180 protein-coding genes, 3 tRNA genes, 1 other RNA gene and 2 pseudogenes (1 of these 186 cut by a window edge) are annotated in these 230,686 nt (G+C 43.0%); 88 read left to right on the top strand and 98 right to left on the bottom strand.

Translation table 11 applies throughout. The features are described 5' to 3' along the window. On the top strand, window positions 1–631 hold the 3' portion of the coding sequence (ppk2, locus tag ACP7AE_RS05860; RefSeq protein WP_238049249.1) for a polyphosphate kinase 2. The gene continues 383 nt to the left of window position 1, outside the view; the window shows 631 of its 1,014 coding nt (coding positions 384–1,014); its start codon lies beyond the left edge, outside the window; its stop codon occupies window positions 629–631. Window positions 632–931: 300 nt separating this feature from the next. On the opposite strand, the gene ACP7AE_RS05855 is transcribed toward ppk2, so the two are convergent. The 10 genes from ACP7AE_RS05855 to rsmG form a co-directional block, all read right to left on the bottom strand. Then, complete coding sequence (locus ACP7AE_RS05855) at window positions 932–1,279, bottom strand: PilZ domain-containing protein (RefSeq protein ID WP_426241905.1); 348 nt, start codon at window positions 1,277–1,279, stop codon at window positions 932–934. Window positions 1,280–1,334: 55 nt separating this feature from the next. After that, window positions 1,335–2,471 (bottom strand): DNA polymerase III subunit delta', encoded by a 1,137-nt coding sequence (locus tag ACP7AE_RS05850; protein ID WP_426241903.1) that lies wholly within the window; start codon window positions 2,469–2,471, stop codon window positions 1,335–1,337. Window positions 2,472–2,555: 84 nt separating this feature from the next. Further along, window positions 2,556–3,368: a 3-deoxy-manno-octulosonate cytidylyltransferase gene (gene kdsB / locus ACP7AE_RS05845; protein ID WP_426241901.1), complete on the bottom strand. Its 813-nt coding sequence runs from the start codon at window positions 3,366–3,368 to the stop codon at window positions 2,556–2,558. 37 nt (window positions 3,369–3,405) lie between these two features. Then, window positions 3,406–4,548 (bottom strand): tetraacyldisaccharide 4'-kinase, encoded by a 1,143-nt coding sequence (lpxK, locus tag ACP7AE_RS05840; protein ID WP_426241899.1) that lies wholly within the window; start codon window positions 4,546–4,548, stop codon window positions 3,406–3,408. Window positions 4,549–4,633: 85 nt separating this feature from the next. After that, a complete protein-coding gene (msbA, locus tag ACP7AE_RS05835; RefSeq protein WP_426241897.1) occupies window positions 4,634–6,421 on the bottom strand; it encodes a lipid A export permease/ATP-binding protein MsbA in 1,788 nt (595 codons plus the stop codon). Window positions 6,422–6,515: 94 nt separating this feature from the next. Continuing rightward, window positions 6,516–6,947 carry an ExbD/TolR family protein gene (locus tag ACP7AE_RS05830; protein WP_426241895.1) on the bottom strand — a complete coding sequence of 144 codons (432 nt, stop codon included), beginning with the start codon at window positions 6,945–6,947 and terminating at the stop codon, window positions 6,516–6,518. A gap of 82 nt (window positions 6,948–7,029) precedes the next feature. Beyond that, window positions 7,030–7,764 carry a MotA/TolQ/ExbB proton channel family protein gene (locus ACP7AE_RS05825; RefSeq protein ID WP_426241893.1) on the bottom strand — a complete coding sequence of 245 codons (735 nt, stop codon included), beginning with the start codon at window positions 7,762–7,764 and terminating at the stop codon, window positions 7,030–7,032. 85 nt (window positions 7,765–7,849) lie between these two features. Beyond that, entirely contained in the window at window positions 7,850–9,001 is a 1,152-nt protein-coding gene (locus tag ACP7AE_RS05820) for a ParB/RepB/Spo0J family partition protein (protein ID WP_426241891.1), read from the bottom strand. 153 nt (window positions 9,002–9,154) lie between these two features. Beyond that, window positions 9,155–9,934 carry a ParA family protein gene (locus ACP7AE_RS05815; protein WP_201538977.1) on the bottom strand — a complete coding sequence of 260 codons (780 nt, stop codon included), beginning with the start codon at window positions 9,932–9,934 and terminating at the stop codon, window positions 9,155–9,157. 225 nt (window positions 9,935–10,159) lie between these two features. Beyond that, the gene (rsmG, locus tag ACP7AE_RS05810; RefSeq protein WP_193836959.1) at window positions 10,160–10,876 is read right to left on the bottom strand and encodes a 16S rRNA (guanine(527)-N(7))-methyltransferase RsmG; all 717 of its coding nucleotides are present in this window, start codon (window positions 10,874–10,876) and stop codon (window positions 10,160–10,162) included. A gap of 363 nt (window positions 10,877–11,239) precedes the next feature. Here rsmG and ACP7AE_RS05805 point away from each other — a divergent pair, with 363 nt between their 5' ends. The 3 genes from ACP7AE_RS05805 to ACP7AE_RS05795 all read left to right on the top strand — a co-directional run bounded on the left by ACP7AE_RS05805 (window position 11,240) and on the right by ACP7AE_RS05795 (window position 16,103). Then, the gene (locus ACP7AE_RS05805) at window positions 11,240–14,083 is read left to right on the top strand and encodes an AAA family ATPase (protein ID WP_426241888.1); all 2,844 of its coding nucleotides are present in this window, start codon (window positions 11,240–11,242) and stop codon (window positions 14,081–14,083) included. A 165-nt stretch (window positions 14,084–14,248) separates the two neighbouring features. Further along, window positions 14,249–15,367 carry a helix-turn-helix transcriptional regulator gene (locus ACP7AE_RS05800; RefSeq protein WP_201538976.1) on the top strand — a complete coding sequence of 373 codons (1,119 nt, stop codon included), beginning with the start codon at window positions 14,249–14,251 and terminating at the stop codon, window positions 15,365–15,367. A gap of 88 nt (window positions 15,368–15,455) precedes the next feature. Next, entirely contained in the window at window positions 15,456–16,103 is a 648-nt protein-coding gene (locus ACP7AE_RS05795; protein WP_426241885.1) for a TerD family protein, read from the top strand. A 113-nt stretch (window positions 16,104–16,216) separates the two neighbouring features. On the opposite strand, the gene ACP7AE_RS05790 is transcribed toward ACP7AE_RS05795, so the two are convergent. Then, window positions 16,217–17,200 carry an ion transporter gene (locus ACP7AE_RS05790; RefSeq protein ID WP_426241883.1) on the bottom strand — a complete coding sequence of 328 codons (984 nt, stop codon included), beginning with the start codon at window positions 17,198–17,200 and terminating at the stop codon, window positions 16,217–16,219. A gap of 842 nt (window positions 17,201–18,042) precedes the next feature. On the opposite strand from ACP7AE_RS05790, the gene ACP7AE_RS05785 reads away from it, so the two are divergent. Further along, a complete protein-coding gene (locus ACP7AE_RS05785; RefSeq protein ID WP_055124235.1) occupies window positions 18,043–18,684 on the top strand; it encodes an OmpW/AlkL family protein in 642 nt (213 codons plus the stop codon). 215 nt (window positions 18,685–18,899) lie between these two features. Here ACP7AE_RS05785 and ACP7AE_RS05780 read toward each other — a convergent pair whose 3' ends face one another. Both ACP7AE_RS05780 and aceE read right to left on the bottom strand, forming a co-directional pair. Further along, window positions 18,900–20,636, bottom strand: coding sequence for a 2-oxo acid dehydrogenase subunit E2 (locus ACP7AE_RS05780; protein ID WP_426241881.1), 1,737 nt, complete (start codon window positions 20,634–20,636; stop codon window positions 18,900–18,902). Window positions 20,637–20,661: 25 nt separating this feature from the next. Further along, window positions 20,662–23,475, bottom strand: coding sequence for a pyruvate dehydrogenase (acetyl-transferring), homodimeric type (gene aceE, locus ACP7AE_RS05775; RefSeq protein WP_426241879.1), 2,814 nt, complete (start codon window positions 23,473–23,475; stop codon window positions 20,662–20,664). A 630-nt stretch (window positions 23,476–24,105) separates the two neighbouring features. Here aceE and ACP7AE_RS05770 point away from each other — a divergent pair. From ACP7AE_RS05770 to ACP7AE_RS05750, 5 genes are all read left to right on the top strand, one after another. Continuing rightward, window positions 24,106–25,728 (top strand): hypothetical protein, encoded by a 1,623-nt coding sequence (locus ACP7AE_RS05770; RefSeq protein WP_193009340.1) that lies wholly within the window; start codon window positions 24,106–24,108, stop codon window positions 25,726–25,728. Window positions 25,729–26,001: 273 nt separating this feature from the next. Further along, window positions 26,002–26,466: a hypothetical protein gene (locus ACP7AE_RS05765; RefSeq protein WP_045452125.1), complete on the top strand. Its 465-nt coding sequence runs from the start codon at window positions 26,002–26,004 to the stop codon at window positions 26,464–26,466. Window positions 26,467–26,490: 24 nt separating this feature from the next. Further along, entirely contained in the window at window positions 26,491–28,554 is a 2,064-nt protein-coding gene (locus ACP7AE_RS05760) for a hypothetical protein (protein WP_426241877.1), read from the top strand. A 150-nt stretch (window positions 28,555–28,704) separates the two neighbouring features. Further along, on the top strand, window positions 28,705–34,038 hold the full coding sequence (locus ACP7AE_RS05755; protein WP_426241875.1) for an SdrD B-like domain-containing protein: 5,334 nt from the start codon (window positions 28,705–28,707) through the stop codon (window positions 34,036–34,038). A 166-nt stretch (window positions 34,039–34,204) separates the two neighbouring features. Then, window positions 34,205–34,978: a hypothetical protein gene (locus ACP7AE_RS05750; protein WP_201538967.1), complete on the top strand. Its 774-nt coding sequence runs from the start codon at window positions 34,205–34,207 to the stop codon at window positions 34,976–34,978. A gap of 141 nt (window positions 34,979–35,119) precedes the next feature. On the opposite strand, the gene ACP7AE_RS05745 is transcribed toward ACP7AE_RS05750, so the two are convergent. From ACP7AE_RS05745 to glpK, 4 genes are all read right to left on the bottom strand, one after another. Then, the gene (locus ACP7AE_RS05745; RefSeq protein WP_055124242.1) at window positions 35,120–35,812 is read right to left on the bottom strand and encodes a TetR/AcrR family transcriptional regulator; all 693 of its coding nucleotides are present in this window, start codon (window positions 35,810–35,812) and stop codon (window positions 35,120–35,122) included. Window positions 35,813–36,050: 238 nt separating this feature from the next. After that, window positions 36,051–37,079, bottom strand: a complete 1,029-nt coding sequence (locus tag ACP7AE_RS05740; RefSeq protein WP_426241872.1) for an endonuclease/exonuclease/phosphatase family protein — start codon at window positions 37,077–37,079, stop codon at window positions 36,051–36,053. Window positions 37,080–37,327: 248 nt separating this feature from the next. Next, a complete protein-coding gene (locus ACP7AE_RS05735; RefSeq protein ID WP_045446919.1) occupies window positions 37,328–37,840 on the bottom strand; it encodes a hypothetical protein in 513 nt (170 codons plus the stop codon). A 266-nt stretch (window positions 37,841–38,106) separates the two neighbouring features. Then, window positions 38,107–39,699 (bottom strand): glycerol kinase GlpK, encoded by a 1,593-nt coding sequence (gene glpK, locus ACP7AE_RS05730; RefSeq protein ID WP_426241870.1) that lies wholly within the window; start codon window positions 39,697–39,699, stop codon window positions 38,107–38,109. Between the two features lie 622 nt (window positions 39,700–40,321). Here glpK and ACP7AE_RS05725 point away from each other — a divergent pair. The 5 genes from ACP7AE_RS05725 (at window position 40,322) to ACP7AE_RS05705 (ending at window position 46,896) form a co-directional block, all read left to right on the top strand. After that, window positions 40,322–42,043: a TolC family protein gene (locus tag ACP7AE_RS05725; RefSeq protein WP_426241868.1), complete on the top strand. Its 1,722-nt coding sequence runs from the start codon at window positions 40,322–40,324 to the stop codon at window positions 42,041–42,043. A 210-nt stretch (window positions 42,044–42,253) separates the two neighbouring features. After that, window positions 42,254–43,120, top strand: a complete 867-nt coding sequence (locus ACP7AE_RS05720) for a YihY/virulence factor BrkB family protein (protein WP_201538962.1) — start codon at window positions 42,254–42,256, stop codon at window positions 43,118–43,120. A gap of 48 nt (window positions 43,121–43,168) precedes the next feature. Continuing rightward, complete coding sequence (locus ACP7AE_RS05715; RefSeq protein WP_201538961.1) at window positions 43,169–44,353, top strand: HlyD family secretion protein; 1,185 nt, start codon at window positions 43,169–43,171, stop codon at window positions 44,351–44,353. Window positions 44,354–44,356: 3 nt separating this feature from the next. Then, window positions 44,357–45,694, top strand: coding sequence for an ABC transporter permease (locus ACP7AE_RS05710; RefSeq protein ID WP_201538960.1), 1,338 nt, complete (start codon window positions 44,357–44,359; stop codon window positions 45,692–45,694). Next, window positions 45,694–46,896 (top strand): ABC transporter permease, encoded by a 1,203-nt coding sequence (locus ACP7AE_RS05705; protein WP_201538959.1) that lies wholly within the window; start codon window positions 45,694–45,696, stop codon window positions 46,894–46,896. The genes ACP7AE_RS05710 and ACP7AE_RS05705 overlap by 1 nt, the downstream gene beginning before the upstream one ends. Before the next feature lie 129 nt (window positions 46,897–47,025). On the opposite strand, the gene sthA is transcribed toward ACP7AE_RS05705, so the two are convergent. The 3 genes from sthA to ppsR all read right to left on the bottom strand — a co-directional run bounded on the left by sthA (window position 47,026) and on the right by ppsR (window position 50,205). Beyond that, the gene (gene sthA / locus ACP7AE_RS05700; protein ID WP_045452107.1) at window positions 47,026–48,675 is read right to left on the bottom strand and encodes a Si-specific NAD(P)(+) transhydrogenase; all 1,650 of its coding nucleotides are present in this window, start codon (window positions 48,673–48,675) and stop codon (window positions 47,026–47,028) included. An 81-nt stretch (window positions 48,676–48,756) separates the two neighbouring features. Continuing rightward, on the bottom strand, window positions 48,757–49,161 hold the full coding sequence (locus ACP7AE_RS05695; protein WP_045446913.1) for a DUF4377 domain-containing protein: 405 nt from the start codon (window positions 49,159–49,161) through the stop codon (window positions 48,757–48,759). A gap of 147 nt (window positions 49,162–49,308) precedes the next feature. Beyond that, entirely contained in the window at window positions 49,309–50,205 is an 897-nt protein-coding gene (gene ppsR, locus ACP7AE_RS05690; RefSeq protein WP_426241864.1) for a posphoenolpyruvate synthetase regulatory kinase/phosphorylase PpsR, read from the bottom strand. A 594-nt stretch (window positions 50,206–50,799) separates the two neighbouring features. Between ppsR and ppsA the strand changes: the two genes are divergently transcribed. From ppsA to ACP7AE_RS05660, 6 genes are all read left to right on the top strand, one after another. Continuing rightward, window positions 50,800–53,184, top strand: coding sequence for a phosphoenolpyruvate synthase (gene ppsA, locus ACP7AE_RS05685; protein ID WP_109590182.1), 2,385 nt, complete (start codon window positions 50,800–50,802; stop codon window positions 53,182–53,184). 129 nt (window positions 53,185–53,313) lie between these two features. Next, the gene (locus ACP7AE_RS05680) at window positions 53,314–54,309 is read left to right on the top strand and encodes an RDD family protein (RefSeq protein ID WP_201538958.1); all 996 of its coding nucleotides are present in this window, start codon (window positions 53,314–53,316) and stop codon (window positions 54,307–54,309) included. Between the two features lie 280 nt (window positions 54,310–54,589). Further along, entirely contained in the window at window positions 54,590–54,994 is a 405-nt protein-coding gene (rpsF, locus tag ACP7AE_RS05675) for a 30S ribosomal protein S6 (protein WP_045446907.1), read from the top strand. A gap of 16 nt (window positions 54,995–55,010) precedes the next feature. Then, window positions 55,011–55,241, top strand: coding sequence for a 30S ribosomal protein S18 (gene rpsR / locus ACP7AE_RS05670; RefSeq protein WP_010198808.1), 231 nt, complete (start codon window positions 55,011–55,013; stop codon window positions 55,239–55,241). Window positions 55,242–55,267: 26 nt separating this feature from the next. Beyond that, window positions 55,268–55,777 carry a 50S ribosomal protein L9 gene (gene rplI, locus ACP7AE_RS05665; protein ID WP_045446903.1) on the top strand — a complete coding sequence of 170 codons (510 nt, stop codon included), beginning with the start codon at window positions 55,268–55,270 and terminating at the stop codon, window positions 55,775–55,777. A gap of 270 nt (window positions 55,778–56,047) precedes the next feature. After that, window positions 56,048–56,296 carry a hypothetical protein gene (locus tag ACP7AE_RS05660; RefSeq protein WP_055124252.1) on the top strand — a complete coding sequence of 83 codons (249 nt, stop codon included), beginning with the start codon at window positions 56,048–56,050 and terminating at the stop codon, window positions 56,294–56,296. A gap of 77 nt (window positions 56,297–56,373) precedes the next feature. Here ACP7AE_RS05660 and ACP7AE_RS05655 read toward each other — a convergent pair whose 3' ends face one another. The 3 genes from ACP7AE_RS05655 to cobT are packed head-to-tail and all read right to left on the bottom strand — an operon-like array spanning window position 56,374 to window position 58,869. Then, the gene (locus ACP7AE_RS05655; RefSeq protein ID WP_426241861.1) at window positions 56,374–56,925 is read right to left on the bottom strand and encodes a histidine phosphatase family protein; all 552 of its coding nucleotides are present in this window, start codon (window positions 56,923–56,925) and stop codon (window positions 56,374–56,376) included. A 31-nt stretch (window positions 56,926–56,956) separates the two neighbouring features. Continuing rightward, a complete protein-coding gene (gene cobS, locus ACP7AE_RS05650; RefSeq protein WP_426241859.1) occupies window positions 56,957–57,817 on the bottom strand; it encodes an adenosylcobinamide-GDP ribazoletransferase in 861 nt (286 codons plus the stop codon). Beyond that, a complete protein-coding gene (cobT, locus tag ACP7AE_RS05645) occupies window positions 57,817–58,869 on the bottom strand; it encodes a nicotinate-nucleotide--dimethylbenzimidazole phosphoribosyltransferase (RefSeq protein ID WP_426241857.1) in 1,053 nt (350 codons plus the stop codon). The genes cobS and cobT overlap by 1 nt, the downstream gene beginning before the upstream one ends. Window positions 58,870–59,095: 226 nt before the next feature. Between cobT and ACP7AE_RS05640 the strand changes: the two genes are divergently transcribed. Beyond that, window positions 59,096–60,454, top strand: a complete 1,359-nt coding sequence (locus tag ACP7AE_RS05640) for a GntP family permease (protein ID WP_426241855.1) — start codon at window positions 59,096–59,098, stop codon at window positions 60,452–60,454. Window positions 60,455–60,474: 20 nt separating this feature from the next. Continuing rightward, on the top strand, window positions 60,475–61,611 hold the full coding sequence (locus tag ACP7AE_RS05635; RefSeq protein WP_426241853.1) for a glycerate kinase: 1,137 nt from the start codon (window positions 60,475–60,477) through the stop codon (window positions 61,609–61,611). A gap of 88 nt (window positions 61,612–61,699) precedes the next feature. Here the strand turns inward: ACP7AE_RS05635 and ACP7AE_RS05630 are convergent, their stop codons facing one another. Then, window positions 61,700–62,569, bottom strand: a complete 870-nt coding sequence (locus ACP7AE_RS05630; RefSeq protein WP_201538952.1) for a LysR family transcriptional regulator — start codon at window positions 62,567–62,569, stop codon at window positions 61,700–61,702. A 107-nt stretch (window positions 62,570–62,676) separates the two neighbouring features. On the opposite strand from ACP7AE_RS05630, the gene ACP7AE_RS05625 reads away from it, so the two are divergent. Continuing rightward, window positions 62,677–63,177, top strand: coding sequence for a lactoylglutathione lyase family protein (locus ACP7AE_RS05625; protein ID WP_201501475.1), 501 nt, complete (start codon window positions 62,677–62,679; stop codon window positions 63,175–63,177). A 202-nt stretch (window positions 63,178–63,379) separates the two neighbouring features. Continuing rightward, the gene (locus tag ACP7AE_RS05620) at window positions 63,380–64,192 is read left to right on the top strand and encodes an enoyl-CoA hydratase (RefSeq protein ID WP_201538951.1); all 813 of its coding nucleotides are present in this window, start codon (window positions 63,380–63,382) and stop codon (window positions 64,190–64,192) included. Between the two features lie 152 nt (window positions 64,193–64,344). Here ACP7AE_RS05620 and ACP7AE_RS05615 read toward each other — a convergent pair whose 3' ends face one another. The 6 genes from ACP7AE_RS05615 to ACP7AE_RS05590 form a co-directional block, all read right to left on the bottom strand. Further along, window positions 64,345–64,683: a RidA family protein gene (locus ACP7AE_RS05615; protein WP_201539049.1), complete on the bottom strand. Its 339-nt coding sequence runs from the start codon at window positions 64,681–64,683 to the stop codon at window positions 64,345–64,347. 59 nt (window positions 64,684–64,742) lie between these two features. After that, window positions 64,743–65,990, bottom strand: a complete 1,248-nt coding sequence (locus tag ACP7AE_RS05610) for an NAD(P)/FAD-dependent oxidoreductase (protein WP_201538950.1) — start codon at window positions 65,988–65,990, stop codon at window positions 64,743–64,745. A 316-nt stretch (window positions 65,991–66,306) separates the two neighbouring features. After that, window positions 66,307–68,718 (bottom strand): DEAD/DEAH box helicase, encoded by a 2,412-nt coding sequence (locus ACP7AE_RS05605; RefSeq protein WP_426241849.1) that lies wholly within the window; start codon window positions 68,716–68,718, stop codon window positions 66,307–66,309. After that, complete coding sequence (locus ACP7AE_RS05600) at window positions 68,690–70,012, bottom strand: ATP-binding protein (RefSeq protein ID WP_201538949.1); 1,323 nt, start codon at window positions 70,010–70,012, stop codon at window positions 68,690–68,692. The genes ACP7AE_RS05605 and ACP7AE_RS05600 overlap by 29 nt, the downstream gene beginning before the upstream one ends. Window positions 70,013–70,060: 48 nt before the next feature. After that, entirely contained in the window at window positions 70,061–72,469 is a 2,409-nt protein-coding gene (locus ACP7AE_RS05595; protein WP_426241846.1) for a TerB N-terminal domain-containing protein, read from the bottom strand. A 127-nt stretch (window positions 72,470–72,596) separates the two neighbouring features. Further along, window positions 72,597–74,789 carry an ATP-dependent helicase gene (locus tag ACP7AE_RS05590; RefSeq protein WP_426241844.1) on the bottom strand — a complete coding sequence of 731 codons (2,193 nt, stop codon included), beginning with the start codon at window positions 74,787–74,789 and terminating at the stop codon, window positions 72,597–72,599. 362 nt (window positions 74,790–75,151) lie between these two features. On the opposite strand from ACP7AE_RS05590, the gene ychF reads away from it, so the two are divergent. The 4 genes from ychF to ACP7AE_RS05570 all read left to right on the top strand — a co-directional run bounded on the left by ychF (window position 75,152) and on the right by ACP7AE_RS05570 (window position 79,225). Beyond that, a complete protein-coding gene (ychF, locus tag ACP7AE_RS05585; RefSeq protein ID WP_201501482.1) occupies window positions 75,152–76,243 on the top strand; it encodes a redox-regulated ATPase YchF in 1,092 nt (363 codons plus the stop codon). 128 nt (window positions 76,244–76,371) lie between these two features. Next, window positions 76,372–76,938 carry a hypothetical protein gene (locus ACP7AE_RS05580; protein WP_426241842.1) on the top strand — a complete coding sequence of 189 codons (567 nt, stop codon included), beginning with the start codon at window positions 76,372–76,374 and terminating at the stop codon, window positions 76,936–76,938. Between the two features lie 80 nt (window positions 76,939–77,018). After that, a complete protein-coding gene (locus ACP7AE_RS05575; protein WP_426241840.1) occupies window positions 77,019–78,440 on the top strand; it encodes a deoxyguanosinetriphosphate triphosphohydrolase in 1,422 nt (473 codons plus the stop codon). Between the two features lie 104 nt (window positions 78,441–78,544). Further along, on the top strand, window positions 78,545–79,225 hold the full coding sequence (locus ACP7AE_RS05570) for a TetR family transcriptional regulator (RefSeq protein WP_201538944.1): 681 nt from the start codon (window positions 78,545–78,547) through the stop codon (window positions 79,223–79,225). 57 nt (window positions 79,226–79,282) lie between these two features. Here the strand turns inward: ACP7AE_RS05570 and gspK are convergent, their stop codons facing one another. From gspK to tsaA, 8 genes are all read right to left on the bottom strand, one after another. Further along, entirely contained in the window at window positions 79,283–80,341 is a 1,059-nt protein-coding gene (gspK, locus tag ACP7AE_RS05565) for a type II secretion system minor pseudopilin GspK (protein WP_426241838.1), read from the bottom strand. Between the two features lie 39 nt (window positions 80,342–80,380). After that, entirely contained in the window at window positions 80,381–81,235 is an 855-nt protein-coding gene (gene gspJ / locus ACP7AE_RS05560; protein WP_201538942.1) for a type II secretion system minor pseudopilin GspJ, read from the bottom strand. Then, window positions 81,232–81,726 carry a type II secretion system minor pseudopilin GspI gene (gene gspI / locus ACP7AE_RS05555; protein WP_201501487.1) on the bottom strand — a complete coding sequence of 165 codons (495 nt, stop codon included), beginning with the start codon at window positions 81,724–81,726 and terminating at the stop codon, window positions 81,232–81,234. Before gspI ends, gspJ begins: the two co-directional genes overlap by 4 nt. A gap of 3 nt (window positions 81,727–81,729) precedes the next feature. Continuing rightward, window positions 81,730–82,557 carry a prepilin-type N-terminal cleavage/methylation domain-containing protein gene (locus ACP7AE_RS05550; protein ID WP_426241835.1) on the bottom strand — a complete coding sequence of 276 codons (828 nt, stop codon included), beginning with the start codon at window positions 82,555–82,557 and terminating at the stop codon, window positions 81,730–81,732. Between the two features lie 175 nt (window positions 82,558–82,732). Beyond that, window positions 82,733–83,416, bottom strand: a complete 684-nt coding sequence (locus ACP7AE_RS05545) for a TetR/AcrR family transcriptional regulator (RefSeq protein ID WP_045446854.1) — start codon at window positions 83,414–83,416, stop codon at window positions 82,733–82,735. Between the two features lie 232 nt (window positions 83,417–83,648). After that, complete coding sequence (locus ACP7AE_RS05540; protein ID WP_201538941.1) at window positions 83,649–84,437, bottom strand: TatD family hydrolase; 789 nt, start codon at window positions 84,435–84,437, stop codon at window positions 83,649–83,651. Window positions 84,438–84,585: 148 nt separating this feature from the next. Beyond that, entirely contained in the window at window positions 84,586–86,373 is a 1,788-nt protein-coding gene (locus ACP7AE_RS05535) for a GspE/PulE family protein (RefSeq protein ID WP_201538940.1), read from the bottom strand. An 85-nt stretch (window positions 86,374–86,458) separates the two neighbouring features. Further along, the gene (gene tsaA / locus ACP7AE_RS05530) at window positions 86,459–87,385 is read right to left on the bottom strand and encodes a tRNA (N6-threonylcarbamoyladenosine(37)-N6)-methyltransferase TrmO (RefSeq protein WP_426241833.1); all 927 of its coding nucleotides are present in this window, start codon (window positions 87,383–87,385) and stop codon (window positions 86,459–86,461) included. A gap of 509 nt (window positions 87,386–87,894) precedes the next feature. Here tsaA and ACP7AE_RS05525 point away from each other — a divergent pair. Then, window positions 87,895–88,668 (top strand): ferredoxin--NADP reductase, encoded by a 774-nt coding sequence (locus ACP7AE_RS05525; RefSeq protein ID WP_193012877.1) that lies wholly within the window; start codon window positions 87,895–87,897, stop codon window positions 88,666–88,668. A 143-nt stretch (window positions 88,669–88,811) separates the two neighbouring features. After that, window positions 88,812–88,897, top strand: a tRNA-Leu gene (locus tag ACP7AE_RS05520). A 65-nt stretch (window positions 88,898–88,962) separates the two neighbouring features. On the opposite strand, the gene ACP7AE_RS05515 is transcribed toward ACP7AE_RS05520, so the two are convergent. Next, window positions 88,963–89,208, bottom strand: coding sequence for a hypothetical protein (locus ACP7AE_RS05515; protein WP_201538938.1), 246 nt, complete (start codon window positions 89,206–89,208; stop codon window positions 88,963–88,965). A 508-nt stretch (window positions 89,209–89,716) separates the two neighbouring features. Between ACP7AE_RS05515 and dinB the strand changes: the two genes are divergently transcribed. The 7 genes from dinB (at window position 89,717) to infA (ending at window position 98,281) form a co-directional block, all read left to right on the top strand. Then, the gene (gene dinB, locus ACP7AE_RS05510) at window positions 89,717–90,802 is read left to right on the top strand and encodes a DNA polymerase IV (protein ID WP_426241830.1); all 1,086 of its coding nucleotides are present in this window, start codon (window positions 89,717–89,719) and stop codon (window positions 90,800–90,802) included. A 166-nt stretch (window positions 90,803–90,968) separates the two neighbouring features. Continuing rightward, a complete protein-coding gene (gene queA, locus ACP7AE_RS05505; protein ID WP_426241828.1) occupies window positions 90,969–92,189 on the top strand; it encodes a tRNA preQ1(34) S-adenosylmethionine ribosyltransferase-isomerase QueA in 1,221 nt (406 codons plus the stop codon). 111 nt (window positions 92,190–92,300) lie between these two features. Next, window positions 92,301–94,055, top strand: coding sequence for a type IV pilus assembly protein FimV (locus tag ACP7AE_RS05500; RefSeq protein ID WP_426241826.1), 1,755 nt, complete (start codon window positions 92,301–92,303; stop codon window positions 94,053–94,055). Window positions 94,056–94,106: 51 nt separating this feature from the next. Then, window positions 94,107–95,726 carry a FimV/HubP family polar landmark protein gene (locus ACP7AE_RS05495; RefSeq protein ID WP_426241824.1) on the top strand — a complete coding sequence of 540 codons (1,620 nt, stop codon included), beginning with the start codon at window positions 94,107–94,109 and terminating at the stop codon, window positions 95,724–95,726. 212 nt (window positions 95,727–95,938) lie between these two features. Then, complete coding sequence (locus ACP7AE_RS05490) at window positions 95,939–97,024, top strand: asparaginase (protein WP_426241960.1); 1,086 nt, start codon at window positions 95,939–95,941, stop codon at window positions 97,022–97,024. Window positions 97,025–97,098: 74 nt separating this feature from the next. Beyond that, window positions 97,099–97,938 (top strand): tRNA pseudouridine(38-40) synthase TruA, encoded by an 840-nt coding sequence (truA, locus tag ACP7AE_RS05485; protein WP_426241822.1) that lies wholly within the window; start codon window positions 97,099–97,101, stop codon window positions 97,936–97,938. 121 nt (window positions 97,939–98,059) lie between these two features. Beyond that, window positions 98,060–98,281: a translation initiation factor IF-1 gene (infA, locus tag ACP7AE_RS05480; protein ID WP_045446828.1), complete on the top strand. Its 222-nt coding sequence runs from the start codon at window positions 98,060–98,062 to the stop codon at window positions 98,279–98,281. 304 nt (window positions 98,282–98,585) lie between these two features. Here infA and ACP7AE_RS05475 read toward each other — a convergent pair whose 3' ends face one another. The 6 genes from ACP7AE_RS05475 to leuC all read right to left on the bottom strand — a co-directional run bounded on the left by ACP7AE_RS05475 (window position 98,586) and on the right by leuC (window position 105,130). Next, window positions 98,586–99,782 (bottom strand): L,D-transpeptidase family protein, encoded by a 1,197-nt coding sequence (locus ACP7AE_RS05475; protein WP_426241820.1) that lies wholly within the window; start codon window positions 99,780–99,782, stop codon window positions 98,586–98,588. Window positions 99,783–100,215: 433 nt separating this feature from the next. Beyond that, window positions 100,216–101,319, bottom strand: a complete 1,104-nt coding sequence (gene leuB / locus ACP7AE_RS05470) for a 3-isopropylmalate dehydrogenase (protein ID WP_201538931.1) — start codon at window positions 101,317–101,319, stop codon at window positions 100,216–100,218. A gap of 301 nt (window positions 101,320–101,620) precedes the next feature. After that, on the bottom strand, window positions 101,621–102,382 hold the full coding sequence (locus tag ACP7AE_RS05465; RefSeq protein WP_426241818.1) for a hypothetical protein: 762 nt from the start codon (window positions 102,380–102,382) through the stop codon (window positions 101,621–101,623). Between the two features lie 141 nt (window positions 102,383–102,523). After that, window positions 102,524–103,174, bottom strand: coding sequence for a 3-isopropylmalate dehydratase small subunit (gene leuD, locus ACP7AE_RS05460; protein ID WP_426241816.1), 651 nt, complete (start codon window positions 103,172–103,174; stop codon window positions 102,524–102,526). Between the two features lie 47 nt (window positions 103,175–103,221). After that, on the bottom strand, window positions 103,222–103,686 hold the full coding sequence (locus tag ACP7AE_RS05455) for a hypothetical protein (protein ID WP_426241814.1): 465 nt from the start codon (window positions 103,684–103,686) through the stop codon (window positions 103,222–103,224). 25 nt (window positions 103,687–103,711) lie between these two features. Next, the gene (gene leuC, locus ACP7AE_RS05450; RefSeq protein ID WP_201538927.1) at window positions 103,712–105,130 is read right to left on the bottom strand and encodes a 3-isopropylmalate dehydratase large subunit; all 1,419 of its coding nucleotides are present in this window, start codon (window positions 105,128–105,130) and stop codon (window positions 103,712–103,714) included. Window positions 105,131–105,541: 411 nt separating this feature from the next. On the opposite strand from leuC, the gene ACP7AE_RS05445 reads away from it, so the two are divergent. Then, complete coding sequence (locus tag ACP7AE_RS05445) at window positions 105,542–106,414, top strand: LysR family transcriptional regulator (RefSeq protein WP_045446822.1); 873 nt, start codon at window positions 105,542–105,544, stop codon at window positions 106,412–106,414. Window positions 106,415–106,891: 477 nt separating this feature from the next. Then, a complete protein-coding gene (gene putP, locus ACP7AE_RS05440; protein WP_045446819.1) occupies window positions 106,892–108,391 on the top strand; it encodes a sodium/proline symporter PutP in 1,500 nt (499 codons plus the stop codon). Between the two features lie 766 nt (window positions 108,392–109,157). Here putP and ACP7AE_RS05435 read toward each other — a convergent pair. From ACP7AE_RS05435 to ACP7AE_RS05425, 3 genes are all read right to left on the bottom strand, one after another. Continuing rightward, window positions 109,158–110,654: a hypothetical protein gene (locus tag ACP7AE_RS05435; RefSeq protein WP_426241811.1), complete on the bottom strand. Its 1,497-nt coding sequence runs from the start codon at window positions 110,652–110,654 to the stop codon at window positions 109,158–109,160. Window positions 110,655–111,059: 405 nt separating this feature from the next. Continuing rightward, a complete protein-coding gene (locus tag ACP7AE_RS05430) occupies window positions 111,060–112,454 on the bottom strand; it encodes an outer membrane protein transport protein (protein WP_426241809.1) in 1,395 nt (464 codons plus the stop codon). Window positions 112,455–112,720: 266 nt separating this feature from the next. Beyond that, window positions 112,721–112,945: a SlyX family protein gene (locus ACP7AE_RS05425; protein ID WP_227676237.1), complete on the bottom strand. Its 225-nt coding sequence runs from the start codon at window positions 112,943–112,945 to the stop codon at window positions 112,721–112,723. A gap of 289 nt (window positions 112,946–113,234) precedes the next feature. On the opposite strand from ACP7AE_RS05425, the gene ACP7AE_RS05420 reads away from it, so the two are divergent. The 6 genes from ACP7AE_RS05420 (at window position 113,235) to ACP7AE_RS05395 (ending at window position 119,691) form a co-directional block, all read left to right on the top strand. Next, a complete protein-coding gene (locus ACP7AE_RS05420; protein ID WP_055124346.1) occupies window positions 113,235–115,178 on the top strand; it encodes an ATP-binding cassette domain-containing protein in 1,944 nt (647 codons plus the stop codon). A gap of 471 nt (window positions 115,179–115,649) precedes the next feature. Continuing rightward, window positions 115,650–116,234 carry a ubiquinol-cytochrome c reductase iron-sulfur subunit gene (gene petA, locus ACP7AE_RS05415; RefSeq protein ID WP_045446807.1) on the top strand — a complete coding sequence of 195 codons (585 nt, stop codon included), beginning with the start codon at window positions 115,650–115,652 and terminating at the stop codon, window positions 116,232–116,234. A 22-nt stretch (window positions 116,235–116,256) separates the two neighbouring features. Then, window positions 116,257–117,462: a cytochrome b gene (locus ACP7AE_RS05410; RefSeq protein ID WP_173936707.1), complete on the top strand. Its 1,206-nt coding sequence runs from the start codon at window positions 116,257–116,259 to the stop codon at window positions 117,460–117,462. Continuing rightward, entirely contained in the window at window positions 117,462–118,178 is a 717-nt protein-coding gene (locus ACP7AE_RS05405; protein ID WP_426241806.1) for a cytochrome c1, read from the top strand. Before ACP7AE_RS05410 ends, ACP7AE_RS05405 begins: the two co-directional genes overlap by 1 nt. Window positions 118,179–118,374: 196 nt before the next feature. Next, a complete protein-coding gene (locus tag ACP7AE_RS05400) occupies window positions 118,375–118,989 on the top strand; it encodes a glutathione S-transferase N-terminal domain-containing protein (RefSeq protein WP_193009387.1) in 615 nt (204 codons plus the stop codon). Between the two features lie 264 nt (window positions 118,990–119,253). Then, window positions 119,254–119,691, top strand: a complete 438-nt coding sequence (locus ACP7AE_RS05395; protein WP_045446801.1) for a ClpXP protease specificity-enhancing factor — start codon at window positions 119,254–119,256, stop codon at window positions 119,689–119,691. A gap of 107 nt (window positions 119,692–119,798) precedes the next feature. On the opposite strand, the gene dcd is transcribed toward ACP7AE_RS05395, so the two are convergent. From dcd to ACP7AE_RS05355, 8 genes are all read right to left on the bottom strand, one after another. Continuing rightward, window positions 119,799–120,374, bottom strand: a complete 576-nt coding sequence (gene dcd / locus ACP7AE_RS05390) for a dCTP deaminase (RefSeq protein WP_011513914.1) — start codon at window positions 120,372–120,374, stop codon at window positions 119,799–119,801. Between the two features lie 136 nt (window positions 120,375–120,510). After that, on the bottom strand, window positions 120,511–121,653 hold the full coding sequence (locus tag ACP7AE_RS05385) for a DUF2804 domain-containing protein (RefSeq protein WP_426241803.1): 1,143 nt from the start codon (window positions 121,651–121,653) through the stop codon (window positions 120,511–120,513). Between the two features lie 12 nt (window positions 121,654–121,665). Continuing rightward, window positions 121,666–122,019 (bottom strand): hypothetical protein, encoded by a 354-nt coding sequence (locus ACP7AE_RS05380; protein ID WP_426241801.1) that lies wholly within the window; start codon window positions 122,017–122,019, stop codon window positions 121,666–121,668. A gap of 177 nt (window positions 122,020–122,196) precedes the next feature. Next, window positions 122,197–123,420, bottom strand: a complete 1,224-nt coding sequence (gene apbC / locus ACP7AE_RS05375; RefSeq protein WP_426241799.1) for an iron-sulfur cluster carrier protein ApbC — start codon at window positions 123,418–123,420, stop codon at window positions 122,197–122,199. 171 nt (window positions 123,421–123,591) lie between these two features. After that, the gene (gene mgtE / locus ACP7AE_RS05370) at window positions 123,592–124,944 is read right to left on the bottom strand and encodes a magnesium transporter (protein ID WP_426241797.1); all 1,353 of its coding nucleotides are present in this window, start codon (window positions 124,942–124,944) and stop codon (window positions 123,592–123,594) included. A gap of 171 nt (window positions 124,945–125,115) precedes the next feature. Beyond that, entirely contained in the window at window positions 125,116–125,916 is an 801-nt protein-coding gene (locus tag ACP7AE_RS05365) for a 3-hydroxybutyrate dehydrogenase (RefSeq protein WP_426241795.1), read from the bottom strand. A 61-nt stretch (window positions 125,917–125,977) separates the two neighbouring features. Then, complete coding sequence (locus ACP7AE_RS05360) at window positions 125,978–126,607, bottom strand: CoA transferase subunit B (protein WP_426241793.1); 630 nt, start codon at window positions 126,605–126,607, stop codon at window positions 125,978–125,980. A 177-nt stretch (window positions 126,608–126,784) separates the two neighbouring features. Then, on the bottom strand, window positions 126,785–127,498 hold the full coding sequence (locus ACP7AE_RS05355; protein WP_426241791.1) for a CoA transferase subunit A: 714 nt from the start codon (window positions 127,496–127,498) through the stop codon (window positions 126,785–126,787). Window positions 127,499–127,845: 347 nt separating this feature from the next. On the opposite strand from ACP7AE_RS05355, the gene ACP7AE_RS05350 reads away from it, so the two are divergent. From ACP7AE_RS05350 to ACP7AE_RS05325, 6 genes are all read left to right on the top strand, one after another. Further along, complete coding sequence (locus ACP7AE_RS05350) at window positions 127,846–129,261, top strand: GntP family permease (protein ID WP_426241789.1); 1,416 nt, start codon at window positions 127,846–127,848, stop codon at window positions 129,259–129,261. A gap of 392 nt (window positions 129,262–129,653) precedes the next feature. Then, window positions 129,654–131,750 carry a methionine--tRNA ligase gene (metG, locus tag ACP7AE_RS05345; RefSeq protein WP_426241787.1) on the top strand — a complete coding sequence of 699 codons (2,097 nt, stop codon included), beginning with the start codon at window positions 129,654–129,656 and terminating at the stop codon, window positions 131,748–131,750. Window positions 131,751–132,063: 313 nt separating this feature from the next. Next, on the top strand, window positions 132,064–133,116 hold the full coding sequence (locus tag ACP7AE_RS05340; RefSeq protein WP_060490786.1) for an ABC transporter substrate-binding protein: 1,053 nt from the start codon (window positions 132,064–132,066) through the stop codon (window positions 133,114–133,116). A 146-nt stretch (window positions 133,117–133,262) separates the two neighbouring features. Then, window positions 133,263–134,303: an ABC transporter substrate-binding protein gene (locus ACP7AE_RS05335; RefSeq protein WP_109590281.1), complete on the top strand. Its 1,041-nt coding sequence runs from the start codon at window positions 133,263–133,265 to the stop codon at window positions 134,301–134,303. Between the two features lie 430 nt (window positions 134,304–134,733). Then, on the top strand, window positions 134,734–135,633 hold the full coding sequence (locus ACP7AE_RS05330) for an ABC transporter permease (RefSeq protein WP_183620874.1): 900 nt from the start codon (window positions 134,734–134,736) through the stop codon (window positions 135,631–135,633). A gap of 31 nt (window positions 135,634–135,664) precedes the next feature. Beyond that, a complete protein-coding gene (locus ACP7AE_RS05325) occupies window positions 135,665–136,459 on the top strand; it encodes an ABC transporter ATP-binding protein (RefSeq protein ID WP_045446787.1) in 795 nt (264 codons plus the stop codon). Window positions 136,460–136,579: 120 nt separating this feature from the next. On the opposite strand, the gene ACP7AE_RS05320 is transcribed toward ACP7AE_RS05325, so the two are convergent. The 3 genes from ACP7AE_RS05320 to ACP7AE_RS05310 all read right to left on the bottom strand — a co-directional run bounded on the left by ACP7AE_RS05320 (window position 136,580) and on the right by ACP7AE_RS05310 (window position 140,170). Beyond that, the gene (locus ACP7AE_RS05320; RefSeq protein WP_201538909.1) at window positions 136,580–137,257 is read right to left on the bottom strand and encodes a hypothetical protein; all 678 of its coding nucleotides are present in this window, start codon (window positions 137,255–137,257) and stop codon (window positions 136,580–136,582) included. 93 nt (window positions 137,258–137,350) lie between these two features. Continuing rightward, window positions 137,351–138,028 (bottom strand): response regulator transcription factor, encoded by a 678-nt coding sequence (locus ACP7AE_RS05315; RefSeq protein ID WP_426241784.1) that lies wholly within the window; start codon window positions 138,026–138,028, stop codon window positions 137,351–137,353. A gap of 36 nt (window positions 138,029–138,064) precedes the next feature. Then, the gene (locus ACP7AE_RS05310) at window positions 138,065–140,170 is read right to left on the bottom strand and encodes a PhnD/SsuA/transferrin family substrate-binding protein (protein ID WP_426241782.1); all 2,106 of its coding nucleotides are present in this window, start codon (window positions 140,168–140,170) and stop codon (window positions 138,065–138,067) included. 254 nt (window positions 140,171–140,424) lie between these two features. On the opposite strand from ACP7AE_RS05310, the gene ACP7AE_RS05305 reads away from it, so the two are divergent. The 6 genes from ACP7AE_RS05305 to ACP7AE_RS05280 all read left to right on the top strand — a co-directional run bounded on the left by ACP7AE_RS05305 (window position 140,425) and on the right by ACP7AE_RS05280 (window position 147,212). Continuing rightward, the gene (locus ACP7AE_RS05305) at window positions 140,425–141,801 is read left to right on the top strand and encodes a cytochrome c (RefSeq protein WP_426241780.1); all 1,377 of its coding nucleotides are present in this window, start codon (window positions 140,425–140,427) and stop codon (window positions 141,799–141,801) included. Continuing rightward, window positions 141,801–142,769: a c-type cytochrome gene (locus ACP7AE_RS05300; RefSeq protein ID WP_201538905.1), complete on the top strand. Its 969-nt coding sequence runs from the start codon at window positions 141,801–141,803 to the stop codon at window positions 142,767–142,769. The genes ACP7AE_RS05305 and ACP7AE_RS05300 overlap by 1 nt, the downstream gene beginning before the upstream one ends. Before the next feature lie 203 nt (window positions 142,770–142,972). Then, window positions 142,973–145,345, top strand: a complete 2,373-nt coding sequence (locus ACP7AE_RS05295) for an FdhF/YdeP family oxidoreductase (protein WP_426241778.1) — start codon at window positions 142,973–142,975, stop codon at window positions 145,343–145,345. An 85-nt stretch (window positions 145,346–145,430) separates the two neighbouring features. Next, a complete protein-coding gene (locus ACP7AE_RS05290) occupies window positions 145,431–146,528 on the top strand; it encodes a formate dehydrogenase accessory sulfurtransferase FdhD (protein WP_201538903.1) in 1,098 nt (365 codons plus the stop codon). A 399-nt stretch (window positions 146,529–146,927) separates the two neighbouring features. Continuing rightward, window positions 146,928–147,001, top strand: a tRNA-Cys gene (locus ACP7AE_RS05285). 124 nt (window positions 147,002–147,125) lie between these two features. Continuing rightward, window positions 147,126–147,212 (top strand) — tRNA-Leu (locus tag ACP7AE_RS05280). Between the two features lie 502 nt (window positions 147,213–147,714). Here the strand turns inward: ACP7AE_RS05280 and ACP7AE_RS05275 are convergent. The 15 genes from ACP7AE_RS05275 to ACP7AE_RS05205 all read right to left on the bottom strand — a co-directional run bounded on the left by ACP7AE_RS05275 (window position 147,715) and on the right by ACP7AE_RS05205 (window position 168,630). Beyond that, window positions 147,715–148,695 carry a hypothetical protein gene (locus tag ACP7AE_RS05275; protein WP_201538902.1) on the bottom strand — a complete coding sequence of 327 codons (981 nt, stop codon included), beginning with the start codon at window positions 148,693–148,695 and terminating at the stop codon, window positions 147,715–147,717. A 50-nt stretch (window positions 148,696–148,745) separates the two neighbouring features. Beyond that, window positions 148,746–149,564 (bottom strand): DUF6708 domain-containing protein, encoded by an 819-nt coding sequence (locus ACP7AE_RS05270; RefSeq protein ID WP_320158771.1) that lies wholly within the window; start codon window positions 149,562–149,564, stop codon window positions 148,746–148,748. A gap of 281 nt (window positions 149,565–149,845) precedes the next feature. After that, window positions 149,846–153,286, bottom strand: a complete 3,441-nt coding sequence (locus ACP7AE_RS05265; protein ID WP_426241775.1) for a toxin VasX — start codon at window positions 153,284–153,286, stop codon at window positions 149,846–149,848. Beyond that, window positions 153,283–154,155, bottom strand: coding sequence for a hypothetical protein (locus ACP7AE_RS05260; protein ID WP_426241773.1), 873 nt, complete (start codon window positions 154,153–154,155; stop codon window positions 153,283–153,285). The genes ACP7AE_RS05265 and ACP7AE_RS05260 overlap by 4 nt, the downstream gene beginning before the upstream one ends. Window positions 154,156–154,157: 2 nt before the next feature. Continuing rightward, window positions 154,158–156,884: a contractile injection system protein, VgrG/Pvc8 family gene (locus ACP7AE_RS05255; RefSeq protein WP_426241771.1), complete on the bottom strand. Its 2,727-nt coding sequence runs from the start codon at window positions 156,882–156,884 to the stop codon at window positions 154,158–154,160. Between the two features lie 91 nt (window positions 156,885–156,975). After that, window positions 156,976–158,130, bottom strand: coding sequence for a type VI secretion system protein TssA (gene tssA, locus ACP7AE_RS05250; RefSeq protein ID WP_426241769.1), 1,155 nt, complete (start codon window positions 158,128–158,130; stop codon window positions 156,976–156,978). After that, window positions 158,130–161,108 carry a type VI secretion system ATPase TssH gene (gene tssH / locus ACP7AE_RS05245; protein WP_426241767.1) on the bottom strand — a complete coding sequence of 993 codons (2,979 nt, stop codon included), beginning with the start codon at window positions 161,106–161,108 and terminating at the stop codon, window positions 158,130–158,132. Before tssH ends, tssA begins: the two co-directional genes overlap by 1 nt. 193 nt (window positions 161,109–161,301) lie before the next feature. Continuing rightward, window positions 161,302–162,342, bottom strand: coding sequence for a type VI secretion system baseplate subunit TssG (gene tssG, locus ACP7AE_RS05240; RefSeq protein ID WP_426241765.1), 1,041 nt, complete (start codon window positions 162,340–162,342; stop codon window positions 161,302–161,304). Continuing rightward, entirely contained in the window at window positions 162,306–164,129 is a 1,824-nt protein-coding gene (gene tssF / locus ACP7AE_RS05235) for a type VI secretion system baseplate subunit TssF (protein ID WP_426241763.1), read from the bottom strand. The genes tssG and tssF overlap by 37 nt, the downstream gene beginning before the upstream one ends. A gap of 77 nt (window positions 164,130–164,206) precedes the next feature. Further along, entirely contained in the window at window positions 164,207–164,698 is a 492-nt protein-coding gene (tssE, locus tag ACP7AE_RS05230) for a type VI secretion system baseplate subunit TssE (protein WP_426241760.1), read from the bottom strand. A gap of 100 nt (window positions 164,699–164,798) precedes the next feature. Next, window positions 164,799–165,302 carry an Hcp family type VI secretion system effector gene (locus ACP7AE_RS05225; RefSeq protein ID WP_025651832.1) on the bottom strand — a complete coding sequence of 168 codons (504 nt, stop codon included), beginning with the start codon at window positions 165,300–165,302 and terminating at the stop codon, window positions 164,799–164,801. Between the two features lie 51 nt (window positions 165,303–165,353). After that, entirely contained in the window at window positions 165,354–166,844 is a 1,491-nt protein-coding gene (gene tssC, locus ACP7AE_RS05220) for a type VI secretion system contractile sheath large subunit (RefSeq protein ID WP_426241758.1), read from the bottom strand. Between the two features lie 3 nt (window positions 166,845–166,847). Next, entirely contained in the window at window positions 166,848–167,360 is a 513-nt protein-coding gene (gene tssB / locus ACP7AE_RS05215) for a type VI secretion system contractile sheath small subunit (RefSeq protein WP_055124379.1), read from the bottom strand. Between the two features lie 21 nt (window positions 167,361–167,381). Continuing rightward, on the bottom strand, window positions 167,382–168,164 hold the full coding sequence (locus ACP7AE_RS05210) for a hypothetical protein (protein WP_426241755.1): 783 nt from the start codon (window positions 168,162–168,164) through the stop codon (window positions 167,382–167,384). Window positions 168,165–168,183: 19 nt separating this feature from the next. Beyond that, window positions 168,184–168,630 (bottom strand): hypothetical protein, encoded by a 447-nt coding sequence (locus ACP7AE_RS05205; protein WP_201538890.1) that lies wholly within the window; start codon window positions 168,628–168,630, stop codon window positions 168,184–168,186. Window positions 168,631–168,845: 215 nt separating this feature from the next. On the opposite strand from ACP7AE_RS05205, the gene ACP7AE_RS05200 reads away from it, so the two are divergent. From ACP7AE_RS05200 to ACP7AE_RS05180, 5 genes are all read left to right on the top strand, one after another. After that, on the top strand, window positions 168,846–171,845 hold the full coding sequence (locus ACP7AE_RS05200; protein WP_426241753.1) for a contractile injection system protein, VgrG/Pvc8 family: 3,000 nt from the start codon (window positions 168,846–168,848) through the stop codon (window positions 171,843–171,845). Window positions 171,846–171,896: 51 nt separating this feature from the next. Beyond that, window positions 171,897–172,484 carry a hypothetical protein gene (locus ACP7AE_RS05195; RefSeq protein ID WP_201538888.1) on the top strand — a complete coding sequence of 196 codons (588 nt, stop codon included), beginning with the start codon at window positions 171,897–171,899 and terminating at the stop codon, window positions 172,482–172,484. Between the two features lies 1 nt (window position 172,485). Continuing rightward, a complete protein-coding gene (locus ACP7AE_RS05190) occupies window positions 172,486–174,789 on the top strand; it encodes a M23 family metallopeptidase (RefSeq protein WP_201538887.1) in 2,304 nt (767 codons plus the stop codon). A 2-nt stretch (window positions 174,790–174,791) separates the two neighbouring features. Next, window positions 174,792–175,202: a hypothetical protein gene (locus tag ACP7AE_RS05185; protein WP_201538886.1), complete on the top strand. Its 411-nt coding sequence runs from the start codon at window positions 174,792–174,794 to the stop codon at window positions 175,200–175,202. Between the two features lie 89 nt (window positions 175,203–175,291). Beyond that, window positions 175,292–175,900: a hypothetical protein gene (locus tag ACP7AE_RS05180; protein WP_426241750.1), complete on the top strand. Its 609-nt coding sequence runs from the start codon at window positions 175,292–175,294 to the stop codon at window positions 175,898–175,900. Between the two features lie 7 nt (window positions 175,901–175,907). Here the strand turns inward: ACP7AE_RS05180 and ACP7AE_RS05175 are convergent, their stop codons facing one another. The 15 genes from ACP7AE_RS05175 to ACP7AE_RS05105 form a co-directional block, all read right to left on the bottom strand. Then, a complete protein-coding gene (locus tag ACP7AE_RS05175; RefSeq protein ID WP_201538884.1) occupies window positions 175,908–176,270 on the bottom strand; it encodes an integrase core domain-containing protein in 363 nt (120 codons plus the stop codon). 98 nt (window positions 176,271–176,368) lie between these two features. Next, window positions 176,369–176,650 carry an IS3 family transposase gene (locus tag ACP7AE_RS05170; protein ID WP_201538883.1) on the bottom strand — a complete coding sequence of 94 codons (282 nt, stop codon included), beginning with the start codon at window positions 176,648–176,650 and terminating at the stop codon, window positions 176,369–176,371. Continuing rightward, the gene (locus ACP7AE_RS05165; protein WP_227676235.1) at window positions 176,647–177,303 is read right to left on the bottom strand and encodes a tyrosine-type recombinase/integrase; all 657 of its coding nucleotides are present in this window, start codon (window positions 177,301–177,303) and stop codon (window positions 176,647–176,649) included. Before ACP7AE_RS05165 ends, ACP7AE_RS05170 begins: the two co-directional genes overlap by 4 nt. Before the next feature lie 637 nt (window positions 177,304–177,940). Then, complete coding sequence (locus ACP7AE_RS05160; protein WP_426241747.1) at window positions 177,941–178,336, bottom strand: hypothetical protein; 396 nt, start codon at window positions 178,334–178,336, stop codon at window positions 177,941–177,943. A 77-nt stretch (window positions 178,337–178,413) separates the two neighbouring features. Then, complete coding sequence (locus tag ACP7AE_RS05155; protein ID WP_201501557.1) at window positions 178,414–178,815, bottom strand: hypothetical protein; 402 nt, start codon at window positions 178,813–178,815, stop codon at window positions 178,414–178,416. 1,164 nt (window positions 178,816–179,979) lie between these two features. Then, window positions 179,980–182,718 carry a DUF927 domain-containing protein gene (locus ACP7AE_RS05150; protein ID WP_426241745.1) on the bottom strand — a complete coding sequence of 913 codons (2,739 nt, stop codon included), beginning with the start codon at window positions 182,716–182,718 and terminating at the stop codon, window positions 179,980–179,982. Between the two features lie 106 nt (window positions 182,719–182,824). Next, window positions 182,825–183,232 carry a hypothetical protein gene (locus tag ACP7AE_RS05145; RefSeq protein WP_426241743.1) on the bottom strand — a complete coding sequence of 136 codons (408 nt, stop codon included), beginning with the start codon at window positions 183,230–183,232 and terminating at the stop codon, window positions 182,825–182,827. Further along, on the bottom strand, window positions 183,225–183,755 hold the full coding sequence (locus tag ACP7AE_RS05140; RefSeq protein ID WP_201553621.1) for a hypothetical protein: 531 nt from the start codon (window positions 183,753–183,755) through the stop codon (window positions 183,225–183,227). The genes ACP7AE_RS05145 and ACP7AE_RS05140 overlap by 8 nt, the downstream gene beginning before the upstream one ends. Next, window positions 183,748–184,008 (bottom strand): hypothetical protein, encoded by a 261-nt coding sequence (locus ACP7AE_RS05135; protein WP_201553620.1) that lies wholly within the window; start codon window positions 184,006–184,008, stop codon window positions 183,748–183,750. Before ACP7AE_RS05135 ends, ACP7AE_RS05140 begins: the two co-directional genes overlap by 8 nt. Continuing rightward, window positions 184,005–184,259 (bottom strand): helix-turn-helix domain-containing protein, encoded by a 255-nt coding sequence (locus ACP7AE_RS05130; RefSeq protein ID WP_201553619.1) that lies wholly within the window; start codon window positions 184,257–184,259, stop codon window positions 184,005–184,007. The genes ACP7AE_RS05135 and ACP7AE_RS05130 overlap by 4 nt, the downstream gene beginning before the upstream one ends. Window positions 184,260–184,262: 3 nt before the next feature. Further along, window positions 184,263–184,559 carry a helix-turn-helix transcriptional regulator gene (locus tag ACP7AE_RS05125; RefSeq protein WP_227694068.1) on the bottom strand — a complete coding sequence of 99 codons (297 nt, stop codon included), beginning with the start codon at window positions 184,557–184,559 and terminating at the stop codon, window positions 184,263–184,265. Between the two features lie 146 nt (window positions 184,560–184,705). Beyond that, the gene (locus ACP7AE_RS05120) at window positions 184,706–185,542 is read right to left on the bottom strand and encodes a hypothetical protein (protein ID WP_201553618.1); all 837 of its coding nucleotides are present in this window, start codon (window positions 185,540–185,542) and stop codon (window positions 184,706–184,708) included. Window positions 185,543–185,660: 118 nt separating this feature from the next. Then, complete coding sequence (locus ACP7AE_RS05115; protein ID WP_426241739.1) at window positions 185,661–186,902, bottom strand: tyrosine-type recombinase/integrase; 1,242 nt, start codon at window positions 186,900–186,902, stop codon at window positions 185,661–185,663. Window positions 186,903–187,065: 163 nt separating this feature from the next. After that, window positions 187,066–187,443, bottom strand: a transfer-messenger RNA (tmRNA) gene (gene ssrA / locus ACP7AE_RS05110). 85 nt (window positions 187,444–187,528) lie between these two features. Beyond that, window positions 187,529–188,200: an alpha/beta hydrolase gene (locus tag ACP7AE_RS05105; protein ID WP_426138142.1), complete on the bottom strand. Its 672-nt coding sequence runs from the start codon at window positions 188,198–188,200 to the stop codon at window positions 187,529–187,531. Window positions 188,201–188,563: 363 nt separating this feature from the next. On the opposite strand from ACP7AE_RS05105, the gene ACP7AE_RS05100 reads away from it, so the two are divergent. The 3 genes from ACP7AE_RS05100 (at window position 188,564) to ACP7AE_RS05090 (ending at window position 191,532) form a co-directional block, all read left to right on the top strand. Then, window positions 188,564–189,355, top strand: coding sequence for a response regulator (locus tag ACP7AE_RS05100; protein ID WP_426241737.1), 792 nt, complete (start codon window positions 188,564–188,566; stop codon window positions 189,353–189,355). A gap of 69 nt (window positions 189,356–189,424) precedes the next feature. Then, window positions 189,425–191,215: a two-component system sensor histidine kinase CreC gene (creC, locus tag ACP7AE_RS05095; protein WP_426241735.1), complete on the top strand. Its 1,791-nt coding sequence runs from the start codon at window positions 189,425–189,427 to the stop codon at window positions 191,213–191,215. A gap of 116 nt (window positions 191,216–191,331) precedes the next feature. Then, window positions 191,332–191,532 (top strand): hypothetical protein, encoded by a 201-nt coding sequence (locus tag ACP7AE_RS05090; RefSeq protein WP_055124390.1) that lies wholly within the window; start codon window positions 191,332–191,334, stop codon window positions 191,530–191,532. 139 nt (window positions 191,533–191,671) lie between these two features. Here the strand turns inward: ACP7AE_RS05090 and aroC are convergent, their stop codons facing one another. Continuing rightward, entirely contained in the window at window positions 191,672–192,775 is a 1,104-nt protein-coding gene (gene aroC, locus ACP7AE_RS05085; protein WP_426241733.1) for a chorismate synthase, read from the bottom strand. A 104-nt stretch (window positions 192,776–192,879) separates the two neighbouring features. Then, window positions 192,880–194,046: a 50S ribosomal protein L3 N(5)-glutamine methyltransferase gene (gene prmB / locus ACP7AE_RS05080; RefSeq protein WP_045451878.1), complete on the bottom strand. Its 1,167-nt coding sequence runs from the start codon at window positions 194,044–194,046 to the stop codon at window positions 192,880–192,882. 290 nt (window positions 194,047–194,336) lie between these two features. Here prmB and ACP7AE_RS05075 point away from each other — a divergent pair, with 290 nt between their 5' ends. After that, on the top strand, window positions 194,337–195,776 hold the full coding sequence (locus tag ACP7AE_RS05075) for a L,D-transpeptidase family protein (protein ID WP_426241730.1): 1,440 nt from the start codon (window positions 194,337–194,339) through the stop codon (window positions 195,774–195,776). Between the two features lie 101 nt (window positions 195,777–195,877). Here ACP7AE_RS05075 and ACP7AE_RS05070 read toward each other — a convergent pair whose 3' ends face one another. Beyond that, on the bottom strand, window positions 195,878–196,090 hold the full coding sequence (locus ACP7AE_RS05070) for a hypothetical protein (protein WP_087814154.1): 213 nt from the start codon (window positions 196,088–196,090) through the stop codon (window positions 195,878–195,880). Between the two features lie 290 nt (window positions 196,091–196,380). Here ACP7AE_RS05070 and ACP7AE_RS05065 point away from each other — a divergent pair, with 290 nt between their 5' ends. The 5 genes and pseudogenes from ACP7AE_RS05065 (at window position 196,381) to ACP7AE_RS05045 (ending at window position 203,630) form a co-directional block, all read left to right on the top strand. Continuing rightward, on the top strand, window positions 196,381–198,147 hold the full coding sequence (locus tag ACP7AE_RS05065; RefSeq protein ID WP_227676234.1) for a DUF389 domain-containing protein: 1,767 nt from the start codon (window positions 196,381–196,383) through the stop codon (window positions 198,145–198,147). Window positions 198,148–198,310: 163 nt separating this feature from the next. Continuing rightward, window positions 198,311–200,983, top strand: a complete 2,673-nt coding sequence (alaS, locus tag ACP7AE_RS05060) for an alanine--tRNA ligase (protein ID WP_426241728.1) — start codon at window positions 198,311–198,313, stop codon at window positions 200,981–200,983. 325 nt (window positions 200,984–201,308) lie between these two features. Further along, window positions 201,309–202,595: an aspartate kinase gene (locus ACP7AE_RS05055; RefSeq protein ID WP_201605288.1), complete on the top strand. Its 1,287-nt coding sequence runs from the start codon at window positions 201,309–201,311 to the stop codon at window positions 202,593–202,595. A gap of 369 nt (window positions 202,596–202,964) precedes the next feature. Next, window positions 202,965–203,132 (top strand): annotated as a pseudogene (csrA, locus tag ACP7AE_RS05050) (carbon storage regulator CsrA); the annotation flags it as partial. A gap of 123 nt (window positions 203,133–203,255) precedes the next feature. Then, a complete protein-coding gene (locus ACP7AE_RS05045; RefSeq protein WP_045445094.1) occupies window positions 203,256–203,630 on the top strand; it encodes a HopJ type III effector protein in 375 nt (124 codons plus the stop codon). 86 nt (window positions 203,631–203,716) lie between these two features. On the opposite strand, the gene ACP7AE_RS05040 is transcribed toward ACP7AE_RS05045, so the two are convergent. Then, window positions 203,717–204,028 carry a YeaC family protein gene (locus tag ACP7AE_RS05040; protein WP_045451872.1) on the bottom strand — a complete coding sequence of 104 codons (312 nt, stop codon included), beginning with the start codon at window positions 204,026–204,028 and terminating at the stop codon, window positions 203,717–203,719. 53 nt (window positions 204,029–204,081) lie between these two features. Continuing rightward, entirely contained in the window at window positions 204,082–205,086 is a 1,005-nt protein-coding gene (locus ACP7AE_RS05035) for an NAD(+) kinase (RefSeq protein WP_227676233.1), read from the bottom strand. A gap of 300 nt (window positions 205,087–205,386) precedes the next feature. Here ACP7AE_RS05035 and ACP7AE_RS05030 point away from each other — a divergent pair, with 300 nt between their 5' ends. Beyond that, on the top strand, window positions 205,387–206,109 hold the full coding sequence (locus ACP7AE_RS05030) for a Bax inhibitor-1/YccA family protein (RefSeq protein WP_045445091.1): 723 nt from the start codon (window positions 205,387–205,389) through the stop codon (window positions 206,107–206,109). Window positions 206,110–206,313: 204 nt separating this feature from the next. On the opposite strand, the gene ACP7AE_RS05025 is transcribed toward ACP7AE_RS05030, so the two are convergent. Further along, window positions 206,314–209,094 carry a heavy metal translocating P-type ATPase gene (locus ACP7AE_RS05025; RefSeq protein ID WP_426241722.1) on the bottom strand — a complete coding sequence of 927 codons (2,781 nt, stop codon included), beginning with the start codon at window positions 209,092–209,094 and terminating at the stop codon, window positions 206,314–206,316. A 493-nt stretch (window positions 209,095–209,587) separates the two neighbouring features. On the opposite strand from ACP7AE_RS05025, the gene mrcB reads away from it, so the two are divergent. The 6 genes from mrcB to purH all read left to right on the top strand — a co-directional run bounded on the left by mrcB (window position 209,588) and on the right by purH (window position 217,817). Then, window positions 209,588–212,065: a penicillin-binding protein 1B gene (gene mrcB, locus ACP7AE_RS05020; RefSeq protein ID WP_201538873.1), complete on the top strand. Its 2,478-nt coding sequence runs from the start codon at window positions 209,588–209,590 to the stop codon at window positions 212,063–212,065. Window positions 212,066–212,121: 56 nt separating this feature from the next. Beyond that, complete coding sequence (locus ACP7AE_RS05015; RefSeq protein ID WP_426241720.1) at window positions 212,122–212,910, top strand: tetratricopeptide repeat protein; 789 nt, start codon at window positions 212,122–212,124, stop codon at window positions 212,908–212,910. A gap of 122 nt (window positions 212,911–213,032) precedes the next feature. Then, complete coding sequence (gene prmA, locus ACP7AE_RS05010; RefSeq protein WP_201501574.1) at window positions 213,033–213,959, top strand: 50S ribosomal protein L11 methyltransferase; 927 nt, start codon at window positions 213,033–213,035, stop codon at window positions 213,957–213,959. A gap of 196 nt (window positions 213,960–214,155) precedes the next feature. Next, window positions 214,156–215,448: a DUF3426 domain-containing protein gene (locus ACP7AE_RS05005; protein WP_426241718.1), complete on the top strand. Its 1,293-nt coding sequence runs from the start codon at window positions 214,156–214,158 to the stop codon at window positions 215,446–215,448. Window positions 215,449–215,723: 275 nt separating this feature from the next. Beyond that, a complete protein-coding gene (fis, locus tag ACP7AE_RS05000) occupies window positions 215,724–216,083 on the top strand; it encodes a DNA-binding transcriptional regulator Fis (RefSeq protein ID WP_201538869.1) in 360 nt (119 codons plus the stop codon). A gap of 153 nt (window positions 216,084–216,236) precedes the next feature. Continuing rightward, on the top strand, window positions 216,237–217,817 hold the full coding sequence (gene purH / locus ACP7AE_RS04995; RefSeq protein WP_426241716.1) for a bifunctional phosphoribosylaminoimidazolecarboxamide formyltransferase/IMP cyclohydrolase: 1,581 nt from the start codon (window positions 216,237–216,239) through the stop codon (window positions 217,815–217,817). Between the two features lie 202 nt (window positions 217,818–218,019). Here the strand turns inward: purH and ACP7AE_RS04990 are convergent, their stop codons facing one another. Beyond that, a complete protein-coding gene (locus tag ACP7AE_RS04990) occupies window positions 218,020–219,894 on the bottom strand; it encodes a SurA N-terminal domain-containing protein (protein ID WP_426241714.1) in 1,875 nt (624 codons plus the stop codon). Window positions 219,895–220,277: 383 nt separating this feature from the next. Next, window positions 220,278–220,550: an HU family DNA-binding protein gene (locus ACP7AE_RS04985; protein ID WP_045445077.1), complete on the bottom strand. Its 273-nt coding sequence runs from the start codon at window positions 220,548–220,550 to the stop codon at window positions 220,278–220,280. 519 nt (window positions 220,551–221,069) lie between these two features. On the opposite strand from ACP7AE_RS04985, the gene ACP7AE_RS04980 reads away from it, so the two are divergent. The 8 genes from ACP7AE_RS04980 (at window position 221,070) to fdx (ending at window position 228,458) form a co-directional block, all read left to right on the top strand. Beyond that, window positions 221,070–221,714 (top strand): hypothetical protein, encoded by a 645-nt coding sequence (locus tag ACP7AE_RS04980; protein WP_426241712.1) that lies wholly within the window; start codon window positions 221,070–221,072, stop codon window positions 221,712–221,714. Between the two features lie 546 nt (window positions 221,715–222,260). Continuing rightward, entirely contained in the window at window positions 222,261–222,770 is a 510-nt protein-coding gene (locus tag ACP7AE_RS04975) for an Rrf2 family transcriptional regulator (protein WP_045451863.1), read from the top strand. Continuing rightward, the gene (locus tag ACP7AE_RS04970; RefSeq protein ID WP_045451862.1) at window positions 222,767–223,993 is read left to right on the top strand and encodes an IscS subfamily cysteine desulfurase; all 1,227 of its coding nucleotides are present in this window, start codon (window positions 222,767–222,769) and stop codon (window positions 223,991–223,993) included. The genes ACP7AE_RS04975 and ACP7AE_RS04970 overlap by 4 nt, the downstream gene beginning before the upstream one ends. A gap of 198 nt (window positions 223,994–224,191) precedes the next feature. Beyond that, on the top strand, window positions 224,192–224,605 hold the full coding sequence (iscU, locus tag ACP7AE_RS04965) for a Fe-S cluster assembly scaffold IscU (RefSeq protein WP_201538866.1): 414 nt from the start codon (window positions 224,192–224,194) through the stop codon (window positions 224,603–224,605). Between the two features lie 247 nt (window positions 224,606–224,852). Then, window positions 224,853–225,173 carry an iron-sulfur cluster assembly protein IscA gene (gene iscA / locus ACP7AE_RS04960; RefSeq protein ID WP_045445072.1) on the top strand — a complete coding sequence of 107 codons (321 nt, stop codon included), beginning with the start codon at window positions 224,853–224,855 and terminating at the stop codon, window positions 225,171–225,173. 118 nt (window positions 225,174–225,291) lie between these two features. Next, window positions 225,292–225,873 (top strand): Fe-S protein assembly co-chaperone HscB, encoded by a 582-nt coding sequence (hscB, locus tag ACP7AE_RS04955; RefSeq protein ID WP_193009472.1) that lies wholly within the window; start codon window positions 225,292–225,294, stop codon window positions 225,871–225,873. A 274-nt stretch (window positions 225,874–226,147) separates the two neighbouring features. Continuing rightward, on the top strand, window positions 226,148–228,028 hold the full coding sequence (gene hscA, locus ACP7AE_RS04950) for a Fe-S protein assembly chaperone HscA (RefSeq protein ID WP_201538865.1): 1,881 nt from the start codon (window positions 226,148–226,150) through the stop codon (window positions 228,026–228,028). A 91-nt stretch (window positions 228,029–228,119) separates the two neighbouring features. Continuing rightward, the gene (gene fdx, locus ACP7AE_RS04945) at window positions 228,120–228,458 is read left to right on the top strand and encodes an ISC system 2Fe-2S type ferredoxin (protein ID WP_201553608.1); all 339 of its coding nucleotides are present in this window, start codon (window positions 228,120–228,122) and stop codon (window positions 228,456–228,458) included. A gap of 128 nt (window positions 228,459–228,586) precedes the next feature. Here the strand turns inward: fdx and ACP7AE_RS04940 are convergent, their stop codons facing one another. Then, window positions 228,587–229,864 (bottom strand): adenylate/guanylate cyclase domain-containing protein, encoded by a 1,278-nt coding sequence (locus ACP7AE_RS04940; RefSeq protein ID WP_426241708.1) that lies wholly within the window; start codon window positions 229,862–229,864, stop codon window positions 228,587–228,589. Window positions 229,865–230,604: 740 nt separating this feature from the next. Between ACP7AE_RS04940 and ACP7AE_RS04935 the strand changes: the two are divergent. Further along, window positions 230,605–230,686, top strand: a pseudogene (locus tag ACP7AE_RS04935) (IS5/IS1182 family transposase); the annotation flags it as partial.

Here is a 230,686-nt window from a genome sequence, read left to right as displayed (position 1 = left end):
CAAGCGTATCACGCAGCGCTTAAATCCTCGTGTGTGTCGAGTGGCTGCCCTACCTGCACCGACGGAACGTGAGCAATCACAATGGTATTTTCAGCGTTATGTCGCCCATTTGCCTGCTGCTGGTGAGATTGTGCTGTTTGACCGCAGTTGGTATAACCGTGTGGGGGTTGAGCGTGTGATGGGGTTTTGTACCGATACACAGTATGAAGAATTTTTTCAGTCGGTGCCTGAGTTTGAACGTATGCTAGTCCGCTCAGGTATTCGCTTGGTGAAGTACTGGTTTTCGATCACTGATGATGAGCAGCATTCACGCTTTATGAGCCGTATTCATGACCCGCTCAAGCAATGGAAGCTCTCAGCCATGGACTTACAATCACGCCGCCGTTGGGAAGACTATACCAAGGCTAAAGAGACCATGTTTGAGCGAACGCATATCCCTGAAGCACCTTGGTGGGTGGTTGAAGGTAACAATAAAAAACGCGCAAGGCTAAACTGTATTGCTCATCTACTCGAACAAATTCCTTATAAGGAAGTGCCACGTGATGAGGTAGAATTACCCGATCGTAAACGTGATGACGAATACTACCGTGAGCCTATTCCAGATGATATGTATGTGCCACCGCGCTATTAAAAGATATAATAGTTTTACTTAGGGTGTGTCCTCAATTTAATCGATTGTCCTCTAAATTGGCTAATAATGGCTACATTTTGCCAAGGATAGTCAAACAGCTTATTGATATCTCGATATTATTGGCATTGCCTTTATTGTTTGACGGCAACTTTTATCACCATTTTTAAAATGAAGACACGCCCTAGTCTTATGCTCATAAAAAAAGCCGCCTTATCGATATATAAGGTGGCTTTTTTTATACTGTTTATTTAATAATAGTCGTCTAACACTCATCAAAACCATTACAAGTATAATAAATAATTACATGGTATACGTGGACTGCAAACCATCTATTTTACCCGCCAATAATCGCTCAACTTCGTTTTTAATTCTTTGACCTGCAATATCAGTTCCAATCTGTACCGCAAAACCTGCCGGTCGACCACCTTGAGTTTTGGCGTTGATCCAAACTACTTTGCCATTCATAGGCAAACGCTCGCTAGAATTGGGTAAAGTGATGGCGATAAATACCTCGTTACCTAGCTGCTGAGCGTCATTGGATGGCACAAATAATGCGCCATTACTGACAAAGGACAAGTAGCTGGCATATAAAATTTCGATATTTTCAATGTGACAGGTTAATATCCCGCCGCGTCCTGGCATGGCCATAGTCAGCTTCCTTCATTAAGTTTGGTATTTTTATTTGCTATCGAGGCAGATTTTCTTATAAACAAGCCAATTCTTGCATTAGCTTATCATAGGCAAATTTTTCTTGCACATTTTGTTGCAGAGCGATTTTTGTCTGCTGCAAGCTATTAGAAAAAAGTGCTAGGCCATTATTATCAGGTGGAAACTTTTCTAAGGCAGCGGATAGATTGACGTCTTTTTGAAGCTCATTAAGCCCTAAGCAAACACGGCGCATATCAAGTAGCATCAGCTCAGACAGCTGAATAAATTCTGTGATACTCAGTTGGTTTTGCCAATAGTCACTGGCTGCCACACTACTACGTTTACCGCTCCGCAATGCCTGCCACGTCGTCAACCATAGCGCACGTTTGCTATACCATGGCGCTTGTGCCATGGCTATCGCGGCCAAAGGTGCCCCATTTGCCAATTGAATAAGCTGCTCAATCGCAGCCGTTCCGACCGCTTCACGATTGACCGTAGAGCCAAGTGCCTGTGTCACATAGTCAACGGCGATTACAGGCTGAATGGTCTGTAATGGCAACTGCTGCACCCGACTTTTAATGGTGGGCAGTAGTTGTGCTGGAGTATCGCTGATCAAAAATAAATGGACTTTAGCTTGTGGTTCTTCCAAAGTTTTGAGTAGCGCGTTGGCCGCGGCAATCGTCATTTGCTCTGCATGGTCTAACACACAAATACGCATCCCTTGACCACCTTGGTAGATAAAAGGCTGCAAGTTACGGATATCATCCACTTTAATCTTAAGAGCACTATTATTAGCTGTTTTGGATGATTTTTTATCCTTTGCAGCGTTACTTAATTTCTCTTTATTATCAGCATTGTCTGCACTGATTGGCATACTGATCAGTGGCAATACCTGTAAGCTTGGATGCGTGCCAGATCTTAGCCATTGGCAACTTTCGCACGCGCCGCAAGCCCCTGTGGGATGGCTATCACGCTCACGGCATAATAGCCAAGCAACCAAACGCCATACAAAAGCTCGCTTGCCCATACCCTGCATACCAGCAGCTAATAGTGCATGTGGCAAAGATTGCTGTGATGTCAAAACTCGCTTGGTCAATTGCGACCACAGATTTTGCTGCCATGGCAATAACGCGGCGAAATAAATGTGGTCTGTAGTATCCATTGTGCCTGTATTTTGCGTCTTATCACTCATAGCTAACGTCCTATAACTTCGCTTGATTATTCAGGATATAGCGTGTTCATGACGCTTTAGATGAAATATTTTTGCTTAGGCTATTTATCCAATGGGGTTCTGAAATTCAGTCAAACTCATGGCATTTAAGCGGTCTAAATCTTCTTGGGTATCGACCCCTGCAGGTAGATGACAAGCGGCAACTGAAATAGCAATCTGCGCTCCATTTTCTAAAACCCGTAACTGCTCTAGGCTCTCAAGTCTCTCAAGTGGCGTTTGCGGCCAATGCACAAACTGCTGTAATAAACGGACGCGATAAGCATATAACCCTAAATGGCGATAAGCATTTTTTGGTGGGTTTCTATGATCATCATTGGACAATACGACATCACGATCACAAGGAATGGGTGCTCGGCTAAAATAAATCGCACGTTGCAAGTCATTAGCGTGTTGACTGACAACCTTGACCACTGATGGACGCATAAAGGTCTCATAGTCATCGATAGGCTCACACAAAGTCGCCATCACGCTATCACTGTCTGCGACCAAAAGCGCCTTTACCTGCTCCAATAATAACGGTGGCACTAACGGTTCATCGCCTTGCATGTTGACCACGATATCATGGTCAGCCCACCCTTTGATGGCGGCAACTTCTGCCAAACGGTCAGTGCCTGAAGCATGCTCGCTACTGGTCATCACCACATCAAACCCTGCATCCATGCATACCTTGGCAATATCGTCATCATCCGTGGCAATACACATATCATCAGCGAAGTGGGCTGTTTGCGCCTTTTCAGCAACCCAAAGAATCATCGGCTTACCATGTATCTCTAGTAATGGCTTGCCAGGCAGCCTCGTGCTCTTAAAACGAGCAGGGATAACAATATGAGTTTTGGCGGGTATAATTACTGACGACATGGGGTTTCCTATAGCAATTTTTATACGGTTTAAAGCATCATCTATTATTTGCTTTGGTATTATTATTGGTACTGTTATTGTTTGCGATATCAATACCTAGCTTCTTTAGCTGCTGCTGCAGATTATCATAACAGCTGTCAGAGAGTTCGGCGGTTACTGGCAGTACCCATAGTCTGTTTATCAGCTCTTGATATTCATTATTCAGCGCTTTATCAGTAGTGGCTTTCGATAGCAACGCTCTTATTTTTACCGCATCTTTACTGGTGACTACGATTGGATATTCGGTATACTGCAATAATTCCGCCAACTCAAAATCATAATGATCAGGATAAGCATGTCCAACGACATCGAAGCCTAGCGAATTTAAAGTATCAAAAAACCGCTGCGGATAACCAATACCGCTCGCCGCATGCACTCTACAACCCTTTTTAGGCATATCAATTTGAGAATAAGATAAAGTAGGTTGCCATAAGAGTTGCAGAGCATTCGCCTCTAAGTGCATTGTCAAACGATGGGCTCGATACAGACTACTATTATTATCTTTGTTATTACCAACTAAATCTGTTTTTAGTGGCTCATGATAGATGACAGTTGCCCCCTGTAAGCGTGACATAGGCTCACGTAAAAACCCTGTTGGCAAGAGCTGTTGATTACCAAAGCCCCGTGCCGAATCGACCACAATCCATTCAATGTCACGTTGCAGTGCATAATGCTGCAAGCCATCGTCGGCAATAATGAATTGCAACTCAGGATGGGCAGCTAACAAGGTCATAATTGCTTGCTTACGATCAGGACATACTGCCATGGGTGCATTTGTCATATTAACAATCAAACAAGGCTCATCCCCTACCACATTGGGCAAACTGGTGGCATCGACCAAAGCGGGCATTTGACTGGTATCACCACCATAACCACGACTAATAACACCTACCTTTATTCCCCGTTCTTGTAGATAATCAACCAAAGCAATAATTAATGGCGTTTTACCACTACCGCCCACGCTGATGTTACCGATCACCATAACGGGGACAGGCGCACGATAACTTGCTAACAGTCCAGCTTTGTAAGCTTGACGACGCAGCGTGGTGATAAGTCCGTACAACCAACTAACAGGTAGCAATAGCCATAGCCAAGCGGCTTGACGTTGCCAGGCACGCGTCACTGTCGTTTCAATACTCATGATAATTGACCACTTACCTATTCAGCTAAACTTGAACTTAGCACGATTTGAACGTCAAAGCTGCTCAAAGAATAGTCCGATAATTTTATTCAAAGTCGCGTTCATACATTTGCGCATAATGACCTTGCAATTGCATAAGCTCATCGTGCGTGCCTAACTCGACGATTTGACCGCTGTCTAACACGGCGATACGATCGGCTGATTCAATGGTGGTCAGTCGATGTGCAATGACTAATGTGGTACGATCTTTCATCACATTATCAAGCGCTTGCTGAATGTAATACTCTGATTCATTGTCTAACGCACTGGTTGCTTCATCTAAAATTAAAATCGGTGCATCTTTTAATAGCGCACGAGCAATCGATAAGCGCTGACGCTGCCCGCCAGACAGCTGCAAACCTTCAGCACCAATTTCACTTTGATAGCCGTTTGGCATTTTCATAATAAAATCATGAGCAAAGGCATCTTTTGCGGCGCGCTCAACCTCCGCTTGGGTTTTATTGGCTAAGCCACCATAAGCAATATTGTTAAATACCGTGGTATTGAACAGGACTACTTGTTGATTGACCATCGCAATCTGCGCCCGTAAGCTCTCAAGCTTAATGTCTTCAATCGGTATACCATCCAAGGTAATTTGCCCAGAAGAGGTCGATAAGGTGCGCGTCAGTAAATTTACTAAAGATGACTTACCAGCACCACTTCGCCCTACCAATGCAACCGTCTCACCCGCTTTTACATCTAACGTAAAGTCACGCAAAGCGACCGTTGAGTCAGGATAAATCAGACTGACATTATCCAGCTTGATTTCGCCCGTCAAAGCAGGGCTAAGCACACCAGTGTCTGTTTCTTCTGGCTCATCTAACAAGGCAAAAATAGACTCACCTGCCGCGATACCTTTTTGCAGTTTTTGATTGATATCAGTCAATGAGCGTACCGGCTTGCTGAGCAAACCTGCAGCGGCGATATATGATATAAACTCACCCGCTGAGATATTGTCGATCACCGACGGGCGTAGTGCAAGCCACACCACAACTGACATGGCGACAGCCATTAGCAGCTGTACTGCTGGTGTATTGATACTGTTGGTCACCACGACCTTCATGCCTTGGCGTAAGTTCTTTTTTGATGTTTTATCGAAGCGTGCGGCTTCGTATACTTGACCGCCATAGTTTTTGACAACCTGATAGCCACCAATCACTTCATTGGTAATATGGCTGACATCACCCATCGTCTCTTGTATACCTTTAGACAACTTTAGATAACGCTTTGAGGCGATGCGAATAAGCCACAATATTGGCGGTAGCACAACGAATAAAATCAACGTCAAACGCCAATTGCTATAAAGCAAGAAACCTATCAAGGCGACGACTGTCAGACCATCACGCAGTAGCGTCTTCATAGAGTCTGTACTAGCTGCGGTGACTTGCTCAACATCAAATATCAGCTTGGATGAAATGGTACCAGCAGGATTGGCTAAGTAAAAAGAGCTTGGCAGACGAAGCAATTTATTAAAGACTTCCACTCGCAGCTCATATACCAAATTACGTGAGACCAGAGCAGAATAATAATTACCCAAAAAGCTACCAACACCGCGGACAAAAAACAGACCAATGATCAATAATGGAAATAAATCCTGTTTGCTTTGATCGTTCTGATTAATGGCATCGGTGATGTATTGAAGTAATTTGGCAATCCAAATCTCTGTCGCTGCATTAATCGCAAAGCCCAACACAGTAAGCATTAATGCCCACCAGTATGGCTTTAGATAACTCAGCAAACGCAGCAAGGTCTTATGTTTAGGTATGTTTGACGGCTCTGCTGATAGTTTTTTAGCAGCAGTTTTTGCAGAGTCAGGTTGATATGCTTGGCTCATAAAAGCCTCAATTTGGGGGTCATAATATGAATGGACTGCATTAAAATCGCAGTTTTATAAGAGCATCTATCAATGGCACTAAAGTAGCTATAGGCTACTGCGGTAACGGCTGACCAAGTGGCACGACCGTACTGATATTAAGATTCAAAAACCCCAGTTTACCCGCAATGTCCATCACTCGCACAACTGATTGGTGGGTGGCATTGGCATCCGCAGCAATAACAAATAGCATGTCACGATTACTGCCAGCTTCTTGTTGTAGCATACCGGTCAACTCTGCCTCATTACTACTGGCAAGCGTAATACCGTTCACCAGATAACTGCCATCTTCTTGTACTGCCACTTCGATACTGTTTTTCTCTTCTGTCAGCGCAACACCTTCAGCTTCAGGAAGAATAATATTTAAACGACTAAAATGATTAAACGATGTTGCCAGCAGCAAAAACACAATCAAAAATAACAAGCAATCAATCATCGGGGTCAAGTTAATTTCGAGCGGCTCAACAGTCGGTTTTCTAAAGCGCATATCACTCTCTTTAATTTACTGAATACTCATGTGCTTGATGGATTATTAGGGCGTGCTGAACAGTCACAAATACTAAGAAATGCTAAGAAGTGACGGCAACACCATTATTTGAGCTTAACCCATCCACTGCATACTCGTGATCTACAACGTCAGCCGATGGCGCACGATGTGCAGGCACATTCAAGCCAGTAGCAGACGTATTTTCCAGCAAATGATAATCATACAACTCTTGAATCATGAGCCCCGCTTGCGTCTCAAATTGGGCATTAATATCGATAATACGGCGCTGAAAATAACGATAGGCAACCAGTGCTGGAATAGCCACGATCATACCAGCAGCAGTCGTAATCAACGCTTGTGACACACCAGCAGCAAGCATCGTTGGGTCTTGCATCGCCCCATCGGTAATCGCCAAAAACGACGAAATAATGCCTAACACCGTGCCTAACAAACCGAGTAGTGGCGCAATCGCCCCTATGGTCCCAAGCATATTGATGTTTTTTTCTAACTGATGCACTTGTACGCTAGCGCGGTTTTGCATATGCATCGTCATCGAGTCTAAGCCATATTGACGATACAGCAGCCCTGTCGCTAAAATATCTCCCAAAGGTGTTTTTTCTTTGACATTCATCAACTGTGTACGACCAATATCCCCATTCTCACGTAAGCGCGTGATTAGCTGTTCGCGCAATCTACTCGGAGCAACTTTATTAAACTGTAAGGTATGACTACGCTCGATGATGATAACCAATGCCAATATTGAGCACACCACGATAGGTGTCATCAACCACCCACCCGCTTTTACCAACTCCCACATATTGACTCTCTTTTATATTTTTATAAAAATAGCGGCTATCAAAATATCTTAAATTTACAGCATCATGACAAACTCGTTAGCGATATCAAGCCTGTGCTTCTATGTGCTTAATCAAAGCTGCTAACTGATCTTGGTTATGGAAAAATATCTCAACACTACCTTGACCATCTTTTTTGTGTTTGAGTTTGAGTTTGACTTCAGCCCCTAACATATCTGTCAGTCTTTGCGTTAAGCGCTCAACCTCACGAGATTGCGTTTGCTCAGCACGATTGGCTTTAGGCGCAGGCTGCAAGATCGATTTAACCAACTTTTCAGCGTCGCGTACCGTCATACCACCGTCGATAATTTTTTGCGCGATAATCGGCTGCTGCTCAGAGGATAATGCCAAGAGCGTGCGCGCATGACCCATATCTAGGGCGCTATTTGCCAAATGATCTTTGACGGTATCATGCAGCTGATTGAGACGCAGCAGGTTTGATACGGTGGTGCGCGCCTTGCCAACGACTTCGGCAATCATCGCATGACTCATACCAAATTCAGTATGAAAACGTTGTAATGCGGCGGCCTGCTCAATCACAGACAAGTCTTCACGCTGGATATTTTCAATCAAGGCCAGTGCGATGGCAAGCTCATCCGATAAAGCACGTTCAATCGCTGGAATGACAGATTTACCTGCCATTTTTGCTGCACGCCAGCGGCGCTCACCAGCAATGATCTCATGGGTAACGAATGCTTCACTCTTGTCTTCATTAGCCAATAACGGACGGATAACGATCGGTTGCATGACACCGTGCTGCTCAATCGAAGACGCCAGCTCTGCAAGCGCCGTTTCACTCATATCACGGCGTGGCTGATACTTACCTGCTTGCAAACGCGTGACATCTATTTGCACCAAGCTGATCTGGTCTTCAGAGGCAATGGCATCTGTTCCATTAACACGACTCTTATTAGTCGTAACTTTATTTATCGTGCGCGGCGACCGTGTGGTTCGACTGCTGGTAGTGGCGTCAGAGGCGATAGCTTTGGTCGTTGGTTTTTCACTGGTCTCATTACTATCAGATTGAGCAGGCGTGCTAATATTTAATCTATCAGCGTTTATCGTTTCAGCTGGCAAAGTACTCTCACGCGCCGCCATATCGTCTTGCAAGGCAGAGGCGGTGATTTGCTTTTCTTTTTTGATTGACCCCAATAAGGCATCTAAGCCTCGATTGGCAGCCAACCCTCTTTTCTTCGCCATGATTACCTATCCTCTAACGCTAAAATAAAAGCCAAATAATTATTAATACAGCTTACTCATTACTTATAAATACGACATTCAATGTTCAATATCTGTTTAGTCGCTTGTGCTGACATTTTATCACTGGTGCTAAAAAACATGCATACATGCATATTAGTCACTTTGTTTCATGACTTCAGCCGCCAATTTTTGATAAGCGCGCGCACCTTTTGACCATCTCTCGTAAGCGATAACTGGCAAACCATGCGCTGGCGCTTCTGCCAAACGAATATTTCTTGGAATATGGGTTTTATACATAATATCGCCAAAGTGCGCTTCAAGCTCGGCCGACACATCCCGAGCCAGTGTATTGCGTGCATCAAATAATGTTCTCACCACACCGCGGATATATAGCTTTGGATTCAACTCGGTTAAACGCTCTATCGTCTGCGACAAATCAGCCAAGCCTTCTAATGCATAATATTCGCACTGCATCGGAATAATGACGCTGTCTGTAGCAACTAACGCATTAATCGTCAGCAAATTCAAGCTGGGTGCACAGTCTATAACCACATAATCGTAAGCAGGTTTTTTAGCAGCTATCTGATCATTAACCAAAGCCACCATTGCTGTTTTAAACAGCTCATGACTATCGGTCTTATTCATCAAGGTAATATCCATGCCAGCCAAATCACGATTGGCACCGATCACATCAAACCCCGCCGGACTGGTAACAATAGCATCAGACAGCGACAAGCCATCCAATAATACGTCCGCTATCGTCAGTGCCAATTCATTCTTATCGACACCCGTACCACTGGTCGCATTACCCTGTGGGTCTAAGTCAATCAGCAGTACATGCTTGCGCTTCGCAGCCAAGCTGGCGGTCAAATTCACTGCCGTCGTGGTTTTACCCACGCCGCCTTTTTGATTCGCAATTGCTATGATTTCCATACACTCACTCAATTTAATTAGGGTCTATTACTGTTATTTTACTTTTGGCTTACACAATCAATTTTTCGCTAAACTTTGCATAGCATCATACTCATAAGCGTAAACAATATGAGCATCTCTATATAATTAGCACGATTTATATCACCATATTTTGAATATCTTGCCATTCAAATATCAACAAAATCATGTGTCACCGACACGTATCACTTAAAAGGTGTTCATAGCTTAGACATTTTTATAGGACAATTCAATTAAATGACGACTATCATGTAAACGAGGCACTTTAAGCTTAATCGTCTTAATATGCCAGTCATTGTCTAGTGCTTGTAGTTCTTCATCGCTTGGCGCTTTGCCTTTCATCGCGCATAGGTAACCGTTATCTGCTAAGCGCGGCTGAGCCACTTCGACAAAATCGATCAAACTGGCAAAGGCTCTAGAAGTCACAACGTCATAGCTGGCTTCATGCGCCTCGATACGAGAAGCAATTGGCTGCATATTATTCAAGCCAAGCTCGCTGCTAATTTGCTTAATAAAGCGAATTTTTTTCTGATTACTATCAAGTGCGGTGCATTGACGCTCTGGCTGACAAATCGCAATGATAACCGCTGGCATCCCTGCCCCTGTGCCAATATCTAACAGTGACCCTGACGGTAAATGCGTTATAATAGCCAAACAATCGATTATATGTTTGATTAACGCCTCTTCTGGATCAGTGATGGCGGTCAGATTATACGCTTTATTCCACAACAAAAGCTGGTCTAAGTACAATAATAATGTGCGCTGCTGCGTCTCACTCAATGATAACTTGAGCTCATTGACCGCTTGTGCCAAGGTATTCGCCAGCGCTGGCAGCTGTGCGCCAAGCTTTACAAAGCCAGTCGGATCAATACGGATATTGCCCGTGTTAGCAGAGGATGAAGATGTTTTAGTAAAGTCTGACATACAACGAGTTATCCAGTTTTGACATGTGAACCGTCTATTTTATCATGCAGTCTGCCCATTGAATAGTTGCAGATTGCGCCAATGTGAGACATCTTATACTATCTGAGCCTATATTGAGGCGTTATTGTTCTTTAATCGCCTTAAATGGATGATGAATGATTGCTTATATAGGCGTTTTTAACAGAGCCTGCTAATGATACAAAACTGCTTTTAATGATTTATTTAAAACACCGTTTTATCTTGTAAGATGTTTTTATGAACGATGCAAATTAACTAGAAAAAACCAAGTATTAGCACTCATTAGCAAACTTAAATAACACTTAATAACTACGCCACTTTCTACAAACGCTATAATTTATACCTATGACCAAACAGCCACACATCCCTACCTCTCAATTATCAAGAGACGCTAATAAAAAAGACGCTAATAATATGGCAACACCCATCATTGAATTAAAAAGTACCAAATCAGCAACACCGAATGCACCGCATCCATGCTTTATTGATATCAAGCATGGATGCCTTGTCACCGCTGAGCAACTAAAACGCTATAGCGACCCTGATGAATTGCCCTCGGATACTCGCACGGCACCAGATCTAGACGTTGGCTTTGGTCAGCAGCGTGCACTAAAAGCCTTACAAACAGCTTTGGATATCAAAGCCAGTGGCTATCATGTGTTTGCTGCTGGTGAAAATGGCTTGGGCAAACGCACCGTCATCAGCCGCTTGCTAACGCGCATTGCCGCCGATGCACCCACACCTGACGACTGGGTATATGTGCATAATTTCACCGATCCACGTACCCCTTTAGCGCTGCGACTACCTGCGGGGCAAGCCTCCTTATTGCAGCAGCAAGTCAATCACTTATGGCAACAAGCCAAAAAACGATTGAGCCAACGCTTTCGTAGTGACCAATATCAAAGCAAAATCGAAGCCATCAAAAATGACACACATCAAAAAGAAAGTCAGGCTTATGATGTGCTCAATGCGGAAGGCAAACAATATGATTTGGCGTTGACGTTTCGCTCCTTTGATAATAAAGCGGTATTTGTACATCCCAGTCAACTCGCGACAGAAACTAGTGGTGGTGATCATAAATTATCTGCTAGCCATAAAAATAAATACGTGCGCGATAATAGTAGCAAAGCGAGCATTTCTAGCACTGAGTATAATGATCCTACGAATGCAGAGCAGAATGAAAACAATACTGAATACGGCAATAGTGAATACGAAGCTGAGTTAAATAACTTTGTCCAAAAAAACCATATGCAAAAACGCTTAAGTCAGTTGACCATCGCGTTAGAGCAGTTAGAGGACGAAGCCAATGATGCGATAGAAGCCCTGCATCGCAATATTGCACGTCGTGCATTACAACCGTTATTTGCCCCTGTTTATGAGCAATTTGCCAGTCACCCGTTGGTCATTGACTATCTCAAGACCGTATTTGCCGACATGGTTACGCATGTCGAGCGCATCGTCAATGGCGATGACGAAGAGTTTGTGACAGCAGTTTTGGCCACAACTCCAAGTCGCTATGCGGTCAACGTCATTGTCAGCCACACGCCGGACGACGGTGCACCCGTCATCTTTGAGGACTTGCCAACGCATTTGAACTTGTTGGGTCATGTCGAGCAAATCACCCAGTTGGGCACGGTCACCACTGATGTCAGTATGATTCGAGCGGGTGCTCTACACCGTGCTAATGGTGGTTATTTACTATTAGAAGCGAGTCACTTACTTGAGCATCCGTATGCTTGGCAGGGTCTCAAGCGCGCGCTACAATCACGCAAAATCAAACTCTCAAGCCTTGAACAAATGCTGACTTTAACAGGCAGCTTATCGTTAGCACCTGCCCCCATTGACCTTGATGTTAAAGTGATTTTGCTTGGTGAAGCAGACTTATATTATGAGCTGTTAGAGCTTGAGCCTGAGTTTGATGCGGTATTTAAAGTACGCGCCGACTTTCACGATGACGTGCCTCGCAGCAGTGAGCACGAATTGGCGTTAGTCGCGAAAATGGCTGATATCATTGACTATGCCAATCTCTATCCATTTGATCGTAGCGCGCAAGCTGCCTTACTTGAGCATTTAAGCTTACAAGCAGAAGACCAAGACCGCTTAAGCTTGCACAGTGATTTATTAATCAAGCTGTTGCATGAGTCTAACCGCCACGCGCATTTAAGCGGAAAAAACATTGTTAATGCCTATCATGTCACACAAGCCATCGATGATATGGACGAGCGTTCAGGATACCTGCGTGACCTCTATTGGGATGAGCTAAAAAACGGTCAGCAGCTTATTCAAACTACAGGCAGCGCGGTCGGACAAGTCAATGCGCTGACAGTGGTCAGCTATGCCGATAGCGAGTTTGGCATGCCCGCCCGCTTGACTGCCGTCATCCAACCAAATATCGGTACCGGTGAGATTCTCGATATCGAGCGTGATGTAGATTTGGGCGGTAGTTTACACGCCAAAGGCATGCTGATTATGACCAGCTATTTGCGCGCATTATTCAGCCAACATCATGCGCTCAACTTTAGTGCTTCACTCGCTTTTGAACAAAGCTACGCCCATATCGATGGCGATAGTGCCACCGTCAGCGAAGGCTGTGCGCTGCTATCTGCCTTAGCAAACGTACCGATTGATCAGTCATTTGCCATTACTGGCTCTATGAACCAATTGGGCGAAGTGCAAGCGGTTGGCGGTATCAACTCTAAAATCGCTGGATTCTTTGATGCATGCCGCGAGCAAGAATTGACTGGGCAGCAAGGCGTGGTCATTCCAATGGCCAATGTCAAACAGCTCATGCTGCGTGACGACATCATTGCTGCCGTCAAAGCGAACGAATTTCATATTTATGGTGTCTATACACTTAGCGAAGCATTGACGCTGATGACTGGCTTACCTATCGATACCATGAATAAAAAAGGTCGCTATCGTAAAGACACGTTGTTTGGCAAAGTCTTAAGTCGTCTGATGTTATGGGATGAAAATCAAGATAACAATGACGATGGTATGGATGATAAAAAGCCCAAAAAGAAAGATAAAAAGAAGCAGAAAGCAAAACGTCAAAAAAAACGGGGCAAGAGAAAAAAAGAAAAATGCAAAGACAAGACGGAGCACAACGAAGTCGTTATAAATGATGATCAAGGCATCAATCAAGGTATCGATAACAATGCCACTAAAACACCCATTGACGCCCTATAAACTGATTTATAGTGAAATTTAGCCGTGTCAAAACCAATTAATAAGTCAGTGTACTAATTGAAGACATGCCCTAGACGCTACGATGCTTTTCTGCGATGATGAATGGTTAATGCTCCGCTAAGCTATACAAAAGCCAACTCGTAATTTCATAAAGGTTATCGCTTAATGACTGTACATTCTACTGACGCCGACCACTCTCATGCTCAAACGAACTCTGTTGAGCAAGCTAATACTGTAGCGGCAGCGGACAGTCATGTCTCAGGAGATAACAACGATAATCGCCATGGCGCGGCGACGACGGCGCGCCAGTGGCAAGTGCTATCGCAACTACAGCGCAACCGCTGGGTGGGCACAACCCATATCTACGAGCAGCTGATGATGGCAGGCTTTGACATCAGCCTGCGCACCGTTCAGCGCGACTTAAATGCGCTGGCAAAACGCTTTCCCATAGAGAAAAACAACGCCAACCCACAAGGCTGGCGCTGGCGTGATGACGCGCCACTCCAAAGCTTACCGCACATGAATCTATCGCAAGCAGTCGCCTTTAATATGGTTGAAGCCAATCTAACTCAGCTACTACCACCTGTTATTTTAGATGAATTATTTCCGTGGTTTGACTTGGCAAGGCGGCAGCTAAAAAACAGTAAAGTCACCCATTCATGGATCGACAGAGTGCGTATCGAGCCTGCCACTCAGCCATTAATCGCGCCGCATATTGACTTGGATAGCAAAGACAATATTTACCATGCGCTATTTTATCAATTACAAATCAAAGCCTGCTATACCCGCAGCAATAAATCACAGGCCAGTGAATACCTTTTGAATCCCATCGCTATTATCCAGCGCGGTGTGATTATTTATCTGCTGGCAACTCGTACTGATGATCCAAACTTTACCATTCGTACCTTTGCCCTACATCGATTTACTAGCGTTGATATTCTCGAAAGTGCCGCACAAACACCTGATAGTTTCCAACTCGATACTTATTTGGATGCTGGTGGTATGGGCTTTAGCCACCCTTTATTCGGTGAGCTGCCTAATCATGGCAAAAACACCGCTATTGAGCTACAATTCACCAAACAAGCGGGCAAAAGCCTGACTGAGAGCAAGCTCAGTGACGATCAAACTGTTACGTTGGATGATGACACGCTCACCATTCAAGCCACCGTTAACCTAACTTCACAACTGGTTTGGTGGTTGCGTGGTTTTGGCAATGGTTTATTGAATGCCAAACCAGCATTGTTACATCAAGCCGTATTAGATAAGTTTTTTGATCATAAATAATAACTGCGGGTAATGACGCTCAAATTTAACCGTATTCAGACGATTACCACTATTTAAAAATGAAGAACGAAAGTAGATAAGGAATGTTATGCCGACCACTGCCTCATTGCCATTACTGTCAGACAGTTTAAGAGGACTGGGCTTAGATGCTGGAACCTTATTTTTTGCGCTAAACTATGAATTTACCAAGATTGAGCCAAAAGGCATGTTTAAGCGCTTTAAAAAAAACCAGAGCGCTATTGATATTGATTTGGCTTGCGTACTATATGACGACAATTGCACCATCAGTGATATCGTTTGGTTCAAAAAATTGCGCGATAAAGCGGAATCAGTGAAACATCAAGGCGACAGTCTCAATGGCAAAGATCGCGGCGAACAAGCGATGTATTTGGCACCTCTTGACCAAGAGCAAATCAGGCTTTACTTAGATAAAATCCCAGCACATATCACCCATATTGCTATGATAGCCAACTCTTACCACGGTCATCCGTTTTCAAGAGTCAAAAAAGGCGAGATTCATCTAAGCGATGATGAAGGCAATCGATGTTTTGAAGTCAATCTAAAGCAACTGCCACGTGATTGCACGACGCTGTGGGTGGCACATTTACGCCGAGAAGTGGATGATTGGCATCTCACATTGCAAAACTTACCCCTTCCTGCCGAAGATTTAGCGACGGCGGCGCAGCAAGTCGCCCATGAATTGGCACGTGCGCTACCCATTCCACAAGCTATCTAAATACCATAAAATATCCGTTTATTGCTAATAAAAAGGGTGCAACGTTATCAGAACGTTGCACCCTTTTCTTACATACCCATTTTTTGAAACCTAAAGTAACCACTATAAAAGACTTACAGTGGCTCACCGCAATGTGGGCAAAAGTTCTTTTGTCGTTCTTCCACTTCTCTTTCGCGGCGCTCAAGCTCTTGTTCGCGTAATACCTGTAATACGATATTTTGCGCCTGCTCTTTATCCAGTCCCAGCTCACGGCGAATTTTATCGATCATCATCTGATTTTTCACCAAATCAAAATCACTATCAATCAACTGCGCTCGAAAGTCTTGTTCAAGCTCTTCACGGCGCTGAGCAAGCTCATTTGCCAAACCAGTTGCTAAAATACCTGCAGGTAATGCCGCCAGACCCACACCTAATATGGTAATAACCGCACCCAATATTTTACCCGCATTGGTAATCGGCGTGACATCGCCATAGCCCACCGTCGTTAGCGTCACCACCGCCCACCACATCGCTTTAGGTATCGACTCAAACTCTTCTGGCTGGGCGTGGTTTTCAACCAAGTAAATGCCGCTAGAGGCCGTCACAATCATAATTATTAAAATAAAAATAACCGCTTGGAATGAGCCTTTTTCTTTGCTGATGACCACCAATAAGATGCGTAACGAAGCAAAATAGCGTGTCAGTTTGAGAATTCGGAATAAACGTAAAATACGTAAAAAGCGTAAGTCAATCGTAACAAAGAAATTCAAGAAAGCTGGCGCAATGGCAACTAAATCAATCAACGCAGAAGGACTTTTCAACCATTCCCAGCGCTGACGCCAAGTGGTGTTATCTGGCTTTTCCTCTGCCACACTCCACAAACGCAGCAAATACTCAATAGAAAACACCACGATAGAGAAGTTTTCAAACCAAGTAAAATACTCTTGATAAGGGTAATGCCAACTGTCAACCGACTCAGCAATGACCGCTGCTACATTGGTCATGATTAAAAATATTAAAAAATAGTCAACGCAACGGCTAAACAGCGTATCGTGCTCATCATTTTGCAGAATATCGTAAACGAAAAGACGCAAGCGCCGTATAGATTGGAATAGCATGCCGTCCCTATGCGGTGAAACACCGGTCTTATATTAATATAATAAAGCAGTCATCACAGAATATGACGTTAATGCTCAGTCACCATCAGTATTTTATACCCATCACTACTTGACGATGTAGTGCTCTTAAAGCATTACTAGTGATAGGACTGGCTTATTTAGTATGAATCATGATCGGTGATTATACTAAATTTAAATAGTACATGTAGGCAAACAAAATTAGCACCAGCACAATAGCGATGATAGCGAAGCGTAAGAATCGTTCGTCAGCACGTAATTGCTCACTGATATCTTGAGCAGGCAGCAAAAATAAGTTGCATTCAGGACAGCAAGAGTCCATCCGATCCAATATCGTTACAGAACGTGCGTTTGTGCAGCGTAGAGGAGAATTACTACAATAGCCAAGCATAATATATTACCCCTCTTTTCCCACTCTCGTTATTCATTCGAAAAGTAATGAGACTATCATTACCGACTCTAAGCTTTTGACATTTTAACATTCTAAAAATATCAGCGAGAGTTTAGCATCATTGACTATAGCCCAAATTCTAATGCCATACCTCTGTATAACATCAGCATGAAGGAATCTAAGTCTTGCTTCAAAAATGATAACTGTTCTAAGTAATTTTTAATTACCTCGACAAATATACCTGTTACGGTAAATTTATGCCATAAAAGCCATTAAAATGCGTTTAAAACCTTACAGTAAATATGGTTTTGTATTATAATGGCGTTGTAATGTTACAGGTTAGTCAATAATCATAACATTGTGTATCGGCACCTAATGTCATCCCTCGTTAGATAGCCACCGATAATCTTCTATCACGTTAAGGAATCAAATGATGAAACTACAATCCCTAGTTTTAGCCACTGCTGCTGCACTTACTATGACCACAGCATTTGCTGTACCAGCTGGTACTTGGTCTGTCGCTGCTGGTGCTCACATGGTTGACCCAAAAAGCGATAATGGTACTCTGGCAGATGGCACTATTGGTGTCGACGTAGACAGTGATGTTCAACCAACTATTAGCGGCGAATATTTCGTTGCCAATAACATTGGTATTGAATTACTAGCGGCTACACCATTCCATCATGACATTACCTTAACTGCTGGCGATGCTACTATCGATGCTAAAACTCAGCATTTACCACCGACTCTATCGGTACAGTATCACTTTGATGGCTACAACATGCCTATGAATGTGAAGCCATTTGTTGGTGTTGGTGTGAACTATACGACTTTCTTTAAAGAAAAAATCTATAGCGATGCTTTCGAAAAATTAGAACTTGATGACAGCGTTGGCGTTGCTGGTCACATCGGTCTTGACATACCTTTTGCCCCAACTGAATACTTCCGTATTGATGCTCGCTATATGGACATCAAAACAGACGCCAGCGTAAAAGCTAATGGTGAGACCATTGACCTTGGTGAAGTTGACATCAGCCCTTGGGTATATGGCGTTGCTTTTGTTAAGACTTTCTAATATAACATAAAGTAATGTGAATAAAAAAAGCTGGCTTAATCGCCGGCTTTTTTGTATCTAAAGTTTAAGCAACAACTATTATAGATAAAAACGATTGTGCTAAAGTCATTAACCGCTAAAAATCTGGCAACCATGGGGTATCAAATTTTTAGCATAAAAAAAAGACCATCCTAAGACAGTCTTCTTTTTTCAGATCCTTTTAGTACAAACGATTCTTACAGCAAAATACGGCGCGGATCAGCCAGCAATGTTGCGATATAGCGGGTAAATACGGCAGCATCTGCGCCATTAATCACACGGTGATCGTAAGACAATGATAATGGCAACATGAGACGCGGCTCAAAGCTTTGCTTTTTAGCATCCCAACGTGGCTGCATACTTGCCTCAGACACGCCTAAAATACCCACTTGAGGCCAATTTACTAATGGCGTAAAGGCAGTGCCACCCAAGTTGCCTTGGCTTGATATGGTAAAGCTTGCACCTTGCAAATCTTTAGTAGTGAGTTTTTTGTCACGTGCTTTTACCGCAAGCTCACCAATTTCAATGGCGATTTGCTTCAAGCCTTTATCCTGCACATTCTTGATAACAGGTACGATGAGTCCATCATCCGTTGCCACCGCGATGCCCATATTGACGCTTTTACGCAAGATAACTTGCGTATTGTCGTCGCTTAAATGACTGTTAAAGCGTGGATGCTGCGTTAAGGCATAGGCCGTCGCTTTGACCACGAACGCTAAAATCGTGAAGCCGATACCTTCAGCTTTCATGCTACCTTTTAGCTCGCCGCGCAGTTTTTCTGTCTCAGTGATATCAGACAAGTCAAACTGGGTCACTTGCGGCAACAAGGTATTGTAGTTGAGCTGCGGTATCGAGACTTTTTGTAGACGGCTAAGGTCTTGGGTTGCTGTTTCACCCCAAATCTCAACGTTGCTCATGTCAGGTAAGCTTGGCAGGCTAGCGCTGGCTACATTGCCACTGGCAGGTGCCGCTTTTTGAGTGTTTAAGCTTTCTTTAACATGCGCAAACAAGTCTTCTTTTAGAATGCGATCATTTAGCGCCGAACCATTCACTTGGGTGATATCGACACCTAACTGACGTGCCAGCTTGCGCACGGCTGGACCTGCATATACGTCAACCAACTTTTCATTGACCTGTGCTTCAGTCAGCTTATCAGCTTGCTTACTAGCGACCGCATTAGGCGTTGTAGATTTTTCTGCCTGTTTTGGCTCACCCGTTGTTTTAGCAGCAGCTTTCTCTTCTGATTTGGCTGGTGCTGAATGCTTTGGCTCAGCGCTATCTGATGTAGACTCACTTGCATCAGCAGCATCTGCACCACTACTCATGATAATGATAAAGTCTTGACCATTAGCAACCATATCACCAGTCTGAACTAAGATTTTTTCAATTTTACCAGCGACTGGTGCGGGTACTTCTACCGATGCTTTGTCAGATTCAATCAATAGGATTGATTGATCTGCAGTCACGATGTCACCAATACTGACCATGATTTCAGAAACTTGCGCTTCATCAACACCTAAATCTGGCAATGCATGAGTGGTCGATTTACCAGCGTTAGACGCAGGCTTGTCATTAGCGTCAGACGAGGCTGATTCAGTTGCAGCAGGCTCAGGTTTTGTTTCTGGTTTAGCAGCCGTTTCATCTGCCTTTTGCTTCTCGTCAGCAGCGCTATTTTCTTTAGTGTCTACATTGCTTTCTGCATTGTCTGCTTCACTTTCAAGCTCAATCAGTACCATACCTTCACTGACCTGATCACCAACAGCAACGCTGATTTTAGTGACTTTGCCAGCAGCGGAACTTGGTACTTCAACTGAGGCTTTGTCAGATTCTAATAGAATGATGTTGTCATCTTTTGCGATGACATCACCCACTTCTACCATAATTTCGCTGACTTCGGCGCTATCAACACCCAAATCGGGGGCTTTAATATCCATGATTTATCTCCTAGTCTTATGATTATTATTCTTTGACATCATCGTTATTAAGTAAAGTCGCATCCGCTTGATCTTCAGCCCGACCCTCATTGCTGATTTCATCATCATCTTCAGCGACAAATTCAGGGACAGGATTTGGATTGACATTACCAGGTGCTGGTGCATCGGGAGAATGATCATAATAAGGCTGCTGTTGCCATGCAGGTGGCTGATCCACATCGATGCCTAAACTTGAGATGGCATCTTTCACCAAACGCATCTCGACTTCACCCTCATCCGCTAGGCGTTTGAGCGTCGCAACCACGATATGAGCCGCATCAACGTTGAAGAAACTACGCAAATTTTCACGAGTATCAGAACGGCCGTAGCCATCAGTCCCTAGCGTCGTGTAAGGACGATTGTCTGGCAACCAAGCACGGATTTGCTCCGAATAATTGCGCATATAATCCGTCGCGGCAACTACGATACCTTCGTGCGGCGCTAACTGCTCAGTGACCCAAGGCACTCTCTCTTCATCCATTGGATGCAAGCGGTTGTAATCATCACAAACCATGCCGTCACGAGTCAACTCGTTAAAGCTGGTCACACTCCAAACGTTGGAAGTGATATTGAACTCATCTTTTAGAATCTGCGCCGCTTTTTGTACTTCACGTAAAATAACGCCAGAGCCTAATAGCTGCACTTGGGTTGAACCATTGTCTTCGAGCAAATACATACCACGCTTGATACCTTCTTCCGCGCCTTCTGGCATCGCAGGTTGCTCGTAGTTTTCATTCATTAGCGTTAGGTAATAATAAACGCGCTCGCCTTCACCGTACATACGGCGTAGACCGTCGTGCATGACAACTGCTAGCTCGTAACCAAAGCAAGGATCATAAGTCACACAGTTAGGCACAACGTTGAATAGAATCTGCGAATGACCATCTTGATGCTGCAAGCCTTCGCCGTTCAATGTGGTACGACCAGCTGTTGCACCTAATAAGAAGCCTTGTGCTTGACAATCGCCTGCCGCCCAAGCCAAATCACCCACTCGCTGGAAACCAAACATCGAGTAATAGATATACATCGGAATCATCGGTAGCGCGTTCACAGAGTAACTGGTTGCAAGCGCAATCCACGTACTCATTGCGCCTGCTTCGTTGATACCTTCTTCTAACATGTGACCGTCGATGGCTTCTTTATAGCCCATCAAAGCTTCACTATCTTCTGGCGTATATTTTTGCCCAACTGCAGAGTAGATACCCAATTGACGGAACATGCCTTCTAAACCAAAAGTACGCGCTTCATCAGGTACAATCGGCACGACGCGATCTTGGATGTCTTTGTTTTTGAGCATGGCAGACAATAAACGCACAAATACCATCGTCGTTGATTGCTCTTTACCATTGCTGCCTTTTAATACCCGATCAAACATCGACAGTTCAGGGATATTCAATGGGATATGCCCACTGCGCCGATTTGGTAAATGACCACCTAGCGCTTCTCGGCGACCTTTAAGATACTTCATCTCCGCTGAACCTTCTTCAGGGCGATAGAATGGTAGCGTCTCTAGCTGCTCGTCAGTAAATGGCAAATCAAAGCGATCACGGAAATACATCAACGCTTCTTGATCGAGTTTCTTAATCTGATGTGATTTATTGACCGCTTGTGTTTGAGCCGATAAGCCATAGCCTTTAACGGTTTTGACTAAAATAACGGTTGGCTGACCTTTGGTTTTCATCGCTTCACTGAATGCAGCATACACTTTCATTGGATCATGACCACCACGATTCAAGCGCGAGATATCCTCATCAGATAGCGCATCAGCCATCTCTTCTAACTCAGGATATTTACCAAAGAACTCTTTACGAGTGAACTCAGCTGTACGGGCTTCGTATAGCTGATACTCACCATCGACCACTTCTTCCATACGATGTTTGAGCACGCCCGTTTTATCATTGGCAAGTAAGCTGTCCCATTTACCACCCCAGATAACTTTAATCACTCGCCAGCCAGCCCCGCGGAACACAGACTCTAGCTCTTGGATAATTTTACCGTTACCACGGACTGGACCATCAAGACGCTGTAAATTACAGTTGACGACCCATATGAGGTTATCTAGCTTTTCACGGCCAGCGAGAGAAATAGCCCCTAAGCTTTCTGGCTCATCCGTTTCACCATCACCCAAGAATGTCCAAATCTTACGACCTTCTTTCTCTAGCAAACCGCGGTTTTCCATATAGCGATGTACATGCGCATGGTAAATCGACATGATCGGACCAAGTCCCATCGATACGGTTGGGAACTGCCAATAATCTGGCATGAGATACGGATGCGGATAGCTTGATAAGCCTTTGCCGCCGACTTCACGACGGAAATTATCCAGCTGATCTTCGGTCAATCGACCCTCTAAATAAGAACGCGCATAAATACCGGGTGCTGAGTGACCTTGATAATAAATCATATCACCACCGAAATGATCGCTGGCAGCACGAAAAAAATGGTTGAAACCTGTCTCATATAGCGTGGCACTAGAAGCGAACGTCGCTAAGTGACCACCCAAATCGTCGTCATTTTTGTTCGCGCGCATGACCATGGCCAATGCGTTATAGCGAATCAAAGCACGGATTTTGCGCTCAATGGTTAGATCGCCAGGGTACATCGGTTCATCTTCAACGGCGATGGTATTGATATAAGCGGTATCGAGACGATTGAACGGCAGGTCTTCTTGAACTGCCATGTTGTATAAAGCTTTTAGCAGAAACTGAGCACGATCTTTGTCTGCATGTTTGATAACAGATTCAAACGCTTCCAGCCACTCTTGGGTTTCGGTGCTATCAGCATCCTTATAATAATTCATCACTATTGTCCTTTTTTATCAGTCAGTCCTGCCCGAAGACAGGATATTATTAAATCAAAGTGTTACTTCAATATTGTCGTGCGGGAATAATTTTCTCAATGACTTCCTTGTTAATTTTAAGAAGTGAGATTTATAGTAGGATGCGGTTATGCAGCAGTATTTGACCAACTCATAATCTGGAGCAGCCTCACATAGCCAAAATAAAAACAGCGCTACTATCTATCGCATATGAACTGAGTATTTAAAAGTGGTTAGATAATAAAATGCTAACCCAACTTTTATAGTCAATTATCAAATGATAATAACTCTTTATTATAGGCTCTTATGCTGCAGTTGTTTATAGCTGTAAAGAAATGGTGATATGACAAGTATTTTTGAAATAAATAATCATTAGTTTTTTTAGAAATATTTCAAAGAAATATAAGGATTGTTTGCTAACGAGCTGACATCTATAACTAGATACTGTAGCTGGTCATGAAATATCTGCCATTCATCCACTTCGTAGGACTTTTACGAAATTATTGCTTAATATGTTAAGTTACGTAATATATACATTAGTTTAGTTAGTGAAATAATTGAGAACTAGTTAAACGCTTATAGCAAGTTTTAGCTTCTTATAGGAATAATCATATGCATAAAATGCCATACGTTCTAAATTCAATAATTTCACAACTATTCAGTGAACATATATATCGGGTGCTGGCATTGATAGCCGCTATGGGCTTGATGTTGGTTAGTAATACATCCTCTGCAAGAGTTGATAATCCAGGCGCAGTTTGTCCTGCTGGTTTTTCAAAAGACAAACTGACAGATAGCGACTATACCAATTTATTTTTAAGTAGCAGCAATAATAACTACTTTAATGTCGCAGGTAATGCTTCAGATAGTATTCCACTACAAATGAAAATGGATCTTAGCGAATCTAGCACTAGTAATACTAATAATAACTTTAGCATTATAGATGCTAGCCAGTATAGGGTTATAAATATTGGTAGAAACTTTTCTACTCCAACTGCATATACAGATATTACACTAAGCTTTCGTAATAAAACGACCCAACAGCCTCTCTATTTGACCAACGTAGCTGTGAGTGCATTTGATATTGACTATTCAAATTCTGGTAATAATTTATTCGATGACTATGTACGCATTACAGGTACTACTGAATCTGGCTCTATTATTGATGGCACACTACAAACAATATCAGGCTCAAATGTCATATACTCTGCAGGATTAAACAACAGCACTTCCTTCAATTGCCCATCAAGAGATTTAGATACACGCTGTCAAGGCTCTATACAATTTTCTCAAGCTGTCAGTGAAGTGACATTTCGTTACACCAATAATCCTATATATGTTAAAAATGACCCGACTAATCAAGAAGTACAAATTCGCGTAGACAATTACTGCTATGTCCCTCAGTATATATTTTCAGGTACAGTGTTTGATGATAACGGTGGTATTACTGATACCCAAGCTGATGCTAATAACGCCAATATTACTAGTGGTACCTATTTTAATAAACCAAACTACTTTAACGGTGTATTTAATACCCCTCAGGAATTAGGTATTAGTGGGAGTAATGTAAGATTGGCTAATTGTTCTAATACATCTACTACTTATCCAACCCAATCGGTAATTAGAAACGGGGCTTCTGTCGGTGAGTATCAAATCAGTATTCCTAAAACAACACTGGCTAATAATACTAATCTTTGTTTGGTAGAAAGTCGAACAGGGGCTACTTATCCTATTCGCACTAGTAGTGAGAGCAGAAATGTTGGTTTCTCAGCAACCACTTATAATTATCCTAATAACAACTTTGGTAGAGTCATCGCTGCAAATGCCGCTTTGGTATTACAGAAGTACCAGTTTGTGAATGATTGCAATGCCAGTACTTTAGTTTACGCCTCAGTTCCGATTACTGGCGATCCAAGAACTGGGTTCAGTATGGATCCTATCCAAGATAATATCACTCCGCAGCAGTGTATTGCTTATAAGATAACTGCGACCAATCGTGCCAATCTCGCCATCAACAACTTCGTAATGAGTGATGTTCTGCAGAAAAAAGACGTTAAAGGTGCACAAGCCACGTCTATACGTGTGGCACCTACTGATCCTAATGGCAGCTTCGCTAATGGTAGTGTGGATATTGGACTAAATGGTACGGTCCAGACGACTGAGTTAACATTGCCAAAAATAACCAAACGTGATTTTTATTTCAACACCAAATACGGCACTACTGTGAATCCTTAGTAACTATTCCCCCTTGCTATATTATCAACCCTAAAGAATATTTTTTACTGACAAAAGCCCTATCTCTATAGATAGGGCTTTTACCGTTTGTGTACTCCAAAATACCATTTGTCGTTTTTGTGGTGAATATTTGTATTGTTTGCGTGACAATCACATTAAGGAACAATTCTAACTTTATCAGCATCTCTTATTCATAGTTGATTGCAGTTTTTACATTGCATGGGACGAAGTCAAGATTGACTTGATAATAATGGTTTAAGCAAGGAATACGATATGAAAGGTTTTAATTTTTTACGCAGTGCCATATTAGCAAGCTTAGCGTCGGTAATAGCATTAAGTGCTGCTCACGCCAATGATGCCTTAAAAATGGATTTAACAGCCAATCAAGTCACCAAAAACGCCGAAGGTAAGATCTCTTATCTACCAGTTCGTAATGCTCCAGCGGGTACGGTCATTCAGTACAAGGCAACATACAGCAATATTATTAACAAAGATATCCAAGATCTGGCGGTCGTATTGCCTATCCCTGCCAATATGGCTTTCACTGGTGAAGCTAATCCTACCAGTGCTCAAGCCAGTATCGATGGCAAGAACTATGCCGATATGCCACTGATGCGTAAAGTCGATGGCAAAATGGTTAAAATTCCGTTTTCTGAATACCGTACCCTGCGCTGGAATATCAAGTTATTACCAGCACAGAAATCTGCCGCTGTCGCACTAAATACAATCGTAGAATAATCACCCTTTTAGGAGAATGACCGTATGAAACCAAATTTATTTAATTACTCAGTATTAACCGTTGGAATTATAGCTGCTATGGGCGTGACTACTGCTACTAACGCTGCTACACCGACTGGTACTGGCAGTGATATTACAGTTGATGTTATTAACCAAGCAACAGCTACTTATTTTGTTGGTACTAATACGGCTGATAAACAGAGTGCCACATCGAATACCGTTACTGTTAAAGTAAATGAGCTAAGTTCATTTGAACTATTAACTGATAACACAGATAAGATTATCAATCCACAAGCTAACCAAAATGTAAAGTTCAATCATACGCTACAGAACAAAGGTAATGTCACTGATGAATACACCATTGATATCGCTAACGTGACTAACGGGGCTGGTACAGGACAAGACGATTTTGATTATAGCAGTTACGTTATAACCTATACTACAAATTTAAACGCTACCTCTAAGACAATCGTTAATGGCGGTAAAATCACTTTAGCGCCTAATGAAATTGCTACTATCAACATAGTTGCAACTTCTAACAGCAAACGTAAAGTTGGTGATGATGGCATCCTAACAGTTACTGCATCTAGTGCTTATTTGAAAACTAAGAATCCAGGTACTGGTACTGAAGCGACTTATACGGCTATAAATACTGACAATGCCATTACCAAGACACCTATCTACGCCATTACTAAGTCTGCAAATACTAATCTCGACAATAATATCTTCGATACTGCCAATACAAGCGCTTATATCGACTATACCATTATTGTCAAAAATGAAGGTAATGCTGATGCTAAAGCCTTTAATATCGTAGACGCGTTACCTGCTGGATTGATAGTCCTTACTACAACTGCACCTACTTCCGTTGTCACTGGCTCTACTTCTGGTACTGCCTCTACTGCTGTTACGCCTACTTTCACCGGCAGCAATAACAACAAGATAGTTAATGTTATCGGTCAAAACTTGAAGCAAGGTGAGACGATCACAATTACTTTCCGTGCTATCAAAGATTCTAGTGTTACAACAGCTAGTGGTGCAGATTTAGTCAACTACGCTCAAGTAAATGACGACACTCTTAACGATACTGGGATAACTAATGCTGATTTAGTAGATAGATCAGATGACAAAGGTACTGAAAATAATTACGAAGATACGAAGTTACCTGTAGATAAAGATGGTAAGGATGATAACACTGACGCTACTGTTTCTACCCGTAACCAAGTACGTAATATCACCATTTCTGATGATCTTAAAAAAGAAGTAGCGTTAGTTAGTACTGGCAATATATATCAATACACCATTAAAAACGAAGGTACTGATGTTACAGAAGCAGATGCCCTTGGTGAAGTACTATTTTCAGTTAACCCAACCACCCCTATTGCTGCAGTCGATATCGTTCGAGTATTCGTAGATGGTGGCAAGAGCGGTACCAAAGACGGTGTATACAATGTAGACGATGATATTTTATTAGATCCTACAGTATCTAACGGAAATCAATATGATCTGAACAAGGCAGTGATTGTTGGGCTAGCACCTAATGCAGAAGTTATCATTAGTGTAGAAGTTAGCAGTAACGGTGTAAGTAGTAATGTTAATGGCGCGACTACTAACATTGATACTTCTGAAGTGATGACTATCACTGTATTACCACAAACCACTGTAGACGGAACAGCAGCCCCTTCTAATAAAAACACTACCTCTACTACGACATTAAGAGGCCTAAACCTACTTAAGTCTCAAGTTATTGCTGCTTGTACAGGCGTTACGGCAAATTCACTTACCTATATAAGCACTGAGCTTAGTGGTAAGCCTGGACAATGTATCTACTACAAAATCACTGCTAAAAATACTTTTACTGAGACCAACAAAACGCTAAATACTGTTGTTGTGACCGATATCTTTGATACCAAAAAAGTTGCGTACAACACCACTAGCTTTTCGTCTGTAACAGATAATGGCTCAGCTGTTGCTAATGGCAATTATGCATCACCAACGCTCACTGGTACATTTAGTAGTCTAAAGCCTTCAGAAACAGGAACGGTTTATTTCTCAACTAAAGTTCTTGAAACTGGTGCGGCTAAATAACCTCAATATTTACATGATATATCTCGTGTCAATTTCTATAAGAGTCAAATACTTATAGATCTCCTCTAGCTTGAATTAATCACTTTTCATTATTCAAGCTAGAGAATCTCTACCCTTACCCTCACTGATATTTTATTGGATAAGCGACATATGACTCTATCTACCATGACACCGTCTAATCGTACCGCATTGTGTTCAGCAAAGATCTCTGCGCTGTCATTGGCAATGTTGCTTATGCAATCAAATATCGCGATTGCAGCTGATGCAGCAAACCCTAATCTGCAAATCATCAACAATATTGCAAACGCTAGCTATAACGTCAATAACCAGACTGACGTCACAATATCTAGCACCTCAAATCAAGTACAAGTCAAAGCCTCAGACCTTCCTGAATACGGTATTGAACTCACTCAACAGCCGTTACTCACCGTTATGCCTAACGCCTTGGTCAACTGGGTAAACGTCCTAAGCAATACCAGCTATAGCAACCAGACTGTTGAGCTAACATTAGCTGTATCTCCAACGCTCTCAAACTTAAAAGTCTATCAAGATCTAAATAGAAACGGCGTCGTTGATAATGGTGATACTGAAGTTATTTTCGATAATTTAAGCGCACAAATCAAACTTGGACACAGTGAAAGTATCCAGTTCATCGTGCAAGCTTTATCAGATGCTAACGGCAAAAGTGGCGATACTGCAGATATTAAAATTGGCGCTGTCGTTCTGGAAGACCCATCCGTATCGAGTGTCAATGCGATTGATAGACTGATCATCGTTGAGCCTGAAATCAAATTTACAACGCCTAAATTTGACGCAAACAAAACCACCTCGCAAATCGAGGAAAACGTCTATATCGATGCCAGCTATGCGCAGTGTAATGTTCAGCTAGATAAGCCAGATCAAGTATGGGTCACGATTACCTCTTTGTTGACGGGTGACAAATACGCATTGAAAGCGATTGAGACGGGCAATAGTACTGGTAAATATCAGCTATCAGCACCAACACAAAACAATGCCAACGCTGTCAATGACAAATTTATTCAAACTCTAGCAAATGATACGTTGACTGCAAGTCTAGACGCCTGTATCGCGCCTTCTGTCGGCACTGGCGCTGAGCAGCTACCAAGTGAAGGTGACTTCACCGTACGTATCGATGACTTAGATACGCAAATCAATATCGTCGATGATAGCCCAAGCTTGGTCGTCACCAAAGAAGGCGATGTTAAAAGCGCTGAATTTGGTGATTATGTTAGCTACACCATCAATATTACCAATAGTGGCAACTCTACCGCTTACGATGTACAGCTAAAAGACGCCCTACCCCGTGGTTTTGCTTATGTAGATGGTAGTGTACGTATCAACCAAACTGCTGATATCAGTATCGACCAAGCACAAACCACTGAGTTTAAAGCTGATGGTAAATATCAGGTGCTAAATTTAGGTAATATGGCAAATGGCGAAAGTAAAAAAATCACGTATCGTGTCTTAATCGGTTCCTCATCATTAGGCGGTGATGGCATCAACCGCGCGACTGCCGTTGCTAGCAATGAACAAGGTAAAAGCTTAGTTTCAAGAGAAGCACAGTGGAAGATTGAAGTAGAGCGCGGCGTCATGAATACTGATGGCATCATCATCGGTAAGGTCTACCACGATATCAACCGTGACGGCATTCAACAAAAAGAAAATGGCGAACTTGGCGTTGCAGGCGTGCGTATCTACATGGAAAACGGTAACTTTGTCGTGACTGATCCTGAAGGTAAATATAACTTTTATGGTGTCAGTGCCAAAACTCACGTCTTAAAAGTTGACCGCACCACCATCCCTCACTCAACCGAGATGGTCACCCAAAGTAATCGCAATGCTGGCGATGCGGGCAGCCGTTTCGTTGACTTAAAATATGGCGAATTACATCGTGCCGATTTCGGTATCGTGGTCGGTATGGGCGATAGCACTGAGCGTTTGAATACGGAGCTTGTCGCTCGTAGCAAATCAGTAAGCGCTAAGAATGATAGCCTTGAGCAAGCAGTAAAAACCGAGCTAACCCTAGATCCTGACTATAATCGTGACTACGATGATAATGTAGACGCCAGTGGCTGCAACATCAATGGCGACTTAGATCTGGGCAGCAACTGTGACTCTGCTATCGTCAATGAGATGATCAATCCAGCCGCCAATCGTGTTGATATGACCGTAACTACGGTAGCACCGCCAGTAGAAAAAGAGCTGGAAGAATATCTCAAAGAAGTGGCTAACAATGACGTGGCTTTTATCAATTTAAACGAAGGTCAACAGCTCAGCACTTATAAACAAATGGTACAAGTACAAGCGCCACTGGGTTCAATATTCACACTATATGCCAATGGAAAAGCAGTATCAGAACAACAAATCGGCAAAACTGCTGAGCAAGAAAAACAGAATGTGACTGCCTTTGATTACTATGCCGTCGACTTAAAGCGTGGCAACAATACCTTGCGCGGTGTCGCTACTGACGTGAATGGCAAAATTATCTCTGAGCAAACCATTAAAGTATCAACGCCAGACAATTTACAAGCCATTGACTATCGCACTCAAGCGCAGCTAGTACCGGCAGATGGCGTTAGCGATTATCAAGTCGTTATTAGCCTAAAAGACCGTGATGGCCGTCCTTATATCGCCTCAACACCTATCACTATCGATACCAATATCGGCCGTATCAATCTTAATGACAGCAGTAAAGATCAAGCTGGTACGCAAGTTATTGTCTCAGGTGGTGAGCTACTCATACCCGTGACTGCACCAAGTGTACCGGGTAAAGGTGAGTTGGTCATCGACACTGGTAGCAGTAAACAGATTATCCCGTTACAATTTACCGCGCAATTACGTCCTCTCATTGCCGTCGGCATCGTCGAAGGCGCAATCTCACTTAAAGACTTTGATGGCAGCAGCATTACTGACGCCCAAGGCGCTTTTGAGCAAGAGCTCAATGATTTCGCTGGTAACGATGACTATACCGCTTCTGGTCGCGCCGCGATGTTTCTTAAAGGCAAAGTACGTGGCGATTATTTGCTCACTTTGGCTTATGACAGCGACAAAAAAGGCGAGCGTCTGTTCCGTGATATCGAGCCTAGTGAATACTATCCTGTCTATGGTGATTCATCAGCCAAGGGCTTTGATGCGCAATCTACCAGCAAACTCTATGTGCGCTTGGACAAGGGCCGCTCATTTGCTATGTATGGCGATTTAAAAACTCAAATCGATAACGATGAAGGTATTAAATTAGGTCAATATAACCGTACGTTGACTGGCCTAAAAGCCCAGTATGAAGATAGCAATACTCGCATTACCGCCTTTGTCGCGGAGACGAGTACCAGCCAGCGCGTCAATGAGACTCGTGGTCTTGGTATCTCAGGCCCTTATCCATTGGCTGAAAACTTTGATGCCGTATTAGAAAACTCAGAAACTGTCGAAGTGATCACTCGTGACGCCAACAATCCAGGCTTGATCATTAGCCGTGAGACCCTTACCCGCTTTGCCGATTATGAAATTGACCCTATCAGCCGCAGCTTATTTTTAAAAGCCCCTATCGCTAGCCAAGACATCGATGGCAACCTTATTTATCTACGAGTCACTGTAGAAGTAGATGAAGGTGGCGAAAAATACTTGGTCGGTGGCATTGCTGCCAAGCAGCAGTTGACTGATAAAGTCGCCATCGGTGGTAGCTATGTCAACAGTGATGACCCTCTTAACAAGGAAGAGCTGGCTAGCGTCAACAGCGTTATCAAGTTTAACGATAAACTAAAACTGGTCGCTGAATACGCGATGAATAAAGCTGAGAATCCAAATTTTCAGCCAAGCAATCAAATCAATGCGACAGAATTAGACGGTCAGGACGCAGAAGGTAATGCCTTGCGTATCGAGCTTGACTTTGATAACAAGAAAAACACTCGTGCCAAAGCTTATTATAACGATACTGACGAAGGTTTCGTGACTGGTGCCTCGCCGCAGACTGCTGGGCGCGCTGAATCGGGCGTCGAAGTCACTCATTTAATTAATGATAAAAAGACCGCGCTAAAACTAGAAGGCGTACGTACTAAAGATCATACCACTGATGCTAGCCGCCAAGGTGTCTTAGCCAGTATTGAACAGCGTTTGAGCACCAACATCGTTGGCGAGATTGGCTTACGTTATTATAAGCAAGATGCGACGGCAGCTTCACGCAATATCCAAGCGGTAACAGACGTCGTAGATGTGACTGACAACACTCTCTTTAATGACGATATTATCAATCAATCGGCGCTAAATAATGTCAGTGATTCTGAAAAAGATATTGAAGGTACTACCGCCCGCGCTCGTATCACGGCACGGTTGCCCAAGCTCAATGACTCTTTAATATTTGCAGAATATGAGCAAGATATTGATAACAGTAATCGTAATGCCACCTCCATCGGAGGCGAGACGCCGCTAGGTGGTTTAGGCCGCCTATACGCCCGTCATGACTTGATCAACAGTCTATCTGGTAGCTATGGTCTTGATGACACTGAAGAACGCCAGCGTACCGTATTTGGTTTTGACGCCAACTACATGAAAGACGGCAAAGTCTATAGCGAATACCGCATGCGCGATGCTATCAGTGCTCGCGAAGCGGAAGCGGCCATTGGTCTTAAGAACAAATGGTATGTCCAGCAGGGTTTAACCATCAATACTTTATTTGAGCGTGTTGAATCATTAGAGGGCGATACCGAAAACACCGCAACGGCAGCTGGCATTGGTGTAGAGTATCTTGCGAAAGAAGATTACAAAGCCTCAGCGCGTTTTGAGAAGCGTTGGGGTGAGACTAGTGACACATTGCTAGGTAGCGCTGGTATTGCTTATCGCTATACCGATGATATGACTCTGTTGGCCAAGGACATCTACTCACGCGTCGATTATGACGATGGCAATCGCACGATTAATCGTTTCCAGCTAGGAGCTGCCTATCGTGATTATGATAGCAATCAGTTAGACATGTTAGCCAAGCTTGAGTATCGCTTAGATGATAACAGTACGGGCGATGACGCCTATCAAAAAGATGCCGTTATCTGGTCATTGAGTGGTAACTATCATCCAACACGTCCGTTGACGTTATCAGGCCGTTACGCGGGTAAATATACTCAGTTTGATGCTGATAATATTAGTAGCGACAATACAGCCCATGCGCTTTATGCTCGCGGTCTATATGACATCAGTGAGCGCTGGGATGTGGGCTTGCAAGCAGGCACTTACTGGAACAAACAAGCAGATGATATGTCTTATATGCTGGGTGCGGAAGTAGGCTATAGCCCGATGACCAATCTTTGGTTGTCACTAGGTTATAACTTCATGGGCTTTGAGGATGAAGACATCGCTTATGACGATAGCACTATGGAAGGCGCTTACTTTAGATTACGTTTCAAGTTTGATGAAGACCTATTCAAACGTGATGATCCACGTAAGAACCAGCGTTTGACGACTCACTCTACATTGTAATTTATCCCCATTGTCGTGTTATCATCTGATGACAATGCGGGCGTTATCGCGCTGTTCATCGTATTATATGACAGATATATTTTAATAAGCGATGAGAGCAGCGCCGAAAACCGCAAGTACCAATACCAATATTGATACTGATCCGCTTAATATGAGGTTTTGCATCATGCCTAATCCTGCCAACAAAGCAGCCTATTATAAACAGCCTATAAAGGCTTTATTATCAACCGTCTTCTTCCTGACAATGACCTCGGTTGCATCGGCGAGTCATCATACACCTAAAGTGGCAGTAACCCATGACGCTACTCACTGTGCCAATGATGTTCAAACTCAGTCTCACCACCCAAAATACCAAAGTACGCGCCAACGCGCTATGAATTGTATGTTGACAGAGTTACAAGCGTATCAACAAAAAAACATGAGCGCGCGTCAGCAATACTTTGCCTATAAAGCTCAGGCTTGGCTTAACTACGCCATCCATCAAGACAGCATAAATAGTCGTTCACCTGCTGGGCAGCAAGCCGCACAGGCAGCAGAGACGATTTTGACTACCTTAAGAAATGGCAAGGAACAAGATCTCAACCTTATTCAAGACATACCATCAAACTCTGCTCTCATGCGCCCCGATCTATGGGCAACCTTAAACGCGCTAAAAGATAGCGGTGGTATCGAGTCAGCACCACGAGAGATAGCCTTCAGCGAGGTCGCTTTAATTTGGGCTGCTACAAACCAGTGCGAGCGCGGCTGGCGGGAATCAGGCATCCATTTTCGCATGGCAGATCGTTGGCTTGAACAAGCCCGCGAAGCATACGTCAATACCCATGATTCACAGACCAACGTCGCTTTAGAAGAGCTGATCGTCAGCTATTATAAGCAATATGAGACATTAGATGCGAGTACTGATAGTTGCCGTGGGCAAGTATTAACGCCTATCCGTTAAGTCCATTATTACCACTGCTCATCAATGCAGTCAATACAAAAAAGCCGACATCATATGTCGGCTTTTTTGTATTGACTTAACAGATATTAGAGCATGTTAACCATGCCCTAATGTCTATACATCATCTAAATAGCGAAAAAACTAGCGATTCTTACGCGGTAGCTTTTCTGGTAGATAGCAACGCAAATAAGCGATAAACGCAGTGTTTGCTTCTTGGATATATTCATTGGTAATGCTTTGGTGACGACGATAAGACAATGTGAATATCGCATTAATAATGCTATAAGCAATCAATAGCGTGTCTTGAATATCGTGGAAACTCGGCATCTCATAGCGCTCTGATAAACGCTTATAAACCAAATCGACGATTTGATGATCGATATCTTCACCAAAACTATCACCTTCAAAATCAGGCGTGTTCGTGTCATAAATGAGCTTGGCTTTGGTTTCGTCGTTATGGAATATCGTCACACAATTATCAATAAGCGCCGTCAAATAGCCCTGCCATCTGTCATAATTACCAATATCGACTGTTTCTACTATTTCTAATATTTCGATAGCATTCAAAAAACGCAATGCTAAAAATATCGCTTCGATGTTAGGAAAAAAGTGATAAGCAGAAGCTCTTGGAATGCCTGCTTCTTCACATACAGCCGCCAAAGTAATGTCATTGATAGGTTGTGTTTCACTTAACTTCTTGGCACCAGCCAAAAGTTTTTGACGGCGCGCGCGGCCTTGTTGGCTGGTAAACTTAAACTTATTCGGGACCAGTTTTTTTGCCAGTTCCGAATCTACCAACACATCTTCAATCTTTTCGTCTTTATTTTCGCTCATCATAAGTCTCTTAATGTTACACCCTATTTTATAAATATAATCTTCAATAGATAGTATTCGCCCTAAATTGAAGAATTACATCCTATTAGCTAATAATGTAGCACTGATATTAGCGCTACTATGTCTAATGGAAAGGCATCATAAACGCTTGTACACTATCAAGCAAGGGAGATAAATGGGTTAAAAATTAATGTATAGGTCAACCATTTAATAGCGTTAACCACGTAATGTAAAAAATTTAATCATTGAGTCTAATTTTCGCTCTTATAATACCATGATCGATGACTCTATCTGCATAATCCCACTTTAAATGGTCATTGAAATAGTCTACTCTTTCAACCTGACCCAGTGAAAACTTGCTATCAGGAAGAAACTCTTCTGAAACAAATAATTGATCAATCACTTCTGGCATACCTTGATATATATGGGTATATGCCACATCTTTCATCCAACCATAGCGTGCTTGAATACGCGCAGCATCGAATAGTGCAACATCGCGCATGCCTTTATCGTAATTAACTTCACCAGTCTCGGCCATCAATTGGGTGGTGACGCTACCAGTGACATCGTTCATATCGCCTAACAAAATCAATGGCTCACGAGTATGACGTAAGCGCTCTATAATAGACATGCGAATAGAGGCTGCTTCTGCGGCGCGCATACATAAGCTACGGAGCTTGGCACGGACTCGAATATTTGGATCGTCCATGTCTTCTAACAAATTGCCACTTTCATCACGCAAGAAAAATGCCCGTTTGCTTTTTAGATGCGCCGTAATAATCGTTATCGGTTGACCAAAGGCATCGACCCGCACTAGCAATGGTGGACGATTAAAGCGCTGGTAAGGACCAATATCAGGGATATCAATCACCGCTTTTGGTGCAATATCTGCAAGCAAGCGGCTTTCTAATTGCTCAAAGCGGCTAATGATACCAACGGCAGGAGTGTGTTGTGCCCCTTTGCCATGAGTATAAGGGCTTGAACGGTCGTTACTTGCCAATGGAACAACAACATGCTCGGGCTTAAATCCCAACGACACCGCCAACGCTTCAAGCGCATTACTATCCCAGACTTCTTGTACCGCAATAATATCAGCATGTGCTTTTGCTAATAAATCGGTGATGCCGCTTAGCTTGTGCTCGTATTCATCGTTACTATAAGCTGGCGCATTGTCATAATAAATTCGGTTAGGGTTGGCAAAATTGAGCAAGTTGGCAGTGGCGATATAAAATTGTCTGGCGCTTTTAGCTTCCGCATTATTGTTCATAGATTACCTATTATTTTTATTCTAGAATATTGTTTCCAAAGATGATTGGCTGTTTAATATATTCATACTTAGTAATATACAGCAAAAAAGCCTCCAAAGAAATCTTTGAAGACTTTAAAATAGCATAAATTGAAAGTATTTAGTCTATCAGCAGACCCAAGTCTACAATCAGACTAAGCCCAGTGATAAGGTAGTAAGCTTATATACTGTCTACTTACTTAAATTAAATGTGCTGTTAGTTTCGCTTATTACGATACACGATTCCATGCGTCATACGATGCTTTGCGTGCTTCTTCCCACTCCATGCGTGATTCACCTTTTACTTCATGCCATGAGCGCTCTAATTCAGCTTCATGGTCTTCAAAACGTGCATCCGCAGGATAACGAGCACGGTTGGCGTACCCTACTGCATAAGCTGGATGTAGATCACGGTCGAAGTCATAACCTTCTTTGTAATAATCAACATTTGCATACTCTGCACGCCAGTAAGCTTCTTCACGTGTTGGATCAATCGCTTCTGCTGCTGCATGTCCTGCACCGCCACCAACGATAGCACCAATCGCACCGCCAATGAGTGTGCCAAGTGGTCCTGCCATTGTACCGATTGCTGCACCCGCTGCTGCGCCGCCAAGACCACCAATAGCTGTGCCTACTGGATGCGAACCTGGCTCACCTGTGATGATATCAGCATTCAGATCCTGCTTAGCTTCTTTTGACATATGCTTTACTTCACTGCGATCAATACCGTCATAGTTACTCATAATTTTATCCTTAAATTAATTTGTTATATTTTAGATTTATTAAGTGCTAAAAATTAGCGGTCTTACTCGAATCATGTGTTACTTGAGTCGCCTAAAGTATAGAAATTTATGGACAACAACAGATAGATAGGTTGTGTAAATTGTGTCCAGATTGCGATTGCCTTGCGTTACAGCCTGTATCTTTATAATGATTTTGTAGGACAGTGAAGCGTTTTAAGTAATTTTTCATTGAGTTGTTACAATATTTTTATGTATCTGTTCAATACTTATAAGGATGTCAGTGCTCTATCGATGGCTCGTTGCCACTTATTAAGATGTTGTTCACGGATATCACTGGACATCTGGGGTTCAAAAACACGATCGACTTGCCATGATGCTTGCATCGTCCCTTCATCATATAGCCCCGTTTTTAAACCTGCGAGCAATGCTGCACCTTTGGCAGTAATTTCTGTATCTCTCGGACGCAGGACAGGCACATCGAGTAAATCAGCTTGAAACTGCATCAATAAGTCATTGTTAGCCGCGCCACCATCTACTCTTAGCTCAGTTAATGGATGAGGACTATCTTTTTGCATGGCAATGAGCATATCATAAGTTTGATAAGCAACCGCCTCTAACGCAGCACGAGCAATATGGGCTTTAGTCGTGCCGCGGCTCATACCAGTAATACTCGCGCTGATATCGGAGCGCCAATAGGGTGCTCCTAGTCCTGTGAATGCAGGCAGTAACACCACCTCTTCACTACTATCAACTTGGCGGGCTAAATCTTCGACTTCACTGCTTTGTTGAATCATACCCAGATTGTCCCGTAACCATTGGACAATAGCACCTGCCATAAATACACTACCCTCCAAAGCATAAGTGACTTCCTTTCTGGGTGGCTGCAACATGCGTTTGCCTGACTGTACAATTTGATCGAAAGATAAATTGTCTGGACGAGTCGGTGTGGATTTTCGTTGCCAAGCGATTGTCGTTAGTAATTTATGCTCGCTAAGTTTGGGTTTTTGACCAATATTCATCAGCATAAAACACCCAGTACCATAAGTGTTTTTGGCCATGCCCGCATCGAGGCAGCCTTGTCCAAAAAGTGCCGCTTGCTGATCGCCCAATACCGCTTGAATAGGAATTTGTTTGGCAAATAGTCCTTTTTTGGTTTTACCAAAATCACCATCAGATGGTAGGACTTTAGGCAAAATATTCATGGGTATCGCAAAACGGGCGCACAGCTCTTCTGACCACTCAAGCTTGTGGATATCATATAATAAAGTACGGGAAGCGTTGGTCACATCAATGACATGCTCGCCACCGGTTAGCTTATATATGAGCCAACTGTCTATAGTACCAACCGCTATTTCTCCTCTGCTGGCTCGTACGCTCAATTTCGGATTGTGCTCTAGTAACCAAGCGATTTTGCTGGCGCTGAAATATGGATCTAACCGTAGCCCTGTAATGCGTTGCACCTCGCTTGCCACATCATCATGGCTGTCATTCATCATGCTGCTGGCACTCTCAGCCGCGAGTGTTTTACAGTAGTTCGCCGTACGGCGATCTTGCCAAATGATGGCAGGGGCTAAAGGTTTACCCGTTTGCTTATCCCACATGACAATAGATTCACGCTGATTGGTGATCGCGATACTGGTGACGTCGGTAGCAAGCAGCCCTGCTTGATTAATCACATCATGGGCACAGCTAATCTGCGTTTGCCAAATTTGTTGCGCGTCTTGCTCGACAAATCCTGCTTTTGGGGTTTGTAAAGTGGTGGGCTGCTGTGCCATTTTTATCGGACGCGCACAATCATCGTACAATATCGCTCGACTCGATGTCGTCCCTTGATCCAAAGCCAAAATATATCCTGCCATTACTCACATCCTATTTTGTCGCATTCATTTTTTACATTCATTTTTTATAGCCGAGTCTTTATTGATAGCACGTACTTTTTGCGAGCAACGCTTATCACAATAGCCAGTTTTATTTACATTAGCACTGCGCCAATGAGCAACTGCCGACAGTTAAGATAAATGCCGTTCATTTTAATCTTGCTCAACGCTATAAGGTGCTGAAATATAGCACACACCACTGTTATGTATAGTTTATAAGCTGCTTTGTAGTACAACAATCATCACTAACCATCATTATCGCTGAAAGCTTTTAAAAGTGATCTAAAATCGATTTAAGTGCTAATGACTTGATAAACCTTTTATTATTAATTAACAAATGATGTTATTATTTGTTTTAACAACCGACCTCTAACATAAAACCATGGCTTATTCAACGCACAGTAAGCAAATACTGAGCATTGACCCGTCACCATTGTGCCACTACAGTGTAGCGCTTGTTATCCATAACAAAATATTGGCTTCTGTTGATGGTTGACCATATTGAACTGTTTGGACAGGGTTTGACCACAACAGTTGATATTTTTGATACTTTTTTGCCTGACTCTAAAATACTTTGCATTCTAATTAATGGCTTATGTGACTTATGAAATTTGCTTTATCGACTCTGTCTACTGCGGTGATGACGATTACGTTCATGGGTTTAGCGGCGCCTGTTTTTGCAAGCGCTACGGATCATAATATCGAGTCACCGAATGAGGTCACAGCCGTTGCAGTGACGCAAATTGTCGACGCTGACACTCAATACAGTACTCAAAGCAGTATTCAAGACATCGCTCAAAACAACGCTCAAAACAACGCTCAAAACAACGAGATTCAAAATAGAAGGTCAACGACAGATACAGATATGGGTCAAGCCGAGCAAAAAACTGGCTTAACAACGCTTATCGATCCCATTACCCATAAAAGTATTGATAATAGTTATCCATTAGCAGTATCTAGCCTGTTAAGCCTTGAGCAAGCCCAAAATATCTTATTACAAGTGTCACCGAAATTGGCCGCCAATCAAGCGGCGATTGCTGCTAGTGAATATCAAACGGATGCGCTCAAAACCTTGGACAATCCATTGGTGTTTGCCCAACTATCAGCCAACGCTTACAATTTAGACGCGGATCTTGACTTATCATCATTGAAAAACAGTATTGTTAATGACGTTAACAATGGTGTCGATAATGTGATTCCGCCTATTCCACCGCTACCAGATTTGCCGAATTTTGGTGAATTGGTCGGTGAGCGTATCCCAGATTCTTATGAGTTAAAGCGCTCAGGCTCAACGGCTGGTGCAGGTCTGGGCGTGGTTTGGCCCATCTATACTGCTGGACGTACCAACGCTTTGACAGGTGCTTCCAATGCCCGTACCCAAGAAGCCGTCGCAGACAGTCTATTGGATAAAAACGAGCTTTATAACACCCTGATTGAGCGTTACTTTAAGGCACAGCTGGCCATCATTGCCGCTTATTTACGCGAAGATGCTTATGATACCTTGCAGCAGACTGACCATATGGCGCAGCGGCTTTTTGAAGAAGGTTTTATCTCACGTGTTGATCGCTTAGAAGCACAATCTGCGCTTGCCGATGCAAAAAGTGAGTCCGTCAATGCCAATAACGATGCTCGTCTTGCGATGATGGCTTTACAGCGGCTATTACGTACCGACTATCGTATCAAACCCACGACACCGTTATTCGTCTCTAGCCGTCCTTTACCCGATGTAAACTATTTTCAGAATTTATCACTCGCCAATCACCCAGGTCTACAAAAAGTCGCCGCCAAACGCGCACAAGCTGAGCAGCTACACGCGCTATCAGATACTGGTCACAAGCCTACCGTCATGCTCTATGGCTACGGACAAATTGAAAAAGACCCCAGTTGGGTAGCCGGTATATCAGCCAGCTGGAAGCTGTGGGGTGGTCTTGATAAAAATGCATCACTCGCATCGAGTAATGCCAAAATACGCCAAGCAGATCTGTCTGAAATCGAAGTCAGTGACAATTTATTATTACTGGTCGAAAAAAACTGGCACGATGTTAATAATGCCCAATCTCGTTATCAGGCATTACAAAGCAATGTAGATCTGGCCGCAGAAGTATTGCGTTTGCGCCAGTTGGGGCTACAAGAAGGTGTAAATACACCGATTGAGGTAGTCCAAGCACAAACGCAGTCGCTTAAAGCACGTACTGAACAAGCGCAAGCGGCGAACAGCTATGTACAATCGCTGGCCGCACTCATGCAAAGTTGTGGTACGCCTCTTGCCTTTAATGCCTATCTTAATGCTGCTGATATTCGATTACCGACTTTGTATACTGAGTAATGATTTAATTTGAAAAATATAGATAGTGTGGATAAGCGTTTATATAGTTGATTCAATTTGAAAGTATGACAAGGCAGCTGAGCGAAGAGGTATATTTGATACTTCAAGCGAGGTTAACGCCGCAATACTATTACAGTAGCCTGACCATACTAATTATCATGAAGCTGCCATTAACCATACTATTGCTAACTCTATTGTGAATACTGTTTTATGAAAAACCCGACTTCTAAATTAATAAGTAACTGGCTGCAGCCTTCCTTAAAAACGTGGCGTATTGCGAACAACTCTAATGTTTGGGCACATTGCGCGAGCGTGGGATTTTTTGGTTTCTTATCAATTTTTCCAGTAATGGCGGTGTTTGTGCTGCTTTATGGTCTCGCGTTTTCACCAGCTGAGATGCAAGAGCAAATCTCGATTTTGCGTCCGTTTATACCTGATACGGTGTATGAAGTCCTCAATTCACGCCTAAGCGCATTGGTCTCTAATACCACATCCGCACTCACGTTCAGTCTTGTCTTATCGACCTTACTCGCCCTTTATGCTGGCTCTAAAGGTGTTAAATCTTTAATTATTCTTATCAATCTTGCCTTTCATATCACTCAAGAGCGTAACTTCATACAAGGTAATATTTTAGCAGTCAGCTTGACCTTTGGCGCAGTAGTAATCTTGATTATAGCGGTCTCTTCTATTGCTATTATTCCTGTAGGGGCAGCCTATTTCCCCTTCCCGCAAATAGCTAAAACGATTGCGCTTTGGAGCAGGTGGCCTATATTGGCTGGTATCATATTTTTAAGCTTTTTAAGCCTCTATCGCCTAGCCCCAAACCGTGACGCCGTCGCGCTAAAAAAACTGGTGCCGGGAGCAGCTCTGGCGACCATTCTTTGGATTGTATTGTCTGTGCTATTTTCGATTTATGTGCAAAACTTTAATAACTATAGCGCTGAGTTTGGCGCGCTTTCAGCTGCCGTGGTCATTATGCTCTGGCTTTATTATTCAGCATTTATCGTTGCCTTTGGTGCGATTTTTAATTCTGAAGCCTTAGAAAGCGCCAAACCTTATGCTGTACGAATGTACTAATAACATACCTTTTATCCTCAATTTTGCTGCTTTAGGAATCTCACTGTCATGACTGAATCTACCAACGAATCAGACGACTCGCGCAAGTTAAACGACTCAGAGCAATCTACCGACTCAGTCAATAACCATAACGATCAAGCAACTGATGCTGAAAATGAGCAAGCAGTGCCTACTTATAAGCGCCATGCAGAAAAAGCGGCTAAATCTGCCATGATAAAAAAGGCACTTCTGGCGCTATTGGTTCTGATTGTATTAGGTGTTATTGCCTATGGTCTATATAAAAGCAATCAGCATAGCGAGCCTGAAGTCGTGACTTTGCAAGGGCAGATGCAGATGCAGCAAACCTCCATCGCTGCAAAAGTGCCGGGACGTATTGCCAAAATTCTGGTCACAGAAGGTGATGCGGTGACGGTCGGGCAACAGCTGATTGAAATGGACTCGCCTGAGATTAACGCAAAGATCAATCAAGCGCGGGCTGGCAAGCAAATGGCACAAAGTCAGTTAGATAAAGCCGAAAATGGCGCCCGTCCACAAGAGATCGCTCAAGCAAAAGCGGCGTGGCAAGCCAACAAAGCTGCTTCTGATTTGGCAGAGAACACTTACCAGCGTGTTAACCGCCTTTATGAAGAAGGTCTTATGGCACGGCAAAAACGCGATGAGGCATATGCGCAATATCTGGCCACTCAAGATCAAACTGAAGCGGCGCGCTTACAATACGACTTGGCAAAAGAAGGCGCACGCAGCGAAGATAAATCAGCGGCGACAGCACAAGTAGCACAAGTCGATGCCCAACTAGAAGAAGCACTGGTGGCAAAAGAAGAAGCCAACTTAAAAAGTCCTATTGCAGGTATTGTGGACAATGTCATTGTCAGCGCGGGTGAAGTCATCGGACAAGGCGTGCCTATCTTGACGTTGGTCAATACCGATGAGCAATGGGTCGTACTTAATGTCACCGAATCCTACTTAAACCAGTTTGCGATTGGTCAGAAATTTACTGGTACGATTCCTGCGCTGTCATCAGCAAATAAGCCTTATACCAAACAGTTTACCGTTTATGCTACGTCAACATTGTCTGACTTTGCCACTTGGCGCCCGACCAATAATGATGATGGATTCGATGTACGTACCTTTGAAGTAAAGGCACGTCCGACGACTCCCGATGCACGTATTCGCTCAGGTATGAGCGTTATTGTACGCGTCAATCCAGCACTTACTAATGCAAGCCAAGAGTAAGCCATGCACCTGATGAAGTTAAGTAAGGCTTTTTTACGTAGTGCTGCCTATGAACGACGGTTTTTGACCAAAAATCCGTGGGACTTTAGTATGGTGGTCTGGATACCACTGGCAACCGTCCTACTGATTTGGTGGATATTTTCACAAACGCAGATTACGGATTTGCCCATTGGGGTAATAGACCAAGACAATAGCCCGATTGCCAATACCGCGGTACGCTATTTGGAAGCCAGCCCTACTCTAACGGTTAGACAGCTTTATTACTCAGAGGCTGAGGCAAAAGCGGCTATTTTGCAGCGTGATATTTACGCTATTGTTATTATCCCTGAAGATTTTTCTCGGCATATTTTATCTGCTGAGCCTGCTCCATTAATTTTACAAGTAAATGCTCAGTACGGCACACATTCGGGCATTATCCAAACCAGCGTTCAAGCGGTCGCTGGGACGTTATCGGCAGGCGTTGAGATACAGCGTTTAGTCAAACAAGGCATGGCACCGTCGCAAGCTGCGATTGCTTACTCACCGATTGGCATACAGCGTATCAGCTTGTTTAACGCGGCCACTGATTATCAGCAGTTTTTGGCTTCAACCGTCATACCTGCACTGCTGCATATTTTAGCGATGGTGATCGGTGCAACGACGATTGGTCGTGAGCTGCGGGATAAACGACTCGGCCACTGGTATCGCTTTATCAGTACAGGTCATCCTGATTTGACGCGAACCACACAAAACGAGTCAACATCGGGACAAATATCAAATACCGTAGACAGTAACCAATACTTGAGCAAAGACGATCAAATCTCAGTCTCTAACCATGCGAATGAAGATATGACGGAAAGGGCAAACGTTTTAGTCTTATTGTTTGGTCTGTTGGGCAAATACTTTTGGCCGACATTGGCCTTTAGCATTTGGGCGATGTTGGCTCTATGGCTTGCCACGCCGCAAGAATCCGTTGCCATGAGCTCAGTGCTTGCAACTTATGCTGGTTTGATATTATTAATAATGCTATCGTTTTGGCTGGGTGCTATCTTTACCTTAGGCTCATTCTCATTACGCATGGGCTTGTCTGCTACTGGTTTTATTTCAGCACCTTCTTATGCCTTTGCTGGTGTGACTTTTCCTTATATTGCTATCAGTGACAGTGCTCGGCATTGGTCAGATGCATTGCCACTCACTCACTATCTAAAACTGCACATTGCACAATTACAGATGCAAGCGCCTGTTGCTGTGTCATTGCCGATCGTCTATGGTCTGGCTATTGCCACGACGATTGCGATGAGCTTGACTACTTTATTAACCAAACGCGCACTGGCGCATCCTGAACGTTGGGGGGCGCGCTAATGTCATTACCACCAAAAGACCATTTATCTTCGACAACGTCAGATTCAACCAAGCAGTCCTCAACACCTAGTTTCTTAGGTAGTTTTTTACAGACCATTAAGGACATCTTTTCTGATAAAGGTGTGCTATTACTCTTACTGATTGCCCCCATTATTTATGGCTTCTTTTATCCTTGGCCGTATTCGACAGAAGTGGTCAACCATGTACCTGTTGGTATCATTGATAACGACAATAGTAATCTATCACGAACCATCGTTCGCTATGCGAGTGCCAGTCCGCAGTTAGACACTCAGCTTTTTCTCAACGAGCAGCAGGCTAAAGAGGCCATATGGTCAGATGAAATCGCTGGGTACATGGTCATTCCAAGTGGGCTTGAGCAGCAAGTACTATCGGAAAAAGCGGCGAGCGTCAGCGTATTGGGTAATGGCGGCTACTTTCTGTTAAATAAAAACGTACAGATGGGCTTTTTAAAAGCAGTCAGTACGGTATCAGCAGGGATTGAAGTCAAAAAAAATGTAGCACAAGGTGCTTATTCAGCAACAGCGGCTGCTAATACTCAAGCGGTGCCATTAGTAATTGTTCCTTTATACAATCAAACGGAAGGTTATGGCGCTTACGTGGTGCCAGCGGTCTCTATTCTAATTTTGCAACAAACCTTATTAATCGCCACAGCGATGCTGATTGGTACGTGGTATGAGCAGCGGCGACATGCGACGAGTATCCGTGGTTGGCTTGGGCGAATTGCTGCACTCAGTATGTTTAGCTTCATTATTGGCTGCTTTTACTATGGCTGGACATTTGAGCTACACCACTATCCGCGTGGGCAAAACATGCTTGGCAGTTTACTGTTCCTTTTGTTATTTTGTCCAACCGTGGCGACACTTGGCTGTGTGCTTGGACTCTGGTTTCGCCAGCGCGAACGTAGTATGCAAATCCTAATTTTTAGCTCACTACCGATGTTTTTTGTCAGTGGTTATCCGTGGCCAGCAGATCAGCTGCCCACAGTTTTACAAATCATACGTTGGTTCGTACCCACAACACCGGGTATCAACACCTCCGTCCAGCTTAATCAAATGGGAGCTAGCATCTCCCAAGTTTCTACTGGATTTTATGCACTAGCCGCCTTATGGGTGTTTTACTTTGCGCTACTTATGTGGGTGCGCTGGCATGACGCGAATAAAGCACTTAAAACAGTGCCCTAAAGCAAAAGACGATTGCATGTCATTAGCGCCTACCATCAATAAAAGCCAAATCGATGATCCTGAATCAAAAAAAGCGCCTGCTAACATAGCAGACGCTTTTTTATTTCTAACGTTTCAATATTCTATCACTTAAAAAACACGATTAAGACCATTTAGTGCCGCCACACGATACGCTTCTGCCATCGTTGGATAGTTAAAAGTAGTATTCACAAAATACTCAAGTGTATTATTACTCTTACACTTCATTACGGCTTGACCAATATGGATAATCTCTGAAGCATGGTTACCGTAGCAATGGATTCCTAAAATCTCCAACGTATCACGATGGAACAAAATCTTTAGGACACCTGAGCGTTCACCAATGATTTGTGCTCGTGCCAAATGCTTAAAGAATGCTTGACCCACTTCGTATGGGACTTTTTCGTCGGTTAGCTCTTGCTCAGTTTTACCGATACAAGAAATTTCAGGAATCGTATAGATACCAGTTGGCACGCTTGACACTGGTTCCGCATCGCTATCACCGACCATAAATGCCGCCGCACAGCGTCCTTGGTCATAAGCGGCAGAAGCCAAAGATGGCCAGCCAATCACATCGCCTGCCGCATAGATATTTTCGATTTCAGTACAATAGGTATCATCAACTTTTAATTGACCACGGCTGTTTGCTTTTAGACCAATCGCTTCTAAGTTTAAACCTTCCGTATTACCTGAGCGACCATTTGACCAAAGAATGGCATCAGATTTGATGCGCTTACCACTCTTTAGATGCAAGACGACATAATCGTCATGCGTTTCAAGATGATCAATCTCTTCATTACTACGAATCAATACGCCAAATTGTCTAAAGTCATGCGCGATAGCATCGCTAATCTCGCTATCGAGATAACTGAGCAATTGATTTTGGTTATTAATCAAATCAACCTTATAACCAAGACCCGTAAAGATAGAGGCATATTCACAACCAATCACGCCCGCACCATAGATGATAATTTTTTTGACCACATAATCCATTTGCAAAATTTTATCAGAATCAAAAACGCGCGGATGGTTAAAGTCTAAAATTTCAGGGCGATAAGGACGACTACCAACCGTCACGATGGCTTTATTAAAGGTAATGGTTTCAAAGACATTGTCATCGGTTTCAACACGCAAAGTATGAGCATCAATGAAACTTGCCCAACCTTGAATCACTTCAATGCGATTGCGTTCATAGAATCGTGTGTGCGTACTAACCTGATTGCGAATGACTTTTCGAGCATTGGCAAGCACTCTATTTAGAGGAACTTGCTTGTACTCCATCGCCTTGGTAAACATAGGATCACGGCGAAAGTTAATGAGGTTAAATACCGATTGGCGCAGTGCTTTACTTGGGATCGTGCCCACATGGGTAGAGTTACCACCTACCTGATCACGTGGATCAATGACCACCACTTTTTTGCCAGATTTAGTCAGTTTCATAGCCGCCGCTTCGCCAGCAGGACCTGCTCCTAAAACGACCGCATCATACTCATACTCGTGATTATCGCCTTTTAAGCGACGTGAATCTTTCGTATAACCAGACTTGATATCGATTCGCGTATCATCGAGCGGATTAATAAGATCAGGATGGTGCATGACATCATCAGTGACCTGCTCATGGGTTTGTTCAATATTTTGTTTTTTATTTTTGCCTTCAGTATGCTCAGGATTCGGCACGCGACCACTTTCTTTATTTGATACTTCGGTATGAATGTCCTTACCAATATCATTGGTCGCGTCGCTTGGTTTTTTAGTTCCCATCGTGTCCTCTTTACATTTACTTATTTATTTGATTTTTAGACTGTGTATGAATCAATAATTGCTTGAGTCAAAATCACACGACTAAGGCGTGCCCACCATACGTTGTGACACAATATTTTGCAGTGTCCAATGCCCAGTCGCGCTTTTCTGTCCCTCATCAATCTGCGGACGCGCACTAATCACATATTCTGTGCCAAGGCTTGGTTTAAAGTCATCAATCCAATCATAAGGTACCTGAAACACGCTGCCATCTTTACTTGATTTGGCCAGTAAACACTGCATCGGTAATGCTGAGGCGCAGGCCACACGATTGGGCATAATTGTTAGCGTTTGCGCTTCACCCAATACGATGGTTGGGATATAACGTGGCTCAGGCACTGGCTCACGTGAAAAAGGTGACGTTTGGCAAGCACTCAGTAAACTGACCGCACTCAGCAAGCTGGCCAATAATAAAGGGGTCTTGCTAGACTTATAAGATGAACTCATAATATTCTCTATGTGATAATGAGATGGTATTAAATGATGGTTATTAATAGTGATGCTTTAAATAATGGTTCTTTTTTGAGCAATCGTTATTGCTAAATAATTAATTGATTGATTGATTCAAGCAATTAATTGATAGCTTATATTTTATTAGCCGATACGGCGTTTGAGACCCGTCATCTGCAAGATGCGCGTAGCGATTTCTTCAACGGACATCTCAGAGACATCAAGGCTTGGAATACCATGCGTGATGTAAATCCCCTGTATCGCCCGCTGCTCTTGCTGACATTGCTGATAGCTCGAATAACGACTGCCCGCACGGCGCTCTTGACGGATTTTCACCAAGCGATCAGTATCGATCAATAGACCGAACAGCTTGTCTTTGTGCTCGCGCAATGCTTTTGGTAATTGATTATCGTACAAGTCATCTTCGGTCAAAGGATAATTTGCTGCTCGAATACCGAACTGTAAGGCTAAGTATAAAGAAGTCGGTGTTTTTCCTGAACGCGATACGCCCACCAAAATAATATCCGCCGCATCGTAATGACGCGTACGCGCACCATCATCATTGTCTAAAGCGAAATGCACCGCGTCGATACGTTCTTTATAAGTCTCAGAATCCACATCGTCGTGTGCATGACCCGAATGTCCGTCTGGCTCCACACCCGTTTCTTCAGCGACGCGACCTATCAAACCCTCATACATATCCAAGTTACAGCTTTGGGCAGAATTAATCTTTTCACGAATATTAGGGTTAACAATCGTATCAAAGACTAATGGCAACAAACCATCTCGTTGATACGCCATGTTGATTTGCTCAACAGCGTCTTCTGCACGCTCTAAGCTATCGACATATGGCAACACTCGTGTTTCAAAAGGTACTGAAGCAAACTGACTCAAGATAGCGCGGCCAAGCGTCTCCGCCGTAATCGCTGTGCCATCTGAGATAAAAAACGCGGTTCGAACGGCTTGAGAGCTGTCTAAGTTTAATGCGTTGCGATTTTGAATAGTGGGATTCAGTTGTTCAGCTGGATTACTTGAGTACATAACGTTGGCACCTCGATTGAAAACACAATGGTAATTTTCATTTGGCTTTTATTTTTGATCGGCTTTAGACTTGATTTTCAGACGTAATTTTCGTTTTGTATAAGCGCTAATATTGCACATTTATATCAGGATAAACCGCTACTATTTGTGCTCTACATTATACGCATAATAGCGGCCTAATAGAAATCAATGTTACAGGCGTACACTTAGAAAGCCACAGTGCCCTTAATCTTATCATGCCGATTAATAACCATTATTGTGCTGACTGGTTACTCATACTCGCGCAGCATTACCTGCTATATATAAAGGCAAATATTACAAGAATATCCTAATACTCTTCTGTTATTTATTTTAAATCCTCTATTTATCAGCCGATTTATAGATATATCTTGATAATTAGAATGGTCTTTACTCGCATCTTTACGTCATCTCAAAAATAGAAAAATGAATAACCTTCTATTAATTATGTAGCAAAGCCCACAATTTGTATCTTTTTGACAAAAATATTGGTTCAACCCCTCGAAATTCTCCAAATATAGCGGTATAATTCACCGTTATAATCTTTACTAAATAACCTTATTTTCTGGAGTTATCATGGCAGCGCAATCTACAGCACTTGTAATCAATCTTGATCAGCTAGGAAAAGACGACATTGAAATGGTCGGCGGCAAGAACGCCTCATTAGGTGAAATGATCAGCCATTTGTCTGATTTGGGTGTTAGTGTTCCAGGCGGCTTTGCCACCACTTCAAATGCATTTAACCGCTTTTTGAATGAAACTGGCCTGCTTGACAAAATCAACAACGAACTAAAAACGCTAGATGTTGATGATGTCAAAAAACTTGCAGAAACGGGTAAAAAGATTCGTACTTGGATTATTGAGCAAGAGCTGCCAAGTGATCTTGAGCAAGAAGTACGTCAATCGTTTGAAACGATGAGCGGCGGCGAAGACATCGCGGTTGCTGTACGTTCTTCTGCGACTGCCGAAGATTTGCCAGATGCCTCATTTGCGGGTCAGCAAGAGACTTTCTTGAACATTCGTGGCATTGATAACGTCCTAATTGCAATTAAAGAAGTATTTGCATCTCTTTATAACGACCGTGCCATCTCTTATCGTGTCCATAAAGGCTTTGAGCATGAAGGCGTTGCCTTATCTGCTGCTGTACAGCGTATGGTTCGCTCAGAAACTGGCGCGGCGGGTGTGATGTTCACGCTAGATACCGAAAGCGGTTTTGATCAAGTGGTCTTTATCACCTCAAGCTATGGTCTAGGTGAAATGGTTGTACAGGGTGCGGTTAACCCAGATGAATTCTATATTTCTAAGCAATTGCTAGCCAATGGCAAACCATCGGTGATTCGCCGTAACCTAGGCAGCAAGCATAAGAAAATGATTTACGGTGATGAAGGTAGCACCACTAAATCAGTGAAAACTGTCGATGTTGAAAAACAAGATCGTATGCAGTTCTCATTGTCTACTGAAGAGCTAACCTCTCTTGCTAAACAAGCCGTGACGATCGAAAAGCATTATGGTCAAGCGATGGATATCGAATGGGCAAAAGACGGCGATACCAACGAAATATTCATCGTTCAGGCACGTCCAGAAACGGTTAAGAGCCGCCAAGACAGCAATGTCATGGAGCGTTATATCATTGACACCACCAACGCAAAAGTATTGTGTGAAGGTCGTTCAATCGGTCAACGTATCGGTTCAGGTAAAGTGCGTATCGTTAGCAACCTAAACGAGATGGACAAAGTACAAGAAGGTGATGTACTGGTATCAGACATGACGGATCCGGATTGGGAACCGGTCATGAAGCGTGCTTCTGCTATCATCACTAACCGTGGTGGTCGTACGTGTCACGCAGCGATTATTGCTCGTGAGCTAGGTGTTCCAGCCATCGTTGGTTGTGGTAATGCGACTGAGCTATTGGTTGATGGTCAAGACGTCACTGCTTCTTGTGCCGAAGGTGATACTGGCTTCATTTATGAAAGCCAAATCGACTTTGAAGTACAGACCAACTCTGTTGAGTCTATGCCAGAGCTTGCCTTTAAAGTGATGATGAACGTTGGTAATCCAGATCGTGCCTTCTCATTCACGCAGATGCCAAACGAAGGTATTGGTCTTGCGCGTCTAGAGTTCATCATCAACCGTATGATTGGTGTGCATCCAAAAGCACTACTGAACATGAACAGCTTACCACGCGAAATCGCCCAAGCCATCCAAGAGCGTATCGCTGGTTATGCCTCACCGGTTGATTTCTACGTGGATAAGTTGGTCGAAGGTATCTCAACGCTAGCCGTTGCCTTTATGGATCAGCCAGTTATCGTTCGTATGTCAGATTTTAAATCAAACGAATATGCTAACTTGCTTGGTGGTAAATTATACGAGCCATCAGAAGAAAACCCAATGCTTGGTTTCCGCGGTGCCAGTCGTTATGTGTCTGATAATTTCCGTGACTGCTTTGAGCTTGAGTGTAAAGCACTAAAACGCGTACGTGATGAGATGGGCTTGACCAATGTCGAGATTATGATTCCATTCGTTCGTACCGTTGGTGAAGCCAAAGAAGTCATCGAATTACTTGAGAAAAACGGTCTAAAACGTGGTGAAAACGGTTTACGCGTTATCATGATGTGTGAGCTACCAACCAACGCCCTATTGGCAGATGAATTCCTAGAGCATTTCGATGGTTTCTCAATCGGCTCTAACGACTTGACTCAGTTGACACTTGGTCTTGACCGTGACTCAGGTATCGTCTCACATCTATTTGATGAGCGTGATCCTGCGGTTAAGAAACTATTGACCATGGCGATTGATGCGTGCCGTAAAGCAAACAAATATGTCGGCATCTGTGGTCAGGGTCCATCAGACCATCCAGATCTCGCGTTCTGGCTCATGGAACAAGGTATCAGCTCAGTGTCGTTGAACCCTGATTCTGTACTAGATACTTGGTTCTTCTTAGCTGGTGAAGAAGCGAAGTAAGCCGTAACGTTCAGTCACAGCAGTAATTCACACAGTCATTAAAGAAACAATTATTAGGGTCTATTTGAAAAATATTAAATAGACCCTAATATTATGTATCATATATAGTGACTTAAGATATGACTAACTATGCAGGCAATTATGCAGATTTTCCTTGCTCGAAATAACGTACAAGCTGGTCCTTACAATTTGGAGCAGCTGAATATCATGTTGGCATCTGGTGAAGTACTGCTGGATGATTTGATGTGGCATGAAGGCTTAGACCAATGGCAGCGTGTCAGTAACTTGACCAATAATCAAACGGTTTATCGACCTACCAACCTTGGCAAGCCTCAGGTTAATGACTCTATTATCAATAATGTAACTGTTTTTCCTGAAGATAACGCTAGCAATAGCTCGGATAGCAAATCAGTTTCATTAGATAGATTGTATGGCAAGCCTGAACGTCCGAAAGACACGGATAAAAATGTGAAGGCTGACATGACCACCAATCGTCAGCACACACCGCACAATAATGTGTCACTAAACAAGGCTAATAGAAATAAGACTGCGTCTAGCAAAGACAAAGTCGTCGGTAATGTGGTACTTGCACCGATTATGTCGCGAGTATTAGCAACAGCCATCAATGGACTACTCTATCTACTGGCTATTTTTCCGCTAGTGATGGCATTGACAAAAATGGATGTAGATTATACCAAATTCCAAAATATCCAAGACATGGATGCGGCTTATCAGTATTCAATGACACTGATGGAGAGTCTTCCTAGTAGCACATTGATGATGTCGCAAGTGATGGTATTTGGCTTATTTGCGCTACAATTGGTATTTATCACACTGCGTGGTCAGTCACTCGGTAAGCTGATTACGGGTATTCGCGTGGTGGATCAAACCACTCATCGGTTGCCCTCTTTTACCAAGCTTATTGGTGTGCGTACTTTGTTATTGTTTATTATTTATAACTTATTGTTTTCGTTTACTAGCTTCTTAGGGTTCGTGATTATTGCTATTCACTATTACATGGCATCGAAAAGCCCTGAAAATATCGGCTGGCATGACAAATTGGCCAAAACCTTAGTGGTAAAAGCAGATAGCAGTCAGTTAGTGAAAGAACCAAAAATAAAATAGCTTGTTTATTAACAATCCATCTTATTATTTTGATAAAAAAGCAGCGTGATATCGCTGCTTTTTTATGAATCGAGCATTTCTAATTATTGTTATAATCTATTAACGGTGGCTCAGTGATTAACCTTTGTGTTAGTTGCTAAGTACTGTTATAATACGGCGCTTTATAAACTAAGCTTATTTCTTATTATTTTTCATAATAATAGCTAGAAATCGGGCTTACCTTATAAATCTCCTTGCTATTAACATAGGGTTAATAGCTACTAATCCGTAAGGAGTCATAATGCGACATTACGAACTGGTGTTACTTGTACACCCAGACCAAAGCGACCAAGTGGTCGGCATGGTTGAGCGCTACATCAAGTTAGTTCAAGACAACAACGGTGTTATCCATCGTTTAGAAGATTGGGGCCGCCGTCAATTGGCATATCCAATCAACAAGATTCACAAAGCTCACTACGTTCTTTTCAACATTGAAACTGACGGTGAAACTTTAGCTGAACTTGAAGAATTATTCCGTTATAACGACGCGATCATTCGTAGTCTAGTTATGCGCCGTGACGACGCTGTCACTGAAGAGTCGCAGTTAGCCAAGAATGCCGATGAAAAACGCGCACGCAAAGCAACTACTCGTCGTCCAGACAGTCGTGAAAACGATAATGACGACAACGACAACAGTGAAGACTAATTAAAGGAGAATACTCATGGCACGTTTCTATCGCCGTCGCAAATTCTGCCGTTTCACTGCTGAAGGCATCACTCACATCGATTATAAAGATGTTGAATTGCTAAAACAGTACATCAGTGATAATGGTAAAATCGTACCAAGCCGCATTACCGGTACATCTACTAAATATCAGCGTCAACTAGCTACTGCTATCAAGCAAGCTCGTTATTTATCGCTACTTCCATACACTGATAACCATCAGGGTTAACCGTTAATTTTAACTAGGAATGACTCATGCAAATTATTTTGTTACAGCGTATCGTCAACCTTGGTAAACTCGGTGAAACTGTCGATGTGAAACCAGGTTACGGACGTAACTTTCTTATCCCTTTGGGTAAAGCACTACCTGCTACTGCAGCTAACATTGAAAAGTTCGAAGCACGTCGTGCTGAGCTTGAAGCTGAAGAAGCGAAAGAAGTAGCTGTTGCTCAAGAACGTGCTGATGCGCTAACTGACGTTAATGTCATCATGCGTGCTAAATCAGGCGACGAAGGCAAGCTATTCGGCTCTATCGGTACTCGTGATATTGCTGAAGCATTGACTAACTCAGGTCTAGAAGTAGACCGTGCTGAAATCAAGCTTCCTGAAGGCACTTTACGTCAAGTTGGCGAATACAATGTTGATATTCAACTACATCATGACGTTACCGCTACTATTCTAGTTACCATTCTTTCTGAAGATGGCGACAACGAAGAGTCAGCAACAGAAGTTGAAGACGAGAACGAAGATTATTCAGAAGAGTAATTTTTTGAATACCTAGATCTAGTCTAAAAAAGCCAGTAACGTCATGTTGCTGGCTTTTTTGCGTTTTGCTATCGCGTTTAATTTATGATTTTATCAGGTATCTTGTGCAGTGATATATTCTAGCAACTATTTGTAATAAATAGCTTGGAAAGCCTATACTTAACAATAAGATACTACCTATAAAGTCATCTTTATTATTGTCACCTGAGTTGATATGCTCGTCGTATTTAATTGATAGATTTTATTTAGATAACGATAGGCTGCAATGACATGATAAATACTGACGACAAATTACGCTGTACCCAAGGTAATCACTTTTATAGCGAAGGTGAAATTTATAAGGTGGGTAGAATCGTTAATAATAAATACTTTCAAATCCTAACCGATAATGATGCAGACCACTGGTATGCAACACTGGATGATAGAGGCATTTATGTGAGCTTTGATTCGAACCTAGGCTTAGCAGAAAACGAGAGAGCTTACTTTGAAAAGATCGATGAGCTACAAGCTGAAAGCTAGCAGCCTCCTGAACTATTCAAAAGCACTCAAAAGCATTCAAAATTTAAGAACGGTCAACATAATGGCCGTTTTTTTAATTAAATATCAATACGATTACAGGACAGATATGCGACAGAGCGCGGCCACTCAGCGGCTGTTTTCGGCACTTCTTGGTCAGCAGCTATTATCTTGGCTGCATTTATCCAGCCTGCATGACCGATGACTAATACTGGGCCATCTTTTTGTTCAGCTGAAACCTTAACCAACCAACCTTCAACACGCTCAAATAGCTGCTGCAAGCTCTCTCCATGACTGGGGGCAAAATGGGCAAAATTATGACACCACTCATCAATCTCTTGCTTGGTAATTTGCGCCCACCGACATCCATCCCATTCGCCAAAATGAATCTCAGCCAATTCAGGCGCGACGCGACACTCAAAACCACGTTGCGCTAATATTTGCCCGACTTTTAGTGAACGTTGTAAGGGGCTGACCCAAATTATTTTTGGTAATTGATGCAAACGCACAAAGCGCTCGATTTTATTGGCAAGACGTTTCAACTTACGTTTATCGACGCCGATATCAGTTTGTCCAATACAAATTCCTTCAGTATTCATCGGTTTGGGATGACGCCAAATATAGAGAATCATGAATAAGTATGGTCCTTGGTGACGATTTAATTTAAATAAAGGGTATAGAAGCAGCCAGTCCGATATAAATAGCAATTTCACTAAGCTGCTGCGTCGCGCCGAGCCCATCGCCCGTGTAACCATCCAAGCGCCTGCGCAATAAACGTCGCATGTAGTCAGTGGCTATCAGCGCCAGTATCATGGCTAACAACCATTGAGCAAGCCCAATCTGCTGCATCGTATTGGGAAATATAAGGGCGACTAAAATAATAGCCAATATTAGCCAGCCACTGCTATATAGCCCTTGTATTGGCGTCAATTGCTGCGCCATCGGTTTGGCTTTTGCGTGTTCTATCTCTCCACCATAAGGCAGTAAAGACAGCAGGCTAATGCAAAGTAAACGCGACGCGGTATGTCCTATGATAAGCGCGATGACAGCTATCGGTATGGGCATCGAGGCAAGTAAGCTAATTTTGAGTAATAGCGCCGACACCAAACCTAATACACCATAAGTACCTAGGCGCGAGTCTTTCATAATAGTCAGTGTGCGCTCGCGAGTCAGACCACCGCCGAGACCGTCACAGCTATCCGCAAGACCATCTTCATGAAAAGCGCCAGTGAGCTTAATTCCAAAAGCTGTGCTCAGCACTGCAGCAACTAGCGGCGTAAATAACAGACTGCCCAGCCAAAACACGCCAGCACAGAGTAAGCCCACCAATAAACCGACTGCGGGGAAATGGCGACTGCTCTGATGCAACCATTGCGGATCATAATGCTTAAATGGTGGTACTGATAATCTCGTTAAAAATTGAACGGCGACCAGTAACAATATCCATTCATGCTTTATAAATTGAGTAAGATTTCGTCTAGGCGAGGATGGCTGATTTGATGGTTTGTTTAATGATTGTGACATCAGTTGTTTTGCTCACTGATACCGGCGTCACTAAAGCTTGCCATCTCATTGATAATGGCGCAAGCGGATTGCAACAATGGATACGCGAGCGCAGCCCCGCTACCCTCGCCTAAGCGCATGCCCATATTGAGTAAAGGCTCAGCATTGAGTGATTTCAATAAATGCGCGTGCCCCGGCTCAACAGAATGATGAGCAAAGACCGCGTATTGAGCAACACCGGGCGCTAGGCGTTCAGCCACCAATAATGCGCTACTGGCAATAAAACCATCAATCAGGAGAATACGCCGTTCACTAGCAGCCTGAATCAGCGCACCCGCCATCATGGCAATCTCAAGCCCGCCCAATGCAGCGAGTACATCAAACGGTGCTTGTGCCTGTTGATGACGCTCTAATACTTGCGTCAAAATATCCGTCTTATGCTCTAATCCTGCATCATCAAGTCCTGTACCGCGACCAATACAATCAGCAATAGACAAGTCGCCCAGTCTTGCGAGCAAAAGACTCGCTGCTGAAGTATTGCCTATGCCCATTTCACCAACAATCAACAGATTACCCACTAGATTCTTGACGACTTTCATGCCGTTTTCTAGCGCTGCTAAACACTCTGTTTCTGTCATCGCAGGCTCTGTTAGCGCGTCTCGGCTACCATGGCGAACTTTATAATCTAGCAATTTCGGATGAGGAGCAAAGTCGGTATCCACCCCAGCATCAACAACCTTTAACTCAATATTATGCTGGCGTGCCAATACGTTGATGGCGGCACCGCCTTGCAAAAAATTATGAACCATTTGCGCAGTGACAGCACTAGGAAACGCTGACGTACCATGCTTAGTCAAACCATGGTCTGCCGCAAACACTCGTATTTGCGCTTGCTCAATATGCGGTGTGATCGTTCCTTGAATCATGCCCAACTGCACAGCGAGTGCCTCTATTCGCCCAAGCGCGCCCAGCGGCTTGGTTTTTAGGTCTATAATCTGCTGTAGCTGCAGACGTAATTCATCATTTTCTATATTGGCTATAGTAGGCGCGGTAAATATGGTCAAGGTAGGCATCCTGATAATGGTACGTGTGAAGCAAAAAGCACATACTAGCAGAGTATCTAAGCTTTACCATGAATAAAATAAAATATGAGCCGAATAGATTCCCTAGCAGCTTGGATTTACTATAGAATATGCCCCTTTAAAAATCCATATACCTATTGATGCTGCTATTAATGAAATAATAGCTCAGTAGCAGCATCCACAATTATCGCTATCAACCCTACATGTAGAGACAGTAATGATCGTATTTTGGCTTGTGCTGACCATTCTTTTTATTATTTTTGCCACAGCAAAGTTAAAGTGGCATCCTTTTTTAGTATTGATATTATCAGCCTTTTTAGTAGCGCTATTTTACCAAGTGCCGCTTAATACTGTTGCTAAAACCATCTCGGATGGCTTTGGCGGTATTTTAGGTTACATCGGTCTGGTTATTGTCTTTGGTACTATCATCGGGCTAATCCTTGAAAAAACAGGTGCCGCCATTGTAATGGCAGAAACGGTCATCAAAGTTTTGGGACCACGCTTCCCTACTTTGACCATGTCTATCGTTGGTGCTGTGGTTTCAGTGCCAGTATTCTGTGACTCTGGCTATATTATTTTAAACTCATTAAAAGAAACATTGGCCGAGCGTTTACACGTGTCCAGTGTGGCGATGAGCATTGCCTTAGCGACAGGCTTATACGCAACTCATACCTTTGTACCGCCAACCCCAGGTCCAATTGCCGCAGCAGGTAACTTAGGGTTAGAGTCCAATTTAGGCTTGGTTATTATGGTCGGTGTGGTGGTGACAGCGGTTGCTGTACTGGCTGGCTGGTGGTGGTCTAATCGATTCTTAAATGTCGCTCCCGACAATATCGACGCACTGGACGCGCCAGCAGCGACTTTGCCTGAAAACATGAAGACACGCGACGACTATAGCAGCATGCCGTCAGCAACAATGGCGTTTTTGCCTATTATTGTCCCTATCCTATTGATTTGCTTATCGTCTGTTGCTAACTTCCCAAGTGCACCATTTGGCAGTGGCACGTTGACAGATATTTTAGTGTTCATCGGCAATCCACTCACGGCATTACTGATTGGTTTATTCTTGTCTTTCTTACTAATTAACACTGAGCAAAAAACACAGCAAATTAGCGACAGCATCTCTCAAGGTTTGGTTGTGGCAGCCCCTATCCTATTGATTACTGGCGCAGGCGGTGCATTTGGTGCCATGCTAAAGGTCACACCGATTGGCGACTATTTAGGTACGACATTGTCTGCGTTAGGGCTTGGTATTTTTATGCCATTCATTGTTTCTGCTGCGTTAAAAACGGCACAAGGCTCAACCACAGTCGCCTTGGTCACCACCTCTGCGATGGTCGCGCCGTTACTGGATCAAATTGGTCTCGACAGTGAGCTTGGTCGCGTATTTTGTGTGATGGCCATTGGTGCAGGTGCCATGACTATCTCGCACGCCAATGACAGCTTTTTTTGGATTGTCAGTCAGTTTAGTCGTATGAGTGTGGCGCAGGCTTACAAAGCCCATTCTATGGCAACGGGTATTCAAGGCGTGACCAGCATCGTCTTTATCTGGTTATTAACCTTGGTATTTATTTAAAGAGATTCAAAGAGACATTCATGAAAATTTTAATTGCTCCCGACTCATTTAAAGAAAGCTTAGACGCACTGGATGTTTGCCGCGCCATTCAATCTGGCTTCAGCCAAGTGTTTCCAGAGGCTGATTATAAGCTATTACCGATGGCTGATGGCGGCGAAGGCACGTCTGCGGTACTGTCTTATGTATTGGGTGGACGCTGGAAAGAAGTGGTGGTCAATGATCCACTGATGAGACCAATAACGGCAAAGTATTTGTTATTGCCCGACGCTACGGCTGTCATCGAAGTTGCTCAAGCGTGCGGATTACATCTACTGACAAGCGATGAACGCAATCCTGTGATTGCTAGCAGTTACGGTGTCGGCGAGCTGATTGCTGATGCGTTAGAAGAAGGGGCTAAACGTATCGTGATTGGTCTAGGTGGTAGCGCAACCAATGATGCAGGTCTTGGCATGCTAATGGCATTAGGCATCACATTTCACGATATCAATGACACTCTACTCACTCATGGTGGTGGCGCACTTGCCAGCCTACATAGGCTTGATAATATAAATCTTCATGCAAAGGTATTAGACACAGTATTTGAAGTCGCTTGTGATGTGACCAATCCTTTATGTGGTCTTTTGGGTGCGAGCGCAGTATTTGGTCCACAAAAAGGCGCTTGTCCAGAGCAAGTCAATGAGTTAGATAAGGCACTAAATCACTTTGCCACCATGTGCGGTCATCACGGTTATGAGGACTGCCAACATGTCGAAGGCGCTGGAGCAGCTGGCGGTCTTGGCTACGCGATGATGACGTTCTTTCAAGCTCAGCTAAAATCAGGCTTTGACACAGTTGCTGAGGTGGCTCACCTGTCACAGCATATTGCAGAGGCTGATCTCGTTATCACGGGCGAAGGTAAGCTCGATGCGCAAACAGCCATGGGTAAAGTGGCAGGTGGTATCAGTCAGCTTGCCAAAGCCAGCCATACGCCAGTCATTGCTATTTGTGGTAGCGTTGACGGACTCAAACCTGCGCAAACTAGCCAGTTCGAGGTCATCATGCCCAGTATCCAAAAAGTAGATACCATCGAAAACGTACTGAGTCAGGCTTATGACAATATTGAAACCACAGCTGTAAATATTGCTGCAAGTATCAAACTTGGGCAAAACTTGAAATAACGATAGTCTATTAAATAAACGACTTCTATTAAATGCACAGCTATTTAACCTTTGATAGCTGTGCATTTATCATTTATTCTCAAAATATCTATAGCCATTTCGTTACTTCATCAATGACCGTGTGCATTCTATTAGAGAGTGCATGCCGTCGTCTTACCGCAAGATATAGCGTCTCGCTAACGGCAACAGGCAGATGATGGCTTTTAATCAGCTCAGGCTTTTGATAAGCAGCCACTGCATGTGCAGGTAGCACGGTAAAGCCTATACCCCTACTCACTGGCTCTAAGATTAATCCTATCTGATTCGAAAAGCCTTTTTTCTCAAAATCATTGATGTGCTGGAATTCAGGATAATTAGCGCTTAGCAGCATACCTGCATGATGGGCACCATCTGGATGATCAATAAAGCCAAGCTCGGTGAGATGCTCCCAGCTCGGCTCTACCGTAGTTGCAGGTGTTACTAATATTAGCGCTTCTTGAGCCATAGACTTACAACTGACTGTCTCCTCATCTGAGACATCCGTCATAAAGCCAATGTCAATCTCATGATTAGCAAGCGCCTTCTCTATATCAGAATTGGGTGCAAAACGGTAATCAATCACTAGCTTTGGATGCTGCTGTTGTAAGATCAAAAGCTGCGGATATAGCTTGAGTCCCACACTACCAGGCGACATCAAACGCACCAATCCTTCATAAGGAGGATCTTCACCGATGCGCTGCTCCAGATTTGATAAGCGCTGCAATATCTCGCCTGCTTCTTTATAGAGCTGCTCACCTGCATTGGTCAGTGAAAACTGCTTTCCTTGACGAATCAGTAAGTCTATATCCAACTGATCTTCTAGCTTACGTATGTGCTGACTCACGCCAGATTGGGTCATGTGTAAGCGTTCAGCCGTACGAGTAAAGTGCCCGAATTCGGCAAGCGCACAAAAAGTGCGTAACCATGTGATATTTATCATTACGATACATAATTATTTATATAATATTTGATAATTTTACATAATAATCGTATGTTTGTATACTGGCCTCACGTTAAATAAGAGTACAACTAACAGGAGCAAAAGCTATGAACAACGTTTATCCAAGGAGTTTTTCGCACATCGGCCTTTCAGTTCCCGACCTAGAAGCCGCCGTAAAATTTTATACTGAAGTAATGGGTTGGTACACCATCATGGAGCCAACAGAGATTGTTGAAGATAATAGCCCGATTGGTGAGATGTTTACTGAAGTATTCGGTTCAGGTTGGGGCAGTTTCCGTATTGCTCACCTATCTACTGGTGACCGTATCGGTGTTGAGATTTTTGAATTTAAAAATCAAGAAAACCCTGAAAATAACTTTGAATATTGGAAAACAGGTATCTTTCACTTCTGCGTTCAAGATCCAAATGTTGAAGAGTTGGCTGAACGCATCGTTGCAGCTGGCGGTAAAAAGCGTATGGAAAAACCACGCTATTATTACCCTGGTGAAAAACCTTACCGCATGATCTACATGGAAGACCCGTTTGGCAATATCGTCGAGATATACAGCCACAGCTACGAGCTTATTTATAGCGAAGGCGCATACTAAACTCAGTGTACATACAGCTTAATACAGCCTTAACTTGTATCTGACTGATAAACAAATAGCGACCTCAGAATATGAGATCGCTATTTTTATTTGTCTGTTTTCTACATGAGCAACCTATTATATAAGAGGTAAGCCATGCTACTATTTAGGTAGCTATACATAGCATCTACCAAACGAAACAACCCATTATCAAGGATGATAAATGACAAACTCTGACGTTGCCTTAGACATGGATGACTTTCCCGTTATTAGAAAAGACGATAGAAAAAGTGGCGTGGTCACTCTCACCTTAAACCGACCAAAGCAATTCAATGCCTTATCCGTTGAGCTACTCTCTGCGCTACAAGCGGAACTGGACAGTATCGCTCAAGATGACAATATCCGTGTAGTCGTCATTGCAGCAAATGGTAAAGCGTTTTGTGCCGGTCACAATCTAAAAGAGATGCGCGCACATTCAGATGAAGCCTTTCAGCGCGCCCTATTCCAACAATGCAGTCACATGATGCTCACTATTAATCGTATGCCGCAAGTCGTGATTGCAAAAGTGCAAGGTATCGCGACAGCAGCAGGGTGCCAACTGGTCGCCGCCTGTGATTTAGCCGTTGCCGCTGATAAAGCCAAATTTGCCACTTCAGGGATAAACGTTGGGCTTTTTTGCTCCACACCTGCTGTAGCCGTCAGTCGCAATCTACCTCGTAAGCAAGCGTTTGAGATGCTCATTACTGGTGAATTTATCGATGCACATACTGCTTTGCAATATGGATTAATCAATCGAGTAGCCCCAGCAGATCAATTAGAGCAAGTCTTGCAATCGTTGATAACGGCGATTACTACCAAATCTCCAGTAGCGGTAAGAACTGGCAAAGATATGTTTTATAAGCAATTGAATATGAGCGTCGAAGATGCTTATGACTATGCCAGTGAAGTAATGACTTGTAATATGATGGCAGACGACGTGAGTGAAGGTATTGACGCCTTTGTTGAAAAGCGCCAAGCCGTATGGAAAGGATGCTAACTACAGCTGTGGCTGCCACCTACTTAACCACTGTTATTTTTTTATTAACCGTCAATCATAGCATTCGAGCCAAATTATTTGCCAAGCACGAAAAAGGCCATGATAGCGATATCATGGCCTTTTTTAAACAACTACTACAATTAATCTGTTACTTACTCAGCGGCGATGGCAATCATCTCAACCAACAGCTCAGGACGTGCCAATGCAGACTCGCCACAAGCACGAGCTGGCGGCTGAATGCCTTCAAACCACTGGTCATAGACTTCATTCATAGCAGCAAAGTCTGCCATGTCTTTTATCCAAACCGTTACTGACAGTAGTTTTGATTTATCGCTACCCACTTCTTCTAACAACGTTTGGATTTTTTCCAAACAAGTCAATGTTTGCGCTTTGATATCGTCTTCTGCATTACCTACCTGACCACATAAATAAATAGTCTGGTTATGGACGACAATTCTGCTCATGCGTGGCGTGCTGTGTAGCTTCTTTATCATGTTATATACCTTCAATTTATTAATTTAAGTCTGTGCTAAATCTGTCAAATGCGCTTTTAATTAGAAAAACGCTGAGCACTGAATGGCGCAACATCTACTAATACTGGCTTGTCATGAATCATCTCTTCAACGAGACGTCCTGTCATAGGCCCTAAAGTAAAACCCTGATGACTGTGACCAAAGGCAAACCATAATTTTTCATGCTTGTCTGCAGGACCAATAACTGGCTTCATATCAGGCATACAAGGACGTGATCCTGCCCATGCTTCGCTCTCAATCGCATCTTCTAATGGTAAGATTTTTCTTGCCAGCTTCAGAACCGTTTTTAATTGACCAAAGTTCTTTGGTGCATCCATGGTAGTCATCTCAGCACCGGTCGTGATACGGATACCTTGCTGCATCGGTCCCATGACAAAGCCTTTGTCCATATCGAACATACTGTGATTGATGGTATTTTTTTCTGTCACTTTGAAATGCTGATGGTAGCCACGCATTGGGAACAATGGCAGATTATAGCCAAGTGGCTTGATCAAATCATTAGACCATGGACCTGCTGCGATAACCAACTTATCACTATAATAAGTGTCATTATCAGTGATGACTTTCCAACCCTCACCATCTTGTACGATTTCTTTTACATCGCTCTCTTTAATTGTACCACCCATCTCTTGGAAATTTTTCGCATAGGCTTTGACTAGGGAGCTTGGGTTTGACACTTGCCAAGAGTTTTTCCAATGAATCGCACCAACGAAACCTTCAAAATTAGCACTAGGTTCCATGGCTTTTAGCGCTTCAAGGTTCAATACGTTATGCTCAACGCCTTGATTGCGCGCATCAATGGCTGATGCTTGTGCTTCTTTGAACGTTTCTTCCGAACGATGCAATTGCAACCAACCATCACGAGTAATTAGCTCGTCAGCACCAGAGGCTGAAATCATTGTCTGATGCTCACTGGTACAATGCGCGATCAGTGTCTGCCATTCTGATTCTATTTTTTTGACCGAAGCTGGCGTAGAGTATTTCCAGTACTGTAGCAGCGCTTGGTGATAACGCAAAATTGCTGGAATACGATAGCGAATATCCGTCCCTTGGTTCGGTAATACTCGGATCATCTCAGTCAATTGACGAGGAAAAGGATGGGTATGAATGGCTTCGCGCTGAATCAATCCTGCATTGCCATACGAGGTCTCTGAGCCTGGCAACTTCTTGTCTAACATCAGTACTTTTGAATTATTTTTTTGTAAATGCCACGCGACTGACGTGCCAACCATACCTGCACCGATAACGATCACTTCATAGCGCATAACCTATCCTTTTCTTATGGTGTTAATACAGAGTATCAAATATGAGGGTCTAACGGAATAAGGTGGTAATAGTAACGCATTGAGCTGAATATTAAACCCCAATCTCATAAATATTTTTGCTATTAAATACTTTTAGTTATAGGGTTTTGTACAAGGTATCTTGGATGGGAATAATTGGTAAAGTTAGCGAAGACTTTGCCTTTAAATTATTCTTTCTAAACTGAATACATGTAATTCTAATTGGTTATTCAGAAACTCTATTGAGGTAATCAATATGTTTGACAAGGAGGTAGTGCGTTGAGTAGCTTCCAAAATTTTATTTGCAATCAACTTCTCTTTCAAACAATAGCTGCAACCATTCACTGAGACCATCGATATCAAAGGTTTTTGCACCATAACCAATATTTAGTAAATCCTCAGGCAGATATTCATCAAACTTTTCAATCAGTTTATTGGGTACATTTTCGGCAAGCTCAGTAGCAGTAGGCATAGGCTTATGAGCTAACGTTTGTAAGAACCTCATAACTTGTACCGAATCGACGTTATGAACACAGATAACTCCTGCATATACCTCAGTAGAGAAATCATGCTGCATAAGCAAAGCTGCTAGGGTATGAACGACTTTGTCTCCGCGCCATGTAAAAATATAAGTATTACCGTCTTGATCTATTATTGGCCGATGACGCAATTGACACCTATCAAAAATATCAAGGCTTTCTGTAAACAATTCACGCGCCGTTTTATCAGCAAAATCGACTTTTTTATCGCCGACTGAAATACGATAGTCACCTTTAGTTAATATGTCATACATCTCTTGACGGACTCGGTCGTGTATCGACATATCTCCGCCGCCATCAAATTTTGGAGGCTGACCGCCGCCTTGGACAGCAACCACATAAATGACCTTTTTATCCATATCGATATCTTTGACTTGCCAGCGTATACCCGCAAAGATGATGTATTGTTCGGGTAGCAGCAAAGTAGTGACGGGTAATGTGCCTAGTGTTTTACTACCAGCCACAAGACGATATTCCTCTGGCGTTTTAAACACTGCATAAAAAGTATAATGACCAACGATACGCTCGCCTACTATCCCTAATACCAATTGCTGATTGCCAAGCTGAGTAATCAGTTGCATCGCGCCCATTTGTGATAATAAGGATTTAAAGTGAGTAGGCGTTATCTTTTGAAAAGGTCCTTGTCTACATAGCAAAGTATAAATTTGGTCGGCACGGATACCACCCCATTGACCGATAGTCGCGAGCACTTGATGAAGGAGCGTTGAGAAGTGATAGAGTGAGGTATCGGCAGGCTCAAACCATCTGCTAGCGATAAGCAGTCTTATCATTGCTAATGACTGTATAAGCTGTAGTCGCAGTCTATCCACCAAACTGGTATCGACATCGATTTGCTTTTCGGTGATAAGCATGCGCAAAACTGATGAACCGCCGCGCCTACCCGAGCGCCCAAGCCGTTGCCGTAAGCTTGATACTGAATGCGGTGCTGTAACCTGCACGACAGAATCGACTTTACCGATATCTATACCTAGCTCTAAAGTCATGGTACAGACGGCGGTAGTCGGCAAATCCTCTTTTTGCAAACGCTGCTCTAAACCTTCTCTTAATTCTTTTGCTAACGAGCCGTGGTGGGGGAAAAACTCATTGGGAACGATATTATGCTCACACTTGTCACTTAGCAATGCAGCTATGAGTTCAGTACGCTTACGGCTATTGGCGAATATAAGATGATTACCGCCACGGCAGAAGCGATATAAATCCGTGCATATTTGTGATTGAGCATCATGAGCAAGCTGATAACTATGAATTAGAGAATTATCATCCTTAAACTCACTAATCTGAGCACTTTCGCTTTTCGAATCAATAGCTATATAGCTCTCATCAATATCATTATTATCATAATAGCTCTTAGACCCATTGCTTTGAAGCTTGTGCATTACTTGGTTAGGGTCTACATAACCTTTTAGCTGAACTTTGACGTTGGAAGTCGATTCAGTATCCTTAATAATGACACAAGGTAAAGAATTATTGGGGCGTAGTGATAAAGGCACAGTTTCTATATCGCCCAAAGTTGCACTTAATGCCACTCGTGGAATAGGCGCGTCTAGCCGTCCAGCTACATGCTCAAGACGGGTCAAAAGTGACAATAGATGCTGACCACGCTCGCTACCCAAGAAGGCATGAAACTCGTCAATGACAATATATTTGAGCTCGCCAAAAGCTTGTTTCACCCAGCCTGCATCTCGTATTAGTAGAGACTCAAGCGATTCAGGAGTAATCAAAATAATGCCTGACGGTGACTTTTTCTGTTGTTTCTTTTTACTCTGTAGACTATCACCATGCCATGGAGTGACCTGCATGCCTAGCAGCTCCGCTAGACTTTGCAAGCGTCGATACTGGTCATTAATCAAAGCTTTTAACGGACTGATATAAAGAATACCAACGCCCTTGTCTTGATGAGCGATAGCGCTACAGGCAGGCAAAAAGAAAGCTTCTGTTTTACCCGCAGCGGTTGCCGCACTGATAAGCACGTCCGTTTGTCCTGATAAAATGGGCGCAATGGCTTTGGCTTGTACTTCCCGTAGTCCATGCCAGCCTTGGTTGAATATCCAGCGTTGTATACGCTTATCAAGCTCAGTATGGGCGTCTCTCAAATTAAATCTCTCAAAGTAGGCATTCGTCTTATAAGCTAAAGTCTGATAGTCCATCATCTTCATCCATGTCACTAAGGTCGCTCATATCGATGTCCATATCTGAAGGTGTTTCAGGGTCGATAGCTACGGATTGAATCAGATGATTCCATGAGATAGTAGGATTTTGGTCGATGACAGCTAGCATATCTAAAAATGCCTTGATGGTATTACGTGGCGTTCTGAAGTAAGCATCGCCAATCGTTTGGCTACAGTGTTGCAAGAAAGCTTGTAGTGATTCATCAGGCACTAGATATGCAGACTCATCGCCGCCTGCATAAACATGACGTAGGTTTTTTAGCAAAATATACAGCTCCTCTGGCGTTAGGCTAGCCAAATGTAACGCTGGAGAAGAATAATCAATTACCCCTGCCTGCTTGGCAAAGCTGTTGTCCGCTAAGCGAGTTTGCAAAGCATCGTAGCTGTATAAGCCTTTGCGCGGATCGAGTAAAAACTCAGGCGTACCCCCTAATAAAAACCCTAAATGCTCAGCTGTACCTTGCAAACAATCATTTAAGATACGCAATATTTGCTCATAGTTACCTTGGCGCGCTTGAGTGCTGTTAAGTTTGTATAGATTGACCATCTCGTCCAAATTAACGAGCAATCCTTGATAACCAGCTTGACGGACGAATAAACTCATGATTTTTAAAGAGTCATAAAAGGATGAGTCGGAAATAATAGTGCGCACACCTAAGTCGCGTCTGGCATCAGTCTTAGTAGCGTATTCTGCACGTAACCAGCGAATAGCGTTGGCTTTTAACTCGTCATTACCTTCTTCGTGCCCTTGCCAATAAGCTTCAATGACTTTTGCAAAATCATAACCACCTACCAACTCAGTCAATTCAGCTAAATTTTGCTGGATAACGTCACTGATAGCCTCTCCGCTACTGTCCGCTTGTTTGCGTGCTTCGGTAATAAAACGCTCAACCACACTAGCAAGCCCATTGCCATCAGGCTTATTGCGCGTCGATAAGTTACGCATCAGCTCAGAATATAAATTCCTCGCTTGGCCTGACGATGCTTGAATGCGTCTGTCAGGCGATAAATCCGCATTCACCGTGACCAATTTACGCTCAAGTGCAATGGCGCGAACCACGCTCAAAAAGAAAGTCTTGCCCGACCCATATTCCCCAATAATCAGCCGAAACGCAGAACCGCCATCAGCCACACGTTCAATATCATCTATCAAAGCTTTGAGCTCATTAATACGTCCCACTTGGATATGCTGAATACCAACTTTGGGGGTAACGCCAGCCTTGAGCGACTGGATAATCGCGTCGCGTTCTTTGGCTCTAATTTTTTTACCACTCATCTTTATTCCTTTTTAATCCACTATTTTTAGTGTGCTAATTTTTATGTGCTATGAATTCAACGCTTTTAACTCGTCGACAATCTCAAAATCAACGACCACTTCATCATCATCTTCTAATACGGGTGCATCAACTTTATCGTATGCCCAGTCGTTAATGGTTTCGATAGCGCCATTTATCATTAGATTTAACGATTCGCATAATTCGTTGACGGCTTCACGTTGCCATACTTCGGCACTAATAAGCTCTTGATACAGTTGGCTGTGACTACGATCTAGTCCGTTTATGACCGCCTCATTACCTGAACTATGATTGTTAACAGGCGCGTTACTGTGATGCTCAGTCGCCTTCTTACTGCTTATCTTTAATAGTACACTCTCTTTTATATCATCTTCGCTTTCTTCATCTTCTACAGCAAAGATCTTACTTAGCATCGCTTTAGCCACTGCGGTCTCACGTTCATGTAGCGCCAACAGTTCAGCATCAAAACTAAATGAACGGCTACTTTTGCTGCTATTGTCTTTGGTTTCGAGCTCATTTTTTATGCCTATGTTTACTTTTTTATTCGTCGTTAGCTGATGAATATCACTAGTCACTAACGTTTTATCCAGACCTAAAGCTTGATATAATTTTTCGATTTGTTTGATTTGACTGGGTTCAATATTGCCATTCGCTAAAGCAACAGTAATGATAAAACGGCTGATAAAGCCAATATATTTCGTGTCAAGATCAGCCAATGTCGCTTTTAGACCTGCCATATTTGCTGGGGTATTTAACTGCCATAGCAAATATGCGGTCAGCGATTCTTTTTCAATAGTGGTCAGTTGACTGTCTTGATTGAGCAGCGTCAATAGTGTATCCACTTCCCTTTTATCAACATAACCATTAATAGTCGCTACCATTGCCCCTAATCTCATAGCTAGGCTGACTTGATAGAACGACGAGCTCGGTTCGAAACCTTCACAATGCGCACCATGACCGTAAGCAAATAGCACGGCATAACCATCCGATTGCAAGCGCGTCTGATGATAGCGTTGGTCTGGAGCAATACCAAAACCAGCAAGCTCTACCAAATTAATAATCAGCTCATTTTGTTTTTTACTCAGCGCTTTGCTAGATGTTGGCGGCAAAGTTTCATCCAAATATGCCCATAACTCTTTAGTCGTTGTCAGCCCTTCATCGTTTTCTATAATGGACTGTGCCCATGTTTTAAATTTTTCAATTGCAGGATGGTGATAATTATGAAGTAAGGGTTTCGGCAGTAGCATAACAGCAGCAATATCATCAGCCGAGCTGCCTTCTTTTCCCAGATAACGACTGTAAGCATCTAAAGCATCATTGCATTGTTCAGCGATAGTTATAAGTTTTTTGACAGGCGCTCTCAGGATGCTTGGGTCTGGCAAGTCATCAAGCGTAAGCTCTACGCTAACGATAGAACGACTGGCAGCGTTATAGCTGAGCTTGAGCCTAGTTTTATTGGCAGAAACTACAAAACCGTTTGGATAAGCGTCATGGTAAAGAATTTTAAATAAATCTTTGAACGTATCTTCACAGCGCTTGGCAGGAGTTTTAAAATTGTATTCATTAGAATATACCAACCACTCCCATGCTAATGACGCAGGAATAGGCAATTGCAACGCTACCGTCTTTGCCAAATGCATCTTAAAGTTTAAGTTTTGGCTAGTGACAGGCGGTGGTAGTAAATGCCCTGTTTGCGCTTTGTCTTCAAATAACAAGGACCGAATAAGAGTCATAAATGCTAAAAAATGTGCTGAATAACTGTCGAACGAAGCAGACTGGCTGCCATAAATACGATTGAGTCGTGTCACTTCTTCATAGATAGCCATAAACTCAGTATCGGAGACAACATCATCGTTAATATGTTCAATGATACGGCGCTCAAAACCACCAAAATAAATGAATACATAGCCAATAGGCGTACTTGGATGCGCGCGATTTGAAGCTAGCCAATCAAGATAAGCGCCTCGGCATTTAATGGACAAACGCTCATAACTTGGCCAATAACCAAGCGACTCATCATAATAAATTTGCGAAATACTGTTGATGATGTTTGGAGAGCTGGCAGGTAAACTGTCATCGACTAGCGAAGGTTCAATACCAAACCCCGTTAGCATTGTAAGCTGACCACCAACATAATAAAAACCGCGGTCAATAAAGCGTCCTTTAATATCAAAGGATTCATTTTCTTTGAACCAGCGTCCTAACTGCTTATTGGCTGAAACACCAGAAACATTGTTAGATTTACCAGATGAGATGATAAATGACGCGAAATCATCTGTATCGTCATTTTGACTAGACTGACTTACTCTATGCCGGTTATCGGGCTTGATATCAGGTGGCAAGTCTATAAAGGCGGGCTTATTTGCTTTATTACCTTGAGCGTCGGCATCATATTTTTGTCTAAAAAGTGCCTTCACGTCGGCAATAAAATTCTTCATTAATGATAAAGTCCATGCTGAGTAGTACGAAGGTTGGTGTAAAGAATCGGTCGCCGATACCATTCTAACAACAAACGTGCATTATTTATGCCTGTATTTTTACATTATTTATCGATAAACAAAAATATCACCACCACACTGGATCATCACTCTCTTCTCTCACTTGTTTAGAATTTTCTACCGTCACTTCATCAGTAGACAGCTCAGCGATAAACCGCGATGGCTTGTCAAAATACCCTGAATAACTGGCAAAGTAATCAGGTGCCGTTAGATACAGTCTGCTCTTGGCGCGACTACAAGCAACGTAGAATAATTTTCGTTCTTCTTCTAGCTCCTCAAAGTCATCCAAAGAGCGATAGTGTGGCGTGATACCATCGACCAATGAATTGACAAACACCACTGGCCACTCCAGCCCTTTGGCACTATGAATGGTCGAAATAGTAACTTTATCATTGTTATTATCATCAGGTTGACTGGTTATGGCTACCGAATCATTGGGTGGATCGAGTGCCAAATTTTCTAAGAAGTTATCAAGGCTACTATGTTCTATTGCCAAATTTTTGAGCACACGAAAATCTTCGTTGCGCTCTCGCCAATTTTCTTCAATCGTTTTTAGGACAGGAATATAGAACTCTAAAATCAGCTCAATGACCGTCTCGACGGATTCAGCTTGATTTGCTTTAGTGAGCGTATTGTATAAAGGTTCAAGTTGTATACTTTTTTTAGCAAACTTCGCCGTAAGTAATGGCTCAAAGGAGTTGTTATCGGCATTAATCGCTTGAGTCAAACGAGTCGCAGTGACTGTCCCCACGCCTTGAAATAAGGTCAAAATACGATGCCAAGCAATCGTATCATTCGGGTTATACAATATTTTAATGAATGCCAAAACGTCTTTAATATGTCGCCTTTCAATGAATTTGATACCGCCCACCACAATGAATGGAATATGACGCTCCATAAACTCTAATTGGACATAGTTAGATTGAAAGGATGTGCGACACAGTACCGCAAAATCATCGTAATCATGATCCGATTTTAGCTCGATGATTTTATCGGCGATATATTTTGCTTCTTTTGTCTCATTGCTTAGGCGTCTAAACACTGGCTTATGCCCACTTATCGATGCGCCAGAGTACAACTGCTTTTGATAGCCTAACGTGATTTGCGCGGACAAGGCATTGATATAATCCAAAACAGCAGGCGTACTGCGATAGTTTTGTTCGAGCTTAATCAGCTTGGCATCGGGATAGGTCTCACCGAATAGCAGAATGTTTTCGTAATTGGCACCGCGAAAAGCATAAATACTTTGATTGTCATCACCGACTACCATCAGCGATACCGACTCAGGTTTACTAATCAAATCTATCAACTGCTTTTGCGGAATATTGGTGTCTTGGTACTCGTCAACCATAATGTAGCGATATTGGTTTTGTAGCATTTGGCGAAAGGTATTATTCGTCTTTAAATGACGCACGACCTGACTGATAATATCATCAAAGTCGTATAGATGATTGGCACGCTTATACTCATGAAAATCGACTGCCAATTGTTCAATAATAGGAATATGCACGGCGATATCAGGATAATTACTTTCGATTAAATCACGGATATGAATACGTCTATTCCGAGAGCTAGAGATGATATTTTGCAGTGTCTTTTTGCGCGGAAAGGCTTGGCTTTTGGTTTGCGCGGGATACTTTTTTTCTTTATGGATTAAGTCGATGGCATCTTCGCTATCGCCCGTGTCTAAAATCGTAAATCGCGGATTTATACCGAGCAGCCCTGAATACTGACGCAGCAGCATATTACAAAAAGAGTGAAAAGTACCGCTGGTGATATCGTTAAGCCGTTTATCAGTTGGCAGCTTATCCTTTACCAAGTCTTCATCAGACTGTTTATCAAATAAGGTATTCGCAAGTAAGGTTTTGGCGCGGCTTTTTATTTCATTGGCTGCTTTACGCGTAAAAGTCAGTAGCAAGATGCTTTTGGGCGTGACCCCGTTCTCTAATAAATAACTGGTACGGTACGTGAGCGTTTTAGTCTTGCCAGAGCCGGCACCAGCAATGACTAGCACCTTGCCTTCGATAGTTGTGGCTGCTAATAACTGGTCAGGATTTAGTTCACGAGCATAGTCTACTTTGAACTCTAATTCACCATTCAGCCTGTCATTTAACCGCTCAATATTTGCAGTATTATTAGCATCGATTAGATTTGCCTCTAGCTTTTTAATCGCCTGCTCAAGTCGTGCCAGCTTAGGCTTAATTTCTATGAAGTTCTGCGGATAATTGTAGTGGCGCGTGTCAAAAATCGTGGTAGTCATTATAGGATTTCGCCTTTCATTTTATTTTAGCGGCCTTTATCGAAACGGCGCATTTATACATAGTGTTTTGCAGATTTGACTGAGAGCGCTTGGTGTTCATAATGAAGATTACTCGTACAGTGTAACGAGTCGTAGGCGTTTACTTGTCATACGCCTACAAGCCAAACTATCGTTTTATAGCACAGCTTACCATAATCGATAAAACAGCAAAATTACCGGTAATGACCAAACACAAAATCTCAGTATACAACACAACAACCTCACCCCTATTCAGGTAAATTTGCTACAATATGCCCAATTTTGATTTATCATTTAACCAATCTTTATACCAACTGATTTTATTATTATATTGAGAGAATGTTATGGGTTTTAATTGCGGCATCGTCGGCCTACCAAACGTGGGTAAATCCACCTTGTTTAATGCGTTGACCAAAGCGGGTATCGCCGCTGAAAACTTTCCATTTTGTACCAAAGATCCCAACACGGGTATCGTACCAGTACCTGACCCACGCCTAAAGAAACTGGCTGATATCGTTAAGCCTGAGCGTGTATTACCAACGACGATGGAGTTTGTGGATATCGCAGGTCTAGTCGCTGGTGCTTCAAAAGGCGAAGGCATGGGCAACCAGTTCCTAGCCAATATTCGTGAGACTGATGCGATTGCGCACGTCGTACGCTGTTTTGATGATGACAACGTCGTCCACGTTGATGGTCGCGTCAGCCCGATTGATGATATCGAAACCATTAATACTGAATTGGCATTGGCAGATTTAGAGGCCGTTGAGCGTGCCATTCACAACCAAACCAAGAAGGCTAAAGGTGGCGACAAAGATGCGCAAGCATTGCTTGATATCTTTAAAAAAGTTGAGCCTTTATTGGCAGAAGGTAAAGCGGCACGCGCAGCGAACCTAGATGCTGATGAGAAAAAACTCATCAGAAGTTATGGTTTAATCACCCTAAAACCAACCATGTATATCGCTAACGTCAGTGAAGATGGCTTTGAAAACAACCCTTACCTTGATGCGGTACGCAACTATGCCACTGGCGAAGATTCTATCGTTATCGCTCTATGCAACCAAATCGAATCTGAAATCGCTCAGCTTGATGAAGACGACAAAAAAGACTTCCTAGCTGAGATGGATATGGAAGAAGCCGGACTTGATCAAGTGATTCGCGGTGGTTATGATTTGCTAGATATGCAGACTTACTTTACCGCTGGGGTTAAAGAAGTGCGTGCTTGGACGGTTGCAGTTGGCGCAACCGCACCGCAAGCAGCTGGCGTGATTCACACTGACTTTGAGCGTGGCTTCATTCGTGCCGAAGTCATTGCGTATGATGACTTTATCGAATACAACGGTGAAAAAGGCGCAGCTGCCGCTGGCAAATCACGTTTAGAAGGCAAAACCTATATCGTGCAAGATGGCGATATCATGCACTTTAGATTTAACGTGTAACGTTAAGCGGTACATCCTGTCTGATAATTAATAAGCCGATGTTGGAAATTCTCCATCATCGGCTTTATTTTATCTTAACATTGTTATATTATAACATATCTTTATCTTACTATTTGAGGACTTATACTGTGACTGACTATTTCTCTTTTTCTAGATTTGCCAGTGTTGCGCTTGTAGGAAGTATCATGACAGGCTCTGTATTGGGCTGTCAGCCTAATACAGAAAGTGATACGGTAGTATCTGAAGAAATAACACCCGTAGACGATCACGCTGAACATGCTCATGAAGAGCACGAAGGGCACGATGCTATGGAACAAGGTCATGAAGGACACAATCATGAAAGTCATAGCCACGAAGAAAGCGCGCATGAAGGACACGATCATGCAGAACATGCCAGCAACAGCACACCATTCTCTTGTGATCCTACGGCTACTATCGGCGTTTCTTACCATGATGATACTACACCACAGACAGTGCACCTACTGATCGATGGTATCGAATACGATTTGACCGCTACCTCTGATAGCGACGCCAGTACTGAAAAAACTATCTATACCAGTGATATCGGATTAGATAACACCCATGGCATCATATGGCAAGTAAATGGTGACAAAGCAACGTTGCGAAATAAAATATTGGGCAGTAATGTGGCTACCGAAGAGGAAGAAGTGCTTTTCAACTGCCAGAAATCTTAATGTAGTTCTCTGACTATATATCTGTACCAAGGGCGCTATTTTGCTATGCTAGAGGCTCCCTTGGTTTCGGATGTTTCAATATGCTAACTACTCCAACCTCTTTGCCGTCTCCTACTACGCAATGGTCTCATCTCCTCAACTCGCAGCGTCTTGGTGCTGCCAAAAAGTTTAACGCCAATACGAGTACTCGCTCTCAGTTTCACAAAGACTACGACAGACTGGTATTTTCGCACTCCTTTCGGCAATTGAATCAAAAAACCCAAGTCCATCCATTAACCAATCAGCTCGGTATCCATACACGTCTGACTCATTCGCTTGAGGTCTCCTCTATTGGACGCTCTCTAGCAATGATGGCAGCAGAAAAGCTCCATGATAAATTGGCCAGCGGTCTACCAGCAGGCGTATCGCCAGCCGATGTCGGTGTCATTGTACAAGCAGCGTGCCTCGCTCACGATATTGGCAACCCGCCTTTTGGTCATGCGGGAGAGTATGCCATTCGAGATTGGTTTAGGCAGCCTGACCCTCAAGCGATATTACAAAAGTTAAGTAGCAACGAGCGCTTGGACTTGCTGGCCTACGAAGGTAATGCACAAGGGTTTCGACTGTTGGCGCGTAATGAGCACCATCCTGATAAAGGTGGTATGCGTCTCACTTGTGCGACCTTAGGCGCTTTTATGAAGTATCCGTGGCTTGCCTCTCACAGCAACGATGTCAATGATAAACACCACCATCAAAATGTACAAAAATTTGGCTGCTTTTATAGTGAGTCAGCACAATTAGAAGAGTTGGCAGTCTGTTTGCATTTACCACGTTCAACACAGCACGACGGTTTTGCGCGTCATCCGCTGGCTTATTTACTAGAAGCGGCAGACGATATTTGCTATGCCTTGATAGATTTAGAAGATGGTATCAATCTCAATATGCTGACCTATAGTGAGGTTGCCGCCATATTTTATGAGCTGATTGGTGAGCGCCCTAGCAGTATCAATCTGCCCGTACACATGTCTGTCAGGCAGAGCTTAGCGTCATTGCGAGCCCGTGCGATGATGCGCTTGGTCAATACCGTGACCGATGCTTTTGTCGCCAACAGTGATGCATTGCTGGCGGGTACACTGCAAGGCAGTTTATTTGACCACTGTGATATCAGTGTGCAAAGTGGAATCAACCAAGCCAAACAGTTGGCACGTGAGAAAATATTTAATCACCCAAGCAAAGTCCGAATGGAGCTAATGGCCAATCAATGCTTGCATCGTTTATTAGATGCTTTTATGCCATTAGCTTGGACAAGTAGTAGAGCAACATCTGATCCTCAATCCATGTCCTTTGAGCAGCAGCGCCTACTCATGTTGTTACAGCCACATCTCGATGAGCATCGGCGGCTATTATCAGATAATGTCTATCACAATATTTTAAATATATTGGACTTTATCACTGGGATGAATGATCATGAGGCGTATCGATTGGCACAAGAGTTACAAGGCCATTGGGGTACGATGGTTTAAAAGACCCGTGCCGGTCTAGTAAATTAACACAAGTTGCGTATTTCAGTCGTATTTTTACGCTGAAATGAGTATGATAAACCCTTATTGGACAATTTTGAAATATTATGAGCAGTCGCGAACAAAAGAAACTTCAAACTCGGCACGCCTTTTTTAATGCCGTGCTTGATTTATGTATGACAGGGCAGTCTTTTAGCTCAATCAGCCTCCGGCAAGTAACGCGTGAGGTTGGCGTGGTGCCGACCGCATTTTATCGGCATTTTGATGACATGGAATCGCTTGGTCGAGCATTGGTGGTAGAAGAGCTAGGCGGTACGCTGGCGATTCTAAGCGATAGTTTGCAAATTGGGCGTAAACGTAGCTTTGATCGCCAAATTGCTAAGAGCATTCAGCTGTTCTTGCATATGGTTAGTGATCAGCCTTATTACTGGCAATTTTTAGTCAGTGAGCGCTACGGTGGCTCAGAAGCTGTACGCAAAGCCATTAATGAACTTGTCAAAAAACATGCTCAAAGCTTGGCTGATGATTTAGCGCTACAGCCTGCTTTTACTCATATCAATGCCTATGACCGTCGCCTACTGGCTGAAGCTGGGGTAAATATGTTCTTTTCTTGGATTATCGATTGGTTGGAGCTGACTTATACTGAAGACCATGATGATGAAATCGATCTGAACGAGATTGAAGAAAATAAACAGCTGATGCTCCATAATTGCACTCGCCAAGCACAGATGTTGTTTTATGGGGCTTATAACTGGAAATCTACGGAAGAGACGCACTTAGGAGATTAAGTGGCGTCAGATATTCTACCTCGGCACTGATTGAGACTCTTTTTAGGTGACTCAACGTTAGAAACTGGGTCTAAATGCCCATAAACGCTGTGTCACCACTTTAATTTCTTTGGCTTTTTTATTATTGCCATTCTCATTATTATTGTTAGGCGTGCTGTTATTCGCATTACTCCCTACTGCCGCGCTAGCATCAGTCGCAACCTTGCTAATCAATACGGTTGCAAACCGTTGTCTTTGTTGACCAAGACTTGCACTATCCGTTGCGGTAATAAGCGCCATAAAGGCTTGGCTATCGACTGCAAGCAGTGGTTTTAACGCCTTTCGCTGATCATCATTTAAGCTGCTCAACATCGGCAATTGCCATACATCATCGATAGAGGCTAACGCCTGCTTTGCCCGCATATCGACCAATCCCTGCATCTGTTGGCTGGTTGCGCCATCTATCAGTGCAGCCAGCAAAACTGGACTGGCAGTATTGACATTAATAGGCACATAATAAGGAACCACCGTAATATAAGGACGTAGTGCCGCTAGTACTTCAGCATTTACCCCTCGAATCTCTTGCAATTGATCGACACTGACCAATGCTTGATTGGGCAAAGTCTTACTCGCTGAGCCACTTGATTGCTGAGAATAAACCACACTCTCATCACCACCATCTTGATAAACGTCGCTATCCGTATCTTGATAATCAAGAACAGCAATGGCAATATCAGGTTCCAGATTTAATTGTGTCAACAGTCTTTGAAATATGGCTAAGGCGGCGCTATCAACCGCGCCATTCTGATATAAATTATTAATATTAAAACGACTGGCTTCATCGCGCAATTCGATACTGATGCTATGATTGGCTAAAAGATAAGGCGGTAATGGCTGCGCCCAAATATCTTGCTCACTATCTGTGTCATTCAGCTTATCGTCAGCACGAATCATCGTGATGGCTAATTGCTGACCAGCATTGATATCTTGTGACAGCTGATTTTGATCAAACAATAAGCCGCTACGCCTAATAGCAATCTTTTGACTGGCAAGCATCGCCCCCGCCACCACGGTAATACTGACCACCAATAGTAAGATAGTGAGCAGCGCTACTCCGCGCTGAGAGTGCGCTGTCATTGACTTAAGCCGCCTTTATTATTGACCCAGTGGTGCATGTTAAATATTACTTCCTGCATTGTTATTTAAATTGTTATTTACATTGCTATTCGGGTTGTCATTATTAGTCTTATCACTACTATCGTTATTGCTACCATTGCCATTATTAGCATTGTTATTGCTTTTATTTTTATAATTACTTGGTATTGGTTCTGGAGCAAGCGCCCATTGCCAAGTGATTGGCATATCCTGATAAGTAAAATTGACAGCAATACCTTTGGGCAATAAAACCACTGCTGGCTTGGCGCTTACGGCACTGGTCGTTTGCCCAGAGGTTGTATTTGTACTGTTATTACTGCTGTCTGCATTAGGGAACTTGGTGCTCAGTTCAGGTAAATATGCTTGCCAACGCCCTGCGGTGACGCCTTCGAGCAATACACTGTCTAGGCTGATGCTATCGCGCCCACCATCGATGCTGGTATATTGGCGGCGAATTAAACGCTCATCTGCAAAAATGTATTCGATATGCTGGACACTCATGCTACTTTGATAACGTGGATCGGGGTCGGCAAAACGAACAAAGCTGACATGCTCACCATCCAAGCTCATAAAAGGCTCAGGCACTGTTTCATTGGCTTGGGCGCTATTGTTTGTGCTATCACTAGCATTTGTACTGTTATTTGTCACACTGATATTTTGAGTATTTGGTATTTGATAAGGGATAATTTGACCCATATCTTGCTGTAGCTGCAAATAAGCATATTGCAAAACAGCCAAATTATCAGCATGAAATTGTGCACGTTCGCGAGCGCGGTTGACGCTATCAAACACCTGCCAGCCAGCCACCGCCAGCATCGCAAATATTGCCATGGCAACCATCAATTCAAGTAGCGTAAATCCACGCTGCGACTTCACGGATTGCCTCCAGACTGCCCTGCAATATCAGCACCCAAACTGCTTAAGTCCAAACTGCCAATGTCTTGCTCCGCATTGCTCAATATTACGTTGATATCAGTCACGGCGGTACGCGTCTGTCCATCTATAATGGGTGCAACAGCGATATTCACCTCTTTTAAAGCAGGCGTAATGGCATCACTGACCGTCATCACTACTTGCCAATCACGCCCTTGAGCATTGATTGTTTGCGTACGATTGGCCGTCAGCCAAGTCTCTTGAATACGCAAATCAGCGGCCGCATTCTGTGCGACAAAATGTGCCAGTGTGCGTGTGCGTAAGACATCCACTGAGCTGAGATAAGCACTACTGGCACGGCTAGCAGCCACAGCAACAACCGCTAAAATCGCTAACGCTACCATTACCTCAATCAGAGTAAAGCCGCTTTCATGCTTTGATAGCATTGGCTTTTTGTTTATATCAGCAGATATAATGTCATCCTTATCTATCATCAGCTACAGTCCTTGTCCGATCGTCATACTACCATCAGGCATAATGGTAATGACCTCGCCCACCAGACGCGAATTATGCAGCACCTCAATGGTGACAGGCGTTGCTTGCCCTGTACCAAACCATAATATCTGTGGGACTGCTTGATCGGCAAACCAAGGCTGCAATGTTTGCCCCTGTTCAGGCATTGATAGATTGCCAGCCTCCAAGCTTTGCACCCTTAAACTAACCCCAGCAGGTAACTCTGGCAAACTGACTTCTGGCTCAATTTCCCAGCTAGGCACTGGCTGTTGCTTTCCCATCGCCCCCGACCTACTTGTCAGGTCAGCAGACAATTCCATCGAATTTTTAGGCGTGCTGTCCATGCTATTTGACGGGGTATCATTGGTCTGATAGGCAATATAAGGATTTGATAAAGTAACAATCACAGGAGCTACTTGACCTTGTTTATCTGCTTGTAAGCTCAAACCCATCGGCTGCATACGCTCAGCAGACAACAACCTTACATAGCTCAGTGAATCCGTTAAATGCTCATAAAACGCACGGTTTTTACGCGATTCACTACTGCCCACCGACAAGCTCATCATGCCAGCAAAGATAGATAGAATAACGACCACTACTACAATTTCGACAAGGGTGAAGCCTTGCTGTGCCTGAGCAAGGCTTGAAGATTTATAAGGGGAAACGTGAGCGTTTTGTACTGGAAAGGATTTATACTGATAAACCAGAGGTAAGCGATATCTATCTGTGTTTTTATATTGCAAATATTGATGACTTAAGTGTGAATAGCAAGTGACCGCTGAGCTGGACGGAGTCTTGGCAGTGACCGGCATATGGCACCTATAAACCTATGAGTAGGTTGTGGTATGAAGAATAAAACTATGATTGGGCGCTAAAGCTGGTAAGCATGTATCCATTTTTAGCATGGAGGCACCGTGCTGCGATAACGAATATAGCAACACGAATTTAAAAAACTTGCGTTAAAAGACCATAAGTTGAATAAAGATATTAATAACTGGTATTACGGTGCTCTTCTGACTCAGTATCGATTTGCTCGACCAACTCCTGCATATCTTCATCCATCACCTCATCGTCAGCCGCAGGATAATGGCTCGGCAACTCAAGCATTTGCTGAACGAAGGCATAACGTAGGGTATCACGGCGACCCAAATACCGCTGGTAAAAGCTTGAATTTAATAGTCCAGCACCGCCCTGACCCATCGCCCAAATCGAGGACAAATAGTCGCGCGTGCTCAAACTACTGTGCTGCTCTTGTAAATACGCGCTGATAATGTCAATCAAGCGTTTCATACGCTGACGGCGAATATCATATAGCTCACCAAACAAGCGATTGAGACCCGTCACTGATGCCGCCAAACGCTCTTCGATTTGATTGAGCAACATGGCTTTTTGTGGATTAAATAACTGCTGAAAGATCATACGAGCAACGCCTGCTGATGGACAATCATCAATACGATTAATCTCAAACAGTTGTTCTTCATAGCGGATAATAATACGCAAATAGAGTTCATCTTTGCTGGAGAAATGCTTGTACAGTGTACCTTTAGCCAGATCCAGCTGGTCTGCCAAACTGTCTAAAGTAATATCACCATCGCCCGACTCAAGTAGCAATTGCTCTGCCATCGCTAAGATATTCTCTTCTCGTGCCTTGAACTGATGCTGACGACTCATAATCTCTCCTAAAACCTGACAAGATTAAGCATATGACCATCCTGTGGATGAATGCATCAGCGACAAGCGTATAACATCATACAAAGTCTGCTCGAAAACCACCAAAGGAGATATGCTTATGTTTGCTAAATAGTCATTGATAATCATAGGCTTACGCTTCACATCATAAGTCAAATAACGTAAAGCAACAGGACTGTATCATAAATGACTGAGTGGTCATAGCATAACCATTTTAGTGATACTGTGCCAGTAAATTCTCAAAGTTTTTTGCAGTTAATGCCCCAATGTCATCGCTACTACAGCCATACATCTCTGCCAGACAACTGGCGACATACGGTACGTAGGCAGGCTCATTCGGTCTACCACGCTTGGGCACCGGTGCTAGATAAGGACTGTCAGTTTCGATAAGCAGTCTGTCTCTAGGCATATTTTTTGCTGCATCTTTAATCATTTGAGCACTCTTAAAGCTAACAATGCCCGAAAATGAGATATAAAATCCTAAGTCAAGTGCACGCTTGGCCGTCTCCCAATCTTCGGTAAAACAATGAATAATACCGTGCTCAGCGCCTTCTGATTTTAGGATATCAATCGTATCTTCTTTGGCATCACGCATATGAATGACGAGTGGCTTTTGCAGGCTTTGACTGGCATGAATATGGCGAGCAAGACTGGCTTGCTGCTCTTTTTTGTTTTCCGTTGACCAGTAATAATCTAACCCTGTCTCCCCAATCGCCCATACATGGTCGGCATCAGCCGTTTCGATCAAACGTTCAACCGTCGCTGATTGCAAGACACTAATATCTTCACAAGGATGAATACCGACGCTCATGCCAAGATTTAGCGCCTCATCGCTATAGGTGCTGACAATATGAGAAATCTCATCATATTCGGCAAAATCACACATAATCGCCATTGCCCGAGTGACATTGGCTTCTTTCATCGCGTCAATCGCGCCAGACAATTGACCATCATACTTGGTTAAATCTAAGCGATTAAGATGGCAATGACTATCAGTAAACATAAGTAATCTCGTTAATAAAAAATAAATAAAATGTTTTAGAACAATAACTTACAATATAAAATTAGTAGTCGTAAGAGCATTAATTGCTCTGATAAGTGCGCTTTTCAAGTCATGATTAGCAAACTTATTTTTAGTAAAAAGGCAGCTTTTAATGAAGCGGCACCACTCGCATTACTTCTTCTATGGTCGTCAGCCCTTCACTAATACGCTTTGCACCCGATAAGCGCAATGGCTGCACACCTTCGCGGTACGCTTGCTGCTTAAGCACATCTAAATTGGCATCGGCGGCGACCAGTTTTTTTAGCTCATTTGACAACGGCATGATCTCGTACAGACCAACGCGACCTTGATAGCCCGTATGGCGACAATGCTCACAGCCTTGCGCCGTATAAATTTGCGCTGGAGCGGGCGCACGCCAAGGCTGAACCAGTTCCTGCCACTGAACAGCAATTTCACTGTCTGGGATCACGTCTAGGGCTTTTTTGCAATGCAGACATAACGTGCGTAGCAAACGCTGCGCCATGACGCCTAATATCGTCGCTGAGGTCAAAAACGGCTGAATACCCAAATCATGTAAGCGAGTAAGTGAGCTTGGTGCATCATTGGTATGCAACGTCGATAGTACCAAATGTCCAGTAAGTGATGCTTGTACTGCCATATTGGCGGTTTCGGCATCGCGAATCTCACCAACCATAATGATATCTGGGTCTTGGCGCATCAAAGAGCGAATACCATCTGCAAAATGCAAATCAACTCCTGGATTGACCTGCATTTGGTTAAAAGCAGGCTCAATCATCTCGATAGGATCTTCAATCGTACAGACATTAACTTGTTCTGTGGCGAGCTGCTTGAGCGTGCTATATAACGTCGTGGTTTTACCAGAACCAGTCGGACCCGTAACCAAGATAATGCCATTTGGATGCGCGGTCAGCTCATGCCAAGTATCGAGCTGCTTACCTGACAAACCAAGCTGAGCAAACGAGCGCACCAGCACTTCAGGATCAAATACCCGCATCACCAGCTTTTCGCCAAAGGCTGTCGGCATCGTCGATAAGCGCAGCTCAGTTTCCAGACCCTTTGGCGTACGGGTTTTCAACCTGCCATCTTGTGGTTTGCGTTTTTCTGCCACATTCAGTCGTCCTAATATTTTAATCCGCGCCGTCACCGCGACAATGATTGCCAAAGGCATCTCATAGACGGTATGTAGCACGCCATCGATACGAAAACGGACTTTACCCGTCTCACGGCGAGGCTCTAAATGGATATCACTGGCTCGCTGCTCAAAAGCATATTGCAACAGCCAATCGACAACTCTGACAATATGTTGATCGTTGGCATCAGGGTTGGTATTGTCGCCAAGTTGCAATAATGCCTCGACATTGGTGACATCAGCCGCCGCGCGCTTGTGGACACTATTTGCTCCTGCAATCGCTTGGGTGACTTGGTAAAATTCTTGACGGTAGCGATTGATTTGCTCAGGATTGATATAAACCGTACGATAACTTTTAGACTTGATTAATTTTTCGATACTTGTCTGCCACTCAGTACAGAACGGCTGGTCTGTACCGATGACGACTTCATCATTCGTCACTTCAATGGGCAAAATATGCTGTGAGCGGGCATATTCAAAGGACATCAACTGAGTGACGGCTGGGACATCGACTTTTAACGGGTCAATACGGACAAGTGCCATGCCTGCTTTGGCAGCTAACCATTGATTCAACCATACCAAAGTCAATTTGTGCTCAACATTTTTATCCAGTGCATGACCGTTTGGCAGACCAAATTCACTGATGGTCAGGAGTGGATGCTGCGCTTTATCACGGCGGCTCGTCATCACTAAATTGTAGCCACGCTGATCAATTACCTTATCTGCCAATAGTTCATCTAAGCACCAACGTAAATCAATCACGATTGAATATTTCTGAGCAGACATATTTTTCTTCTTTTATTATTGATGCGTTATTTATTGAGGAGTAATTGATGGATAATTCATGCGGCAGTAATGGCGTCACTGGGCGCTACAAGCTCACTTTGACAACAGCCATTATCTGCAATTGCCCTGATTCTACCAACTGGAAGCTCACATCAACAGACTTATAACGCATGACAAACGGCGTATTGATCTCCGCGCGACGATAAGCTGGACGCGGGTCTTGCGCAATTAATGCTTTAATAGTCTCGATATCAGCAATGAGCAACTGCTCTTGCATTTGTTGAATAAGCGTCGCTACACTATTATTTTTTGCATGAATAGCTTTCTTATTATTTTTATTCTCAGTCTCAGTCTCAGCCTCAGTCTCAGCCTCAGTCTCAGTCCCATTGTCATTGTCATTGTCATTGTCATTTTTATCGCATCGTCCAGCGTCAACCAACGTCATAAATTGCTCGTAAGCAGACTCCGTAATAATTATCTCTAATAAATCTGGCGCAGTTGGTGCAAACCCGCTTTTTGCATTGCTGAGCGCATCGCTATAAGCGACATAGGGCTTAATATCGATAATCGGCGTACCATCTATCATATCGGCACCGCTAATAATAAGTAACACGCGCCCATCGCAAACCTCGATACTTTCAAGCTTGACGACAGATAACCCAAGTGCTGAGGGTCGATACATACTGCGACTGGCGAATACCCCTATTTTTTGATTGCCACCGAGCCTTGGTGGGCGGACTTGCGCACGAAAGCCCGTGCCGCCTTTGCCAATATGAGTGTCTTTATTGGTATAGTTATGATGAAACTGCCAACTGATCCAGATATGGCTGAACGCGTCTAAACCGGCAAATGCTGCTAGCGAGTCATAAGGCGCTATCATCTCAATGATACTGGTGAGCGCAACCAAATTCGGCTGGCGTGGCGCACCAAATTTCTGTGATAGCGGCGCACGATGGTAGCCAATCATTGGCGCATGGTGGTAACCCGCCAAAGAGATATTATCATCGGACATCATGTTTCTCCAAAAAGCCGTTCAATAGTAAGCATCTGCTTTTATGAGAACGTTTAGCGCATATTATCCAGTGATACAAAATTACTCACTAACGATATTCCATTTTATCATGCCGCATCGCCGCTGCCAGACGGATTTTTATTTTAAATTTTGGTATTATGAGCCATAAATTCGATGAGAGCCTTTATTTTTCAAACCTTATAAGCCATCTACAGCAACAGCCATTGTCGTGGTTTGACAGGAGACAGATTAAATCATATCTATCCTTAGACTTTATCAGTCCCTCTCCTGATTTTAAATGCTTAATAAGATGTTAGAATATTGCCCCACAACATTGATTAAAACATCGGCTATGCTACTTACTTTGCGTGACAGAGGTTTTAAACGATTGGCTGTTCCAATAGTGATTGAAAATTTACTACCCTTCTATACCCTTTTTCATTGAAAATTTTAATTTAACACTCATTTAAACTTAATAAAACCGATAGCAACTTATTAACGAGGACTTTATGTCAAAACTTCGCACCGAAACGGTCACAGAGGTTCATCACTGGAATGACGCTCTATTTAGCATCAAGACAACTCGCGACGATGGCCTGCGCTTTCGTAATGGCGAATTTGCGATGATCGGAATCGTTGTCGATGGCAGACCGCTATTGCGTGCTTATTCGATTGCTAGCCCGAACTACGAAGATCACTTAGAATTCTTTTCTATCAAAGTTCAAGATGGCCCATTAACCTCGCGCTTACAGCATATTAAAGTCGGTGACGAGCTGTTGGTCAGCAAAAAACCAACGGGCACTTTGGTACTAGATGATTTACTGCCTGGCAAAAATCTTTATATGCTCTCTACAGGCACTGGACTGGCGCCATTTTTAGCATTGGCACGTGATCCTGAAGTCTATGAACGCTTTGAAAAAATCATCTTGGTACATGGTGTGCGCCATGTCGATGATTTGGCGTATCGTGATATGTTTGAAAATGAGTTACCTAACGACGAGATCTTTGGTGAATGGTACCGTGAAAAATTCATTTACTACCCGACAGTGACTCGTGAGGAGTTCAAAAATCAAGGTCGCGTGACTGACTTAATGACCTCAGGAAAGCTCTTTGAAGACATTGGCTTACCACCGATGAATAAAGAAGACGACCGTGTCATGATCTGCGGTAGCATGCCATTTAATGCTGAAGTTTCAGCGATTTTGGACGATTTTGGTTTGACCGTTTCACCACGCATGGGTGTCCAAGCAGATTATGCCGTTGAACGTGCTTTTGTAGGCTAAACCATTTTTTTTGATTTAATTGAAAATTATATCAAATAATTCTTGACGGATAAAAATAGGCTGCTATAATACGCAGCCTATACAGAGTTAACCCTGTAGCCCAATTCGATAATCTCTATCTAATAGACCTTATCTTCTAACATGCCAGTGTGATGGAATTGGTAGACATGACGGATTCAAAATCCGTTGCCTAATAAGCGTGTCGGTTCGAGTCCGACCACTGGTACCAATATTAGTAACAAATCAGCCTCCTCATTAGGAGGTTTTTTTGTGCCGGTAATATTATTGCTATACTTACATTTCTATTTCAGATTGCAGCACCGCAATTATCTTAATGGGCACGGCAAACTCCCACGGCATGCCAGCATTGCAATAAAAATGTCCGTCACGAAATGACACGATATAAGCCGTAAAATCATTACCACAATGATCCATCATTGCTTGCTCATCACTATCATCACAAACCGCACACCATACTTTTTTATCGCCGCGTGCTAGCATCGCTCTTGTTAAATCGCTCCCTTTTAGTTCATTATTCATCATCAGCTCCTTAGTCATTCTAAACTCTCTAACATCAAGCTATTAAAGAGTTAATTTTACCAAAACTCCATTTTCGATCTTGGCATGAGCGATAAGCAATGTCCTTTTTACATGGTCATAGAGGCGCACAAGGCATTACTTATTGTTTTACAGTCATCCATTAGCGCGGATACTATATTGTAAAACACCAGAATCAAAACTGTAACATCTAAATGTGAGATTTATGACAAACGGTGAGGTTGATAGGACAGGTGGTGCAAGAGTACAAATGAGTTTGATTTACAGCAGACCTAAACAATTCAATAGCAAAAATATGTTTGCTAAATACGATTTTTTTGAATTAATACTACTGTTTATTATTAACTAACTCTATGATATATAAGATTTATGACATATAAAATTATTCATATATCATTGCTAGCGTCCTGCTAACCTAGCAAAGGAGTCTATCGATAAATTTAAATTTTGATACTCAATCAAAGCGCTTGAATCAGGTAAAATAGTGAGTATGACAACTTCTATAAATGCTAGCCCCCGTAAAATCATTCATATAGACATGGATGCTTTTTATGCCAGTGTGGAGCAGCGTGACTTTCCTGAACTGCGCGGTAAGCCACTGGTGGTTGGTGGCGATCCAAGTGGTCGCGGTGTGGTCGCAGCAGCCAGCTATGAGGTACGTAAATTCGGTGTACGCTCTGCCATGTCTTGTTATGAGGCGCGTAAACGTTGCCCAGAAGTCATTTTTGTTAGGCCACGTTTTGAGGTTTATCGCGCAGTTAGTAGCGATATTCGCCAGATTATGTACCGCTTAACGCCACATGTTGAACCATTGTCTCTAGATGAGGCGTATCTCGATGTTACAGGGCTACAAGTCCATAAAGGTTCAGCGACCTTGATGGCGAACTGGCTAAGGGCACAAATACTAGCGCATACTGGATTAACGGCCTCAGCAGGTGTGTCGTTTAACAAGATGCTGGCTAAAATTGCCTCTGATATCAATAAGCCCAATGGTACGGCCATTATCACACCAGCGGACGCTGATGCCTTTATCAGTACGCTACCTATCGAGCGCTTTCATGGTATTGGTAAAGCCACTGCCAAGCGCTTACATGCGATGGGTGTAAGTAATGGCGCGGATCTCAAGCGAATGCAAGCGGCTGTATTGGTGCAGGAGTTCGGCAAGCGTGGGCAGTTTTATCATGATATCGCCCATGGGCGTGATGAGCGTGCTGTCAAATCTGAGCGCGCGCATAAATCTGTGGGTTCTGAGACCACATTCAAAGACAATCTAAGTAATAACCATGAATTACGTATACAAATTTATGAACAGAATGCCGATGCCTTTCATCAACTGCAACAAAAACAGCTGGTCGCCTATACCATTACTCTAAAAGTTAAATACGCAGACTTCACTCAAATCACCCGCTCACACACGCTATCGACTGCCTTTAACAGTGCTGATTCTGCCCATTATTGGTTGGACAAACTGTTTTTAGACATTCCTCGTGAGCTACCTATCCGCTTAGTCGGTGTTACTTTCTCTTCATTGGCACCTGCCGCCCAATTGTTGCCGCAGTTAAATTTGTTTGAATAACATACTGACGCTCATTGCTTTTGTTAATTATTCATTCTAACAATTAATGCTTAGGCTATTTAATATGCAAACCGTTTTGTGCGCATGAGTCGTTACTAAACTGTCCTTTCATGACATCGTTTCTGCTACAATTACGCCAAAATTTACATTCATTTAAAGATTGATTATGACCGATTTTCACACTATAGACCCTACTACTGCCGCCTCAATTGATGCCGAAAAAAACAACAATGATTTGAGTTATTTGAGCGTTGATGACTATGATTATGAGCTGCCAGATAGCCTGATTGCACGCTATCCTCTCTCACAGCGTTCTGCCTCAAAACTTTTGTATTTGCCCGCCAATAATCAAAAAAACTCTACGCTTGTAGAAGATCGCTTATTCACTGAGTTACCTGAGTTATTAAATGAAGGTGATTTGATTGTATTTAATGATACAAAGGTGATGAAAGCGCGTCTTTTTGGACAAAAGGATACTGGCGGTAAGCTTGAAGTATTGATTGAACGTTTGGTTGATATCTCAGATTTAGAGACAGCGACTTTATATGTAGAGGCTGAAAAATCTGTAGAAGCTGCAAATGACAAACCCGTGAATCAAGAACATATTGCACTTTGCCATGTTAAAGCCAGTAAAGCGCTCAAACTTGGACAACACTTGCAGCTTGCTGACGGTCATATGAGGGCGGTGATGATTGGTCGTCAAGACAACTTATTTATTTTAGCGTTTGATGCGCCGATCTTGCCGCATTTAGAGCTTTATGGTGAGCTGCCTATTCCCCCCTACTTTGAACGCCATGCGGATGAGACAGACAATACTCGTTATCAAACGGTCTTTCATGATCCAACCAAGCTTGCGAGTGTGGCTGCACCGACTGCAAGCTTACACTTTGATGAATCGGTACTGAGTGAACTTGCGGCAAAAGGTATTCGTACTGCTTTTGTGACTTTGCACGTTGGCGCTGGTACATTTGCGCCAGTAAAAACGGACAACTTGCTCAATCACACCATGCATAGTGAGTATGCACATTTACCACAAGCAACCGCTGAGCTCATCAATCAAACCCATGCGAATGGTAAACAAGTCATCGCTATTGGCACCACGGTCACACGCGTGCTCGAAACGGCTTATCAAAAAACAGCCGTTAATGGGCAGCCTCTCTCCAGCTGGTCAGGTGATACCGATATATTCATTTACCCAGGGTTTAAGTTTGGTGTGATAGATCGACTATTAACCAATTTCCATTTACCCAAATCAACGTTGTTAATGCTGGTGTCGGCATTTTCGGGTAAAGATGCCATTGAGCATGCTTATCAACATGCGATTAAAGAACACTATCGCTTCTTTAGTTATGGCGATGCAATGCTGCTCGACAGAAAGCGAGGTTAAACAATACTCAAACATTTTTTGTATTGTCCACAACAGTTGTGAAATAAACTGGTAAACTAAATGGTATTTTGTTATAACAGCACAGATAACTTATATCTTAAAGGTCTGCACATGTCTTGTCATTTATCTCATCGGTTGACTACGGTACATCGCGCGGTCTCGATGGCACTACTTTGTTCCGTAGGCTATGCGGCTCTCGTATCGAGTGCACAAGCTGCAACGATTGGCAAGACTGTTGTGACCTCTGCCCAGCATGAGCCGCTAGCTGCGAGCATTGTGGTCAGTGATATTCGAGCCGCTGACTTTTCAGCAAGTTTGGCAAACTCTACTATTTATCAGCAAATGGGCTTAGCCCAAACTGATTCGATGACCGTACGCTTTAAACCTACCTCAGCGACCAGCGGTCAAGTATTTATTACTACCTCAAAACCTGTATCTACACCTTTTGCTGATGTGGTTTTAAACATAAATGATAAGGGTCAACGCAACGTCATTCCCAAGACATTGTTGATGCCGCTCAATAGCCGTTTGCCCATTGACACGCCTAAAAACATCGTTACTGGCGCAAAAAAACCCAATCTACCCAGTGTGTCCTCTAATACGGCTAAACCGTTGACTGTTAGAGAAGGTGCACCGCCGCCATTAACATTATCGCCCATACTAGCGACTACTCACTCGTCAACGAGCGAGTTGGTGATGTCTAAATTGCCAGCACCTAATATCCAAGCACCTACAACGACTCCTACTTCGCAAGGCAACAATCTTGCTTATGCGCCTAGCCGGCTAGATAACGGTCGTTTAAACAACGTTAACAACACTCTTAGCGCTAACGACAATGATCGTAATCCAACCAGTCGATTAGACAATGGTCGCTTGAGTGCAAATGGCAATGTTACGACAATGGGTAATAGCAATATCGACCTCAATTCTGCTAAGAATGTAGCGAATGATACAGCCCTAGTCAATAATAAGACCATGCCAATAGATAATAGTCTGTCTGCTACAGCTGTCACTGATAAACAGCTCGATATTTTGAATATCCAAGTCACTCGCCAGATACAGCCGAGTAGCAAATCAGAAGCTGGCATGATGGCCGCTTCTCCTATTATGCCACCGCCGAGTGACAACAAAGCGAGTACACCAAAAGCCAGTCTTGATACCAGCAATACAGCTATCGCCACTGTCCCATCTAGTGTCACCAACAACGCCTCTATCAGTACGGCAGCCAGCACTACTACTGCGTCCCAATATCAAGTACAGCGCAACGACAGTCTATGGGTTATTGCACAGCAAATTGCGCAAGAAAATGACTTAGACATTCAAACAGTAATGAAGCAGATTCAGAAGCAAAACCCTGACGCCTTTATTAATAAAGACGCGGGTCAACTCAAAGCGGATGCCAAGCTTAGCTTGCCCAGTTACGATGTTGTACCATCACAACAAAAACTAGAAGCGGCGATTGAGGCGCAAAGACAATATAGCCGCAGAGCAAACACACCTGTGGTAAAAAAGGCCGCAAAAGCACCCTCTAAAAAACCGTCTGAAACAAATCAAGTCGCTAAACAGCGTAAAAAACCCATGATTACTAAAACACAAACGCTGCCAAAAGCACAATTTTCAGTGCTCGCACCTGGTCGTAATGGCAACGCAGATGGCACCCAAGCAACATCAGCAGCGGCAACAGGTAATGGTCTCAGCACAGATATATTAGCCACGCTCAAGGCCTCAAGACAAAGTACGGCAGCTCAAGCTCAGCAACTGTCAAAAACCAGCAGTGCACTTGATAGCTATACGAGAAAAATTCAATTACAAAACCAAAAACTGGCTGAGCTCCAAGCTCGTCTCAAAAAACTACGCAATCAATAATTGCCTAACTGATCAACGCAGTGTGCTGTGATCATAGGCGTGGGAGTAACTATGGACAATATGCTATATATCATCGCCGGATTGGTACTTATTCTAATAGTAGCCGGTTTACTGTTGTACAAAAAGAAAGCGCAAAAGCCCTCAGCGCAGCCGGGAATGAGTACCACTACGCCAGCTCCGATGCCAAAAACGGATCACAAAACTCCTGCCCAAAGCCACAAAGATGATGACAATAAGTTTGATCATATTACCATTGCCCAGCGATTCATGGATCAACAGCGTTATGACAAAGCTATTGAAACCCTCAGTCGCGGCCTAAGCGAAAAACCGAATGATGGCCAATTATCTGTTAAATTACTCAGCATATATGCGACTATTAATCAGCCAGAGAACTTTAACAAAGTTTATGATGCCATCAAGACGCAAAACGACCCAAAAAGTCTTGCGCTAGCTGATGAGTTAAAAGCTTTATTTTCGGAAGAGCAAAATCAAGTCGCAGCAAAAGAGGCACCCGTAGAAGATAATAGCCATTTTGAAAGCATAGATTTTGACTTACCGATTAATCAAATCGATAGTAAGAACGCGCTATCTGATCAGCCAGCAACCTCTGAAGATAACCGTAGTACGCTGATAGACGACAGCATGTCTAATTCGGCAGTAACAAATACATCTTATGAGGCCAGTCTTACTAGCGACAATGTAGAGGATAACTTTGATCTTACGCTGAGTGATTTAGAGAGTAATATTAGCGCATCTGAGGCGACTGATACGACGCCAGTCACGTCATCATTAGAGATGACAGATGATGAAAGCCTGAACACTGCCAATATCGACATAACTGATAATGATGTCGCGGTGTCCACAGAAGATAATGATCTCAATGATCTTAGTGATTTTGACTTCAGCTTTGATTCATCTGAAGAAACTGATGCGCAGGCAACGGATTCTGTCATTGCAGACCGCTCTGATAGTATTAACGATGGAATGACGCTAGAAGATGACGCGTTCATTTTAGACTTTGATGATCTAGCAACTGATGTCGATAAAGGTGTTGACGAAACTGCTGAAGCATTTTCTATCAACACTGTCCAGAATGACGAAGAAAATGATTTCACGTTGTCTTTAGACAGTCTCGATGCGCCAAACAACATAGAAACATTAACAGAAAGCGAAGCGCCTGTACTTGAAGAAAATAGTGATACTGATAACTTCATTATTGAAGAAGATCGTTTCGAAACTGAGAGCTTTGAAACTGAGAGCTTTGAAAATATTAATCTCGAAGCACAATCGCTTGATAATAATGATTCAGAATATGCTCTTGCTGAAGAATCTAGTGTCACACCGACAGCCCCGTTGCTATTCGATGATAACTCTTTATTAGACAATGAATTCGATACTCACTCTTCAACAGCGCTCAGCCCAGTTGAAGACGAGTCTCCCCTTACCGCCGAAGATGCTGCTGAAACAGCAGAAGACTTTTCCTCGCGCTTTGCGGCCGACTTTGACTTTGTCAAATCATTAGATAGCACTCAAGTTACGCTAGATTTGGCAGGCCAATATTTACAATTGGGTGAATACGACAGTGCCAAACGCTTATTGAATGAGGTATTAATTCAGGGCACTAGTGAGCAACAGAACCAAGCAAAAGTATTACTAGATCGTACTGTGTAAAAGTCCCATCGTTCTTTGGTCAGCAAGTATTCTATAACACTAAGAATACTTGCTGATTTTTTTTGCATTTAACCTTTATACTATTTATTATTACTGAGCGCTATTAGCTATTAGCTATTAGCTATTAGCTATTAGCTATTAGCATCCAACCTTAAACTCTCTTTTTTATCACATACTTCTTTATTACGGCTCATACTATGCCATTTTCTGCTATGACAAATACATTATCCAATCCTGTCCAACTCATTTATGCTGGCGGTACTTTTGGTAGCTATGGACGACCCTTAGCACCGTTATCAGCAGAAGTATTCTTACCAACTTTACAAAAGCTATTGACTGACCAAGATAACGCTAACCACTTGCCTCAAATCTCATGGCTGGATAATGCCTTAATTAAAGACAGTAGCCAACTTACCCCTAACGACTTTGTACATTTTTATCAGCTTTTGCTAGCAGCCTATGCACAAGGCGACAGGCGTTTTGTGCTCATCACTGGTACAGATACTTTGAGTTATTTGGGTGCGTTTTTAGCAGAAGCGTTTGCTGGCAGTGATATTTGTATAGTCGTCACTGGTAGTATGCGCCCATTGTTAGACAGCGAGGTGATACAGTCCTATGATATCGATGACCATAGCGACGCATGGGATAACCTCAGCGATTCACTAAAACTGGCTGCTGCTGGTGAGTCGGGTGTGAAGATTGCTTTTGGCGGTGAGTCTTGGCCTGCGCAAACGGTACAAAAAATTCATAGCCATGATTTGATGGCATTTACGGGTCACTCCAGAGCTGCCTATCCTGCCAATAGCTATATAAAAAACTTACCGAATACCCGCCGCCAGCATTGGCTCGATGATCAGCAAGCAATGATTGACCATATCGAATCTCGGGCTGAGCAAGCACGCATTCATGCTTTATATTGCTTGCCAAACGACACTGAGGTAATGACTAGCCAGCTACAGGCGTTATTATCACAGCCGCCATGTGGCATTATCCTGTTAGGATTTGGCGCAGGTAATGTTCCTTATTCTCAAGCGCTAGCAGAGGCACTAGAGCTTGCTTATAAAAACGGCCACATGGTGATATGTGCCAGCCAGTCTCCATTTGGCGGTGTCAGTGACAGCTATGCGGCTGGTAGTTGGCAATACCAGTATCATGTGATTGCTGGCGGACGCTTAACGATTCCTGCTATCTATGCACGATTATTATGGCTATTGCTGCGTTATGACAATCCCGCTCGGCGCAGACAACGTTGGTTGAACAATGTCAATCAGGCGGGCACCACTATCAAAAAACGTTAGACTATCGTTAAATATGTTTACTTTATAAGAACCAATACCAATCATGTCCAATACCAATCATGTCCGAGATTAACATGTCCGAGATTAACAGCAGCAACGCTGAAACGCCCACAACCTATACATTAGCCATTGCAATTGAGTTCTTGGGCACGCGCTATCATGGCTGGCAGCGACAACGAGAAGTATTAGGCGTACAGGAAGCATTAGAAACCGCTATCGGTAAAGTTGCAAATGAGGCGGTAGAGGTCGTCGCGGCTGGTCGTACCGATGCAAGCGTTCATGCCAGCAATATGATTGCCCACTTTACGACACGTGCCTATCGTCCTACTCATAACTGGCTGCGCGGAGTAAACAGTCTATTACCTGATGATATCGCCCTGCGCTGGATTCAACCTATGCCTGACGACTTTCATGCGCGTTTTGGTGCCATTGCCCGTCGCTATCGCTACATCACGCTGAATCAAGCACAGCGCCCTGCTATTTTGAATCACCAAGTCACTCATATCTATGAACCGCTCGATTTAGCAGCGATGCAACTGGCGGCGGCTGAGATCGTCGGTACTCACGATTTTAGTAGCTACCGCGCCGCTGCTTGCCAGTCTAATCAACCAGTACGCTCAGTCAGTCACGCAAGACTCTTTGCCCATGGTCAGTTTATCGTTTTTGATATTCAAGCAGATGGATTTTTGCATCATATGGTTCGTAACTTAATGGGCACCTTGTATGCCATCGGTCGACACGAGTTGCAGCCAGAAGCCTTTTTAGATATTTTAGCCAAAAAAGATCGTACTATCGCACCGCCTACTGCCTCTGGTGATGGTCTATATTTTATCAATGCTTACTATCCTAAGCATTTTCAACAACGACTGCCAAATGCTCCTTTAACCCCCATTTGGCTAAATTTACCTGACTGAATAAATAGGAGTTGGCATACATAACGGTTACAGGCTGTCAAGTAAAAACCTAGTGCTGTATTGCTTTAATCCGCTAACTTACGTATAATATGGGCTTATTTTTAATTGATTGATACCAACTATGGCAAAAGACGATATTATTGAATTTGAAGGCGAAGTCATTGACACCCTTCCAAATACCCTGTTTAGAGTTCGTTTAGAAAACGGACACGAAATCATTGCTCACATCTCAGGTAAGATGCGTAAGCATTATATCCGTATCTTGACAGGTGATAAAGTTAAGGTCGAAATGACACCTTATGACCTATCAAAAGGTCGTATTACTTATCGTGGCAAAAACTAATTTCTTATACACTAAAATGGTTATAAAAGCATTTATATAAATACAGCTGGTTGCTAAATGGCTTCTTTTCGCTGATAGCTGATATAGACGCTTGGGTGGTTTAACTGATAATAATAATGAAAATGCTAACCTGCTCATTATTGCCTATCAATATTTTAGTGATTCAGTCTTAGTTATTTGTTTTTATCATAAAAAATACCGCTAAATTTCAGCGGTATTTTTTTGTCTAAATTTTATGAGTTGACTTACTTTGAAATTTTTAAATCATGATTAATAAGTAGCATGATTGAGAAGTAGTGAGGCATTATTTAAACTCGACAGTCGCACCGTTTTGGATCACCCCTAGCAAAGCAAGTGCATCCCAATTTGTCAGGCGTATACAACCCGCTGATGCTTGACGGCTGATACGGTCAGGATCTGGTGAACCATGAATACCATAAGAAGGCTTACTAAGCCCAATCCATACCGAGCCCACTGGATTATTAGGGCCAGGTGGAAGAATAGACTTGCTACCGTCTTTAGCAGTATAAGTATAATTAGGCTCATGTACCTTCACCTCTACCGTATGTGTCCCTGTTGGTGACGGTGTTGCCGTACTACCTACTGTAGTCGGATAGCTAGCAACTAAGTTGTCTTTATCATCATAGGCATATAGCGTTTCAGTGGCTTTATCAGCAACAACTCGACTGACAGGCTTAGTATTTGGATTGCCAGGATTATAAACTGTGATGGTTTCACCCGCCGTAAAGCTAGCCTTAGGGTTTAACGCTTTGAGATAGCTTTCACTGATATGGAATTTTTCTGCTAGCCCTTCTGTGATGCTCTCGTAATACAATCCCTCAAGTTTGGATTTGGCTTCAGCACCAGCTGGTATTTCTGTCATTTTAATATTAACATCCCCATCAGTTATCTGATAACTGACTAGCACTGGCTGCACCGTGAGTTTTTCATTCTTTGTCAGCGCTTGCCATGTTTCGTTGTTTAGCGTGTCAGTGACTGCCAAACCATTTGCTTGTTGAAACGCTTGCATGGCCTTGCGGGTGTTTTTTCCCCAATAACCATCAACAGGGCCTACACCATTGTGATGCCAATTTAATAAGGCTTGCAATTTAGTACCGATGACACGGTCGATACTCATCCCCTCTTTCCAAGTGGCATTATTCACCTTTTGCGCAGCAACTGATAAATTGTCTGTCGTATACTTGATAATAGGTAAAAATTTGTTCGAAGCATTTGCGGTTTTGCTATCACGTGCTAGCTTTTGGCTAACGCCATTGGTCACAGGGCTGACCTCTTCAGCAGCATTCGCCTTATTAGCATTGTTTTTGCTAATACTGGCTTCATCGTTATTGGTCGGTATTTGGTTGTCAGAGTTATTGGTCGTTGCTTGATTATTAGCATTTACACTATCCAGTGGTGCTGCAACGCTCTGCCCCATGAAAACTGCCGTAGAAAAACCAATCATCGCTACTGCTGTGCTGATTTTTTTTAATTGATACACCTCATGCTCCTAATTTTTTATAAAAATAATAAGTTTTATTTTGTTATGTTGTCATCAAGGCTTGTTATTTTGAGTTTTAACGCCTTACTACCCAACTTTACTCAAACACCTTTTCATCAGCTCTCTTCTAACGTGAAAGTCTGTGGTTCTAGTGGTTTGTAAGCTGTTAATAGTGTCATATTACCTTGTGAGCATATAACAGCTTTATGTTAATAAAGCCCTTTTCCTGCGGTGTCTGTGTTAAAACAAGTACTTTTTTACAACTATCTGGTTTAGTGTGTTACCGATGGAAAGTGATTAAAATAAACATAAAAAAAACCCATAATTTGCTGAGCAAATTATGGGTTTAGAACGACGATAAATGATAAAGGTTAGAATTTTTCCCTATCGAAATAAAACAGGGTGAAATTCAATCTATATCACTATAGTGGTACTAGAGTAATTTAGCCAATACTGCTTGACCCATCTCTTGGCACCCCACTTGCTTCAATCTAGCTTCACTACTGTCCAAGATATCCAGCGTACGCAAACCGTCATCAAGGACATCACTCACTGCTTGCTCAATCGCTTGTGCCGCTGCTTCTTGCTTAAAGGTATAACGCAGCATCATCGCAACCGATAAAATAGTCGCCAATGGGTTGGCTTTGTCCTGCCCAGCAATATCAGGCGCTGAACCATGACACGGCTCATACATCCCTTTGCCTGCTTCATCAAGACTGGCTGATGGCAGCATACCGATAGATCCAGTGAGCATAGCAGCTTCATCAGACAAGATATCACCGAACATATTGCCGGTGACCATGACATCAAACTGCTTAGGATTTTTGATCAATTGCATACAAGCATTGTCAGCATACATGTGCGATAACGCCACGTCGCTATAATCTGCTTGCTGCATTTGGGTCATCGTTTGCTTCCACAGCTCGGTGACTTCTAATACGTTTGCCTTGTCCACTGAGCAAACTTTCGCTGCTGTGTCTGCTGCTTGCGCACGGGTTTTTGCCAATTCAAAAGCAACTTTGCCGATACGCTGAATCTCGCTTGTGCTATAGACCATGGTGTTGTAGCCTTGCTGTTCACCATTCTCTAGCGTGCGTATTCCACGTGGCTCACCAAAATAGATACCACCTGTCAGCTCACGAACGATAAGCAAATCCAATCCTGAAATAATCTCAGGTTTGATACTAGACGCATTGACCAACTGCGGGTAAAGCTTTGCCACACGTAGATTAGCGAACAAACCAAGCTCACCACGTATTTTAAGTAAACCACGTTCAGGGCGCTTGCTGCGTTCAATACCATCCCATTTAGGGCCACCGACCGCTCCTAACAACACCGCATCTGCTGCACGGGCACGGTCTAGCGTCTCATCTGGCAAAGGCTCACCTGTTGCGTCAATGGCCACACCGCCAATCAATCCAGATTCAAGTGTCAAATCTAACGCAAATTTCTTATTGACCGCATTCAGTACGTCAATGGCTTGAGTCATGATTTCGGGACCAATACCATCGCCCGCTAATGTTAAAATCGTTGCCATACTAATCCTTGTGGGTAGGTAGTTTTTTATTTATGTTAGGGCGTGTCCTCATTTTAAAAATGGTGATAAAAATTGCCGTCAAACAAGGAAAGTAGCGCAAATAATATCGAGATATTGATAAGCTATTTAACGATGTTTGGCAAAATTTAGCCATTTTTAACTCATTTAGAGGATAATCAATTGAATTGAGGACACGCCCTAATACTACAAATTTACGATATTTTCCTAAAAACGATTTTTAGTGCCTTCAATAGCACAAAAAATCGTGGTCAATTTGCTATTTTTGAAACTCAAATAGGCTTTAAGCTTTGGCTTTTACTTTCGATGATGCAGGCAATGCTTTCACGATACGAGTTTCTACAAACTCTCCTTGATGCTCAGCAGACAGCTCTTTACAAAAGCGGCGCTGTACAGTGTTGCCTTGATACAGATCAACACATAGCGGCTGTGGTGAAGCGGTGTCTAATAAACTGCCAGAATTATCGTTAGACTTTTTCTGATAAGCCCGTAATTGATAAGTATCAGCGTCAATAAAATCGTGAATTAAAGTAAAACGCTCAACATAGCCCAGATTGTTTTCTGGATAGAAATTCACCTGTACTTCGCGTTTTGCAGGTTTTACCCGCGCATAATAATTGGTTAGACCCGGCATGCCTGAGGCAGACAAAGGTACAATTTTAATCTCATTTTTATGAGCGAGTGGTGTCATATCTATGTTTGCATGCATTGAGGTTTGTGCATGCTTATTGTTGGTATGACTGCTGGTATGACTTCTGCCATTTGCACTCATATCTTTCATCGCGACCAGCATGGCAGGATTGATAGGCTCATGCGTATCAGCCCCTATCACTCGTGTCTTATCTATCCGTGCAATTTCACAATGATAAGTTCCTATACAGGCAATATTGACTTCACCATCAATCGGTTTAATCTTACCTGCCCATGCTTTGGCGTTTTCTGCCTCATCTATTTTCTGATACCCAGTCAATAGCTGACAGCCTGACAATAATAAGTTTGCGGCAACAACCGTACTTGTCCATAAAACATAACGTTTTTTATTCATAATGGCGGCTACTATTTATGAGAGAAATAATAAAATATCGTAAAAAAACTACCCTTCATTTTAGCCAGTTCACCGCCATAACTCAACGTTACATTATTACTGTTCAGCAGTTTTATAAGTAATGGCTTGCAGATTCATTATTTATGCTCGTACATTGTTAAATATCCATGGTGTTTTTTGCATCATCTTATGCTCATAATCTTTAATGGCATCGCTTTGCTGCAAGGTTAAACCAATATCATCAAGCCCATTTAACAAGCAGTGTTTGCGAAAAGCATCTACGTCAAATGCATATTCTTCACCTGTTGAGGTGACGACGACTTGGCGTTCAAGATCTGCGGTTAGCTCATAGCCTTCATTAGCAAGCGTATCTTTCATTAATGTATCTACAATTGCCTCGTCCAAGACAATTGGTAGCATGCCATTTTTAAAGCAATTGTTATAAAAAATATCGGCAAAGCTTGGCGCGATTACCGTACGAAAACCATATTCAGACAATGCCCAAGGCGCATGCTCACGACTAGAACCACAACCAAAGTTGCGGCGTGCCAGCAAAATAGTTGCGCCTTGATAACGCGGCTTATTTAGCACAAATTCTGGATTGATAACGCGGGTGCTATTGTCTTGACCCGGATAGCCTTCGTCAAGATAACGCCAGTCATCAAACAAATTGACGCCAAATCCTGTGCGTTTAATGGATTTTAAAAACTGTTTTGCAATAATTTGATCGGTATCGACGTTTGCGCGATCTAATGGGCAAACGATACCCGTTTGAGTGTTATAAGCTTGCATGGTTTTTCCTTAAAATATCGATTACTAACGTAAATTTTTTTGACGGTCTAATGAATCTCAAAAGAGCGTGCCATTTGTTTAACAATACTTGTCATTTTAGTTTTTTCACTTTCAGGATAATTCAGATGTAATACTGCTTCCTGACCATCCTTAACTTTAATAACATGATAAAAAACTTGACCGTCTTTTCTATAGCCGCTTGCTGTATAGGTTTTATCTTTTAACAGCTCGTAAGTAACTGTCATGCCTGTTTTATATCGATGCTGCTTCTCTTTTAGATAATCACTATCTGTATAAAAGAAAACAGTTGGTGTATTACTCCCAAAGACCAAAATAGTGGCATTAGAATTGGGTAACTTAAAATGACGACCATCACCATTATCTGCCTCAGGCAACCATGCCAATTGATTTGGCACATCGACACAATAGGCAAATCTTCCATTACAGTAATCACGAGCCATCGCTAGCTGAGAGCTACCCAATAAGCAAAATAAAACAAACAGCATTTTCATTTTTATGCTCTATAGAAATGCAAAGTTAAAACGTACGCACATCGACAAAGTGACCCGCCAATGCGGCGGCAGCTGCCATTGCTGGGCTGACCAAATGCGTACGACCACCATTGCCCTGACGACCTTCAAAGTTACGGTTAGACGTTGAAGCGCAATGCTCTTGTGGCTCAAGCTTATCAGCATTCATGGCAAGACACATCGAACAACCCGGCTCACGCCACTCAAAACCCGCCTCAGTAAACAAGGCATCTAAGCCTTCTGCTTCAGCCTGCAATTTCACTTGCCCAGAACCTGCCACAACGATGGCTTCTTTGATATTGTCCGCGACTTTACGACCTTTAATGACTGCGGCGGCATCACGCAAATCTTCGATACGCGAATTGGTACATGAACCAATAAAAATGCGATCAAGCTGGATATCGGTAATCTTTTGCCCAGCGTCTAAACCCATATAGGTATAAGCGCGTAACCAGCCTTCTTCTTGCGCTTCATCTACCGCTTGATCAGGTGTTGGTACAGATTGAGTGATATCGACAACCATTTCAGGAGAGGTTCCCCAAGAGACTTGTGGCGCTATTTGGCTACCATCCAACTCAACCACGGTATCAAATACCGCGTCATCATCTGAATATAAGGTACGCCAGTAAGCTTCCGCTTGCGCCCATTGCTCAGAGGTTGGCGCATAAGGACGACCTTTGACGTACTCGATGGTTGTGTCATCGACTGCAACCATACCCACGCGAGCACCCGCTTCGATCGCCATGTTACAAACGGTCATACGACCTTCCATACTCATCTCTTCAAATACTTGCCCAGCAAATTCGATAGCATGCCCTGTCCCGCCAGCCGTGCCAATCTTTGCAATGATAGCAAGTACCACGTCTTTTGAGGTCACGCCAGCACCAAGCTTACCAGTGACACGAATTTGCATATTTTTTGATTTCTTTTGAATCAAGCACTGCGTTGCCAATACATGCTCAACCTCTGATGTGCCGATACCGTGCGCTAAGCAGCCCAGCGCGCCATGAGTAGCGGTATGAGAATCACCACAAACAACCGTCATACCCGGTAACACCAAACCTTGCTCAGGGCCAACGACGTGTAAAATGCCTTGACGAGCATCATTAATCGTAAACTCAGCGATATCGAATTTGGCGCAATTTTCATCCAATGTCACTACCTGCAAGCGTGATACCTTGTCCTTGATACCAAGCACGCCTTCTAAACGCTCTTTAGTGACTGTGGGTACGTTATGGTCAGGACTGGCGATGTTAGCCGACAGGCGCCACGGTGCTCTATTGGCTAACTCCAAACCTTCAAATGCTTGCGGACTGGTCACTTCATGCAACAGATGGCGGTCGATATAAATCAGGCTCGAACCATCGTCACGCTTGGTGACTTCGTGAGCATTCCAAAGTTTGTCATATAACGTTTGACCGGCCATGTTGCTATCCTTTATTGGTTGCTAATTACTGGTTTTTTTACTTGCTTATAGTCATTCCACTATAAAAGTATTACTGCGTTAACCTCGCTTGAAGTATTAAATATACATCTACACTCGGTTACCTTGTACTACTTTTAAATTTACTCAACTATAGTCTATGGTAAAAATTTTCTTTAAATTTTATACGCAGCGGCATCGTCAGCAGCGCTTAAAACGTGCGATGAGCTGCAAATAGTCAATTTAATAGAATAAATATGTCACAATACGTCTTGATGTCTTGTGATTATAGCAGGCTAATCCTATAATAATAATTGATGATTTTTGCCCAGACGCAAACTTTTATTTCTAATACATTGTGATTGGGTCAGCCAACTTTTATTTATAGCTCGCAAAGTAGCTAAGGACATCCGTTTGAACACCACAAACTTGACGACATTCGTTACCGTTATGCACACTGGCAGCATCTCAGGTGCCGCAGAAAAACTGTTTATCACACAGCCTGCCGTCAGTAAACGCATCAAAAATTTGGAAGATGAATTCAACATTACTTTGTTTGATACGGTGGGACGCGGCATTGTACCAACCCAAGCAGCCAATGAAATGCTGCCGCATGCCAAGCGGTGGCTAGAAGATTATGAGAATTTTAAGATTAATCTGCAACACTCTCAGCATATCGTATCTGGTAAATTAGTGATCGGCACCAGTCATCATATTGGCTTGCACCATTTAGCACCTGTACTTAAGCATTTTATCCAAGCTTATCCTGCCGTACAACTAGAAGTACATTTCGTCGATTCAGAAAAAGCGCACAAAGCCGTACTCGATGGCGATTTATCATTAGCATTTTTAACATTGCCGCCCGTTTATGATAAGCGCTTGACCTATCATACGCTATGGTCAGACCCTCTTTACTTTATGACAGGTACGCTATCGCCTTTAGCGACCAAATCTAATGTGACACTAGAGCAATTGGCACGCTATCCTGCTATTTTACCGTCTGCCAACACCTTTACCAGTCAAATTACCTTGGCTGAATTCGCCAAGCACAATCTGAAACCTTATGCCACGATGAGCACCAATCCTCTTGAGTCTATTCGCATGCTGGTTTCTGTTGGTCTGGGATGGTCTGTATTACCGCAAACCATGATCAGTCAGGATTTAGAACGTATCGATATGGCAGACAATATAGAGTTACAGCGCTATTTGGGTGTGGTTATCAATCCGAAATTGACGCAATCTAGCAGCGTTACAGCTTTGTTAGACTTGTTAGCGCCTATTGAATAAGACTCTCGCTAAATGAGGATTAGAGCGTGCTATGGAATCTAAAAAGCACGCTATTCGCATTTATGACCCTCATGCGTTATAATACGCTTGACGTTGTTTTTATAACAAAAATTTACTATAAGAACACTGATAGTCATATATTGAACACTTCGAGTAATATATGATGGTTAACAGTAGGTTTAATGGTTTTAAATGATTGGTTATATAGGTGGCCGATACTGATAAATGAGTCGCAAATGCGAGCAATCGATATGATGTACTATGGCATTTTTATTGATCTCTAAGCACTGCGAATTCGTATTAGCCCTAGAACAGCATCAATCATATAAAACTAACAGCAGATATTGAATAAAAGCCATTATGTCCTACTTAATGGCTTTTTTCGTCTTTAGATATTGTTTGGGACATCGTCTTATAACACTTAATCTTTATAGTTAAAATAATTACCGCCAACCATGTTGGTTAAGGACAATTTATATGAACGGAGTTTCTAGTGGCGTGCTGGTATCACTTGGCGCCTATTTTTTAGTGATGATTGGTATTGGCATTTACGCTTACTTTAAGCAAGCCAATGATACTGAAGGCTATATGTTAGGAGGACGCAGTTTAGGTCCAGCAGTCACTGCACTATCGGCAGGTGCATCAGATATGTCAGGTTGGTTACTACTTGGCTTGCCCGGCTATATGTATGCTGACGGTGTCGTGAGTATATGGATCGCACTTGGTTTGACACTTGGTGCATTTTTAAACTACCTTATCGTGGCACCGCGTCTTCGCGTTTATACCGAAGTGGCTGACAATGCCATCACTCTACCCGATTATTTCGCCAACCGCTTCGAAGATAAGTCGCACATGCTACGTGTTATCTCAGCCGTGGTTATCATTTTATTCTTCACGGTTTATACTGCTGCAAGCCTAGTAGGCGGTGGTAAACTCTTCGAAAGCTCACTGAATCTTTCTTATAGCACTGGTCTATGGGTCACCGCTGGCGTTGTTGTCGCTTATACGTTATTCGGTGGTTTCTTAGCTGTTTCAATGACTGACTTTGTACAGGGTATCATCATGCTATTTGCGATGGTCATTGTTCCTGTCGTCGCTTTCACTGATCTGGGTGGTATTTCAGCCACCACTCAAGCGGTTAGAAATATCGATCCAAGCTTGCTTAACATTACTAATGGTATGAGTATCCTTGGCATTGTGTCATTGATGGCATGGGGTTTGGGTTATTTTGGTCAGCCACACATCATTGTACGTTTTATGGCCATTCGCTCAGTCAAAGATGTCCCTACTGCCCGTAACATCGGTATGAGCTGGATGATTGTCAGCCTTATTGGAGCACTGATGACAGGTTTTGCTGGTCGTGCGTATGTTCAAAAGACAGCGATGACTTTAGATGATCCTGAGACCATCTTTTTAGTATTTACGCAGTTTTTATTCCATCCATTGGTTTCAGGCTTCTTATTAGCTGCAATTTTAGCTGCGATTATGAGTACCATCTCATCACAGCTATTGGTGGTATCAAGCTCATTGACTAAAGATGTCTATAAGTTGTTTTTTGATCAAGATGCACCTGAGGCACGTCAAGTATTGGTCGGCCGCATTTCCGTAATCATTGTCGCCGTTGTTGCCATTTTACTGGCGTCTAATCCAGAAAGCTCAGTATTGAATTTGGTTTCTAATGCTTGGGCAGGGTTTGGTGCCGCATTTGGACCGTTGGTTATTTTCAGCCTAATCTGGCGCGGTATGAACCGTAACGGTGCAGTTGCTGGTATGGTCGTTGGTGCATTGACGGTTATTCTATGGATTTATGGTCCTTTCCAGATGAACGGCATGGCACTCAATAGCTGGTTATATGCTATCGTTCCGGGCTTTATCTTAAGTACAATCGCCATTTTTGCGGTAAGTATCATGACAGGCGGTCCAAAAGCCTCTGTTACTGCGAAATTTAAAGAAATGGAACTCAATTTAAATAAATAAGCTTATCGATATAATTATTACTATAAAAAAACCTCGCCATCTATTGGTGAGGTTTTTTATTGATGACTATTAAATACAATACCTAGGACATTAGTACATAAGTAAGCTATGGTTATTTCTATTAGAGATCTCATACTTAGCTAATAGCGCTATAACATTTCATAATTCAGGTGTTAACTTTTCACTCAATCATCACGCTTGTAGCCACTTATGCTATGTCATTAATCATCTAACTTGTTAGTGTAAGATATGCTACTGAATAAATTTATAATGCGCCTCAAATATCAAAGATAAGTGGATAATCAGAACTACCTCAGCGAGGCTAAAGAGTTAGAGGTATGGCGGTTATGATATCCATTAGCGCTGGCACAATACCGAGCACCATAGGGTCATCGATATATAAGATCATTTATAAGATGACACACTATTAGCGCTGAGAGGTCAATGAGTCTTGGACTTAAGTGCGTTTCAAGAAGCATATATTTCAGCTGAAATATACTTATGATCGTAATAACTCAATGATGTTGTGGCTTATGTTTGAGGCAAATATCGTTTAATTGCGGGCAAGAAACCAATCACTGCCGTCTTAGAAATCGTCTAAAAAAAGCTGTCAAATAAATTTATTATTTTGCTAAAAACTTTTATGCACACTTTAAAGTCGTTGATTTAATGTTCTTTTATATCAATTTCTATTTCGAACACCGATAAAAAAAGCGACCCATCACGGATCGCTTTTTTTATGTATTAGTACTGCTAAATATGCGTATTATTTAGTATCTTGGTAAGACAATTTCACACCGAAGATATATCCATCATTGTCTTGAAAGTCACCAACAATTTTGTCACTTGGCAATACACCTTGGGCATCGCCGAACCATAAGTATTTACCACCCGCTGATACTGCCCAGTTTTCTGTCACGTTATACTTTGCACCCAAACCAGCGCTGTAATAGCCTTCGATAGGACCTAACGAGGTGACAGGGTTACCAGCACCACTATCCCAACCAACGGTACCACTAATTGCAAGTGCTGGCGCAACACGCTTGGCTAGACCAAGCTCTACTTGCCATTGATCCTCTTCGTACTCAACCAAGTTCAAACCATCAGGTCCATAAGATCTTTTACTAACCTCATTATATAGTGGCGGCGTAATCTTAAAGTCACCCCAAGGTACCCAGCGCACTTTTGCAGTTGCTAACGTCGTTGGGTTAATACCGGTTTGAAAATCAAAGTTTACGGATTTAGGAGTAGTAATTTCCATATTACTGGTGCGATTGGCTGCAGCTGGATCACCAGCTATAACGCCAGCTAAAGGATAGGTTTCAGCCACTTTCATGTTGTGATCAATTTCAGAGCGATAGGTCAGTGCTGCTTTTAAGGCAATTTCAGGTTTGCTATAAGCAATACCGGCTATATAACCATAGTCCATATCAGGGCTGTTACGTGAGGTATAGCCAGTAGCAGGACCATAAGCCAAACCTCGTAGTTTCACTTCAGACTCAATACGCTGAGCGACTGGACCACCGTATACTTGAAACTCTTTATTGGCACCAAATTTTGCGCCAAGAATGGCTGTCAGACTATTACTACGTACTTCAACGTTAGTGCCTTCTCCTGCATTAGCTGCTTCTGCTTGTGCTATCGCATTTGCTGTACCGAGACCAGTGGCCTGATTCACAAAACCTTGCGCTGCTGCTGCTTGAGCTTGAGCTTGTTGTGCAAGACCTTGTGCTACTTGAGGGTCTGTAGCTGTTGCAGCTAATTGTCCAAGTCGTTGCGCTTCCGCACCTGCTGCTTGAGCCTGCTGTGTCAAACCTTGAATTGCAGGGCCAAGAGTGTTGGCGTCAAACTGGCCACCCGTTAACTGAGTTATTGAAGCATTAATATCGCCTTTCGACACAAAACTGTTATCACCAGTATATTTCGCTGCTGCGCCAAAGGGCTCATCATATAAGATACCAACACTAAAGGTTTCATTGATATCTGTTTTTACACCATAACGAAAGAAATCATAATATTCAGCGATATCGCCAGTCTTATCACCTCTAACATAGGTGTTATTAGTAGGAACGTTATTGGCGCTATCATAACCACTAACATCAGCATCGATATAGGTGTAAACAGCTTCAGCATAGGTGCCATCTTGGAGGAAGGCTGTGACATCCTGACCTGAACGGTCAAGACCAGCAGCATTGGTTACGCTAGCTACAGAAAAAGCGGCAATCGCTACTGCAAGGGTTTTTAAATGAAAAGTGTTGCGCATTGTGTATCTCCAAACGTCCTTGTTGTTTTACTACTTAAATAATCAATATGTAGCATTGCTGCGCATAACTTTATGATTATAAAAGTCGTGTCCTGAGATGAATACTAATGCCTTTTTGACACTAAAACAACAATTAAAGTGCTTTATTTCTCGAATATGACTGGACAGTACAAATAAGATACACGTACAAAACTAATATCTAGTTTTTCATTCTGATATTTTTTAAATTGCTATCAGCATTTTTTAGAGATAGCAGGCAGATCATTATCTGTTATAACTTAATAATTCTAAAATACTCTAATCCTTTATTAAACTTAAATACACTGGCATAAAAAAGCGACCCAATCAGGATCGCTTTTTATTATCTAGACTATGGATTTATAACTTAGCAAATGACACATCACATTAGTTTGCTTGGTAAGAAAGCTTCACGCCAAGTGCAAAACCATCGTTGTCTTCAAAGTTACTAACCACGGCTTTAGTCGGAATTTGGCCTTTAGCATCACCGAACCATAGATATTTACCACCAGCTGATACTGCCCAGTTTTCAGTCACATTGTACTTGGCACCCAAACCAGCACTGTAGTAGCCTTCGATAGGACCTAGCGAGGTTACAGGGTTACCAGCACCACTATCCCAACCGACAGTACCTGTCACTGCTAATGCTGGCGTCATGCGCTTAGCGAGACCCAGCTCAACTTGCCATTGATCTTCATCGTAACTAACTAATGCCAAGCCTTCATCATCTTTTGTCGATACTTTACTGACATCATTGTATAGTGACGGTACGATAGCAAAATCACTCCATGGCACCCAACGGACTTTAGCAGTAGCTAGCATGGTAGGATTGATACCTGTCTGGAAATCAAAGTTGACTGATTCTGGCGTGTTGATTTCAATATCAGAATGTCTGGTAGTCGGCAACGCTAGACCAGCGGTAGCACCTGCAGCCGTAGCAATTGGAAAAGTCTCAAAAGCTTTTGCATTATGCTTGATTTCAGAGCGATACGTCAAAGCAGCTTTAAGTGCAATTTCAGGCTTGCTATAAGCCATACCAGCGATCCAGCCATAGTCTTGGTCATTACTGATGTGAGTGGTATAACCCTTGGCTGAACTGTATGCATCACCGCGCAATTTTACATCTGCCTTTACGCGCTGAGCCACTGGACCACCATAAGCTTGAAACTCTTTGTTAGCACCAAATTTAGCACCAAGAATACCAGTAATACTCTCAGTACGTACTTCTACTTGCGTCGCTTCACCCGCCACTGCTGCAAGACCTTTAGCGGCTTCAAGACCAATAAGCTGACCTTGAGCGGCTTGTAACTGCTCAGCAGTTAGACCACCTGGATTACCTGGAGCAAGCGCCCCTTGCAATTGTGGTATTAATACGTTATCGACATAAGCTTCGGTAATATTAGGGTTTTTTGTAAAGTCTTGAATGATAGCGTCACGATCACTTTCGGTAACGAAATCGTTTTGACCGTTATAATCCGCAGCGGCACCAAAAGGCTCATCATATAAAATACCGATGCTAAACGTGTCGTTAATATCTGCTTTTACACCATAACGGAAAAAATCATAAGACTCTGCGATATCATTGAGCTTATTGCCTGACAAGTCTTTACCACTCACATCGGCATCGATATAAGTATAAACAGATTCGGCGTAGGTGCCATCTTGTAAGAATGCAGTGATATCTTGACCTGAACGATCAAGACCAGCAGCACTAGCAACGCTAGCAATAGAAAGAGCAGCAACAGCTACTGTGAGAGTTTTCAAATGAAAATTTGCGCGCATTATGTATCTCCAAACGTCCGCATTGTTTTACTACTTTACTTAATTTTAATAAGCAAGCAGCATCCGAGGTGGAGGATAGTAATGATTTTCGAACATTAAAACAACTGCAAAAACACATTATTTCCTGATTATGACTGAACAGTATCTGTATCTCACAATGCGGATATAATAGTTATAAATTTTCAACCATTTAGTTTTTGCAGATATTAATTTTGCAGATATTAATTTTGCAGATATTAATTTTGCAGATATTAATTTTGCAGATATTAATAATGAGGGGGTCTTTCCGCCATGACATCAAAAGGTGCAATGCCGCCTTCAGGATCCTGACTTTCCACTTGTTTATAAATTAGCTGCAACTGTCGTTGTAATGTCTGAATATCTTTATCTTGCCGCGCAATCACCTCATCGAGTCGCTCTACTGTCATTTCTAGATGCGCCATACTCATCTGTAAATCAATGACTTGTTGAGTTTGTAGGTCAGTGTGCACAGCTAAAGCCTCGTTCTGAGCCTTATCTTGAGGATTAAATTGATTCATATTTTTCTCTGAATTATCATAAACATAAGACTGGTAGGATTCATTAATAAAATGGCTCGATGACCGATACAAAGTAGCAATTAGACGACGATGATCCTCATAAAATAGCAACCTTGAACAAAAGTCATAAATAGTGCGGATAAAATCATTTACGCTCACTACAGTCACGTGATGGCATGTTATACTGCTCGCAATTTTGCAGCAACCCCTACCTCACTATTATATAAGCTTAAGATATTCTATGGCTCTGATACATTTAAAAGATATCCACCTTGCTTTTGGCGTCGCTCCTGTTCTTGATGGCATTGATTTTGCTATTGAAGCAGGTGAACGTGTCTGTTTAATTGGCCGTAATGGCGAAGGCAAATCCACCTTATTTAAGCTAATTAACGGCACCTTACAACCTGATAGCGGCGAAGTCATCATCAATAGCAGCGTGCGCGTGGCGATGCTAGAACAAGACGTTCCCGAGACAAGCGGACGTATCCTAGACATCGTTATGGGTGGTAGCAGCCGCACGGCTGAGCTGCTTATCAACTACAATGCCCAAACAGATTTATGTGCTAATGGCGACATGGATGCTTGTGAGCGTATGGCAGACTTGCAGCATGATATCGATGCGGTACACGGTTGGGATTTAGAACGAGAAGCCACCCGCCTGATCAAAACCATGGGGCTGGATCCAGATGATGATTTATCTTCATTATCAGGTGGTCGTAAGCGCCGTGTACTACTAGCACGCTCCTTGGTCACCAAACCTGATGTACTGCTGCTCGATGAACCAACCAACCATTTAGACGTTGATAGTATTGAATGGCTAGAGCGCTTTTTATTGGATTGGCAAGGTTTGACCCTACTATTCGTGACCCACGATAGAGCATTTGTCAATAAACTATCGACGCGCATCATTGAGCTAGATCGTGGTCAATTGACCAGCTATGACGTCACTCAAGGCGAAGGTGGCTATGCACGCTATCAAGAGCTAAAAGAGCTGCAATTACTCGCTGAAGAAAAAAATAACGCCAACTTTGATAAAAAACTGGCGCAAGAAGAAGTTTGGATTCGCCAAGGTATCAAAGCCCGTCGTACCCGTAATGAAGGCCGTGTCCGTGAGCTAAAAGCATTGCGTGAAGAGCGTAGCGATCGCCGTGAGCAAGTGGGTAATGTGAACATTACGATGGGTCAAGGCGAGAAAAGCGGTAAGCTGGTCTGTAAAGTCAAAAACTTACATCTTGAATATGATGGCAACGTATTGGTTGACAACTTTACGACCACTATTATGCGCGGCGATAAAATCGGCATTGTCGGACCCAACGGTGCGGGCAAAACCACACTGATTAAAGCCCTACTCGATATGTCTGATGACGAAGTTACCAAGACTGGTAGTGTCGAATTGGGTACCAATCTAAAAATTGCCTTCTTTGACCAGTTGCGCGATCAGTTAGACCTTGAAGCCAGTGTGGCGCAAAACGTCTCTGAAGGCTCAGACTTTGTAGAAGTGGGTGGTCGTAAGACACACATCATGAGCTATCTACAAGACTTCTTATTTGCCCCAGAGCGTGCGCGTACCCCAGTCAAAGCACTATCAGGTGGCGAACGTAACCGCGTACTACTTGCCAAGCAGCTATTAAAGCCTGCCAACATTCTGGTACTTGATGAGCCAACCAACGACTTGGATATGGCGACACTTGAGCTACTAGAAGAGTCAGTCGCCAGCTTTGGCGGTACAATTTTGCTCATCAGCCATGACCGCTCATTTATGGACAATGTCGTTACCTCTACTTGGGTATTTGACCAAGATGAAGACGGCAAAGGTATCGTCAAAGAGTATGTCGGTGGTTATCAAGAATACTTGGTACAGAAAAACCGCGAGCAAGCCGCCCACGCGGCTAGAGCACCAGCCAATAATGCAAATACTGTCAGTAAAGTTACCAATAAGACAACCGCAGCAAAACCTAACAAAGCTGCCAAAAAGCTCAATTTCAATGAACAGCGTGAACTGGACAATTTACCAAAAGAAATCGCTGCATTAGAAGCTGAACAAGCCCAATTGCAAGAGAAACTAGCAGATGGCTCATGGTTCACCACTGACGTTAATGCAGCGACTGCCGCAAGTGAGCGCCTACTGACGATTGAAGATGAGATGATGAGTAAGCTTGAGCGTTGGAGTGAGCTTGAGAGCTAATGTTAGCGACTGAAGCCATGTTTTATAAAACTTGAAGTTTGATAAAACATAAAAAGTAATGAAATAATCACCGTTTTGTTCTTATAAAGCGGTGATTATTGGTTTACGACTACTTACATAGTAGTTAGGTACTGAAAGTTAGTGAACATTACCTTAATTTCGAGTATCATTCGCTATTGCAAAATATCCTTATTAATTATAAGGTCATCACGCTTATAATCCTTGCCAAAAAATCTATGTGAGACATTGATAATGCAGCTATTTTGCATCAATTCTCCTATTCAACCTTAGAGTATGTTCTATCAAGGTTGCTTTATTTTTAACGCAATAATTTATTTTATCACCGAAATAGCTTAGAATAGCAACAATTAGCAAAATTAGGCACAGCCAAAGTGGCTTGATATTGTACATTTTCTAAGCCACAAACCCAGTGTGGGATAATCCCATTTCATTCACCTGGAGGAAGTATTAATGAGCCAAGCCGAAGGCGTTAACGTACAACGCCGTAGAGTTCTTATTGCCTCGACTGCCGCGATTGGTGCAGCTGGGGTAGCTGCTGTGGCAACACCTTTTGTCCGTTCTTGGTACCCAAGCGCTAAAGCTGAGGCTGCAGGGGCTGCAGTGACCCAAGACATTGGTTCTATCGAAGCAGGACAGATGATCGTTGTCAAATATCGCGGTAAACCCATTTTTGTGGTCAAACGCACAGAAGACATGCTAGCGACTTTAGCGTCAGTAAAACCTTTACTGTCTGACCCTGAATCTGATGCGTCATTACAACCTGAATACTGTAAAAATCCAGAACGCTCTATCTCACCAGAAGTATTGGTAGTAGAAGGCGTCTGTACACATTTAGGTTGTGCACCAAACTACCGTCCTGATGTTGGCGCGGCTGACTTGGGTGGTAATGATTGGTATGGCGGATTTTTCTGCCCATGCCACGGGTCTAAATATGACTTGGCGGGTCGCGTTTATAGTGGCGTTCCTGCACCGCTTAACTTACCTGTCCCAGATTACAACATGGATGGTACCATCTTGACGATTGGGGAGGCTTAATATGAGCATGGGTAAAAAGTTAATGCATTGGGTGGACGCACGCTTTCCAGCGACCGAAACCTATGAATACCATATGTCAAAGTACTATGCACCAAAAAACTTTAACTTTTGGTACTTTTTTGGCGTGTTATCAATGGTGGTATTGGTTAACCAATTGGTAACAGGTATTTGGCTGACCATGATGTATAACCCAAGTGCCGAAGGGGCATTTGCGTCTGTTGAATACATCATGCGCGATGTCAAAGGTGGTTGGCTCATCCGTTATATGCACTCAACTGGTGCATCTGCGTTCTTTGTGGTCGTCTATCTGCATATGTTTAGAGCACTGCTATATGGTTCATACCAGAAACCACGTGAGCTTATTTGGCTCATCGGTATGGGTATTTACTTAGCATTGATGGCAGAAGGTTTCTTCGGTTACCTACTTCCTTGGGGCAATATGTCATTTTGGGGTGCACAGGTTATCTTGAACCTTCCTGCTGCTCTACCTGTGATTGGTGATGGGCTTGCAGAATGGGTACGTGGTGATTATATTATCTCAGGTATCACCCTAAACCGCTTTTTTGCTCTACATGTGGTTGCTATCCCGCTCGTACTTGTGGGCTTAGTATTCATGCATATTGTAGCGCTACACCATGTGGGTTCGAACAACCCTGATGGTATTGATATCAAGAAGCTAAAAGATAAAAATGGTGTGCCGTTAGATGGTATTGAATTCCATCCGTACTACACAGTACACGATATGATTGGTATCGTGGTCTTCTTTATCTTGTTCTTTGCAGTGGTATTCTTCTTCCCAGAAGGCGGCGGATTCTTCCTTGAGCCACCAAATTTTGAGACAGCGAATTCATTGAAAACACCAGCACACATTGCACCAGTATGGTATTACACGCCATTCTATGCCATTTTACGTGCGGTTCCTGACAAGTTGGGTGGTGTGATTGCGATGGGTGGTGCGATTGCCGTACTATTCTTGATACCATGGTTAGACAGATCGCCTGTACGCTCTATACGTTATAAAGGCATTTTATCTAAAATTGCTTTAACCGTGTTTGCGATTAGTTTCTTAGTTTTAGGTTACTTAGGCGCGACGCCAACGACACCAACAGCAACATTGATGGCTCGTATCTTCACTGTCTTGTATTTCTTGTTTTTCTTACTGATGCCAATTTATACCTCTATTGAGAAGTGTAAACAGCCACCAGAACGCGTTACCGGAGGTCACTAATGAACACGCTAATTAAATCCCTAGCGGGTCTAGGCTTAGGCGCGGCATTAACCTTGACGGCTGGTACTGCACTGGCAGCTGGTGGCGGTGGATGTGGTACATTCACCAATGCTGAGGGTGTTGAAGAACATTTAGCTTGTAGTACTGCCCCTATTGATTTTACCAATAAGGGCTCGCTACAAAACGGTGCGAAAATCTTTATGAACTACTGTGCTGGTTGTCACTCTGCCCAGTATGTTCGTCACTCGCGCATTGCTAAAGATTTAGAGATACCACCTGAGTTGGTCGAAAAGTATTTGATGGTCACCACCGATCAAATCGGTGATCATATCAATGCTGAAATTGATCCTGAAGTACAAGCATCATGGTTTGGCGCAGCACCACCAGACTTATCACTTGAGACCAGACTACGTGGCGATGACTGGGTATATACTTACCTGTTATCGTTTTATGAAGACCCAAGCCGTCCTTGGGGTGCCAATAACTTAGTACTTGCCAATGCGGCGATGCCTCATGTATTGCATAATATGCAAGAAGAGCTGAGTGCTGAAGAGTTTGAATCCGAAGTGGGTGATTTGGTTAACTTTATGGCGTGGATGGCAGAGCCTAACCGTCATGACCGTCAAGTGATTGGCTTCTTTGTAATTTTATTCTTATTAGTATTACTCATTCCAGTTTACTTATTGAACAAAGAATTCTGGACAGATGTAAAATAATTAAGTATTAAAAAATATATTTTTATCGAAAAAAAGGGCACTACTCTGGTAGTGCCTTTTTTTGTCTCTTAAAAGACCATAAAACACTGAACCATTATTTAAAAAAAGGCTCACCCGCAATGTTTACGTACCTTGCCTTGATAATCAGAGCAACTTTGTTTACGATGATAGGCTTTACTATTAACATTAGGCTTTCATGATTGATGCGAACGACATTCCAAGTAGTCAGCTGATTTTATACGCTGATGATGGCTACGACAGTCATGTAGTGCGCCTATTGCTTGAGGAAAAAAAGCTGGCCTATTATCTATCACGCTTGCACTCTGAACGGCCTGAAGATTTAACCGAGCTGAATCCCTATCACACCTTGCCTGTTCTGCAACAACGTGAAATCGCACTGTATGAGATTAACGTTATCTTTGAGTATCTTGAAGAGCGTTACCATACAAACAAGCTACTACCGGATACCCCGCAAGAGCGTGCCCAATTTCGCCAATTGGCTTGGCGTATTCAGCACGATTGGCTGGTACTCGGTAAGCGTCTACTCATGCACCCTAATAGCTTTAACAAAACACAAGCTGCTATTGCGAAAAAACAGTTAAGCGATTCTCTGATTACTTTATCACCACTGTTTGCTCATAAACCTTATTTTATGGCAGACGATTTTGGCTGGTGTGATGTATTGTTAGCACCTTTGTTATGGCGACTTGAAGAAATGGGAATTGAGCTGCCACGCGCAATTAGTCGCCCCCTATTTGATTATCAACAGCGGGTCTTTGAGCGTACTAGCTTTCAAAAAAGTGTGCGTTAATTAGGGTGTACCCTCAATCTGAGCATTAAACCTTAAATGGGCCAAAATGACTAAATCTTTGTCAAACTGTGTCAAACTGTGTCAAAGTAACTTGCTTATATTTAGATATTATCAGCACTACTTTCCTTGTTTGGCTGCAATTTTTATCACCATTTTCAAAATCAGGACACGCCCTAGACAATGCTTAACCGCTGTCTTAAAATAGAAAACAACAAAATACCTTTAAGTTATTATCTTCAAATTATCAGTATAGGAAACCCTTAGATGAGCGAAACCACCTCTATTACCCCAACACGTCCTTATATGGTGCGCGCACTTTATCAGTGGATAGAAGACAATCAACTAACGCCTTACCTGATGGTTGATGCCACTGCCGAAAACGTACAGATTCCAAGGGAACACGTGCAAGATGGTCGTATCGTATTGAATATCGCCAGCCGTGCGACTGGTAATATGAGTATGGAAAATGATTATATTCATTTTAGTGCGCGTTTTGGCGGCGTGTCACAAGAGATTTGGGTACCAATGACGTCGGTGTTAGGTATTTATGCGAAGGAAAACTCGCAAGGGATGTTTTTTGACCCCAATGAATATGACAACTATCAACCTGAAGATGATGCGATAGTAAGCTCACAGAAGAGCCCTACTGCGACACCTAAAGCCAAACGTGATAATAAAGCTGGTTTAAAAGTGTTGAAATAGTCAATTTTTCGGTATAAAAAAGGCTGGTCGTATTATATACGGTCAGCCTTTTTGTGATTAATCTAAAAGATTTATCATTGTGCACTTTCAGTTAGCATATAAGATTACTAGGTTCTTGGCAATGTCACGCCACGTTGACCTTGATACTTACCGCCGCGATCTTTATAGCTGGTTTCACATACGTCATCAGCATCACTTTGGAAAAACAGCATTTGTGCCACCCCTTCGCCTGCATAAATACGTGCTGGTAGATTGGTGGTATTACTAAATTCCAAAGTGACATGCCCTTCCCACTCAGGCTCCAGCGGCGTCACGTTGACGATAATTCCGCAACGGGCATACGTTGATTTACCAAGACAGATCGTCAATACATCGCGTGGAATGCGGAAATATTCCATGGTGCGTGCTAGCGCAAACGAGTTTGGCGGAATAATGCACTCGTCACCGATAACATCAATAAAGCTTTTTTCATCAAAGTTTTTTGGATCTACAATCACTGAATGAACGTTGGTAAAAACTTTAAATTCAGGCGCGCAGCGTACATCATAACCATAGCTTGACGTACCGTAGCTAACCAAACGCTCGCCTGCATCATTAAAACGTACTTGGCCCGCTTCAAACGGCTCAATCATGCCGTGTTCTTCAGCCATTTTACGAATCCAGCGGTCAGACTTGATAGACATTGTTGTTCCTTAGCAGCTATAAAATAAAATTTACGATATGAATGGTATTTTGATAGCGACGATTATACGGAATTGAGCGCTCAATTTATAGGCTTGCCTGCGTTTAATATAAATCTACAATCAACATGACAACCGCCTACCATTTTGCGAAATGATCTTCTGCTAAGCCCGTTATCTTATCGATTTTAATCACGTCATCTTTTAGACGAATCTCACCACTATAAAAGCCAAGCCATTGCTCAAAGATACTGGCAAGCACACCAAAATTATCCGTCTTTTTATAAACGGTTATCGGCGTGAAGGTTAAGTCAATATCAACATTGCTCCAGCCTAGGTTTTGATGATAGATGCGCCAAGGCTGTCGCGTATTATCTATGGTTTTAGCTTTGTCATATTGCTCATTAGCTGGCAAATTTAAACCATCACAGACAAACATCACAGGCGGTAAATAATAAATCTGCCCATCCAGCCAGCACGCATTTTCGCTAACCCCTGTTTCATTGACGCCCATCGCTAGATTTAGGACAAAATGACGACCGTCTGGCAAATAACTATTGATACAACTCCAAAACCAATTGGTCTTGTGGCGCATATAGCCAAGCGTCCAATCGAGATTGGCGATAGTCGTTTCGGAAAAGTGGATTTGTTTGGCTTGAGCATCAGTGTTAAATTTTGAATGGGCTTTAATCAGTAAATGACCAGATATAACCGAAAACGGTTCTTTTTGAGTAAAGGTCCAGCCGCGCCTGCCCGTTGGTGTGCAGACTGCTAATGGCGCTGATTGCCGCTGTAGCGTCGCATCAAGCGTAATGTGTTTACTATCCAATGCTACTTCGATTTGTGAAGGCGTAAAATCCAATGTTAATGTGAGATTACTATGGGTAAATGCCATTTGCCCTTGATAGCAATCGCCTTCTAACTGTGTTTGATGCGTCAAAGGTTGCAATGCTTCACAAACCTCTAGCTCATCCGTCGCTTCGTTATAAAGATAAACAAAGGCACTGGTTGCCAACTTAATCGTTGCCAATGCCAGACAAACCCGATAAGGCGGCTGGATAATTTGAATAAAGCAGAATTGATTGGCTTTTAAATCTTTGCGCCAGTTTGGCAGCGTCTTTTGCGAAATAAGATGACTGTGGTAGTCCAAATAATTGATATTTTTTACGTGGGCAAAGATGCCAAAAGTAGGCTGACCATTTTGAATAAGCTCGTTAAGAACAGCTGGCTTACTGCTGGTAGATAGTTGTTGCTGATCTTGCTCATTGCGATTTTTATTCATGATTAAGGCATCCTAGCCAAATTTTTCTAAAGGTACTATTTTTCCTTGATAACTCACAACAGTATGTACAGTTTTTCTTTTTGCCTTTGCAGAACCCACAAAAAACGCTGCCGTTATCACCTTAACTTCAATGCTAGTCAATCCATCTGCCAGTGTTTCTGTCACATCGGTAGCGGCTATCGCGCTCATCCATAAGAAATGTCTCGGAAACTTAAGTAAGAGGTCAGTTAACGCCTGTGAAAATTTGTTAAAGTCAGCAATGACCATTCGGCGATTGCTAAAGTCGGCGTTAACTTGATGCCGTTTGCTACTCCCATCTTTATAGTAGCAAACGGCAATGACTTGATTGTTTGAGAGCTCAATCACATATAACGGCGGGCGGAATAATCTTAGGAGATTATACTGTTTGAGAATATTATCTAAATGTCGTTGATAAATCGATAAGCTAACAATATTCCCTTTTTAAAACCCAAATCCTTGCAAGTTTTTATACTTAGGCTATTTAGCTATCGCTAAAAATCATCGAGAACCGTTATAAAACTATTAAAAAATACGCTTATCATCGACAGGCTTGGCGAATTTATTAATATTGGCTTCGATATTTTTAGCAATGCTCAGATAATAAGGTGCAAACTCATCATCAGCCAAGACGCTCGGCTCACCTTTATCCACTTGTGCACGGATGCCACTGGCGAGCGGTAATTGTCCCAGTAGTGGCACATGGTATTGCTCAGCAATTTTTTCGCCGCCGCCTGTACCAAAGATAGCTTCAGTATGATTACAGTTACTACAGGTATGCAGTGCCATGTTTTCGACCACGCCGAGTACTGGGATATTGGTTTTGTTAAACATCTCAATGCCTTTTTGCGCATCAAGTAAGGCAATATGCTGCGGCGTCGTGACAATCACGGCACCCGTTACGGGAATACGCTGAGCCAGTGTCAACTGAATATCGCCCGTACCCGGTGGCATATCAATCACTAAGTAATCTAGCTGCGGCCAGTTGGTTTGATTATACAGCTGCATCAGCGCACCAGTGGCTTTTGGTCCGCGCCACGCGACAGGCGTATTGTCACCATCGAGCAAGCTACCAATCGATAGCATTGCCATGCCGTGCGCATTGATAGGAACAAACTGCTCGTTTTCCAGCTCAGGTTTGACATTATCGACGCCCAGCATCGTTGGCATACTAGGACCATAAATATCGGCATCCAGTACGCCAACACGGTTGCCTAGCTTTTGTAATGCCAAAGCAATGTTGACCGTGGTAGTGGATTTACCAACACCGCCTTTACCCGATGCCACGACGATAATATGACGAATGCGCGGATGCGCGGCGAGTGACGCTTGTGTCGGCGCGGCTTTGGTAATTGGTGGTTCAACAGTAGTATTGCTATCAGTATTTGCCGCTGGTTTATATTGATTGTCCATGGCATTAGTGGTTTTTGGCATTGCTTTTGGCAGACTTGACCCCGAGCCTTTCGTCGGTGCGGGCAGACGAACATTCATATGAATAGTCTTGATACCGTGCGGATGTAACAGTTGCCCAAGTTCTTGTTGGATAATTTCAGGATTACTATTTACGGGTAGACGCAAGTCTAAGGTGAGCTGGTCACCATCACGCTCGAGCCCCGTTACCATGGTGGCAATACTGACAGTACCTACCTCATAACCAAGCAGCACCTTGTCCACGGCACTATCGCGCTCTGCTCGCTGCTCTGGTGTTTCTGATTTTTTGGTGGAGGTTTTCTTCATAAAGTTAAACATAGCGACTATTACTGCCTATACAAGTGGGTGGGCATGGCAAAAACTCAGCGAATACTGTCGTGAACAATACCGCTCGTGAACGTGTTAGCCAGACCTTTTATAGTGACAGTGTAGCTGAATTACCACTATAAAAAAACCACAACGCTAGTGGGACTAGGCTTTATAGCAGCATTAACCGATAGACAAAAACTGTGAAGCAATAAACAAATAAATAAGTACACCCGAGGCATCACAGACAGAGGTAATCAAAGGCGCACTGGCAGTGGCAGGATCAAAACCCAATTTATTAAGCACAAAAGGTAAGCTCATACCAATGACGCAACCAATCATCACCACCGACATCATACTCAGTGCCAGCACTAACGACACCACTGCATCACCACGTACATAACCGATGATTGAGATAGCCACCGCCATCGTCGCCCCAAGCATCAACGCAACCACCGCCTCTCGACCCAATAATGAAAACCAGTCACGCATGACCACATCGCCAGTCGCCAAAGCTCGCACCATCAAGGTCGCTGACTGCGAGCCAGCGTTACCACCACTGTCGACCAATAAAGGTAAAAAGAACACCAATACCAAATTGGCGGCAATCACATCTTCAAAATTGGAAATACTCAACCCTGAGAGCAAGTTACCAAATACTAAGAACACCAACCAAAAGACCCGCTTACGGTATAACACTCGAACGCTGACGTCTTTTAATTTGCCAACCATGGTCGAGACACCACCCGACTTATGGAAATCGTCGGTTGCCTCATCACTCGCCACATCCATCGCATCATCGTGGGTAACAATACCGACCAAAGCACCACTATCATCGGTAATAGGCAGCGCAATTAAATCATAGCGAGCCACGACTTTCGCAACGTCTTCTTGATCATCATTGACATTACAAGACACTACTGTACTCATCATAATGTCATTAATCAGCTGTTCAGGAGCCGCTAAAATAAGTACTCGTAAAGAGACAACGCCTAATAACTTACGCTCGTCATCAATCACATAAGCATGATAAATAGTTTCGGCATCAGGTGCTTCTAGGCGCAGTGCTGCCAATGCCTCAGAGACAGTCATATGAGCAGCTAAAGTCGCATAATCAGACGTCATCAACGCACCAGCAGTGCGCTCCTCATAGGCAGATAACTTACGAATATCTTCACGTTGTGCCTGTGCCAAGGCGGGTAACAAAGCATCCCGCTGCTCCTGATTGAGGTGCTTATATAAGTCGGTACGCTCATCCGCAGGCATCTCGCCTACTATCTTTGCTAATACAGCCCGAGGAAATACATAGGCAAGTGCAACCTGAATATCCGTTTCTAAATAGGAGAACACGGTAGAACGATTGGGCAGATGCTCAAGTAGCTGCCATGCAAGATTTGGCTCCATGAGTGCCAGAACATCGGCAATATCAATCGGGCGCAAATTTTGAAGTTGATTGATTGATTGCTCAAACTGCTGTTGCTCGATAGCACGGCTTAATTTTGCTGCAAGCGTTTTTGCAAAATCCTTATCATTCATTATACTTACTCCGTGCGACCCGAAACGGTATTCAAGCGCTCATAAAAAAGAGCCAATCTAATTGGCTCAAATTAATATAAAACTAGATGCTAATGGATTGGTCTTTTATTAGCAAGACCATGATCCTTAAACCAATCAAACAACCCGCAAACCCATTAATTCACCACTCAGTTAATTCATAAACCAACCGTGACTGGCAACGATAGACTGACCGGTGAATACATTGCTTGGGAAGGCTGCCAAAAATAGCGCTAACTGAGCAATATCATCGACGGTCGTGAATTCTTTGTCTACCGTATTCACCAACATAATATCGTTGACTACAGATTCTTCGCTAATGCCTTTTTCAGCGGCTTGTTGCGGAATTTGCTTTTCGACCAATGGCGTTTTGACAAACCCTGGGCAAATTACATGCGCGCGTACATTATGCTCAGCGCCTTCTTTTGCCAATACACGGCACAGCCCAAGTAAACCATGCTTTGCCGTGACATAAGGCGCCTTAAACATGGATGCCTCATGCGAATGGACTGAACCCATATAGATGACCGTACCGCCTTTGTCATCTTTATACATGTGCTGTATCGCCGCTTTAGTGGTCAAAAACGCCCCATCTAAATGGATAGCAAGCATTTTTTTCCAATCCTCAAACGCCATTTTATGGATCGGGTCGATGATCTGAATACCAGCATTGGAGACAAGAATATCAATACCACCAAAGGTATCGACAAGCTGCTGCACACCAGCGTTTACCGCATCCTCTGAAGTCACATCCATGGCAATAGCAAGTGCGCGTCCGCCTGCCGCTTCAATAGCATCAACGGTTTTCTGAGCCGCTTCAAGATTAATATCAGCAATACCAACCGCTGCGCCTGCTTTGGCATAAGTTTCAGCGATATCACGTCCGATACCGCTGGCAGCGCCTGTGACCAATGCCACTTTGCCGGTCAAATCTTGTTGTAATGTGGTCGCCATATTTTATAGTCCATTATCAAATAGGTTTTTTAGAGGTCTGTGCCAAATATATCTAACAAGCTTATTGAGCAATGCTCACTGGCGTTTTTTCTTGTAGCTCATCAAAGCTAACACCTTCTGCCAGCTCAACTAGCTTTAGACCGTTGTCAGTGACGTCTAGTACAGCAAGTTCGGTAATAATCCGATCAACCACCCCTTTGCCCGTCAATGGTAGCTCGCAATTGGCAAGGATTTTTGGCTCGCCGTGTTTATTGACTTGTTCCATCAAGACAATCACGCGCTGCACGCCAGCGACTAAATCCATGGCACCGCCCATGCCTTTGACCATTTTTTTGGGAATCATCCAGTTGGCCAAATCGCCTTTTTCTGATACTTCCATCGCACCCAATATCGCAAGATTAACATGACCACCGCGAATCATCGCAAACGACTCTGAGCTACTAAAATAACTGGCACCCGCCTCTGCGGTAACGGTTTGTTTACCCGCATTAATCAAATCTCCATCGACATTTTCTGCCGTTGGAAACTCGCCGATACCTAATAGACCATTTTCAGACTGTAGCCAAACATCGACATCTTTGGGGATATAATTGGCGACTAGGGTTGGTAGACCAATACCTAAATTGACATAATAGCCGTCTTGTAGCTCTTGTGCGGCACGCTGTGCCATCTGCTCTCTTGTCCATGCCATGATAACTTCCTTATTTTTATAACGACCCCAAAAAATATGATGAGCGGTGTCAAATTCGCTTAGTCTACTAAATGTAGCACTTTCACTCGTTTTCCTTGCCACTCAAATTTTTAGGAATAGTATTACAATATTCTATTATTAATTTAACACTTTAAAAAAATGCTATAAAGCCTTTAACTAAGCGCCTTCAACGGCCTTAGTCGTGGTTTTTTCAATACGCTTTTCAGGATTACTATTCAAGACGATACGCTGCACAAAGATACCCGGCAGGTGCACGTCATCAGGATCGAAGGTGCCTGTCTCTACGATTTCTTCGACTTCAACAATGGTAATTTTTCCTGCCATGGCGCAATCTGGATTGAAGTTACGCGCCGTCTTGTTGAATATTAGATTACCCGCTTTGTCCGCTTTTTGCGCTTTGATTAATGACACATCAGCGCGCAATGAATGCTCAAGTATATAAGTACGACCATCAAAATCACGGGTTTCTTTGCCTTCAGCGACTAGTGTACCAACGCCAGTTGCGGTATAGAAAGCAGGAATACCAGCACCGCCCGAACGTAGTTTTTCCGCTAAAGTACCTTGCGGCGTTAATTCAACTTCTAACTCGCCTGCCAAGTATTGACGCTCAAATTCTTTATTTTCACCGACATAGGATGAAATCATTTTTTTAATCTGGCGCGTTTGTAATAGTAATCCTAAGCCAAAGTCATCGACGCCTGCGTTATTACTGATACAGGTCAAATCCTTAACCCCGCTATCACGTAACGCTTCGATGAGCGCTTCAGGAATACCGCACAGACCAAAACCACCGATAGCGAGCGTTTGTCCATCGCTGACGATACCTTTTAGCGCTTCTTCGGCACTGCTATATACTTTTGATTGACTCATGCTTATCTCCTTGCAAGTCTATTTTTTGTTATTAACTTCTATCATCAATGATTATGAGTGGGTGACATCACTCAATATTTCCATATTTATATTAATACAATTTCTATCGATATATCATAATTAAAAATCTTGTGCTAACTTACCATATTATTCTCGTAGCGAGAAGAGAATAACCATAGGAATATACAAGCCAGCGCAGTAGCGGTATATATGATGGGTCAATATCTTATTAAAACAGGATTTATGTTTAATAAAATATCAAATATTGCCTATTTTAAGTAATTTTATTGACCAATATCACTATGCTCTGCATACTCGCTGATTGAACTTTGCCAAGGAGGGCGATCATGTTTAGTACCTTTGCTATTGTCATTACTTTATTATTACTGATGTTTTTTGCTTATCGCGGTTATTCCGTGCTGATATTAGCACCGATTATGGCGACATTAGCCGTACTATTATCAGGTGATTTTTTAAGCACAATTCCTGCCTATACCGATGTCTTTATGGGCGCATTGAGTGGATTTTTACTTAAGTTTTTCCCTATATTCTTGCTGGGTGCATTATTTGGGCGTTTGATGGCGGACTCTGGTGCGGCGACGGCGATTGCCAAAACCGTGGTCGAAAAGCTTGGTGCTAGCAAAGCCATCTTAGCAGTTATCTTAGTTTGTGCCATTTTAACCTATGGTGGCGTTTCGTTATTTGTGGTGGCATTTGCTATTTATCCAATCGCCAAAGACTTGTTTAAAGCCGCTGATATTCCTAAACGCTTGATTCCGGCAGCGATTGCCTTAGGCTCATTCACCTTTACGATGACGGCATTGCCAGGTACGCCTGCCATTCAAAACGCCATTCCGATTCCTTACTATAATACCAACGTTTTTGCCGCGCCTATCTTGGGTATTATCGGCGGTACTATCATGTTTATTTGTGGTTGGTTATGGCTACAATCACGCGCCAGAAAAGCCAATGCAGCAGGCGAAGGCTATGGTCAGCATGACGAAGAGGATGTGGGCGGCGTTGGAGCAGCCAAAAAAGAAGCTGAAGTATTAAATACGCACCACACCTCATTTACTATTGCTATGATTCCACTGGTGTTGGTCATTGGCTTGAATGCTTTATTAACTTACGCTATCTTTCCATCAGTGGATTTTAGCGGCTTACAAGCTCAGTTTCCTGATCTAAATATCGCAGGCTCACTGGGTTTATGGTCAATTATCATCTCGTTAGTCGTGGCTTGTGCTGTGTTAATTTTGCTACGTATCGGTCATTGGAATAATCTGCAAAAAACCATCAACCGTGGTACTTATGATTCGATGTTGCCGATTTTTAATACCGCCTCAGAAGTCGGTTACGGCGCGGTTATCGCCTCGTTAGCAGGTTTCCTCATCATTCGTGATAGTATCTTAAATCTAACACCTGACAATCCTTTAATCTCAGAAGCGGTGGCGATGACCACGCTGGCTGGTATTACTGGCTCGTCGTCTGGCGGTTTGAGTATTGCCCTCTCGACGTTGGGTGAAGACTATTTAAGAATGGCGGTCGCAGCAGGTATTGACCCAGAGCTCATGCACCGTGTTGCCGTGATGGCAGCGGGTGGTTTGGATACGCTACCGCATAGTGGCGCTGTCATCACCTTACTTGCGATTTGTGGTTTGACCCATAAGCAGTCCTATCTAAACGTCGCCATGGTAACGATGGTGATTCCACTTATTGCTGTGGTCGCCGTTATCATTTTAGGGACGATGTTTGGCTCGTTCTAACGTCCTGAAATGAGGCATTTATTAAACCTTAAAGATAATTAAATTTAATGATTATTGCTTGATACCGAAGAGCCCACTAAGCGATTGCTTGGTGGGTTTTTTATGGACGCTTTCTCATTACTACCTCTAAATACAACCGACTATTTATCTCTCATAATTGATTGACACTCTATATACCGTATAGAGTTAATCGCTTTATTAGCGACTATATTAATTACTCAGGTAATGTCACAAATTTGGCTGAATTACGGTATCATAGGCACACTTTTTTAAATTTTTATTTGCTTAATACGTTTTAGCATTGATAGTTTGATATTAATAGTATCGCGTCTAATAGCTCAAAACAGCTGAAGACGTTTGATAACCAACCCGTTTATATAAAAATATAGGTGATGAAAGTGCGTGAGATTCTAGTAACCAGTGCGCTGCCCTACGCCAATGGCTATATCCATTTGGGGCATCTTGTAGAATATATTCAGACCGACATTTGGGCGCGTGCCATGAAAGCGCAAGGCCATCAGGTCACTTATGTCTGCGCAGACGATGCACACGGTACGGCAATCATGCTCAAAGCAGAAGCCAATGGCGTCACGCCGGAGGAACAAATTGCCGCGGTGAAAGCGTCGCATGAAGCAGATTTTGCCAAATTTTTGATTAACTTTGACAATTATCACTCCACCCACTCAGAAGAAAACAAGCATTTCTCTGAGCTGATTTATCGTCGTTTAAATGATGCTGGGCATATTAGTACCAAAGATGTCGAACAATTATTTGACCCTGAAAAACAGCTATTTTTAGCCGATCGCTTTGTCAAGGGTACTTGCCCTGAATGCGCAGCGGCAGACCAATATGGCGATAACTGTGAAGTCTGCGGTACGACCTATGATGCAACGGATCTTAAAGACCCGCATTCAACGTTATCAGATGCCACGCCTATTCTGAAAACCTCCAAGCACTACTTCTTTAATTTGCCTGAATTTGAGCAATTCTTAAAAGATTGGACGCGTAGTGACAATCGCTTGCAAACATCGGTCGCCAATAAACTACAAGAATGGTTTGAAGCAGGTCTGGCAACGTGGGACATTTCCCGTGATGCGCCCTACTTTGGTTTTCAGATTCCAGATACCCCAAGCGATGAGCCAGACAAATATTTTTATGTTTGGCTAGATGCTCCAGTCGGTTACATGGCGAGCTTCAAAAACCTCTGCGATAAACGCGCAGGTACAGACGAGGCGCTCGACTTTGACCGTTATTGGATGCAAGAAAACGAGCATAAAACCGAGGTGTATCACTTCATCGGTAAAGACATCGTTTATTTCCATGCGCTATTTTGGCCTGCCATGCTAGCCGGTAGTGAGTTCCGTACACCAACGGGTGTTTTTGCTCATGGCTTCTTGATGGTCAATGGCGAAAAAATGAGTAAGTCACGCGGTACTTTTATTAAAGCCGAAACGTATGCTGATCACTTACATCCTGAATACTTGCGTTATTATTTTGCTAGTAAATTGTCTGATAAAGTCGAAGATATCAACCTTGATTTAGAAGATTTCATGCAAAAGGTTAACTCTGACTTGGTTGGTAAAGTGGTCAATATCGCTAGCCGCAGTGCTGGATTCTTGGTCAAAAAGTACGACGGCATGCTCACAGAAGTCTGCGCTGAGCCAAGTTTATTAGAAGATATTACCAAAACGGGCGATGAGATTGCTGCCGCTTACGAGAACCGTGAGTTTTCGCGTGCCATGCGTTTGATTATGCAATGTGCTGATAAAGCCAATGAATATATCGATGAGAAAAAACCATGGGCACTTGCTAAGGTTGAAGGCGCAGAGCAAGAAGTTCAAGATGTTTGCTCGGTCGCGATTAATATCTTCCGTCAATTGATGGTTTATCTTGCACCAGTATTACCTGAGCTGACTGCCAATGCCAAAGAATTCTTAAACATTGACGATTTAAGCTTTGCCAGCCGTAATGAGTGGTTGCTTGGACATAAAATCAATAAGTTTAAACCACTCATGCAACGTATCGAAGAAAAAGATGTCGCCGCAATGATTGAGGCGTCAAAAGAGTCTTTGGCTCAAGCTGCCACTCCAGTCACCAACAAAGATAGCAAACCAGTCGAGAAAAACGAGCCTGCCGCAGCAACAGATGCTGAGCAAACTGACTACATTGGTATTGAAGACTTTGCTAAGGTCGAGATGAAAGTAGCACACGTCTTAGCATGCAATCATGTTGAAGGCGCGGATAAGCTTTTACAGTTCACCTTAGATGTTGGTGAAGACAAGCCGCGTAACGTATTCAGTGGTATCCGTAAGTTTTATGAGCCTGAGCAACTACAAGGTAAAAAGGTTATTTGCGTGACCAATCTTGCCCCACGTAAGATGAAGTTTGGTGTATCAGAAGGTATGGTGCTATCGACTGGCAATCCAAAGACAGGCTTAACGGTCGTGACATTACCTGATGGCTGTGTCGTTGGCGATGTGCTTGCTTAATAGTTAGGCTTACTCAACAAACAAAAAAGATGTCCAGCTGGGCATCTTTTTTATTGTCCCAAAACTATCGCTGGTCAATCGCCAAAATCAGTGCTTATATAGAAGATAATATCGATGAATATTAACTCAGCACGTTCTTTATAGAAGTAATGACAAACGCGTTTTAATTTCTTATTGCCATAAGTTACATTACTGTCATAATATGGACGTAATGATCAATGGATTGATTACTTTGATGTTAGCCCGTTATCTCAGCATGCACATAACATTGACTCGGGTAACCTGCACTCTCTAACCTATGAGCCCCAATAAAATGACCTTTGCTACTACTTTACGCTTCAGCCTATTCGGTGCTGCTATGAGCGCCGCGCTTGGATTAATTGGCTGCTCAAACACGACCGACACTGCTGCAACGACAGATACCAGCGCCGCCGCAGATTCTGACAAGCCTGCCAAGACATTAGCCATCACTCAAATCGTCGAACATCCATCATTAGATGCGATGCGCCGCGGCATTATTGATGAGTTGGCAGATAATGGCTATGTTGAAGGCCAAAATCTAACCATTAATTTTCAAAGTGCTCAGGGCAATACAGCGACAGCAGGTCAGATTGCTAAGCAGTTTGCAGGAGACAATCCAGATGCCATCGTGGCAATCTCGACGCCATCAGCTCAGTCTATCGTTGCGTCAACTAAGACGGTTCCAGTTATTTATACGGCTATCTCAGACCCTGTCGCGGCAAAGCTCATTAACGAGAACAATACGCCTATCCAATCTAATGTGACAGGACTGTCTAGTGAGCTACCTATCGAGCCGCAACTAGACAATATTCAAAAAATTGCGCCTAATGCAAAAACCATTGGCTATGTTTATAGTCCAGGTGAAGTCAATTCGGTGGTGGTACTCAATCAACTTAAAAAAGCTGCGCCTGCGCGTGGGCTTAAGATATTAGACGTCACCGCCAATCGCCCAACGGATGTGGCGATGGCGACTCGTAGCCTTGCTGGTCGTGTTGATGTGATTTATACCTCACTAGATAACAATGTGGTATCCGCCTTTGAAGCGATGGCAGGTGCTGCCAACGAGCTTGATATTCCTGTCATTGCCTCGGACGAGTTCAGTGTGCGACGTGGTGCGACTGCGGCGCTTGGTGTCAATGATTATGACTTTGGTCGTACCACAGGCAAAATGGTGTATCGTGTGTTAAATGGCGAAGCAGTTAGCAGTATTAAGCCTGAAGTGATGAATACTTTAACCTTATATGCAAGCCCGAAACATGCGGCTGAGCAAGGCGTCAGTCTGACTGATGAGCTGCTAAAAAATGCCATTAATGTCGACAAACAAGCGCAGAGTGCGGATAAATAATACGGATAAATAGTTTTGACAAGTAGCACTGAAAAATAACATTTAGCCTTCTATACAGATAACTGCTTTACCCTTTATCCATCTATACCTTTTATCTATAAATTAAATAATGTACGGACACATTATTATTTTCAGGAGTGAGACCCATGTTGTATCAAAATCGTTTTGGTCATTTTAACTTTAGTAAAGCACTATTATTAGGTGGTGTTTGTACGGCCATCTTAACTGGCTGTAATCAATCAGCACAAGATACCAGCACCACTGATACAGCTGCTACTGGCGATGCAGCCACAGCGATGAAGACCGTCGCTATTACGGCTATCGTCGAACATCCAGCGCTTGATGACGTCCGTAAGGGCGTTATCGACGAGCTTAATGAAGCAGGCTTTAAGGATGGTGAAAACTTAACGGTTAATTTCCAAAGCGCACAGGGTAACACTGCCACTGCTGGACAGATTGCTAAGCAATTCGTCGCAGATAATTCAGACGTTATCGTTGCGATTGGTACTCCATCAGCGCAGTCAGTAGCTGCTGCTACGAGCAGTATCCCTTTAGTATTCTCAGCAGTTACTGACCCAGTTGCCGCCAAACTAGTGACAAAACTAGATGGCTCTGGCACCAATGTCACTGGCGGCTCTGATGCCCTGCCTTATGAGCCACAAATTGAGCTGATGCGTCAAATCATTCCTAGTCTAAAAAATGTCGGCTACGTTTATAGCCCAGGCGAAGTCAACTCAACGATTATATTGAAAAACTTAAAAGAAAAACTGACACCACTAGGTATCAATGTACTCGAAGCGCCTGCCCAGCGTAGTACTGATATTGCGATGGCAGCACGTAGCCTCGAAGGTAAGGTCGATATGATCTATACCTCAACCGATAATAACGTCGTATCGGCTTACGAATCACTATATCAAGTCGCCAAAGAGAGCAAAATTCCACTGATTGCGTCTGACACTAGCTCAGTTGAGCGTGGTGCCGTTGCTGCATTGGGCGTGAATTACTACGAGCTCGGTCGCGAAACAGGCAAAATCGTGGTACGTATTTTAAATGGTGAAAAAGCAGGCGCTATTCCTGTCTACACCCCGCAAATGTTGGATCTATACGTTAGTCCAAAGCATGCCAAAGAAGAAGGCATTACTTTGTCACAAGCGGTTATCGATAAAGCAAAAGAAGTGGTAGAATAACGCACTTTTATAGCTAGCTCATTACAGCTATCATAAGGTAGATACCGAGTTTGATGGATTTGGTGTCAGCCTTCATCTACCGTTATGCGATGAGGCTAAATGTTTAACATCAGAAACCCAGCTATGAATCAGTAGGCTGGGCTTCTTACTTAAACCACATTGATTAAATATAAAGTATTTGCGTCGTTTATAAATTTGCCCTTTTTTTAATCAAAGCTTTGAACCTAGGTAGCTTATGATAGCTGTTGATCGTGACATGTTTTGGTTTACCCTAACCGCAGATTGTTTAATCTGTTAAATTCACCGCTTAGTCGTTTAGCTAAAATTGACGTATAGATGAGACAGCGCTGATCTATCTCACGCACTCATTCTATGAATCGATATTAGAACGTTAGTTGCTAAACGCTTGGTTATGACTTACTGATCTCTTATGTCTTTAATTGCTTTTTTTGGTGCACTTGAAAGCGGTCTGATTTATGGCCTAGTGGCGCTTGGCGTCCTAATCTCATTTCGTACCCTCGACTTTCCGGATTTGACCGCTGACGGTAGCTTTCCGTTAGGTGGCGCCGTCGCTGGTATTTCTATCATTGCCGGTATCAATCCTTGGCTTGCTTGTGCCTTTGGTATGCTAGCAGGGTCAGTTGCCGGTATTGTCACCGCATGGCTACACGTCAAACTGGGCATTTTGCAGCTGCTTGCCAGTATCCTTGTGATGGTTGCCTTATATTCTGTCAATCTACGGATTATGGGTGCGCCAAACTTGCCGCTATTGGGTGAAACCACGGTCTTTAGTACCTTGGTCCATGATGGCAATGGTTACTGGATGCGCTGTCTAATCATAGGTGTTGTCGTGCTACTGGCCATGTTATTTTTAAACTGGTTTTATAGTACCGAAACGGGTTTATCGATGCGTGCAACTGGTTCAAACTTACGTATGGCACAGGCGCAAGGTATCAACACCTCGTGGATGACCATCATTGGTATGGCGATTTCCAACGGTTTGATTGCTCTAGCGGGTGCGCTGTTTGTGCAGACGCAAGGTGGCGCAGATATCTCCATCGGTATCGGTACCATTGTCATTGGTTTGGCAGCGGTCATCATCGGTGAGACTATTATTCCTGCCAAGCGGATTTGGCTGATTACCTTTGCTGTGGTTGTCGGTGCGGTATTGTACAAGCTGTTTATTCAGGTTGCCCTATCGAGCGATACGCTACGTAGTATTGGTTTTGGTCCGCAGGATTTAAACTTGATTACAGCGCTGCTCGTGGTATTGGCCTTGGTATTGCCCAAAGCTAAAAATAAATTTTTAAGTCGTAAAGTTCGGGCTTAATGTCAATGTGCAACCATAAGGAATAATTATTATGATGCAAGCTACAGATTTGCGGTTGACCTTTAATCCTGGAACGCCCATTGAAAACCCTGCCCTACGCGGTATCAATCTGAATATCGCTGATGGCGAGTTTGTGACTGTTATCGGTACCAATGGCGCGGGTAAATCGACCTTTTTAAATGCGGTCAGTGGCACCACGCGCGTCGATAGCGGTTCAATCTTATTAAATGGCATCGATGTCACCAAAAAAACCGCGCACCAACGCGCTCATTGGGTGGCTCGTGTCTTCCAAGACCCGATGGCGGGAACTTGTGAGGCGCTAACCATCGAAGAAAACATGGCGCTTGCCTATAAGCGCGGCGGCAAACGTGGTTTAAGCTTTGCGCTCAATCAAAATAACCGTGACTTATTTCGCGAGAAACTGTCAGTATTAAAACTGGGTCTAGAGAATCGTTTAACCGACCGTATGGGCCTGTTATCCGGTGGTCAACGTCAAGCTGTTAGCCTATTGATGGCGTCATTACAGCCCTCCAAAATTTTATTGCTTGATGAGCACACTGCTGCCCTCGACCCTAAGACTGCTGCTTTCGTTTTAGAATTGACCGATAAAATTGTAACGGACAATCAGCTTACAACGATGATGGTCACGCACTCAATGCAGCAGGCATTAGCGCATGGCACCAGAACGGTGATGTTACATCAAGGACAAGTGGTATTAGATGTGGCTGGCGATAAACGTCAAGGCATGACTGTACATGACTTACTTGATATGTTTGAGCAAACTCGCGGTGAAAAAGTCGAAGATGATAGCTTGATATTGAGCTAGTTTACAAAGGTAGAATGAGTCAAAAAACGCCCACGCTTAATGTAAGCATGGGCATTTTTTCGATAAGATATGTTTTCTAGCTAATCTCTATAGCCAAAATCATAAAATATTATTTTTGAGTTATTTGCTCATATTAAGACCTTTGGTAAAACCATACATATCTATTACTTTTGCCTTAGGGTATCTCAACCCTGATGACTCACCAGTTGTAAAATCCAGTATTTTCAATTTATCCGCTAGGCTATCAACTTCATATTGGTTATCTAAATAAAACTGATGGATATTTCTTAAAGCATTTTTATTGCACACTGAATACCCACATTTACTGGTAGAGATAGAGCTAAAAGCATCTTTAAAATACCTATCAAAAGCAGGTACAAAACCAAAAACACCCAGTAAAATTTTGGTAATCAGTGTTAAGTGGGCATTGTTACCATGAATCAGTCGCTCTTTGCATTGTTTATATATCTCTAAAATGATATCCATATTCTGTTCATTGTAATTATCGACATCAATATCCCAAATAGATTTATCTTGTTCGGCTATATATTCGATCAAAGGTTCAAAGTATTTAATGCTATGACCTAATAGGAAGCTTGAACCTCTCATCATGCCCCAGCTTGCTAGGTAAAAACCTAAAACTAGACAGCTTTTTTCCATATCTTCTCGTAATTGCTGTGAAGAGGTTTTTTTGAAGTATCCATAACAATAATCAAATGAAGCATATCTATCATCAGGACAGTGTTTAACTGAGAACTGGTGAACAGTTTCAGCAACATCGCTTTGAAAATATGACACAAATTATTCCTTTTATCTTTTTAAAGTATATTTAGTGAACCGATAATATAGCTTGTGTAGGTAAACTATCTATGTCTACTCACGTGCATACAACTAAATCCCAAGCATAACCAACTTTTGAATCAACTCACTGACATGTTGTGACTGCATTTTTTTCATCACTTGTGAACGATGCACCTCTACCGTACGGACGGAAACGTCTAAATGATCAGCGATATTTTTATTCAAATTACCTTCTAACAATTCATTGGCAACCTGCTTTTCTTTATCGGTCAGCTGCGCATAGAGCTTTTTAATATCATAAAGCGTGGCGCGTTTTAGAGTGAGGTTTTGCGCACATGCAAGCGCTTCTTGTAGCCGGCGGCTATTAATCGGTTTTTCCAGATAATCAGCCGCACCTTGCTTCAGCATATTGATAGCATCAGCAATCTCGCCATTTCCCGTTAGCGCTATCAATGCCATAGGGCTGTCCTGTTGACTAAGATGCACTTGTAGCGCTTGACCACTCATCTCTGGCATCATCAAATCACTCACAATCACTGCTGGACGACAAATATTAACTTGTTGCAAAAACGTCAGCGCACTTGCCCACACTTTGGTCGATAGCCCTAAGCTGCTAATCAAAAAATCACAGGACATGCGCACACTTTCTTCGTCATCAATGATATGAATAATAAGCGATTCTGGCGTAATGCCTGATAAATCGTCAGACAGATGACTGTTTTCATCTTGCCAGCACGTAGGCTCATTTGAGAGTTGATTAGACGTCATATGTGACCTTATGGCTAAATACATTATTGATATTCATTAGAGTTTTTCGTCGTTATTCGCTAAAGATAATGGCAGATAAAAAGATATTTGTGCGCCCACCATGTTTGACAGCTGATAGTTAACATTGATTTGTAGCAGCTGAATCTTACCATTTAAGCTACGTTTAAAGCGGTGCTGCTCGCTGCTCATTACTTGGTAAAATTGCTCAATTTCACGTGCGGCATCAATATTATTTAGCTGCATCATACCGCCCAGCGACTTGCATAAGCGCTGACATATCATCAGTCCTAATCCTAGACCGCCTGCTTTCGTTGATTGAGTAGCATACTGACTGGGTAGGTTCTCTGGTAGGTGCTGTGCTTTAAGCTGGGCTTGATCAAAGCCGCCAGCATCATCGCTTAGATGCAATACCAGCCATTGCTTGCCATCATGTTCCTCTGCCTGACAGCGGAGCATGATATTGGTCGCCCCTTGCTGCGCAGCATTGGTCATGCTATTTATCAGTAATTGATCTAATAGCAAATTTGGCAAGGTTAAATGCTGATAATTACTTGCCAGCCAAAAATTGACACCTACTGCTTGCTCACCCAATAATAAAATGCACTGTTGATAGATAGCTGCGATATCGACACGAGTTTCCTTCGCTTGCGACCGTCCAGCCCAGCGGCGAATATTAGTCACTACAGCAGCGACACGTTCTGTTTCATTGACAATCTGCTGTAGAGCATTCTCTGTTGCCGCATTATCAAGTGGCGCTATGTCGATAGCATTTTTAGACAAACTTGTATGTTGACTGCGTATCAATAACCCTTGCGCATAATTTTGAATGGTTGCCAGCGGCTGATTTATTTCATGAGCGATAGCACCGCTCATCTCACCGATGACCGCAAAGCGCTCTGATTGGTGTAACTGCTGATCATAATCACGGATTAGCCTATTTTGCCGCACTATCTTTTTTTGCCGCCGCCATGCCAGCCAGCTCATCCAAGCATAATTTACTGTCGATATCAGGATAACCAAAATAATCACAGCCATCCATAATCGATGCGCCTTTATCCAGTCGATCATATGCGCGCTCAGCTGCTTTTGGGCGGGATGACGATTCATCTCATAAAGAATGCGCTCAGCATCGCTACTTGATTCTGCTGGCAACCAGCGCTGCTCTAATTGACTCTTGCCAAATAGATTTTGATTGATCTGGCGCACCAAAGCATCTGGCGCTTGCTCGGTCGCTGCCAATGTCCAATTTGGGTATATTTTCGTTGAAGAGTGGCAGCTGGATACAGTGGCGACTGGATGAATGAGACGGTATTGCTTGTCATTGATTTGACCGCGCCTTGCCATCTCTTCCATCAAACAAAGCGGTGTAATGGCAGCGTCTACCTTGCCGCGAGCCAAGGCATGCAAAGTGCGCTCTATCGGATAACCGACAAACTGTGTTTGATAGTGATTTGGCGTGATGCCATTTTGCTGTAATAAATGCGCGCCCAATAAATAACCGCCAAATGCGTCAGTGTCGACGGCAGCAATATGACGTTGCTCTAAATCCTGCAAACGATAAATATCACTGTCGGCAGCGACCCATAAAGCACTGGCGACCTCTTCCATCGCACTCGGCTGTTTTAATGGCGTATATTCATTTAGCTTATTAAATTCATTGACGAGGGTGACTGTCGTCGATAGCTGATTTTGCGATTGTTGCCCATTAACACCCTCAGCATCAAATCCTTGATTGCTAAAAATTTTATCACGAGAACTTTTATCACGAGCGTTTTGCGCATTGCTATTTAATTGAGCCGTCTCTGTTTGTAAGGTAGCCAGCCAGCGCCACCTGATGGTATTCATTTTTATAAACTGTACTTGCGGGCCAAGCACTAGCGCAAACTGCTGTGCTTCTATTTGCTGTTGCCAATTCTCCAGCGCCAAAGGTACCAATATCACGGTGTCATCTGATAACTGATCATTAAGCTCGTCAAGCCACGGCTGCCAGCGATTTTGTGCGGCTGTTTCGCCTTGCGGTGCCAGCACACCCAAATAGTAGGTCTGGGCGGTGGCATTAGATAGCATCAACCAAGCAGCCGATGCAACAACGGTAATAAAACAAGCCTTTAAGATAGTCCAAATTTTAGACTTTTTATGCATACACCTAGCCTTATATTTGACCTACCAAACGTACATTATAAGTAAAAACCTTAATTATAATGTGGTTTTCCACAATATCACAATATTACCCGCTACCCTATACTATATGACAGTCGTGTAACTTTTAATTCGCTGAGCTTAAATCACAAATATTCGATTTCAATTTTGATTTCAATAAGAATGATTAATACACCTCATGAAATATGGGTGATGAATTATAAGCTTAGTAAAAATATCTTATGGAGGGCGGGCTTATGAAAAAATGGCCACTGATTATAATAATAGCAGCCGTCATCGGGCTGGTGGTTGCCTTTATTATTGGGCAATTACTGCCAAATATGCGCACCAACAGTAGCGATATCGAGGTCAATATCACTGATCCTGCTCTCATCAAGCAGGGCGAATATATCGCGCGCACTGCTGACTGTGTCGCGTGTCATACCACGCTCAATGGCGAGACTTATGCCGGCGGTCTGCCTATGCTAACGCCACTTGGGGCAATTTATTCGACCAATATCACACCCGATCAAGAAACTGGCATCGGCAACTATAGTTTCGATGACTTTAAAAACGCCGTGAAGCATGGGGTACGCAGTGATAATAAAGCCTTATACCCTGCTATGCCGTACCCCTCTTACCAGCTCATGCCAGACGAAGACTTAGCCGCGATGTACGCCTTTTTTATGTCCGATGTTAAAGCCGTCAAGCAATCCAATCTAAAAAGCGAGCTCCCTCCGATAGCAAACTGGCGCTGGCCCTTGGCATACTGGCAAGTCTTATTTGATCGCAAGCGTGACTTTATCCCTGAGACAGACGACGCCCTATTGACTCGTGGTCAATACTTAGTCGAAGGTCCTGGGCACTGCGGCTCTTGTCACACTGGGCGCGGTATTGGCTTTCAAGAAATCGCTCTAAGTAATGCAGATTCTAACAAGTATTTGAGCGGTGCCATCATCGATGGTTGGCGCGCCAAAAGTATCCGCGGTGAGCATCGCGGACTTGGCACTTGGACGGTTGCAGAATTAAATGACTTCTTCAAAACTGGTCGTACTGATACCACTGCTGCCTTTGGTGCCATGGCCGAAGTGGTTGAGCATAGCACCCAGTATATGACCGACTACGACATCAACGCCATGTCATCTTATCTAAAAACATTAACGCCAGCACCAAACAAAGAAGCCACACTGCCTGCGAAAAAAGACCTCACTACGCAAAAATTACTAGATGGCGACTATGATTCACGCGGTTCGATTTTGTACGCCGAATATTGCCAAATTTGTCACCGTGTCGATGGTAAAGGAGTCGCGCGTATTTTCCCAGCGCTTGATGGCAATAGTGCGGTTTATTCTAACAATGCCGATTCGGTCTTACAGATTACCTTAAGCGGTGGTCGTATGCCTGAAACCCCACATGACCGTATGGCGTTTACTATGCCTGAATTCAGTAATCTTAGCGATGCAGATGTGGCAGAAGTGGTCAATTATGTCCGCAATAGCTGGACCAACCAAGCGCCTGAAATCGATGTCGATGACGTGGTAAAAATGCGGGCTTTCCTCGCTAAAAAACCAAAAACCAGTACGGATATTGCCCCAGACTTAAGTATTGATGCGCAAACAAAAGGAGCAGAATAATGAAAAGATCTCCACTCAACTTGCCTACTATTGCTAGCGTTATCTCTCAAAAAATTAATATAAGCAACTTAACCACTGCTATCCTTACTGCTTCAGCGCTTAGTATCGCCGCTATCAGTAGTGGTTGCTCTCAGCCCGAGCCTATCGAGCAGAATGCGCCTGAGTACGGCTTAGTCACTGCTAATGATGCCAACGAAGATATCGGCACTTATGTGCTGCCGCAAGATACGGCTATCTTGGATGAACCAAATGCTGATGAGATATTTTATGGTAAGCGCTTATTAAACGAAACCAAGCGCTTACTGCCAGAGCATGTGGGCGCGCAAATGAACTGTAACAGCTGCCATATCTCACAAGGTAAAATTCCACTTGGCGACCCGTACATCAATAGTTATAACTTCTATCCGCGCGTGATGCCACGATCTGGTAAGGAAGTCGATTTAACCAAACGTATTAATGGCTGCTTCCAGCGCTCAATGAATGGCAAACCGTTGAAACCTGAATCCCCTGAAATGCTGGCAATGTTGGCTTATATGAAGTGGCTATCGCAAAATACCCCAAAAGAGCAAAAAGTCGATATCCAAAATGCAGGTAAAGTGGATGAATCACTAATCCCAGATCCTGTCCGCGGCGAACAAATTTATAAAGCTCAATGTGCAACTTGTCATGGTGATAATGGCGAAGGCATCAAAGACAGTCGCGGCGATATCGTGTTCCCGCCACTATGGGGCGATGAATCCTTTAACATCGGTGCTGGTATGGCACGTACTTACAAGGCGGCGGCCTTTGTAAAATACAACATGCCGATGGGTATTCAGACCAAAGGCTTATGGGGTCACGGAAATGTGCTGAGCGATCAAGATGCCGTCGATGTGGCGCACTTCTTTACTCATCAGCCGCGCCCTGACTTTGCTGGTAAAGTCAATGATTGGCCAAATGGTAAAAAACCTAAAGACGCGCGTTACTGATATATTAAGAAGATGGCATTTATGAAGACATCATTCTATGCTCGCTTGTGAGTGAGCATAGACACGATAAACCTTAAAGGAAATACATTTTTCTTAAAGGTTTTTTTGTTACCTATAGTTAATGCTTCTACAAACTTCTCGCTCGTCACTATATAGTTGCTGTATATCAAAGTCCGCTACCGCCATTTACTATGAGGTCTGTCATGCGCAAAATTCCTGTCTACTCCCACCCTGCTGCCGGTTGGCCTGCGCTGATTTCCTCTACTCGTAAATTGATGGATTATCAGACTTTTTTACGTGGTGGTTTGAGTGTGTTAAAAAGCAATCAGCCCAAAGGCGGGTTTGATTGTCCAGGTTGCGCTTGGCCAGATCATAAGTCACATAAAGCCATTGATGTCTGTGAAAACGGCATCAAAGTCATCGCCAGTGAGACCATGACAAAAAAAGCCGATGCGCAGTTTTTTGCGCGACATAGCGTCACCGAGTTACAAGGCTGGTCGGGCTATGAGCTTGAGCATAGTGGTCGTTTATCAGAGCCTGTATATTATGATGCCGCGCAAGACCGCTATCTACCGATCTCTTGGGAAGCCGCTTATACATGTATCGCTGAGCAATTAGGACAGCTTGATTCGCCAGATCAGGCGCTATTTTATACCTCTGGCCGGGTGACCAACGAGCCCGCCTTTATGTATCAGCTGTTTGTGCGCTGTTTTGGCACCAATAATTTACCAGATTGCTCCAATATGTGTCACGAACCAACGTCGGTAATGCTCGGTAGACAGTTGGGTATTGGCAAAGCGACCGTGAAATTGGAAGACTTTGAGCAAGCCAAACTGATATTGATGTTTGGACAAAATCCTGCGACCAATCATCCGCGCATGCTTGAAATGCTTGCTCATGCTCACGAGCAAGGCTGTCGAATCCTCTCAATCAACCCTATGCGCGAACAAGGCTTACGTAAATTTAGAAATCCGCAAAAGCCCACGCATATGGCAGCTGGTCAAAGTGATGAGATGGTCGATGAGGTCATTCAAATTCAGATCGGCGGCGATGCAGCACTATTAACAGGTATCGCTAAGTGGCTGACTAAAAACAATAAAATCAATCAAAGCTTTATGGATGAGCATACCTCAGGATATGAGGCACTCGACGCATGGCTGCGCCAACAATCATGGCCGGATGTAGAATGCGGGTCTGGTATCAGTAAAGAGGAAATCATTAATATAGCAAAACTGGTAGCGGCGAGTCCTGCGACCATTTGCACCTGGGGCATGGGCATCACTCAGCACGTCCAAGGCGATGACAATGTAGCGATGATTACCAACCTATTATTATTGATGGGGATGATTGGTATTGATGGCGCAGGCGCGTCTCCCGTTCGTGGTCACTCTAACGTACAGGGCGACCGCACCATGGGCATCCATGAGCGCCCTGCACAAAAGCTACTCGACAGCCTTGAGCGTGTGTTTGAACGTCCGATGCCACAAGAAAATGGCTTTGATGTGGTCTCTGGTGCGAAAGCATTGATTGCCGGTAAGCTAAAAGTATTTATGAGTATGGGCGGTAATTATGCCGTGGCAGCACCTGATACCAGTGCGATTCAACACGCTTTAACCACCACTCAGCTCAATATTTTTGTCGGTACTAAACTTAATGAAACTATGCTGTATCCGGGCGCGAACAATCTTATTTTGCCTTGCTTAGGTCGTACCGAACGTATTATTACTGCCAAAGGTGAGCAATTTGCCACTATCGAAGATTCCATGTGTCAGATTGTACCCACTCGAGGCAACCTGAAACCTGTCAGCGGTACGTTAAAGTCTGAAGCACAAATTGTGGCAGATATCGCCACTCACGTGCTTGGTGCTGATTCGTCCATTCCTTGGCAAGCAATGAGTGAAGACTTTGACATCGTTCGTGATTATATCGCCCAAGCGATTGACGGTTTTGAAGACTTTAATCAGCGTATTCGCGCAACAGAGCGTGGCTTTCATTTGTACCATTCTGCGCGTCATCGTGTATGGAATACTGATAGTGGCAAAGCGCAATTTGAAGTACCACAATACCCTATCACCTACGTCGCAGCACAAATGGCAGAGACCTCCTTAGCCTTTCATCATGACAAAAAACCCAATGATAAGACTAATAATGCGCCAAACAATGAACAAAAAATTTGGCAATTGACCAGTGTCCGTAGCCATGACCAATTTAATACCATGATTTTCGGATTTGAAGATCGCTATCGCCAAACCAATCGCCGTGATGTGTTGTTTATGCACCCAGATGAGATGACTCGTTTGGGTTGGCAAGCAGGTGACCGAGTAATCGTATCCCGTCATGCCATCTCAAATGGTTCAAATAACACAGACGGTACCGTTCAGCCACGCGCGCTAGGGCCGTTAGTATTGACTGAGATGGATATCGCCGCTAACGCTGTCGCAACTTATTATCCTGAATGTAATGATTTATTTGATTTAGACACGCATGCACCAGACTCTCACATACCAGCGTATAAATCGACGACCGTTGTTTTGCAACGCGTTGAGGCAAATACTGGTACGACCGATCATGCATAGTCAGCAACGGGCGAATCACTGAATGATGCATATATTTAAAGGAGATGATAACTTTGGTAATGACCATACGATATAACGAGGTATTATGATTGCCCAAAGTGATACTGAAACTGACGCAAAATATAGCGATAATTTTTCGGTAAAAACCCTAACAAATAAGACATCAGAAACTCTAAAGTCATCTGCAACGCCGCTTGCACGTAATCATTGGGCGCAAAAGCATCATTATCCGACAGATAAATATAACCCTAACAACATTATTGAGACCCGTGTTGCTAAGATTAATATTGCACAGACCCATATGCAGCAAATCAGTATCGACTGCCAATCAGCGAGCTTGGCAGTGGAAGCTGCGGTTGCTATCGTTATCAATGGTATTCACTATGCGGTATTGATGGCAAGCCCTCAGGAGCTAGAGTATTTAGCCGTCGGATTTTTGTTTAGCGAAGGCTTAATTCAACATAGCCATGAGCTGCTTGATTGGGAAGTTACCCAACTGAATGATATTGGAAATTATCAACAATTCACGCAAGACTCATTTATAAAGGAACGATTTATAAGAGATGCTCCGGATGAAAGTTTAGAATCTGCAGCATTTGAACAAAGCTTATCGTCACTGCAAGATTATGACATTTATGTGGTGGAGCTAGTACTAAACCAGCGTTGCCATCAGCGTATCCAAGCGCAAAAACGTCAGCTAGCAGGGCGTACAGGTTGTGGTATGTGCGGCATCACAGGGCTAACACAAGCACTGCCTGACTTGAGTATCTATCGTCAAAACAGACAAAAGGCAGATACACCAAGTCTTGACTGTCTATTAGCAATACGCCAGCAGGTCGATGCGATGCAGCATACGCACCAATTGACCGGTGCCGTACACGCCGCTGCTACGATGTATAATCAGCAGCTATACCTATTCGAAGATGTAGGGCGCCATAATGCGCTTGATAAGCTGATCGGTTGGCAACTGCGCAATAAAATAGAGATTAGCTGCGTCCTTATGACCTCGCGCCTATCGATTGAACTGATACAAAAATCCATTCGTGGGCGCATCCCTTGGCTAGTCGGTATGTCTGCACCTACCAGTACGGCAGTGCGTGTCGCTGAGCGTTATGGCTTAGGATTAGCGGGTTTTTTGCGTGATAACAGAGTCACTTACTATTCGAATTATTCAGACCTATAAAGTTTTATGCTCGACTCTCTCATGAAGCGCACTCATTCATAAACTCTCATTTGCAGCGTTTTAATGACAGACATACAACCCTGATTTTTCGATAATAAATTGTCTCCTTTTTAGCTCAATCGAAGCTTTTCTAAAACACTATCTATTCCCTATCTCGTTTTATCAAACACACAACGAAATAATGAAGATATTATTTCGCACATTATATTCGATAATTATGATGTTTTTTGACGAACCATCCCTGATTTTTATGCTTGATAATGGCTTAATTTGACCTGTTAATACTTTGAATAGCCATTAATTTATAGTCAAATAAGGAGAATTGAGTAGATAATTCGCATTTAGCGAAAAAATAACTTGTAATTTAAATTATATTTGCTAATATAGGCGTCCTTGATTGGCTGGGTGGCAGAGTGGTCATGCAGCGGACTGCAACTCCGTTAACGCCGGTTCGATTCCGACCTCAGCCTCCAATTATTTAGGTTAAAATTTTATTAGGATTTATATTAATTTTAGCTTGCTTTATTAATATAAATGCTTATAATAGCGACCACTATCTAATAAGTAGAAAGCTTACTTTTAGATAATACAAGTTTTGCCCGGGTGGTGAAATTGGTAGACACAAGGGATTTAAAATCCCTCGCTAGTAATAGCGTGCCGGTTCAAGTCCGGCTCCGGGTACCATTATATTAAAAGGCTTCCAAGCAATTGGAAGCCTTTTTCTTATTGTGCACTTTCTCTTATTAAACTAAATTTTTTCCACTATTTAGACAATTTACTAGTAATGAACTGCTAGCTTTACTGTTAAACGTCCTTCTCACGTTTAGGGTAATAAGCTATATCAATTGTATATAATCAATAGTTAGCCACATCCTATTATCCCATTCTGAAAAGGCAAACCTTGTGTCGTAATAAAAAATAGATAGAACGACCCTAACATGATAAAAAAAGCAGCCACTTTCATAGTACTTAACGGCCTATTGGTGACACTAGCCAGCGCAAGCATTAATTTGGAATCCGTGAGCATAAATAAACGCAGTGCCTGCATAAAGATAGCCTTTAATAATTGCTCATAGATAGTGGCTCCACAGTTTTGTTTAACAAACAGCAGAATCGATATATCGACGATGACTGTAGTAAAAAAAGTATATTTAACATAGTTATTTGAATACGCATTTCCATTGTGTCATTTATAAGCTTTAGGTCGCCTGGCTCTTTTCCTTTTTATATAACTCGTGGTAGGTTGAATAGTCATCGGGTTGGTTGCGTTAAAATACCAAATGGTTTCCCACCTTCCTTTAGTCATGTCTGGCATGATGTCTTCTGCTTGAAAATGCTGCAACTCCTGACTGGCAGGTGACCACCAATATCCTGTCTGCGGACAAGGATGATCTGCCTCACAACGTGAAGATTCCGATACTACACTACTACTGCCACCACCACTATCCGCGATACGCTCAACGAGCATCCAAGTAACAGGAGCTCTACCGACAGCATGTGTCGTATCAGGGTCATAACCGACATTAGCTTCATTCGCTAACATGCCATCTAATAGCACTTGAGCACTGGCATCTGCTCGATTTGGTACATAAATGCCAGCGACAGGGACGACCTCATCTACCTTAACGCTATATTTTTGATTGAGACTATAGATAGGCCATGATTCAGGCGCATTAAGCGCTCCTCTTGATTCAATGCTATAATTTTCTATTAAGTCGTATAAACACCAACCAAAATAACTGGTTATTCCCATGTTAAAAGCGCGTAAGCTTGCCTCTCTTTCCCATTTCTCATAATTCAGCTGTTGCTGCTCTGGCATCCAGTCGATATCGTAATCCATGCTGATAGCCCGAAAATCACTTTTTACATTACCGCCATAGCCTATTGCTGCTAGATCCCCTTTTAACAGCTCTTGATAACCGACGTTAAGGTTGTCTAAAGTGCTACGTAGGTTTGGCAATACCCGCTCGCCCCAAACGATATCAGGTTGTCTATTGATAGGACGCGTACGGTAATCAAAGGGTAAATCATTGACAAATAGCTCCAATGCATATTCAGCAGCTTCTAGCATATTCGCAAAGGCATCGCGCATCTCTTTAAAGTAAGCGGGTGAACTATAGCGTTCTAATAAGTAAATCTCTTGCGGTCTTATAATGTAGTTGTTCATTTTTAGCGGTACTCATACTGTTTAATTGATGTTAGCTGATAAGTTTTTATCTAAGCAATCACCAGCATCACATACAGTATCGAACCGATAAACCACGTTGCATTCACAGCAATGCCTGAATACCATTTCCGCTTAACGGCTTGATTTTGGTTTGCAAAGGCGGCTTGGCGCTCTGCGGTGACAGGCAAGATGTTATACGGATTGTTTATGCCATCCCACATGAGCCGTCGCTGCACTTCAGGATGCAAAGCAGGATTGGCGCTTGATTGATAGATATTACCCTCGGCAAGGTCTAAGTAGCTGATAGTGCAGCACCTAATAATCCAATCAGCGAGACGAAACTCATGAGTAGGATTCTTATCATAAAACTCTTTGGAGGTTTGAGCGATATCAGCACAGGCAAATAATGACTGACTCATGTCCGTTGGGCACGCTTGAGCGTATTCTGTGTTTAAAGGCAGCTCTTCTGCTGGACGCTCCATGTAGGTGCGGATGAATGCCCATTGATCGTAGGAGTTGAGTCGCATATCTTCAAAGCTAATAGAATGTATCAACTCCCCTGTTGACTCATCAATAACATGAAGATTGAGAACTTCAAATATTAAGCCTTCATTACGTCTGACAGAGGCTGTAATATCTTTATAATTAATCAGATGAAAGATAGGTTCTTGCTTTCGATTGTGTTCGTAGTAAGCAATTTGTTGGGTTTTTTTTAGTAATAAGACTTTATTGTATCGAGATTTTTTAATAACCAGCTGCTTAAGTGTTAGGAAAGGGGCAGTAAAAAAAGTAATGAAAATGAAAATAAGACATATAGTTGCGTAGAAATAATAAATTGGTACTCCTTCTTTTATTATTGCATTGAACATAGCATATATTAAAAAGAAGAACTGACCAAACAACCATAATGACCCATAAGAAGCTAAAAGCCATACATTTTGAATAGAATTAATCACTGGATGAAACAGTAAATAATCTGGGTTGACCTCATGAATAAGATTACTTAGTCTATCAATACTGTCATTTTTTTCTTTAAAGCTGGATATCTTACCTTCATAGGGGCGACTGATTATTTTGAACACTGGGGGCTTAGGTGGAAGTGGTAGGAACATAATAGAACTCAACTTAAATATATTGTGTAGTCACTGGCTCAGTATTTGTTATTATCCATGTAAGCAAAGTCATAGAGTGGATAGATAGGGTTTTGAGTGGCATCAGCGATATACTTAATGATTACTCTGCCCTTTTGAATGCTATCTGCACTATAGACGCTGTCTTTGATATAGATATCTTTGACAGTGACCACAGTACCGCTATCTTTGCTTTCTATAACAACTTTTCTGTGATCAAAATATGCGCCATTTCCAGTAGGTTGTAGTGAGCCATTAGCAGATGATAATGACATATTGAATAAATTGCTCAAAACCTTGCCATCTTTCGTAACTAGCTCAATAGAAATATGCAACTCACTACTGTCAATAAACTGACCCATCACGACTTGGCTGTTAAATTTGATACCATGTATGCCAGCAACAGCACCTCCTAATATCCCATTTGTTCTACCGTGGTTTTTACTTAACGCACTTCTTGCAAAAAAGCCTGAACAAGCGGTAATAAAACCGCTAATATCCTCTGCTAAGCTATTAAAAGCGGGCTTTGACTGGAACGGATTTATTAGATAATAGTCTTGTCCTCGCATAGCTTGATTACCGAACACGCTGTTGTCTAGCCAATATTCAATAAGTACGTTTTGTTTATCATCATACTTGTAAGCTAGACGCTGAAAGCTATAGCTTAGAGATAATCCTATCATCATAATAGATAATAATACGGCACCGGGAATAGCAGCTGTTCCAGCTGATGACGTACTAACTGCTGCATAACCATAAATTAATCCCGCTGCGGCCGAAGCAGATACAGATACGCCTGATCCAATGGTTAATAAACCAGATGGAATGTTACCATCATTAAACTTACGATAACCATAAATAGTCAAGCTTCCTACTTCCAATACCGCCCCAACTACACCAACCCATCCTGCCCCATATATTAATTTGCTGGCAAAGCTGGTTCTGCCTATTATACTTGCCCCTGCTGCTGTGGTATCCATACTAGCTGTCACAATGGCTAGACTGGTACTTACTGTGCCTAGTTGTGTTTGAGTTAATAATAATTTATCACCTGCATATCTGAGTTTTGAGAGAAATGGTAGGATTGCAACGACTGACTTTAATTGAAAGAAGGTTATAAAGATAGAGAAGCCACCAGCAGCGACATTTGCGCTTTTACCACGCCACTGCCTTGCCTCAGCTGCTAGCTGCTCTGCATCTAAAGCATCAAGGTTGATAGGTTTTCCATTGTTAAGAGGTTCAAGAGAGCTAACACTCTTATTGCTTCGCTTCGCTTCATCAATATGATTGAGTATATAAATCTGCGCTTGAGCAGGAGTATCAATGTTAGGTAACCGCGTGACTGTATTGCCTGACATACCTTCATACTTATTGATCGCTCCTGATTTGATTTTACGTGCTCTAGCATTGATAGCGTCTTTTAGTGTTTTTGGTACAGTCATATCCATAGCATAATTGGCAAAGGCTGACATCGTATCCATACTAGCGATAACTCGCCTCGGTACAATCTTGATGCCAGTATGACCATAAATACTTGCTTGTAGGGTAAGATGTAAATTTTTAAAAGCTTTTGGATCATGATGATACAGTTTAATTAAGTTTTGGCTTAGAGTTTTAACTAGAGCATTCTTATTAGCAGCAGCGCTGCGTTCACTGTTGACTTTTATGCTCTCAAGTTCACTAACGCTAATCTTCTCGCCAAGATAGTCAATACCTGCACCCGCAGCTTCCGTCCCTCTATCTTGTTTACTAAAATCATAAAGTTTTTGGACTAAGTCTTTATCTAATCCACCAAGCGCTTTAAGTAACCAGTTTTGATTTATTTCAGTGCTTTGACTAAGCTGAGGTAATAATACTTTCTGAAATTCTTCATCAGCGATATCATTACCTTTTGATGCAGACTTTGCAAAGGAATCAAGAATACTTTGCGGTAGTCCAAGGTTACTATCATCAATTCCACAACTAGTAATACAACCAGCAACTATAGCCTCAAAACCTCTAGCCGTTTCTTCGTCATGGATAAGATTGATATCAAAATCATTTTCTAAAATGTACTGAAAATTTAACGGTTTTTCCGTATCCGTAATGATAGAAATATAGTTTTTCCGTGCCTCAAGAAGTTGCTTTTTTATTCCAATAACTTGCTGAGAGGTTCGTAGATAAGAACGGTAATTACTTTCATTGATATGTTTGAATATAAGTGTATCGCGATCCGTATCTTTAAATATATCGTTTAAAAAAGTACCAAGATAGTCATCATCACCCCAATTAAACCACTCTTTACCCTCGTATTTGGTTGTTTTTATACTCGATTCTTCAAGATTTTTTATAATCAGCGCGTTTGCTACTTTGCGCAGATTGCTATTTTCCGATAGCTGACTAAGCTGGCTAATTAGGTAATTACATTTTTCTGCTGCTGCTACCACCTCTCCTACGGGATCAGGCAGGGCGACCATCATGGGTTTTGCTTTTTTTAAAAACTTCAATTCAGTTCTACCCAATTCGTCACTATATCCATCGTCAATACTTTTTTGAAGCGTCTCTACTCTTTCCGAAATACTTCTTTCCATACTTTTGTATAGCTGAAAAGCAGAACGTATAGCACCTTGAATGTCTTCTTTTCGATCTTTTTCATATATTGCAATTTTATCATCGATATCACCGCCCTGTTCTAACCGCTTTCGTTGATGAAAACTATTCATATAATCCAGTTCTGGTAAAAATTTAGACATATATCTAGTATTTTTATTATCAGTCAAGTCATCAACGACGAACTTTTGCATACGCTTATCGCGCAGTGCTTCATCATAAAAGTATTTTTTTAATGTTTCTTTACTTAGCTTGGCATGACTGCCCATAAGCCATACTATTCCACCTGGATCTAAGGTGAGATACTTACTATCTAACGTACTATGATAGTTTCTATCGCAGAGAGCTGGCTGTGCCATTTCCTCGAGGCTGTCATTATCAGGCTCATCTATATTTGTTACCTCTATCTTATTAACGTCTTCTTTGTCCTTTATTACAAAATCATCTTCTTCATAAGTTTTAACTCTTCGTAATGCACCATCTTTACCAGTAAATATCTCTGAAATATACTTTTCGTCATCTCCATAAGGACCAACAAAGTCATAGAAGCAATAAAGGTAGGTCTGTGTAGGTAGGCTAGTAATAGCATTATGTTTAGCTAAATGTGAAGATAACCTATCTCTAAAATAACGCTTATCATTACAATTCAATCCATAGTCGCGCTGACTAAATACTACAGGTAAAATCGGTATACCTGTAGCTCCGCATTCGTAATCACGACAAGATGTTGCTGTTACTGTAATTGTTTCTAATTCCACTTCAAGCAAATCAGGTTCAATAAGAATTTCATAGTCAGGCTCTAATACTACAGGCTCAGTTTTATTTTTACTATTTGATGTCAATCCATCTATAAAACCTAAATCGTTGCTCATGCCACTATCCCCTTACCTTTCATTCGCTCTAAGTCTTTAATGATATTCTTAACGGCTTGCTGCTGCGACATTTTACGCTGAGCAATCAGTAGAGCTTGGCTTATGATTATTTCATAAACTCGATGGGTAATTACCACTTGACCCTTTAACTGCCGCAGTATCATATTTATCCACTCTGTCTGTATGAGCACCTGCCACTGCTGCTGACTGAACCGAAAAGGTAAAGGCTGGAGCTGCTTTAACGCCACTTCCGTATTAGACGGATATACTTCATTGGGTGTCGGCAACGCTATCTCCGTAAAGGTGTTATTCAAATCTATATAATGAATACGAGGTAATCGCAGTTGATATATTTGTAGCTTTTGTTCAGCTGTCCAAATATAGGTTGATAGCGCTAACACTCTAGGATCCCAATAGCGCAAATAGCGACGCTTATTTGTCCCTATTCCATATGCCTGTCCTATCAGATATATACTATGTGTAAGCGTTTCTGTGATTGGTTGATCAAATAGCCATAGACAGACGCTACGCGAATGCGGATAACCAGATATATCATTGGTGTTTTCATATAGTGCCAATGCCAGTAGCTGCTCGAGTAGCCGTTGACCTGTACTACTATCAAGTGACATCTTAATAAGTGCCAAATCATCGCTAAAGCTATGATGAATGCGTTTGATGCGCTCAAATGGCAAATCTATGCCGCAGTCTAATAAGTCAAAGACAGCTGTACCGTAAATATTTAGATCAATAAGGACTGTCAGCGTTTGATATTGATTGTCAGAGACTGTTAGATATAAAGCCTTAAGTTGCTTTTGATAATCGTCAGTCGCTTGAATATCATCGAGAAACTCTACTTTTGGTATTAGCATACCTAAACCGCTCCACCTTTATTGCCAGCACTACCAGTCTTGGCAGCACAGTCGGCAAGCTCGTCTTGCGGCATAGTAATCGTTGGACTACTTTCACCCCCACTCTCCCAATCCACCTTACTTGCCTTATAGCCCACCTGACTTGGCGTGATAAACGTCACATTACCACCCGATATCTCAATACCACTGCCTGCTGCTTTCAGTGTTAGCGTATCAGGGGCGATAATCTCAATACTGTCTCGGCTATGGAGTCGCAATACTTGCTCGCTGTCGAGGCGCATCTCGTTCTGATGTGCTTGTATGGTCACATCGCCATGAGCGGCGGTATGAGTTTGGGCTTTATTGCTGTAGTAGTGAATATCCCCTGCCACCAATTGATTCATCTGGGTTTGACTGTGATGATGGGTATTGTCTGTCGCATGGCTGTGCACGCTTTGGGTACTGGTATGCTGACTGTGTTGTCCGCTTAATAGTGCGAGATGACGCTGAGAGTCGATCAGCAGATGGGCTTGTTGCCATTGACCTGCTTCGTTTAAGGTTCCGTCATTAGTGTCTTTGCTAAACTCGGCAAATGGGGTTTGTGCATCTTCTTTACTGTTATTCTTATTCTGGTTGCTCTTATTGTTTCTGCTGCCCTCTAGTCCCACTGGCTGATGGGTGTCAGCCAGCTGAGCGTAAGCTTGTTGGTGTTGGTCAGCGGTTTGTAGTTTGCTGTGGCTGTTATGGCTCATGTGAGGATTTGATGTGGGGTTTGATGCTTGGCTACTGATATGTAAGCCTGTACCGCCTTGCACATTGGCGGCGGCTTGGGTCTCGATACTGATACCTTGTCCACGGGCTTGTCCTCGGGTGTGGTCGGTATGCTGATACAGATGACCAATGGTTAGGCTGCTTTGATAGCTACTGCTATAGACATTAATCTGCGGACTGTCAGGATGAGCGTTAAACATGAGCTGGTTGTAGCCGTTAATAAGGCTGTCTTTGGTGGCCTCACCTGTTCGACTGCTATCAATACTTTGAGTCTTGATACCGTCTATGGGATAAGTATGGCTTTGATTGATAAACCAAGCGGGACTGGTGGCGTCAATAGTGTCGGTATCACTGACGATACTATTATGTTGAGCATCAGTATTACCTTGGCCGTTATGGGTGCTGCCGATTATGATGGGATGAGTAATGTTACCGCCGATGAAGTCGATGAGCACATGCTGTCCATGACGTAGCGGATGGTTTTGTCCCATGTGATCGGCGACGAGGTGACTGGCGATCGGTATCCAATGCGCGCTGTCGTCGCCTTCGCTTTGCCAGTGATATCTAATATGGGCACGATGGTTGCGGTCATGAGTAATGGCGCTGCTATCGGTGTCAATAATACTGGCGCTCATCAGACCTGTCAGACTCGGATGCGGTTGTCCAAGTTTGTCCAGCTGTTCCCCATAGGGAATATGGTGATGGTGCGGAAACGGTAGGTAGCAGGCGTTGATGTGATGGACGTTGTCGTCATTGCCGTCATCATTGTCATGACTGGCATGGTTGGTATTGGACTGTAAGGTAATGGGATCAAAGAGCGCTGCACCAAGCCAGTCTGCGGGTATATGGTTATTGATATGCTGATGAATAGACACCAGACTGATGGGATCGGTTAAATAAGGGTTGCCATCGATATAGTGGCTACTTGGTAAACTCAGATGACGGATGTTACCGGTTAGGCTGCCTAGATTGGCACGCTGCTGTGCGTTCTGCTGGTAGCGGGTGGCAAGCTTATCGAGACCGTCATCGTCAAAACGGCTATGACTGTGTAAAAAGCGCTGATGCGTGCTGTTTGATGAATCGATCGGTTGCTCGCTACTGCTACTACCAGTATAGGTACTCATCAAGCGACTGTCGTAACGATATAAGTCGCTTTGCTGAGTATGCTGAGCAATACGCGGACGAATGGCAGTGATGCGGTCTTGTCTATCAGCAAGGTTGGCAGGGTTTTGACTTAAGGTGCTTTGAATATCATTGACATCAGGACGCAATTCTTCTCCATCACTAGGTAGTAAGACTAGGGTATGTTTGTCTGCTTCGTGACGGTAATAGCCTGTGATGCCATAGAGAGCAAGGTATTGGGTTAAATAGGCCAGATCAGTTTGGTTGTATTGGACGCTGTGCTGAATATGACAGTTGCTGTCATCACTGAGACGCTCGTCAATCTCAACGTTCATATCGTATGGACTGATAATATCGGTAATGAGGTCACTGAGACTGAGATGATGATGACGGCGATTATGACTGTTCAGGCGTAATTGACTTAAGCTAGGCTCGCAAATAATGCGATAAGCGGCCATACCACTGTTGCTACCGAGAGCAACGGCTTCGGTAATGATACCGTGACGGGTTTGGCTTGGTAGTAGCGTATCCCCCGTATGCCAATGTATCGAGAGACTTTGCCCTAGCCATTGCTTTGTATCCAGTCCTGCTCGTGGATGCAGTAGAGTAATGCTAATACGGTAGCCACAATAGAGGGCCAGCTGGCGCTGCTGGTAGGACTGCGCCCGTTGATCTTGATGATAAGGGCTTGGGTAGGAAGTAGGCGCTGGCATAAGCGCGGGCTTGCTCCAAACACTGTCGGGCAATGGCATCCCGAGTAAGCTTTCAACCAAGTCAGCCTGTTGAATGAGACTGGTGGCAATATCAGGATGGGCACTACTCAGTTGCACATGCCGCTTTGTTTGAGTCCATACCATGACAAGCCCTTCTCTATCAGTCCAAAGGTGTAAACATATATTAAAAATGACACACAGAGTGCCAGTTAAGCCGCAGTCAAATTAACTACATTTAGTTATAGCTATCGTCAGATGAGTCGCGTTTTGGCTGAATACCAATCATGTCAGAAAGCATCGATAATTGATCTTCGTTCTTAATGATATGAGCCAACCATTGATCGAGCGGCATATCGGCCCAATCAATCGCCCGACCGAGTAAAAATGTCACGGGACTGTGCGGCTCATTGGTCGCAAAGTAATCTTGAATTTGACCCAATAGTTTAAGCGCTTGCCGGCGATTGCTTTGATGATCGCGGTTACTCGGATTAAAGCTGGTAGGTGCGTTGTTTTTTGCGCCAGTTGCTTGCCCATCATTCAGCATTGCACTGTCAGTAGCAAAGTCAGCATTTATATCATCAGCTGCACTCTCTTGACCATTACTGTCTATCGCATCAGCTTGCTCCGGTATCAGTGGGCTTAGGTGCTGTTTTAGAGACACCAATAGATCTGTCACGGGCGCAAACACAGGCGCATCCATACCCATCAGATTGTTTAGCTGTTCCGTGAGCGCTTGCCATTGCTCTGTGATGCTATTGAGATGGGTCATGAGCGCTTGTTGCCATGCATCACTACTGTTCTTGATAGCGCTGTTATAGTCACTAAGCGTTAATTGGCTAGACGATTCGCTATCAGGATTTTGTTGACGCTGCTTATCATGATCTCGAGCGGTTAAATAATAATTGTAATTATATTTTTCTGTCTTTGTATCAGAGAGCGACAGCTGTTTTAGGTCATCAGTGAGCGCTTTTACGAACCATGAGAGCAGCCCTGCCCTGATATCCATACTGTCTTCTTCACCATCTAGTGGCGGATACATGGTGAGCCAGTACTCGTCATTAAGTGCCTGTAGTAGACTAAGACCTTGACTGATACCCGCTAAATGATCGGTATGACTCAATGCATCGACATACCAGAGTGCCAGCTTCATATCCTTACTGGTATGAATCAACAAATCTGCACACTGATCCTTCACAAAATACCAATCAGCCACTTTTAACTCAGTGACCCAATTACCTTGCGCCAATAACGGATCGTCCTCTTGACGAGCAGCGACGATGGCATCGATACGCATGTCAAAAGTGAGGTCTTCACCCACACCGTGACGACTGCCATCGATAGGGGCAATGAGGGCATCCATGTTAGCCACTAAGGCATTATCAGTGTTCATTATAGAGATTCTTCCTTAATCGATTTTTTACTGGGTGCTTTTTTGCTAGGTGTTTTTTTACTAGGTACCTGTTTGACTGGTGCTTTTTTGACTGGCGTTGCTGTCGCAGCTTTCTTGGCACGCGGTTTTTTAGCAGCGGACTTGTTAGCAGCTGCTTTGGTAGCTGTTTCTGCACCATGACTTTCACTGCTTTGCGCCATCTGATTCAACGGCACAACCGCATCAGTATCCAGACGATAAGCAAAATTATCATCGGCATCGACAAATACATTAATTTGCTTCAACACACTTTGACTGTCATCATGAGCCAGTAGCTGGCCTGCCAGCTGCGGTAGCAAGGTATGGCTGATGATGGCATCGGCATTACGTGCACCAGAATCGACCTCGTGACAACGCGATAAAATCAGCTCAATCACCTCGTCATCAATGACACAAGGCACATCATAATTGTCACGGATGCGGCCAGTGATTTTGTCCAGTTTAAGACGAATAATTTCTGCGAGCGCGTCATCCGTTAACGGATAATAAGGAATGACCGTTAGACGACCCAAAAAGGCAGGCTTGAATGATTTATATAAATGCGGATTAATGACCTGTTTTAGACTGTCGCTGTCTGGCAAGCTAAAGTCAGTAACGGCTGGATCCGTATTGATACACGCTTGCATAATCGCAGACGAACCAACATTACTGGTCAATAAAATAAGCGTGTTTTTGAAATCAATTAAACGCCCTTCGCTGTCTTCCATCACCCCTTTATCAAAGACCTGATAAAACAAATCCAATACGTCTGGATGGGCTTTTTCTACTTCATCAAGCAACAGCACGCTGTAAGGACGACGGCGAATCGCTTCAGTTAATACACCACCTTCACCATAGCCAACATAACCTGGAGGCGAGCCCTTTAACGAGGCGACGCTATGGGCTTCTTGATACTCTGATAGGTTAATCGTAATAAGGTTGCGCTCACCACCGTACAACACCTCTGATAGTGCTAGTGCGGTTTCTGTCTTACCCACACCACTTGGCCCAACTAGCATAAACACCCCTTGCGGGCGATTAGGATCGTCTAGGCGTGCTTTCGCCGTGTGAATACGCTTGACGATAGCCGCCACCGAATGGTCTTGACCAATAACTCGCGATTGCAAGGTGTCAGCCAAACCCAAGATATGGCCTTTTTCATTGCCTGCCATATCGGTCAGTGGAATCCCTGTCCAATCTGAGATAATCTGCTTAATAACCTGTCGATCTAATACCGCATGAATCAGTCGCTGCGTCTCTTGCACCTGTTTTAGCGATTGCTCAATACTTTGATACTCAGCTTGTTTGTCTAAGCGCTCTTTTGCACTAAGCGCATTAGAACCATCTGTCTTGTGATTCAACTGCTGATTTAAGGCATCAAGTTGATCATTAAGCTCACGCTGTTCGTGCCAGCGACTGGTCATGTCAGCAATGCTTTGTTGATTAACTTGGCGCTGCTCATCTAGTACGGCAATTTTTTGGCTGACTTTTTCTTTTTCGTCCACGCCGCCGATACGCTCAAGCTGCTGACTGAGATTATTAATATGCTGCTCTAGTTGCAACCCTTTCGCTTTTAATCTGTCGAGCTGATTGGGTATGGCCGTCTTAGATAAGCTCACCCGTGCGGCTGCCGTGTCTAATACGCTGACCGCTTTATCAGGCAGTTGTCGATCGCTGATATAACGTGCTGACAGCTCAACAGCTGCTTGTAGCGCATCATCGTCTATCAATATCCCAAAGTGCGCCTGCATCTTGGCACTCAAACCACGAATCATCGCCACTGCCGTATCGATATCAGGCTCATCGACTTTCACCACTTGGAAGCGACGTGACAATGCTGCGTCTTTTTCAAAGTATTTCTTATACTCTGACCACGTCGTCGCGGCAATGGTTCTAAGCTCACCACGAGCCAGCGCAGGCTTAAGCAAGTTCGCCGCGTCGTTTTGACCTGCCTGTCCGCCAGCACCAATCAAGGTATGCGCTTCATCGATGAACAAGATAATCGGCTGTACCGACGCTTGTACTTCTTCGATGACTTGCTTGAGACGGTTTTCGAACTCACCTTTGACGCTTGCCCCTGCTTGTAGCAATCCCATATCGAGACTACGTATCGTCACGTCTTTGAGCTGATCAGGTACTTGACCGGCGACTATTTTTTGCGCCAATCCTTCTACCACTGCTGTTTTACCCACCCCTGCCTCACCCGTCAAGATAGGGTTGTTTTGACGACGACGAATCAAAATATCGATCAGTTGATGAATTTCAAACTCACGGCCAATGACAGGGTCTATTTGCTCTGCACTGGCTTTAGCAGTCAAATCATAAGTATATTTATCCAACGCAGGGGTTGGCTTAGTTTCAGTTTGCTCAGCATTTAAAGACGCTTGATCGTCAGTATCGTTGTCTACACTATTCGCACCATCATCAGTACCTTTATTGACGCCTTTACTATTCATCGAACTACTGCCCTCGGTACTACCGAGACACTGACGCTCATAGTCATCTTTTAAGGTAAAACGATCAATGTACTGTAGTGGCTCAGGGAGGGTTTTGAGTAGCGACTGATAACGCTCGTAAGCCAAAAGCACCAGCAATATATGTCCAGAGCGGATTTCTAGCGGGCTATTTTTATCATCGCTTTGACTATGCTGGCTGCTGGCAAGCTCCCACGCATCTTCTAACAACGCCATCAGACCTTGACTAAACACAGGCGTTGAGCCTGTTGCCTGGCCAAAGGTATTTAGCAAGTCAGTTATGTCGGCTAGCAACGCTTGCTGATTGATCTTATTAAATTTAAGTATTTGAGCCACATCATTGTGTGGCGTGGCAATCAGTTCATGCAATAGATGGACGGTATCGACTTCACGATGCCCATTATTGATACAAAGCCTAGCTGCCTGCTGCAAACACTGTCGGCAACTTGGACTCAAGCGGGTAATTACAGCTTTTAACTGGCTCATAAATCGTTTCCTTTAGCATTTTCATTGCAATTGTCATTAGACTTAACATTATTTTTATAAAACGGCAATATAAAGCTGATATACAAAATTAGAGCAGCTATTGAGCATTATTAGTAAACAAGCAATTTATAATTGATTCACTTTAAAACTGCTTATATACAACTATTAACCGTGTTTTTTTAATAATACCTTTCTACTGAATCGGCAGCGCATAGCGGGTGTCATCATGATGCTGCGTCGCAGGCTGCGATATCAAAAACCCACCCTGACCCAAACTACCAAAACTGCTCTCAGATAACGACAAAGGGGTGATGTATTGCTTGTCCAACTCGAGTTGCATCTCGACCGCCAAGCAAACACCGCACCATTTACGGATAAAATCAATAATGACTTGATACATATCCCCTGCTGGTAACAGTCTTAAATAGCGTTTGGCATCCAACTGATGAAACACAATTCTAATTTTGCTATCAAACTGCACGACGCGCGCACCGCAAAACGCCGACAATCCAAGTGCAGCATGCTTCCCACCGAGCGCGGTCTGCTCACTGGCTGGCAGATCAAACCACTCCGGCACGAACTGCTCAACACTGACCGTGCTGTCCAAAAAATGCGATAGTACATGTGACAACTGATCAGCAGTCAGGCGTCCTGGGGAAATCATGCCAGCATAGGCAATCAAGCTATCGATGGCAGTTAACTTCTTTGGCTGACGTGCCAGTGCCCGCAAGCTCAGTAGATAGTTGTCTTTTTTATTATTTATCTCGTACTGTAATGGCAAGTTATAAAACCAACTCGCTTGCACGTACAAATCCGTCAATCGATGGTTAAATAAGTCCAAAAAAGCGGGCGCTGCTTTGTCTTTTGCATGATTGACTCGCGATGCCAAATGATCGGTATACATCGCTGGCAAAGCTGATAATGGTCCTGTTAGCCCAATCACTGCTGGACACACCTCTACCTGCCTAGCCTTTAATGAACTGGCCTTTGTTTGACCATCCTCTACTGAACTGCCACTGTCTTCCATAGTGTCTTGGGCAATCAGCGACATTGACTCAATTTCTGCTTGCGGATACGCCAGTGATAGCGAAGCACGGTAACGCACCTCAATGGGCGCGTATCCCATACTGACTTCATGACGAACCAAACGGAGCGCTTGCAATAGCTCATAAGATTGCGGCGCCGCCATTAAAGCCGTTAAATAAGAGGACTGAGACCGCTGCGTGGCTGACATCTGTATATCTCCTCTTTGGTTACGGCATCACTGATGGCCAACTCAACGAAGCTATTTAAGCTCGCGTGATAGCCAAACACATGCGCTAATAAGTTGGCAAACTGGCGAATACTGACACCAGCGAAATTCTTTTGATTGATGTTAATGTTAATCAGCGTACCGCGCACGAACCCAGGTTGCGGCAATCGCTGAATACGTCGAGCCTCAATACTGGTCTCGACAGAGACAATACCTTCGACCAACAGTTTATTGGAAGCAGATTGCGTAATGTCATAGAGCGACAGATACTCTTTCATCAGCTCCGCATCTTGGGCCGCTAGTGACAAGAAATTTAGGCTAATCAGCGAAATTAACCGCCAGCGCTCCTCTCCGGTATATTCAAATCTTGCGGTTCGGGTTGGCTGCTTCAATAACGACAGACTGCTAAACCCCGACATCCCTTCGCTAAACAAATCACCACGGCTTTGCCCGAACACTACTTGGGATGGCAAATCTCTATTGGTACACAACAAAGACGCACTCATGCTCACCGCACCTGATAAATCCTCGCGGTTCTTTTCTACAAACATAATCTGATATTCAAAACCCTGTTTGAACTCAGCCATATCCTTATCACGTTTAATATGATAATAACGACCTTCATCTTGCTGCTCATAATGATTGAGCGCATAAAATGGGTGGTACTCACGTTGTATTAAGCGATTGTCACTTTGCTTAGATTCTATGACTTTATTAACCTCATAGATTTCATGTTGAAAAAGTGCGCGCGTATCAGGCACCAAATCATAATAGACAGAACGATGCGTCACTTGGATGGGCTTAGCAGCCGCTTTGAATAAGTTGACAACAGGCGTGCAAAACAACTTAATGCTACTGGCACTCAACTGTTGCAAGTTTTTTAGGCGGATGGTATTTTTTTTGTCAAACTTAAAGTAACAACGAATCTCAAAGCCATTACTGTCAACTTTTAAGTTTGGACAGGCACGGCCAAGACTCAAGCGTAAAAAGTTGAATTTTTCAGGGAAATAAAAATACTCTTTCAATAAAGCAGAGGCGGCATTACTCACTCGGTGACTGGGAAGAATCTGCTGCTCAGGGTCAAAGCCTATGATCTCAAACGGACTGCCTGTTATCTTGTTGACCTGCTTACCATGCAGATGCGTTTGCTTCACATCACACCACAATAAATCCCATAAACTCGTGCCTTGACTGGCATCTTCATCTATATATAAGTCTAGGGAATGATTTAATAGTGCTTGATAGTCAAAGCTTGGATTCAACGCTTTGAACTTGATACTGATACAGCCATTCAGTAGGCCATGCTGATTGTCATAGACTTCTTGGCGCGTCTCAAAGCTGACGCTATCTATTTCTAGTGGTAGTAATGTCACGTCTTGGGTGGACTGAAATTGGCAAGGCGTACCGTTTATTTTTTGGGTCGCAAACGTGCTTTGCTTCGGTGCGACGACAACCTCGCTCATCGCATTGCCCTGTACGCCCAGATTGAACTGTGCAATAGAGACCGATGGAAAAGGTTTGAGATAATCGGGATAAACGACTTCTAATAGCGATTCGGTAAAATCAGCGTATGAATCGTCTAATTTTTTATTGATACGTGCACTGATCAGCGAAAAAGCCTGTATCAACCGCTCTATATGCGGATCATCTACCGTATCGTGTCCCATTAGTAGCCGATTGGCTATTTTGGGATACTTTTTGGCAAACTCTTTTGACTGTTTGTTAAACAGGCTAAGCTCATGCTCAAAGTAAGGAAGTAAACTGTCCATGACGCCTCAATATATTGATCGCTGCTAACTGTATAGATTGAGCGGTAGTAGTAGTTATTTCATTAATTGGATAATGATTATTTTATTAAGTAACGCTGAGAGCTTGGCTCAAAGAACGCATCAAAACTGACCAGCTCTTGTGCTGGATAAACCTTTAATAACGCTTCAATAGAAAAACACAGTTGATTGACATCAACAGCGCCAATATCTAACGAGACGCGAACGTTTTTTAGCCGGGTATCTTGTTGCTCGACTGTTTGGGCGATTTGGCGACAGATATAATCACAGTCAGTAGGATTGGCACTGCTGAGTCCCACAAAATCTAATATGCCAAAATTCAATATCGATGAGCGCACGTGTTGATAGGATTGAAGCTTACTTGACACCACACAACGCGTATTTAATAAAGCTTCAAGGTCTCGTGCAACAGAAGATTTTAGCTCATCGATATTAAGACGACGAACCACGAGCTCATGCGACAAATGACGGGGCTGATCATCAAATAACTGTTCAAACAAATTTGGGCGAAAGCCAATTTCTTTGTTAGAGGCGTTAGTGGCGTAATTCATTGATATAATCATTCCTATTTAACAAACAAAAAAGAAAGGCCTAGATATAAACCTTTCTTTTTCGGTACGACACAATAGATGACACCTGATACAACCTAAATTAGGCGGTATAAGTAGCAGTGTTGTTGGCTAGTGACCATTTTTTAGTCACAGCGCCTTTAGCAGTACCATCGATATCTTGCTGGGTGTAAGTCCACTCAACAGCAGCATATTTGATACCGACTTTTTCGATTGGTACGCCTTCAGAACGTACCGTTGGCTCGACACTTGCGATCAGCGCATGCTTAAGTTTTACTTCAAGATATTTAACGCGTTTGTCACCGTTAGCACGATAAAAATCAATTTGGATCTCATCAAAAGTATAACCAGCAGAACACGCTTCCCATAGTTTAGGGCTGGTCGAGTCCAAATCTTTCATAAACGTCATGTCAGCATGCTCACAACGCTCAGAAGTATGACCACCAACGCTACTTGCTGTCGCTGATTTTGGCTGACGGATCAAGTGATCCCAAGTGTTTACTTCAAGCCAACCTTTATGCTCGCTATCACGAGACTCGCCATCAATTTTATATTTACCGCGGAACTGAATATAAATATCTTTCATATCACATACCTTTTTTAAAATTTAAATTTCACGTTAGTTTTTAATAAACGATTAGCTGTTGCTAGATTGCGGCAGTTGAGTGACCAGACGCAAAGAAACAGACAATTCGTCAAGTTGAAAGTGTGGTCTCAAAAAGACCACGGACTTGTAGACACCAGGCTTACCCGGCACTTCTACAACTTGTACAGAAGCTTCGCGCAGTGGGTACTGGGCTTTTGCTTCTTGTGAGGCGCCGTCATCTAGCAAGACATAACGAGAAATCCAGTCATTTAAAAACGACTCAACATTACCAGGTGCTAAGAAGCTACCTACCTTATCGCGCATCATTGCTTTTAGGTAATGGGCAATACGTGACACCGCCATAATGTATTGGATCTGCGTCGATAGCGCAGCATTGGCGTTGGCATCATCGTTTTGATAAGTTTTGGCTTTTTGTACTGACTGCGCCCCAAAAAAAGCAGCGTAATTGGTGTTTTTGCAATGGACTAACGGGATAAATCCTAAGTCGCTTAACTCTTTTTCTCGGCGATCGGTGATAGAGATTTCCGTTGGACACTTAAGTGCCAAATCCCCTTCGTCAGTCTTAAAAGTATGAACAGGTAACCCTTCAACCAAGCCACCACCCTCAACGCCACGAATGGCAGCACACCAACGATAGTCAGAGAAAGCAGCCGTCAAGCGTGAAGCGAACGCATAAGCCGCGTTCACCCATAGATAATCGTCATGATTATTACCAGAGACTTCTTCCGTAAAGTTAAACCCTTCGACTACTGTGCCATCTTTAGGATCGTAAGGCAGACGACCTAAAAAGCTAGGCACGGTTAACGCAACATATCGCGCATCTTCTGACTGTCTGAACGCGCGCCAGCGTATATATTCAGCGGTTTCAAATATCTTTGACAAATCTCGCGGGCGACCAATGTCGGTAAAGGAGTCGAGACCAAACATTTCAGCGGAAGCCGCCGACACAAAGGGTGCATGAGAAGCGGCCGCAACATGAGACAATTGCTCAAGCAGATACATGTCTGAGTTTTGGCGAGTAAATTCAAAGTCACCAACGATAGCGGCATAAGGTTCACCACCGAAGCTACCGAACTCTTCTTCGTATATTTTTTTAAACAGCGTGCTTTGATCAAAATCAATTGACGATTGAAAATCTTTAGTCAGTTCGCGCTTCGTAGTATTCATCATACGAATCTTTAGCATGGATTCCGACGGAGTCTGGCTACATAAATAATGCAAGCCACGCCAGCTGGACTCTAGCTTTTGAAACTCGGGCGCGTGCATGACGGTGGTCAGCTGCTTGGAGATCAACGCGTCAATTTGGGCAATACGCGCGTCAATCGATGCGGCCAAATTGTCTGACAACGTTACGGTGCCTTGCATGACTTCATTGGCAAGCTCTGCAATTTGCGACTTGGCACGATTTTTTTCGTCATCAGACTTGGCAACGTTACTTTTATTGATGATTTCTTCGAGTAAGTCGTAACTGTCATTATTTAACGCATCAGGTGCTAGATTTTGCTGGGCTTGGGCACTCATCGTTTAATCCTCACCGTCGTTTTGATTTTGTTCCGCCATTTTTTTGACTTGCTCAGTATTTTTAAGCACGTCATCTAATAGGTCTTCAAGTTTTTCGTTGGCCGATATTTTGTTGCGTAAATCTGCCAAGCGATCTCGTGCTTGTACCAATTGCTTTAGTGGCTCAATTTGATCAGCAACCGCTTCAGGACGAAAATCGTTGATACTATTGAATGCCAAATCAACCGCGAATTCGCCGCCTTTATCACTTAAGTCATTGCTTACTCGAAAGGTCGCACGCGGTGCTAGACCTGACATCACCTCATCAAAGGTATCTAAATCTACTTCGACAAACTTTTTGTCTTTAAAGCGTGGTTGTTCAAGGGTTGAATCTCCTGAAAACTCTCCCAAAACGCCGACCACAAAAGGAATCTCCTTGGTTTCGATCGCATCGCCTACTTCAACGTCATAAGTCAGATGCACCCGAGGCGCACGTACTTTTGCGAGTTTCTTTTGTACACTGTCTTGCTTTGCCATAATAAGTTACCTCAGCAATGTCTAGTTTGAACGCAATATACTGAATGGATCAGTCGATTTGGCGTTACTTTTTTTGGTAGGTGAAGGTTTAGTAACAGGCTTAACTTTTGGTGGTCGTGGCGGTTTTTTTACGGCTGGTTTTTTCTTAATAGGCTTCGATGCTTTTTTTACAGACACGTGGGGCTGAGGTTTTGATTTAGTGCCTGATCTACCGCTTCTAGGCTTGACGACTGGCGCTGGTGGTTTCGGCAAAGATTCGTCGTAATTGAAACCATAGATATCACCATATATTTTACTTAAAGCGTACTGATACTCCTTCAAAAACGCTGCATCCACTTCATCAGTGAGATAATCTGATTGCAGTTGGCTTTGGGAGACGATAGCGCTGCTATTGAGTAGTATCTTTTTTAGCTTAGCAGTGCTTTGACCCAGATCAATGGCTTCACTGGCTGCGTAAACAGCATAAGCATGATAGCCATTGTTAGAATAAATCTGCGCCAAAATCTCCCATGCTAGCGATTCATTAGGATTACGAGATACTCTTTGATTCAAATCCGTGACCAGTTGATGCAGTTGCGGTGATTTTGCATCAGCATTTTTGAGTGCCGAAAATTGATTTATGATGCTAGAACCGGGGTCTTTTTCTTGTATGACAAGCTCACTATGGGCGGTAGTCATTGCTGAACCCATGATGAATAGACCTGCCAAAAACGCTTTGGATAGCGTAAAACTGACTCTAATATTGCTTCTGATACTGGTCATTGTAAGTCGGTGCTCGCCATTATTGGTGTGAGATAAATACATGCGCCTGCTCAACATTATTTTAATTAGACGCGTTAACTAAAGTGGTGATATTGGTGAGCGTTTCATTCAGTGTCGCCTTATCACCACTATTCATCAAACTATTATCGTGATAAGCATCAATATTACTTTCCATCACTTTAACTGCTGAAAGCATGGCAAGCTGACGTGCATCAAGCCTTTCACTATCAACGCTTAGAGCTTCATTAGCTGCTCTCAATGCCCGTGCATAGCGTTTTTTTTCATAGTTATTTTTGGCAATAGTCATCCACGCTTCACTGCTAAGTTGATTGCCGTTTGACAAATAGGCAAGCGAAGGCTCACTCAACTGCTTCACTATTGGTTTGCTGACCGTGGTTTGTACATTTTTCTGAGCAGTGGTGCCACAACCCGCTGTCAATAAAGACGCGCTAAGTAAGACTGATAGCAGACCTGCGGTGGCAAGTTTAGTACGATAAATAGGATTCATAACAACAGTATCATCACTAAAAATATAAAAGGATAGATTTTTAAAAGAAATAAATATAACTAAAGTTCATTAATTATAAAAAATCAATGAGGTTGATTATACATATACTTGACAATATTTCAATAAACTCTATACTTTTCTTAATAAATAATTTAGTAAGTCACCCATTCAAGCCATTTTCTTGGTATAAAATAAGCAGTAACGGTACCCTTCTTATGCCTTCTAAGACCAATCGTCTACATAATATTACCGTTCATACTGATAATTCAACGATAAACACCTTTTACCCTGTTGCGTTTTGCGGTGCAAGCGGCATTAATCAATCTGATAATATTGACATACTAGTGTTTAGTTATAATTTTATCGAATCGAACGCTTGTTTATCATTAATCAATGCTCCGATATGCTTAACCACGTTTTCCGCTGATCGTACCGCTAGCTGTCGTACTGGGCTGATACGTGGCATCCGTTATCAGCAATCTGATGGCGCGATGCACTTTTATACTTTAGAAGTTGTTAGCCCCGATTGGCAGTTGGCACAGTCGATACATACCCGCAGTTTTATCAATCAATCGACGCTCGATATTGTTACCCTCATCCTTAGTGATTACGATTTAAATTGGCAAATATCTGAGTCTCTTTTGTCATCCGATGATGAATCATCCGCACGTTTATCGGCACCTTTATCAATGCGCACCCAGTCGGATGTCAGCGACTATGAATTCATCACTGGACTGCTCGCTGATATTGGTATATCGACTTTATGGGTGTCAGGGAATTGCGTTGATGAGCTTGGCACGTGGTGTTTGGTTGATGGTTTAGACACAGGCGAGCTCATACCGCTGACCTATAGTTATGCCCAATCATCCGTACAATCAGGTCAAGATAGTGTCAATACGCTACAAATGAGGTCGCAGCAACTTGGCAGTGATAGGGTAATAGTACGAGCAGATGGGTTGGCGGCAGATACTATTTATGAAGGTCAAGCAGTAGATGAGTCACTGCTTGCGATAGATGACACGACGGTATTAATTGGTGCGCCGTCTCGCGTGCACAGCGATGATGCCGCCGCTCATCTTGCACAGCAATGGATATCTGCCAATCACTGTCAGCGCGAAACTTATCAAGCGACTGGAGCCATGCGTGGTCTAAGTGTCGGTAGCCCAGTGAGTATCAATAACCTACCCTCTATTGGAAGCTTATCGACGCATTGTATCGCGGTTACCTTAATCGGTATTGAGCCTGACAACGATAGCGTTTCATACCATCATCAAATATTTATCAAACAGTGGTTACAGCGCACTGCTCAGCATATGCACTGTCATGCAATGAATCACAGTCACTTTTCAATACCTGAACATGGCTTTGACATCGCCCGCAATACTGGGATTTGGGTATCAGCGACGTTACTTGACGCAGCTATTCCTTATTGCCCTTATCCCAGTTCTTTATCCTTTGCCAGTAGCACTTACACGGGTCTCACCCAAGCACGTACTGGTGACACAGGTTTATCAGCCTCCCCCAGCTATGACTCAAGTGTCAGTACTGACAATCTACAGCAAACTATTACTACGCCTGTCTGGTCAGGTATCAGCCCTCATGATGATGGCACTACCCCGCCCCTGCGCTCATTGCAACTTTCATCTGGTAGCACGCATGGTTGGCAGTTTGCGCCAAGGCTGGGACAGTCGGTGCTGCTTAACCATTGGTATGGCGATATCGACAGTCCTGTGATTAGCAGGTCGCTTTATGACGGTATCGGTATGGGCGATATCGATGACAAAGACATCACCACTCGTGACGCAGGCTTATCGAATAGGCACAACTTGCAAGGCGGATCTTCTCCTCGTTGGCATGGTGGTGGTTTGGGTCATTCGCAAATTAGTGAAGATGATACTCACAGTGGTTGGATCTCTGGTATTGCTCAATATGGGCTGACGTCTGATTCTGAAGTGACCCTAAGCTTTGATGATACGCCCAACCAGATAGGAATGCAGTGGTCGGTGAATACAGGATCACGTGCCAATGCTGAAACACCAACCATCACTTCTAGCACCACCTTTGCCCCTGATGAGCACGTACTTGAGCTTGGCGTGCTACGTCATCGTTATAGCAATCATCAATCATCAATCAGTGGACAAGGTATTAATCTAGCAACCGACCATGGTTTGCAAATTACAGGTGAGTCTGGAGTACTGCTCTCCACCTTTGATATCAGACATAGTCAAAGCGAGCACGAGTCTGCTTGGGTCAATGATGCAGGACAACGTCAACTAAAACTGGGCACTGAGCTGAGCGAGACCTTTCAAGAGACCAAGCAGGCACATTTGCAATCCACAGCAGCCATGCAGACCGCCAATCAATCGATAAAAGCGTTTAAAACCAGCGCACAAATCATCGATGAGACGCTAAATACGGAAGTATTGGGCGCTGCTGATGTGATGCTGGTCAGTAAAGACAGTATCTTAGCGTCAGCAAGTAATACCCTATGGACGGCGAAAACAATAGTCAGACAATCAGGCAGTACCCAGTCGGATGTGGTGGCAGGCAATTATACGCTGACGGCAAATACGATTGATTCGCTCTCTGGGGTTGGTAGTCAAGCCGATCGGTCAGGTCTACATATCAGTGCCAATAGAGAGCCACTTGGTATTCAGGCACAAGGCGGTGAGATGCAATTGCACAGTCAGCAAGGTATGACGATTGGTAGTGAGTCGGGACAGGTGAATGTGTCGAGTCCTAAGCGGATCAAGCTGCAAACGTCAGCAGGAGCATCGATTACGATTGATGATAGTGGGATTAAACTGGTGTGTCCGGGGGTGATTAAGATCAAAGCGGTGAAGAAGGGTTTGGTGGGTGGGGCTAAAGTGAATGCGCCAGTGGTTGCTTTACCGACCTCGGGATTGTTTAGCAAGGCATTTGATCTTAAAAAGCTGTTACCGCAAGATTTTATAGATCAAGGTATTAGCTACAAACTGATAAATCACTCTAAAGGAACAGAGTTTGAGGGTAAGCTTGATGAAGATGGTCAGACTTTAAGAGTGTTTGGGGATAAGGCTGATAAGGTTGAGTTTGTGTTTGAACAGGGCGCTTACTTCTCTAAACAATGTGAGAACGCACATAACGAGGAAGATATCATTGGTTCATTTAATCCTTTTGATGGAGAACAATCTAATTCTGATATTGAAGACGATGATGACGATTTCTGCTGTTAAATATTTTTATTTTCAAGAAACATTCTTAGTAAGCTAGAAAATGGAGCTAAAATGAAAAATATTGCAAAAATAGCTGTATTATCAACTTGTTTGATAACACAATTTTGCTTAGCGCAAGATGCTGAGAATTTTTCAGTTATAAAGACTTGTTCACAAGATATATGTTCTGTATATCGTATACTTGAAGGTAAGAGTAAAGAGATAGTCAAATTTGATACTAATAAAATCAGTGATATAAAAAAAATTGATGATAATCTCTATTATTTTCATATATCCTGTGGTAGCCCTTGTGGATATGGACATTACATCACAAGTAAAGATTTATTCTTAACAAAAGACAATGAAATTTTATTCGATAAAAATAGGAAATGTATCATTTATGCAGACTGGAATGAACATAAAGTATTCTCTCGAATTTTAAGTGATAAAAAACCCTTCAATAAATTACTCTATGATTTTTCAAATATGGCAATGTATAAGGATAATGAGGATTATCAAGAACTTCTGAATACAGAACCATTACACCAGATATTTAAAGAAGATGCATTTATTGATAATAAAGGAACTCTACATCTATATGCTTTCGGAAAGCAATCTAATTTAATCACACTCGAAATTGAAAACGCTTGCGAGAGTTAATATGAGCTATAGTAAAGAGTTTAAAGTTTTTGTAGCTACTATTTATGGTGAAGCTGGTGCTAGTAGCACGCGTAGTTGGGAAGTAATCGCCCACTCTATAAGAAATAGAATTGGATTTGGGAATTGGACAGATTACAGTACTATTAATGGTATCGTTACTACAACAGGTTTTGATGCCTACACACACAACACCAAACCTTACCGTAACGCAATGACTAAACTTAATGCCAACAATTTTAACTCAGATAAAGTTGGTCGAATTGTCAAGAATATTATTAATACTGTTCAGCCAATTTATGAAGGTAAAGTTAAAGATGATACTAATGGCGTTGTATTTTATTGGAGTCCAAAGGCTCAGAAACAACTCCATAGAGATCAACCAAGTCTTTATACTACTGAAATACCTGTTTGGGTAAATGATAATAAAAAAGAAATTGTTTCAATTAGTGGAACTGAAAAGGATGATTTTCAATGGTTACGATTTAAACGTTCAAAAATATTTGTTACTTTGCATGACAATAAAGGTTTGTCAATGGATGGATTAAGCGTTGACATAAGATTCGCTTCTGGCAAAAAGATCCCTGTCTTATCTAACTTAAAAACAAACAGTAAAGGACAATTACCCGTCTTTTTTGCTCGAATAGAGATGGGTGTTAGATTTATAGTTAATGGAACTTATCTAAAGGATAAAAAAGGTAGTAATCTAAAAATTCTACCTACTGGCAAAGACATTGTGGCAACAATAATAGTAGATACAGGCAATGGCTTTAAGTCTAGTTTAGAAAAACATGAAACAGATATAAGAGATAGTCAAAATCAACATGATACTACAAGCAATGAAGTATCAGTCGCAACTTCTGAAAAAGACGATGATATATTAAGTGAAGTTACTTTCAACATAAAACTAGTAGAAGGCGACACAGGTAAGCCCCTATCCAATACAACCTACCATCTTGAGTACAAGAACAACATTAAACCCCATAAAACGGATAGCTCAGGTCTTGAATCAGGTATAAAAGCTGATGTTAGCCAATCTATTGGCGTCTACCTTGATGATGATGGCGGTAAAAAGCAATCCATCTACAGTATGGCATTTCCAGTGACAGGCGACTTGAACGGACAGACCAAAGTACTCAAAGTCCCTGTGGTAACCCTACAACTTATATTCATTGATAAGAACAAAAAGCCTGTTCCTAACTATCAATTTAAAACCGTCTATCGCGGTCGCACCTCTGGGATTAGAAAAGCGAATGCAAGAGGCATAGCCACTGTCAAAGCACTAGCAGGTCAGCAACTAAAAGTCATTCATGTAGCAGCAAATAGATTTACCAGTAATATTGTCACTAATGGCTCAACTGAATGGATATACAGCACTGATAAACTGATTGAAAATAATAGCAGTTCAGCAGGCTCTACTACCTCTAGTAATGCACCCTCCACTACGCCGTCCTCTCAAAAACCAACCCCTACGAAACCTAGTACTTCAAGCGATGTTAGTAAAGGCACTGTCATACGCAATGACAAAGTAACACAACAAGGCCCTACTCATGAAGTTAAGACAGATCAAGCAAAGATCACGATTAAGTTTTTAGATGAAGCTACCAATAAGCCTTTATCAGGATTAACCTATTGGACTCAATCCACTAAATATGGCAAAAACCCATCTACTACTGGCAGTGATGGCACAAGAGGTCGTACACATGATTCAGATGTGGGTATCAGCATTGCGGTGATAGTTAACGAGAATGGTAAGGAAATTAAGAAAGGTACTATCGTCGCTAATAGTGATAAAAACGGTACTGCTTATGTTTATAAGGCTAAGAAGCCTAAAAACTACTTATACCCGTTGCCAATAAATGCAACTGCAGATTACAAATCAGGTATGAGATCTTTTGGAAGCAATCGTTCAAGTGGTAAACGCAAACATGCAGGAGCAGATCTATATGCGCCGACTGGAACGACTGTAAGAGCAATGGAATCAGGTATTGTGTTAAGTACTGGTGGCTTTTATGCAGGCACTGATTTTGTGACCATTAAACATCAAAACCATATTATCAGATATGGAGAGTTAGCACCTGGTTCTATAAAAGTCAAAGCAGAAGATGAAGTAATCAGAGGCCAGCCTATTGGAGCTGTTGGAAAACTTAAGGGTATTAATGTTCCAAGCAACATGTTACATCTTGAAATGTATTCAAATACTAGCGATACCTCTAATCTTACAATCAAAGGAGCAGCGGGTGGCAAATTCAAACGTAGAAGCGACTTAATTAACCCTAATTCTTTTTTAGACAATGCGGATAAATAATTATGAAAAACCTTTCTTTTGTTCTTTTTTCTATGTTTGTACTGTCTTCTTGCTACAACAGTAGTACAACTACATCAAGTGCAAAAATAAATGAAACCGAAGTAATATCAAAACTATCCGTTTCTAACTTTACATCAGTATGCTCACACGACGAAGTGAAGCCTATGAACATTAGTAATAGTTTAACAGTTTGGGGCTTTGATCCATTACTATCTGATAAAGAGCGAAAATGTGACAAACTTAATCTTGAAGAATTCTCGACAATGAACTGTAAATATGATGAAAATTTAATACAAAATCCCGGTATTCACCTTTATAAAGATTCAGAGGGTTGGTTTAAATTTGTATACGAAACTTCTGATATATGCATAAATTCCTTGAAAACATATGCAGCTCAAAGTGAAGAATTTTAAATAGTTATCTTTAAAAATTTTCTACTATAGATATAACAGGCAGCATCAAGGCAACGGATACCCTTAGTAAGCCTAGCTCACCCAAGCCTATGCCTGTACCAGACCAATCTTCTCAAGATCAACGTAACAAACAAAACAAACAGCAACAAGCACAACAACCCTCATCTCCTGAGGCACTAAAAAATGTCACCTTCACTATTAAAATCGTTGAAGGTAATACCCAAAAGCCTATTACTAATTTGCGCTACTACCTTATTTACAAAAGCAAACCCAAAGAGCATCGTACCGGTAATAATGGTATAGAATCTAATATCACAGCAGAAGTCGGTCAAGATATAGAAGTCTGTGTGGCTGGCAATGGCAAATTGCAAGCAGTAACACATTTCAAAGTAAATAGCAGTCATCAAGGTAAAACAATAAGGGCTTTACTGCCTGTAGAAGCATTCAATATAGAAATAAAAGATCATAATAAACAGCCTGTTAAAAATACTAGGTTTATCATTTATTATAGAGGACGAGAAATTGTCAAACAGACCAATAGTCAAGGTTTGATTAATGTAAAAATGCTCGTTGGTTTTGTCTATAAGTTTGGACTAGTGGGTGGTAAACCATTAGCGACACTACGCTGCATCAAGGGAGCACAGACCCAGACTATTAACATTAACGAGGCAGCAAAGAACAAAGCGCAGGGAGTGTAGTGGTCAACTAATTTAGGACATCTGATAAGAGGTTTTGATTAAAGTAGCGTCTCTCTTGTTCTATTGGTGTTAAACAATTATTGAAGCTGTGCGGTCTCACCGTTTGATAATAGCCCCAAATATAGTCAGTGATGGCACTTTTAGCTTCAAAGATATTCTCATAGCAACCCTTTGGTATCCACTCGGTTTTAAAGCTTCTAAAGAAGCGTTCAGTAGGCGCATTGTCCCAGCAGTTTCCTTTTCGACTCATACTTTGCTTCATATCATCACAATTAGCAATGGATTCGGCAAATGCCTTGATAGTGTAATGCGTGCCTTGATCAGAGTGAAACAGCACACCATTTGGTTTGAGTCTCGTGTGATACGCCATCTGTAGTGCTTTACTGGTAAGTATGCTTCGGGTGAGTCTGAGACAGCAAAGCCCGCGACACGACGTGCAAACAAATCTAACACTACCGCTAAATAGCATCAGCCACCTTTAACTCTAACGTAAGTCACGTCTCCTGTCCAGACTTGATTAGGCATGCTTGGACTGAAATTGTGCCTTAGGATATTTTCATAGGTTCTATGCATCTGATCCGCATGCTTATATTTGTGCATCTTTTGCTGACAGCTTTTCAGTCCCATGCTTCTCATAAGCTTACCTGCCAGATAGCGGGTCATTCTGACGCTGTGCTGATACCATAGAATAGCGGCAATGGTGCGAGCACCAGCTGATTGCTTTGAGTCATTAAATATCTGACGTATCAAGGCCTTGGGGGCTGTAGTAGATAAGCACTATGATTGACGGTTTTATGTGGCTTGATGGCTTCGGCTAGGTCTGTGGCTGGGTTATGTGTGGCTAGTCCATTGCGTATCGCATGTTTGAATATCTGCCCTACTTCTCTAATAGTACGCCTTGCCATTTCATTAGCGCCACGGCTTTCTACTGCTTTGCCAATGGCTAATATATCAGGCGCGGTTATATCATTGATGTTCTTTTGACCAATAGAGGGCTTAACATCACGCATGTAGGCGGAATAGTTACGGGTAAAGGTGCTTTCTGCTAGGTAGGTTTTGCGTTCTGCATACCATGACTGGGCTATGTTATCGAAAATATTTGAACCGTCTTGGATGGCTTGCTGCTCTTTTTTATGATCTTTGGGGTTCACACCATCAGCTATTAAGCGTTTGATCTCAATATTGCGCTGGCGTGCATTTTGAAGGCTCATTACTGGATAAGTTCCAATAGTGAGGGTTTGCTGTTTACCTTGCCAACGGTATGCGCTGATCCATGACTTAACGCCAGTGTAACGCACCCATAATTGCAGCCCGTTACCGTCACTATGTTTGTCAGGTCGCTTTGTATCAATCGAGGTGCTACTGGGCTGTAGCTTATTGATGACGGTATGAGTTAAGGGCATTGGGCTATCCTTTGTTGGTATTGAGAGTATGTATAAACTCTAATACCAACATTCTATATGGTTCGCCATACCCCTACGAGGTAATGAAAACCCAGAAAACGCCCAAAATAAAGGGCTAACCGTCTATGACGGTCAGCCCATTATCGTTGTTTGGTGGAGATGGCGGAAACTAAACTATAAGTGCAAGTAGTTGATTTTTATAACTATTTAAAGTTAAAAATAAGACGATACCAACCATAATACCAACAATAGATTTTGATTTTACTGTTATTCAGTGCCTACCCTATCAACTAAAGATTATTTTGTAATTGTTTGCACTATTTAATGTTTCAACATTTCTCAACATTATAGGGCGGTGTAATTGTTCAGGACTTCACAAGCGGTGACCGCTGCCTAAGTGATTTTTATGCGTCCGCGTAATTAAAAGTTTAGGGCGTGCACTTTGTTTGCATGGGGTTGAATTGCTAATGACTGCACGCGCTCAATAATGGCGCTTAAATGTGTGCGTTTTCTTTGCATGAACTCGCACTTACTCCTTTTATAGCGCATGCTTTTAGGGTTTTCATGCCAATTCAAACGCTTTCTTATTGCTTGCATACTTGCATAAGGTCGCTGGCACCGCTGCATAAGATGTCGCTCAATGTGTGCTTAATTCCTTCAGCTCAAGCCTCTTGAATGATACCGCCCTATCTGCTTTTGCTTCTGCACTGGACTGTGCCCAAGCTGCGAGTGCTTTTGCGTCCGCTTCTGCCCTAGCTGCGTGTGCTTTTACCCTAGCTGCTTTTTCTTCTGTCCTAGCTATTTCTGCTTTTGCAATGGCTGCGTTTGCTTTTGCAATGGCTGCGTCTGCTTTCGCGTATGCTTCTGCCCTAGCTACTTTTCCTGCTGCTTGTGCTTTTGCGTATGCTTCTGCACTAGATGGTTCGGCTGCAACCATGGCATATTCATTATTGGCACTTGCTACTCCCAAAGAACAAACTGTTAAAACTATAATGCCTGATAGGAATGTGGATAATTGGTTTAATAATCTCATGATATTTACTACCTTAAAGTTAGTTCAAACACGATCACTATATAAGTTATCTAAATCATTGGGCAAATTTGATTTTTCTACATACCGCTTTCTGATCTAAATTTCTCTAACCGCGCCTTTGTCTGCTTGCACCTATCTAGCCCCATTCTAATAACTTCGGATAAATCAGCATTAGGCTTGATAGCGTTTGATACGGTTGGCTTCATACCAATTTCATCTTGTCTTTTCTGAGCCAGTTTGTTCAGTGGTAAGCCTACTTGCGACTCATCATTGATCGTATCATCAGGATAATATGTTACTTCGTTCAAGCTGCAAGCAATGTGACCATACTTAGTAGTAAACGGGTATGGCTCAACATTGCCATAACTTGACCAATAAATATCAGTAACCTCTATAACATCATCAGTATCATTAACTGTATTGTCTATAGGCTGGCAAGCTGTCAGTGATAGTAAGATCATAGGGATTAATTTGTTCATCTATTCGCCTACTGGTGTTCATTCAATAAACTATACCTTAGCATGACTGACAAAAGGTGTGCTTTGATTTTTTAACATGACTTTAACCTACTACTGACCGCTGTAAATCATGCGCCTACGATACTTGTCCAAAAAGTCCCTTATGCAGCCCCTCGATACCTGTTAAGAAACTACCAATCATGGGCAAAATATGCCCCGTGCGCGTACTGTTCCATAAACTAGCCCTAACGTGTCCAACAATACATTTTTAGCCCTCTTACGGTGTCCGAAAAGTCCCTTACGATACCTGTGCATAAAGTCCCTTTTATGGACTCGCAAAATTACCCTTAGTCGATTTAGAACAGTCCGAAAACAGTCCCTTTTTATGGACTCCAAAAACTACCCTCTACGATGTCCGAAAATTACCCCAGTCCTTTTAAAACAGTCCGAAAAATACCCCTTTGTGGACTCGAAGAACTCCTTTTTATAATGTATGAAAACCTCTGTCATTGTTGCTTGCCTCGCGTGCGCGCGCGATACTTGTCCGTTAATTAGCTAAGTCCTTATGCTGTATGGCTTTGTGATACTAGCAATGATGGGTGGCTGCCTTGCAAAATGTCAAGTTTTGTCATATTGGGGCGGCGTGTGATTTGGTTTTGAATGTAAGGTTTTATCAGGTTTTGGGCTGTGCAAAATGTTAAGTTCTGTCAAGTCGGTGGCTGTATTAATCGGTTTTGAATGTACGGTTTTATACGGTTCTAACCTTGTGGCAATCATGGGGTGGTAGGTGCTGCCAGTAATGAAATGAATGTGAGGTTCTAACGTGTCCGAAAACTAACCGTAACCTTACCGTTTTTCTCATGCTCGTACTTGTTAAGAAACTACCCTTTGAATGCGATACGTCCAAAACTGGACTTATCTAAAACCTTAGGGTTTCCTTAGTTTCTTTACACTATAAAAAGGGCTTGGTCTGTCCATTGAGTGCCACTTATTCAGTTTTAAACCTTAACATTTATTAACATGCTGGCAGTCGTCAAACTGGTTTGAATGTAAACAAATGACAACATGCTGCCCGTGATTTGCAAGTGAGTATTGAGCGCCTAACCTTAGGTTTCCCTTAGGTTTTTGCAGTCCATAAAAAAAGGCAGACGATAAACGCCTACCCTTTGTTAAATCATTAATGAATTATGAATAATCTATTTCACTGCCAAACGGTGGTATTTCATTATTAGGATCAATTACACTCTGTTTTGCTGTACCTTGCTTTTTAGTGGCGGACAAGGCGGACAAGGGGACATTGCCCGTGGTTACTGGGTTTGCAGCTGTCCCCCGTGTTTTTGGGTAGGCGGACAGTTCATCTACTTGTGGCTCACTGTGTCCGCTGTGTCCGCGTGTGTCCCTTTGGCTGTGGACAGCCTCTAACCCTTGCCCTATATGGTGTGTCCGCTGTGTCCGCGCTGTCCCTACGCTTTTATCAGTTTCATAACTTAGTATGTCACTTTTGATGGCATAAACACGCGTACGGGCTTTAGGGTTCTTTGCTGTTGGTGCTGGGACTCTAAACGTCTTTTTGTTGGTTTCATTGGTAACTAGCAGATCAGCATCATCTAATACTTGCGTTACCTTTTTAAGCTCATACGGTGTGCATACCTCTTTTTCAAACGCATTGATATAAAAGTAGTAATCATTGCTGCCTTGCTTACGATAGCCAACACGGTTAGTTACTTTTTGCTCATTGTCAGTATAAAAAGACTTTTCGCATGGTTGAAAGCGACTACTACCATGCAATTCAATAAATGCTTGAATATGTTTAATGATTTGGCGCTGCTCATGCTCACCATCACGCCCATAGTTATCAAGCCAATTATCTAAGCATGTCATAACGGCTGTGGTTGCTTGTCCTGCTTGCCAGCCTGTAATACCTGCCAGTGTTGCCATCTCACCAGCAGCAGCCACAATAGCGAACCTTTTAGCCACTCTATGCGCTTGTGGTGCAAGGTCGCTGTAGTTGCTCATAAAGTCACTTACAAGCTGCCTAGCGGTGGCTGTGGTCGCTGCTTTGTCATTGGTGATATGTTCTAGCCATGCGATACCAGCTGCACCATAGTAAGTGTGTGATAACTCCTTGATCTTATCGGCTTGTGCTGCGCCTGTGTCTGCCAGTACCAAACTATCAAACGTCTTTAAACCTTGACCAGCATCAGCATCAATATGCGCTACTCGAACCTCAATACCTGCATTGGTTTTTTGTCCTGCTTGCGCCATAAAGTTCTGTAGTGACTCTTCACCATTAGATAGGAAAATAATGCGCCATGTCTTAGCAGTGCGATTATGTCCTGTGGTGGTGCTACGTCCTTTGCCTTTGCCATTAGCCAGCATGTAAACGCTGTTACCTACTATCCGTGGATCACATTCGCTGATTTCATCAAGTGGTAAAAAGCTGTCGTTATGCTCGCTTGCTGTGCCCTCTAAGGCGTTATCAGTGCTGCGCCATGTCTTAGTATAGCTGTCAGGCTTGCCCCATACGCTAGACGCTGTTTTAAGTGATAATGACTTACCCATGCTTGATGATCCTAAAAGGTGAAAGCCGCCCCCATCATCATCTAACAGTTCAAGTAATTGACCAGCAAACGCGCAAGCAATAGAGAAAACAAAACGGCTTTGATCTGCTAGTGGTTTGCATAGCTCATCACGCCATTGTTCTAGTGTGCCTTGCTGGGCTATGGTGCTGTTGATTGCATGGGCAGACTGATAGACGATTAACTGCCTACCATCGCTGCCTATTGCGCCATCAGGCAATATATATTGTGCCTCATGCCAGCCCAGCCTATCTACGCATAACGCCCGTTTATGAATAGGGTAGTTTTGAATATAGGTGTCTAAGTAACTGCGCTGTTTGGGGTTGGTGGTAATGTTCAATCCTTGACTGGCTAGCTCCTTGCGGTATTCCCTTGCATCACCTTGTAATAAAGCAAGTGGCATTGACCATGTGTGTAGCTCGCTGTCATCATCACGCCATTGCAATAACCGCCCCCATGTACCGCTGCTTGTGTCCCTAGTCTTTGCGATAACCTCAATCGGTGAACAAACAAACGCCTTAAACTTAAAGGTTATGTTTGCTGGGTCGTCATCGTTATATTTCACAAAAAACAGTCCATCATGGTATAGCTCAAAACGCCCATCAGCATAAATCATCGGTTCATTCAGCTGTGGATCATCGCGCCATTCAGGATAGTAAGCGGTGTCTTTTAGGTTAATGATTTGAGTTTCATCAGCTGCCAGTATTGCCTCATAACTATGGTTAGCATGTAGCATTGTGAGAATATCAGCTATGGTAACCAATGCCCTAGCATTCACGCCTGCCAATAGATTTATCATGCCTTTGTTATCTATGGTCATTGGTACGGTTAGCAGTGATCCGCTACTCCAATGCTGCACCATCTTTTTAAAGGATTGCTTTGTCTTTTGAGGGCTAATAATAAAGGTTGTTTTGTCGTCTGCCATACATTGATAAGCATCAATGCCATATTCTGCATCATCAAAAGCAATTATCTCATTGGCTTTGTTTACCTCACCAATGACGATAGCGCCATACCCTGTAGGATCAATAACAATGGGCTTTGCTTTGCTGTTTGGTGTGTAGAATACTGCGCCTACGGGTTGCTTTTGCCTATCGGTGATTGCTATAGCTATCGTGTCAGCGGTGGCTTCGGTTTTGCCAACATCATCACCATAATATATAGTAGTGTCGTCTGTAGAAAATAGCAGTCGTTCAGGTTCTAACATGTCCTTGAGTTTGATTAAAAAAGGACAGCCTGCCAGCTGTTCATCTGTAGGTGGTTTGCAACCTTGTAAGATATTATCAGCGCCCATGTTGTCCGCATGGGCTTTTTCATGGCTGGTGGTTTGTAGTGTGGTGGTCATTTATTCCCCCTTGCTTGTGACTGGTTCGGCTTACGCGCTGCTCTATACTTTTTGTAGTAGCTTTTGCGCTTGGCGTGCTTACGGCTTTGCTTTGGTGGGTAGCGTTTCATTGGCTGCCCTCCTTGCCGTAACCTGTCATTGCTAGGGTGTCGTTAATGCCCTCTAATTTCTCATATAGTAGGCTTGCCCATGTGTCGGTGGCATCATGTGCTAGGCGTGCCAATGCTGGCACTGTATGCGCTTCTATCTTGTCATAGTGCATGAGTGCTAATAGCTGTCCAACATCATATAAGGCAGTAGCAGCCCCATCAATATCACAAGCAATATCCGATAGCATGCGTGACGGTATTAAAATCACTTCGTTATCATTAGGACTGGTTAAGTCGATGACCTTGCATTGTTTGTTTAGGACAATAGACAAGCCGTCATCATGCAAGCCGTTAAGGGCTTGATGCGCTGGTGTGTTATTGGCAGTGGTTTGAGTGTTTGAGGTCGTACGGATTGATTTAGGCATGATAGCCTCCTAACGTTTTTTGAGTTAATGCCACGCTATACGGTAAAAGTATAGGGTGACGGGTCTTACTCTCGGTAACGTTAGTAACCGCCCTGCATATTCGCCTTACGGCTCTTTTATTTTGCAGCGTCAACCCGTCATAGTCGGTTAGCAAGTGACTTGCTATAGATATGATGGTTTGCCCCCTTGATGCGCTTAAATGCGCTTGTGGGGCTATGCTTGAATAGATAGTGACAGCTTGAGAGGCTGCGCTATTATCAGGCACAAAAAAAGCCAATGAGTAACGGCTGGCTTGTCCGCTAACGTTTTTTGAGAGGTCTATATAGTAACCATTGTTGGTATTGGTTGCAATCTGTTTTGCATCGACTGGCTGGCACGCGATTAATGATAGTGCTAAGCCAATACCAGCAACCCATGCCATGAATATGATAAAGCTAAGTAGTAAGCCTCGTTTATGTGGCTCATTGCGATTGTGTGCCCCGTCACGGGCTTTTAGATTGGTTTTGGTATGTTTATCACTCATAGCGCGTTACCTCCATTTCAGGCATTGATAGAACGCTGTCCATCTGTTCGCTTGCATCAGTGGCAAACAATGAGTCCCTAAACAATGCAGCAATGACGGCTTGAATAACGCCTTTAGATATTGGGTCGTCTGTCTGCACGGCTTGCAATGCCATTGCGTAATGTTCGGTGTCAATCGCTAATAAGACTAGCTGCTCGTTGATATGCTCGAGCATGTCCGCTATCTGTAATAGCCTGTCGTTTGATTGGCTCATAATTGCACCCCTGTAGCGTCATGGTTGCCATCGGCTGGCGTGTCTATCCAATATTGTTTAAACGTCTTACCGTTGCGTTTTACGGTCTTATCTTGAATTACTACGCCTTGCGCTCTTAGCTCACTGATCCGCTGTAAAAAGCATGTGATTTGCCATAGATCAAAGGCTTCATAAGTGGATAGGCTATTACCTGCCAGTAGGTGATTATGGATAATCTGCTTATAGCTCTTTTTTGGTTGCCGTGTATTCATGGGTTACACCTCGCTAGTGGTTGAGGTGTGAGAATTAAGCCATTCGTGAATGTCTGCATAGCTCCACGCTGTCATAGTAGGTGATAGCTTTCTGCCAGCTGGAAACCTCCCGTCCTTACTCCATTCAAACAAAGTGGTCTTGCTAAAAGGTAGAAACGGCAAAATATCCTTTGCTCTGCCCATGCCTGTAGTAGGCAGTTGCATAGCTGGACTATTTGCGGTGGTTGGTTCGGTGTCGTTTGAGGTGTCACCAGTAAAGGGAATAACTGGCGTGTTTTGGGTGGCTTGTTGCTTGTCCATGTGTGTAGCTCCACTAAATGACGCTACGGTATGTAACGTCCAGTGGTTGCTACTTTACGGGCTGGGTAATTGACAGGGAATATCTATACAGCGTAAACGGTAATGGCTGCGATGCAAATAGTAGTGTATGCAATGCAAACTACATTTTAATTGTTAGTAAACTCTCCTTTACGTGCTTTGCTAAGGTGATCTCTAATAGTTTCATACTCTAAATTGTTCTGATTATGATGCTCATATATCCATGTTGCTACAGACTTAATAGTTAGTTTTTTACCTAAATCACTTTGGCGCTGTTTATCCAACTCTAAATATTTTCGCCTTTGCTGCTCTACATGACCTTGCCACCTTGCTTCATTGGCTTTTTGTACTCGTTTACTAATATCAATTTCAATCAAGCTCTGTGCTTGCTGTTCTGTCACTGGCGCACTAAATTGTATTTCTGCACCATAAAAATATGAAGCATTCATCAAGCTACTAAGAGCATCATCTTCCCTTTCAGCTAAGGTATAAAGCTGGGCTAATATCGAGGTGTATAAGGCTTTGAATATAATAACAGGGTGAAAGTTAGTGTTTTTATTTTCGGCTAAAACTGCTAAAAAACCCTTATCTTGATTGATAAAATATAGCTGTTCACCTAGTGAAACCCTATCCATTGTTTTGTAGTTCTCTATAAAAAACCTTGTGACAAACAATCTTGCTTCACTAAAACCTAACAATCGTGGTTGAGAGTATGTGAACCCGTAATCATGCGCTATACAAGTATAAAATATCGCTGCTTCTACCTGTAACGCTTTTGCTAATAAGGTGGCTATTTCATTTGGATAGCCTGTAGATATTTGGGATATTCCCATAATATTAATTTTAGTACTAACCTCAAGTGCTCTTAAATAGAAATCTAATCTTTCATCTACACTCAAAATATTATGAGTGTTTTTTTCAGCGTATTGTATTACTTTGCTAAATTCTGCATCTAATAAGTCCATAACACACACCCCTACACCCTTAAATCAAAGTAGGTGCAAGGCAGTGACAGCATAAGGGTGTGAATAGCTGTCGTTCGGGTAATTAGTCCTAGCCTTGCATAGTCGTTACAGCATGATGTTAGCCATGCTTTTGTTTTTGTTGTCTAAAGTTGGTATGTATGACGTTATCCAATTTGCCAGCATAAGCATCATCAATGAAGTTTGCCCATTGGTGCATCATGTCTATTCTATATGGTAAGTGCTGCGCCCCGTTATAAGCTGCACTGATCTTGTTTTCTCTATCATGTGCCAGCTGTAGCTCTATAGCTTCGTGCATAAACTCTTTTTCATGCAGTGTGGTACTGGCAAGCCCTCTAAACCCGTGCCCTGTCATCTTGCCTTTATAACCCATATTCCATAGGGCATTAATAAATGCGCTTTGACTGTACGGCTTACGGGTTGAGGTATTAAAGAAAACATACTGATCCGAAAAGCCTAGCTCTTTGATCTGCTTTAATATCGCTACTGCTTGCGGTGCTAGTGGCACGATATGCAAGCGCCTAGCTTTCATCTTTTCAGCTGGGACAGTCCATAAGCCGCGATTAAAATCTATGTCCTGCCATTCCATAAAGCGCAATTCATTAGTGCGTACAAACGTATAGCATAAAAACCATAAGCCTAGTTTCACCAATACATCACCTTGATAAGCATCAATGTCTTTGAGTAGCTTAGGTAATTGCTGGATAGTGATACGGCTATGATTGACGGTTTTGTGTGGCTTGATCGCTTCGGCTAGGTCGGTGGCTGGGTTGTGTGTGGCTAGTCCATTGCGTATGGCGTGTTTGAATATCTGCCCTACTTCTCTAATGGTACGCCTTGCCATTTCATTAGCGCCGCGACTCTCTACTGCTTTACCAATAGCCAATATGTCAGGTGCGGTAATGTCGTTTATGTTCTTTTGACCAATAGAGGGCTTAACATCGCGCATATAAGCGGAATAGTTACGGGAAAAGGTGCTTTCTGCTAGGTAGGTTTTACGCTCGCTATACCATGACTGGGCTATGTTATCGAAAACATTTAAACCATCTTGGCTGGCTTGCTGTTCTTTCTTATGATCTTTGGGGTTCACACCATCAGCTATTAAGCGTTTGATCTCAATATTGCGCTGGCGTGCATTTTGTAGGCTCATGACTGGATAAGTGCCAATAGTCAGGGTTTGCTGCTTACCTTGCCAGCGGTAGGCGCTGATCCATGACTTAACGCCCGTATAACGCACCCATAATTGCAGCCCGTTACCATCACTGTGTTTGTCAGGTCGCTTTGTATCAATCGAGGTGCTACTGGGCTGTAGCTTATTGATAACGGTATGAGTTAAGGGCATTGGACTATCCTTTGTTGGTATTGAGCGCGTGTATAAACTCTAATACCAACAATAATACCAACATTCTATATGGGACGCCATACCCCTATATAACCCTTAATCCTTGAAAAACGCCCAAAATAAAGGGCTAACAGTCTATGACGGTCAGCCCTTTATCGTTGTTTGGTGGAGATGGCGGGAGTTGAACCCGCGTCCGCCAGCATTACGCTCATGAATCTACATGTTTAGTTTCTGTCTTTAAATTTAATCCGCACCGATCCGGCAGTCAGGATGGATTGGACGATTCTCTACTTTTGAACCCAAGCAATTGAGACAATCACTTGTGGCGAGCCTACATGCGGACGCTTCAACTTAGTTGACCAACTGTAGGTGATCAGCAACTAAGTAAACAGGTTTAAACCATGTAAACAGGGTTTAAGCTGCTAGAGCGTAATTTTCGTCGTTTGCGACTATAACAATATATGTTTGATTAACGAGAGGACATATACTCTCGACATGCATCATTGAGTTTCATTACCAGCGTCGAAGCCAGAACATCCCCAATAAGGTTATCTATTATATAGGACTTATAGGTCGACTTTCAACATATATAATATCTATATTACATTACGTTACAGCTGCACTCTCTAAGCCAGTACTTTATTTAGCCATTTACCGATATTTTGAATCTGCGGCATGCAAACTTGATGTGCCATCGGATAAGTATGATAAGCAACATTATAGCCTTTAGCGGATAATAACTGCTGTGCCTGCTCGCCCAAAATTACAGGAACAACTGGATCATGCGTACCATGCTCAATCAATACTGGCATGTCTTTATTAGCAGCGCTATAGCTAATATTATCATTAGTCGCTAGATAAGTAGAGAGTGTCATCAAGCCAGCTAAACGCTGCGGGTAGCCAAGTGCCACATGATATGCCACTGCCCCACCTTGCGAAAATCCTGCGATTACAATGTGTTCAGGCTTAACACCACGCTCTATCTCACGGCTGATCAAATCACGGATTTGCTGCGCAGACTCTTCAATCTGAGCGACATCAACTTTACGCTCTAGGCTCATCTCTAAGATGTCGTACCATGCTGGCATGACCATACCACCATTCACAGTCACTGGGCGCTTTGGTGCATGTGGAAAAATAAAACGCACTGCCATATTATCCGCTAAACCGAGCTGTGGTACCACTGGCTCAAAATCATGACCACTCGCACCCAAACCATGTAGCCAAATAACGGCTCTGTCTATCTTTTTTTGCGTTGGATTATGCTCAACGATGACCGCATCTAAATAGTCACTCATATTTTTAAATTCCTTTAAATAAAAATGGTAGGTACATCAAACTTATTTTTAGTAAAACTGACATTCGCACTATATTTCAATATTTTTTATAATAATACTGATTATTTTACAGCCTTTCATCAAAACCGCCAGTCAAAAAAGTCTTCGCTAATAATGCCAATTTCCATCAACTTTTCACATCTTTTAAGGCCTGATAGCAAAAGCGAGTGCGACTTTTGTGCTACGATAAATTCGTCAACTTAGATAGCACTCTAGCTACTACTGTATGATGCCCTACACTCATTTTTCAATGTTCGTATCTCATTAGATATTAATAACCCCTTCATCTTAAATAGTTTTTCTTTATATAGCGATATAGAGCTTATGACCCATATTTTACTGGTAGAAGACGATCCTGCTATCGCGATGTCACTGAAAGTCACTTGCAAGCGTGAAGGCTGGCAAATCACTTGGCTTGATAACGCCAGTAACGTGTTGCCTTTTCTGCGCAATTTACATAATAGTGCTGAAGCGCAAGATCTATCGGCGATTATTTTAGATGTTGGGTTACCAGATGGCGATGGTCTCAGTCTCTGTCAACAGATACGCCACACCCCTGATATTAACGGCTTAAAAGACATTCCTATCATCTTCTTGACGGCTCGTAGCGATGAGGTCGATCGTATTTTGGGTTTAGAGATGGGCGGCGATGACTATTGTGCCAAGCCATTTAGCCCGCGCGAGTTGGTTGCTCGCCTAAAAGCCATTTGGCGACGTGAGCAATTATTGTCTCAGCAGTCTACTAATCATACAGCAGCAGATAATACCGTTAATGAAAATTCTTCTAGCAATATGTCGGGGCAGGCGTTAACCTTTGAATGTCAGTCTGGCATCTGGCACTACCAACCGCTTAATTATTCGTTAATGTGGCAAGAGCAGAAGCTTGAGCTGAGTAACACCGAACGCAAAATCTTATTGACCCTGTTAAAAGCGCCCAATCAAGTCTTTAGCCGTGAGCAACTGCTCGGCGCTGTGAGCGACTATCCCGATCATCGCTTGGCGAGAACCATAGACAGTCATATCAAGTCCATTCGTAAGCAGCTGGCGACTGTCGATGCCAGCATCGATGTTATCCATACCCATCGCGGCTTGGGTTACGCCTTGTGTCCCGCCTAGCTGCACTGCCTATAGCCATATTTTGATTAAAACCGATATTCTATAACGTCAAATAATATACCTGAAAATATGAATTCTAAAACCAACGATAGTGCTAACAGCCATCCTAATACTCATATTAATAAGGCTGATAACAGCACACATGCTAGCCAAAGTAATTGGTATGCAAAACTGCATCCTATCGGCACCGCGCAGCAAACAACTAAACCAAAACGACTGCTGAATTTAAGTATATTTTTTAGGATTTGGCTCGCGTTGGCGTTAGTGCTGATTATCTGCGGTGTGGTCGCATTTACTCAGCTGTTTGGTTATGTCAAACCGACGGCACAGCAAGTCATCGAAGATACGTTGTTAGATACCAGCAAATTGCTGGCAGCAAGTTTGCAGATGCCGTTATCTTCAGGACAGCTATACGATGAGCAGTATCAAACGAAACTCGATGCGGCATTTATCGGTGCGCCCACGATAAGTAAAACAACAGATCCAGAATATAAAAATAAAAGCCCTAGCAGCTTTCGGATATATGTCACCGATGATAAAGGCGTTGTCATATACGACTCACTACCCAAACCTGACAATGATGAAGGACAAGATTACAGTCGCTGGAATGATGTCTATCTAACATTAAATGGTAAGTATGGCGCGAGAAGTACAACGCTAGATCATAATCAGCGAGATGGTACGGTGATGTATGTGGCACAGCCGATAAAGGATAACGCTGACAATCTCATTGGTATCATTAGCGTAGGCAAACCTGTCGCTAGCGTGTTGCCTTATTTAGACGATACGCGCAATCGCATGCTTATCACAGCACTGCTCATGAGTATTGCTGCCCTTATATTAGCAGGACTGGTCGCATGGTGGCTCAAGCAAAGTATCAGCCTTGTGACCCAATATACCAGTGCGCTGGCAGAAGACACCAAAAAACCCTATTTTTACTTAGGTCATGAACTTAATAGCCTAACAGATACCATTGAGTCTATGAAACATCGATTGGAAAATCGCGCCTATGTCACTGACTATGTTCATACTCTGACCCATGAGCTCAAAAGTCCTTTGACCGCCATTCGTGCCAGTAGTGAGTTGCTAGAAGACGACGGGCTCGATAAAGAAGATCAACAGATGCTCATCCAGTCCATTGGTGAACAAAGTATCAAAATGCAGCAATTGATTGATCGGCTGCTATTACTTGCCAAAGTTGAGCAACCGACTTTTAAGCTGAATCGGCAGCTGACCCCTCTACTACCGTTGTTGCAAACTCTTGCAAAAGACAACAGCGCTAAATTGCAACAGCAGCACCTAGCGCCTATCGACATCTATCTTGATGATAAACGAGTGTCTGAAACAGCGACTTTATCACCAAATGCCTTGGCAAATACCAGCGTTTTCGCTGACCAGTTTTGGTTGGTACAAGTGCTGCAAAATGTATTGGACAATGCCATTCATTTTGCCGATAGCACAGTCGTTATTTATCTGCACAGCATCGAGCAACATGGTTCAGCGCAAACTGTGACTATTGATATCTTTAATAATGGTAAATTGCTCCCTAAATATGCCGTTGATAAAGCGTTTGACCGTTATTTTAGCTTATCGCATCAGAGCCAAGCTGCTGAAAAAGCCTCAGAGCATGCACCAGATAAATCTTCCAAGTTAGAAATCAAACAAGCACAGCAGCCCAATGTCACAAGTAATACCTTAAAAAAAGGCACTGGCCTTGGTTTAACTCTTGTGAAGCAAGTTATTGAGCATCATGGCGGTCAGGTAACTATTAATAACGTCCATGATGATAACGATAAAATTGGTACTGATAAGAATCAGCGTTCTGGTGTCATGGTTAGCTTAACCCTACCATTGGCTTAAAAATAAACATCTATGCCAGTTCATGAATTTTCCATCATTCCTACACAGGTTTTCTATCTGCTTATTTTACGATAGCGTTATTCAAATTCGTAACCCCTATTAAGGATAGAAAGGCCATGAAAGACGCTATTGAACAAAACCAAATTATAAAAAACTGTTTAGGCGGTAGTCGCCATTTTTGCCTACAAGCGCTGTCAGGTGAAGGGATTGATAGTATCGCTTTTGGGCATTGGTTAGCCATTCCCAGTCAACAACTGCTATTGGTATTTCGCCACCAGCAATGTGTGGCTATTGACCACTATCAAGTAGCGGCTTAAAAATTCATTCAATTTACTGATTAAATCTTATCAACTAAGTTGCTGGCTTGTTAATTATTTATAAAAAATCAGTCAAAAAAAACCCTCTATCATTTCTAACAAGAAATAATAGAGGGTTTATAATTTTACGGTAAACAATCTAAGTAATAGATGCTACTAGCGGCTTAACATCCGCATTTTGACCGCGATGACGAAGATAATGATCGAGCAAGACGATAGCCAGCATGGCTTCTGCGATAGGCGTGGCACGTACACCAACACAAGGGTCATGACGACCTTTGGTCAGCATATTAACCGATTCGCCTTGTGTATTGATACTCTTGCCAGCCGTCGTAATACTAGAGGTTGGCTTAAGCGCGATACTGACACGGATGTCTTGCCCTGACGAGATGCCGCCCAAAATACCACCAGCATGATTGGCAGTGAAACCGTCTGGCGTCAGCTCATCACGAGAGCTATGACCGAACTGTCCTGCCACTGCCATGCCATCGCCTACTTCAACGCCTTTAACAGCATTGATGCTCATCATCGCATGGGCAATATCTGCATCCAAACGATCAAATACTGGCTCGCCAAGTCCGACTGGCACACCGCTAGCGATAATCTCTAGGCGTGCCCCGCAGCTAGTGCCTTCACGGCGCAAACTGTCTATCAAGGTCTCAAAACGACTGACAGCATCGGCATCGGCGCAAAAAAACGGATTGCTGTTCACAAAGTCCCAATCAATTTGGTTTGGGTTTAGGACATTACTGTACTCATTGCCAATTTGGGTGACGTGACCACGGACTTGCACACCTAAGCGCTCTTGTAGATATTTCTTAGCGATAGCACCTGCCGCCACGCGCATCGCCGTCTCGCGCGCTGAGGAACGCCCGCCACCACGATAATCACGAAAGCCATATTTCATGCTATAGGTATAGTCGGCATGACCGGGGCGAAACGTGTCTTTAATCTCGCCATAGTCTTTGGATTTTTGATTGGTATTACGAATCAGCAAACCAATAGACGTGCCTGTCGTCTTACCCTCAAACACACCAGAAATAATCTCAACTTCATCAGATTCGCGGCGCTGGGTGGAGTATTTAGACGTGCCCGGTTTGCGGCGATCTAAATCTATTTGTAAATCATCTGCAGATAAGGCTAAACCCGGTGGCACGCCATCGACGATTGCCATGAGACCTGCACCATGCGACTCGCCGCACGTGGTGACCGTAAAAACCTGTCCAATGCTATTGCCTGCCATATTTATCCTTAAATAAATGAAGTCAATTTTTGAGTATCGCGTAAATCTCGATGGTTCTATTACTCAACAGTTCTAGTACTCGATAGCTCTATTACCTGACAGTTCTATTGAATGCTATCTAACAGTTGCACGTAAGCATTGAAAAGCTCACGATGCGCCATGAGCTCATCATAGGTAATCGCAAAGACACCGTGACCACCGTGGGCAAATTTCAACCAGTCAAACTGAATTTCAGGATAGGCTTGCTTTAATGCCCACTCACTATCACCCACTTCGCAGACAAGCAAGCCTTCTGGACTTAGATAATCTGGCGCTTCAAACAAAATACGATGCACCAAATCCAGCCCATCTTGACCCGCGGCTAGCGCATGCTCTGGCTCATATAAAAATTCAGGTGGCAGCTCTGCCATAATAGCCGCATCGACATACGGCGGATTGGTGACGATCAGCTCATACTGGTGTTCAGCAGGAATCTTAGCAAACAGATCGGACTCAATCACATTAACCTGATGCCCAAGATCATGATGATCGACGTTAACCATAGCTACTTCAAGCGCACTTTTATCGATATCAACAGCATCAACCAGCGCATCAACGAAACGCGTCGCAAGCGCAATAGCAATACAACCAGAACCAGTGCATAAATCTAAAATACGTTCAGGCTGCGACAGCTGCTTGACCTCTAAACCGTGATCATAAAATGCAGCAGCTTGTTCGTTGACGCTCTTACCAAGTGGCTTGGCAAGCTCATTGACATCAAAATATGGATGGAACTGCTGACGAATCAATTCTGCGATAGGCGATCTTGGAATTAGTACACGCTCATCGACATAAAAAGGCAAATCACAGAAGTATGATAAGTTAATCAAATAGCTTAATGGTTTACGCTCAGCGATACGCTCTTCTAACAAACTCAGTACCAACTGCTTCTCTGAGGTGGTCAAGCGACAATCGAGAATCTGCTCATTGGCTGACCAGTCTAAAGCCAGAGAATGCAAAACAATGGCGGATGCTTCAGCAAACTCATCGGTGGTGCCTTGTGCAACGACCACATCATAATTACGAAGCTGTGTGACCGAAAAGCGAATAAAATCACGAATACTGACCAATTGCTCGCGGGCCTCTTCTAATTCTGCAGGCAAATTGGCAAATTGATCGTCTTCACCCAGAATCCCACTCTCTAAATCAAACACCATTTCACTCTCTAGACCATCGTCATTGAAGTATTGATTTTGAAACTCTTCTGCGCTCATTGTTTGGTCTTCTGACATATCGCACCTTACTGATTACATGTTCACTGACTACATGCGGATGGGTTAAAACGCCTTTTATTAAAAGCCGATCTATTGAATAAAAATTTATTCACCATTATAGACATAAACGCTAAGTTGCGCCAATTTTTGCAGTTTTATATTCATAAAAATGGCTCTAAAAACAACGTGAATAATGAGGACTGCAAGTAATAATAGCGCATCATCTTATGCATACCCTCGCTCAGTTATTGCCCAACTGTAGTGAATACGTCAACGGTTGACGTTTGGCAAGACTTCAATGAAAAAAGATGTGTCAAAAGTTTGCGAAGCATTCAAATTATGCGCATAATAGCCCCATTAGTTATAACCATAAGTATCCCAATATGATGAAAATGAAGCCTCTTATTACCGCTATATCAATTGCTTTCGTTACTGCCAGTGTCAGCGCCGTTGCCGCACCTGCTGATAATACGCGCACCCTGCCAGTACGAACCGCTGACTCAATGCCTAGCATTGCCAAAAAAGTTAGCCTTGATGTACAAGAGAATCGCAGTAGCTCAATCGATGGTCGTGCTCCTGTCGTAGCCACGCCTGCCTTAAAGCCTAATGCGCCTGACCGTATGACTCAGCTGATTGACGAAAAGCAGGAAGTCGATGTAGAGACAGCCCAACAAGCAGTCAGTGCTGATAACATGACGGTAGAAGAGCTGGCTCGTAAAGATGTGCAGTCTGATAGCACTGACGATATTAGTGAAGGTCAAGCCGTCGCTGCCCCTACCGCAGCCATATCTGATGCTAGCCCAGCAGATACTTCTATCAAAAGCATCGAAGATGTTAATGGTAAAAAACATACCACGCTGAATTTGTCGAATTACGCCAAACAGGTAAACGGTGCCACATGGACACCGAATATGAAAGTTAACTCAGCAATGACAATCAAAATGCAGGCACTGCTTGATTGGAACCATGCTTCTCCTGGTGCCATCGATGGCGGCTGGGGCATGAACAGTAAAAAAGCGCTGATCAACTTCCAAACCATGAAAGGCTTGCCAGCCACAGGTAAAATGGATCAAAAAACGTGGGATGCGTTAAATAAAAATATCCCAGCGAATAAACCAGTGCTCGTGACTTACACCATCACTGAAGATGATATTAAGACCAACTTTGCCAGCACACCTGCAGGTTCAGAAGCCAAGTCAAAAATGAAAGGCTTATACTATCAAGACATTAAAGAGATGTTTGGTGAGCGCTTCCATATGGATGTGCGTTATTTAGATAAGCTGAATAAAAATAAGCAGTATAAAGCGGGCGAAACCATCACTGTTTTAAATACCCGTGCACCACTTAAGCAGCGCATTAACCGTGTGGTTGCCAATAAAGCCGATAAGACATTATATGCTTATAACGGGGAGAAGCTGGTGGCTACTTACCCAACGACAATCGGTAGCGATGCCACACCATCGCCACAAGGTTCGTTTAAAATTATTAACAAGGTGAAAATGCCTTGGTATAAAGCAACCGTTGGTAAAGGCGCAGACAAACAAATACATATGCTACCACCAGGACCAAATAGCCCTGTTGGCGTCGTATGGATGGGCTTGTCTAAACCTTCATATGGTATTCATGGTTCACCAAAGCCTGAAGGCATCAGTCGCCAAGCCTCTGCAGGTTGTGTGCGTTTGACCAACTGGGATGTGTTAGAGGTTTATGCCAATATCGAAAATGGCGCAACCGTTGAGCTTAAATGATAAGTCATAAATAATGAATAAAAAAAAGACCTTGATAGCAAGGTCTTTTTTTATGGCTGATAATCGGACTTATTCATTTAAATTGACAATATTATTCGCTTTTATGCTTTATAGCCTTCTTCATTACCAGTGATGCTACCAACTTTTTTGGTAAAAAACATGCCTGCAGGGATAGACACCAAAACGCCTAGTGCTACTGCTATTTGGATATGAGGGATTTCATTAAAACCTGTGACTAAAGCGCCAATCATAAAAACGCCAATGGTAACGGTTGCTGCGATTGAATATATAACAGAGAATAATGGCCAGTTCATAACTTATTCCTCATTTTTATTGTGGATATAGTACCTTTATACACTAAACCCACAAAGAAAGTAAGTATTTCCTATAGACCTGCGAGCCAGCTATAGTAGGTGACTAAGCATAAAAACCCTGTTAAAGTTAAGGTTTTTATTATCGTTAGTTAATGATGCATAATTTTACTATTTTAAGTATTACTATTTAATGACACTGCGCTCTATTTAGTCGTAAAAAAACCATACGTTGTCCTCGTTTTATCATTACAATAATGTCTTTCTTTTACTTTTTAAGAAAGCCATCTGCCATGACCTCATCTGAAAACAAACCCTCTAATGATTCTTCAGTTATAAAAGATGACTCAAGCACAGCCAATTATCCAGACAAAAAAACGGCGCTAGCTGACGCAGATGGTAGCTCTGTACTAGATAGCACTGTCGAACATACTGAGTCTTCAAAAAGCTCAGAGACTCATGATGACAATGACTGCGGCGAGGATATGGCTTGTGCGCAGCCGCCTGAAACAACGATAGCGATAAAGTCCATTGGTGCTGACGAGGTAGTGGCAACATTAGAAACCGCCAAGCCCAACAATGAGTCTAAAATAACTAAACTTGAAATCACTGGGCTTGAGACACCACTATCCAATGAATCGTTAAAATCCACAACAGCGCCCAATCATAAAAATCTAGAAAATGTATCAGCAGAACATGCTCAAGAAGAAGATAACGCTTCAGAGTACAATTCTCAAGAGGATGCTGACGCTGAGGTAACGGTAGAAGGTATTGCCCCCGCTGATGCACAGAGCACTTATCCTATCTCTGATAGCCATCAGCAAGAAAGCAAAGCAAATAATGACAACACAAAACCGTCCTCAATTGATAAACAGCCAGACACGCCTAAAAATAATGACACTATCGTAAAAAATACTGTGAAAGATAAAGTCGATAATCAGGAAGAACTAGAAGACGAGATTAAAGAAAAAAAAGAAGCTAAATTGGAGTCTTATAAGCAATTTGTTGCCGAGCAATTTAGCAATCAAAAGGTAGACTATCCAGAAGTACGGGTCAGAATCGAGGCCAACGCTCTGCCTAGCAAAATGTATTTCATTATGAATATACTTTCTGCCATCATCGCCAGTTATGGACTGGTGACCAATTCAGCTGCCGTCGTCATTGGTGCCATGTTGGTTGCCATGATGTTAGGTCCCATTACTGGCATAGCGTTAGCGATTATTGATCATCGTATGCCATTGCTACGTAAATCACTGATTACGGTTATCGTCGGCGTATCATTGGTGGTATTGGTTGGTTTTATCGTCGGCTGGTTACACAAAGATCAGCCACTGACCGCAGAGATATTATCGCGCACTCAGCCAACCTCGATGGATTTAATGATTGCTCTAGCGGGTGGTACTGCTGGCGCTTACGCGATGGTTTCACCGCACCTATCAGTGGCAGTGGTCGGCGTGGCGGTAGCCACTGCATTGGTGCCACCTCTTGCCGCGAGTGGGATATTATTTGCCAATGGCGAGACGCAGCTTGGACTTGGGGCACTGCTACTGGCGCTAACCAATATTATTGCTATCCAGTTTACCAATGCTTTAGTACTTTGGTTATTAGGCTTTCGCCGTTTGGTCGATGACGATTATAAATCAAGCACCTATTTGACCTTTTTACGCCGTAATGCGGTGACGTTATTATTGTTAGGTGGCTTAGGGACATATTTGACCATCAACCTACAGACCAACGCCAAGCAGCAGGTTTTTGAGAGTAGCGTCAAAGAAGCCATCAATAGCTACTTTATCGATAAAGGCAACGTGCTGACCAATACGCAATTTGATACTTCAGAAGACAATAAAGTCGTACGTGCGGTCATTCGCGGAGAGACGACACCTACCTCATACGATGTACGGCAAATCGAAACCGTCATTACTCAGGATATGGCAGAGAATTTCCCTGAGTATCTACCCATTAAGCTACAGCTACGCTACTTGCCAGTACAAGTCATTGAGTCCAATCCATTGATACAAGATAAACTGGACGAGACTGATGCGGCGATTTTGACCAATTAGCTTTTTTGACCAACTGGCTTTAAGATGTGCTACAAATCCATCGGCACCTACATGCGCAGAATAACCTAGCCGTTGTAACTCTTGTACCAAGAGCTTGGGCGTTTGTGCTAAAATCGTTTGCAAAATTATTTTACTCAATTCTATTCGCCAGTAAGGAGCCGCTGTGAGCCAGCCATTTCGCTCAGCCGATATTCGTCAAGCTTTTATCGATTTTTTCATAAGCAAGCAGCACACCCCCGTCGCCTCATCGAGTTTGATTCCACACAATGACCCGACATTGCTATTTACCAATGCCGGTATGAATCAATTTAAAGAAACGTTTTTGGGTATGGAGCCACGTGATTATACCCGTGCGGTGACGTCGCAAAAGTGCGTTCGTGCTGGCGGCAAGCATAATGATTTGGACAATGTTGGCTACACGGCGCGCCATCATACCTTCTTTGAAATGCTCGGTAATTTCTCTTTTGGCGATTATTTTAAGCAAGCCGGTATTGGCTATATTTGGGAGTTTTTGACCTCAGATGAATGGCTAGCAATCGATAAAAATCGCTTGTATGTGACCATTTATGAGACTGATGACGAAGCCTTTGATATTTGGCATAAAGACATCGGTATTCCTAGCGAGCGCATTATCCGTATTGGCGATAATAAAGGCGCGCCTTACGCCTCAGACAACTTTTGGACGATGGGTGACACTGGCCCTTGCGGTCCTTGTACCGAAGTCTTTTATGACCATGGTGCTGATATCGAAGGCGGTCTACCGGGCACACCTGAAGAAGATGGCGACCGTTATATCGAGATTTGGAACTGCGTCTTTATGCAGTTTAATCGTCAAAAAGACGGCTCTATGCTACCGCTACCAGCGCCAAGCGTAGATACTGGCATGGGACTTGAGCGTATCAGCGCCATCATGCAAGGCGTCCATGGCAACTACGAGATAGATTTATTTGTACATTTGATGGATGCGGCGGCTGAGATTTTAGAGATTGAAAACCAGCAACAATCGTCATTAAAAGTCATCGCTGACCATATTCGCGCCGTTTCATTTTTGATTGCTGATGGCGTTACTCCAAGCAACGAAGGTCGTGGTTATGTACTGCGCCGTATCATTCGTCGTGCGGTACGTCATGGCAATAAACTTGGTGCTGACAGTGAGTTTTTCTATAAAATGGTCGCGCCTTTGGTTGCTGAAATGGGTACGGCGTATCCTGAGCTAAAAGATAAGCAAAGCGTGATTGAAAATGCCATTCAAAAGGAAGAAGCACAGTTTGCCAAAACTTTGGCACAAGGCTTACGTCTACTTGCCAGCGAGCTGGAAGGTCTAAAAGATGGCGACACGTTATCTGGGGAAGCCGCATTTAAACTGTACGATACTTATGGTTTCCCGGTCGATTTGACTGCGGATATCACTCGTGAGCGCGGTATTGTTATTGATGAAGCTGAATTTGATGAGCATATGCAAGCGCAACGTGAGCGTGCTCGTGATGCTGGCAAATTCGACGTTGATTATAGCAGCGTCATTCAAGTAGAGAACCCAACCACCTTTATCGGTTATGAGCAGCTTGCAGAAGAAGGCGTCACGATTGATGCACTTTATCAAGATGGCAATCCAGCCGATAGCTTAGCTGAGGGCATGGAAGGCGTCGTGGTACTTGACCGTACACCGTTTTATGCTGAAGGTGGTGGTCAAGTTGGTGAGCTTGGCGAAATCCGCACCGCGACTGGCGTTTTTGAAGTGCAAGATACCAAAAAATCTGGTCAAGCCATCATCCATTATGGTGTCGTGACCATGGGTGATATTAATACCAAACAGACCGCTGATGCGCAAGTCTTGTCCAGCATCCGCGCAGCCAGTGCCAAAAACCACTCTGCCACGCATCTATTGCATGCCGCATTAAGAGAAGTATTGGGTAATGAAGTCACACAAAAAGGCTCGCTAGTATCAAGCGAAGTCTTACGTTTTGATTTCTCGTATGACCAGCCTGTCAGCACTGCTGAAATTACGCGTATCGAACGCTTAGTCAATGAGCAAATTCAAGCCAACACCCCTGCTCGCATCGAGAATATGTCTATCGACGAAGCGATGAAACAAGGTGCAATGGCATTGTTTGGCGAAAAATATGGCAGTGACGTTCGCGTCTTAACCATGGGCACTGACAGTATCGTCGATGGTCAGCGCAAGCCCTTCTCTATTGAGCTTTGTGGTGGTTTGCACGTTAAACGTACTGGTGATATCGGTGTGCTAAAAATTACCAGCGAATCAGGTATTGCTGCTGGCATCCGCCGTATTGAAGCTGTCACTGGCATGAATGCAATTAAAAACATTCAGCAAAGTGAGCAGCAGCTGAGCGAGCTTGCCAGTCAGCTAAAAGTGAAACGTCCTGAAGTGGCACAGCGCGTGCGTACCATGGCGGATAAGCAGCGCGAACTTGAGAAACAATTAGAGCGTTTAGAGCAAAAAATCGCTAGCGCCCAAGCAGCTAATTTGCTTGATGAAGTACAGACCATCGCAGGCACGCCCGTGCTTATCAGTACCTTAAGCGGTGTCGACGGCAAATCTATCCGTACCCTGATGGACGATATTAAATCTAAACTTCCTGATAGCGTGATTGTATTGATTGGTGATAAAGATGATCAGTTGGCACTAGCAGCCAGTGTCGCTAAGTCTGTGACTGCGAAAGTAAAAGCTGGTGATATCATTCGTCATTTGGCAGGTGAGCTGGGCGGTAAAGGGGGTGGTAAACCTGACTACGCACAAGGCGGCGCGCCAAAGTCTGCCAACAGTAACGCAGTTATCAACGCCCTACCTGCTTGGATTGAAACTCAGCTTAGCTAGTCCTGAAAAAGACATGTATACAGAGCATCCTTCTGGTCTACTACGCATAAGATACGCGATTGGTTATAACGGTTATAACCAATCGCCATGTATCTAAGCGCTACGGGCACTTAACGTTGTGACGTAGATATGATATAAAGGTCAACGTTTATATGCATCGTGCATGCATTACCTAGTCAGCACTACTGAATACATAAACGAAAAGCATGGGCGCAATTCTTATAATACGGCTTTATCTATACAAGCATTGATTGAGCGTCACATCCGCATATTGGCTCTCATTGATGATAATAAAAGGCCATTAATGAATAATAGGTAGATTTTTATGGCGTTAATAGTACAGAAATACGGCGGCACCTCGATGGGCAGTATCGACCGCATCAAAAACGTCGCCAAACGAGTCAAACGCTGGCATGACAACGGTCATCAAATAGTTGTTGTCGTCTCTGCTATGAGCGGCGAAACCAACCGTTTGATTGATCTAGCACGCCAAATTAGCACTCAGCCTGATCCCCGTGAATACGACCAAATGGTCTCAACCGGTGAGCAAGTATCGATTTCATTGCTTGCGATGGCGATTAAAGAGCTTGGTGTAGGCGCTCGTTCATTTACTGGTCGTCAAGTCGCGATTAAAACCGATAATGCGCACAATAAAGCCCGTATCGAAAGTATCGATGACAGAAATATCCGTGAGCAACTCGATGCAGGCAATGTCGTCATCGTCGCAGGCTTTCAAGGTATTGATGACGAAGGCAACGCGACCACATTAGGGCGCGGCGGCTCTGATACCACAGGTGTCGCTATTGCTGCTGCCTTGGGTGCTGATGAATGTCAGATTTATACCGATGTTGATGGCGTTTATACCACTGACCCTCGTGTGACCTCAAAAGCCAAAAAACTTGAAAAAATTACCTTTGAAGAAATGCTAGAGATGGCAAGTCTTGGCTCTAAGATTTTACAGATTCGTTCGGTAGAATTCGCGGGTAAATATGGTGTACCACTGCGCGTATTATCTAGCTTTGATGAAAACAACGATGGTAGCTTCGACCAAGAATTTCAAGACAATGTCGGCACCTTAATTACGATAGACGAAGGAGACAATATGGAACAGGCAATCATCTCAGGTATCGCTTTTAATCGAGACGAAGCAAAAATAGTCGTGCGCGGTGTACCTGATCATCCTGGTATTGCCTCTGCTATCCTAAGCCCGATTGGTCGTGCCAATATTGAAATTGATATGATCGTGCAAAACCTCTCTACCAACGGCACCACCGACTTTACTTTTACTGTCAACCGTACTGACATGGACAAAACCATGAAAGTACTGGAAAATGAAGTCAAAGATGAGATCGGTGCTAAAGAGATATTGGCTAATGATGAAGTCGTTAAAGTCTCTTTAGTTGGCGTCGGTATGCGCTCTCATGCTGGTGTTGCGAGCCTCATGTTCCAAACCCTTGCTGAAAACAATATCAATATTCAAATGATATCAACCAGCGAAATCAAAGTGTCTGTCCTTATCCAAGAACAGTATTTAGAAAAAGCCGTTAAATCACTACATACCGCATTTGGTCTGGATCGTGAAGATGGCGAAAGTAAAATCGCTGGGCTATAACTTATTTTAAAACGCTTAAAATAATCGACTTAGCATCAACAGTTATGCATTAAGTCAGTATCAATTACTTTCAACAATGTATTAAATTAAATAGGGTCTTTTTAGATCCTATTTTTATTTTTTATTATTGCTAGGGTAACTATTTACCCAATAGTTTTGTGAAAACCCGTGACAGTCTCTGTTATGCCCCCTATAATGGGGCTTTCATTTGGGCTAAATGAATCTACCTATCATTACCGCTATTGGCACAACAGTAAGCATTGTGATTTTCATTGATACATTGTCTTTCTAGGGCTGCGGTAATGTCCTGCAATTGAGAAGTAATCTGATGAGTAATAATTTGTTGATGCGACATAAGGAGTGTGACGCATGTTAATTTTGACACGCCGCGTGGGCGAAACGCTAATGATTGGTGATGAGGTCAGTGTGACTGTCCTAGGTGTCAAAGGCAATCAAGTACGTATCGGTGTCAATGCACCGAAAGATATTGCCGTACACCGCGAAGAGATTTACCAACGTATTCAGCATGAGCGTTCTGTACAGTCGCAAATGCAACATCTTGAGCAGGGCAATTTTGCGCCTTCATTTGATGACGAAGACTATTTCAATCGCTAAGTTACATACTTTCACTTTTTTAATCTGCTCTGAGGTCATTTATTTATGAGTATCCGCCAATCAGACGTATCGGCTCTACTTAATGGTTTGGATAAAAAAGCCATTGGATTCAATGATGTCATCAGTTTTATTGATGATTTTTATCGCTACGCACCTGCCCCGTTTGTGAACGGTATGGTACACAATGCAGCTGGTGAAAATGAAGGTAGTGCGAAAATTTTTGGCTTTGCCAAGCACCATGGTCTAAATCAATTGGATACGCTAAAACTGTTTGGCGAGCATTATGCCAAAGTTCAAGCAACTCCTAACGGTACTGACCATGCCAATATCCGCAATTTTTTACATTGGGGCTGGCAAGGGTTTTTGATGCAAAAAAACCCATTAACGGTTCGCCCTAGTGTTGATACGACGGCGCTTTAAAAAGTTATTAAATAAGAAAAGGCCACGCTGATTAGCGTGGCCTTTTTTATGTGCTTCATTTTTTATCATAAAACTTAGCCACCAGCCTATTTATCACGAAACTTGACGGGTTGGACTGCGCCTTTCGGATTAGGCATGTTTGGATAATGATGCTCGTGCTCGACATCACATTCTGCCCCGACAATAGAGCCATCGTCTTTGACTGGCTTATGAATATAGCCTGTGCGCTCAGCAGGTGGTAGATGCTCGTGCTCCCACACCATCACCGCTTGCATACAGGTCTCGCGCTGCTCAGCGGTCAGCTTACGACCATCAGGCCACTTACCCAGCTCAATCGCCATGCGGAACTTATCCACCACTTCTGGCGTTAAACTTGCTAATATCGTTTGCTTGTCCATCCTATCTACTCTCCAACACTATTTTTTATAACGTTTTTATATAAAAGAGACACTTATTCATCGTCCATAATATCATCATCCACGTCAAGACTGAATTCCTCAGCATGGACGTTCCAGTGCAATTTGGTGCGACAAGCTTCATAAAAATCAAACCCTGGCGGGTGCAATAAAGTAAGCTTATCTGGATGCTTACGAATATAGAGCCGTTGCTCTTGCTCAAGTGGCACGCTTGGCTTGCCGTCGGCACTGACCATCGGCTGAGTGCGATTGTCTTCGTGAATGCGAATGCAAACTTCGCTATTACCGCTCACCACAATCGGTCTGCTAGACAGCGTATGGGGATGCATGGGCACCAAACAGATAGCATCCATACTAGGATGGATGATGGGGCCGCCGCCAGAGAGTGCATAGGCCGTTGAACCGGTAGGCGTTGCTGCAATCAAACCATCACTATGCTGACGGTAGACATCTTGACCATCGATTTTCATCTGAAAATCAATCATATGAACCGATTTTCCCGCATGCAATACGATATCATTGAGCGCCATATCTTCATGAAGGATAGTGCGCCCTTCTCGTATCTCCATCGTCAATAGAAAACGATGATCCAACTGATAATCACCCATCAATACTTGGCGCAATTTAAACGCCGCTTCATCAGGTTTTACATCCGCCAAAAAACCAAGCCGACCACGGTTGACGCCAAGTACAGGCACACGGTAGCGTGCCAACGCTTCAGCCGCGTGCAATATCGAGCCATCACCGCCAACAACGATGACCAAATCGCAAATCTCGCCGATTAGACTACGCTTAACGATTTTGACTTTTTCGATCTCAGTAAGGTTCAAAGTAGGCAAGTTCGCCGTCTGCACATCCATAATCAATGTGAGATTCATCTCATTGATAGTCTGGGCAATTTGCACCAAGCTTTGAGTGACACTGCGTTTACCAGCGCGGCCCATAAGCCCAATACGCCTAAAAGCAGGGTTTTTGATAGCGTGGAACAGCTCTGATTCATGTAAGTGCGGCAATCTTGCGGATTGCGCTGAGTTTTCCATAAAACGACTCGGCATAACGGTAAAGTACTCGCCAATGATAGCGATAAACGAGCGTTTAGACTAGCATGTTTATAAATTATCGTTGTTAACTGTCGTAATCAACCCCATATAAAAGCCATCGCACGTTACTCTTAAACGTGTTTGTTTAGCTAGGCAATACGCCAAAATACATCAACTAATATATAGCTCTATAAGGTCGTGAAGCCTTGATGGCTGTCACGTAAACACAGTTGACAATAATGGCGGTTTTGCTAAAGTAGCTAGCATCACTATTATTTATATTTTATTAAGGACAACTTTATGGCCAATCCTATTGTCAGTCGCGCAGAACTTGCGATCGGCGGTAAGCCAATGACGGTCAAGGGCGTGATTCAAAAGACCAGTCTATTACTTGGATTATCTGCGATCACTGGTGTGGGCTTTTTCTTTTATGCCCTTATGGCAGGTTTGTCGCAAGGCTTTATTACGATGGCTGCCTTCGGCAGTATGTTTGCCGCTTTTGGTCTCGCGCTTTTTATCACTTTTAAACCACATAAGGCCAAAACCTTTGCGGTGCCTTATGCACTGTTAGAAGGCATATTTTTAGGTGGCATCTCGCTGTTCTTTATGCGGATGTATCCGAGTGTACCAGTGACCGCTATGTGTGCCACTTTTGTGACGGCAGCCGTTATGCTAGGGCTATATCGCTCAGGTCTGGTCAAAGTGACTGAAAAGTTCCGCTCAATTGTGACTTCAGCATTGATTGCAATTATGCTGGTTTATGTGGCGCAATGGGTACTTTCTTTAGCGTTTGGCTCAAGCTTACCGTTCTTATTTGAAGGTGGCGCTATCGCTATCGGCTTTAGCTTATTTGTGATTATCATCGCCTCTTTTACGCTTTTACTAGACTTTGATAATATCGATCGCGGTGTGGCAATGGGCGTATCAGAAGATTACGAATGGTTATTTAGTATTGGTATTCTTGCCACGCTCGTATGGATGTACATTGAATTTATGCGTTTGCTTAGCTACCTACAAGACTAACTGCTCTCTAAATCTACTTGTAGTTTGGTAAAAAAACCGCCTTTAACTATATGAATAGCTAAGGCGGTTTTTTTATGGGTAAAGTTAAATATTTATGATAGACATACTATCTGGAAAAATGTGAGCAGCAAGGAAGATGAGTCTCAGTACTACATTAGTAGGCTAATTAAGTTTGACGCAGCTAATCGTTTTTTTGAATGGGTATCAAGCGCGTTTTAAGCGCAGCGCATTTAAGACCACAAACAATGAGCTTAATGACATACCAATAGCAGCTAACCAAGGTGGCACATAGCCTAACGCCGCTGGTATTAGCACACTGCCATTATAAATCAGTGCCCAGCGGAAGTTTTGTTTGATAATACGTTCCGCTTTATCAGAGATACGTTTGGCAGCAGTTATAGCGTCGATTTGACCATTTAAGATAATACTGTCACTCGATACTTGTGCCAAATCTGCCGCCCCCGCAATAGAAGTCGAGACATCTGCTGCTGCTAGCACTGGCGCATCGTTGATACCATCTCCCACCATCAACACTACGCCACCTTCCGCCTGTAGTTTTTGAATGTGAGTAACCTTGTCTGTTGGCGATAGACCATTGTAAGCAGAATGCATTCCTAAACTTTCAGCCAATACCAGCGCTTGCGGGCTTGGGTCACCAGTCAACATAACTGTTTCAATACCCAACTCTTTAAGCGTATCGAGCATGGCTTTGGCACTATCACGCACCTTATCATTGAAATAGAAGCATGCCAGCGCTTGCCAAGTGACCGAGTCATTTTGTTGACAAGATAAAACCACCGCTGAGCTGGCGCGCTGTGATACTAAATCAATGACCATATCATTATCAGCATCGTTTAACGCAAAATCCACATGACCAATTCGATATAATACGCCATCAATCATTGCCTCGACACCGCCTGCTGGATAATGCTGTAAGGCCTGCGTCGATGGCAAGTGCAACTGGTAGGCAGCAGTCAATAGTGCATGAGCAATCGGATGACGGCTCCCTACTTCTAAGGCGGCGGCGATTGCTAATAGCCTATCTTTTTGCTCGTCTGTAGCCGTTGCAATATCATTGTCTTTAAGCAGCTCAATATTTAATAAATTTGGCTTACCATAAGTGAGAGTACCTGTTTTATCAAAGGCGACATGAGTGATTTCAGCGAGCGTTTGTAGCGTATGTCCACGCGTCGTCAAAAAGCCATAGCTTGCCAGTCGATTGGTCGCGACCGTCAGCGCAATTGGCGTCGCTAAAGACAGTGCACAAGGGCAAGTCGCGACCAATACCGCGACCGTAGCCCAAATCGCTTGGCTTGGGTCAACGATATACCAGCCAATGAATACCAAGACAGACAATACTAAAATACGCGCAACAAACCATCGTGCCAGCTTATCGGCTTGCTGTGCCAGTTTGGGCTTTTCACTCATGGCACGGTTCATCAGCCGATCAATCAAGCCCATTTGACTGTCTGCTGGCAATGCTGTGACCAGCATCTCAAACGGTTGGCTGTCATTTTGTGCACCGCCAACGATATAGTCACCTTGGCTCTTGATAATCAAGTCGCCCTCACCCGTCAATAGGCTTTGCGACACGGTAGCAGTCTGACTCAGCAAAATACCATCGCTGATGATTTCAGAGCCAGCCTCAACTAAAATGATATCACCCACTTGCAAACTATGGGCGGTGACCATTTGTTTTTCTTTTGCCTCACCTGCTGTTGTTGATATGGCTGATTTTTGAGTACGCGTGCGTTGCCAGTCTTGTGCAATTTTTGATGTGAGCTGATGAACATTGGCATCCATGCTTTGCATAAAATTAGGCGTTGGATTGGCTGATGGGCTTGCCTCATTTGTATCCAAATTACTGACTTGATTACTCACGTCTTCATTTTCAGCTGTTTTCTCGATCTCATTTTTCTTTAACTGCTGTAATATAAGCTCGGCGGCTTCTTTATCTTCCGCAATTTTTTGTACCAGTACTGGCTCAACCACGACCAAGTCATTGGCCATGGTGGCGGCTTTTAGGCGGGCATTATGTTCAATGTAACGCCCTGCCAGTAAAAAGAAAATAAACATACTGACCGAATCGTAATAGGTTTCCCCTTGCCCAGTGATGGTCGCATATAGGCTCGCGAAAAAAGTCACAATCAGCGCGATACTGACGGGTACATCCATATTAACTTGACGGGCACGAATTGCCGACCACGCTGAGGTAAAGAACGGGATACCCGCATAGAAGAAAACGGGCGTACTGACAAATAAAGATACCCAGCGCAAAAAATCACGCTGAAATATTAGCATATCGCTGTATTCACCAAAATAGATGGCAACGGCATACATCATCGCTTGCATCGAGCCCAACGCGGCAATGCCCAATCTTATGAGCATTTGGTTGTTATGACGCGCCAGCATCGCCTCATGCGTATCTTGACGATAAGGCTTGGCTTCATAGCCTATTTCATTAATCACCGCTAGAATACGGCTGATAGGCAGCTTATCCTCGTTCCATATCACTCGCATACGCTGATTGGTCAAATTCACCTGACATTTACTGATGCCATCTAACTCATCGAGACGCGACTCAATTAGCCAAGTACATGCCGCGCAGCGTAGGTTATTGACGGACAGCTCTGCAACCGACAGTCCGTCTTGAGCATAGACGAATTGTGATTTGATCTCGTCATGGTCATACGCCTCAAGGCGAGTCAACTGCGTCGGTAGACTTGCCGTACGATTAATCTCTGAGCGGTCCAGATAATACTGCTCAAGCCCTGCCTCTACGATGCTTTGAGAGGCTAACTGACAGCCCATACAGCACATCTCACGCGGCTTACCCAATATCTTGGCATGGAACGGCGGCTGCGGTACAGGATCACCGCAATGGAAACAGTGACCTGCGAGTGGCAGTACTAAACCTTCGATGATAGAGTTATCTTCATAATGCTGGCTGGTGGTCGATGCCATTGATGATGGGACATTGGACATAATCGCGCTTACTTCCTTTAGACAGGTTTGCTCGAACCTTATTCGCTTTAAGTAAACTTACTATCATTAACGAGACTCAACGCCTATGCAGAAGACCTATCTAAAACAGCTATTTTAAATAACTCTCAGCACGGCTCACAAAAAACAAAACAATAACAGTAGCGGTTAATTCATAAAAAACACATCGTTGGTGCGTCTCTAAACTGCTATCGTGCATGGCTATGTGACATGGTTACATGGTTACATGGTTACATGGTTACATGAAGCTAATATGACACTTATATAACAATGATACTGCCACTCTAAAGCTTTTAATGCTTTGTTAGCAATGACCGTGTTTTAACAGAGATTATACTATAAGCAAGTGCTGTGAAGAGCATAACCACGCACAGCTTAAAATCAATGAATGCCTGCGTTGACGATGATAGATTGAAAAATTTGTCAATTTGCGTCATTATGAGGCAGTTTTTTATACCAAAATGGTGCGACATCAGTGCAAACATCCAATTCCAAGTTACCAAATACCAAGTTAACACAGTCCTCTAAATCTGTTAACCACACGCTCCCTTCACAGCAGCGTGGGTTGGTATTTAGTAGTCTTATCTTAATTGTCATTATTGCTGGCATGGTGCTCTTGGCGCTATATTTAATCAAACTTGATCGCACCATTACTCATAAGTTTGAGGGTAAGCGCTGGGATATCCCTGCTAAAGTGTATTCGCAGCCGCTTGAATTGTATCAAGGCGCGAGTGTCGACAAAGATACGATGAAGACATGGCTGGAGTTGCTGAACTATCAAAGCAACAAAGCTTATGATCGCACGGGAACCTATCATAGATCAGGTAATACCTACTTTATTCATACTCGCGGTTTTACTTATAGCGCCAACGATGTGGATAAAGAGCAAGTCATAAAAATGACTATTACTGGTAACAAGATTGAGTCCGTACAAAGCACTTTGCCTGCCAAAAGCGGCATCATTCGCTTAGAGCCGGTGAGTATCGGTGGTATTTATCCTGACAGTAATGAAGATCGTTTGGTCGTCTCGTTAGATGAAGTGCCACAACCACTCATTGATGCGTTAATAGCCACGGAAGACCGTGCGTTTTATGAGCACAAAGGCGTCTCTATACGAGGCATTGCACGTGCCGTACTGAACAACTTCTCTGGTGGCTCTAGACAAGGCGGCTCGACCATCACTCAGCAACTGATTAAAAACTTCTATCTCAATTCAGACCGTACGCTGAAGCGCAAAGCCAACGAAGCGTTAATGGCAGTATTGCTCGAGCTACATTATAGCAAAGATGAAATTCTACAAACGTACCTCAATGAGATTTATTTGGGTCAAAACGGCAACCGCTCTATTAATGGTTTTGGCTTGGCATCACAGTTTTACTTTGATAAACCACTGAATGAGCTGCGCTTGGATCAGCAAGCCCTGCTAGTCGGTATGGCAAAAGGCCCGAGTATCTACAACCCACGTCGCCATCCAAACGATTCAAAAGCACGCCGTGACGTCGTGCTGGGCAACATGCTGGCCGTTGGCTCACTCAGTCAAGAAGACTATGAGAAAGCGCTAAAGCAGCCACTTGGTGTCGTGGACAAACCTGTCGAAGGCAAAAGTCAATTCCCTGACTTTTTGGATATCGTCAAGCGCGAGCTGAATACCGTGTACTATTCTGATGACCTCAAAAATGAAGGTCTTATCATTATCAGTACTTTGGACCCTATTGCACAATTAGCCGCAGACAAAGCAGTTGATAGAAAATTGGGTGAGCTGCGTCGTAATAGTAGCAAAACCAAAGACTTGCAAGGTGCTCTAGTGAGTGCCAATCCTGAGACTGGTGAGCTGGTCTCTGTGGTGGGCAGTGGCAGTGAATTTACCGGCTTTAACCGTGCGGTCGATGCCAAGCGCCAAGTGGGTTCGTTATTGAAGCCTATTATTTATATGACAGCACTTGAAAGTGGACGCTATAATCTTGCAAGCTCAGTCGATGACTCACCGATTACCGTGAATCTAAGCGATGGTACTAAATGGAACCCCAAGAACTATGACAATCGTGACCATGGTTATGTGCCATTTACCACCGCTTTATCAAAGTCTTATAACCAAGCAGCGGTACGCTTAGGTATGGAGTTTGGGGTCGATACCTTTGCCAAGCAGTTACAGCGCATGGGTATTAAAGAAAAAATACCACCCTACCCGTCAGCATTGTTAGGTTCTGTTAATCTTAGCCCAATGGACATGCTTGGTGTCTATCAAGTCTTTGCAACTGGCGGCTTCCGTACGCCTATTCATAGTATTCGCACCGTCATTGATGACCGTGGTCGTATTTTACAACGTACTGGACTCAACACTCAGCGTAGTATTCCGCCTGAAACCAATTTCTTAATTAACTATGCTTTACAAGATGTGGTCAAAAACGGTACTGCCAAACGCGTGCAATCACTTGGTAGCAATCTAAATCTTGCTGGCAAAACAGGTACCACAAATGATTACCGCGATGCTTGGTTTGCAGGTTACAGTGGTAACTATGTCAGTGTGGTTTGGGTTGGCCGTGATGATAACAAGCCAATTGGTTTAAGCGGCGGTACTGGCGCATTGCCAGTTTGGGTTGACTATATGAATCGCTTGATGCTGACGCCTGTGGCACTACCAGAGCCTGAAGGTATTGAATGGTTGTGGCTTGAAAACAACTCAGGCAAGCTGTCTAATGAGCGCTGTGCAGATGCACGGTATCTGCCTGTCCTGTCGGCATATTTACCAGAAGAAGCCAGCAGTTGCGCTGTCGGCTTATATCAGCAAGATCGTGCTCGTGAACAAAACCAGCAGCGCCGTAGTGAAGGTTTAGAGATTCCAAATGGCGAAGCTGTTGATAGCGACAACCAAGAAAACAGTGATGGGTCAAATGGTAATGATGCAGAAAGTCGTGCCGATACTTGGTATGATCGTGCCGTTGAATGGTTCTAAAGTTATTTGTGAAACTTAAAAAAGGTCTCAACTTAATGTTATCTCTCAAGCAAACTGTGTCAGCTAGGTCAGCCGTCATAACGCGGTCTATCAAAGTCAAGCCAGCCAATAAGATGCTGGCAGTCAGTGCTCTAGCTGGCATGTTGAGTTTGAGCGCTTGCCAGACTGCGCCGACTGCATCTACCGCAATAAAAACGGTACCGACTCAAACGCTGCCATCATCGCAAACAGCTAAAGCCCCCATAGCGACTGTGACGCAAGCGCCCATTGTCAGAACAGAGGACGAGGATGATTACCCCATTGAGCCTTATACTCCCTATGAGCCAGCCGAAGCAACCAATCCGTTGACTCAAGAGACGCCTGTATTTACACCATCTAATCCTGTGTTGACCCAACCTGATCCAGTTATTATCATCCCTTCACGTGATGACTACATCATCTCTGAGCCGTCAGCACCGTCACACAACGAATTGCTAGAACAGGCAAGAAAAAACTCGCAGCAACGGACACAGCAAGCTACCACTAATAATAGTAACTTGCCAGCATTTCGCAATTTGATGCAAGCAGGTATCAGTCAACTAAAAGCTGGCAAACTGACCAATGCTGAAAACAGCTTTACCCGTGCTCAGCGCCTAGCACCTAAATCTTCTGCGGTGTATTTCTATTTGGCACAAGTGGCATTAAAAAAGAACCAGCCGCGCAAGGCAGAAGCCATGGCACGCCGTGGTCTGAGTGTTTCTCAAGATACCAGTCGTCGCCGTGCGCTGTGGCAAATTATTTTGCAATCAGGACAAGCCCAAGGCAACGCTCGCGTCATCAGTGAAGCGAAGCAAGCCTTACGCTAATATCAAGACATACCGAAGTGAATAGAGACCAAGTTTATTACTTGGTCTCTATTCACTTTTTATATTCTGCACACGTATCATTTATCCAAAATAGACATTTATTTTTAATTAAGGTTATCGTTATGGCATGGCAACAACTACATTTACAATGTGAAAAAGCAAACGTCGATTTGGCTGAGGCACTGCTCCTAGAAGCAGGTGCATTATCCATTGCCTTAGACGACGCAGGTGACCAGCCTTTATTTGAGCCATTACCTGGTGAATCACCGCTATGGGATGAAGTTATCTTGACAGGGCTATTTGATGCGACCACCGATGCTGGCAGTCGTCAGGCAGTCGAGCAGCTCAGTCATGAAATCGCAGCACAAGTGCAAGCCACTCGTATCTGGCTCACGGCTGTAGATGATAAAGACTGGGAGCGCGAATGGATGAGCAATTACCATCCTATCGAATGTGCCAATAATTTATGGATTGTACCCAACTGGCTGACGCCGCCCAATCCTGAGGCGACTAACATTATTATGGACCCTGGCCTAGCCTTTGGTACAGGCTATCATGCCACTACCCGCTTATGTCTTGACTGGTTAACAGAACAAGATCTAAAAGACAAAGTGGTGATTGATTATGGTTGCGGTTCAGGTATTTTAGGCATTGCTGCTTTGTTATTAGGTGCACGCCACGTGTATGCCGTCGATATCGACCCACAGGCAGTGCTGGCAACCAATCAAAATGCCGCACGCAATCACGTTGGGGATCGCCTGCAAGCGTTTTTGCCAGAAGACTTCACTGACTACTGCGCACAAAACGATGTATTACCTGTAGACGTAATCGTTGCAAACATTCTAGCCAAGCCGCTTATTGGCTTAGCGCCTTACTTCGCCACTTTAATCGCACCAAAAGGTCGCATTGTATTGGCTGGTCTAATAGAGTCACAAACCGAACAGGTAACAGCGGCTTATCAACCTTATTTTGCGCTTGATGCAAAGCATGCTTTTACAGCGCAAGAAGACCAACATTGGCAGCGTTTATCTGGTACATTTACAGGCTAGCAACATTTAATTACATCTGTTACGATAGAGGGCAGTCAAATGTCATGCATTTGACGCCACTCTGTCCTTATTCATGATTTATGGACATTTAAAGCTAATATTTAAAGCTGATACAAACGGCAGTATTAGCACTATAGGCAACTATTAGCGAGTGGCTAAGCGGTATTGATAACCATAATTTTTTGGATTCGACCCTATGACCACGCCCATAAAAACTCAGTGCCCTCATTGCCAAGCTTGCTTTAAAATACAGCAAACACAGTTGAATAAAGTAAAGGCCACTGTTAGCTGTGATCAATGCCAACAGAGTTTTTTGGTCAATAAACATCTTATCCTCACTGCCGATGCTGTCAGTACTTCCGCTATTCAAAAAAATACAACGACTGACACCAATACGCTAGCCGATTCAAACGGACATTCTGCACAAACCGCTGACAATCATAATAAAAATCAACATGCAGCAGGCGCTGCTAAGTCACCACTCACTCCTCCACATTTAAAAAATATTTCATCTGATACTTTAATTGGGGACGATTTGATTCATGACGGCTTAATCTATGATGATATGGATAGCGATGAACCAGAAGAAAGTGTTTTAGAGTATGATTCTCTAGATAGTATGGATGCTTGGCTGACTCAAGCAAGCAATATGAACAATAGCAGTTATACTTCTACAGCAGACAACCAACCAACAAGTAACCTCTCTAAAAAAACAGATAAAAACAACGGGTCATCAGCGAAAGTATCATCTGATGCTACAACAGAAAATTCCTCATCGGCACAAATGGCGCTCAGTTCAGCAGCCGCTAATGATATTCATGCCAATGTGGATGATACTGCGGATAATTCTTGGCTCGAAAAACTCCTAAAAGAACAAAATAAAAGCGAAGAGGTTCGACAAGACGATACCGATTTATCACAACTGTTGCTCGATATGGGTGTACCACTGAAAGATGAAGCACCAACCGCCGAAGAGCGTGTGAGAAAAGCACAAGCAAAGTTTACACCTACGCCGCAGAGACGTTCTATCGCATCCTTACTATGGACACTAGGATGCTTAGTATTAGCACTGCTACTTTTTGCTCAATACGTCATTTTCAATCTAGAAACCTTGATGAAAAACCCAGTGCATGCAGAGCGCTTACAATCAGTATGTGCAGTCGCTGCCTGTAGTTTACCTAGTGCCGATCTAACAGCATTTACGATTACCAACCTTAATCATAAATCGAGTAAGATTAAGATGGATGGAAAGTCCAGCGATGTCAGTGCCACATTAAACAATCAAAGTGCCAAAGCACAGCTGTATCCGAATATTAAAGTCAGCGTATACGGTGCAAATGATATGATTGGAGAATTCATCGCCACGCCAGCTGATTATCTCTTAAGCAAACAAAGCCAATTAGCGGCTGACAGTAGTCGAAACATATTATTTACCATCCCTGTTGCTAATAGACAAATTCGAGAAGTGACTATAAGTCCTCTGTATTGAATGGATAATTACCAACAAAATACTGTCTATCTATAAACAACCTCGTCTCTTAAAACTTCAGCCCTCAGAAAAACGTAGGCAGATCGCAAGTTCAGTAGTGATGCAAGTGCGACCCAGCCAGTTATATTTTGTGGCAATGTTATAATAGTAAGCATATACCCTAGTCATACTGCTGCCAATATAAGGTTAATCTGTCAGCGCTAAACGATATTAATTTGATATAATACCCTGATATCTTATGGTTTGACTCTTTCCAATCCCAAGGACATTATCTTATGGCACCTCATGCACAGCATAATGCCAATCATTTTGCCACAAGCTCTGAGCATCCTGCCGATTATAGTACAGCTAACCATCATTCAACTCGTCATGTTGACTCCTCATTAGACAGCGATGCGAGCCAGCGTCATGAACCACTGCGCGTACATGTGGAGCGTGTGGTACGACAGTACTTTGCGATGCTAGGTGATGAGATGCCGACCGACTTGTATGAGCTTATTTTAAAACAAATTGAAGAGCCACTATTATCGGTTGTCCTTGAAAAAACTCGAGGCAATCAAACCAAGTGTGCACAAATCTTAGGTCTGAATCGTGGCACTTTACGCAAAAAACTCAAAACTTATGACTTAATGTAGCATCTGCTATATGCATTTCTCTATCTTTATTACCAATCATTATGTATGGCAATTTAACGTTATTGACGCTATCCACCATGATATTGTCTGCAACAATTGTCATTGTCACCTTGCCAGACGTTTACGTCAGGCTTTTTTTATGGAAATTTTCTTATGAGTACAACCCCACTTGCTCTATTGTCAGTCTCTGATAAATCCAATATCGTTGAATTTGCACAAGGCCTTATTAAGTCAGGCTTTGGCTTACTGTCTACTGGCGGTACTTATCGTTTACTCACAGAAAACAATGTCGCTGTGACCGAAGTATCCGATTACACGGGTTTTCCTGAAATGATGGATGGCCGTGTCAAAACGCTACATCCTAAAATTCATGGTGGCATCTTAGGACGCCGTGGTACAGACGATGCCGTCATGAGTGAGCACGCGATTGAGCGTATTGATTTGGTTGTCGTGAATTTATATCCGTTTGCTGAAACCATTGCTCGTGCGGATGTCACCATGAACGATGCTATCGAAAACATCGACATCGGTGGTCCTACGATGGTGCGTTCTGCGGCGAAAAACCACGCTCATGTGGGTATCGTGACTGATCCAGCAGATTATGAGCGCATACTTGCCGCTTTAGGTGATGGCACCGAGCTGACACCTGCTTTGCGCTATGACTTAGCGGTTAAGGCTTTTGAGCATACTGCACAGTACGACGGAATGATTGCCAATTTCTTAGGTAGCCGTGTCAATGAAAGCCAGCAACCTGAGAATTTCTCACGTACCTTTAATGTGCAGCTCGAAAAAGCACAGGATCTACGATACGGCGAAAACCCACATCAAAACGCCGCTTTTTATACGGAAAACCATCCGCTAAAAAGCCAACAGGCCTCTATAGCGACTGCTAAGCAACTGCAAGGTAAGGCGCTGTCTTATAACAACATCGCTGACACTGATGCAGCCCTTGAGTGTGTAAAAGCCTTTAGTACGCCTGCTTGCGTTATCGTTAAGCATGCCAACCCTTGCGGTGTCGCTGTGGATAACGATCAAGTAACCGCGTATAACACTGCCTTCAGTACTGATCCTGAGTCTTCTTTTGGCGGCATCATTGCTTTTAACCGCCCATTGACGTTAGCAGCTGCTAAAGCCATTATCGACAATCAGTTTGTAGAAGTTATTATTGCACCAAGCATCGAAGATGGTGTGCTTGAAGCGACAGCTGCTAAGAAAAATGTCCGTGTATTGGTGTGCGGCGAACTGCCAGCGCCAGATCAACGCGATAGTCAGCTTGACTACAAGCGCGTCAACGGTGGCCTGCTAGTACAAGAGCAAGATCTTGGTTTGATTACAGCCAATGACTTAAAGATTGTCACTGATGTACAACCAACGGAAGCGCAAATCGCCGATCTATTATTCAGCTGGAATGTAGCAAAATACGTCAAATCTAATGCAATTGTTTATGCCAAAGGTCAGCGTACTATCGGTGTTGGTGCAGGTCAAATGAGCCGTGTCAACTCAGCGCGTATCGCTGCTATCAAAGCTGAGCACGCTGGATTGGCTACTGAAGGTGCTGTTATGGCATCAGATGCCTTCTTCCCTTTCCGTGATGGCATCGATAACGCTGCCCAAGTCGGTATTACTGCTATTATCCAGCCAGGTGGGTCTATGCGTGATGATGAAACCATTGCTGCGGCAAATGAGCATGGCATCGCGATGGTATTCACTGGTATACGTCATTTCCGCCATTAAATTGTTCCGTATCACTTTGAATAGTAGCATTGATAGCAGTATTGAATTTCGTATCGCCATTAATGCTAAATCTTTATGATAAAAGTAATACTCATTAAAAAAGCCACTGTAGACAGTGGCTTTTTTATGCTTAAAATTTGAGAAGATTATTTAGGACGAATGACTAAGTAAGTATCTCAAATTTTCCTTAATAGCTTTACTTCTAACGCCCTTGCGCGTTTGCTATATTGGCGTCATTAATTTCAACTTTATATACCAAGCGGAGATAATCCAAGTAATCTTGTAGCTGATCTTGCCCCAAGTTATCACGAATGATTGCAGCTGTTTGTGCTCTTTGCACATCAGATAATGGCGACTGCTCCTCTGTTTTAATACGATCACCGACCAACAAAGTCGCACCCATCTCAGTCTCACTGGCAATGGCAACGACGCCATTATTAGCTGCTTGCTGACTAAAGGCTAATCCGCGTTCTTTCTCTGTCAATAGAGTGGTTTGGCGATTCACTTCACCTAATGATTGAAAACGTACTGGCTGTTTATTGATATCAGCAGGCGTTTTAATACCAGCGGCTAGTTTCTTCGCCTCTTTTAGCGCCAATGCCGTTGCCTTTTCTTGACGTAATATCTGAGTAATTTTTGGCGTAGCAGCAGCTAAGCTAAGCGTTTTCGTAGGACGATAGTTGCTTGGCTGCACCCATACCGTACCGTTACCGACTTCGATACCTGCGGTTACTGCCTGATCTTGAATGGTAAACTCATCAAAAGCCTGCTTAATCACTGCTGGTTGTGATAGCTCCGACTTGTTGTTTTCTTTACGATAATCCTTGATACGTTTTAGCGTTACGTTCTCTTGCTGAGCGATGTCTTCGATACTAAAGCCATCTGCTGCCAAGTCATTAATCGCTGTCACTTTATCTGCATAGATTTCTTGACGCTTATATTCTTTGGCTTTTGCTGTCAGCTCTGCACGCATGCTTTCTAGGCTTGGGATTTTACTACCGTTATCTTCGGTTACAGTAAATATCTGATAGCCAAAGCTAGTCTTAATAGGTGCTGTTACATCACCCACGCTTAAGCCCTCTAAAGCTTGCTCAACCGCTGCAGCATCATTACCAAATACAGAGGGATTAAAGGTACCAATATCGCCACCTGTTGCTCCTGATGGATCATCTGATTCAGTTTTAGCCAATGCGGCAAAAGACTCACCTTTATCCAAGCGAGCTTTGATTTTGGCCGCTCTGGTCTTCGCATCTTTACCCGTTAATAGGATTTGACTGATTTTACGTTCATCGACGACCGCTAGCCCTTGCTTATAAGCTTCATATTGCTGCTGCAAATCTTCTTCCGTAACTTCATTCACTTGAATGGTTTTAGGACTTAATTGCAAATATGCCAAATCTACCATCGCCGCACTTTTTAGTGTGTCTTTATTGGCATCATAATAGGCTTGTATATCGCCTTTGCTTAACTTGACCTGATCTACATAGTCTTGCCAATTAAATCGATGCAGCCAGATATTGCGCGACTCAAGTTGTAAGTCAATCAATTGACTGACCGCTTGCATTGGATATACTGCCGTGCCAACAATACTTGCATTGAGCTGGTCGAGGCTTAACTGGTTACGAAACTCAGCAAATAGCTGATCTTTAGTCATGCCGCGCTGGCGCAAGAAGTTTGAAAATTGGTCGTTAGAAAAATTGCCTTCTGCGTCCTTAAAAATTTCTTCTTCACGCAATAAACGATTAATCGTGTCATCAGAGACTGTCATACCAAGCTTGCCCGCTTGCTGCTCCAATAGCGTACGATCAATGAGACCTTTGAGCACCTGCTCGTGCAATACATCTTCATTTAATAGACTGGCATCATCAACTTGTTCTAGTATTTCAGTACGACGGTTATTTACGGCAGTCTGATACTCGGACAACCCTACGCTTGCTTCACCCACCTGAGCGACTTGGTTGGGATCGACCCCACCTCCAAAATAGCTTTCGACACCCAATAGAGCGAGCGGCGATAGGCATAAAATCAATAAAATGCGACCTGGCCAGCTTTTTAAGAAATCGCGCAATTTATCCATAGTTATCTCTGCTTTATAAACCTATATTGATGAAAAACCATTGTAATATTACTATTAATATCAATGCTATCTAAGCAGGCAATGGTAAGAATAAGAACGTGTGAATTTGATATAGAACAACAAAACTGAGTAAAACAGCCTTATTTAAACAACGCATCTATCGCGCGCCCTATGATACGTGATTTTTGATGCAGACTCAAAATATTCACGTGGTATGATACAAACTATAGCGATAAAAAAAGCACCTAATATTTAGGTGCTTTCTAATGATTCATATTATGACTTTTCAGCCATGTTATAAACTATATAGTGCTTTACTAAGTAAATGCTGTGTTCATTCGTATATCACGTCGTTATACAGCATCCGTTTTTAATAAAACGGTTTAGTTTAAACGCTCTTTTAAGTTTTTACCCGCTTTAAAGCTTGGTACTTTACTTGCTGGAATGCTAAGCTCTTCGCCCGTCTTAGGGTTACGGCCAGTACGTGCTTTACGGTCTTTTACGCTGAAAGTACCAAAACCAACCAATGAGATGCTATCGCCAGCTTCTAGCGCTTCACCAACACTTTCCATAACAGCATTCAATGCATCGCCAGCTTGGGTTTTGTTTAGGCCACTTTTGTCTGCGATGCTATCAATTAATTCTGACTTATTCATAAAATTTCCTTCAAGTTTAAGGGGGATAATAAACGCTCACGCCAAGCATTGTAACGCTCTCATAGCATTTAAGCAATAAAAACTGCCTGACTGGCGTATTAACAGGTTTCGCTTTGTTATCGTCTTTATATCAAGGCAGCATAAGGAGCGCAAGCGATTTTACATATTTTTGCCTACTGTACTACGTATTTGACACTCAATGTTACGCAAAGCCTCTGCTATGGTCATAACCGCTAGTGACCTCGGCTTTTCCTAACTTCGACTTAGCGAGTCAACTTCTATACTGCCTTATCGTTCAAAGAGATGTTATCTCGTACTGAGGCATCGCCAGTCATAAATGTCTGTGTCCTTGTTGATTACCAAATTGTAAAGTAATAATTTTCCAAGTGACAGAAACTAGCGTTACTTTTTATTATAAAGGCGTTACTATAAGCAAAATATCACTGCACCTTTTGGGTCAATTTTGACTCTTGTTTGTCTTTTGCCTCTAATTTGCCAAATATAAAACGGATTATTTACATGAAGCGTTCTACGTTGTCTCACTCTTTTCTTAATATCATTCTGGTGTTCATCGAGTCGGCGCTGACACTATTGTTACGTTTAGATCCCGAACTACGTAAGGCCGCTTACCCACTTGCCAAGCAAGGTACTGTCGTGGCGCTACGCTTGTATCTACCGCATGTTGAAGTGTTTGCCACTTTTAGCACCAAAGGCGTATTATTAGACGCAGAGTTACCTATTGACCGCAGCGAACCTGACGTCATCATTAATGCTTATAGCATCCAAGTGATCAATGCGATCACCACTCATGACAGCGAAACCACCGAAAAACTACAAATGCGCGGTGAGTCTGTTCAAGTACAGTTGGTCAAGCAGTTTATTATGCAGCTCGGTCTTGGCAGCTTAATTCAAGGTCTTATTAAAAAGATAAAAGGTGGCAAAGGTAAGACCAAGCCTACTAAAGCTGAAATGGCTGACAAAAAGGACAGCTATAAATTACGCATCAAAGAGCAACAAACCCAAATAAACACCTTGACTATTAAAAACCGTGAGCTTGAAATCACGGTTAAAGAGTTACAGAGCAAACAGAAAACCCTGATAATCGTCACCGTGGCTGCTCTCGTCATTATGATCGCAGCCATTATCGCGCTATTGATGAATTAATGTCGCCAACGACGACTTACCAATGACAGCTTACCAATAACAAGCTACTTACTTTACCAAACGCGTTTGATGCCGATTAAGGCATATTAAGCGCTTAATATACTAAGCGCTTAGATGACTGGGGCGTATTGAACATTCAGCACGCCCTAATATAATTGATAGTCGTTAAAGAAAAAACTTAGAACTCAAACCTCAAGACTGTATTTTAGTATTTCAAAATTTTAGTATTTCAAAAATGCTAGGAATCAATGTTCTCAATCTTATAGTCCCTCCTTTTAATACCATTGTTTTTATCAATCATAGTGATAAGCTCGATTAACCATTCAACCACACTTTAATCTTGACTAAATTACTCAGGATTAAGTATAATTGGCTTAATCGTTGCACACATCGGGTTCATCATCTGCTGTTTAATAACGATAAGACACAACTTAGCGGTTATGTGATTTCATCAGTAGCTTTCATATTGCGCTACAAGCTGTCACCACTATCATTTTGCTAAGGTCGTTGTTAAATAAAAATGACTTAAAAGTTTGGAGATAACACATGCGTTTGACTACTCGAGGCAGATATGCCGTTACTGCGTTACTGGATTTGGCATTACAAACCAGCCAACAAGACACTGCAGTCTCCTTATCTGATATCGCCAAGCGGCAATCGATTTCTATCTCCTACCTTGAACAATTGTTTTCCAAACTTCGTAAACGTGGTCTGGTCACTAGCATCCGAGGTGCAGCAGGTGGCTATCATCTAGCCAAACCATTGCATGAAATAGACGTCATGAGCATCATATCTGCCGTCGATGAGTCGGTTAATGCGATGCAGTGCGAAGGACGCGGCGACTGTCAAGGTGGTACAATGTGCTTAACCCATGATTTATGGTGTGCACTGTCCAATCATATCGAACAGTACTTGAAAAATATAACATTAGCGCAATTATTAGACATGGAAAATGTGCAGTCAGTGTCAGAGCGTCAGCACAGCTCTACCAAAGAGATTTCCATAAAAGATATCAACACTATTACCCTATCGAACAGCGAGGCAAACCCAGCATGAGCCAACATAACAACCTTATATACTTAGATTATGCCGCCACCACGCCAGTTGCAAAATCAGTAGCTGCTAAGATGAGCGAGTATCTGACAGTAGATGGCATCTTTGGTAATCCAGCCTCGCGCTCGCATGGCTATGGCTGGCAAGCAGAAGAAGCGGTAGAAACAGCGCGTCAACAAGTGGCCGAAGTCATTAATGCTGATCCACGCGAAATCGTCTTTACCTCTGGTGCAACAGAATCAGACAACCTAGCGATTAAAGGTGCCGCCCACTTTTATCAATCTCGTGGTAAGCACATCATTACCAGTAAGATCGAACATAAAGCCGTATTAGATACGTGCCGTGAGCTTGAGCAAGAAGGTTTTGAGATTACTTATCTTGAGCCACAGCCAAGCACTGGGCTAATCTTACCAGAGCAAGTGAAAGAAGCATTACGTGACGATACTATCTTAGTATCACTCATGATGGTAAATAATGAGCTTGGTACGATTACTGATGTCGCTGCCATTGGTGAAATCACTCGTGAAGCAGGTGTGGTCTTCCACGTCGATGGCGCACAATCTGTTGGTAAAGTATTGATTGACCTTGAAACCACGAAGATCGATCTGATGAGCTTCTCAGGTCACAAAGCCTACGGTCCTAAAGGTATTGGCGCATTATTTGTTCGCCGTAAGCCACGTATCCGCTTGAAAGCAGAGCAGCATGGCGGTGGTCATGAGCGCGGTATGCGTTCAGGTACATTACCGACGCATCAAATCGTTGGTCTTGGAGCAGCATTTGCTTTAGCCAATGAGCGTTATGAAGAAGACCATGCACATGCAGCTAAACTACGCCAAAAACTGTGGGACGGTCTACAAGATATCGAAGAAATTTACCTAAATGGTGATCTTGAGCACAGCGTACCTAACATCGTAAACATCAGCTTTAACTTCGTTGAGGGCGAGTCTCTCATGATGTCGCTCAAAGACTTAGCCGTATCATCAGGCTCAGCCTGTACCTCAGCGACGCTTGAACCATCATATGTATTACGCGCTATTGGTCGCCCAGATGAATTAGCACACAGCTCAATTCGTTTCAGCTTTGGTCGTTATACCACAGAAGCAGACATCGATACTGTCATCAAACAAATGCATGAAGCGGTCGATAAATTACGTGCCTTATCACCACTTTGGGATATGTACCAAGAAGGTGTTGATTTAGATTCAGTCGAATGGGCTGAGCACTAAAATTACCGAAAGCAACGACATAGTTATCAAACAGAACCATTAAACGATTGATCAGACACTTATAAATCCAGTTTTTATAAATACCTTTTTTATAAATACCGTTTCTATTAACTAAATGTTTGACCCCAATTATCGATGAGTAGTTAGACATTTAAAGTCAGTAATTGACTACTCATCATCTAACTAGGAGAAAACCCCATGGCCTATAGTGACCAAGTTATTGATCATTACGAAAATCCACGCAACGTCGGCAATCTTGATAAAAATGCCAAAAACGTTGGTACTGGTATGGTTGGTGCCCCAGCTTGTGGCGATGTAATGCGCCTACAGATTCAAGTTGATGATAACGGCATCATTGAAGATGCACGCTTTAAAACTTATGGCTGTGGTTCAGCAATCGCCTCAAGCTCGCTCGTGACTGAGTGGCTAAAAGGCAAAAGCTTGGATCAAGCGGGCGAAATCAAAAACAACGATATCGCGAAAGAGTTGGCCTTACCACCAGTAAAAGTGCATTGCTCTGTACTTGCTGAAGACGCCATTAAAGCCGCTATTAGCGACTATAAAGGTAAGCATAATAGCGTAGCAGTAGAGACAGAAGAAGCGGCTAGCTAAACCTATTAGCGTAAGTATTGTACTTCTAAGTACACGGTCTTAATGGCCGTACTTTAGTAGTCGATGTATTGAACAGCTACTAACGCTAAAAAGGTGACAATAACGCTAATGTAATTGTCACCTTTTATTTTCTAGTGATTCTTAACTGGTCGTTATTAAGATTTTTTGGCAAGTGCGCTATTTTCATTGCCAGTTTATACAGATTTTTTTGATTGATATTTATCATTGATAGTCAATGGGAGTTGGCATGATTGAAATGACAGAACGCGCCGCTCAGCATGTTCGAGACTTTTTGGACAATCGCGGCAAAGGTGAAGGTATTCGAGTGGGTATCCGTACCGCGGGTTGCTCAGGCTTAGCTTACGTTTTAGAGTTTGTAGATACCCCTGATGAAAATGACACGCGTTACGAAAGCCGCGGCGTTAACATCTTTATTGATCCTAAAAGTTTGGTCTATTTAGATGGTTTGTTGATGGACTACGAAAAAGAAGGTCTTAACGAAGGCTTTAAGTTCACCAATCCCAATCAAAAAGGCGAATGTGGTTGCGGCGAGTCTTTTACCGTTTAATGCTTCAAAGGTTAAAAACCCTTGAGCTTAGAGTTTCCTGACTCTATATTTAAGCCATAATAAATATGTTCTCAGTTAAAGAAAACTTTCAAAATAAATAACAAGCAAGGCGTATGATATGACAGACATTACTGCAGAAGCCCAGTTTGATAACTTCTTTGCCCTATTTGAGCAGCCTGTACAGTTTGAAGTCAATCAAGAGAGTCTCGATCAGCATCTACGTCTGCTACAAAAACGTTATCATCCTGATAATGTCACCAAGAATCTAGCCAATACTACGCAAGCGCAACAGCAGTCTGAGCAGGCCTCAGCGTTAATCAACCAAGCCTACCAAGCGCTAAGTGCGCCTGATAGTCGTGCTAGCTATCTACTAGACATGGCAGATCAAGCACAGAATCTAGAGCATTCCATTGCAGACTTGGACTTTTTAGAAGATGCGATGCAGATGCGCATGGATTTAGATGACGCTATCGAGGGTAAGGATCGTGCGACATTGCAACAACTACACCCTCAAATCACCGAACGACTGGCAAAACAGTCTAAGCGTTTTAATGATGCTTACCAAAGCCAAGATTGGCAAACGGCGATTGATGCGACACAAAAACTAAAGTTCTTAGTCAAATTAAATGCTGACGTGACTACTGGTATCGATGAGTTAGCAACTGCTGAGCATTCAGATGATGATGATTTATACGTCTAACTAACTGACGTATAAGCTTGTTAATTTATTTTATATGCCAAATTTATTTATAAATGGTATTAGCTTATGACGCTTATTTGAAAACTATATTATAAGCGATGGTTAAAATAGTCACAGCGATGCCGTATAATCCCTTATTTTAAGCACTTTTAATCGCTAAGTATCTTCGTTTTCACGTGCATACAAAGCAGTTAAACTACAATAGTGCGCTTATCATATTTGTTCCATTTCACTTATTAATTTTATCTCTTTCATTTTATCTTTGAGTTATCTTATGTCTTTATTGCAAATTGCCGAACCCAATCAAAGCGCCCAACCCCACCAGCATCGTTTTGGCCTAGGAATTGATCTTGGTACTACGCGCTCATTGGTCGCGGTAGTACGCTCAGGCAAGGCGCAAGTCTTAGAGGCAAGCGCAGCTACCGACACCTTATTACCTTCTGTGGTCTATTATCCAAGCATAGGTAAGCCGTTGGTTGGCTCTGATGCATTAGCTCACTTAGCGGATGATCCAAAAAATACGATCGTCTCGGCTAAGCGTTTTATGGGTCGTAGTCAAGCTGATATCAAATTCTCTCATCCTTATGAGTTGAGCGGCAGCAAAGATGACATGCCAGCATTTGTGACGGCTCAGGGTAAAGTATCGCCTGTTGAAGTATCAGCACGTATTTTAGCAGCGCTTGAGCAACGGGCAGCGAGCGCATTGCCTGCAGACAGTATTGAGGGTGCGGTCATTACTGTCCCTGCTTATTTTGATGAAGCACAGCGGCAAGCGACCAAAGATGCAGCCCAAGCGGCTGGTATCAATGTGTTACGCCTGCTAAATGAGCCTACTGCTGCTGCCGTCGCCTATGGTCTCGACCAGTCAACGCAAAACAGCGATAAAGAAAGTTATTATTTAATTTACGATCTGGGTGGCGGTACTTTTGACGTTTCTATCTTAAAACTGACTGATGGCGTCTTTGAAGTATTGGCAACTGGCGGTAATAGTGCATTAGGTGGTGACGACATCGATCGTCTAATGACCAATTGGCTTATCAAACAATTAGCTATCGATCCTAAAGATGTGAGTCGTCATGACAAGTCAATACTGGCGCAACAAGCCAAAGCTTATAAGCAAGCATTGACGGATGCTGAACAAGTTGATATCGATATCACTGTGAATGAGCAATCTTATCAAGGTGTGCTTCGCCGTACAGATTTGCTGGCTATTGCAGAGCCAGTTAGCCGCCGTACATTGAGCGTATGCGAACAAGTCCTGCGTGATGCCAAGCTTTCGAGTGCTGATCTAGACGAAGTGATTTTGGTCGGTGGCTCTACTCGTATGCCTGCTATACAACAAGTCGTGACAGAGTTTTTTGCCAAGCAACCACTTTGTCGTCTAAATCCAGATGAAGTCGTGGCTTTGGGTGCTGCCCAAACGGCGCATCAATTGGTCAATGGCGATAGTAATAACAACCTACTATTGTTAGACGTAACGCCGCTATCGCTTGGTCTTGAGACCATGGGCGGCTTAGTTGAAGTACTGATTCCACGTAATACGCCTATCCCTGTCAAAAAACGCCAAGTGTTTACCACCTATCAAGATGGTCAAACAGGCATGGTGATTCATGTGGTACAGGGCGAGCGCGAGACAGTAGATAACTGCCGTTCATTGGGTCGTTTTGAGCTATATGGCATCCCACCGATGAAAGCTGGATTTGCTCGTATTGAGGTCACCTTTAGTATCGATGCGAATGGACAGCTAACCGTCAGCGCCCAGGAAACCACAACCAAGACAGAAAGTAAGATTGAGATTGTGCCTTCTTATGGGTTATCAGATGAGCAAAAAGAGCAATTGCTCGTCGCAGGATTCAAGCATGCAGAAGAAGATAAAAATACACGTTCTTTAATCGAAACTAAAGTAGAAGCGGAGCGTGAAGTATTAGCGCTACAATCTGCCCTTAAAGAATTTGCAGCCTTATTGTCTTCTGAGGAGCAGCACTCATTGGCTGAGCAAATACAAGTGTTGCAAACAACGCTCAGTACTGATGATTTGGCACTTATCGAGGCACAGCAAGCAAAGCTCAAGCCTCACAGTGATGCCTTTGCTGCCCGTATTATGAATCAAAGCGTCAAAGCCAGCATGGCAGGCACGAATGCCCAAGATTGGTAGCAGATACATTTAAAATGTGACTTAGTCACCATACTAAGCTCATTTCTTATATTTTTATTCTTTTAATTGATTAGCACTGGAAAGACGATTTATGCCAAAAATTACCGTACTACCGCATCATGAAATTTGCCCTGAAGGCGCCGAAGTCGAGCTAGAAGCTGGCAGCAACTTATGTAAAGCGCTATTGGAAAAAGGCATTAAAATTGAACATGCATGTGAGATGTCAAAAGCCTGCACCACATGCCATGTGGTCATCCGTAAAGGTTTTAATAGTTTAGATGAAATGGATGATATTGAAGCCGATTTATTAGATCGTGCTTGGGGATTAGAGCCTGACTCACGCCTATCTTGTCAGGTCATGCTCGATGATGAAGACTTAACCATTGAGATTCCTAAATATACGCTCAACCATGCAAAAGAAAACCACTAAACGCTAGAACACGTTCTAATATTACAGTTTACTTTATTAGGTAAAAAAGCCAGCTATCATAATAATAGCTGGCTTTTTTGCGCTTGATTGTATAAACATTATTTTTGGATGATTATTTATGACGATTGTCATTGATTGTCATTACGTTTGCTTGCTGCCGCTATGTCAGTTGCCACTTTTTCTTGCTCCTGCTCGACACGTTCAAGCGCAAAATTTAAGCGTGCTCTGATATCTTGATAATCATTATCCTTCATATCTTTAAAATTTAGATGCAAATTGAAACCTGGTAGTGTGTGATCAACCCACTTTGATAAATGACCTTTATACGTATCTGGATCCAGCACTTGCCATGCATTTACCTTGCTATCAAAACCCTTTAACTTGAACGCACCCGCATGCTGACAATCATAATTATGACAGATATAATCGTAAGTACTCTCACTGACCAGTATCTCATCTTTACCAGCGCTCGATTCAAGTCTTGCCGCTAGATTAGCCTCTTTACCAATAAGAGTATAACTTAGACGATTATTACTACCAAAATTACCAACATGGCAATAACCTGTGCTGATGCCTATACGGATGTACAACCCCTCAAAGCCCATCAAGCGCCATTTCTGCCTCAAAGTTCGCATCTCGCGACGCATATCTATTGCCATTGCGATACAGTCTAAAGCATCTTGGCGCGCACCGCGACTATTTGGCTCACCGAAAAAACACACCATGCCATCACCAATAAATTTATCAAGTACGGCGCCATGCTTGTTTGCTATCAATGTCATACAATGCATATAAGTATTTAAGATATCAGCCAAATTGTCAGCGCTCAAACTATCTGACAACTCCGTAAAGCCAACGATATCTGAGAACATAATCGTCAGCTTAGCACGCTTATTAGCAACGGTAACTGGGCTATCAGATTTTACGATAGGTTCCCAAACTTGTGGAGGTATGAAGCGCGTCAACTTATTAATGACAGAAACCATTGTACTTAAGCGCCCAACGGCCTGATGAGCACGAGTTTCATAACCAATATACTCTTGGTACACATGCCAAAACTGATACAGTATGACGATCATACTGGCTAATAATATTATTGGTGTGGTCCAGCCTTCATGGCAATCTATATCAGCACTGCTTAGGGTAACGCTAACATAATAGAAAACAATGACGGTTATTACAGAGACGGCAATCAGTTTTAAATGATTTTCAGGGCTACTAATAATAATTCTGAGTGCTATGAGCGAGGCTAAGCTAAGCGAAATAACCGTGCAAAACTGTATCGATCCAATAACTACCGAGAGTAAAATGATAACAATGTTAGACGTCCAAAAGCTTTTTTGGCGGCGATAGTTATAAATCAAAATCATTAAACTTGGCAGACAAACAATAACGAGCAGTGCCATTGAAGTAGGTCTAAAATTAAAATGTACAGCGAGGAGTATGACCGTAAGTATTAAAACGAAGACTTCTGGATAGTCAAATCGATAAATCCCTTCATTTTTTGAAGAGTGATTTGGTCTCAGCGTGTCTAAAAAAGGCATATGAAGTATTCGCTCACGTAAAACAGGCTATGTAAAAAATTAAAAGGCTTGAGGATAGCACACGCGTACTACCTGCCTCTACGCCAAGTTGTGTATAAAATTAATCAATGATTACATTATACTTTTTAAATGCAATAAAACCCATGTCACTGATAGCCAAAAGCCTACCACTCATCACTCATCTTTTCTTAATACGCTACTAAATCAGGATTATAAGACATATCGTTTGAGCCAAACACAAAAAATCCAGATAATATTTATCTGGATTTCAAATACTTAAAACCTATTAATATATAAAAATTAAGTCATGTAATAACCGAGCATAACGTTGGCACATAACCGTAAAACGACTAAGACACCAAAATAAGGCTTAATTTTAAACGTTTAGCCATTTTTCTAGTTATTTTGATGGGTCAATCGATGCCCAGTTAATCGATGCCCAGTTAATCGATGCCTAGTTAATCGATGCCTAGCCAATAGAGTATCATTATCAATTTGCCAATCAACTTACCGACCTGTTACTAGGGCGTGTCCCTAATCTGTAAAAGTAAGTATAAAGGCTTTAAAATAAAGAGACTATTTCAAACAGGGCTCTCTAAATTATGGCAAGAACAGTGCTCACCGATAATACATGGGAACAACTCCAAAGTACCATGAAGGCTCATGGCTGTCATACTTGGAAAA

This window comes from Psychrobacter sp. TWP2-1-2 (genome assembly GCF_049896785.1).
Classification (GTDB): domain Bacteria; phylum Pseudomonadota; class Gammaproteobacteria; order Pseudomonadales; family Moraxellaceae; genus Psychrobacter.
The sequence above is the reverse complement of the archived record's forward strand: the minus strand, read 5'-3'. Positions and strand labels throughout refer to the sequence as shown.

What these genes read in the sequence shown, in the direction of transcription:
- ACP7AE_RS05335 (WP_109590281.1), top strand. Translation starts at nt 133,263, where the DNA reads ATGTTGTATCAAAATCGTTTTGGTCATTTTAACTTTAGTAAAGCACTA.
- ACP7AE_RS05385 (WP_426241803.1), bottom strand. Translation starts at nt 121,653, where the DNA reads ATGAATAAAAATCGCAATGAGCAAGATCAGCAACAACTATCTACCAGC.
- ACP7AE_RS05590 (WP_426241844.1), bottom strand. Translation starts at nt 74,789, where the DNA reads ATGACTACCACGATTTTTGACACGCGCCACTACAATTATCCGCAGAAC.
- ACP7AE_RS05725 (WP_426241868.1), top strand. Translation starts at nt 40,322, where the DNA reads ATGAAATTTGCTTTATCGACTCTGTCTACTGCGGTGATGACGATTACG.
- tssG (WP_426241765.1), bottom strand. Translation starts at nt 162,342, where the DNA reads ATGTCAGCCACGCAGCGGTCTCAGTCCTCTTATTTAACGGCTTTAATG.
- dinB (WP_426241830.1), top strand. Translation starts at nt 89,717, where the DNA reads ATGACAACTTCTATAAATGCTAGCCCCCGTAAAATCATTCATATAGAC.
- ACP7AE_RS04975 (WP_045451863.1), top strand. Translation starts at nt 222,261, where the DNA reads ATGCGTTTGACTACTCGAGGCAGATATGCCGTTACTGCGTTACTGGAT.
- ACP7AE_RS05420 (WP_055124346.1), top strand. Translation starts at nt 113,235, where the DNA reads ATGGCTCTGATACATTTAAAAGATATCCACCTTGCTTTTGGCGTCGCT.
- ACP7AE_RS05785 (WP_055124235.1), top strand. Translation starts at nt 18,043, where the DNA reads ATGAAACTACAATCCCTAGTTTTAGCCACTGCTGCTGCACTTACTATG.
- ACP7AE_RS05695 (WP_045446913.1), bottom strand. Translation starts at nt 49,161, where the DNA reads ATGAGTTCATCTTATAAGTCTAGCAAGACCCCTTTATTATTGGCCAGC.
- ACP7AE_RS05525 (WP_193012877.1), top strand. Translation starts at nt 87,895, where the DNA reads ATGTCAAAACTTCGCACCGAAACGGTCACAGAGGTTCATCACTGGAAT.
- ACP7AE_RS05185 (WP_201538886.1), top strand. Translation starts at nt 174,792, where the DNA reads ATGAAAAACCTTTCTTTTGTTCTTTTTTCTATGTTTGTACTGTCTTCT.
- ACP7AE_RS04980 (WP_426241712.1), top strand. Translation starts at nt 221,070, where the DNA reads ATGAAGCGTTCTACGTTGTCTCACTCTTTTCTTAATATCATTCTGGTG.
- queA (WP_426241828.1), top strand. Translation starts at nt 90,969, where the DNA reads ATGACCGATTTTCACACTATAGACCCTACTACTGCCGCCTCAATTGAT.
- ACP7AE_RS05195 (WP_201538888.1), top strand. Translation starts at nt 171,897, where the DNA reads ATGAAAAATATTGCAAAAATAGCTGTATTATCAACTTGTTTGATAACA.
- ACP7AE_RS05030 (WP_045445091.1), top strand. Translation starts at nt 205,387, where the DNA reads ATGGCCAATCCTATTGTCAGTCGCGCAGAACTTGCGATCGGCGGTAAG.
- putP (WP_045446819.1), top strand. Translation starts at nt 106,892, where the DNA reads ATGAACGGAGTTTCTAGTGGCGTGCTGGTATCACTTGGCGCCTATTTT.
- dcd (WP_011513914.1), bottom strand. Translation starts at nt 120,374, where the DNA reads ATGTCTATCAAGTCTGACCGCTGGATTCGTAAAATGGCTGAAGAACAC.
- ACP7AE_RS05070 (WP_087814154.1), bottom strand. Translation starts at nt 196,090, where the DNA reads ATGAACTGGCCATTATTCTCTGTTATATATTCAATCGCAGCAACCGTT.
- ACP7AE_RS05640 (WP_426241855.1), top strand. Translation starts at nt 59,096, where the DNA reads ATGATCGTATTTTGGCTTGTGCTGACCATTCTTTTTATTATTTTTGCC.
- ACP7AE_RS05850 (WP_426241903.1), bottom strand. Translation starts at nt 2,471, where the DNA reads ATGAGTGATAAGACGCAAAATACAGGCACAATGGATACTACAGACCAC.
- rsmG (WP_193836959.1), bottom strand. Translation starts at nt 10,876, where the DNA reads ATGTCAGACTTTACTAAAACATCTTCATCCTCTGCTAACACGGGCAAT.
- infA (WP_045446828.1), top strand. Translation starts at nt 98,060, where the DNA reads ATGGCAAAAGACGATATTATTGAATTTGAAGGCGAAGTCATTGACACC.
- ACP7AE_RS05055 (WP_201605288.1), top strand. Translation starts at nt 201,309, where the DNA reads ATGGCGTTAATAGTACAGAAATACGGCGGCACCTCGATGGGCAGTATC.
- glpK (WP_426241870.1), bottom strand. Translation starts at nt 39,699, where the DNA reads ATGGCAGGATATATTTTGGCTTTGGATCAAGGGACGACATCGAGTCGA.
- apbC (WP_426241799.1), bottom strand. Translation starts at nt 123,420, where the DNA reads ATGTTTAACTTTATGAAGAAAACCTCCACCAAAAAATCAGAAACACCA.
- tssC (WP_426241758.1), bottom strand. Translation starts at nt 166,844, where the DNA reads ATGAGTGCCCAAGCCCAGCAAAATCTAGCACCTGATGCGTTAAATAAT.
- purH (WP_426241716.1), top strand. Translation starts at nt 216,237, where the DNA reads ATGAGTACAACCCCACTTGCTCTATTGTCAGTCTCTGATAAATCCAAT.
- ACP7AE_RS05755 (WP_426241875.1), top strand. Translation starts at nt 28,705, where the DNA reads ATGACTCTATCTACCATGACACCGTCTAATCGTACCGCATTGTGTTCA.
- ACP7AE_RS05360 (WP_426241793.1), bottom strand. Translation starts at nt 126,607, where the DNA reads ATGGCATGGACAAGAGAGCAGATGGCACAGCGTGCCGCACAAGAGCTA.
- ACP7AE_RS05825 (WP_426241893.1), bottom strand. Translation starts at nt 7,764, where the DNA reads ATGTGGGAGTTGGTAAAAGCGGGTGGGTGGTTGATGACACCTATCGTG.
- ACP7AE_RS05155 (WP_201501557.1), bottom strand. Translation starts at nt 178,815, where the DNA reads ATGAACAAATTAATCCCTATGATCTTACTATCACTGACAGCTTGCCAG.
- ACP7AE_RS05175 (WP_201538884.1), bottom strand. Translation starts at nt 176,270, where the DNA reads ATGGCGTATCACACGAGACTCAAACCAAATGGTGTGCTGTTTCACTCT.
- ACP7AE_RS05600 (WP_201538949.1), bottom strand. Translation starts at nt 70,012, where the DNA reads ATGAGTGGTAAAAAAATTAGAGCCAAAGAACGCGACGCGATTATCCAG.
- ACP7AE_RS05120 (WP_201553618.1), bottom strand. Translation starts at nt 185,542, where the DNA reads ATGGACTTATTAGATGCAGAATTTAGCAAAGTAATACAATACGCTGAA.
- ppsR (WP_426241864.1), bottom strand. Translation starts at nt 50,205, where the DNA reads ATGTACTCAAGTAATCCAGCTGAACAACTGAATCCCACTATTCAAAAT.
- hscA (WP_201538865.1), top strand. Translation starts at nt 226,148, where the DNA reads ATGTCTTTATTGCAAATTGCCGAACCCAATCAAAGCGCCCAACCCCAC.
- ACP7AE_RS05125 (WP_227694068.1), bottom strand. Translation starts at nt 184,559, where the DNA reads ATGGACAAGCAACAAGCCACCCAAAACACGCCAGTTATTCCCTTTACT.
- ACP7AE_RS05305 (WP_426241780.1), top strand. Translation starts at nt 140,425, where the DNA reads ATGAAAAAATGGCCACTGATTATAATAATAGCAGCCGTCATCGGGCTG.
- ACP7AE_RS05355 (WP_426241791.1), bottom strand. Translation starts at nt 127,498, where the DNA reads ATGAGTCAATCAAAAGTATATAGCAGTGCCGAAGAAGCGCTAAAAGGT.
- ACP7AE_RS05190 (WP_201538887.1), top strand. Translation starts at nt 172,486, where the DNA reads ATGAGCTATAGTAAAGAGTTTAAAGTTTTTGTAGCTACTATTTATGGT.
- ACP7AE_RS05770 (WP_193009340.1), top strand. Translation starts at nt 24,106, where the DNA reads ATGCATAAAATGCCATACGTTCTAAATTCAATAATTTCACAACTATTC.
- rpsF (WP_045446907.1), top strand. Translation starts at nt 54,590, where the DNA reads ATGCGACATTACGAACTGGTGTTACTTGTACACCCAGACCAAAGCGAC.
- ACP7AE_RS05750 (WP_201538967.1), top strand. Translation starts at nt 34,205, where the DNA reads ATGCCTAATCCTGCCAACAAAGCAGCCTATTATAAACAGCCTATAAAG.
- fis (WP_201538869.1), top strand. Translation starts at nt 215,724, where the DNA reads ATGGCACCTCATGCACAGCATAATGCCAATCATTTTGCCACAAGCTCT.
- ACP7AE_RS04970 (WP_045451862.1), top strand. Translation starts at nt 222,767, where the DNA reads ATGAGCCAACATAACAACCTTATATACTTAGATTATGCCGCCACCACG.
- ACP7AE_RS05515 (WP_201538938.1), bottom strand. Translation starts at nt 89,208, where the DNA reads ATGAATAATGAACTAAAAGGGAGCGATTTAACAAGAGCGATGCTAGCA.
- ACP7AE_RS05855 (WP_426241905.1), bottom strand. Translation starts at nt 1,279, where the DNA reads ATGGCCATGCCAGGACGCGGCGGGATATTAACCTGTCACATTGAAAAT.
- ACP7AE_RS04985 (WP_045445077.1), bottom strand. Translation starts at nt 220,550, where the DNA reads ATGAATAAGTCAGAATTAATTGATAGCATCGCAGACAAAAGTGGCCTA.
- ACP7AE_RS05780 (WP_426241881.1), bottom strand. Translation starts at nt 20,636, where the DNA reads ATGGATATTAAAGCCCCCGATTTGGGTGTTGATAGCGCCGAAGTCAGC.
- iscU (WP_201538866.1), top strand. Translation starts at nt 224,192, where the DNA reads ATGGCCTATAGTGACCAAGTTATTGATCATTACGAAAATCCACGCAAC.
- ACP7AE_RS05135 (WP_201553620.1), bottom strand. Translation starts at nt 184,008, where the DNA reads ATGAGCCAATCAAACGACAGGCTATTACAGATAGCGGACATGCTCGAG.
- ACP7AE_RS05200 (WP_426241753.1), top strand. Translation starts at nt 168,846, where the DNA reads ATGCCTTCTAAGACCAATCGTCTACATAATATTACCGTTCATACTGAT.
- tssH (WP_426241767.1), bottom strand. Translation starts at nt 161,108, where the DNA reads ATGAGCCAGTTAAAAGCTGTAATTACCCGCTTGAGTCCAAGTTGCCGA.
- tssA (WP_426241769.1), bottom strand. Translation starts at nt 158,130, where the DNA reads ATGAACACTGATAATGCCTTAGTGGCTAACATGGATGCCCTCATTGCC.
- ACP7AE_RS05535 (WP_201538940.1), bottom strand. Translation starts at nt 86,373, where the DNA reads ATGTCTGCTCAGAAATATTCAATCGTGATTGATTTACGTTGGTGCTTA.
- ACP7AE_RS05820 (WP_426241891.1), bottom strand. Translation starts at nt 9,001, where the DNA reads ATGGCGAAGAAAAGAGGGTTGGCTGCCAATCGAGGCTTAGATGCCTTA.
- rplI (WP_045446903.1), top strand. Translation starts at nt 55,268, where the DNA reads ATGCAAATTATTTTGTTACAGCGTATCGTCAACCTTGGTAAACTCGGT.
- ACP7AE_RS05550 (WP_426241835.1), bottom strand. Translation starts at nt 82,557, where the DNA reads ATGCCGGTCACTGCCAAGACTCCGTCCAGCTCAGCGGTCACTTGCTAT.
- ACP7AE_RS05350 (WP_426241789.1), top strand. Translation starts at nt 127,846, where the DNA reads ATGTTTAGTACCTTTGCTATTGTCATTACTTTATTATTACTGATGTTT.
- kdsB (WP_426241901.1), bottom strand. Translation starts at nt 3,368, where the DNA reads ATGTCGTCAGTAATTATACCCGCCAAAACTCATATTGTTATCCCTGCT.
- ACP7AE_RS05435 (WP_426241811.1), bottom strand. Translation starts at nt 110,654, where the DNA reads ATGCGCAACACTTTTCATTTAAAAACCCTTGCAGTAGCGATTGCCGCT.
- ACP7AE_RS05145 (WP_426241743.1), bottom strand. Translation starts at nt 183,232, where the DNA reads ATGCCTAAATCAATCCGTACGACCTCAAACACTCAAACCACTGCCAAT.
- ACP7AE_RS05040 (WP_045451872.1), bottom strand. Translation starts at nt 204,028, where the DNA reads ATGGACAAGCAAACGATATTAGCAAGTTTAACGCCAGAAGTGGTGGAT.
- gspK (WP_426241838.1), bottom strand. Translation starts at nt 80,341, where the DNA reads ATGACAGCGCACTCTCAGCGCGGAGTAGCGCTGCTCACTATCTTACTA.
- ACP7AE_RS05260 (WP_426241773.1), bottom strand. Translation starts at nt 154,155, where the DNA reads ATGCTAATACCAAAAGTAGAGTTTCTCGATGATATTCAAGCGACTGAC.
- ACP7AE_RS05265 (WP_426241775.1), bottom strand. Translation starts at nt 153,286, where the DNA reads ATGAGCAACGATTTAGGTTTTATAGATGGATTGACATCAAATAGTAAA.
- ACP7AE_RS05150 (WP_426241745.1), bottom strand. Translation starts at nt 182,718, where the DNA reads ATGACCACCACACTACAAACCACCAGCCATGAAAAAGCCCATGCGGAC.
- ACP7AE_RS05140 (WP_201553621.1), bottom strand. Translation starts at nt 183,755, where the DNA reads ATGAGTGATAAACATACCAAAACCAATCTAAAAGCCCGTGACGGGGCA.
- ACP7AE_RS05160 (WP_426241747.1), bottom strand. Translation starts at nt 178,336, where the DNA reads ATGAGATTATTAAACCAATTATCCACATTCCTATCAGGCATTATAGTT.
- ACP7AE_RS05620 (WP_201538951.1), top strand. Translation starts at nt 63,380, where the DNA reads ATGACAAACTCTGACGTTGCCTTAGACATGGATGACTTTCCCGTTATT.
- ACP7AE_RS04940 (WP_426241708.1), bottom strand. Translation starts at nt 229,864, where the DNA reads ATGGCACTGCTCGTTATTGTTTGTCTGCCAAGTTTAATGATTTTGATT.
- leuC (WP_201538927.1), bottom strand. Translation starts at nt 105,130, where the DNA reads ATGGCCGGTCAAACGTTATATGACAAACTTTGGAATGCTCACGAAGTC.
- ACP7AE_RS05680 (WP_201538958.1), top strand. Translation starts at nt 53,314, where the DNA reads ATGCAGGCAATTATGCAGATTTTCCTTGCTCGAAATAACGTACAAGCT.
- ACP7AE_RS05660 (WP_055124252.1), top strand. Translation starts at nt 56,048, where the DNA reads ATGATAAATACTGACGACAAATTACGCTGTACCCAAGGTAATCACTTT.
- aceE (WP_426241879.1), bottom strand. Translation starts at nt 23,475, where the DNA reads ATGAATTATTATAAGGATGCTGATAGCACCGAAACCCAAGAGTGGCTG.
- ACP7AE_RS05795 (WP_426241885.1), top strand. Translation starts at nt 15,456, where the DNA reads ATGCCGACCACTGCCTCATTGCCATTACTGTCAGACAGTTTAAGAGGA.
- ACP7AE_RS05365 (WP_426241795.1), bottom strand. Translation starts at nt 125,916, where the DNA reads ATGGCGACCACATTACAACAAGATTTGACCGGCAAAGTGGCATTGGTC.
- ACP7AE_RS05325 (WP_045446787.1), top strand. Translation starts at nt 135,665, where the DNA reads ATGATGCAAGCTACAGATTTGCGGTTGACCTTTAATCCTGGAACGCCC.
- tssE (WP_426241760.1), bottom strand. Translation starts at nt 164,698, where the DNA reads ATGAATTACGCCACTAACGCCTCTAACAAAGAAATTGGCTTTCGCCCA.
- ACP7AE_RS05090 (WP_055124390.1), top strand. Translation starts at nt 191,332, where the DNA reads ATGAAAGACGCTATTGAACAAAACCAAATTATAAAAAACTGTTTAGGC.
- ACP7AE_RS05630 (WP_201538952.1), bottom strand. Translation starts at nt 62,569, where the DNA reads ATGATAAATATCACATGGTTACGCACTTTTTGTGCGCTTGCCGAATTC.
- ACP7AE_RS05340 (WP_060490786.1), top strand. Translation starts at nt 132,064, where the DNA reads ATGACCTTTGCTACTACTTTACGCTTCAGCCTATTCGGTGCTGCTATG.
- ACP7AE_RS05570 (WP_201538944.1), top strand. Translation starts at nt 78,545, where the DNA reads ATGAGCAGTCGCGAACAAAAGAAACTTCAAACTCGGCACGCCTTTTTT.
- ychF (WP_201501482.1), top strand. Translation starts at nt 75,152, where the DNA reads ATGGGTTTTAATTGCGGCATCGTCGGCCTACCAAACGTGGGTAAATCC.
- ACP7AE_RS05610 (WP_201538950.1), bottom strand. Translation starts at nt 65,990, where the DNA reads ATGCGCTATGAAGTGATCGTTATCGGTGCAGGTATGGTTGGCACGTCA.
- ACP7AE_RS05100 (WP_426241737.1), top strand. Translation starts at nt 188,564, where the DNA reads ATGACCCATATTTTACTGGTAGAAGACGATCCTGCTATCGCGATGTCA.
- ACP7AE_RS05035 (WP_227676233.1), bottom strand. Translation starts at nt 205,086, where the DNA reads ATGGAAAACTCAGCGCAATCCGCAAGATTGCCGCACTTACATGAATCA.
- gspI (WP_201501487.1), bottom strand. Translation starts at nt 81,726, where the DNA reads ATGATAGATAAGGATGACATTATATCTGCTGATATAAACAAAAAGCCA.
- lpxK (WP_426241899.1), bottom strand. Translation starts at nt 4,548, where the DNA reads ATGAGTATTGAAACGACAGTGACGCGTGCCTGGCAACGTCAAGCCGCT.
- truA (WP_426241822.1), top strand. Translation starts at nt 97,099, where the DNA reads ATGTCCGAGATTAACAGCAGCAACGCTGAAACGCCCACAACCTATACA.
- ACP7AE_RS05105 (WP_426138142.1), bottom strand. Translation starts at nt 188,200, where the DNA reads ATGAGTGACTATTTAGATGCGGTCATCGTTGAGCATAATCCAACGCAA.
- ACP7AE_RS05575 (WP_426241840.1), top strand. Translation starts at nt 77,019, where the DNA reads ATGCTAACTACTCCAACCTCTTTGCCGTCTCCTACTACGCAATGGTCT.
- ACP7AE_RS05330 (WP_183620874.1), top strand. Translation starts at nt 134,734, where the DNA reads ATGTCTTTAATTGCTTTTTTTGGTGCACTTGAAAGCGGTCTGATTTAT.
- prmA (WP_201501574.1), top strand. Translation starts at nt 213,033, where the DNA reads ATGGCATGGCAACAACTACATTTACAATGTGAAAAAGCAAACGTCGAT.
- ACP7AE_RS05625 (WP_201501475.1), top strand. Translation starts at nt 62,677, where the DNA reads ATGAACAACGTTTATCCAAGGAGTTTTTCGCACATCGGCCTTTCAGTT.
- ACP7AE_RS05500 (WP_426241826.1), top strand. Translation starts at nt 92,301, where the DNA reads ATGTCTTGTCATTTATCTCATCGGTTGACTACGGTACATCGCGCGGTC.
- ACP7AE_RS05225 (WP_025651832.1), bottom strand. Translation starts at nt 165,302, where the DNA reads ATGAAAGATATTTATATTCAGTTCCGCGGTAAATATAAAATTGATGGC.
- rpsR (WP_010198808.1), top strand. Translation starts at nt 55,011, where the DNA reads ATGGCACGTTTCTATCGCCGTCGCAAATTCTGCCGTTTCACTGCTGAA.
- ACP7AE_RS05595 (WP_426241846.1), bottom strand. Translation starts at nt 72,469, where the DNA reads ATGAAGAATTTTATTGCCGACGTGAAGGCACTTTTTAGACAAAAATAT.
- ACP7AE_RS05765 (WP_045452125.1), top strand. Translation starts at nt 26,002, where the DNA reads ATGAAAGGTTTTAATTTTTTACGCAGTGCCATATTAGCAAGCTTAGCG.
- prmB (WP_045451878.1), bottom strand. Translation starts at nt 194,046, where the DNA reads ATGTCAGAAGACCAAACAATGAGCGCAGAAGAGTTTCAAAATCAATAC.
- ACP7AE_RS05715 (WP_201538961.1), top strand. Translation starts at nt 43,169, where the DNA reads ATGACTGAATCTACCAACGAATCAGACGACTCGCGCAAGTTAAACGAC.
- ACP7AE_RS05025 (WP_426241722.1), bottom strand. Translation starts at nt 209,094, where the DNA reads ATGTCCAATGTCCCATCATCAATGGCATCGACCACCAGCCAGCATTAT.
- ACP7AE_RS05490 (WP_426241960.1), top strand. Translation starts at nt 95,939, where the DNA reads ATGACAAATACATTATCCAATCCTGTCCAACTCATTTATGCTGGCGGT.
- ACP7AE_RS05745 (WP_055124242.1), bottom strand. Translation starts at nt 35,812, where the DNA reads ATGAGCGAAAATAAAGACGAAAAGATTGAAGATGTGTTGGTAGATTCG.
- ACP7AE_RS05165 (WP_227676235.1), bottom strand. Translation starts at nt 177,303, where the DNA reads ATGCCCTTAACTCATACCGTCATCAATAAGCTACAGCCCAGTAGCACC.
- tssB (WP_055124379.1), bottom strand. Translation starts at nt 167,360, where the DNA reads ATGGCAAAGCAAGACAGTGTACAAAAGAAACTCGCAAAAGTACGTGCG.
- ACP7AE_RS05410 (WP_173936707.1), top strand. Translation starts at nt 116,257, where the DNA reads ATGCATTGGGTGGACGCACGCTTTCCAGCGACCGAAACCTATGAATAC.
- ACP7AE_RS05295 (WP_426241778.1), top strand. Translation starts at nt 142,973, where the DNA reads ATGCGCAAAATTCCTGTCTACTCCCACCCTGCTGCCGGTTGGCCTGCG.
- ACP7AE_RS05115 (WP_426241739.1), bottom strand. Translation starts at nt 186,902, where the DNA reads ATGCCCTTAACTCATACCGTTATCAATAAGCTACAGCCCAGTAGCACC.
- ACP7AE_RS05465 (WP_426241818.1), bottom strand. Translation starts at nt 102,382, where the DNA reads ATGAATAAAAAACGTTATGTTTTATGGACAAGTACGGTTGTTGCCGCA.
- mgtE (WP_426241797.1), bottom strand. Translation starts at nt 124,944, where the DNA reads ATGAATGATAAGGATTTTGCAAAAACGCTTGCAGCAAAATTAAGCCGT.
- ppsA (WP_109590182.1), top strand. Translation starts at nt 50,800, where the DNA reads ATGGCAGCGCAATCTACAGCACTTGTAATCAATCTTGATCAGCTAGGA.
- ACP7AE_RS05740 (WP_426241872.1), bottom strand. Translation starts at nt 37,079, where the DNA reads ATGAACAATAATGCGGAAGCTAAAAGCGCCAGACAATTTTATATCGCC.
- ACP7AE_RS05130 (WP_201553619.1), bottom strand. Translation starts at nt 184,259, where the DNA reads ATGAATACACGGCAACCAAAAAAGAGCTATAAGCAGATTATCCATAAT.
- ACP7AE_RS05045 (WP_045445094.1), top strand. Translation starts at nt 203,256, where the DNA reads ATGAGTATCCGCCAATCAGACGTATCGGCTCTACTTAATGGTTTGGAT.
- hscB (WP_193009472.1), top strand. Translation starts at nt 225,292, where the DNA reads ATGACAGACATTACTGCAGAAGCCCAGTTTGATAACTTCTTTGCCCTA.
- sthA (WP_045452107.1), bottom strand. Translation starts at nt 48,675, where the DNA reads ATGGGAACTAAAAAACCAAGCGACGCGACCAATGATATTGGTAAGGAC.
- tsaA (WP_426241833.1), bottom strand. Translation starts at nt 87,385, where the DNA reads ATGTCCGATGATAATATCTCTTTGGCGGGTTACCACCATGCGCCAATG.
- ACP7AE_RS05720 (WP_201538962.1), top strand. Translation starts at nt 42,254, where the DNA reads ATGAAAAACCCGACTTCTAAATTAATAAGTAACTGGCTGCAGCCTTCC.
- ACP7AE_RS05395 (WP_045446801.1), top strand. Translation starts at nt 119,254, where the DNA reads ATGAGCGAAACCACCTCTATTACCCCAACACGTCCTTATATGGTGCGC.
- ACP7AE_RS05540 (WP_201538941.1), bottom strand. Translation starts at nt 84,437, where the DNA reads ATGTTTACTGATAGTCATTGCCATCTTAATCGCTTAGATTTAACCAAG.
- cobS (WP_426241859.1), bottom strand. Translation starts at nt 57,817, where the DNA reads ATGTCACAATCATTAAACAAACCATCAAATCAGCCATCCTCGCCTAGA.
- ACP7AE_RS05270 (WP_320158771.1), bottom strand. Translation starts at nt 149,564, where the DNA reads ATGTTCAATGCAATAATAAAAGAAGGAGTACCAATTTATTATTTCTAC.
- ACP7AE_RS05635 (WP_426241853.1), top strand. Translation starts at nt 60,475, where the DNA reads ATGAAAATTTTAATTGCTCCCGACTCATTTAAAGAAAGCTTAGACGCA.
- ACP7AE_RS05315 (WP_426241784.1), bottom strand. Translation starts at nt 138,028, where the DNA reads ATGACGTCTAATCAACTCTCAAATGAGCCTACGTGCTGGCAAGATGAA.
- ACP7AE_RS05495 (WP_426241824.1), top strand. Translation starts at nt 94,107, where the DNA reads ATGGACAATATGCTATATATCATCGCCGGATTGGTACTTATTCTAATA.
- ACP7AE_RS05760 (WP_426241877.1), top strand. Translation starts at nt 26,491, where the DNA reads ATGAAACCAAATTTATTTAATTACTCAGTATTAACCGTTGGAATTATA.
- metG (WP_426241787.1), top strand. Translation starts at nt 129,654, where the DNA reads ATGAAAGTGCGTGAGATTCTAGTAACCAGTGCGCTGCCCTACGCCAAT.
- iscA (WP_045445072.1), top strand. Translation starts at nt 224,853, where the DNA reads ATGATTGAAATGACAGAACGCGCCGCTCAGCATGTTCGAGACTTTTTG.
- ACP7AE_RS05180 (WP_426241750.1), top strand. Translation starts at nt 175,292, where the DNA reads ATGCCTGTACCAGACCAATCTTCTCAAGATCAACGTAACAAACAAAAC.
- leuD (WP_426241816.1), bottom strand. Translation starts at nt 103,174, where the DNA reads ATGCAAGCTTATAACACTCAAACGGGTATCGTTTGCCCATTAGATCGC.
- ACP7AE_RS05455 (WP_426241814.1), bottom strand. Translation starts at nt 103,686, where the DNA reads ATGAAAATGCTGTTTGTTTTATTTTGCTTATTGGGTAGCTCTCAGCTA.
- ACP7AE_RS05300 (WP_201538905.1), top strand. Translation starts at nt 141,801, where the DNA reads ATGAAAAGATCTCCACTCAACTTGCCTACTATTGCTAGCGTTATCTCT.
- ACP7AE_RS05800 (WP_201538976.1), top strand. Translation starts at nt 14,249, where the DNA reads ATGACTGTACATTCTACTGACGCCGACCACTCTCATGCTCAAACGAAC.
- leuB (WP_201538931.1), bottom strand. Translation starts at nt 101,319, where the DNA reads ATGGCAACGATTTTAACATTAGCGGGCGATGGTATTGGTCCCGAAATC.
- ACP7AE_RS05065 (WP_227676234.1), top strand. Translation starts at nt 196,381, where the DNA reads ATGACCTCATCTGAAAACAAACCCTCTAATGATTCTTCAGTTATAAAA.
- ACP7AE_RS05805 (WP_426241888.1), top strand. Translation starts at nt 11,240, where the DNA reads ATGACCAAACAGCCACACATCCCTACCTCTCAATTATCAAGAGACGCT.
- ACP7AE_RS05205 (WP_201538890.1), bottom strand. Translation starts at nt 168,630, where the DNA reads ATGAATCCTATTTATCGTACTAAACTTGCCACCGCAGGTCTGCTATCA.
- ACP7AE_RS05815 (WP_201538977.1), bottom strand. Translation starts at nt 9,934, where the DNA reads ATGGAAATCATAGCAATTGCGAATCAAAAAGGCGGCGTGGGTAAAACC.
- ACP7AE_RS05430 (WP_426241809.1), bottom strand. Translation starts at nt 112,454, where the DNA reads ATGCGCGCAAATTTTCATTTGAAAACTCTCACAGTAGCTGTTGCTGCT.
- ACP7AE_RS05710 (WP_201538960.1), top strand. Translation starts at nt 44,357, where the DNA reads ATGCACCTGATGAAGTTAAGTAAGGCTTTTTTACGTAGTGCTGCCTAT.
- ACP7AE_RS05705 (WP_201538959.1), top strand. Translation starts at nt 45,694, where the DNA reads ATGTCATTACCACCAAAAGACCATTTATCTTCGACAACGTCAGATTCA.
- ACP7AE_RS05075 (WP_426241730.1), top strand. Translation starts at nt 194,337, where the DNA reads ATGTGTCAAAAGTTTGCGAAGCATTCAAATTATGCGCATAATAGCCCC.
- ACP7AE_RS05545 (WP_045446854.1), bottom strand. Translation starts at nt 83,416, where the DNA reads ATGAGTCGTCAGCATCAGTTCAAGGCACGAGAAGAGAATATCTTAGCG.
- msbA (WP_426241897.1), bottom strand. Translation starts at nt 6,421, where the DNA reads ATGAGCCAAGCATATCAACCTGACTCTGCAAAAACTGCTGCTAAAAAA.
- cobT (WP_426241857.1), bottom strand. Translation starts at nt 58,869, where the DNA reads ATGCCTACCTTGACCATATTTACCGCGCCTACTATAGCCAATATAGAA.
- petA (WP_045446807.1), top strand. Translation starts at nt 115,650, where the DNA reads ATGAGCCAAGCCGAAGGCGTTAACGTACAACGCCGTAGAGTTCTTATT.
- tssF (WP_426241763.1), bottom strand. Translation starts at nt 164,129, where the DNA reads ATGGACAGTTTACTTCCTTACTTTGAGCATGAGCTTAGCCTGTTTAAC.
- ACP7AE_RS05275 (WP_201538902.1), bottom strand. Translation starts at nt 148,695, where the DNA reads ATGAACAACTACATTATAAGACCGCAAGAGATTTACTTATTAGAACGC.
- creC (WP_426241735.1), top strand. Translation starts at nt 189,425, where the DNA reads ATGAATTCTAAAACCAACGATAGTGCTAACAGCCATCCTAATACTCAT.
- ACP7AE_RS05735 (WP_045446919.1), bottom strand. Translation starts at nt 37,840, where the DNA reads ATGAGTAACTATGACGGTATTGATCGCAGTGAAGTAAAGCATATGTCA.
- ACP7AE_RS05210 (WP_426241755.1), bottom strand. Translation starts at nt 168,164, where the DNA reads ATGTATTTATCTCACACCAATAATGGCGAGCACCGACTTACAATGACC.
- ACP7AE_RS05790 (WP_426241883.1), bottom strand. Translation starts at nt 17,200, where the DNA reads ATGCTATTCCAATCTATACGGCGCTTGCGTCTTTTCGTTTACGATATT.
- ACP7AE_RS04990 (WP_426241714.1), bottom strand. Translation starts at nt 219,894, where the DNA reads ATGGATAAATTGCGCGATTTCTTAAAAAGCTGGCCAGGTCGCATTTTA.
- ACP7AE_RS05290 (WP_201538903.1), top strand. Translation starts at nt 145,431, where the DNA reads ATGATTGCCCAAAGTGATACTGAAACTGACGCAAAATATAGCGATAAT.
- aroC (WP_426241733.1), bottom strand. Translation starts at nt 192,775, where the DNA reads ATGGCAGGCAATAGCATTGGACAGGTTTTTACGGTCACCACGTGCGGC.
- ACP7AE_RS05830 (WP_426241895.1), bottom strand. Translation starts at nt 6,947, where the DNA reads ATGCGCTTTAGAAAACCGACTGTTGAGCCGCTCGAAATTAACTTGACC.
- ACP7AE_RS05255 (WP_426241771.1), bottom strand. Translation starts at nt 156,884, where the DNA reads ATGGTATGGACTCAAACAAAGCGGCATGTGCAACTGAGTAGTGCCCAT.
- ACP7AE_RS05605 (WP_426241849.1), bottom strand. Translation starts at nt 68,718, where the DNA reads ATGATGGACTATCAGACTTTAGCTTATAAGACGAATGCCTACTTTGAG.
- ACP7AE_RS05405 (WP_426241806.1), top strand. Translation starts at nt 117,462, where the DNA reads ATGAACACGCTAATTAAATCCCTAGCGGGTCTAGGCTTAGGCGCGGCA.
- fdx (WP_201553608.1), top strand. Translation starts at nt 228,120, where the DNA reads ATGCCAAAAATTACCGTACTACCGCATCATGAAATTTGCCCTGAAGGC.
- ACP7AE_RS05655 (WP_426241861.1), bottom strand. Translation starts at nt 56,925, where the DNA reads ATGATTCTCTATATTTGGCGTCATCCCAAACCGATGAATACTGAAGGA.
- ACP7AE_RS05400 (WP_193009387.1), top strand. Translation starts at nt 118,375, where the DNA reads ATGATTGATGCGAACGACATTCCAAGTAGTCAGCTGATTTTATACGCT.
- ACP7AE_RS05005 (WP_426241718.1), top strand. Translation starts at nt 214,156, where the DNA reads ATGACCACGCCCATAAAAACTCAGTGCCCTCATTGCCAAGCTTGCTTT.
- ACP7AE_RS05310 (WP_426241782.1), bottom strand. Translation starts at nt 140,170, where the DNA reads ATGCATAAAAAGTCTAAAATTTGGACTATCTTAAAGGCTTGTTTTATT.